We start from the raw sequence: 227,906 nt of genomic DNA, 5'->3' as shown, positions 1-227,906 counted from the left end.
ACGAAGCTGACGGTCGACGCACTCGCGCTGCCGGCGTTGCAGCCGTACCTCGGCGAAGCGACGCGCGCGCGCGTGCTCGACGGCACGCTCGGCGCGACGATCAACGCGAAGGCCGACTGGGGCAAGACGCCGCTCGACGCGCAGGTCGCCGACAGCACGGTGAGCCTGAAGTCGCTGAAGATCGCGACGCCCGACGCCAAGGCGCCCGCCATCGTGCTGCCCGACGCGAGCGCGAAGATCGCGAAGGTCGACGTCGCCGCGCGCACCGCGGAGATCGCGAGTGTCGACGCGAGCGGGCTCGCGCTCGACGTGAAGCGCCTGAAGGACGGCCAGATCGACCTGGCTGCGCTGGCCGGGCCCGCGCAGGCGTCGGTGCCCAAGCGCACGGTCGCGCGCAAGGCCGAAGCCGCCGCGCCGTCGTGGCATTACCGGATCGATGCGCTGAACGTGAAGGATTCGTCCGCGAACTTCACCGACCTGTCGACGCCGCGCCCGGTGAAGCTGGCGATCAAGCCGCTGGAACTGTCGGTGCAGAAGATCAGCGACGACATGACGAAGCCGCTGCCCGTGCAGTTGAAGGCGACGCTGAACCGCAAGGGTTCGCTGAACGTGTCGGGCGACGTGACCGCGCAGCCGCTGAAGCTCGGCCTGAAGATCAACGGCAACCGCCTCGACGCGGCCGCGTTCGAGCCGTACTTCGGCAGCGCGTTGAACGCGACGATCGCGAGCGCGCTGCTCAACGCGCAGGGCAACCTGACCTTCGCGCAGGTGAAGGACGCGCCGCGCGCGACCTACCGCGGCGACGTCGCGCTCGTCGACGTGCGGATGCTCGACAAGGCGACGTCCGACCCGTTCGCGGGCTGGCGCTCGCTCGCGCTGTCGAACCTGAAGGCGAACTACGACGAGAAGGGCACCGACGTCGACGCCGCGCGCGTGACGTTCTCGAACTTCTACGGCCGCGTGCTGCTCGACGCGCAAGGGCGCCTGAACCTGAAGGACGTGGTCGCGAAGGAAACGGGTCCCGCGCAGTCGCTCACGCGCGACGCGAGCAAGGGCGAACCGGTGCCGCTGTCGCCGGGCATGACGCCGCCGGCCGCCGCTTCGGCTGCCGCTGCGCCGGCCGCCGCATCGGCGACGGTGGTCGTGAAGGCCGCGACGCCGCCGCAGAACCCGGTGCGGATGCATTTCGGCGAACTGCTGCTGCAGAACGGCCGCGTCACGTATACCGACAACTTCATCAAGCCGAACTACACGGCGAATCTCGTCGCGATCACGGGCAAGATCGGCGCGTTCGGCACGGATTCGACGACGTCCGCGCCGGTCGACGTCGCGGCGAACCTGTCGGGCAACGGGCCGATCTCGATCAAGGGCTCGGTGAACCCGCTGATCGAGAAGCCGGCGCTCGACCTCACGGCGACCGCGCACGACATCGAGCTGACCAACCTGACGCCGTATTCGGCGAAGTACGCCGGCTATCCGATCACGAAGGGCAAGCTCAACGTCGACCTGCATTACCAGCTCGCGAACGACCAGCTGTCGGCGAACAACCACATCTTCATCGATCAGCTCACGTTCGGCGATCGCGTCGAGAACGACACGGCGACGAAGCTGCCGGTGAAGCTCGCGATCTCGCTGCTGAAGAACACGCGCGGCCAGATCGACGTGAACCTGCCGGTGTCGGGCTCGCTGTCGAATCCGGAGTTCAGCGTCGGCGGGCTGATCTGGCACGCGGTGCTGAACCTGATCGCGAAGGCCGTCACGTCGCCGTTCACGCTGCTCGCGAACGCGTTCGGCGGCGGCGGCGAGGATCTCGGCTACGTCGAGTTCGCGCCGGGTACGTACGCGCTGACCGACGCGCAGCAGAAGAAGCTCGACACCGTCGTGAAGATGCTGACCGAGAAGCCGTCGATCCGCCTCGACCTGATCGGCCGCGTCGATCCGGCGAAGGACACGCCGGGGCTGCGCGACGCGTACGTCGACCGGCTGGTGCGCCAGCAGAAGCTGAAGGACGTGGTGGGCCAGGGCGAGAGCATCGACCCGATGTCGGTGAAGGTCGACCAGGCCGAGTACGGCAAGTACCTGACGCGCGCGTACAAGGCCGCCGATTTCAAGAAGCCTCGCAACCTGGTCGGCCTGCAGAAGACGCTGCCCGATGCGGACATGAAGCAGGCGCTGGCCGATCACGCGCCGGCCGACGACAACGCGCTGCGCGCGCTCGCGCAGCAGCGTGCCGAAGCCGTGCGCCAGTACCTCGACGGCAAGATCGATTCGAGCCGCGTGTTCGTCGTGGCGCCGAAGCTCGATGCGAAGGGCATCGACGACAAGGGCGCGACGACCCGCGTCGATTTCGGGCTGCAGTAAGCGGCCCCGTCATGTGCCGCCGCCGCGCCCGCACCGCCGGGCGCGGCGGCGCGCTTCCCTCAGCGCGCGGCGATCGCCGGTTCGCGCTTGTCCAGCTCCTTCTTCGCCGCCAGCGGCAGACGCGCGTCGTCCCACTGCGTCAGCCATTCGACTTCCTTTGCCGTGAATACCTGTCCGTAGTTGCGCAACGCGTACTGCAGCGCGTCGACGACGTGATGGCGAATGATTTCGGGGGTGCGTGCATCGTCCAGCACGAACCGGAGAGCTTCCAGGGTCGACATACTCGTGCTCCGGGTCAGGGAAAACCCTTTATCACACGCCAATAGTCGCGGGCCAAGCCGAAAAAAAATCCGTTCGGGCGTCGGCGCACGGCGCGGGCGGCGCATTGCGACCGCTTCATGTCACTTGCGATTGGTTACGTTTGACAGAGAACAGAAAGCCCCGCTTCATCCGACCGCCGCACGATCCGGCGATATTTTGCGCGCCTGATGGCAAGTCACGCAGTTCAACATCAATCGATGAGGTGGGGTGATGATTTCGTTTTTCGGTAAGCAGCGGAAGATGGCCGTGATGGTGGCGGGCGCGCTGGCGCTCGCGAGCGCGGGCGCGCACGCCGCGCAGGACGGCAACGGTCAGGGCGAGGATGGCGGCCATGCGCGCCGCGTCGTGAAGCACGTGCTGCTGATCAGCGTCGATGGCCTGCACGAGCAGGATCTCGCGCGCTGCATTGGCGCGAACACGTGCCCGAACATCGCGGTGCTCGCAAAGAGTGGCGTGACGTACGCGAATGCGTACACGCCCGGCCTGTCGGATTCGTTCCCGGGCCTCGCGGCGCTCGTGACGGGCGGCTCGCCGAAGACGGCCGGCCTGTTCTACGACGTGTCGTACGACCGCAACCTGTACGCGCCGGGCGACACGACGTGCTCGGGCAAACAGGGCTGGAACGTCGTGTTCGACGAAACGACCGGCATCGACGCGTTCAACGGCGGCAAGCTCGCGCACCTCGACGGCGGCGGCGCGTTCAACCCGCAGGCGATCCCGCATGCGCGCGTGAACGGCCAGTGCGTGCCGGTCTATCCGCACAACTATGTGAAGACCAACACGGTGTTCGAAGCCGTGAAGGCCGGCGTGCCGAACGCGCACACCGCGTGGGCCGACAAGCACGCGTGGGGTTACGACTGGCTGAACGGCCCGTCGGGCACGGGCGTCGACGATCTGATGCGCACCGAGATCAACTCGATCGACCCGGCGACGAACACCGACTACACGGATATCTACTCGCACACCGCGCGCTTCGACAACCTGCACGTGCAGGCGCTGATCAACCAGATCGAAGGCCGTGACTCGACGGGCACGAAGAGTGCGCCGGTGCCGACGTTGTTCGGCGCCGACTTCCAGACGCTCAGCGTCGCGCAGAAGTCGCCGGTCGCGAAGGGCGGCGGGTATCTCGATGCGGACTTCACGCCGAACGGTCAGGTCGCGAACGCGATCACGTATGTCGACAACTCGATCGGCCATATCGTCGCGGCGCTGAAGCAGGCCAACCTGTACACGTCGACGGCCGTGATCGTCACGTCGAAGCATGGCCAGTCGCCGACCGACCACACGAAGCTCGTGAAGAACGGCGACACGCTGACGAAGCTGCTCGAAGCGAACAACTACCTCGACCCGAACGGCAACTTCGGCCAGAACAACACGACGACGGGCAACCTGAACGACGGGTCGGGCCTGGTCGGCACCGGCTTCGTGCAGACCGACGACGTCGGCCTGATCTGGCTGCGCGACCGCAGCCAGCGCACGGCCGTCGTGCAGACACTGAAGGCGAACCTGGGCTGCAACGCGCCGGGGATCTGCGCGGACGGTTCGCAGGCCTATGTCCTGTATGGCGCGGCGCTCGCCGACCGCTTCGGCGATCCGGCCAACGGCCGCACGCCGGACATCATCGTCCAGCCGAATCCGGGCGTGATCTACACGTCGAGCACGAAGAAGGACGAGGAACACGGCGGCAACGCGCCGGACGACAGCCACCTCGGCCTGCTCGTGTCGTATCCGGGCATCCATCGCGCGCGCACCGTGACCGATCTGGTCGGCACGAAGCAGGTCGCGCCGACGATCCTCGAGCTGCTCGGCGCCGACCCGCGCCTGCTGCACGCGGTCGTGGCCGAGAACACGCGCGTGCTGCCGGGGCTCGGTATCGGGCGTTGAGTGGCGTGACGAACGGGAAGGCGCCCGCCGCATGAGGCGGGCGATGCGGGCGGCGCCGGGCAGTCGACGGCGCCGCATTGCCGGTGCGCGGCTTGAATTCCGCGCCGCGCGCCGGCATATTCGCCACGCATCACCCGTTCAACGACGCACCGAGAGGATCGTTCATGCGCCTTCTGCTTGCCCTGCTGCTGCCGTGGTTCCAGTTCTTCACGATCGGCCGCCCGATCGCGGGGGTCATCTGCCTGATCCTTCAGCTCACGATCATCGGCTGGCTGCCGGCCGCGATCTGGTCGGTGTATGCGCTGAGCCAGTACAAGACCGACCGCAAGATCGAAGCGGCGCTGCGCGAGCGGCGGTGAGCGTAGTCGCGGTTCCCGACGTGTTTTTCCTCGCCAGGCGTGGCGCCACAGCCCCTTCGTTTCGGTAGATATCTACATAGATTGCCCGCAGTTGCCGACGCAATTTATATAGATTTCCGCTGAAATGGCTGTGCTCCGCTGACGGCAAGGACGACACGATGGACAAACGCTACAACGCGATGTCGCTCCCCGAACAGCTCGCACTGCGGCGGCAAGCGATCGAGGGCGTTCTCGCGCATCCGGAATGGCCGCTGCGCGAATCCGTGCGCCATCTGAAGAAGACGATGCGGTTGACGAGCGCCGAAATGGCGAAGCTCGCCGGCGTGTCGACCAAGACGATTCAGGATATCGAGCAGGGCCGCAGCGACGGGACGGTACAGACGATGAACCGCATATTCGGCATGCTGGGGCTCAAACTGGGTGTGGTGCGGCAGAACGCATAGCCGCCCGCCACCGCTCACTGCGCCACCGGCCCGTCCAGTTCCTCCGCCCGCGCGAACAGCCAGTCGACGAACGTGCGCAGCGACGGATCGTCGTCGTTGCGATACAGGCAATGAAACGGCGGCCCTTCCAGATGGACCTCGGGAAACAGCGCGACGAGCCGGCCGCTCGCGAGATCGTCGCGTACGACCGCGCGCGGCGCGAGGCACACGCCGAGCCCGCTCGCGGCCGCCTGCACCAGCAGAAAGAACTCGCGATAGAACGGCCCGCGCAGCGTCTCGGTCACATCCGAGCCGGCCTGGTGGAACCAGTATTGCCACGCTTGCGGCATGCCCGCGTAGTGCAGTAGCGGCGCGTTGCGCAGGTCCGCCGGCGCGCGTACCTGTTCGAGCACCGGATGGCCGGGCGCGCACACGGGCACCGCGACGGTCGCGAGCAGCGGGCGCGACACGAAGCCCTTGCGGCGCAGCTCCGGCGTGTAACGACGGATCACGACGTCGCACGTTTCGTCGATCTGGTCGCGCTCGGCGTCGGCGGTCGTGACGAGCTGCACGTCGATGTCCGGATGCTCGGCCTGGAACACGGCCAGTTGCGTCAGCAACCATCCATGCGCGAACGACACCGATGAATTGATCCGCACCGTCGTGCCGCCCACCGGTTCGAACATCTGCCCGGTCGCCTGCGCGAGCCGCCCGAGGCAACTGGCGACGTCGACGAGGTAATGCCGTGCGCGCGGGGTGAGCCGCAGCGCGCGCCCGTCGCGCTCGAACAGCTTTTGCCCGAAGAACGATTCGAGCACGCGGATCTGCTGCGCGATCGCGCTCTGGGTCACGTTCAGTTCCTCGGCGGCGAGGGTGAGGCTCTGCAGGCGGCCGGCGGCTTCGAAGCTGCGCAGCGCGTTGAGGGGCGGCAATCGGCGCATCGTGAGATCGCGAAGAAAAGCTACACAGTGGGTCAAAAAATGTCGTTTGTCGCGGCTGGGGCGCATCCCTATCATGGCGCCGACAGGAGAACGACCCGATGACGATCATAGCGCCACCCGACTGCCGATCAACCGGAATTCGCCGCCGTCTGCGCGGCCGGCGAACGGCGTGGCGTGCGATGCGCCGCGCGGCGGTGGTGGTGCCGGTGCGCGGCCGCGGCGCGCTGGCGCTCGCCTGTGCCGGGCTGCTCGCAATGCTCACCGGGTGCGCGGCGAAGCCGGCGAACGAACGCCAGATCGGCAGCGGCGGATCGCTGGTGCGCTACAGCTCGAGCCAGACCGAAGTCGACCTGACGGATACCGAGCAGCAGACGCTGCGCATGCTGACCGACCGCCGTTATGCGGGCATCTCGCAGGCGCATGCGCTCGACGCGGCGGCCGGCGTGCTGCGCGCGCAGGGCTATGCGCCGGTGACGGTCGACCGCGACGCGGGGCTGATCGAAGGAGGGCGCAGCGACACGCTGGCGCCGAAGTGGCGGCAATTGCTGCGCGGCGCACTGAAGGCGCGCATCGGCGGGTTGCCCGCAAAACCGGATCACGAGCGCGTGGCCGCGATCGTGACGGTCCGTTTGACGAGTGCGCGCGCCACGGTCGTGCGCGCGCGGTTCGACCGCACGGTGTGGGACAGCAACGGCGATTCGCGCACGAAGACGGTGATCGAGCCCGAGTACTACCAGACCTTCTTCGGCGAAATGGACAAGGCGATGTGCGCGACGTCGTGCGAGCGGTGAGCGGCGCACGCGTGTCGGCGCGGGAGAGCGTAGAGGCGCGGGGAGATGGAAGGCGTGCTGCGGCCGACGACGAACGGACGGCGCGCCCGGCGCATTGGCTTGAAGCCACGGCCGGCGATGGCGAAACGGCCGCCCGGATCGTCGTTCGATCCGGGCGACCGTCTGGCTTACTTCACGGCAAACAGCGTCAGGTTCATGAAGATCTTGAACGCATAGCCGAGCGTGACGGCGCCGATCACGCCGCCTGCCCACAGGACGACGAACCACATCCAGCCGCGCATCCGCGGCCGCGGCGCCTCGGATGGGCGATCGGCGGAATCAGTGGTGGTAGTAATGCTGGTCTTCATGGCGCACCTTGCCTCGGAATACCCAGTAACCCATCGTCGTGTAGGCGATGATGATCGGGAGGATAACCGCTGCGCCGACCAGCGTGAAGGTCTGGCTGGAACGCGGCGCCGCTGCTTCCCAGATCGTCATCGTCTGAGGAATCGCATACGGGAACAGCGTGACGAGCAGGCCGACGTAGCCGAGCAGCACGAGCGCCAGCGCCATCACGAACGGCGTCATGTCGTGCCGGTTGCGCACCGCGCGCCGCATCCACACCGCGCACCCGGCGACCAGGAACGGCACCGGCAACAGGCGCCAGAACAGCCCCGAATCGAACCAGCGCTGCGCGATGGCCGGGTCCTGCAGCGGCGTCCACAGACTGACGACCGCGATGAAGCCGAGCAGCACGACCGTCAGCGGCCACACGACGCGATGGAGGCGCCGCTGCAGGTCGCCTTCGGTCTTCGCGACGAGCCAGCAGCAGCCGAGCAGCGCATAGGTCACGATCAGGCCGAGGCCGGTCAGCAGGCTGAACGGCGTCAGCCAGTCGAATGCGTCGCCCGCGAACACGCCGTCCTTCACGTTGATGCCCTGCAGGAACGCGCCGAGCGCGATCCCCTGGAACAGCGTCGCGCCGGCCGAGCCGCCGATGAACGCGAGATCCCACAGCTGCTTCGTGCGCCGCGCCTTCGCGCGGATCTCGAACGACACGCCGCGGAAGATCAGGCACACCAGCATGAAGATCAGCGGCAGGTACAGCGCCGACAGCACCGTCGAATAGACGATCGGGAACACCGCGAACAGCCCGGCGCCGCCGAGCACGAGCCACGTCTCGTTGCCGTCCCACACGGGCGCGACGGTGTTCATCATCAGGTCGCGTTCCTTCTCGTCCGGGAAGAACGGGAAGACGATGCCGATGCCGAGGTCGAAGCCGTCGAGCACGACGTACATGAAGAGCCCCAATGCGATGATCGCGGCCCAGATTACGGTGACGTCCATAGGTTTTCTCGTATGCGAATGGGGTGGGCTCAGACGGTCTCGAGCGGCTCGTCGACGGCCGACAGCGGGCGGCGCGCGGTGTGATCGGGGCGCGTGTCGGGCATGTCGTGTTTCGGGTCGTGCTTCACGTCGGGCAGCGCGGGGCCGGCCTTCATCAGCTTCAGCATGTAGTACACGCCGGTGCCGAACACGAGGAAGTACACGATCACGAACGTCATCATCGACAGGCTGACCTGCTGCACCGACAGCGGCGACACGGCCTGCGCGGTGCGCATCACGCCATACACGACCCACGGCTGGCGGCCCGCTTCGGTCGTCACCCAGCCCGCGAGCAGCGACACGAAGCCGGTCGGGCCCATCACGAGCGCGAAGCGCTGGAACCACTTCGATTCATACAGGCGGCCGCGGCGGCGCAGGAACCACGCGAGCGCGGCGAGGCCGATCATCGCGAAGCCGAGGCCGACCATGATCCGGAAGCTCCAGAACACGACCGTCGAGTTCGGGCGGTCTTCCGGCGGGAATTCCTTCAGCCCGCGGATCTCGCCGTCCCAGCTGTGCGTGAGGATCAGGCTGCCGAGGTGCGGCACCTTCACCGCGTAGCGGGTCGTTTCCGCCTTCATGTCGGGGATGCCGAACAGGTTGAGCGGCGTGCCGCCCTTCTCGGTTTCCCACAGCCCTTCGATCGCGGCGATCTTCGCGGGCTGGTGCTTCAGCGTGTTGATGCCGTGCTGGTCGCCGATCACGGCCTGCAGCGGCGCGAGCACGAGCAGCAGCCACAGCGCCATCGAGAACATCTTCTTCACGCCCTTGTCGCGGCGGCCCTTCAGCAGGTGCCATGCGCCCGTCGCGGCCACGACCAGCGCGGCGACGATGAACGCGGCGATCGCCATGTGGAACAGGCGGTACGGGAACGACGGGTTGAAGATGATCGCGAACCAGTCGGTCGGCACGACGCGGCCGTCGACGATCTCGAAGCCTTGCGGCGTCTGCATCCAGCTGTTCGACGCGAGGATCCAGAACGTCGAGATCAGCGTGCCGATCGCGACCATCAGCGTCGCGCCGAAGTGCGCGCGCGGGCTCACGCGGTTCCAGCCGAACAGCATGATGCCGAGGAAGCCGGCCTCGAGGAAGAACGCGGTCATGACCTCGTACATCAGCAGCGGCCCGGTGACGGCGCCGGCGAAGCTCGAGAAGCCCGACCAGTTGGTGCCGAACTGGTAACTCATCACGACGCCGGAGACGACGCCCATCCCGAACGCGACCGCGAAGATCTTCGACCAGAACAGACAGAGGGTCTTGTAGTACTGCTTGCCGGTTTTCAGCCAGCGATATTCGAGCACGGCGATGAAGCTGGCGAGGCCGATGCTCAGCGCCGGGAAGACGATGTGAAAGGAGACGGTGAACGCGAATTGCAGGCGGGCCAGATCGAGGGCCGAAAGTGCGGTGTCCATACCAGATGACCGAAGCTGACGATACCCGCCGGCGGGTGCCGGCGGACCCCGGCCGACAGGTGGCGGGGTTGGCTGGAGTATGTGCCGCGATGTTGCACCGCGAAATGTGCCAACTCGTCGCAGATGTCCAGCCCGCCGCGCGCGGTTTCGGGATAAATCGTTGATTCGTATCAAGAAGGCCGTTCGCGGCGCGTGCGGCCGCGGCGTGGCGGTCTGACGCACGTGCGTCAATATGGCGCGTCGCGTCATCGGAACGGTTTCGCGCACGCGAGCGCGGCGTGCCGGCGGGCCTGTGCGCGGCACCATGCGCGGCCGGCCGGTTTCATTGCGTTAGCGCGTAACGCGAACGGTCGGGCCGGCGGGCCGCCGCCGGTGGCGGCTGTCACACGGGTAACGTCGCGCAACATTGGCGCGTCCACCCGTAATGAATGCCGGATCGCGTGCGGGGTAGCGTTCGGGGTATCGGGTTCGCATCGGCGAACCGGCCTGTCGGAGAACGTGACGTGAATGGATTGAAGCTCGCGCTGGGCGCGGCAGCCGCGGTGGCGCTCGCGACGGGCGGCGTGGCGCATGCCGCCCGGGTCGGGGTTTATGTCGGCCCCGGCTTCGGCTACCCGTATTACTACCCCGTCGTCCCCGCGCCGTACTACTATCCGCCGCCCGTCGTCGCGGTGCCGGTCGATCCGCCGCCGCCCGAATACGTCGAGAAGGGGCAGCCGCAGGACGACGGTGACGCGAACCTCTGGTACTACTGCGACGCGTCGAAACACTACTACCCGTATGTGAAGACCTGCAAGTCGGGCTGGCGATCGGTGCCGGCGCGGCCGCAGTGACGGAGGCGCGACGATGAAATCCGTATTTCGACATCTGCGCGTGCCGACGGCGCTGGCGCTGGCCGGCCTCCTCGGCGCGTGCGCGTACATGCCGGTCGGGCCGAGCGTGATGGCGCTGCCCGGCACCGGCAAGTCGTTCGACCAGTTCCGCGCCGACGACGGAAGCTGCCGCCAGTACGCGTTCGAACAATCGGGCGGCGTGAGCGCCGGACAGGCCGCCACCGCGAGCGCGGTCGGCAGCGCGGCCGTCGGCACCGCGCTCGGCGCGGCGGCCGGCGCCGCGTTCAACGGCGGCACGGGTGCGGCGGTCGGCGCAGGCGCGGGGCTGCTCGCGGGCAGCGTCGTCGGCGCGGGCGCCGCGCAGGGCTCGGCCTACGACATCCAGCGCCGCTACGACTACGCGTACCTGCAATGCATGTATGCGACCGGCAACCGCGTGCCGGTGCCGGGCGGGATGAGCGGCGGCGGCGGCGGGTATGGCGGTGGATACGGTGGTGGATACGGCGGCGCGCCGCGTGCGGCGCCGCCGATGCCGCCGGCGGGTGTCCAGCCGCCGCCGCCGCGGTATTGATGCGGGCGTTCGCGCGTCGCGCCGGCGTGCGCGCCATGCACGTGCCGGCGCGACGAGCGATGCTCGACCGTCGCCACGCATGGCGTGAATTGCGTACACTCTGAGTCTCGTTTCGGCAGGGCCGGGCGCATGGGTTCCGGTCCGCGTTTACTCAGGGCACAGCGATGATCGATTTACGCAGCGATACCGTGACACGTCCGAGCCAGGCAATGCTGGCCGCGATGACTGCCGCCGAAGTCGGCGACGACGTATGGGGTGACGACCCGACCGTGCTGCGCCTGCAGGCGGTCGCGGCCGAGCGGGCCGGCAAGGAAGCCGGCCTGTTCTTCCCGAGCGGCACGCAGAGCAACCTGGGCGCGCTGATGGCGCATTGCGAGCGTGGCGACGAGTACATCGTCGGCCAGCTCGCGCACACCTACAAGTACGAAGGCGGCGGTGCGGCCGTGCTCGGCAGCATCCAGCCGCAGCCAATCGAGAACGCGCCGGACGGCACGCTGCCGCTCGCGAAGATCGCCGCGGCGATCAAGCCGATCGACAATCACTTTGCCCGCACGCGCCTGCTCGCGCTCGAGAACACGATCGGCGGCCAGGTGTTGCCGGAAGGTTATGTGCAGGAAGCCGTCGCGCTCGCGCGCAGCCGCGGGCTGTCCACGCACCTCGACGGCGCGCGCGTGTGCAACGCGGCCGTCGCGTCGGGCCGCCCGATCGCCGACCTGTGCGGGCCGTTCGACAGCGTGTCGATCTGTTTCTCGAAAGGGCTCGGCGCGCCGGTCGGTTCGGTGCTGGTCGGCAGCCGGGCGCTGATCGAGCGTGCGGCGCGCTGGCGCAAGGTGCTCGGCGGCGGGATGCGGCAATCGGGCATTCTCGCGGCGGCGTGCCTGTATGCGCTCGACCACAACGTCGAGCGGCTCGCGGACGATCATGCGAATGCCGCGCATCTCGCGGAAGGCCTCGCGCGCATCGACTCCGTGAAGGTGCTGTCGCACGCGACGAACATGGTGTTCGCGCAATTCCCCGAAGCCGATTGCGCGCCGCTCGAGGCGTGGCTCAAGGAGCGCGGGATTCTCACGCAGATGCTGTATGCATCGCGTTTCGTCACCCACTGCGACGTGTCGCGCGCGGACATCGATACGTTCCTCGACGCGGTCGGCGCGTATTTCTCGCAGCGGCGCGCGTAACGGCCGCGCCAATCATCGGGTCATTTCATTTCGGCAGCGGCGCGAGCAATCGGCGCGCCGCTTCGACGACCCGCGCGGACAGCGACGCCATCGTCGGCGACTGCACGGTCCACGCGTGCCAGTACAGCGTGACGTCGGTCGGATGCGCGGGCGCGAGATCGACGAGCCCCTGCGCATCGAGCGGCGCGGCGCCGATCAGCGGTTCCGGCACCATCGCGTAGCCGAGCCCGTGCCGCACCGCCGCGAAGTGCGAATGGGTGCCCGGCACGTAGTGACACGGGTACGCGCCTTCCGGCAACCCGAACTTCTCCTTCAAAAACGACGACTGCAGCGTGTCGCGCCGCGAATACGCGACGACGGGCGCCTTGCGCGCGCTCGTGCGGTTCAGCCCGCGCGGGAACCAGCGCACCGCGAACGCGGCGGCCGCGAGCAGCCGGTAGCGCATCGTGCCGAGCGGCGTCGCGATGCAGCCGCGCATCGGCTTCGGCTCGGTGGTCACGCAGCCGACGGCCATCCCGCTTTCGAGCAGCGCGAACGTATGGTCCTGATCCTCGACGATCAGCTCGAACAGGATGCGCTCGCCCGCGAGCACCGAGGTGAGCGCGGGCAGGAACCACGTGCCGAGGCTGTCGGAATTCAGCGCGATCGTCACGGAGATCGGCGATTCACGCTCGGTCGCGAGCGTGCTTTGCAGATCGGCCTGCAGCAGCGCGACGCGGCGCAGGTGCTGCAGCACGCGTTGTCCGGCCACCGTCGGGCGGCACGGGCGCGTGCGCAGCACGAGTGGCGTGCCGAGGCTCGCCTCCAGCGCGCGGACCCGCTGCGTGACGGCGGACGCGGTCACGTGCAGGCGCACGGCCGCCTGCTCGAAGCTGCCCGTGTCGGCGACGGCCAGCAGCGCGGCGGCCTGCTTCGGATCGATCGTCATCGACATGGGGACGAAATTCCTGTGAACGGGGACGAGAACAGGCCGTAGTGTAAGGCAGCGCGCGCCACCGTCCGGGCGCGGCGAATCGTCCCGCCGTGCGCCATTCGTCGTCGGAATAGGTTGCCGCCCATGGTGCGCCGGCGGCGCGCGCATTTTGATCTACGCTATATGAACGCGCGAAATGCGGCAGGCGCGATGCCGGTCGCCGGACGGCGATGTCATCATGCCGACGTCGGTGCCGGACGACGATGTGCAGCAGACGCAGACGCAGACGCAGCCACACGCCGTCCGCTCGTGCGGTGCGGTGCGTTGCGGCATGCATGCGACTGCGATGCGGCACGGCGGTACTCGCGCCGGCCCGCCGCGCATCGGCGACGCACGGCATACCGGCCGGACAACACCAACCTGAACACGCGACGGAGCGACCTCGTGATGATCTTCCGGCAACTTTTCGACCCGCAATCGTCGACTTACACGTACCTGCTCGCCGATCGCGCGTCGCGCGAAGCGCTGCTGATCGATCCCGTGTTCGAGCAGGTGCGCCGCGATGTGGCGCTGCTCGACGAGCTCGGGCTGCGGCTCGTCGCGACGGTCGACACGCACGTGCACGCCGATCACGTGACGGGCGCGTGGCTGCTGAAGCAGCGCACCGGCAGCGCGATCGCGATCTCGGCGGCGAGCGGCGCGCAGGGCGCCGACCGCTACCTGAACGACGGCGACCGCTGCGCATTCGGCGCGCGCTACCTGACCGTGCGCGCGACGCCCGGCCACACGAGCGGCTGCATCAGCCTCGTACTCGACGACGAATCGATGGCGTTCACCGGCGATTGCCTGCTGATCCGCGGCACGGGCCGCACCGACTTCCAGCAGGGCGACCCGCGCGCGCTGTATCGCGCGGTGCATGGCCGGCTCTTCACGCTGCCGGCCGCGTGCCTGCTGTATCCGGCGCACGACTATCGCGGGCTCACGGTGACGAGCGTCGGCGAGGAGCGGCGCTTCAATCCGCGCCTCGGCGGCGATCTCAGCGAAGACGATTTCGCCGGCTACATGCGCAACCTCGGGCTCGCGCACCCGCGCCAGATCGACGTCGCGGTGCCGGCGAACCTGCAATGCGGCGTCGCCGCAAATCCGCCCGATACGCACGCGGCGTCCGACTGGGCGCCGCTCGTCTACACGTTCGCCGGGTTCTGGGAAATCGATTCGCAATGGCTCGAGGATCATCTGCCGGCGGTGCAGGTCGTTGACGTGCGCGAGCCCGACGAGTTCACGGGCCCGCTCGGCCACCTGCCCGGCGCGACGCCGATTCCGCTCGGCGAACTGGCCGCGCGCGTCGGCGAAATCGCACGCGATCGGCCGGTCGTGACCGTGTGCCGGGCCGGCGGTCGCTCCGCGCAGGCGACCGCGATCCTGCAGAAGGCCGGTTTCGACGCGGTTGCGAATCTCGGCGGCGGGATGTTGCGCTGGCGGGCCGAAGGGCGCGTCGTCAAGGACGGGCGGTCGTAGCGGCCCGCGGCCACACAAAAAAATCCGGACCGATGTCGAATCGGCCGCGCGCCGTTCGTCGTCAAGGTATCCGATCACGTGGCGCCGCACGACGCGGCGCCGAAACCCTGAGAGCCCCGCGATGATACCGACGCTTTATGCCCATCCCTTTTCGTCCTATTGCCAGAAAGTGCTGACCGCGCTGTACGAGAACGGCACGCCGTTCGCGTATCGCGTGCTCGCGCACGATGATCCGAAGCCGATGCAGGAGCTGACCGCGCTGTGGCCGTTGAAGCGTTTTCCGGTGCTCGTCGATGCGGGCCGCACCGTGGTCGAGGCGTCGATCATCATCGAGTATCTCGGCCTGAACCATCCGGGCCCCGTGCGCCTGCTGCCCGACGATCCGCACGCGGCGCTCGAAGTGCGGATGATGGATCGCTTCTTCGACAACTACGTGTCGACGCCGCAGCAGAAGGTCGTGTACGACGCGCTGCGGCCGGAAGCCGAGCGCGATGCGCGGGGCGTCGCCGATGCGCGCGCGATGCTCGACACGTCGTATGCGTGGCTGGACAAGAAGATGGCCGATCGCGAATGGGCGGCCGGCGATCGTTTCAGCCTCGCCGATTGCGGCGCGGCGCCGTTCCTGTTCTACGCGGACTGGACGCACCGGATCGATCCGGCGTTCGCGAACGTGATCGCGTATCGCCGGCGTCTGCTTGCGCGGCCGTCGTTCGCGCGCGCGGTCGACGAGGCGCGTCCGTATCGCGCGTTCTTCCCGCTCGGCGCGCCGGATCGAGACTGATTGGCGCGGCCGTCGCGCGGCGCGCCGCCGCCGTGCACGGACGGCAGCGTGTGCCGGGGCGACGGAACGTAAGCAGCGGCAGCATCGCGGTGTGCGCCCGTCACATCGTGTGCGTGGCCGACTGCGCGAGCGTCAGCAGTTCGTCGAACTGCGTGATCAACTCGAAGCACAGCAGGAACGCGAGCGTATAGGCCGGCGCGGGGAAGCGCCGGATCATCTCCAGCACCTGCGGCGCGAAGCGCGAGCGGATCGCGTCGCGCGTCAGCAGCCACGCGATCGCGATGCCGATCGCCGCGCCCGCGATCAGGTCGGTCGGGTAGTGAAAGCCGAGATAGGCGCGCGGCAGGCAGATGAACACGGCGGCGTACAGCAGCGCGAACACGCCGGCGCGGCGCGCGATGATGAAGATGCCGGTCGCGATCGCCATCCACAGCATCGCGTGATCGCTCGGAAACGAACTCCATGCCTGCAGCGTGGCCGCGCGCAGTCCCGCCGACGGGAACGTCAGGTGCAGGTCGGGGTTGTAGATCGGCCGCACGCGGAACGGCAGCACCTGGGCGAGCAGCCGGCCGAACGCGAGCGCGATGAGCCCGCTCGCGACCGTCGCGACGACCAGCTCGCGTTGCCGCTCGCGATTCGAGCCTGGCTGGAACCACAGCCAGCACAGCACGGGAATGAGCACGAAGCCCTTGAACGTGTAGAGGCCGGCGATCACGCGGATCACGTGATTCATCAGCGGGCCGAACGTCACGTGGGTGAGAAAGGTCTGGATCGTGGTGTCGAAATTGTTCATGTCGTGCGAGCCCGGCGGACGTGCGGCGTATCACGCGCGGCCGGCAGGATCTGGAAGCACGCTCGTACCGGAGCGCAACGGGAGGCAAGTATGTCACCCGTTATTTCGAAGAAAATGCGAAAAAATACCGGGAATCCCCTGATGAAACGGGGCGGCGCGACGGGGCCGGATGGGGAAGCGCCGGGCGGCGGGGCGCTGCAGAATCGTCCGATGTTTGCGCGCGGATGCGCACGGCGGTCGGGAAAATATTTGGTTGAACTGCGCAATTCGGCGAGCCGTCACAGACCTTGCACCGGATGAACGAAAGCAGGCTGCAACTTGCGCGGATGTGCCGGGGCGCGCCGCGCGATGCGCATGCCGATCGGAAACAAAAAGAAAAGGCGGGCAAGCCCGGTGGGCTGCCCGCCTCGTCCGCGTGGTGCGGAACTCAATTGCGCCAGATTCGCACGGCGAGTGCGGCCAGCGACGTGGTGACGGCCAGCGCGGTCACCGCATTCCAGCCCAGTTGCGCGAGCAACAAACTGCCGATCGCGGCGCCGGCCGCCATCCCGATGAACATACCGACGAACAGCACCGCGTTGAGGCGGCTGCGCGACGCGGGATCGATCCGGTAGACGATCGACTGGTGCGCAATCAGCGTCGCCTGCACGCCGAGATCGAAGCCGATCGTCGCGACCGCGAGCAGCACGAGCTGCGCATGCGGCGACATCAGCGGCGCGGCGGCCATCGACGCGAACGACAGCGCCGCGATGCCGATACCGATGCGCGTGACGCGCTCGGGGCCGTGATGATCGGCGAGACGCCCTGCAACGGGCGCGGCCAGCGCGCCGGCGGCACCTGCGAGGCCGAAAGCGCCCGCGGCCGCGCTGCCGAGGTGAAACGGCGCACCGTGCAGCATCACCGCGAGCGTCGACCAGAACGCGCTGAACCCGACGGCCAGCAGCCCCTGCGCGAGTGCGGCGCGGCGCAGCGCCGGATGGTGGCGCCACAGCGCGCCGAGCGACCCGATCAGCGCACGATACGGCAGGCGCGTGGTGGGCTCGAAGCGCGGCAGTCCGCGCGCGGCCACGATGCCGATCGCGGCGACGCTGGCGGCCGCGAGCGCGAACATCGCGCGCCAGCCGGCGGTTTCTGCGACGAACCCGGCCACGACGCGCGACAGCAGGATGCCGAGCAACAGCCCCGTCATCACCGTGCCGACGATGCGGCCGCGATGCGCATCGTGCGCGAGCGTCGCGGCGGCCGGCACGACGTCCTGCGCCATCGTCGCGGCGAGGCCGATCGCGAAGCTCGCCGCGAGCAACAGCCCGAGCGACGGCGCGACGGCGGCGAGCAGCAGCGCGACGACCAGTGCGGCGGCCTTGGTCACGATCACGCGGCGCCGGTCGAAGCGGTCGCCGAGCGGCGCGAGCAGCAGGATGCCGAGCGCATAACCGAGCTGCGTGAGCGTCGGCACGAAGCCGATCGCGCGCGCCGACGCGCCGAGATCGGGCCCGAGCGCGCCGAGCATCGGCTGCGCGTAGTAGAGCGGGGCGACGCCGAGGCCGGCGGCGGCCGCGAGCAGCAGCACGAGCCGGCGATCGGGCATCGACGCGGCGGCCGGGCGGGCCGAGGCATGCGCCGCGAGCGGCGCGGCGTCGAGACGGGTGGGGGTGGACATGGCGTGCATCCTCGTGTGGACAACGGAATGGACGCGAGTTTGGCGGCGCGCGGCCGGGCACGGTAGTGCCGCCCGGCGCAGATTTGTTATACGCTGCACGAATGACCGAAAAATCTTCCGCTTTTCCCGCTGCTGAAGGGGTTCCGCGTGTCGGGGCGGTACCGGTGGACGGCGCCGGCTATCGTTTCGAGCTGATGGAAACCTTCGTACGCATAGTCGAGGCCGGCAGCCTGTCGGCTGCCGCCGCGCAATTGCAAACGACGCAGCCGACGATCAGCCGGCGGCTGCAGGCGCTCGAACGCTCGCTCGGCATGCGGCTGCTGCAGCGCACGACGCACACGATGCGGCTGACCGTCGACGGCGAGCGCTGCTTCAAGCGTGCCAAGGAGCTGCTGGCGAGTTGGGCGGCGTTCGAGGCCGATCTGCGCGGCGCGCAGGAGGAGCCCGACGGGTTGCTGCGGGTCGCGGTGCCGCATGCGTTCGGTCAGGAGCGTTTCGTCGAGCCGCTTGCGCAATTCCTGCGCGACTATCCGCGCGTGTCGGTGGAGTGGTTGCTGCAGGACGAGGTGCGGGATTTCGTCGGCAGCGGCATCGATTGCGCGATCCAGGTCGGCGAGCCGATCGATCCGGGCGTCGTCGCGATCCGGTTGACGAAGGTGCCGCGCTTCGTGGTCGCCGCGCCGTCCGTGCTGAACGGCGCCGACGTGCCGGCCGACCCCGACGCGCTGGCCGCGTTGCCGTGGCTCGCACTGCGCACGTACTACCGGACCGAGCTCGCGCTGACGCACGCCGCGACGGGCGAGACGCGGCGCATCGCGATCCGCCCGCGTATCACGACCGCGAACCTGTACGCGTTGCGCAGCGCGGCGCTGCTGGGTGTCGGCGCATGCGTCGGTTCGTCATGGATGCTGGCCGACCACCTCGCGCGCGGCGAACTCGTGCACCTCGCACCCGAGTGGCAGGCCGCGCCGCTGCCCGTCTACCTGACCTATCCGCATGCGCAGTTCTATCCGTCGCGGCTCGTGCGGTTCGTCGCGATGATGCGCGAGGCCGTGCCGGGGCTCGTCGAAGGGCGCGACGTCTGACGCAGCGCGCCCGGCGGCGGATCGCGGTTGCGCGGTCAGCCGCGCCGGATTCCTTCGGGCAGCGCGCTGATGCGGCGCACCTCGGGCGAGTCGAGCCATGCGCGCGACGTCGCGCAATCGGCGAACATGCCGGTCGCATCCTCGCCCCAGAACAGGTCGCCGTCGAGTTCGAAAGTCGGCACGCCGAACACGCCGTGCGCGATGGCTTGATCCGTGTTCGCGCGCAGCGCGTCCTTCACCGGCTGCGCTTCGACGGCCGTCACGCCTTCCGGAAAACCGACGGCTTCGCACAGCGCGGCGAAGCCTTCCGGCGTCGACACGTCCTGGCCGTCGCGCCAGATATGCCGGAAGATCCGCCGGATCGCGTCGACCGAACTGTCCATCGCGATCGCGAGACGCAGCGGCTTGATCGGGTTGAACGGGTGGGCGGGCGGCATCCGGAACGGAATGCCGAGCTTGTCCGCGCGGTATTGCGCGTGGCGATAGGTGAACACGCGCTTCGCCGCGATCTCGGCCGGCGCTTTCTGGCCCCAGTGCGTGAGCAGCGCGCCGAGCACGATCGGCCGCGGCTCGAACGCCGCGGCGGGCGGCAACTGGTCGAACTGTTCCTGCTGCAGGTAGGCGAACGGCGAAACGAAATCGAAATACCAGGTGGCGGTGCGCGCGGCGTTCATCGCGAGAGTCTCCTCGTGCGGGTCCGGATGGATCGGGTGCGGGCCAGTGTCGCACGCGGCGGCGTTTCGCGCTGCCGCGCCGCGTCCCGTCTTTTCCAGTCGTCTGCGCGAACCGCGTGCTACCTGGTTTCCACCAACGCCGCGAGCTTCGCCAGCGCCATTTGCCAGCCGGTTTCGTTGTCGGCGGCCGGCACGCCGGGCGGCACCCCGTCGTGCACCGCATCCACGCGCGTGCCGTCCGCTTCGTCGGACAGCGTGATCGTGATCGTCATGGCGCCGCGCAGCATCGGATCGTCGGTTTCGAACACGTCGATCTCGACGATCCGCTCGTCCGGCACGAGCGTGACGAAGCGGCCGTGGTAGGTATCGGTGCGCGCGGTGGTCTTGCCGTTATCGGCCGACGGCGCGTCGTAGCTCAGCGACACGCGCAGCGCGCCGCCTTCGCGCGTGTCGTACGCGTGCACGCGGCACGTCATGCCGTCGGGCACCTTCCATTGCTCGACCGCGTGCGGATCGAGCAGCGCGCGGTAGACGCGCCCGCGCGGTGCGTTCAGGTGCCGGCTGACCCGGGTCGAATGCGTGTGCGTATGCAGCATGTCGCCTCCTGCGGAGCGTGCGCGACGGTGCACGCCGGATGCCGGCGTGTCGTCATGCCTCCTTCAGGAATCGTAGGCGCGGGCGCGGCGGCATGCAATGACCGCACGTCCGTCTGCGTTCAGCGCAGCGTGGCCGCGAATGCGTCGAGCTGCGTGATGCAGGTGTTCCAGCCCTCGAAGAAGCCGAGCGCTTCATGACGCTCGCGCGTGGCGGCATCGGGGTGCATCACGCGGGCTTCGTAACGGCTGCCCGCATCGTCGTCGGCCATCGTGATGATCGCCGTGAAGCCCATCCACGGCGCCTGCGGTCGCCAGCCGCCCGCGAGCATCGACGTGAACGCGATGCGCGCTTCCGGCACGATTTCGAGGAAGCAGCCGGGATTGTCGCTCGTGCCGCCGTCGGGGCCGCGCATGACCGTGTGGAAGGCGCCGCCCGGCCGCAGGTCGAACGCGCGCACTTCGGTGGTCCACGGTTTCGGGCACCACCATTCCTTCAGCAGTTCGGGGTCGGTCCATGCGCGCCACAGTGCGCGGCGCGGCGCGCGCAGCGTGCGCGTGATGACGAGATCGTGGGCTTCAGCGGGTTCGACGTGGCTTGCTGACATCTTGCTCCTCCTGATGGTGGCGTTCGACGAATTCGACGAGACGATCGGATCGTGCTTCCCACAGCGCGCGCTGCGCGGCGAGCCATGCCTCGGCTTCGGTCAGCCGGCTGCCGACCAGCGTGCAGGTGCGCGAGCGGCCGGTTTTCCGGGTCAGCACGAGGCCGCTGCGCTCGAGCACGGCGACATGCTTCATGAATGACGGCAGCGCCATGTCGAACGGCGCGGCCAGCGCGGAGACGGTTCGTTCGCCCTGGCCGAGCGCGCTGACGATCGCGCAGCGGGTCGGATCGGCGAGGGCGTGGAAGACGTCGCTGATGCCGGATGAAAGGTTAGCCATGTGGCTAAGTATAGGCGATGCAGCGGGAATTTTCGTCGCGTAGGATGATGGGGCGGTAACGCGCGCCGATCGGGGCCGCGTTGCCGGACACCTGCCGCCGTTGCGCGAGCGTCGACGATCCGCCGGCGGGTTTTTCGATTGCGGCCGCATACGAACGAACGCGTGCGGCCGGCCTGACTACCGGAGTGGGCATGACCGAACCTGTTACCGTGCGCCGCATCGGCGCGAGCGATGCGAGGGCCTGCATCGATGCGCTGGCCGACGTGCTGGTCGATTGCGTCGAAGGTGGCGCGTCCGTCAGCTTCATGTTGCCGATCGAGCGGCCGACCGCCATTGCGTTCTGGACGCGCGTGGCCGATGGCGTGGCGAATGACGAACGCATCCTGCTCGTCGCCGAGGACGCGGCCGGCCGGATCGTCGGCACCGTGCAGGTCGTGACCGCGCAGCCCGAGAACCAGCCGCATCGCGCGGATATCGCGAAGATGCTCGTGTCGCGGCACGCGCGCCGGCAGGGCGTCGCCGCGCGCCTGATGGCGGCGGCCGACGCGGCCGCGCGCGACGCGGGCAAGACCGTGCTCGTGCTCGACACCGTGACGGGCGGCGACGCCGAGCGGCTCTACGAGCGGGCCGGCTGGCAGCGCGTCGGCGTCGTGCCGAACTTTGCGCTGATGCCCGACGGCGCGCTCTGCGCGACGACGTTTTTCCACAAGCAGCTCGCGTAGCCGCGCGCATCGACGTCCCCATGCATCCCGTCCACGCGACGCTGCTGTTCGCCACGCTCGCGGCCGGCCTCGTCGCGCTGTTCGCGCCTGCGCTGCTCGCGGCTGCATGGCGACGCCGCACGCATGTGCCGTTTCGCGTGTTTTTCTACGGCATGCTGACCTTCTTCGTGTTCCAGCCGGTGTTGCGCCTGTCGTGGCAGGCGCCGCTGTTTCACTCGCTGGCCCGCGATCCGCGCTGGCACCTGCCGATGCTCGTGTTCGCGGCGTTCACGGCCGGGCTTTTCGAGGAATGCGGTCGCTGGGTCGCATTCCGGTATCTGCTGCCGAAGCGGCGCGACGCGCAGGCCGCCGTGATGCTCGGGCTCGGGCACGGCGGGCTGGAGGCGATGCTGCTCGTCGGCGTCGGGTTTCTCGCGCTCGGCACGGGTTACCTGCTCGCGCACGCGGGCGTCGTCGTGCCTGAGGGCATGCAGTCGCTGATCGGGTCGCAGTTCGCGGGCATGACGCTCGCGTCGCCGTTTCTCGCGCTGCTCGAACGTGTGAGCGCGCTGGCCGCGCATGTCGGGCTGTCGCTGATCGTGCTGCAGGCATTCGTGCGCGGAACGAAGCGCTGGCTCGCGTACGCGATCGCGATTCATTTCCTGTTCGATCTCGTCGCCGTGCTGCTCTCGCAGTACTGGCATGTCGACACCCTGCTGATCGAGGCGATCCTGTTCGCATGCGGCGCCGCGCTCCTGTGGCGGGGCATTCGCCTGAGCCGCTGGGAGACGGGCGCCAGCGACGCGCGCACGAGGCACGCCGCGTAACGCGCATCACGCGCATCGCGCTTCAGCCGTGCGCGGCCGGGTTCGGTCGGCGGATGGCCGGCCGTTCTCCTGCCCGCCACCGGCTGGCGAGGCTGACGGCCATGCCGGCAGTGACGATCGCGATGCCGGCGAGCGCTGGCGCATGCGGCCGTTCGCCGAGCAGCAGCGTGGCCGCGAGCGTCGCGAGGAGCGGCATCAGCGCGGCGAAGGTCGCACCGATGGCCGGGCCGAGCGCGACGACGGCCTGGCTGAAGCAGTAAAGCGCGAGCACCGACATCAGCACGCCCTGGTAGATCGCCTGCGTGGCGATCGCCGCGATGGGCGCATGCAGCACGGCGCCGCCGCGCACGGCCAGATAGAGCGGGCAATAGAGCACGGCGGAGCCGACCGATACGACGGCCGTCGCGTGCAGCGCGCCGGCGGCGGCGCGTTTCGTCGTGACGTTATAGACGGCCCACAGCAGGCCGCCGAGCACGAACAGCACGAGAGCCGGCAGCCCGATCGCGCCGCGCAGCGCATCGGACGCGGTCAGTGCGATGCCGGCCAGGATCGTGACGATGCCCGCGACCTGCGCGGCGCTCAGCCGCTCGTGCGCGACCTGCCGGCCGAGGATCGCGGTGAACGCGATCATGCTGCCCGGCGTCAGTGCAAAGTAGCCGACCGGCGCGCGGCTCAATGCCGCCGCGACGGTCAGGATGTAGGGCGCGCCCGCGCCGGTCACCATCAACCCGACCGATGCCGGACGCAGCGTGCCGAGGCCGCGGCGCAGCAGCACGGGCAGCAGCAGCGTGCCCGAGACGATGAAGCGGATGAACGCGATGTCGTACGCGTCGAAGGCGGAATGCGTGACGCCGATACGCGTGACGACCGGAAAGCCGCCCCAGATGAGCGCTGCGAGCAATCCGTAGCCGATGCCGGCGAGTCGTTGGTTCCTGTTCATGCGCTGGTCCTTGCCGTGCTTCGTTGCGAGCCGATAGGGGGCAAGAATGCGGGGCTTCCAGCTATGCGTCCAATATATTATTCAGGCGCTATTAGGTCGGAAAATGTCTTTGTTGCAGCAGGATGGCGGGGCGTGACCGCGAACGCCAGGGCGTTTCCCTGGTCGTGCCGGGAGCCGGTCGGCGGCGGGAAGTCCGTCGGAAAGAAAAGCCGGACCGGCGGCGTGACGGGTCCGATATATTCACGCAGGAAGCACTCCACCCGCACGCCACGGAACCGCCGCCTCGATGAAACGCTCCCACGTTGCCTTCGCCCTTACGGGCTTGCTCGTTGCGCTGCCGATTGCCGCGTATGCGCTCGTCAAGCCGCTGCGCGTCGTCGCGCCTGCGCTGATCCCCGGCGTGTCTTGCCCGAGCGCCGACATCTGCATCGACGATGCCGCGAAGCTCGGCGACGCGCAGCAGCTCTATCGCGACGGCCATGCACGCGCGGCGGCGGCCGTCGGCGCGTTCCACGATACGCCGCGCGTCGTGTTCTGTTCGACACGCGCGTGCGCGGACGCATTCGGCCTCGGCACGCGCGCGGCGCTGACGCTCGGCAATTTCGGCGTGGTCGTGGCGCCGCGCGGCTGGCAGACCTACTTCCTCGCGCACGAACTGATTCATTACCGGCAGGCCGAAGTGCTCGGCAACCTGGCCGTCGCGACCAAGCCGCGCTGGCTGATCGAAGGGATGGCGTATTCGCTCAGCGAAGATCCGCGCCATCCGCTGACGGAGCCGTTCGAATCGTGGCGCACGCATTTCGCCGCGTGGAATGCGGCGCGCGGTGCGCAACCGTTGTGGGATGCCGCGCGGGCGGTGGAGTAGCGCAGCGTGCCGGGTGACGCGCGAGCGGCGTCAGTGGGCCGCGAAGGGGTCGTAGCTGCCGAAGGTCCAGACGTTGCCCTCGGGGTCGCGCACGTCGTAGCCGCGGCCGGGATAGCCGTCGTTGTCCTTGGGTGCGGTGAGGATGTCGGCGCCGGCCGCGCGGGCACGGGCGCAGTGCGCGTCGGGGTCGTCGATCACGGCGCACACGCACATGGTGATGCCGCCTGCCTCGGACGCGGTCTTCCAGCGATACAGGTCGCGCACGGGGCCGGGGCGGGCCGAACCGAGCATCACCATCTGGCCGTTCAGCGTCAGCTCGGCGTGATGGATCAACGTCGGATCGGTTTCGTCGGCATAGACCGAGTGGCGCTCGAAGCCGAAGGCATTGCAAAGGAAGTCGATGGCAGCCGGCGCGTCGGTGTAGCGCAGGCAGGGGATGAGGGCGTGCTGGACTGGCATGGTTCGAACCTCGGGCTAGGGTCGGGTTTTGCTTCGTCGCGGCCCCTGGGGGAAAACGCGGGGGTTCGACCCGCCGCCCGCCCGATGAGCGCAGCGGCGGCGGGTCGACCCGTCAGGCCGTCGTGTCGATGATGCCCGGAATCTTCACGTCCGGGTTCACGTCCGCTTCGTAGTCGACGCCGGCGATCTCGAAGCCGAACAGCCGCAGGAAGTCGGTCTTGTAGCCGGCGAAGTCGGTCAGCTCGTACAGGTTCTCGTTCGTCACCTTGTCCCACATCGCGACGACCTTCCCCTGCACCTGCGGATCGAGTTCCTTGTAGTCCGCGCGCAGGCGGCCTTCTTCATCGATGTGCGGCGTCGAGCCGTACAGGCTGTCCTTGAGGAGCCCGTACACCTGCTCGATACAGCCTTCGTGCGTGCCGGTTTCCTTCATCACCTTGAACAGCAGCGACAGGTAGAGCGGCATCATCGGGATCGCCGAGCTCGCCTGCGTGACGACGGCCTTCAGCACCGACACGCGCGCATCGCCGCCGTGCGCGGCCAGCTTGTCGCGGATCGACAGCACCTTCTTGTCGAGATCCTTCTTCGCTTCGCCGATCGAGCCGTTCCAGTAGATGTCGTGCGTGATCTGCTCGCCGAGATACGTGAACGCGGTGGTTTTCGCGCCGTCGGCCAGCACGCCGGCTTCAGCCAGCGCGTCGATCCACATCTGCCAGTCCTCGCCGCCCATCACGGCGACGGTGCCGTCGATCTCTTCCTGCGTCGCCGGTTCGAGCGCGACGTCGCGGATCACTTCCTTGTCGGTGTCGAGGCCGCGGAACGTGACCGCCTTGCCGATCGGCTTGAGCGTCGAGCTGATGGTTTCGCCCGTCTTCGGATGCGTGCGGCGCGGCGCCGCGAGGCTGTAGACGACGAGATCGACCTTGCCGAGATCCTGCTTGATGGTGTCGATCGTGACCTGCTTGACCTTGTCGGAGAATGCGTCGCCGTTGATACTGCGCGCATAGAGCCCCTTTTCCGTCGCGAATTTTTCGAACGCGGCGCTGTTGTACCAGCCGGCGGTGCCGGGCTTCGATTCGCTGCCGGCGCGCTCGAAGAACACGCCGAGCGTGTCCGCGCCCGAGCCGAATGCGGCCGAGATCCGGGCGGCGAGGCCGTAGCCGGTCGACGCGCCGATCACGAGCACCTTCTTCGGGCCGTTGGCGATCGGGCCGTGCGAAGTCACGTAGTCGATCTGTTCCTTGACGTTGGCTTCGCAGCCGACCGGATGAGTCGTCACGCAGATGAAGCCACGCACGCGCGGTTTGATGATCATGGAAACCCTCTAATCAGAAAGGCGGAAACGGCCTGAAATCGGAAAAATCCCGCGCATTGTAAAGGAAGCGGCCGGTCGCGGGCGGGCACGGCCGGAACGCGCCACCTCGCCCGGTTATTTCTCTCTTGACAGAAATAACTGAAATGACTAAATTTCACGACATGGAACTCACACCGATTGCCGAACGATTCATTCTCCACTGGGGCGAAATGGGCTCGCGGTGGGGCGTCAACCGCACCGTCTCGCAGATCCACGCGTTGCTCTATCTGGCTGGCCGGCCGGTCGCGGCCGACGAGATCGCCGAGACGCTCAACGTCGCGCGCTCCAACGTCAGCACGAGCCTGAAGGAGCTGCAGGCGTGGCGGCTTGCGAAGGTCGTGCATGTGCTGGGCGATCGCCGCGACCATTTCGAGACGTCGACCGACATCTGGGAACTGTTCAAGCTGATCGTCGAAGGGCGGCGGCAGCGCGAGATCGAGCCGACGCTCACGGTGCTCCGCGATTGCCTGACGAACCCGGAGATCGCCAACGAGAGCCGCGAGACCGAACAGCGCATCCGCGACACGCTGCAGTTCGTCGAGACGCTCACGACCTGGTCGGACGAGATGCTGCGGCTCAAGCCCGACACGCTGATGAAGGCGCTCGGCATCGGCGCGAAGATCAGCCAGACGGTCAGGCGCAAGTCGTCGAAGTAAGCGGTAACGGAAGTGCGGGCAGGCAGCCCGCTTTTTTCGGAGTTGCTATTTCTGTCTGTACAGAAATAACTGTAAATAGAGGATGAAAATGAACGCAGTCTTGCCGTCGGCTTGCCAAGGCGAACGCACCGGGGAGCGCAGCATGACCGTCCTCGTGTGCGGCGCGAACGGCTTCATCGGCCGGGCACTGTGCGCGCAGCTCGAAGCCGGCGGCCATCGCGTGCTGCGCGGCGTGCGTCATGCGGCCGGCCCGCATGAGGTCGCGATCGATTTCGCGAAGGACGTCGACCCCGAATCGTGGCTGGCGCGGCTCGATGGCGTCGACGTGGTGATCAATGCGGTCGGCATCCTCGCCGACCAGCGCGGCGCGACGCTCGACACCGTGCATCGCGCCGCGCCGTGCGCGCTCTTTACGGCGTGCTGCCGCGCGCGCGTGCGGCGCGTGATCCAGATCTCGGCACTCGGCGTCGAGCGTGGCGATACGCGCTACTTCGCCAGCAAGGATGCGGCTGACCGTTTCCTGCAGACGTTGCCGATCGACTCCCGGATCGTGCGTCCCGCGCTCGTCTACGGCGCGTCGGGCACGTCGGCGCGGTTTTTCCGGATGCTCGCGAGCCTGCCCGTGCACATATTGCCGGCGGGCGGCCATCAGCGGCTGCGCCCCGTGCACGTCGACGACCTCGCCGAACTCGTCGCGCGGCTCGCCGATTCGCCATCGTCCGGCAGCACGGTGATCGACGTGGTCGGCAACGACGAAGTCGAATATCGCGAGATGCTGGCCCGCTACCGTGCCGCACTGGGATTTCCGCCGGCTGCACGCGTGACGTTGCCGGGCCCGCTGGCCGGCGCGGCGGCGGTGCTGCTCGGCAAGTTTCCGGGCGCGATCTTCACGCGCGACACGTGGACGATGCTGCGCGCCGGGAACACCGGCGATCCGGCGGCCGCGACGGCGGTGCTCGGCCGGCCGCCGCGCGGCATCGGCGATTTCATTGGCGCGGACGCAACCGCGCTGCGTCGCGACGCGCTCGCGATGTGGCGGCGCCCGTTGTTGCTGGGCGCACTCGCGATCGTGTGGATCTGGACGGCCATCGTCAGCGCGTTCGTCCATCCGCTGAGCGCGAGCCTCGCACTGCTCGCCCCTGCGCACCTGACGGGGCTGCCCGCGCTGGTCGCGCTCTACGCGGCAAGCGCGCTCGATTTCGCATTCGGCATCGCGACGATCTTCGCACCGTCGCGCCGCCTGTGGGTCGCGCAAGCCGCGCTGATCGTCGCGTATTCGGCCGTCATCGCGGTCACGATGCCCGGCCTGCTGGCCGAGCCGTTCGGCCCCGTGCTTAAGAACGTGCCGATTCTCGCCATCCTGTTGATCCTGTTTTCAGAAGAAGAACACGCATGAATACCTATCTCGTCGTCAAGGCGCTGCACATCCTGTCCTCGGTGCTGCTGGTCGGCACCGGCTTCGGCACCGCGTTCTATTTGTTCTTCGCGAACCGCACGCGCTCGGTGCCTGCGATCGCGGCCGTGTCGCGACTCGTGGTGCGCGCGGACTGGTGGTTCACGACGCCGGCCGTGATCTTCCAGCCGGCTTCCGGATTGTGGCTCGCGCATACGGCCGGCTGGCCGTGGCATACGCCGTGGCTCTTCGCGTCGATCGTGCTGTACGCGATCGCAGGCGTGTGCTGGCTGCCGGTCGTGTGGCTGCAGATCGAACTCGCGGCGATGGCGAAGCTCGCGCACGTGAACGGCGACGCCGCGCTGCCGGAGCGGTACTGGCGCTATGCAAAGCGCTGGGAGCTGCTCGGTTATCCGGCGTTCTTCGCGATGCTGTCCGTCTACTTCCTGATGGTGCTCAAGCCGATGTAAGTGCGGTGCACCTGAACGCAGTCGATCGGTTCACGATGCTTGCGATAAAAAGAAGGAATGCGAAGCATGGACTCGAATGAATTGGTGCTGTACTTCGACGGACGGTGTCCGTTGTGCGTCGCTGAAATACGACGTCTCGGGGCGCGGAATACGCGACACCGGCTGGCGTTCGTCGATATCGCCGAGCCGGGTTTCGATCCCGCGCCGCTGGGCGTCGACCTGCCCGCGCTGAATCGCGAACTGCACGCGCGCCTGCCCGACGGACGCATGCTGACCGGCGTGGACAGCATCCTGGCCGCCTATACGCTGGTCGGACGCGGCTGGCTCGTCTGGCCGCTTCGCGTGCCGGCCGTGCGCGACGCGCTCGCGCCGCTGTATCGCCGCTTCGCACGCAACCGGCATGCGGTTTCGCGCTGGCTCGGCTATCACGCCGAAGCGCACTGCGACGGGCCGGCGTGCGGTATCGGCAACGCCGTTGAAAACACGGGCGCGGATCGCCCGGCGCGCGACAACATGCGCCGCTTCGTCGTGAGCTGGATGTATGGCGCGGCGATCGCGCATCTGCTCGTCGGCGTGGCCGTTCCGTGGCTCGCCGGGGCGTCGTTCGTCGATGCGTATCACCGCGGCATCGAGCTGCATTTCTGGGCCGGCGCGGCACCGGCGCAGGCGCGCGCCCAGCAGATCTGGTGGATGTCGCTGATCGGCGCGACGGTGCAGTGCGCATCGGTCTGGATGCTGGCGCTCGTCCACCTCGGCAACCGGTTGCGGAAACGGGAAGTGTGGGGATGGCTGCTGGCCGGTCTGCTGGTCTGGGCACCGCAGGACATGCTGTTGTCGTCGCAGGCTCATGTGTGGAGCCATGTGGCAATCGATATTGCGGCGTTGATCGCGATGGTTCCGCCGCTCGTCTGGCTGTGGAGGAGGGATACCGAATGAACACCTTGCCTGCTTTCGACTGGGCGCTCAACCTGCTGATCGTGCAGGGCGCGATGGGCGCATTCGATACGCTTTATCACCACGAACTCACGCAGGACCTGCCGCACAGCCCGCGCGCGCGGCTCGAGCTGGCGATTCATGCGGTGCGGTCCGTGCTCTACGGTCTCGTGTTCGCGTCGATCGCGAACGTCGCGTTTCACGGCGCATGGGTTGCGGCCATCGCGGCGGTGGTGCTCGTCGAAGTGGTGCTGACGTTGTGGGATTTCGTCGTCGAGGATCAAAGCCGCAAGCTGCCCGCGACCGAGCGCGTGCTGCACACGCTGCTGGCCGTCAACGGCGGCGCGCTGTTCGGGATGATCGCGATGCAGCTGGCCGTCTGGGCGCACGAGCCGACCGCGCTGCACGCGATCGATCTCGGCTGGCGCGGCTGGCTGCTCACCCTGTTCGGCGTCGGCGTGACGGTATCGGGTCTCCGCGACGGGATTGCGGCCTGCCGCATCGCACGCCGTACGCCTGCCGCCAATCCGTTCGCGGGGCAGCCGCCCGGTAACGTGCTCGTCACCGGCGGCACGGGCTTCATCGGCGAAACCCTCGTGAACCAGCTGCTCGACGCAGGGCATACGGTCACGTTGCTGGCGCGCGATCCGCTGCGTGCGGCTTACCTGTTCCAGGGCCGCGTGCGCAGCGTGACGTCCGCCGAACAGTTGCAGCCGCACGAGCGTTTCGACACGGTCGTCAATCTCGCGGGGGCGCCGGTGCTGGGCGCGCGCTGGAGCAAGCGCCGGCAGGCGCTGCTGCTCGCCAGCCGTGTCGGCGTCACGCAGTCGCTGATGCGCTGGGTCGAGACCGCCGAGGTCAAGCCGCGCACGTGGATTCAGGCATCGGCGATCGGTTACTACGGCGTGCGCCCGGCCGACGAACGGCTCGACGAGCGCAGCAGCGCCGGCACCGGCTTCATGTCCGAGCTGTGCCGGCAGTGGGAGCTGTCCGCGCAGCCGCTCGAGCGCCTGGGCGTTCGCCCGGTGGTGCTGCGGCTGGGTGTCGTGTTCGGCCCCGGCGGTGCGCTGCGCCCGATGCTGCTGCCGCATTACTTCGGGATGGGCGGGCGGTTCGGCGACGGCGCGCAGGTGATGAGCTGGATTCATCGCGACGACGTGCTGCGGATCATCGCGCGCGCGATGTCGAGCGCCGGCATGCACGGCGTCTACAACGCGGTCGCGCCGGCGGCATTGACCCAGCGCGAGTTCGTGCGGGTCGTGTCGAAGGTGCTGCGCCGCCCCGCGTGGCTGCCGGTGCCGGCCGCGCCGCTGCGCGCCGCGATGGGCGAGATGGCCGAGCTGTTGCTGGACGGGCAGCGGGTCGTGCCGGCCCGGCTGCATCAGGACGGCTTCATGTTCCGGTTCCCGACGGCCGAGCACGCGCTGCGTGACCTGACGAATCGGCCGCATGCGGATTTTGCCTCGACGGCCTGCCGTTTGCCGCGACGTCGTGTTTAAATTCGGCGTGAACGCGTTCGCGGCGTGTCGTGCGTCCCGAGCGCTCCGCATCCGACCTCACAAGGCTCACAAGGAGACTGCATGCTGCACATCCTCGGCAAGATCCCGTCCATCAACGTGCGCAAGGTGCTGTGGCTGTGCACCGAGCTGAATCTGCCGTTCGAACAGGAAGACTGGGGCGCGGGCTTCCGCACGACCAACGATCCGGCCTATCTCGCGCTGAATCCGAACGCGCTCGTGCCCGTCATCAAGGACGACGATTTCGTGCTCTGGGAATCGAACACGATCATCCGCTACCTCGCGAACCGCTACGGCGGCGATGCGCTCTATCCGGCCGAGCCGCAGGCGCGCGCGCGGGTCGACCAATGGATCGACTGGCAGGGTGCGGACCTGAATCGTTCGTGGGTCGGCGCGTTCCTCGGCCTCGTGCGGAAATCGCCCGATCATCAGGACCCGGACGGCATCGCGCAGTCGATCGCGGGCTGGACGAAGCACATGCGCGTGCTGAACGCGCAGCTCGAAGCGACCGGCGCGTTCGTGGCCGGCGGCCACTTCACGCTCGCGGACATTCCGATCGGCCTGTCGGTGAATCGCTGGTTCGGCACGCCGTTCGAGCATCCGGATTTTCCGGCGGTGTCGCGCTATATCGAGCGTCTTGCGGCGCGCGAAGGCTTCAAGCGTTACGCAGGCAGCGCGAACCCGTAACGCGTCGCAGGGCGTGCGCGATGCGGCGGCATGATGACAGCCGCCGCATCACATCACATCACATCACATCACATCGCATCGCATCGCGGCCGGCATGCAGGCTCGCCGTCACGCGCCGGGCGCGGGCACCGCATCGAGCACGCGCGCGAGAAACGCCTCGTGATTCCACGCGGATTCCGGCCGCGACAACCCGAGCCGCACGACCACCAGCTGCCGGCTCGGCACCACGCTCACGAACTGGCCTTCATGGCCGACCGCATGGAATGCGTCGGCCGGCATCGCGATCGCATGCGGATCGCGATCGTTGAACGGCTCCGGCACCTTGACCCACAGATGCGCGCCGAACTCCTGGCGCGGCGATAGCGGCGTCGCGCGCGTCAGGTAACGCACCCAGCCTTGCGGCAGCAGCCGCTGCCCGTTCCATTCGCCGTCCTGCAGCAGAAGCTGCCCGAAGCGCGCCCAGTCGCGCGCGCTCGCATACAGGTACGACGGGCTGCCGAGCGTGCCGGACGCATCGGGCTCGAACACCGCGCTGCGCATGTCGAGCGGCGCGAACAGCGCACGACGCGGAAACGCGAGGTAATCGGCCTCGCTGCCGCCCATCGCTTCGCGCATCACGCGCGCGACGATCGCGCTCGTGCCGCTCGAGTAGTCCCACCGCGTGCCGGGTGTCGCGACGAGCGGCTTCGCCGACGCGAACCGCGCGGTATCGGGCTGGGTGAACAGCATCACGGCGACGTCGGACAGCGGGTCGTCGTAGTCCTCGTTGAATCGCAGGCCGCTCGTCATCCGCAGCAGCTCGTCGAGCGTGATGGCCGCGCGCGGGTCGCCGTTGCCGCGCCATTCGGGCAGCAGCGCCGACGCGTCGGGCGACAGCTTGTGCTGCGCGACGAGCATGCCGACCAGCGCGGCGGTGACGGTCTTCGTCATCGACCAGCCGGGCAGCGGCGTGTCGGCCGAGATGCCGGGTGCGTAGCGCTCGGCGATCACCTGGCCGCGCCACATCACGACGACCGCGCGCGTGCGCCGCGGGCGCGCCGGATCGGGCTCGTCGAACGCGCGGTCGAGCGCGGTGCGCAGCTTGTCCGCGTCGATGCCGGCGGGCGGCGTGGCGGGGGCGGGCTGCGCCGGTGGCGGATCGGGAAGGGCCGGCAGCGCGGCCGGCAGCGTGCCGGGCGACGGCCCGAGCGCGAGCGTGCAGCCGAGCCCGGGCCGGAAGTCGGCTTCACGTTCGGCGAAGCCGGCGAAGGTCGCCACGGCGCGATGATGCTCGGGATCGATCGACGGGCGCACCAGTTTCAGCAGCGGATGCACGCCGGCCATGATGTCGACGTCGATCACGGAGGCGGCCGGGCGGCCCGACACGAACACGCCGGAACACAGCGCCTTGGCCGCGTAGCCGGTGGCGATCGGCGCGAGCCGCGACAGCATGAAGCCGGCGTAGCCGAGCGCGGCCAGCAGTACGAGGGCGGCGCCCCGTCGGATCAACGTCTTGATGGATGTCGTCATGCGCGAGCGTCCTCGGTTGTCTGCGGGCGGGCCATGAACCGGCAGTGTCGCAGGTTCGGGCGAGCGCTGGCAATCGCGGGCGCATGCGGCGCCGGATGGCGTTACGCGGCGGGTGCGGATCGCAGGTGTCGGGCGCGATGGTCGAACGGGCCGCGAGCGGCCCGTTCCCGTGGCGCGTCAGGGTGTGTTGTTGTCGTTGTCCGGACGCAGTGTCCAGACGGTCGCGGTATTCGTGTTGTCATCGACGGCCGCGAATTGCGGCTGCCCTTTGCTGCCTTGCCCGAACGCCAGGCCGAATGCCGACCCCGGCGCGGTATCGACCTGCATCTGCGCGACGAAGCGCCCGTCCACCGTGAATTCGACGATTTCGCTCGGATGTTGCGGATCGGCGTTGACCGCATCGCCGTTCGCGGTCACGAGATGGCCGTTCGCCGCGAGCGCCAGCGCGAGCGGGCCGTGCAGGTGCTTCGCGTCGAAGTAGATCATCCGGCCGACGCCGCCGTTGCGGTTCGTCGATGCGGCGTTCTGGATCGCGAACACCGCGTTGTCGCCGGTGGACGCGACATACAGCACGTCGATGTTCGGGTCGTAGGCGAGGCCGGTCGGGCCGACGACGAGCGCCGCGGGATCGGTCCGGTTCACGTAGCCCGACGCGATGATGCGCGAACTCGGCAGCATCGTGACGCCGTTGCTGTCGATCGTCAGGTCGATCCGCGCGACCGTCCCGTTCAGCACGTTCGACACGAATGCGGTCACGCGCGCGCCGCGATCGATCACGGTCATGTCCCACGGCCCGTCGAGCAGCGTCGCGCTGACCAACTGCGTGACGAGATTGCCTTGCGGACCGATGACGAGCAGCGAGCCCGGCGCGACGACGGTCTTGCCGTCCGGCGCGGGTACGTTACCGGCCAGCACGAAGCCGCTGCGTAGCACCGCGAGCGCGGTCGTCAGGCCGAGATTGCGGCCCTGGAAGAACGTCGCGGGCGTGTTGCCGGGCGACAGCTTCACGATCGTCGTGCCGGTGCCTTGCGCGTTCGACGCCGCGTTGAAGTTGGACACGACGACGTCGCCGGGTTTCAGCGTGCTCCAGCTCGGCACGCCGCGCGGCACGAACGCGATGCCGTACGGATTGAGGTCGCCGTTGGCCGGCACGGTCGATGCGGTGACCGACGAAGGCGGCAGGATGATGTCGGTGCCGCCGGCCCAGGCAAAGGCCGACGACAACGCGACCAGCCCGGCGCCGCACGCGGCACGGCATAGCGTGCGCGCAATCGCGCGCGAGGTGCGTGCGACGGCGTGCGGGGCAGGGGAACGACAGGAAGGGAGAGGGTCCATGGCATGACTCCGGTTGATGCGTGCGAGCAGTCATCCCGGCTGCCGGCCAGCGCAGCCGACGGGTGTCCGGCGCCGGTTCGCGATCGTGCCGTGCGAACCCGCGCTCGAAATAAACGGATGGCGCCGGCGGCTTATTCCATCCGTCGGCGTACGCCGCGTGCGTGCCGGCCGCCATTGTTCGCTGGAATGGCGATGCGACCTGACAAGTTGAAATCCCACCCGCCGTCGGCCGATAATCGTCCGGCATCGAACGCTCACCCAGTCCAACCGTTATCGGAAAACGCCATGTCCTACGACAACAACAACCCGTTCGCGAAAATCCTGCGCGGCGAACTGCCGTGCGTGAAGGTCGCGGAAGACGACGCGACCCTCGCGATCATGGATCTCATGCCGCAGGCCGACGGTCACGTGCTCGTGATCCCGAAGGAGCCGGCCGCGCAGATCTTCGAGCTGTCCGGCGATGCGGCCGCGGCCGGCATCCGCATGACGCAGCGCGTCGCGGCGGCCGTGCGCGCGGCGCTCGAGCCGGACGGCGTGTTCATCGGCCAGTTCAACGGCGCGGCGGCCGGCCAGACGGTCCCGCACGTGCACTTCCACGTGATCCCGCGCTGGGAAGGCGCCGAGCTGCGGATGCATGCGCGCGAGATGGCCGACGCGGCGACGCTCGAAGCGATCGCGCAGCGCATTCGCGCACGCTTCGTGTAACGGCGCGTTCGCAGGCGGCGCGGCGGCGGCGCACGAGCCGGCCGTCGCGCGGCAACTGCCTGTTTCAGCGGTCACGCGGAGTAACACGTGTAACCGCGCACGAAACTCGGCCCGGCAGGCCGCGCGCTAGACTCGGCGCATTGTTTCATCGAGCGACAGGAAGGGCGGATCGCCTCTTCGTGCCGGCCGCCGCCGCTCGCGGCGGTACGGTGTTCGCAAGGTGTCATTCGTCTTTCGCGCCGGGAATCGAGCCATGTCCAGACTTCTCATCACGCTTGCCCTGATCGGCGGCCTGTCCGGCTGCTACGTCGCACCGCCGTACGGCTATGCGCCCGCGCCGGCCTACTACGGCTATGCGCCGGCGTATTACGCGCCGCCCGTCAGCATCGGGATCGGCGGCAACTTCCGCATCCGCTGATCGGGCGCCGGAGCCGGGCCTGACCCGCGCCGGCCCGATCCACGGTTCTGCGCCGGAAGATTCGCGCGCCGCATGACACCGGCGCGCAGCGTATCGCGCGCGGTTCCTATACTTCACAGGAAAGCGCATTGCCGCGCATTTCCCGTGAGGCAGCCATGTCGGTCACACGCAAGGTCGCTGTCCTGTCGGGCGTATCCACGCTCGTTTATCTCGGGCTCGCCGTGCTCGGCATCGGCGGGTTCTCCGCCTTTTTCTCGCATCCGCCGCTGACCGTCGTCGTCATCGCGACGTTCGTGATGGCCGTCGCCGCGATGTTCACCGAAGGCAACCTGAGCGCCGGCGAACGCGAGAACCGCGACAACCGCTGGGTGCTCGCGGCGTTCGGGGCGAGCGGGTTCCTGCTCGCGTATCTGCCCGCGCTGACCGACCGGCTCGATGTATGGACCTTCGGCGGCGATGCGGTGCGATGGCTCGGCGTCGTGCTGTACATCGCAGGCGGGGCACTGCGCATCTGGCCCGTGTTCGTGCTCGGCAAGCGCTTCAGCGGGCTCGTCGCGATCCAGCCGGGCCATACGCTCGTGACCGACGGCATCTACCGCCGCATCCGCAATCCGAGCTATCTCGGCCTGCTCGTCAATTCGGTCGGCTGGGCGCTGGCGTTCCGCTCGGGTATCGGCTTGCTGCTGGTCGCGCTGATGCTGGTGCCGCTGGTGGCGCGCATCCGTTCCGAGGAGGCGCTGCTGCGTTCGCAATTCGGCGCCGAATACGACGCGTATTGCGCGCGGACCTGGCGGCTGCTGCCCGGCGTGTACTGACCCCGTCATATCGTTTCGGCCGTCGTTTCGGCGCGCGCTCACGGCGCGTGCCCGATGTGTTGCCACGTGTGTCTCAAACGTGCGACGCCGCGTATCGCCGGCCTGCCGTTCCGCGCGGCCGGACTCAGCTCACAGCCAATGCCGGCGCGGCTTTCCGGGTATTGCGGGGTGGGCGTTCACGGTCCGTTATTCGTAAACAACTTGTTACCAGAATGTCCACGGCAACGATGCGGGACCGGTGCTATTCTTCGCCGCAAGCTCATTGAAATGAATTGGTCCGGGGTTCGGCACAATGCCTGAACCGACGCCGATCGATTCAGATCGTCGTACCGAGCGGACCTTCGATAACCAGATTGCGAACAAGGAAGAATACGGGAATGTGGAAGAAAATCGCCCCCGCTCTCGTCGTCGCCGCGCTGACCGGCGCGACTGCGCTGCCGGCCATGGCCGGTGACATGAACAATGCGCTTGGCGGCGCGCTCGGCGGGGTAGCCGGCGCAGCAGTCGGCGGCGCGCTCGGCGGCAGCACGGGCTCGGTCATCGGCGGCGCCATCGGCGGCGGCGCAGGTGGCGCGGTGACGTCGAACCGTCGCGAACGTACCGGCGCGATCATCGGCGGCGCACTCGGCGGTGGCGCCGGCACCGCGGCAGGCAACGCGATGGGCGGCCGCACGGGCGGCCTGCTGGGCGCGGCTGTCGGCGGCGGCGCAGGCGCGGCGCTCGGCGGCAACATGTCGCGCAGCTCATACGAACGCGATCACGGCGGCGGCTACTACCGTCACCGCAAGCATCGTCACCACCGCGACTGGGACTGATCGCCGCTGGCGCGGCACGGTGCGCGAGCCGCGCACCGGCGCGCCGACGGCGTCGGCACCCGACGCGAGATTCGGCCCGGCGGCCTGCCGGGCCGTCATCGCCGGCCAGACCGGCGACCTTTTCCGGCTTCATCATTCATTGCCATACACCTGATCGACGGGCCGGCAATTTCCCTCCTCGCCGTATTTCCCCGCTTCCCGCCCGTACCGCCCGCTGCGTCTGAACACGTGTGCGCAGGACCGGCGAATGCCATCGGTTTTCCGGTCGGCGCATCAAGCCGTTCGGGCCTGACGAAGGCTTCCGGCGAGCGCCGAGCCGCCCGCAGCCGGGCACATATCGACCCATCTCATTTCGCGTAATACGATGCATCGCGCGCTGCATTGCGCGATCGGCGTTGCCGCGTCCGGACGCGTCGCATCAATCGTCCCGGCGCGCGTACGCAATGCCCCGGCCGTCAGGATTTCCCTGATAGGCAGATCGTCCCGAATCACCGCTTCACCGCCCATCGCGGGCCTCGGCAAGTAGTGGGAAATCGAATGGATGTCATCGCGACATTTAATTGGTCGATTGCGAACGACTTCGCTATCGTCGTCGATGCCCGCGTACGGAATCGAACCGTGCCGTCCGCCGCGCCTCGCTGCATGACCCCGAGCGCTGCGGCCCGGCCGCCGGACCCACCTGCATGGGCCGCCGCGTCCGATGAACCGGACGGACCCGTCGCGAAGCCTGGCCGACCAACGAAGGCGCATGCGCTTTCAAGCCACCCCGGCAACGATGTCCCGCCGCCGCATGCGCGCCCCACGCGCAGGTGTGCCGCCCGATGCCGTTGGCGCCCGGGGCCGGACCAACCCATTGCCTGGATGCAATATGTCTAAGACAACGTATTACGCGCCGCATGGCGGCCACCCGCCGCAGACCGATCTGCTGACCGATCGCGCGATGTTCACCGAAGCGTACGCGGTGATCCCGAAGGGTGTGATGCGCGACATCGTCACGAGCTGGCTGCCGTTCTGGACGAACACGCGCCTGTGGGTGATCGCCCGCCCGCTGTCGGGTTTCGCGGAAACCTTCTCGCAGTACATCGTCGAAGTGAACCCGGGCGGCGGCAGCGACAAGCCCGAGCAGGACAAGAACGCCGAAGCCGTGCTGTTCGTCGTCGAAGGCGAAGCCGAGCTGACGCTGCAAGGCAAGAAGCACGTGCTGACGCCGGGCGGCTACGCGTTCATTCCGCCGGGCGCCGACTGGACGCTGCACAACGTCAGCGATGCCGCGGTGCGCTTCCACTGGGTTCGCAAGCATTACCAGGCCGTCGACGGCATCCCGCTCCCGGAAGCATTCGTGACCAACGAGCAGGACGTCGAGCCGATCCCGATGCCGGGCACCAACGGCGCATGGGTGACGACGCGCTTCGTCGACATGAGCGACATGCGTCACGACATGCACGTGAACATCGTGACGTTCGAGCCGGGCGGCGTGATTCCGTTCGCTGAAACGCACGTGATGGAGCACGGCCTGTACGTGCTCGAAGGCAAGGCCGTCTATCGCCTGAACCAGGACTGGGTCGAGGTGGAAGCGGGCGACTTCATGTGGCTGCGCGCGTTCTGCCCGCAGGCATGCTATTCGGGTGGCCCTGGCCGCTTCCGCTACCTGCTGTACAAAGATGTGAACCGTCACATGAACCTGACGCTGAACCCCGCGCGCTAAGCGCCGAGTCAGCAGTCGAATGCGAAAGCCCGCCGGCGCATGCCGGCGGGCTTTTTTTCATGGTGTGGCCGCTGTCCGGGCGGCCGGGGTGTGTATGGCGACGCCAAGATTCGCCACCTCGCTTTCGCTGAAGCGGGGGCGACCATCCCGCGCGTCATCGCGCGTGCCCGTCGTGCAACGGTGCATCGGCGAGGCGCAGCTCGTGCGCGAGGCCGATCAGCGCGCGCAACCGCGCAGGCACGAAGCGATGCCCCGAGTAGTAGAGCCGCAGGCCGCCGAACGACGGGCACCACGGGACCAGCACCGGCACCAGCGCGCCGGTTTTCAGCTCTTCGTCGATGAACCATTCCGAGATGAAGCCGATGCCCAGCCCGAACAGGATCGCCTGCTTGATCGCGGACAATTCATTGAGCGCGAACCGTACGGGCAGGTCCATCTGCAGCTTCTGCCCCTTGCGTTCGAGTTCCCAGTGATAGATGCCGCCGTGCGCCATGCGCATGCCGATGCTCTGGTGCTTGAGCAGATCGCGCGGATGACGGGGCGTGCCGTGGCGCTTCAGGTACTCGGGCGTCGCGACCACCAGCATGCGGATATCGCGCGAGAGCGCCACCGCGATCATGTCCTGCGGCACGGATTCGGCCAGGCGGATGCCGGCGTCGAACCCTTCGGCGACGATGTCGATCAGGCGCGATTCGCTGACGATGTCGATGCGGACGTCGGGGTAGCGCTGCGCGTACGGGTGAAACAGCGGCCCCAGCAACAGGTGTGCGGCGCCCTGCGGCGCGTTGATGCGCAGCGTGCCGCTGGGCGTATCGGGCCCGGTGCCGGCTTCTTCGCCGGCGCTCCGGATCTCGGCGAGCGCGGGCGTGATGCGCTCCACGTAGCGCTGGCCCGCATCGGTCAGCGACACGCTCCGTGTCGAGCGGTTGAACAGGCGCACCTTCAGGCGCGCTTCCAGTCCGGCCACGGCGCTGCTCACCGCCGTCGTGGACATGCCCAGCTCCAGCGCCGCGCCGCGAAAGCTGCTGCGGCGCGCGACGGCCAGGACCACTTCCAGTTCGGTCATTCCGGTGCGGTGCATCGATTGTCCTGATTTTCGGGATGAGTCATCAGCCATAAGACGGCTTATCAGAACAGTAATGTATTCCTAGACTGCGTGTCATGACAGCTTGTCGGACACGCGCACAGGAGTACGCACCATGCAACGCATCGAACACATCTACATCAACGGCGAATTCGTGACGCCGCACGGTCACGAGTGGTTTGACCTGCACGACCCGAGCACCGAGCAGGTCGTCGGCCAGGTTCGCCTCGGCGACGAGCAGGATGCCGAGCGGGCGATCGCCGCGGCCAAGGCCGCGTTCCCCGGCTGGTCGCGCACCACGCGGGAAGAACGGATCGCGGCGCTCGAGCGCATGCTCGACGCCGTCGCCGCACGGGAGGACGACCTGATGCAGGCGATCGTGACCGAATACGGCGCACCGGTCGAGCGCGGCCGCTGGATGGCGACCTATCCGGCGGACACCATCCGGCAGGCCATCGCCGCGCTGGAGACGTTCGCGTTCGAGGAACAGGCCGGCTCGGCCCGCGTGGTCATGACGCCCGTCGGCGTGGCCGGGCTGATCACGCCGTGGAACAGCGATGCGGGGTTCATCTGCAACAAGCTGGCCACCGCGCTGGCGGCCGGCTGCACCGCGGTCATCAAGCCCAGCGAGATGAGCGCGATGCAGACGCAGGTGATCACCGAAGCGCTGCATGCGGCGGGTTTGCCGAAGGGCGTCTTCAATATCGTCAACGGGCGGGGCGACGTGGTGGGCGACGCGATCTCGCGCAGCCCCGATGTCGCGAAGATCTCGTTCACCGGCTCGTCCGCGGTGGGGCAGCATCTGGTGGGCGCGGGCGCGGCCACGATGAAGCGCGTGACGCTGGAACTGGGCGGCAAGTCGCCCACGGTGGTGCTCGACGACGCGGATTTCGCGAACATCATGCCGCTCGTGTTGCAGGCGGGGTTCATGAACAGCGGCCAGGCGTGCATCGCGGGGACGCGCGTGCTGGTGCCGCGCCACCGGCTCGCGGAATTCGAAGAAGCGATCAAGCAGGCGGTTGCACGCGTGCGCTCCGGCGATCCGCGCGATGCCGGCACCGACATCGGGCCGATGGTCAGCGCGAAGCAATGGGAGCGGGTGCAAAGCTACATCCGCATCGGGCAGGAAGAAGGCGCGGTGCTGCTGGCGGGCGGTGAAGGGCGTCCCGACGGCCTGCAAGCCGGATGGTTCGTGAAACCCACGGTGTTTTCCCGTGCGAGCAACCGGATGCGGATCGCGCAGGAAGAAATCTTCGGCCCGGTGCTGACCGTCATCCCCTACGAAGACGACGCCGATGCGATCGCCATCGCCAACGATACGCGCTACGGCCTGAGCGCGATGGTGCTGGGCAAGGATCGCGAACGGTGCGAGCGTGTCGCGCTGCAGATCGATGCTGGCCGGGTGCTCGTCAATACGCTGGCCCACGAGCCGCTTGCGCCGTTCGGCGGCTTCAAGCATTCGGGGTTGGGACGGGAAATGGGCCGGTGGGGCATCAGCGCGTATCTGGAACCCAAGACGCTGATCGGGAGCGCAAGCCGGGTAGTGTGAGCGGGTGTGCGTTGCGATGCCTCCGTACGTCGTGCGGGGGCATTTGCGCATCTCGAGCCGCTATGCAATGCACGTGCAAAGGTGTTGCCGCTGATCGTGTGCCCGGGGCGGACCCGGCGAATGCGGTGCGTTCGAACGATGCGAGGCCGCGGGTGAACGTCGCAGCGCGACTGACTTACATACCGAGCGCGTGCGCGGCGAGTTGCGCGACTTCCAGAGACGTATCGGGCGACAGGTCGTCCTCGATCAGCCACACGGCCGACAGGCCCACCCACGCGAGAATCCACTGCAGCAGCCGGCGGCGGTCGAGCTGCGCGGCATCGGCCACGCACACGACGCGTTGCCCGAAGCGCACCGGATCGATCGCGATGTCGTGCGCGGGGTTGCAGAACAGGTTCGCGTAATCGAACGCGCGATCGCCGCGCAGTCCTTTCGGGTCGATCGCGAGCCAGCCGCGTTCACCGAAATGCAGAATGTTGCCGTGATGGATGTCGCCGTGCAGCACGACTGCGTCGGCGGGCGGTCCTGCCAGCAATTGGCGCGCGGTCGCTGCGGAGCGGCGCAGCGCGTCGTTGCTGGTGTGGTCCGACAGCAGCGGGCGGAACCAGTCGTCGAGCGGCACGACCCAAGTCGGCCCCGGCCCACGATGCGCGTGCAGCCGCGCGACGACGTCGCATGCGATGCGCATCGCATCATCGTCGTGGCCCGAAGCGGAAAAGCCCGCAAGCGTCGGCGCGGGCTGTGCGCGTTCGAGCAGGATCGCGTCGCCGTCGTGTTGCCACACCTGTGCCGCGCCTTGCCCGTTCCACCAGGCCATCAGCGCATTGCCGCGACGTTCTTCGTCGCACGTCGCAATCTTCAGCATCGCGGGCCGCGCGTGCCAGCGCACGGGCAGCAGGCCGCCGCTCGCGGTCAGGATCGGGCCGCCGTCGGGAACGAGGCCCCACAGGCCGAGGTATCGATCGAACATGATCGCGATGGTACAGGCGAACCGGAGCGCGCGCAGTGCGGTTCGTCCGATCGCGCTTGATCGGCACGCATGCGCAGCGTGAATGGTCTCGCGCGCTTTCCTAAATAAAATTTAGCCAGCCAAACTTTGGCTAAAGAATGTTCCGGTTTCGCGCCATCCCTTCGACAATGCGCGCCTTTCGTGAACGGTCGGCGCGTATCGCGCACCGGCCGTCGCGGCATCGAAGAAGGAGCCCGACATTGACCGACCACACCGCTTCCCCACCGCCGCCACCCGCGCCGCCGCGCCGCCGACGCGTGTGGCGCACGCTCGCGGGCGCGCTGCTCGGCCTGACGCTCGCGTGCGCGGGCATCGGCGCATGGACGATCCATCGCATCTGGACGCAGTTGCCGTCCGTCGAGCACCTGGCCGTTTATCGTCCCGCGCTGCCGCTGCGGATCTTCTCGCGCGACGGTGATCTGCTCGCCGAATACGGCGTCGAGCGGCGCGAGTTCGTGCCGCTCGAACGCATCCCGACGCTGATGCGGCAGGCGCTGCTCGCGGCCGAGGACGCGAAGTTCTACCAGCACGGCGCGGTCGATTTCGGCGGCCTCGCGCGCGCGACGTTCGCGAACGTCGTGACCGGGCAGCCGGGGCAGGGCGGCAGCACGATCACGATGCAGGTCGCGCGCAACTTCTATCTGACGCGCGACAAGGTGTTGAGCCGCAAGCTCGCCGAGATCCTGATGGCGGCCAAGCTCGAACGCGAATACAGCAAGGACAAGCTGCTCGAGCTGTACATGAACGAGATCTATCTGGGCGAGCGCGCGTACGGTTTCGCGGCGGCCGCGAACGTGTATTTCGGCAAGCCGCTCGACGCGCTGAACGCGGGCGAAGCGGCCGTGCTCGCGGGGCTGCCGAAGGCGCCGTCCGCGTTCAACCCGGTCGTCAACCCGGCGCGCGCGACCGCGCGGCGCAACTACGTGCTCGGGCGCATGCATGCGCTCGGCCAGCTCGACGACGCGACGTACCATGCGGCCGTCGACGCGCCGATCGCGCTGGCGACCACGCCGCCGCCCGGGATCGTCGCCGCGCCGTACGTTGCCGAGCGCGCGCGCCGCATGATGGTCGAGCGCTTTCACGACGACGCCTATACGCTCGGCCTCGACGTGACGACGACGATCTCGATGCGCGACCAGCGCGCGGCCGAAGCCGCGCTCCAGCGCACGCTGCGCCGGCAGCCGCCCGCGAAGCGCGAAACGCGCAACGGGCTCGAAGGCGCGCTCGTGTCGCTCGATGCGGCGACCGGCGACATGCTCGCGCTCGTCGGCGGCGCTGATTTCAATCGCAACGTGTTCGATCATGCGCTGCAGGCGTACCGCCAGCCGGGGTCGAGCTTCAAGCCGTTCGTCTATTCGGCCGCGCTGGAGAAGGGCTATTTCCCGGGCGTGCTCGTCGACGATACGCAGCGCACGCTCACGCACGCGGAAACCGGCGCGCGGCCGTGGCGTCCGCGCAATTTCGGCAATCGCTACGAAGGGTTCATTCCGGTGCGGCGCGGGCTCGTGCGCTCGAAGAACCTGGTCGCGGTCAGCCTGATGCAGGCCACCGATGCGCGCTACGTGCAGCAGCACGCGGTGCATTTCGGCTTCGACGCGCAGCGCAATCCGGCATCGCTGCCGCTCGCGCTCGGCGCGGGCGCGGTGACGCCGCTCGAGCTCGCGAGCGCGTACAGCGTGTTCGCGAACGGCGGGACGCGGATGGAGCCGCGCCTGATCCTGTCGGTGAAGCAGCGTCACGGCGGCGCGATGTACGAGGCGACGACGCCGGAAGGCGCGCGCGTCGTGTCGGCGCGCAACGCGTTCATGATGGACAGCATGCTGCGTGACGTCGTGAAGGCCGGCACCGCACGCGGCGCGCTCGCGCTGCGCCGCGACGACGCGGCCGGCAAGACGGGCACGTCGAACGGGTCGAAGGATGTCTGGTTCGCCGGCTACTCGTCGGGCGTCGTCGCGGTCGCGTGGCTCGGCTACGACACGCCGCGCCCGATGGGGCGCGCGACCGGCGCGACGCTGGCGCTGCCGGTCTGGCTCGACTACATGAAGACGGCTGTCGACGGGCGCACGCCGGTCGATGCGACGCCGCCGCAGGACGTCGCGCTCGTCGACGGCGATTTCGTGTATGCCGAATACACGCGCGGCACGTGCACGGCCGATGTGCCGTCGTACATCCGCAGCCGCTTCGCATGCGGCGGCACGGCGGCGCCGGACGCAGCCAATACGCCGGCCGGCAGCGGCAAACCCGACGAGCCGATGCCCGCGGCCGTCGACGCGGCCGAGCGCGAACGCGTGCTCGACCTGTTCCGAACCGACGACTGACACGCGCCATGCATACGCTTTATCTGATTGCGATCGTCGCGGAAGCGATGTCGGGGGCGCTGATGGGGATGCGGCGCGGGATGGACCGTTTCGGGCTCGCGCTCGTCGGCGCGGTGACGGCGCTCGGCGGCGGCACCGTGCGCGACGTGCTGCTCGGCCACTATCCGCTCGGCTGGATCGCGCATCCCGAATACCTGGTGATCACGCTCGTCGCGGCGACCGTCGCGTCATGGGCCGCCCGGCACGTCGCGCGCATGAAGACGCTGTTCGTCACCGTCGATGCGATCGGCCTCGCCGCGTTCACGATCATCGGCTGCGACATCGGCGCGTCGACGGGCTCGGCGCCGATCATCGTCGTGCTGGCCGGTGCGATCACCGGCGTGTGCGGCGGGATGCTGCGCGACCTGCTGTGCAACGAGATGCCGCTGATCCTGCGCGAGGAACTGTACGCGAGCGTCGCGTTCTTCACGGGCACGTTGTACGTCGGGATGCAGCATCTCGGCATCGATGCGGGCTTCGCGACGGTGGTGGCGCTCGCGGCCGGTTTCTCGATGCGGATGCTGGCCGTGCAGTTGGGCTGGAAGATGCGGACCTTCGGCGCGGCCGACGTCGAACATTGACGCGCGGCCGCGCGCCGGCGTTCAGTCCGGCTGCATCACCTGAAAGACATTCCCTTCCGGATCAATGCCGTCGACCATCTGGTACGGGAATCCATCGTAGCGCTTGATGTCGCGCACCGTGACGCCGTCGCGGGCGAGACGGTCGCGATGGCTTTCGATATCGGTGTCGATGCGGAAGACGAGTTTCACGTTGCTTGCGGTCGCGTTTGCATTCGGGTTCGCGGGAGCAGCCGCGTGACGGAACGCCGGGCCGGCCAGATGCAGCGCCAGCTCGACCGCGCCCGCATCGAGCACGGCCCATTCACCGTCGATTTCCTCGACGACGGGCAGGTCGAAATGGCGTTGATAGAACGCCTTCAGCAATGCGACGTCCTGGACGTACAGGATGATGCGGGTCATCGGAAGCGGCATGTGGGTCTCCTCGAAGGGGATGCGCGAAGCGCGAATGATGCTGCGGGAACGTTTCGAATGCCGACACGGCCGGGCATTGGCCGCACGGCGTGCGCCCGCGCTACGCGGGCACCATGACCGGTGGCGTACCGTCGCCGGTTTCCACCATCTTCACGGAAAATCCATAGCACCGCGCGATATGCGCGGGCGTCATCACGTCGCGCGGCGTGCCGTGCGCGACGATCGTGCCGTCGGCGAGCATCGCGATCGAGTCCGCGTGCCGCGCGGCGAGGTTCGGATCGTGGACGATCGCGAGCACGCCGAGCTGCCATTCGCGCGCGACTGCGCGCACGGTGTCGAGCAGCCGGTGCTGATGCGCGAGATCGAGCGCTGCGGTCGGCTCGTCGAGCAGCAGGTAGCGCGGGCCGCGCTCCGTTGCTTCGTCGTCCGGCCACAGCTGCGCGAGCACGCGCGCGAACTGCACGCGTGCGAGTTCGCCACCCGACAGCGTCGTGACGTCGCGGCCGACGAACGCATCGGCGCCCGCGCGTTCGAGCGCGCGCCATGCGATATCGCGATCGCGGTGCGACGTCGCGCCGCTGCGCCGCGCATGCGGATAGCGGCCGAGCAGCACGATTTCGTCGACGCTGAACGGGAAGGCCGGTTGCGCGGCCTGAGGCAGCACCGCGCGCAGACACGCGAGGCGCGGCGCGTCGATGCGCGCGAGCGGTTCGCCGTTCAGCGTCACGTCGCCGCTCACGCGCACGCCGCTCGGCGCGACGCTGCCGGTCAGTTCGCCGGCGAAGGTCTTCAGCAGCGTGCTCTTGCCTGCGCCGTTGCGGCCGAGCAGCGCGGTCACGCGGCCGGGCTCGATCGACAGCGACAGGTCGCGGAGGATGGCGTTGTGTCGGCGGGCGACGTCGAGATGGTGGGCGGTCAGCATGGTCGTCGTGAGGGAAGGGTTACCCGCCAAGCGCGCCGCGGCTTTTCCACAGCAGCGCAAGAAAGAACGGTGCGCCGAGCAGCGCGGTCAGCACGCCAAGCGGAATTTCGGCCGGCGCGGCGATCGTGCGCGCGGCGAGATCGGCGGCCAGCGTCAGCAGCGCGCCGAGCAACGCGGCGCCGGGCAGCACGACCCGCTGATCGGGGCCGCAGGCGAGGCGCACGCAATGCGGCGCGACGAGTCCGATGAAGCCGATGATGCCGGCGCAGGATACGAGCGCGCCGACCGTCAGCGCGACCGCGACGAGCACGCGCCGCTTCAGCCGCTGAACAGGCACGCCGAGATGCAGCGCTTCGGTTTCGCCGAGCTGCAATGCGTTCAGCGCATCGCGTTCACGTGTGAGCAGCACGCAGCCGATCAGGACGCACGGCGCGACGGCCGCCAGCGCGGGCCATTGCGCGCCGCCGAGGCTGCCGAGGCTCCAGAAGGTCAGCGAGCGCAACTGCGCATCGTCGGCGACGAACGTGAGCAGGCCGATTGCCGCGCCCACCAGCGCGTTGATCGCGATCCCGGCGAGCAGCAGCAGCGGCAGCGCGAGCCGGCCGCGCGACGCGGCGAGCCGGTAGACGAGCGCCGCGACCGCGAGCGCGCCCGCGAACGCGGCGACGGGCAGCGCGGCCGCGCTCACGTGCGCGGCGAACAGTGCAGGGCCGAGCACGATCATCGTCGTCGCGCCGAGTGCCGCGCCGCTCGACACGCCGACGAGCCCCGGATCGGCGAGCGGATTGCGGAACAGCGCCTGCATCGCGGCGCCGGCCGCGCCGAAGCCGCCGCCGACCAGCAGCGCGAGCACGACGCGCGGCGCGCGGATGTCGAACAGCACCGCGCGCGCCTGCTGCGCGGCCGCATCGCCGCTCAACGCGGCCCAGGCTTGCGCGAGCGGAATGCGATACGCGCCGACGCACAGCGCGACGACGGACATCGCGCACACGAGGAACGCGAGCGCGGCCAGCGCGAAAGGCGCGAAGCGGCGCGACGTGCCGACGCGCGCCGCGCCGGTGCGCGATGCGTGCGACGACGCGGTGAAAGGCGAAGCATGAGCGGGCATCGAGGCAATCCGGAATCAGGCGAGCGCATCCGACAGGCGTCGGTGCAGGGTCGTGACGGCGAGCGGCAGGCGCGGGCCGAAGCCGAGCAGGAACAGCGCATCGAGCGACACGACGCGTTGCGCGCGGCCGGCCGGCGTCGCGCCGAAGCCGGGCGTGGCGAGCAGCGCGGCGCGCCCGCCGACGGCCGCGAGCCCTTCGTCGGAGATCAGCACGACGTCGGGTGCGGCGGCGGCGAGCGCTTCGGTCGTCAGCGGCTTGTAGTGATCGAAGCCCTGCATCGCATTGCGCGCGCCCGCGTAGCGGATCATCGCGTCGGCGGCCGTGCGCTGGCCGGCGACGAGCGCCTGGTTGCCGGTATGGTTCAGCACGAACAGCACGCGCGGCGGCTGTGCGCCGCCGGGCGCGCGCGCGGCGACCGCGTTGCGCGCGGCCTGCCAGTCGCGGTCGAAGCGTTGCAGCAAGGCCGCGCCCGCGTCGCGCACGTCGAGCGCCTGCGCGACGCCCGTGATCTTCGCGCGCACCGATTCGACGTCGTGGCGTTCGTCGAACGTCGTCACCGCGACGCCGGCGCTTTTCACCTGCGCGATCGCGGCGGGCGGGCCGGCTTCCGCCGACGCGAGCACGAGATCGGGCCGCAGCGACAGCAGCCCCTCGGCCGACAGCGCACGCTGATAGCCGACTTTCGGCAGCCGCTTCGCGGCATCGGGATACGTGCAGGTCGTGTCGGCGCCGACGAGCCGGTAGCTGCGCGTGTCGGCGCCGCCGAGCGCGAACGCGGTTTCCGCGAGCGCGCCGCCGATCACGACCACGCGCTTCGGCGCGGCCTGCGCGAGCACGCGGCCCGGCAGCGCGCCCGCGAGCGCGCCGGCCGCCGCCGCCAGCATCGCGCGGCGCCGCGGATCGAACGATCGCGCGCTCACCGTGCGTCTCCGCGTGCTGCGGGCGGCAGCGTCGCGACGAGCGCACGCCAGTCGTCGCGTTCGACTTTGCCGGGCTTGCGCTCGCCGAACAGCAGCGCGACATGGTCGCCCTGCCGGTCGAACAGTTCGAGCGACGTGACGATGCCGTCGCTCGTCGGTTTCTTCACGACCCACGCGGCGGCGATCAGGTCTTCGCGCACGTGCAGGTTGAAATCAGGGTCGAGCACGTTGATCCATGCGCCGACTTCGCGCACGTTCGCGACGGGGCCCGTATGGATCTGGATCATCCCCGCATTGCCGACGAACACCATGATCGGCTGGCCGCTTTGCGCGGCCTGCTGGAGCACGTGGCGCAGCGCATGCGCGGTTTCGACCGGATACGCGTATTGCGGATCGGCGAGGCGCAGCGCCTGCATGCGGCTCACGCCGAAGCGCTGCGTGATGCCGAAGAACTGGTGCGTGTCGGTCATCGCGTCCCACGCGGCGCGAAAGCCCGCGACGTCGATCTCGGTATCGGCGCGCTCGGGCGTCTTCGGCGCGGCGGCCGCGACGTCGAGGCCCGGTTCCTGCGACGGCGCGCGCCAGCGCTCGACGAACGCGTCGTACGCGGCGTGATCGCTGTGCGCGCGCAGGTAGACCTTGTGGATCGCGTGGCCCTGCGCGTCGAAGAACTGCAGGCTTTTCAGCGGGCCGTGCGCGGTCTCGTCGTGCACCGCGAATGCCGACACCCAGTGGCGATAGAAGATGCGCAGGTCGATCTCGCCGAGCGCGAGGCCGACGGGGCCGTCGTGGCTCATCTGCGCATATTCGCCGTCCTTTTCGTGGACCGCCGTGTCGTTGCGCGTGAGCGCCATCACGCGGCCGAGGCGCGGCATTTCCTCGAACATCGCCGGGAAGCGCGCGTCGAGCCGCACGACGTGCTCGCCGACGAACGCGGCGAGCGCTTCGCCTTCGCTGACGCCGAGCGCCTGAGCGACGTCGCGGTTGCGCAGCTGGCGCTCGCGCTTGAGCTTGATGAACGCGTCGCGCAGCGCGGCGGCCGCGCGGGCCGGCGTGGCCGGTTGACCGGGAAGGGCGGATTGCATCATGTCGGACTCCTTCGTGTAACGGTTGGGTAGGAAACGCGGGCGGCGCGCATCAGAAATCCACCTTCATGCTGACGGCGACCGTGCGTCCGGGCGAGGTATAGGCATCGAGCACCTGCGAATCGGACGCGATGCCGCGCACGTCCGACCAGTTCCAGTACTTGCGGTCGAACAGGTTGCGGATGCCGATCGTCGCGCTCACGTGCTTGTTGAAGCGGTAGCCGCCGCGCAGGTCGACGACGAACGACGACGGCGGCGTGAAGCATGCCTTGTTCGAACAGTCGGACTTGTCGACGTCCTTGTCGCGCTTGGCAGCCTGGAACAGCAGGTCGGTCTGCACGAACCAGCGCTCGCTCGGCTCGTAGCGCACGCCGAACACGGCCGAGAACGGGTTGACCGTGTTCAGCGGCTGGCTGGCCGCGCCGTCGTTCTGGGTCGAGCCCTTCGTGAACGCCATCGCCGTCTTCAGCGTGATGCCGTTCGGCATCACCCATTCGGCGCGGCCTTCGAGGCCGTGGATGCGCGCGTCGGCGAAGTTCACGTACTGGAATACGAACGGGTCGGCCGGCCGGCCGGCACCGGCGATCGTCGTGCGCGAAATGAAGTTGCGGTAGCGGCCCGTGAACGCGGCCGCGCTGTAGCGCACGACGCCGTAGCCCGTGCCGGCCTTGCCGCGCAGGCCCGCTTCGAACGTGTCGCTCGTCTCCGGCTTCAGGTTCGGGTTGCCGATCGACGTGTAGCCGTACACGGGGTTCGAGAAGCTGCTGTTCACCTGGTCGGGCGTCGGCGCGCGGAAGCCGTGCGCGTACTGCACGTACGGGATGACTGCGGGCGTGATCTCGTAGAGCACCGCGACGCGCGGCGACAGTTCGTTCGCGCTCGTCGACACGGCCTTGCCGGTGAACAGCGGATCGTTTTCCGTCGGGCTCAGCCGGTACGTGTCGAAGCGCAGGCCCGGTGTGACGAGCAGACGGCCGTAGCCGATCTGGTCTTGCACGAACGCGCCGAACAGCGTGTAGTCGGTGTCGGGGAACGCCTTGTTCGGGAACGCTTCGCCGACGCCCGGCACCGTGCCGTCGCGCCTGTTCGTCACGCGCGACAGGCTGCCGTCGACGCCATAGAGCAGTTTGTGCGCGAGCGGGCCGGTCGAGAAGCCGCTTTCGGCGAAGGCGGAGCCGCCGAACGTGCGCTCCTTGTACTGGTTGTCGCGCGAGCGCGATTTTAGCGGCGCGCCGCGTGTCTCGAACGCGTATTGATCCTGCTTCGCATCCTGGTAGTAGAACTGCACGTGCGCGGTCTGGAACCAGCGGAATGCGTCGTCGCGGAAGTCGTAGTCGATGCTGAAGCGGTTGCGCTCGAGCCGGTCGTTCGTCGTGAGGCCGAGCGTGGTCGGCGGGTTGATCGCGGACAGCACGTCGGTGCTCACGCGGCGCTGCACCGTTTCGGCGGTGAACTTGATCGTGTCGCGCGCGGTGGGCGTCAGCACGAGCTTGCCGAGCAGCGATTCCGAATAGACGTCCTGCGGGTTCGACGTCGTGCGCAGCGTGCTCGCGGTGTTGTTGCCGCCGCGCGTGTCGACCTCGTGGCCGCGCCGGCCGTCGGCGATGATCATCCCCTGCACGCGATCGTTGCCGCCTGCGGCCGACACGGTCGCGCCGATGCTGCGGTCGGCCGAGTCGTAGCTCGGCCGGAACGAGAAGTAGTAAGGCTTGTTGTAGATCGACAGCAGGTCGCGCGGGTCCTTCGTGATGAAGTTCACCGCGCCGGTCAGGCCGTCGCTGCCGTAGAGCGCCGAGGCCGGCCCGCGCAGGATTTCGATGCGCTTGAGCGTGTCGAGGTCGGCGTAGTCGCCGCGGCCCGCTTCGAGCGGGCCGAACGAAAATGCGTTCGGCAGGCGGATGCCGTCTTCCATCAGCAGCACGCGATTGCCTTCGAGGCCGCGGATGTTGATGCTCGAATCGCCGTCGCGGCCGCCGCCGAGCGCGGCGTTGCCGGGCCGGTACGCGGTGCGGCGCACCGTGATGCCCGGTTCGTAGCGCAGCGCGTCCTTGATGTTCGTCGCCTGCTGTTTCTCGAGATCCTCGGCGGTGATCACCGACACGGACGCCGCCGTGCGGCTCGCGGCGGTGGCCGTGCGGGTCGCCGTGACGGTGACGGGGTCGAGCAGCGCGTCGCCGCGCGTGGACGCGGCGAGGAGGACGGCAGGCGGCGTGGCGGCGCCTTGCGGCGATGAATCGGCGTAAGCCGGGGCGGCGGACAGGCCGAACGCGCCGAACAGCGCGGCGCAGATCGGCCGCCGCGCCAACGAATAGCAATGCACAGGTGGTCTCCCAGTGATGATGACAAGCCCGAAGGCTGGCTGGGTGACGCGTTCACCTGGCTGGCCCGTTCGCACGCGAAATGCGGCAAACGGCGAATTGAAAGGCAACTGACAACTTTACCAGTGTAAATGAGAATTATTATCAATACAAGAAGGAAAGCGCCGCGTGCGAGTGAGCGCTTACCTGCGCCGCCGGCGCGCGCCGCGCAGGGAAATTCGGGAGAAACCGGCGCTAAGCCATCGCTTCGATACGGATCAGCAGGTTGCGCGCATGCGAGATGAACGCATCGTGCGTCGCGCGATCGCCGTGGCCTTCGAGGCCCGCCTGTTCGGCGAACGCGATCTGTTCGGTGTAGAGATCGACGAGCGCACGTCGTTCGTCAAGGGGAAGCGCGCGGATCATCGACACGAGCAGCAGTTCCTGCGCGCGAAGCATGCCGGACAGCAATTGAACGTTCATGCCGACCTCCTCGGACGATGCGGCGGCGGGCCGCTCTTTCCATACTAGGCGGTCGGCGTACGCAGCGCAGGCGCGGTACGCGCGATGATGCGGAGAACGTGAGGCGACAGGGAAGCCGCGATCGCGGCGGTGTGCCGCGCGAGTCGAAACGCACCGCGCTTCGAAGCGCGGCGGGCAAAAATCAGCCGGCAGCCGTCGCGGCCTGTGCATCGCGCACGACCTGCGCGACGCGCTCGACGAATTCGGCATCGACGCTCGACAGCGCTTCGCGCTTGCCGTCGGGCATCTCGACCATCAGGCGATACGTGATGTCCTGCGTGGCCCACGCGAGATAACCGACGACGACGAGCATCACGCCGACGACGAGCGCGGCGCTCGATGCGCCGATGCCGCCTGCGATGGCGGCGGCCACGCCGATCAGCGAGATCAGCGACGGAACGAGGCGGTTCTTCGGAATCTTGACGACGTCGACCTGGCGGATGTCACGCAGTGCGAATACCTGCCCGGCGGCCGACAGGCCGTTGCGCGTGATCATGACGCCGCGTTCGTTGAATGCGTTTTCCATCGTGTGTTGCGTGGACGAAAACGCGCAGCGTAGCAGGTTTCGTTGTTGCGTCAAACGAGACCGACTGCCGCACGACGCGTGCGGCGCGGCCGAAACGGGGGAATCGGATGGACAGGGAGGGTGTTCAGAACTGCAGCCGGCCGTCGCCGTAAAGCCGGCCCGGCACGTGCGATGCGACGACCTCGGCGATCTCTTCGTCGGTCGATTCGGCCGGCACGATCTGGCGCCGCGCGGGCGCGTCGAGATGCATCGTCCATTCGACGAGACGATACGGGCGGCCCCAGGGGCGCTGCATTTCAACCGAGACGCGGCAGCTCTGGACCGGCAACGAATGTTGGCACGTCAGAATCGCGTGCAGATGGCTGAAAACGGTATCTTCGATCATCATGGCCTCCGATCCTCTCTTGTGGCAATCGATGGCGGCGCCGTCGTCATTTAAAAAAAAAGCCGCCGATGCTCAGGCGGCCAACAGGGGGGGTGAGAGCATCCTCTCAGCCCAGAATTAAGCGAAACTTAAAAGCACATAAAAAAGCGCCCCGCGTGGAGCGGGGCGCCTCTTGCCGTCGTGATCCGCGAGTTAAGCGAATGCTTTAGAACTTGTGACGGATACCGATACGCGCGGCGATCTGGTTCTTCGAACCCGTGCCCGACGTATTGAAGTAGCTCGTGCTCGAGCCGATCTGCGCTTGCACGCCCTTGCCCGATGCCTGCTGGTACACGACCAGGCCGTACACGTCCGTACGCTTGCTGAGTGCGTAGTCGGCGATACCGTTGACCTGGTTCCAGTGCCACGAGTTGCCGCTCTGCGTCGCGTTCGTGTACGTGTAGCCGAGGCCGCCCGACAGAGCCGGCGTGAACGCGTACTTCGCACCTGCTTCGTATGCGTTGTAGAACGTGCCGCCCGCGCCCGACACCGTCGAGAACTGCGTACGCGTCCACAGCAGCCATGCCGTTGCCGGGCCCCAGACGTAGCGGCCGCCGACGCCGTAGGTGCGCAGGTCGCGGACGTTGCCCGTGCTCAGGTTCGCGATCGACGTCGAGAATGCCGGCGTCGACTGGCTCGGGAAGCGGATGTCCGTGTACGCCGCGCCGACCGAGATCGGGCCGTTCGCGTAGTTCAGGCCGAAGCTGTATGCGCGCGACGAGCCTGCCGTCGTCGTCGTGCCCGACGTCGTTGCGGCTGCGCCTGCGAAGTCCGTCGAGTTCGAGAAGCCGTACAACGCACCGAACGTGAAGCCCGAGTAGTTCGCGCTCTGGAACTTCACTGCGTTGTTGATGCGGCTCGACGTGAGCTGGTCGATGTCGTTGACGTGGTACGCGTAGTTACCCGCGACCGTGTTGCCGCCCGTCGAGTAGTTCGAGCCGAGGATGTCGGTCGAGAACGAGTACTGGCGGCCGAACGTGACCGTGCCGTACTGCGACTGGCTCAGGCCGACGTAGGCCTGGCGACCGAAGATCGCACCACCCTGGCCGATCGTGCCGTTACCGCTGTTGAAGCCGTTTTCGAGCACGAAGATCGCCTTCAGGCCGCCACCGAGGTCTTCGGTGCCGCGCAGGCCCCAACGGCTGCCCTGGGCAACGCCGTCGTCGTACTTGAACAGCTTGCCCGTGCCGCCGTTGGCGGTCTTGCTGTGGTTCACGTAGCTGATACCGGCATCGATGACGCCGTACAGGGTCACGCTGCTTTGTGCGTGTGCCGTGCCGGCCGTTGCTGCCAGGGCGGCGATGGTCAACAGTTTCTTGTTCAAAGGATTCTCCGAGCGAATAAATGGCGTGTCCAGTTGCGGTTCCGGCGCTCTCTATGGGCGCTTTCACGGACCGGCGGCAACTTTATCGAGGGGCCACGTAATGAATATGACAGCGACTGTCATATGAAGAATGTGTGGCGTCGATGCGACATTAGGGCCTGCTTGCTTATGGAACGTGCATGCGTTGCCACGAGAACGGCCGCTCGCGAGGCGCGCGACGCCGCGAATACTGGCGTATTCGCAAGGAGCGCAACGCGGCGAGCGGCCGTTCTCGTGGCAACCCCAAATTTAAAAAAAACATTTCACGGGAAAGCCCGAAATCGCCCGCATGGCGGCGTCGCTCGTCGCTTGTTTGGCTTGGCCAAACGGCGCTCCTCACTTCTTGCCCTGCGAGCGATTTCGGGTTTTCGCATGTACGTTCCATAAGCAAGCAGGCCCTAAATTCTGCCCGGTTGCGCTATCGGGAGTTATACCGAATTCGGCTGTCGTTCGACCCGAAGCGGGAATATGCACATGAAATAAGCTTGGTTGGCGGTGTTCGGGCCCCATGCGACGATCCGTGCTCCAACAAACGACACGGGACAAGAGGACACCATGCGACGTTCGCTCCTGACCGGCCTCGGCGCACTCGCCGCGGCCCTCGCATTCGCGGCGCCCGGCGCGCACGCCGACCCGCAGACGCTGAAGATCGGCACGATGAGCGGCCCCGACGCGCAGATCTGGACCGAAGTGACGAAGGTGGCCGCCCGCGAAGGCCTCGCGATCAAGGTCATCGAATTCAACGATTACGTGCAGCCGAACGCGGCGCTCGACTCCGGCGATCTCGACGCGAACGGCTTCCAGCACCAGCCGTTCCTCGACAGCCAGATCAAGCAGCGCGGCTACAAGATCGTGAACGTCGGGCTCACCTATACGGCGCCGATGGGCTTCTATTCGAAGAAGATCAAGTCGCTGAAGGACTTGCCGGTGGGCGCGAAGGTCGGAATTCAGAACGATCCGTCGAACGGCAACCGCGCGCTGCTGCTGCTGCAGAAATACGGGGTGATCAAGCTGAAGCCGGGCGTTGGCACGAACGGCGTGAACGCGACGCCGCTCGACGTCGCCGAGAATCCGAAGAAGATCAAGATCGTCGAACTCGACTCCGCGCAGTTGCCGCGCGCGCTGCCGGACGTCGATGCCGCATCGATCAACACCGATTACGCGGTGAAGGCGGGGCTCACGCCGGTGAAGGATGCGATCGCGATCGAGGATCTGCGCGGGCCTTACGCGAACCTGATCGCGGTGCGCGCGCAGGACAAGGACAAGCCGTGGGTGAAGAAACTCGTCGCGGCCTATGAATCGGAAGACGTGCGCAAGTTCATCGACCAGAAGTTCAGCGGCGCGATCGTGCCGGCGTTCTGAACGCTCGAACGTGCTGCCGCCCGGATCGCCGGGCACCCTGGATAAAAAAATCGCCCGCGCAAGCGGGCGATTTCGTTGGTGCTTCGTCGGTGTTTCGCCGATGCGCGCCGTTGTGCGGCGCGCGGGGCCGATCGCTCAGGCCGACAGCAGCGAACCCGTGCGGATCGCGGTGGCGCCGGCAATCCGCGCGACTTCCATGCCGGCGGTCGCGAAGCGCACGATCTGGCGCGCGTACAGCACGCCCGACACGCTGCTCTTCAGCGTGACGACGCGATCGGTCAATGGATCGACGATGTCGGCCACTTCCTGGCCGGCTTCGATCATCGCGCCGACCGGCGTGCGGAACACGATCACGCCCGACACCGGCGCGACGAGCGGATCGGTGCCTGCGAGCGGCGTGGCAGGATGCGCGAGCGGCGGCAGCGGCGCAGGCGTGCCGTCGACGACGCCGCGCTCGGTCAGGTATTCGACGATCGCCTGTGCGTCCTTTTCGGCCAACTCGTACGACACGTCGCGCTCGCTGCGCAGTTCCACCGTGACGGAAATCGCGCCGTTCGGGATCGGGAAGCGATCGCCGAAGCGGTTGCGCAGATCCGACCAGCAGAAGCTGTGGATCTCGTCGAACGGGTTGCCGACCGAATTCAGCGCGAGCAGCGACGCCTGCGCGTCGAGATAGCGCGACAGCGGCTCGACGTCCGGCCACAGATCGGGATTCGTGTAGAGGTGCATCACCGCGTCGCTGTCGCAGTGCAGGTCGAGCACGATGTCGGCGTCGAACGACAGCTTCTGCAGCGCGAGGCGCTGCGAATCGAGCTCGGTGCGCGGTTTCTGCTCGTCGAGCGCTTCGCGCATCGCGGCGCGCACGGCGACGAGGTTGCGTTGCGCGTCGTTCGTCAGGTGGCCTTCGATACGCGGCAGCACGAGCGCCGCGAGATCGTAGAAATTGCGGTTGAAGTTCTGCATCGAGCCGAGCTCGAAGCGGCCGAGGTGATCGCCGAACACGTGTTGCGACAGGCCGATCGGGTTCGGCACGGGCACGATGACGACTTCGCCGCGCAGCTTGCCCGCGGTTTCGAGCGCGGCGATCTTGCGGCGCAGCAGCGTGGCGACCAGCATGCCGGGCAGTTCGTCCGCGTGCAGCGACGACTGGATGTAGACCTTCTTGCCGCCGCGCGGGCCGTAGTGGAAGCTCGTGATCTGGCGTTCGGTGCCGATGGCGGGGGAAATCAGCGGATGGGTCTGCGTTTGCATGATGAGGGGAGTGCGGCGCAGCCGCGAATGATCCGGTGTGCGTGGAAGATCGATTGTACGTTGCCTGACCAGCCGCCACCAAACCCGCACCGGATCACCCGGTTTTCCCTTGAGAATCATCAGGTTGGCAAGGAAAAAATAACCCCGCCGCTGCGCCGCGCGCAAAAAAAACGGGCTCCTTGCGGAGCCCGTTTGCACGGATGCGTATCGTGCGCTTACTTGCCGTAGACGTCGAAATCGAAGTACTTCTTCGCGATCTTCGCGTACGTGCCGTCCTTGCGCATGCCGGCGATCGCGCCGTCGATCTTCGCCTTCAGGTCGGTGTCTTCCTTGCGCAGGCCGATGCCGGCGCCTTCGCCGAGCGTCTTCGGATCGTCGAGATCCTTGCCGGCGAAATCGAAGCTCGCGCCGCGCGGCGTCTTCAGGAAGCCGATCTCGGCTTGCACCGCGTCCTGCAGCGCGCCGTCCAGACGGCCCGAGATCAGGTCGGCGTAGACCTGGTCCTGGTTCTGGTAAGGCACGACGTTCACGCCCTTCGAGGCCCAGTACGTTTTCGCGTAGGTTTCCTGGATCGTGCCCTGTTCGACGCCGACCGACTTGCCCTTCAGCGATTCGGCCGTCGGCATCAGGCCCGCGCCCTTCTTCGTCACGAGGCGCGTCGGCGTGTTGAACAGCTTCGCCGAGAACGCGATCTGTTCCTGACGCGCCGGCGTCATCGACATCGACGACAGCACGCCGTCGAACTTGCGGGCCTTCAGTGCCGGGATCATCCCGTCGAAGTCGTTTTCGATCCACACGCACTTCGCGTTCATGCGGCGGCAGATTTCATTGCCGAGATCGACGTCGAAACCGACGACCTTGCCGTCAGCGCCTTTCGATTCGAAAGGCGGGTAGCTTGCGTCGACGCCGAACCGCACGGTCGACCAGTCTTTCGCGTAGGCGCCGCCTGCCGATACGGCGAGCAGGGCAACGGTCACAGCCGCAAGAATCTTTTTCACTCGGTGACTCCTCGTTTTGTTCGATGGGTGCGCGGTTGTGCCGCGCCGTAAGCCTTCGGCCCGGCGCGGCTTCGCGTCGGACTGTCCGTTTCGCCCACCCGATGCGGGCGCGCGACGTGCGCAAGATTATCAAGACAAAATACCGGCAGGGCGCCTAGGACAAGCCCCGATACCGGGCCCGGCGGCGGCGCGCCGGGGAGCGCCGCCGTTTCACACACAGGAACGATTCAGCCGAGCGTTTCGTTGACCGCGCGCTGCAGGCACGTGACGAACTGCGACACGGCGGGCGTGGGCAGCAGGTCGCGCCGCGCGATGATCGACAGGTCGAAGCGCGGCATGCTTTCGTCGAGTTCGGCCGTGCGGATGCCGAGCGGCGCGACCATCGCGGCGAGCGGGCGCGTGAAGCAGCCGATCACGTCCGAGCGCGCGACGAGCCCGAGCGTCACCGCGAACGACATCGGCGAACGCAGCAGGCGCTTCGGCAGCGGCAGCCCGCGCGCCTCGAACATCCCGACCATCACGCTGTGCGGAAACTGCTCGGCGCCGACGGTGACGATCCACTCGGCGTCGAGCAGTTCCTCTAAACGGCGCGCATGCGCGAGCGGGTGGCCTTCGCGCATCACGACGGTGAACTCGGTCGACAGCAGCGGCGATTGCGTGAAATCGCGGTCGAGCGCGGGCACATGGTGCATCGCAGCGATGTCGAGCGTGCCGTTGCGCAACTGCGCGAGCGCGTCGGGCACCGTCACTTCCTCGAGATGCAGGCTCACGTTCGGCATCGACTGGCGAAATGCCGTGACCGCGTGCGGCAGCGCCGTCAGCGCGATCGACGGCATCGTGCCGACCGCGACGCGCCCCGACATCTCGCCTTTCACCTGCTCGACGGCCTCGACCGTGCGGCGGATGTCGCCGAGCAACTGCTCGGCGCGCGGCAGCAGCGCATGACCGCAGGCGGTCAGCTCGACGCCGCGCACGCTGCGCGCGAGCAGCTCCGCATTGAGCGCCGTTTCGAGTTCGCGGATCGTGTGCGTGATCGCGGGCTGCGTGACGCCGAGTTCGCGCGCGGCGGCGCGCAAGCTCTTGTGATGCGCGGCGGAGACGAACGCCTGGAGCTGCGCCATGTTCAGGGGGTTGCGGATGCGGGTCATCGGTCGGGTCCGGTTGCCGCGAAAGTGCGGCGTTGGCGGGTGGCGCAAGGCGGCGGATTTTGGTAGCGATCCTGATGATTGCGCGCGCACGGGCAGACGTGGCGGGTTCGACGCACCGGACGCCGATGCGCGGCGAACGTCATGCGCCGGACTGCGCGCGGAATGCATCACGATACCGCTGCGGCGACGTGCCGACGACACGCGCGATGGCTCGCACAGGCGGGCGGCGCTGTCGTGGCCGCGACGGCGATCGTCGTCGGCCGGGTCGTGGTCAAGCCGTTCCGATGCGCGGGCCTATGCAAGCGTCATTTCGACGGCCGCCAGCGTGCGGCGCCGGATCCAGCCGCTTCCCAGCCGGATCGCGAGCCAGTACGGCGTGAACAGGCAGCGCGTGCGTGCGGTCGGGCAGTGGATGAAGGTTTCGGTGCGCAGCACGTGCGCGCCGGAGGCGAGCCCGACGACTTCGAACCGGAGCACCAGCTTCGCGTCGCGCGGGTCGTCGTGACGCATGAAGGCCGTTGCGTCGGCGATCGCGCGCACGTCGGGCGTGGGGCGCCAGAAGCGCCCGACGAGGCCGAGCGACAGCGACCTGTCGTCGCGGTGCAGCAGCGTGAATGCGTGGAGGCCGAAGCGCTCGCGCTCGTTTCGCGCGAGGCCGTTGCGCAGCGTGCCGACGATCGTCGCCGGGATTTCGCGCACCGTCATCAGCGCGTCGATGACCGGATCGGCGCGCATGTCGAGCGACGCGACCGCGTCGATGATGCGGGCCGGCGGCGCGCCGATCGGCTGCGATTCGTGCACTTCGTGGAAGCCGAACGACGGGAGGAACGGCGGCTTGCGCGCCGAGGTCCGGGTGCTCGATTCGGAGACGATGCCGAGCGCGTTCATGGCGGCTCCTGAAGGCAAAAACGCGATCGTAGCATCGGGCGCGGTTTCGTGTCGCGCCGAAATCCGGTGGCTGCGCCGATCGTCGCGCACCAACAAAAAAAGCCTGGAAACTTGCGTTCCCAGGCTTGGAGACCATCAACGATGATGATGGTGGAGGAGACGTTGTCGTCCCGATGCGCGCCGTCCTTCTGCCGGCGACGTCGCGCATGTTCGCGGTCAGATGGCCCAGCCGCCGAGATAGAACGTGACGAGCACGGCCGCGATGAGCACGGTGCCGACGTTGAGCTTGCGGAACTCGCCGCTGGCGATGCGGCCGATCACGAGCGTCGAGAAGCCGAGCATGATGCCCGTCACGATGTTCGCGGTCAGCACGATGAACACCGCGCACACGAGGCCCGACATCGCGTCGACCATGTCGTCCATGTGCAGCTTGCTCACGCTGCCGAGCATCAGCAGGCCGACGTACATCAGCGCGGGGGCCGTGGCGTACGACGGCACGAGGCCCGCGAGCGGCGAGAAGAACATCACGACCAGGAACAGCAGGCCGACCACCGCTGCCGCGAGGCCCGTCTTCGCGCCGGCGGCCACGCCGACGCTCGATTCGATGTAGGCCGCTGCCGGTGCGCCGCCGAGGAAGCCCGAGAAGATCGAGCTGAGCGAATCGGCGGTCAGCGCACGGCCGCCGTTGATGATGCGGCCGTTTTCGTCGAGTTGGCCGGCCTGGCCCGCGACTGCGCGGATCGTGCCGGTCGCGTCGAACACGGCGGTCATCACCAGCGCCAGCACGCTCGGCAGCACGGCCATCGACAGCGCGCCCTTGATGTCCATCGCGCCGATCAGCGACGCATGGCCCGGTGCGCTCAGCGACGGCAGCGCGAAGATGCCGTGGTACTTCACGGCCGGATCGAACACGAGGCCGAACACCGAGATCGCGATCACGACGAGCAGGATGCCGCCCGGCACGCGACGCTTTTCCAGGCCGAAGATCGCGGCGAGGCCGACGACCGACATGATGACCGGGAACGCGGTGATCTGGCCGAGCGAGACCGGCAGGCCGGCGCCCGGGTTCTTGATCACGAGGCCGACGTCGTTCGACGCGATCAGCAGCAGGAACAGGCCGATGCCGATCCCGGTGCCGTGCGCGACGCCCGCGGGCAGGTTGCGCAGGATCCACGAACGCACGCCGGTGACCGAGATGCCCGTGAACACGAGGCCCATCAGGAACACGGCGCCGAGCGCGACCGTCGGATGCAGCCCCTTGCCGAGCACGAGGCCGAACGCGGTGAACGCGGTCAGCGAGATCGCGCAGCCGATCGCGATCGGCAGCTTGGCCCACAGGCCCATCAACAGCGAGCCGAAGGCGGTGGTGAGGCAGACGGCGACGAACACGGCGCTCGTGTCGAAGCCGGCCTTGCCGAACATGCCGGGGACGACGAACACGGAATAGACCATCGCGAGGAAGGTGGTCACGCCTGCGATGATTTCGCGGCGCTGCGTGCTGCCGCGCGACGAAATGCCGAAGTACCGGTCGATGACTCCCTTGGTGCCAAAGTCAGTTTCTTCCGCGCCGACGCCGACCGTCGGCTGCACCGGGGTATCACTCATGAGCTTGCTCCTTTATCAGCATGCTGAAACGGCCCGTAGCGAACCGTCGTCAGGGTGTCTCGTATCTAGTTGGGATTATTGGCAACGTCGTGGGGACGCATGCCGCGTGATTCGTGTCGTCGTGCGCGAATCGATGCGATCGCGAGCGAGCCGCGTGGTACGACGCGTTGTGTGGTCGACCCCGTCACGTGTGCTTTGCCGTAGCGAAGGTTAGGCGAACCGCTCATCACGTCCCATTGGGGGAGGAGCATGCAGCGCATGTCGCAGCGCTTATATCGGCGTGCGACGGGGCTCCGTCGTCACGGAACACGTGTATACGCCTAGTTCGAATCCGTTAAGGCGACTATTTGAATGCGGGGTCGGCGGGCGGGATTGAAGCGGGAGATGCATCGAATATTACAAATAACTTTCGTTGGGGCCGGGAAGGCCGGTGGAAAAGAGCGCGCCTGACGCGATTCGCGGTGGCGCGCAACCTGCATCCGGACGATAGGGCTACCGTGAGCATGCGCTTCTTGCGTGGCTCAGTGCGTCAACTCCGCGCGAGCTGTTCGAGATACGCGCAGAACATGTCGGCCATCGCGGCCGAGTAGGCGTCGATTTCGGCCGGCGTGCGCGCGGTTTCGGAGAACGCCTTGCCGCCTACTTTGAGCGTCGTCATGACCAGTTCACAGGCGAGCGCATGGACGGTGTCGGACACGTCGGGCAGCGCTTCGCGCATGAACACGCGGAAGACCCGATTGCCCTCGGCCTTCACTTCCTGCGCCTCGGGCACGTCGCGATAGAGCGGCGCGGCGTCGTCGAGTGCGATGCGCATGCTCGCCTCGTCGCATTCCGAACGGATGAATGCATGGACGGCGGTGCGCAGCCGCTCGGGCGGCGTTTTCCGCGTGTCTTGCAGTATCCCGCACAGCATCTCGGTCGTTTGCCGCCATTCGTCGTGCTGGAGCCGGAACAGCACGGCCGCCTTGTTCGGGAAGTACTGATACAGCGAGCCGACGCTCACGCCAGCCCGCTCGGCGACCCGCGCCATCGTGAAGCGCTGCGCGCCTTCGCTGGCCAAAACCTGAATAGCCGCCTGCAGCACGTCCTCGACGAGGCGGGTCGAGCGGGCCTGTTGAGGCAGCTTGCGCGTGGCGATCCGGGTGTTTCGAGGGTCGGTCATGGGCGGTTCGCCAATGCGAATAGTAAAACCTGAATAGTTCGTCATATTCTAATCGGGTGCCTAGACGCACTCAACCCGATACCGGAGATTCGCATGACCACCCTGACGCTCGACCCGCTTGGCCCCCTGCTGACGCGGCTGTTCGACGAAGCCGACGCCTTGTCGTCCGCGACGAACCCGGATTTCGCCGCCCTGTCGCGCGAAGAGCATGTGCGGTTGATGGGCAGCAAGACCGAGTACGCCGATTTCTACGCGCGGCTGAAGGACGATCCGCTTGCCGTATCGCGCGAGACGGGCGTGCTGCTGTATATGCTCGCGCGCGGCAGCGGCGTGCGGACGATCGTCGAATTCGGCACGTCGTTCGGCATTTCGACGCTGCATCTCGCGGCCGCGCTGCGCGACAACGGCGGCGGACGGCTCATCACGACCGAGTTCGAGCCGTCGAAGGCGGCAAGGGCGCGCGAGAACCTGGCGGCCGGCGGGCTGATCGATCTCGTCGAGATCCGCGAAGGCGACGCGTTGCGCACGCTGGCGGCCGATCTGCCCGAAACGGTCGATCTGGTGCTGCTCGACGGCGCGAAGGCGCTGTATCCCGAGGTGCTTGCGCTGGTCGAGCGCCGCCTGAGGCCCGGCGCGTTCATCGTTGCCGACAACGCGGAATACAGCCCCGAGTATCTCGCCTACGTGCGCGCGCCGGAAAACGGCTATCTGTCGGTGCCGTTCGGCGGCGACGTCGAGCTGTCGATGCGCACGCGCTGATACGTGCGCACGATGTCGTAGCCGGAACGACGGGGATGACGGTGCCGGGCATCCGATCGGTAAAGACAGGATCACTGATCAAATGAGCGGGGTTGGAGTCACCTGACGGCGGCGTCCGCGCTTTGCGACGCCACCGCCCGTTACTTCAGGAACACGTATCGCGCGAAATACGGAAAGCGACCGATCGCATGCTCGGTCGAACATGCGGCTTCCGGCGGGTTGCCGCCTGCGGTATCGAGCCGCTGCACGAAGCGCACGCCGGCGAGCGTGCCGGTGGCGGCCGGCGTCGCGGCGAGCAACAGTTGCGGAATGCTCCCCGGGTGCGCGCTGGGCGCTTCCGCGAGCTTCTTGCCGGTGATGCGGCTGCCGTCGAGCGTTTCCCACGACGGCCCCGCGCCGTGCCGGACCACGAGCGCACCGCTGGCGTCGAACAGCATCGCCTCGGGGCGCTGGAACGACCACATGAGCCGATGTTCGGCGTCGTATTCGCATGCATAGATCTGCACGCCGGTCGCGGTCGTGGACAGCACCGGCGTCGCGGGCCCGGGCGGTGAAAGGCTGGCGGCATCGTCGGCATGGGCCGGCACGATGCTGATTGCGAATGAAAGACCGGCCGCGATGGCCAGCAGCATGTCGCGTTTCGGGGAGCGGCTTGGCATGGCGGGGTGTCCTTGCAGGTCGGGAGACGATCGATGGTCGTGCGGAGTCTATCCCGTAAACGCTAGATGCCGATCCTGCAGGCCGCCATTCGGAAATGGCAATCGCGGCGATAGCCGCCGCGATTGCAGGGGGCGGATGCCGGGCAAGTGCAGCGGGCCGCGTGGTTGCCGTTACCCGGCAGCCCCCTGCGTTGTCGATTCCCGGCGTTCGTTCAGGCCGCGGCTTGCGCGAGCGTCGGATAGTCGGTCAGCCCCCGCGCGTCGCCGCCGAACAGCGTGTTGCGATCGTGCGGCGTGAGCGTGGCGCCGGTGCGCAGGCGCTCGGGCAGGTCGGGGTTCGCGACGAACGGGCGGCCGAATGCGACGAGGTCGGCCCAGCCGGCGGCGATCGCTTCGCGCGCGCGTTCGGCGGTGTACGCGCCGGCATAGATCAGCACGCCCTGATACGCGGCGCGCAGTTGCTGCTTGAATGCGACCGGCATCAGCGGCGCGTCGTCCCAGTCGGCTTCCGCGATATGCAGGTAGCCGACGCCGAGTTCGCCGAGCAGCTTCGCGGCGGCGAGGTAGGTCGTTTCCGGATCGGCGTCGACGCAGCCGTTCAGCGTGGTCAGCGGCGCGAGGCGAATGCCGACGCGCGATGCGTCGCCGGTGCCTTCGATCAGCGCCTGCGCGACTTCGCGCAGGAAGCGCAACCGGTTTTCCAGCGAGCCGCCGTAGGCGTCGGTGCGCGTGTTCGCGTTCGAGTCGATGAACTGGTTCACGAGGTATCCGTTTGCGCCGTGCAGCTCGACGCCGTCGAAGCCGGCTTCGATCGCGTGGCGCGCGGCGGCGCGGTACTGGCCGACGATCTCGCGGATTTCGTCGATCGTCAGCGCGCGCGGCTCGGAAGCCTGCACGAAGCCCGGCGTGCTGCCGTCCTCGCCGGCGACGAACACGTTCACGCCCTTCGCCTGGATCGGCGACGACGATACAGGCTGCCGGCCGCCGAGCAGGCTCGTGTGGCTCAAGCGACCGACGTGCCACAGCTGCGCGAAGATGCGGCCGTGCGCGGCATGCACGGCGTCCGTCACCTTGCGCCAGCCGGCGACTTGCGCGGGCGTGTGAATGCCGGGCGTCCACGCATAGCCCTTGCCGAGCGGCGCGATGTACGTGCCTTCGCTGACGATCAGGCCCGCGCTCGCGCGCTGCGCGTAATACGCGGCCATCAGTTCGTTGGCTTCGTCGCCGGGCTGGCTCGCGCGCGAACGCGTCATCGGCGGCATCACGATGCGGTTCGGCAGCGTCAGCGCGCCGAATCGCAGCGGTTGGAAAAGCGGGTCCTGGGTCATGATGATGTCCTGTCGGTGCCGCGGCCGGCTGGCCGCGGGCGGGTCAAATGTCGAATCGCGGGCGGCGCGTCAGTCCCACTTCGGCGCGAGGCCGGCCGGGTCGACTTCGCGGCCGTTGCGTTCGAGCGCGGCGATCTGCGCCATCTCTTCGTCGGTCAGGCGCAGCGTCTGCGCGAGCAGGTTGCTCGCGAGGTTTTCGCGCTTCGTCGACGACGGAATCACCGAGTAGCCGAGCTGCAGCGCCCAGGCGAGTGCGACCTGCGCGGGCGTCGCGTTGCGGCGTTGCGCGATTGCGCCGATCACCGGGTCGCCGAGCACCTTGCCGTACGCGAGCGTCATGTACGACGTCACGTGGATGCCTTCGCTCTGCAGGAACTCGACGAGCTTGCGGTTCTGCAGGTACGGGCTCAGTTCGATCTGATTCGTCGCGATCGCGTCCTTGCCGACGGCCGCGATCGCTTCCTTCGTCAGTGCGATGTTGAAGTTCGAGATGCCGATCTGGCGTGTGAGGCCCTTTGTCTTTGCCTCGGCGAGCGCGGTCATGAATGCGTCGATCGACACGCCGTTGCCCGGCGCCGGCCAGTGGATCAGCGTCAGGTCGACCTGGTCGGTGCGCAGCTTGCGCAGGCTCTCTTCGAGGCTCGGCGCGAGTTTTTCCGGCGCGTAGTGGTCGACCCAGATCTTGGTGGTCAGGAACAGGTCGTCGCGGCGCACGCCCGATGCGGCGATCGCTTCGCCGACTTCGGCTTCGTTGCCGTAGATCTGCGCGGTGTCGATCGCGCGGTAGCCGACTTCGAGGCCGTTGCGGACCGAGTCGATGACGACCTGGCCTTGCAGGCGGAAGGTGCCGAGGCCGAATGCGGGAATCTTGCTCATCGTGTGCTCCTGGGAGAGGTGGAACGGTTGCGGGTTGCGAGTCATTCTGGCGCTTGAGACTGATGAAATAAACGCCTTTAGAGGTCAAAAATATTTGATTTGAAATCAAATATCGAATGCGAATCGGGCTGGCCGCCGGCCGCTGCCGGCCTTACGCGGCGCGCGTTTGCGCATCGGCATTCGCATGGAATGCCGGCAGCACGTCCGAAGCGATCTCGGCCATCGTCTCGTCGAGCGGGCGGCGGTTGCGCCGGAAATGCAGGCCGATGTGCCGCACGCCCGCGTCGCGCATCGCCGCGAGTTCCTCGGTCAGCGCGATGCGTCCCGCGCGCGCGCCGAAGCGGTGCCGCTGCAGCGGTTCGTGCGGATCTTCCGCGAGATCGAGGTGGATGAAGCTCACGTACGGCTTGTCGCCGGCCACCGCGCGCCAGTTCGCGGCGCGCTGCGCGTGATCGGCCGGCGTGCCCGGATACGCGAGGCAGCCGTCCATGTGTTCGCCGATCCATGCGGGTGTTTGTTGCGCGAGCCCCGCGACGAGCAGCGGCACCGGCGAGCGGGCGGCGGGCAACACGTCGAGGCCGGGCGGCAGGTGAGCGCGCGCGCCGTCGCGCAGCAGCGCGATCTGGTCGCGGAAATTCGCGCCGCGCGAAGCGAAGTCACGGCCGAACAGCGGATATTCGACGGGCCGGTCGCCGCTCGCGACGCCGAGCAACAGGCGGCCGCCGCTCAGTTCCTGGATCGTCGCGGCCGATTTCAGCGTCAGCAGCGGCTCGCGCAGCGGCAGCACGACGGCCGCCGTGCCGAGCAGGATGTCGCGCGTGATGCCGGCGAGGTAGCCGAGATACGAGAACGTTTCGAACACCTGCGCGGCGTCGCCGAACGCCGGGTCGTACACCGGCACGTCGCGCACCCAGAGCGCGCGGAAGCCGAGCGTGTCGGCCAGTTGCGCGAGTTCCGCGTGGATTTCCAGGTCGGGCACGCCGGGGCGGCGGCCGTGATGCTGGCGCTTCGCGTCGCCGGCCGGCGACCAGTCGTTGTCGAGCGGCAGTTCGATGCCGACGCTGAAGCCGCCATTTGCGAGTGTGTCGAGTGAAGTGGACATGGTCATGCTCCGTTCAGACCGTGCGCAGGCTGCCTTCGAGGCGATAAAAATCGAGCGACGAAGCGGTGAAGAACGCGCGCGACGTGCCGGCGGCGAAATCGTCGATGTGCACGACCGTCGCGCGATCGGCTTCCTGCCACGAGATCGCGTAGGTGTCGCCGGCGACGTGCTGCCATGCGTACGCGACTTCACCCTTGGCGCCGGCGTACGCGCCTTCGGTGATTTCGTAGCGCATGCGCAGGCCGTCCTCGTCGTACGCGTTGAGCGCGGTGAGGCCGTCGTAACGGACTTCGAACGTCTTGCCCGCGAACGGCGGACGTTGGGTCGATGGGTTCATGCTGACTAGCTCCTGCAAGAAAGTGACGTTCAATGTGCGAGTTCGACGGGTTCGGCCGTGCGTTCCGGCAGCCCGTGGCGACGGTCGAGACGGCCGCTCAGCGCGGTGAGCGCGAATGCGCCGAGCGTGACGGCAGCGGCGATCCACGGCGTGTGGCCGAGGCCGACGTTCGCGACGATCAGGCCGCCGAGCGACGAGCCGCCGGCGACGCCGAGATTGAACGCGGCGATGTTGAAACCCGATGCGACGTCGGCGGCATCCGGCGCGAAGTGGCGCGCCTGCTTGACGACGTACACCTGCAGCCCCGGCACGTTGCCGAACGCGACCGCGCCCCACGCGAGCATCGTCAGCACCGCGAGCCATTTGACGTGGATCGTGAAGGTCAGCGCGAGCAGCACGATCGCGAGCAGCAGGAAGATCCGCTTGAGCGCCTTCACGGGGCCGACCGCGTCCGCGAGCTTGCCGCCCCACACGTTGCCGAACGCGACCGACACGCCGTAGCCGACGAGCACGAGGCTGACCTGCGACGGCGTGAAGCCGGCGATCTGTTCGAGCAGCGGCGCCATGTACGTGAACGCGATCAGCGAGCCGCCGTAACCGACGGCCGTCATCGCATAGACGAGCAGCAGGCGCGGTTGCGCGAGCACGCGGAGCTGGCGGGCGAGCGGCGCCGGCGGGGTCTGCGGCAACCCGCGCGGCACGAACGCGACCGCGCCGAGGAACGCGATGAGACCGAACAACGCGACGATCAGGAACGTCGCGCGCCAGCCGAAGTGCTGGCCGATGAAGGTGCCGAGCGGAATGCCGGCGACGAACGCGACGGTCATCCCGCTGAACATCGTCGCGATCGCGCTGGCAGCCTTCTCCTTCGGCACGAGCGTGGTCGCGATGATCGAGCCGACCGAGAAGAACACGCCGTGCGCGAGCCCGGTGAGGATGCGCGCGACGATCAGCGATTCGTAGCCCGGCGCCTGCCATGCGACGAGGTTGCCGACGGTGAACAGCGCCATCAGCGCGGCGAGCAGCGTCTTGCGCGGCACGCGGCCGGTGAGCGCGGTGAGCAGCGGCGCGCCGATGGCGACGCTCAGCGCGTACAGGCTGACGAGCAGGCCGGCCGACGGCAGGCTGACGCCGAGGTCGGCGCCGATCGTCGGAATCAGCCCGACGATCACGAATTCGGTGGTGCCGATGGCAAAGGCGCTGATGGTCAGCGCAAGCAGGGCGAGTGGCATGACGGGATCCTGGTTCCGGTAAGGAGGATCGCAGTCTGACGTCTTTACTTTTGCAGAAAAACTGGTCTATAAACCAAATTGTTTTGATTTCAATTCAACAATGAAGATCACGCTCGACGAACTCCAGGCCTTTGCCGCCGTGGTCGACACCGGCTCGATCACCGCTGCGGCCCAGCAGCTCGACCTCACCGTATCGGCCGCGAGCCGCACGCTCGCGCGGCTCGAGGAGAAGCTGAAGACCACGCTGCTGCGCCGGACCACGCGCCGGCTCGAACTGACCGAGGAAGGGCGCGCGTTCCTGCAGGATGCGCGCGCGATCATCGAGTCGGTCGAGAGCGCGGAAGAGCAGATGCTCGCGCGGCGCGAAATGCCGTCGGGGCGCCTGCGCGTCGATGCCGCGACGCCGTTCATGCTGCACGTGATCGTGCCGCTCGTGCGCGGCTATCGCGAACGCTTCCCGAAGGTCGAGCTGGAGCTGAACAGCAACGAAGGGATCATCGACCTGCTGGAGCGGCGCACCGACGTCGCGATCCGGATCGGCCGCCTGAAGGATTCGACGCTGCACAGCCGGAAGATCGGGACCAGCAGCCTGCGGATGCTGGCGAGCCCGGCCTATCTCGATGCGCACGGCCAGCCGCGCAAGGTCGAGGATCTCGGCAAGCACACGCTGATCGGCTTCACGCAGCCCGAATCGCTGAACGTGTGGCCGGTGCTCGGCCCGGACGGCGAGCCGTATCGGATCGAGCCGGACATCTGGTCGTCGAACGGCGAAACGGTCAGGCAACTCGCGCTGGAAGGGGCGGGCATCGCGTGCCTGTCGGATTTCATGACCGCGCAGGATCGCGAAAGCGGCCGGCTCACGCAGCTATTCGCGCGACAGACGCTGGACGTGCAGCAGCCGATTCATGCGGTGTACTACCGGAATACCGCGATTTCGTCGCGGATCGCGTCGTTCGTCGACTACCTGATCGAGGCGCTGGGCGGCGGCAGCAGCGGCACCGATACACCGGCGCGGCGCAAGGCCGTGTGGATGGCGCCGCAGTAGCGGCAGCGGGGAAAGCGGGGCGGGCGCGCCCCGTGGGTGACCCGGCGTGCCGCGCGGCGGCACGCCGTCATGCTTCGGTTACGCCTCTTCGGACCACGCCATGCCGTCGCGCGCGAGCAGCGCCGACGAAGCCGCGGGCCCGAACGTGCCGGCCGTATAAAGGCGCGGACGATCGCCGAGCTGCTTCCAGCCGTCGAGGATCGGCTCTGCCCACGACCATGCGGCCTCGAGCTCGTCGCGGCGCATGAAGTGCGTGAGGCGGCCGCGGATCACGTCGATCAGCAGCCGTTCGTATGCTTCCGCGCGCCGTTCCGGAATCGCCTGCTGCAGGTCGAGGTTCAGGCTCACCGGCACCATCTTCATCCCGCTGCCCGGCTCCTTCGCGAGCATCTGCAGCTGGATCGACTCTTCCGGCTGGAGCTGGATCACGAGGCGGTTGCTGTAATGGCGCGGGCCGGTCGGGATGATCGAGAACGGCATGTCCGCGAACTCGATCACGATTTCCGACTGGCGGCGCTGCAGCCGCTTGCCCGTGCGCAGGAAGAACGGCACGTTCGCCCAGCGCCAGTTGTTGATGTGCGCGCGCAGCGCGACGAAGGTTTCCGCGCGGCTGTCCGCCGGCACGTTGTCTTCTTCCAGGTAGCCCTTGACCGGCTGGCCGTCGACCGCGCCGGCCGTGTACTGGCCGCGCACCGTGTCGCGCGCGACGTCCGACAGCGTCATCGGCCGCAGCGAGCGCAGCACCTTCAGCTTCTCGTCGCGCACCGCGTCCGGGTCGAGCGACACGGGCGGCTCCATCGCGACGATGCACAGCAGTTGCAGCAGGTGGTTCTGCACCATGTCGCGCAGCGCGCCGGTATGGTCGTAGAAGCCCGCGCGGCTGCCGACGCCGACCGTCTCCGCCACCGTGATCTGCACGCTGCGGATGCTCGGCGCCTGCCACAGCGGCCCGAAGATCGGGTTGCCGAAGCGCAGCACCATCAGGTTCTGCACGGTTTCCTTGCCGAGATAGTGGTCGATCCGATAGATCTGCGATTCCTCGAAGTGCTTGCCGACCGCATCGTTGATCGCCTTCGCGGACGCGAGATCGTGGCCCAGCGGTTTTTCGAGGACGACGCGCGAGCGCGCGTCGACGAGGCGCGCGGCCGACAGGTTGTCGCAGATCGTCGTGAACAGCTCCGGCGACGTCGACAGGTAGAACACGCGGATCGCGTCGCCGCGCGCCGCTTCGGCGAGCCGCAGGTAGTCGTCCGGCGCGTTCACGTCGATCAGCACGTACTTGAACAGGTCGAGGAAACGGCTCCACGCTTCGGCGTCGAACGCTTTCTCGTCGATGAACGGGCGCGACTGCTCGTCCATGAACTTGCGATAGCCGTCGATGCCCCAGTCGCGGCGGCCGACGGCGATGATGCGCGTTTCGGGCGGAAGGTTGCAGTGCAGGTGCGCCATGTACAGCGCGGGCAACAGCTTGCGGGCGGCCAGGTCGCCGCCGCCGCCGAAGATGATCATGTCGACGGGCCGATCGGCTCCGGTCTGGGTAGGCTGATTCGTCATGAGTGGTTCGCGGTTTGAAACGGTGAACGTGAAACGAACGTCGAGGGCTTCTGGCGCCGGTCTGCGGGCGCCGGTACGGCAAAACGCTAATAGTGCCCGGTTTTGATGGATCGCGTATGCGTCCGTGTGCAGTGCATCACGGGATTGGCGTAAGCGCTTACTGATCGAAGAAAGGAAACGCCGGCCGGCCCGCACGGTCCCGACAGCCGCGCGCGATCCGCGCTGCGATCGCCCGAGGCCGCGCCGCGCATGGCCGGACGCGCGGGTCGTGCGTCGCCGCGCGCCGCGTTGCGGCCCTACCGAGCGACCACTCCAGACTACGAAGCTGGCCCGTGGACGCTCGAAATGGCTTCCCCTAGCATGGACGCCGCCGGAAAACGATTTCATCGAGAAGGGGACGCCATGTTGATCGGACCGGATGGCCGCGCCGCGTCGGCGCACTACGAGCCGTCTTCATTGCCCCCGCCTCCGTCTCCGACCGCTGCGGATGTATCGGCGGCGACAACGGGCTTGCAGGCGCAGCTCGGCGACAACCCGCCCGCCGACGGCGCGTCGCTGTCGGCGGCGCTCAGGAAGCTCCGGGAGAAAGATCCGGCGAGCTCGGCGGATGGGCTCGCTCGTGCGGCGATCCTGCTCCAGGCGCAGTACGACGCGGTCCATCATCGGTTGCGGGATGCCGGCGTCGACCCGATCAAGGAAGCGGAAAGCGAGGTCGGCCTCACGCACCAGTTCGATCAGCGCACGCTCGACGCCGCGGCCGGCTCGCTGTCGGACGGTGCGTTGCCGACCGTGCCGGCGGCGCCGTCCGCCACCACGCCGGCCGTGAGCCTCGCCGATGCGCGCGGTGCGATCCAGGCGGGGTTGAACGATGGCCTCACGTGGCAGGAAGCGGTCAACGCGGCACGCGTGCAGTTCGGCGGCCTGAGCGCGAACGAGACGGTACTCGACGAGGCGGCGCTCACCGTCCAGGGCGACCGGCTCGCCGCGGGCGACGATGCGAGCCGCGGCGACGTGCTGGGCGATGCCGCACAGCAACTCGCGGGCCTGCATCTGTTCGACGACGAGAACAATCGCGCCGCGCTTGCCGCGCTGAAAACGACATTGACGCCGTCGCCGGCCCTGCCGGCGGACGCGCAGCGCGCGGACGCCGCATGGGTGTCGTTGCAGCACGATACGGCTACGCATGCGGACGCGCAGCAGATCGCCGCCGACTGGCGGGCGTATCACATGGCGCTGGGCACCGAGCTTGACGACGCGGCTGGCCGGCCGTCGACGAGCGCGGGCGGCACGACGGACTGGACCACCGATGCCGCGCAAAGCGATCGGCGCTGGCAGGCCGAGCGGGCGGTGATCGCGGCGAACACGGCGGCCGGCATGCACGGGCCGGGCGCGGGCGACCTGTCCACCGCGCTCGATGCGAGCGAGATCCTGAATACGATGGAAGCGGCGCCTTCGCGTGTCGGACCCGGCTCGGGCGATGCGGCGAACCTGAAGGCCGCACAGGCGCTCACGCAGCAGCTCGAGGGCGTGCCGCCGTCGAGCGCGCTGTATCGGCAGGTGATGGGCGATCCGCGTACGGCGGTGCTGGAGAACGCGGCGTTCGGCGAGATTACCGGCGCGCAAGGCGGTGATGCGCAGGCGACGCTGACCGCCGAGGGCGCCGCGCTGTCGGGCTACCGGAACACGGTGCTGTTTCCGGCGCTGCTCCATGACACGCTCGCGTCCGGCACCACGCAGCACGACCTGCAGGCAGTCGGCGTGCCGGACAACCTGAAGGACATCGCGAACCTGCTCGATTCGCTTGCCCGGACGTCGCCCGAACTGGCGCAGGCGCTGTTCACGCAGATGCAGGGCAAGATCGAGGGGCTGATCGGGCAAGGGCCCGACGTCGGTGAGCCCGTCGATGCATCGCGGGGCGACGATGCGTACTATGCGCCGCTCGCGCGCATCGTCGATGCTGCCGGCGGGCCGCGGAGCGCGGCCGCCGCGCCGGTGGTGGATGCACTGCGCACGCAGTTGCAGAAGCAGCAGACGCAGCTCGACGAAGGCGGCACGGAGGCGCTGGACAGCCCGTTCCAGCCGCTCGTGTCGCCGCACGGCCCGCAGCACGCTCATTCGACCGCGGTCTACCAGGCGTTCATCGACGAGGCGCCGACCAGCGAGCTCGCGAAAACGCTCGAACAGTACACGGGGCTCAAGCCGTCGCCCGCACCGGCCGCGCCGTCGGTGTTGCCGGCCGACGCCAGCGCTCTCGCGCGGGCGCAAACGGCGCTCGACGCGCAACTGGGCAGCGGGCCGGTGAACGCGCAGACGCTGCAGCAGGCACTCGACGCGGCGAAGGCCGTCAAGGACCGGAACGGCAACCTCGCGAATGCGGCGATCGGCGACACGACGTGGGCGCAGGCCGCGATCGTCGAGCAGGCGCGGGCCGACGGCCAGGCGAACGCCGGCAGCAACGCGAGCGTGCCGCAGGACCTGATCGCCCAGGTGTCGGGCGAACTCGCGGGCGATCAGTTGTTCGATGCAAACACGCTGGCGGCTGCCACCGGTGCGCTGCAGCGCGGCACGCTGGCCGACGGCAGCACGTCCCTCACGCTCGAGCAGATTCCGTCGGCGTCGGACGGCGGCCACGCGGCGGATTACCTGCGCCGGCTGTTGAGCGAGGGCATGACGATGCCCGAGGCCATCGTGCTCACGCGCGCGTGGCTCGGCGGTACATCGGCGTCGGAGCCGGCACTGGCGCAGGCGGCATTGACGGTCCGCGCCGGGCAGCCGGACATCATGCAGGCGTACTACGGCGATTCGAGCCAGGACCCGATCCGGCTGGCTGCGCAGCAGCTCGAGGCGATGGACCGGACGCTGGGCGGGAACGTGCTCGACCCCGCGCTGATCGACCGGACGGTCGACGGCACACCGGCGTCCGGCGGCAAGCCGGCGGTGCCGGGCTGGGCGCAGGATTTCAAGCCGGATCGGGCGGCGCTCGACGGCGCGAACGGCAAGCCCGGACTGATCGCACAGGTACGGAGTGCGTACGACACGTGGCAGGGCGCGCAGGCCAGGGCCGCTGCGAACCCGAACGACGGTGGCGCGCAGAACGCGGCGCGCGCTGCGCTCACGCAGTATCACGCGGCAATGTCCGCGGCGCTCGACGCGGCGGCAGGGCGCGCACCGGGCGACAGCAGCTGGCAATCGGACCCGGTGTACGGCGACACGATGACGAAGGCGCGGACCCAGCTCGAGTTGACGGCGCTCGCACCGCAGATCCAGGCCGCGCAGGCGGCGGGACAGGGTTCGCCGGCATACGACGCGCTCGACACCGGGCTCCGGCAATGGGAGGACGGACTCGATGCGCTGCAGATCATCGGCCGGGTGCGGTCTGCCGGGCAGTCGGCGACGCCGCCGGGCGCGGATCCGTCCGCCGGCAATGTGGCCGCCGCGCAAGCGCTTACCGCCGAGACGTCAGGACTGCAGCAGGCCGATCCCGGGCTCTACCGGCAGGTGATGGACGACGCGTTCGTCGGGAACCTCGGGAAGACGGCGCTGGCGAGCATCACCGGCGCGGCTGCGCTGCCGTGGGTGTGCTCGACCGACGAAGGCGCCATCGCGAATGCGACGGCGCGGTTTCACGCCGCCGCGTCGCTGCTGCAGCAGTACCAGCCGACGGTGATCTACGCACAACTGATGGACGACGTGGCCGGCGATCCGGTGACGCAGCAGCTGTTTTCGACGATCGGGAACGAGGTGAAATCCCGGCCGAGCGATTCGGACAAGCTCAAGCTGCTCGCGGACGTGACGCAGGGCAGCGGCAGCGCGGATCTGTCCGCGCAGCTCGTGCATCAGATGTTCGGCACGGGCGGGGCGAAGCCGGGCTTCTCGCCCGCGCAACTGGTCGCGTGGACGCGGAACGCGAACGACCTGACGCAGGTTTCGCGCATCTACGGGGCGGCGGGCGGCGCGCAGAACCAGGACATGGCCGATCTGAGGCATGCACTCGAGACGATGGTGACGCGCAGCGACCCGAGCTTCGGTGGAGAAAGCGATCACTCGCGGCTCAACGCGCAGCATCGGGTGATCGGCAGAGGCGGTTCGGTGACGTGGGGCGAGGATCTGGGCTTCGGCAACCTGAAGAAGCGGCACCAGCCGATGCAGCTTGCGCAGGACATGCTGGGCGACAACGCGGCGGATCCGCTCGGCAAGGAGATCGCGCGCGAGACCGGGTTCAAGGGCGCGGGCCAGCCGGCCGCCGGGGTGAGCGCGAGTGCGCCGGGCAACGCGGCGCTGCCGGGCGACGCGGCGTACCTGCCGGGCGCGAGCGTGGCGGTGAGCGCGGGCGGCCGCCTGGTCGGGCTGCCATTGCCGGACGGGATGCAGACGCTCAGCAGCGATGACGCGTTGCTCAATGCGGCCGGCTCGGCCTACGGTGTGACGGTGGCGCACATGCCGGCGACGCTCGCGCAGGAACAGGCGTTGTCCGACGGGACGTTCGCGCTGTACGACCCGAACGAGTCGGTGTTCGACGCGAGCGGCCGCAAGACGACGCTCGGTCAGGTCGTCAGCAGCCTGAAGCAGGGCGAAGGCGTGAGCACGCCGAGCGCGCTCGCGCCGGTGACGATGGCGGCGCTGTCGGGCGAGTGGTGGCACAGCCGCGCGCCGGGCAAGGGCGAGCCGGGCACGACTTTCTCGCTGCTGGAGGGGATCTCGGCGAGCGGCGGGCTGATCGACGTGGGGCCGGCCGATCCGACCGCGCGCCAGGGCTTCGGGGACTGGCAGTCGCACACGGGTTTCGCGAAGGGGTACATGGTGGTGCAGCCGCACCGGGTGGTGAACGCGCAGGGGCAGGACCTGACGGACGCCGCGTACTTCGCGGACTACAAGCCCTACATGAGCTGGGGGGAGCGCTGGGGGGCCGACCTGCAACTTGCGGGGACGGTGGCGGCGGGTGTCGTCACGATGATCGCTGCGCCCGAAAGCGCGCCGCTGTGGCTGGCGGTGCTGTCGGACGCAGCCGATGCGTACTTTGCGCTGAACGCGGCGGTCGGCACGGTCAACGCGGTGAAGACGCTTTCGACCGTGCAAGGCCGGAACGACTGGGCGAACTGGCTGGGCCTGGCGGCGAACCTGTCCGGCGGGGCGGCAAGCGGGTTTGGCGCGCTCGCGCGGACCGCGACGATCGGCGACCGGCTGGCGGCAGGATCGGGCGCGTATACCGACGTGGCGCGGGTGACGGGCGTGGCGCGCGGCATGGACGCGCAGCAGTTCGCGGATGCGCAGGTGCGTGCGGCGCTGGCCGGCACGCGGCTGACGAGGACGTTCGGCGACACGCTGCCGGCACGCTGGCTGGCGCGTCCGGCGCTCGCCACCGAGGGCACGATGCAGGGTACGGCAGCTTTCGCGGAGCTCACGCAGGCGTGGCAGGGCAGCCCGATGCTCAAGCTGCTGGGCCGGGCGGCGATGGTGACGAACGGCACGGCGATGGCGCAGCAGGCGGCGGTACTGGCGTGGGCGGCGCTGGAGGGCAAACCGGTGGCGGCGGGGAGCTGGCTGAACCTCGCGAGCTCGGCGGGTTTGACGGGCCTCGGTTTCGGCATGGCGCGCGCCGGCAGCGTCGACGCGATCGATGCGCAGTGGCCATCGCCGGACCGGCCGGCCGATTCGTCGATCACCGCGAGCCCGGGTGTCGTCATCCCGCCGAAACGCAGCTATACGATCCCCGCGAGTACGCAGCAGAATCCCGACGATCTGGCGACGGTCATATCGCATGTGCTGGGTTCGCAAGGCGATATCGACGGCGCGACCTATTTCGTGTTCGCACCGGATCGCTATCAGCCGGCGGACAGCGGTTTCACGCCGCCTCCTGCGTCGCAGGACGCCGCGACCGGCGCCGGGAAACTGGAGAGTACGCCGTCGCTGTTCGACGCGCGGAGGATGATCGGCACACCCTCTGACGGCATCGCGATCGTCGATAGCCGCGGGATCGGCCAGGACGGCAACGTGCCGCCGACGGCGGTGATTGCGACGATCCGGCCGGGGTATCCGCGAGACCCGTTTCAGATCGACGTCAATCCCGGCTACACGCAACCGATCCGCTTCTCGTATCCGCATCGAGGGCGCGCGGGCACGCACCCGCCGATCGGGATCGACGAGGCGACGGGCGGCTGGCTCGTGCCCGACGAGGTCCGCCAGAACGGCGGCCTGATGGACGACTTCATCGCGGCGCTGGCGAACAGCGGCGGCCGGCTCGCGGGCACGCGCTACGTGCTTGCCGGCGCGCAAGGCAACGTTGATGGGACCAATCCCGCCGTTGCGATCGTGGACGAAGGAGGGCAGACGGTCGCGACGCTGCACTTCAACGCCGGCGCGAATGGCTGGCAGGCGGATTTCGTCCGCGACTACGACGGCCGCGTGCCGGTCGCGTACCCTGCCGGCTTCGACGCGGGCCAGCCGCTGATTCGCAGCCGGAACGGCAAGCCGATCGACGCCATCAACGCGCAGGCCGGCAATGGCCGTACGCAACTGGCGAGCTATCCGCGTCGCGAGGGCGATCTCGCGGTGTACATCAACTTCGGCGACTATCCGGAGAAGCGCCTGCTCGGCGTCGATGCATCGGGCAAGCCCCTGGCGTTGTTGCTGCCTGCGCCGCCGGGTTATTTCATCGTCAATCAGCATGCGGGGCCGAAGGGGTTCCTCAATTTCCGGGAAGAGGTGCTGACGCCGGAAGACGAAGCGGCACTGATCATCGGCGCAGGATGGGACGGCAAGATGCCGATCCTGTTCTATTCGTGCGGACCGGGCGCGCAGTTCGACGGCGGCGACGGCCGGGAGATGGAGGCGCCGGTCATCCAGCGCGTCACCGATGCGTTGCAGTCGTTGTACCCGCTGATGCGTGGCGGGCAGGTCGATGCGGGCTTCCACACGATCGCGGCGAACCGCCCGGTCGCGTGGTACGTGGCGGACGACCAGGCGCGCGTTGGCGGCTATACGAGCGACATACGCGTCCCGTCGATGCAGGAATGGGCCGGTCACCGGGAGTTATCGGACTGGATCGAGCAGCAAGGGTCGATCGCGGCCGACGAGGCGCCGAGCTTTTCCTACTATTACCCGGGCGCGGCCGCGCCGAACGGCGGGTGATCGGCGTCTGCTCGACCGTCATGCCGACCGGTACGGCGCGCGGCCCCCGTATTAACCCTGATTAAAAAATCTTATCGCGGTGAAAAATTCAGCATCTTATTGAACCGATATCGGCTCGATATAGTGGCTCGCTTTCCCGCACGCACCCCTCCGCGTGCGGCTGACACGCTGACGATCAGCAGGAGCCGCTTGATGACCACCGACGTCCGATTCACCGAAATCGAGGATCTGATGCCCGCCGCCGGCGGGCTGCGCGAGATCCGCCACCACATTCATCACCATCCCGAACTGGCGTACGAGGAGCACGACACGGCCGCGCTCGTCGCGGACAAGCTCGAGCAATGGGGCTGGCAGGTGACGCGCGGGGTCGGCAAGACGGGCGTGGTCGGCACGCTGCGCGCGGGCGACGGCACACGCAGCATCGGCATCCGCGCGGACATGGACGCGCTGCCGATCGTCGAGGCGACCGGCCTGCCGTACGCGAGCGGCACGCACGGCAAGATGCACGCGTGCGGCCACGACGGCCACACGACGATGCTGCTCGGCGCCGCGCAGCATCTCGCGAAGACGCGCAACTTCTCCGGCACCGTGCACCTGTATTTCCAGCCGGCGGAAGAGCACGGCGTCGACAGCGGCGCGAAGAAGATGATCGACGATGGCCTGTTCGAGCGCTTCCCGTGCGACGCGGTGTTCGGCATGCACAACCATCCGGGCGCGGCGCCCGGCGTGTTCCTCACGCGGCGCGGCCCGTTCATGTCGGCCGGCGACAAGGCGATCATCACGATCGAAGGCGTCGGCGGCCACGCGGCGCGTCCGCACCTGACGGTCGACCCGGTCGTGGTCGCGGCGAGCATCGTGATGGCGTTGCAGACGATCGTCGCGCGCAACGTCGATCCCGCGCAGCCGGCAGTCGTCACGGTCGGCTCGATGCACGCGGGCACCGCGAACAACGTGATTCCGAACGGCGCGCGCCTCGAACTCAGCGTGCGCTCGTTCAGCCCCGACGTGCGCGCGCTGCTCAAGCGCCGGATCGTCGAGCTGGCCGAAACGCAGGCCGCGAGCTACGGTGCGAGCGCGAACGTCGAGTACATCGAAGGCTACCCGGTCGTCGTCAATACGGATGCCGAAACGGATTTCGCCGCGCAGGTCGCGCGCGAGCTCGTCGGCGACGCGCACGTGGTCGAGCAGACCGACCTGCTGATGGGCAGTGAGGATTTCGCGTTCATGCTGCAGCAGCGGCCGGGTTCGTTCGTGCGGCTCGGCAACGGCGAAGGCGAGGACGGCTGCATGGTGCACAACCCGAAATACGACTTCAACGATCGCAACCTGCCGATCGGCGCGGCGTACTGGACGCGCCTCGTCGAGCGCTATCTGGGGCAGTGATCGCGGCGGCGCGCGGCCGGCGCTTCCGGCCGCATTGAGAGGAGACGACAACGATGCAGAAAGACCATCTCGCGCTGCACCCCGCGTCGACGGGGGCCGCCGATACCACCGCGCCCGGCGCGCCCGCGGTCACGCGGCGCGGCGCGATCGCGGCGGCCGTGATCGGCAACTGGCTGGAATTCTTCGACTTCACCGTGTATGGCTTCTTCGCGGTGCTGATCGGCAAGCTGTTCTTCCCGTCGAGCGACGCGACCACGTCGCTGCTGCTGTCGGTCGCGACGTTCGCCGCCGGCTTCTTCACGCGGCCGCTCGGCAGCGTCGTGCTCGGCGTCTATGCGGACCGCAAGGGGCGCAAGGCCGCGCTGAACCTGACGATCATGCTGATGGCGCTCGGCACCGGCCTGATCGCGATCGCGCCGACCTATGCGCAGGCCGGCATCGCCGCGCCGCTGCTCGTCGTGTTCGCGCGGCTGATGCAGGGCTTCTCGCAGGGCGGCGAATTCGGCGCGGCGACCACGACGCTGCTCGAACAGGGCGGCACGTCGCACCGCGCGTTCCGCGCAAGCTGGCAGCTCGCGACGCAAGGCGGCGCCGCGCTGATGGGCTCGGGTTTCGCGGCGCTGCTGTCGAACACGATGACGAAGGACGCGCTCGAAAGCTGGGGCTGGCGCCTGCCGTTCCTCGTCGGCGTGCTGATCGCGCCGGTCGGCATGTACTTGCGCCGCCGGCTCGCGGACGATGCGCCCGGCGACAGCCATCACGGCATCGAGCGCGGCGTGTTGCACGAGCTGTTCTCGAAGCACACGCGCACGGTGGTGCTGCTGATGCTCACGGTGATGGGCGGCACGGTGTCGACCTACATCCTGACCTTCTACATGCCGACCTATGCGATCCACACGCTCGGCCTGCCGATGAAGCTGTCGATGTTCGTCGGCGTCGCGTCGGGCTGCGTGATGCTGGTCACGTGCCCGCTGTTCGGCTGGCTGTCGGACCGCCTCGGCAGCCGGCGCCTGCCGATCTTCATCGGGCGCGGCGTGCTGGTCGTGCTGCTGTTCCCGGCGTTCTGGCTGATGAACCATCACCCGTCGCTGTCGATGATCCTGCCGCTGACCGCGCTGATGCTGCTGTTCTATTCGCTCGGCTCGGCGTCGGAAATGGCGCTGATGTGCGAATCGCTGCCGCGCCACGTGCGTGCGACGGGCATTTCGATCGCGTATGCGCTCGCGGTGACGCTCTTCGGCGGCACCGCGCAGCTGATCGCGACCTGGCTCGTGAAGACGACCGGCAGCAAGCTCGCGCCGGCCGGCTACGTGGCCGCGTGCGTGGTGCTGTCGCTGATCGCGGTCGCGATGCTGCGCGAGACGGCGCAGGAATCGATGGACTGACGCGCGGCGCGGCGGGCGGGCTCCGGCAACGAGCGCTTACCGCCCGCGCACCATCCTCAGGTACGACGCGAGCATCGTCGCCAGCTCCTGCGCGGCCGGCGTCAGCGGCACGGCCGCGCGCTGCAGCAGGCAGACCTCCTGCGATTCGGCCTGCTCCCGCACGGGCACCTTCACGAGCGCGCCGGCGAACGGCCCGTGCCGCGTGACGGCTTCGGTTTCGAGCGCGACGCAATCGGTCTGCGTGACGAGTTGCAGCGTTTCGAACATCCCTTCGACGGTCGCCAGGATCTTCGGCGGCGGCTGGCCGTGCGCGTCGAAGTATGCGAGCAGCCGGTTGACGACCGGGTCAGCGCTCAGGTTCGGCGAGCGCGTGGACACCCACGCGTAGCCGGCCAGTTCCGCGAGCGATTGCGCGTGCATCGCCGGATGCCCGTTGCGGCACACGACGACCGGCGCCGACGCATGCAGCGGCGTGACCGCGAGATCGGTCGTGTCGGTCTGCTTCGCGACGAGCGCGATCGCGAAATCGACCGCGCTTTCGCGCAGCCAGCCGATCATCATCCGCGACGTGCCGGTGCGCAGGTGCACGTCGACCTTGTCGAAGCGCGCGCGGAACGCGGTCAGCACGGGCGCGAACGCGTCGATCAGCGGTTCGGCCACGAGACCGAGCGTGACGGTGCCTTCGAATGCGCCGCTCAGTTGCCGGATCTCGTGCTCGACCTGCTCGCATTCGCCGAGGATCGAACCGGAGCGCGCGAGCAGCCGCTGGCCGACGGCCGTCGGCACGATCCCGCGATTGGTGCGCGTGAACAGCGTCGCGCCGAGCGTCGCCTCGAGGCTCTGCAATTGCTGCGTGACGCCGCTTTGCGCGAGATCGAGCGCGCGCGCCGCGGCGCGCAGGCTGCCGTGTTCGACGACCGCCTGGAAGATGCGAAGCTGGGAGAGCGTGAACGCCATGAGCGAGCGCGATGCCGGTGATCGGAAATGGTGATCATGATAAGGCCGCCGATGATTCCGGCGGCGGCGCGCACGCACTACGATCGCAGGCAGTCCGGTTGATGCCGGTTGTCCATCACGCTCCTTCTGCCTGCCGCTGCCCATGAAACGCTTCCTCGTCCCGCTCGTTTCCCTGTGCCTGGCGTTCGCGGCCGGCGCCGCGCACGCGCTCGATGCGCGCACCGTACGCCTCGGCATCGACCCGACCTATCCGCCGATGGACGCGAAGGCGCCCGACGGCAGCCTGAAGGGCTTCGACGTCGATCTCGGCAACGAGATCTGCCGCCGCGCGCAATTGCGCTGCCAGTGGGTCGAGCTCGAATTCTCCGGGATGATCCCCGCGCTGCAGGCGCGCAAGATCGACGCGATCCTGTCGTCGATGGCGATCACCGAAAAGCGCGAGAAGCAGATCCTGTTCTCGTCGAAGCTGTTCCGCTTCAAGTCGCGGCTCGTCGCACGGCCCGAACTCGGGCTCGGCAGCTCGGCGGCGTTGCTCGCGGGCAAGCGCGTCGGCGTGCAGTCGGGCACGCAGTTCGAATCGTGGGCGCTCGCGCACTGGGCGCCGGCCGGCGTCAGCGTGGTGCCGTACAAGAGCCAGGACGACGTGTTCGCCGATCTCGTCAACGGCCGCCTCGACGCGGCGCTGCTCGGCACGGTCGAAGCCGACTACGGGTTCCTGCGCCAGCCGCGCGGCAAGGGTTTCGCGTTCGTCGGCACGCCGCTCGACATGGGCGATCGCGGCGTCGGCATCGGCCTGCGGCAGTCTGATACGGCGCTCAAGGCGTCGATCGACGGCGCGATCGCGTCGATGCTCAAGGACGGCACGTACGACCGGATCGCGAAGCGCTACTTCGATTTCAACCCGTACGGCGACTGAGCGCCGTGCCGCCCGATTCCCCCGTTTTCCTCCGTTCGAGACCATCGATGCAGATTCGCACCACGCCGCTCCTGTCGCCGTCGATCGGCACGCAGCGCACGCTGACGAGCTTTCATTTCGGGCCGGCCGACGCCGGCCGCAAGATCTACCTGCAGGCCGCGCTGCACGCGGACGAGACGCCCGCGATGCTCGCGGCGTTCGTGCTGAAGCAGCGTCTCGCGCAGCTCGACGCGGAAGGCCGGCTCGCGGCCGGGATCGTGCTCGTGCCGGTGTCGAACCCGGTCGGCCTCAATCATCATCTGCTCGGGCAATTCATCGGCCGCTTCGATCTCGCAAGCGGCCGCAACTTCAATCGCGGCTTCCTGCCGCTCGCGGACATCGCTGCGCGTGCGCGCGACCGGCTCGGCGACGATGGCGTGCGCAATCGCGCGATCGTGCGCGAATGCGTCGGCGCGGCGCTCGACGATATCGCGCCGCGCACCGAATTCGATGCGCTGCAGCTCGCGCTGCTGAAGCTGTCGCATGACGCCGATGTCGTGATCGACCTGCATTGTTCGCTCGAAGCGGTGATGCACGTGTACACGAGCGACACCGCGTGGCCGGAAGTCGAACCGCTCGCGCGTTATCTCGGCGCGGAGGTGTCGCTGCTCGCCGAGGATTCGGGCGGGCACGCGTTCGACGATGCGCATCATTTGCTGTGGTCGCAGTTGCGGCCGCTGCTGCCGGAGGGCACGCCGATGGCGGCCGGCGCCGTCGCCGTGACGGTCGAATGCCGCGGCCAGCGCGACGTGACGTATGAATACGCGGAACGCGACGCCGATGCGCTCGTCGACTATCTCGTGTGGTGTGGCGCGGTGCACGGCGAGCGTACGCCGCTGCCGCCGCTCGCCGCACCGGCCACGCCGCTCGCGGGCAGCGAGCAGTTCCATGCGCCGGTGAGCGGGATACTCGTGCATCGCGCGGCGGTCGGCGCGACGATCCGCGCGGGCGATCCGCTGTTCGACATCGTCGATCCGCTGACGGATGCGATCACGACGATTTCGAGCGCGACCGACGGCGTGTTCTACATGCGCCGCGCGATCCGCTTCGTGACGGCCGGCGCGCCGCTCGGCCGCGTGACGGGCACGGTGCCGGTGCGCAAGGGGATGCTGCTCGGCGCGTGAGCGGCGGATGCGCCGCGCGCGACGCGCCCGACACCCGGCCGTTCGATCCCGGCCTGCACCGGGGTGGCCGCTTGTCGATGGCGAGCGAGGCAGGCGGCATCGTCGGCGGGGACGGTCATGGCTCGCCGCGATTCCCGGCGGCACGCTTGCGGGCTCCGCCGCGCGCCGTTGCTTGGCCGTTGCGTCCGCCCGCGTTCGAGAACAACTTCATGTCCTGAAGGATGCCGCGCAGCAGCGTATCGGCTGCGACGCCGAGTGTCCGTCCCGCCTTGACCAGCAGCCGCGCGTTGGCCGCTTCGAGCAACGGATGCGCGACCGGAAGCGCGACGAGTTCGCCGGCCTCCAGCTCCCGATACGCAGCGAAGGCGGCGAGCAGCGTGACGCCGTTGTTGCGCTTGACGAAGTGGCGCAGCACGGCCAGCGAGTTGGTGGTGAGCGTCGGGTGGATCTGGAGGTTTTCCGCGTAGGCGAGCATCTGCACGGCTTGTCCGAGACCGAACGCGGGCGGCATCAATGCGAGCGGATACTCGGTGAGTTCGCGTACCTCGACCGGCCGGCCCCGCACGGCGAGCGGGTGCCCGGGATGGACGAGCGCCACGACCGGCTGCGACGAGGTGGCGACGTACTCGATATCCGGATGCGCGGGCGGATTGTAGGCGAGGCCGATATGCGCGCGGCTTTCGGCGACTTCCTGCAGCAATGTGCTGACCGGCAGGAGATCGACGGTGACGTCGAGCTTCGGATAGCGCGCGCAAAAATCGGTGAGTACCTCGTCCATCAGGCGGTCGATATAGCCTTCGCTGGTGACGATGCGGATCTGGCCATGTTGCAGCCCGCGCAGCGCCTGCAAGCGGTCCTCGAACAGTTCCTGCTGGGAGCGGCAGCCGCGCCAGTATTCGAGCAGATGCGCCGCGGCCTCGGTCGGCTGCACGCCGCGAGGCTGGCGCTCGAACAGCGGGGCCCCGATTTCTTCCTCGAGCAGCCGGATCTGCCGCGTGATGACGGACGGCGACGTATTGATGCTGTCGGCCGCGCCGCGGATGGAGCCATGCGTCAGGACTTCATGGAAATAGCGCAAGCGGCGCTGGTTCAGTTCACGCATCGTGTCGGTCCGTTTGCCGGTGAAGTGTTGCTCGTTGAGCAACAATAACTCGCTTAGGTTGCTCTTGCGCTGCTTTTTCGGCTCCTCGACGATTCGAACAGATTCGATGATCGATGCGGGATTCGAAGCAATACGCCCTAAAGGAGAGCGCATGTCCGCCATTCCATCCCCTCAAGCCCCGGTCGCGCCCGACAGCCCGGCCCATCAGGCCCTGTACCGCAAACTGAACTGGCGCCTGCTGCCGTTCCTGCTGCTCTGCTACACGTTCGCCTATCTCGATCGCGTGAACATCGGGTTCGCCAAGCTCTCCATGCAGAGCGACCTGGGCTTCTCCGATGCGGTGTACGGGCTGGGCGCGGGCATCTTCTTTCTCGGCTATGTGCTGTTCGAGATCCCGAGCAACCTGCTGCTGCCGCGGATCGGCGCGCGCAAGACCATCAGCCGGATCATGGTGCTGTGGGGCCTGACCTCGGCGGGCATGATGTTCGTCCACAACGAGACCACGTTCTACGCGATGCGCTTCCTGCTCGGCGTGTTCGAGGCCGGCTTCGCACCCGGGATGATCTTTTACCTGACCTACTGGTACGGCCAGCGCCGCATGGCCGGCGTGATGGCGGTCGTCATGCTCGCCGGCCCGATCGGCGGGGTATTCGGTTCGCCGCTGTCGGCATGGCTGATGACCGGGCTGTCCGGCGCACACGGCCTGGCCGGCTGGCAATGGATGTTCGTCGTCGAAGGGCTGCCGTGCGTGCTGCTCGGCGTGCTCGCACTCAAGGTCCTGTCCGACAGGCCGGCCGACGCGAAATGGCTGACCGACGACGAGCGGCGGATGCTCGCCGCCGAGCTGCACACGCCCGGCGCGGGTCATCACTCGTTCGGGCAGGTGCTGCGCGACCCGCGCGTGTACCTGCTGGCGTTCGCCTACTTCACGATCATCTGCGGGATCTACGCGGTGAGTTTCTGGCTGCCGTCGATCCTCAAGGCCGACGGCGTGACCGATACGATGCAGATCGGGCTGTACTCGATGATCCCGTACGTGTTCGCCGCGATCGCGATGATCGTCATCGGTCGCAGGTCGGACCGCCGCGGCGAGCGCCGTTTCCACAGCGCGGTGCCGGCCCTGATCGGCGCGATCGCGCTGGCGGTGGCGACGGCGGCCAATGGCAATCTCGTCGTCTCGCTGGTCGGCATGACGATCGCCACGTCGATGATCTGGGCCGCCTACACGGTGTTCTGGGCGATTCCGTCGCAATACCTGAAAGGCGACGCCGCCGCGGGCGGCATCGCGCTGATCAATACGATCGGCCTGATCGGCGGCTTCCTGAGTCCGACCATCATCGGCGCGATCCACTCGGCGACGGGCAGCATGGCGGCCGGGCTGCTGGTCATGGTCGCGCTGCTCGTCGCGGGCGCCGCGGCACTCGTGGCGAACCGGCTTCCCGCACCCCGCGATGCGCTGGCGACGGCGTGACGTCGCGGGCCCGCAAGCATCCCGGCATCCATCGCGGTGTCGTATGGCCGGCACGGATCGCAGCGTGCCGGCGCTTTGACTGCCTATTTCCGGAGACACGTTTTTGAACACGCGCATTTTGATCGCCGGCTTTCAGCATGAAACCAATACGTTTGCGCCATCGAAAGCCGCCTACGCAAACTTCGAGCGGGGCGAGGGCTTCCCGGCCATGGTGCGGGGCGACGACGTGCTCGCGCTGCGTGACGTCAACATTCCCGCAGGCGGGTTCATCGTCGCGGCGGAACAGCGTGGCTGGACCTTGCTGCCGGTGATCTGGGCGGGCGCAAGCCCGTCGGCCCACGTGACCGAGGATGCGTTCGAGCGCATCGCCGGCGAAATCCTCGCGGCGGTGCGCAGCGGAGGCTACGACGCGGTGTACCTCGACCTGCACGGCGCGATGGTGGCCGAGCATACCGACGACGGCGAAGGCACGCTGCTGGCGCGCGTGCGCGCGGCGGTCGGCCCGGCCGTGCCCGTGGTCGCGTCGCTCGACCTGCATGCCAACGTCACCGGGCAGATGCTGCACGAGGCCGACGCGCTGGTCGCCTTCCGCACCTATCCGCACGTCGACATGGCCGAGACCGGCGAACGCGCGGCCGTGCTGCTCGAGCGTCTGCTCGACCGGCAGGCAACGGGCCGCGGCCCGCTGCATCGCGCGGCGCGCCGGTTGCCGTTCCTGATCCCGATCAACGGCATGTGCACGCTGCTCGAACCGTCGCGCGGCATGTATGCGGCGCTCGCGGCGCGGGAGACCGGGGCCGTGGCGTCGCTGTCGTTTGCGCCGGGCTTTCCGGCGGCCGATTTCCCCGAATGCGGCCCGGTCATCTGGGGTTACGGCGACGATGCCGCCTCGGCCGAGGCAGCCGTGCAGGCGCTCTACGACAAGATGCTGGCGGACGAAGCCGCGTGGCAGGTACCGTTCCTGTCGCCCGACGACGCCGTGCGCGAAGCGATGCGGCTTTCCGAGGGGGCCGGCAAGCCGGTCGTCATCGCCGATACGCAGGACAATCCCGGCGCGGGCGGCGACTCGAACACGACGGGCATGCTGCGCGCGTTGCTGCGCAATGGCGCGAGAGAGGCGGCGATCGGCCTGATCTGGGACCCGGCGGCTGCGGCTGCGGCCCATCGCGCCGGTGTCGGTGCGTTCATCGATCTGGCGCTCGGCGGCGTCTCGGGCGTTCCCGGCGACGCGCCGTACCACGCGCGTTTCGAGGTCGTGAAGTTGTCCGACGGCGTATGCCGCTTCGACGGCCCGATGATGAACGGCATGCGGGCAGATATCGGCCCGGTCGCCTGCCTGCGGATCGAAGGGGTGCTGATCGTGGTGAGCAGCGGCAAGGCGCAGATGCTCGACCGCAATCTCTATCGTGTGGGCGGCGTCGAGCCGGAAGCGATGCGCATCCTTGTCAACAAAAGCTCCGTGCATTTCCGCGCGGATTTCCAGGGCATCGCCGAGGCAGTGCTCGTGGCTGCGGCGCCTGGCCCGATGACGGCCGATCCGGCCGAGTTGCCGTGGACCCGGCTGGCCCCGGGAATCCGGATGAAGCCGATGGGAACGGCCTTCGCGGGCAACGGCTGAAGCGCGGCACGCCGCCGACGCGCGGCCGCGCGATTCGCCGGTCTCCCGCGAGCCGGCCGCTGTCCTGGACAACGCCGTCGCGGCGCCTGACACATGGCGCCGCGCGGCGTGAGCGTACCCGCCGCGGATCTGCGCTCAGCCGCGCCGCGCGACCAGCTCCGACACGGTTTGCGCGGCCTGCTGCAGCGGCCCGAGAAACTCCTTCACCATCTGCTTCGCGGTATGCCGTTGCGCATTGCCGCTGATGTTCATCGCCGCGATGATCTGCCCGCGCCGGTTGCGGATCGGCGCGGAGATCGACATCAGGCCCACTTCGAGTTCCTGGTCGACCACGGCCCAGCCCTGCTGACGCACCTGAGCGATCGTCGCCTTCAGTTCGCCGGGATCCGTGATCGTGCGCGGCGTGTGCGCGCGGATGCCGCTTTGCGCGAGCGTTTCGTCGAGCGCCGCATCGTCGAGCGCGGACAGCAGCACGCGGCCCATCGACGTGCAGTACGCGGGCAGGCGGCTGCCGATCGACAGGTTGATCGTCATGATCTTGTGCGTCGGCACGCGCAGCACGTAGACGATCTCGGTGCGGTCGAGCACGGCGGCCGAACAGCTTTCGTGGATCTGCGCGGACAATTGCTCCATCACCGGATCGGCGAGATTCCAGAACGGCATCGACGTCAGGTACGCAAAGCCGAGCTCGAGGATCTTCGGCGTAAGCCGGAACAGCCGGCCGTCGGCCTCGACGTAGCCGAGCGTCTGCAGCGTGAGCAGGATCCGGCGCGCGCCCGCGCGCGTCAGGCCGGTGGCCGAGGCAACCTCGGTGAGCGTCTGCTCCGGGCGCTGTGCGTCGAAAGCGCGGATCACCGCGAGGCCGCGCGCGAACGACTGTACGTAGGAGTCGCCGGGTTTCGTCTGAGTGTCTTCGGTTGTCATGAACGGTCGGATTGTCGTGCAGCCGAGAAGATAGCGCATGGGGCCTGACACGCCAACCGCACGGCAGGCCGGGCGCTTGACAGGTCGTCCCCGCACTCCCTATGATGCGGTGAACGTTCGATACACGATCTTATGTTCGTATATAGAACATTTAAGCGCATCCCGGCGGGCAATGCAAGGGGCGCGCCCCATTCATTTCCCAGCCTTGCATGGGGCCGGAGCCGGCGCAAAAGCGTCCACTTCGACCGACCGCGAAGCACGGGACCGGAGCAAGCGCTCAAGCGCCAGCTCCGGCCGACTGGAGACACTGATGACCGAAGCTTTTCTGTGTGATGCGATCCGTACGCCGATCGGGCGTTACGGCGGTGCATTGTCCGGCGTGCGCGCCGACGACCTGGGCGCGGTGCCGCTCAAGGCGCTCGTCGAGCGCAACCGCGACGTCGACTGGACCGCGATCGACGACGTGATCTACGGCTGCGCGAACCAGGCCGGCGAGGACAACCGCAACGTCGCGCGCATGTCTGCGCTGCTCGCGGGCTTGCCGGAAGGCGTGCCGGGTTCGACGATCAACCGCCTGTGCGGTTCCGGGATGGACGCGGTCGGCGTGGCCGCGCGTGCGATCAAGTCGGGCGAGGCCGCGCTGATGGTCGCGGGCGGCGTCGAAAGCATGACGCGCGCGCCGTTCGTGATGGGCAAGGCCGCGAGCGCGTTCGCGCGTCAGGCCGACATCTTCGATACGACGATCGGCTGGCGCTTCGTCAATCCGCTGATGAAGCAGCTGCACGGCGTCGACTCGATGCCCGAGACGGCCGAGAACGTCGCGGTCGACTACAACATCAGCCGCGCCGACCAGGATCTGTTCGCGGTGCGCAGCCAGCAGAAGGCCGCGCGCGCGCAGCAGGACGGCACGCTCGCCGAGGAAATCGTGTCCGTCACGATTCCGCAGAAGAAGGGCGATCCGGTCGTGTTCTCGCGCGACGAACATCCGCGCGAAACGTCGCTCGAAGCGCTCGCGAAGCTGAAGGGCGTCGTGCGTCCGGACGGCTCGGTGACGGCCGGCAACGCATCGGGCGTCAACGACGGCGCCGCCGCGCTGCTGCTGGCGAACGAGGCAACCGCGAAGCGCTTCGGCCTGACGCCGCGCGCCCGCGTGCTGGGCATCGCGACGGCCGGCGTCGCGCCGCGCGTGATGGGCATCGGCCCCGCGCCGGCCACGCAGAAGCTGCTCGCGCGGCTCGGGATGACGATCGACCAGTTCGACGTGATCGAGCTGAACGAGGCGTTCGCGTCGCAAGGTCTTGCGGTGCTGCGCATGCTCGGCGTCGCCGACGACGATCCTCGCGTGAACCCGAACGGCGGCGCGATCGCGCTGGGCCATCCGCTCGGGGCATCGGGCGCGCGCCTCGTGACGACCGCGATGTACCAGCTGCATCGCACGAACGGCCGCTTTGCGCTGTGCACGATGTGTATCGGCGTCGGCCAGGGCATCGCGATCGCGATCGAACGCGTCTGACCCTTGCGTGACGCGGTGAAGCGGCCGGTCACGCGCCGCTTCGCCGTTCCCCGAACGATGGGCGGCACGACACTCGTCGTGCCGCCCATCGTCGTTAACCGGCTTGCGATATCTGCCTGAGCCGTGCGTCGAGCGCGTCGATCTCGGTGTCCGCGAACACCTCGATGCCATGCTGGCGCAGCAACGCCGCCGTGACGCCGGCGCCCGCATGCCGCCGGTTCGCGAAACTCCCGTCATAAATGAAGCTGCTGCCGCACGACGGACTGCCGTCGGCGAGGATCGCGAAGCGGCAATCGTGCGCGCGTGCGAGCGCCAGCGCGGTTTGCGCGCCGGCAACGAACGGCGCGGTCACGTCGGCGCCGTTCACATCGACGATGCGTGCGGTGCCTGACAGCACCCGCTGCCCCGATTCGCCATCCGCGATTTCGGCGGGCGGGCGCGGCACGCTGAATCCTCCGGCCAGTTCGGGGCAGACGGGCACGAGACGCCCTTCGCGCTGCCACCGTTCGAGCGCATCGTGCGCGGCGGTCTTGGCCGAACCGTTGTAACGGACCGGATGACCCATCAGGCACATGCTGACGAGGATCTTCGGTGTCGCTTGCGGTTGCGGCGCGTTCTGCAATTCGTTTTCCATGATGGTGATCGTGACGACGCGGAAATTTGACGCGCCGCGTGGGCACGCCTGCGTCAGGCGCTTGGGCCTTCGAGATGAATATCCTCCGGCTCGAGCGCGTAAAGCGCCGGGTCGGGCGACGGGCTGACCGTGAAACCGAGCCGCAGGTAGAAGTCTATCGTGCGCTGCGACGGCGTCGCCGACACATACAGGCGACGCGCGCCCATCACGTGCGCCTGCGCAACGGCCGCGCGATAAAGCTGCTCGCCGAGCCGGCAACCGCGCCAGTCGCGGCTCACGTGCAGGAACTTCAACTGCAGCATGTCGCGTTGCGGGCCGAGCGGCCGGCTGTCCACGACGACCGCCGCGACGAGCCGCGCGCCGTCGAACATGCCGAGGAACCAGCCGCCGCGATCGTGGCAGTCGAGCAGGATCGGCGTGTAGTGATCGGCTTCGCCGTCGGGCCAGCCGTCGACGTCGTAGAACTCGGGAACGAGATGCAGCGCGCCGTCGCGCAGCACATACACGTGATCGATGATCTCGCGGCGGTCGATGGTCCACACGAGCGGCACGTCGTCACGTGCGAGCGGGCGTGCGCACAGCGCGTCGCGTTCGGCTGCGGTGCGGCGCGTCATGCGGCCCGCCGCTGCGCCGCGATCGCATACATCAGCGGCAGGCGCGGCATGCCGTCGGGCGGCACCATCCGGTGGCCCTCCAGCTCGCGCATGCCGTCGAATCCCTTCCAGCCGTTCGCATACGGATATTCGGTCAGCCGGTCGATCGCGAGCCCGGCCGATACGAGCGCATTCACCACGTCGCCGATGCCCCACATGAACTCGTAGCTCGGATGCGGGTTCGCGAAATCGACGACGCCTGGATGGTCGTGCTGCGCGCCGAGCCCCGTGCCCGACGCGGCGACGTAATCGCCGACGCCCGCCGGCTCCTGGTTCGCGTCGCGCTTGAAATAGTCGTAGTGCGGCGTCCAGTGTTCGTCGAAATACAGTGCGAACGGATGGAACTCGACCATCGCGAAACGGCCGCCCGGCGCGAGCAGCGCGGCAATCCCGTGCGCCCATGTGTTCAGGTCCGACAGCCAGCAGATCGCGCCGTACGACGTGAACACGCGATCGAAGCGCTCGCCGCGTTCGGCGGCCTCCGGCATCCAGTCGAGCACGTCGGCGCGCTCGAAACGCGCGGGCAGGCCCGCGTCGGCCGACAGTTGCCGCGCGAAGCCGATCGCTTCGTCGGAGATGTCGACGCCGGTCGCCACCGCGCCTTCACGCACGAGGCTCAGCGTGTCCTGCCCGCGTTGCATTGCAGGTGCAGGAGTTGCAGGCCGGCGAGCTCGCCGAGCAGTTCGCGCTCTTCCGGAAACAGCGTCGTGCCGCCATTGCGGAAAAACGCGGCCTGATCGCCTTTATGGCTGTTATGCGCGACTGTCGCCGTATTCCAGGACAGCCGATTCAGTTCGTGCAATGCCTTGTTCATCGAATTCGGATTCCGGTTGAATGGATCAGGATAGGTCGTATCGTTTCGCCGTCTGCAACGGCCGCCGCCATTGGCACGCCGTGTGGCGCTGCCGGGCGGCGCGTCGTGACAGGCGTATCGGCGTGCGCGGCGATTATCGCTGGATTATTTGATCGAAATCATGGCGGCGGCCGAATTGAATATTTTATGCGAGACAAGGGTAAGGTTTTCCGCCGGATTGCCGACAGTAAAGATGAAGACTGTCGTAAAGCGATAAACCGTTTTTCGGCTACTGAGCGTGATTTCAGCGCGGCGCGGACGACAGATCCGCCTTTCGGAGCCTTGCATGCGCAACAACCAGCCTGTTACCCAACAAGAATTCGATTTTCCCGACGACGTCACGTTGATGTCGACGACCGATGCCGACAGCATCATCACCTACGCGAACACGACGTTCGCGCAGGTGAGCGGCTTCTCGAACGAGGAACTCGTCGGCCAGCCGCACAACCACGTGCGCCACCCGGACATGCCGCGCGAGGCGTTCGCCGATATGTGGGCGACGCTCAAGCGCGGCGAACCGTGGACCGCGCTCGTGAAGAACCGCCGCAAGAACGGCGATCACTACTGGGTGCGCGCGAACGCGATACCGGTGATGCGCAACGGCGAGTCGCAGGGCTACATGTCGGTGCGCACGAAGGCGCCGCGCGACGAGATCGACGCCGCCGACGCGCTGTATCGCGCGTTCCGCGACGGCAAGGCCGGCAATCGCCGTTTCCACAAGGGGCTCGTCATCCGCACGGGGCTGCTGCGCCTGGCGTCGCTGCCGCAGACGATGTCGGTGCGCGCGCGCGTCCATTCGGCGCTGTGCGTGCTGGCGCCGGCCGTCGTCGGCGCGGGCTGGGCGTGCGGGCTGACCGGCGGCGGGCTGGCGGTGTTTGCCGGCGCGACGGTCGGCATGGCGGCCGCGGCGGGGCTGTGGCTCGATGCGCAGATCGTGCGTCCGCTGAAGCTGCTGCGCGACCAGGCGCTGAACGTCGCGACCGGCGAAAGCCGGCGCGGCGTGCGGATGAACCGCGTCGACGAGATCGGCATGACGCTGCGCACGATCAACCAGCTCGGGCTGATGTTCCGGTGGCTCGTCGACGACGTCAGCGAGCAGGTGCACAACGTGCAGCGCGCGAGCAACGAGATCGCGCAGGGCAACAACGACCTGAGCGCGCGGACCGAACAGGCGGCGTCGAGCGTGCAGGAAACGGCCGCGTCGATGGCCGAGATGACCGCGACCGTCGACAGCAACACGGAAACCGCGCTGCAGGCGAACCGGCTCGCGATGTCGGCGAGCGATGCGGCCGGGCGCGGCGGGCAGGCGGTGAGCGAGGTCGTCACGACGATGAACGACATTACCGCCAGCTCGCGCAAGATCGCGGACATCATCGGCGTGATCGACGGGATCGCGTTCCAGACCAACATCCTCGCGCTGAACGCGGCGGTCGAGGCGGCGCGCGCAGGCGAGCAGGGGCGCGGCTTCGCGGTGGTCGCCGGCGAGGTGCGGGCGCTCGCGCAGCGCAGCGCGAACGCGGCGAAGGAGATCAAGACGCTGATCGGCGCGAGTGTCGAGCGGGTCGAATCGGGCGCGCGGATCGTCGATGGCGCGGGCAGGACGATGGAGGACATCGTCGCGCAGGTGAAGCGCGTGTCGGACCTGATCGCGGAGATCAGCTCGTCGACGGCCGAGCAGAGCACGGGCGTCGCGCAGGTCGATCAGGCGGTCGTGCATCTGGACAACATCACGCAGCAGAACGCGGCGCTGGTCGAGCAGAGCACGGCGGCGTCGGAGAGCCTGAAGCAGCAGGCGACGCGACTCGTGGATGCGGTGAACGTGTTCCGCTGAACGTGGGAGGAAGAGGCAATGCGGGCATGGCGGAGCAGGGCGCCGGCCCGCACGTGACGCCGGCGGCGATCAGACCAGCGCCGGCTGCAGCGGCGCGCGATGCTCGCGAACCTTGACGATGCGATATTCGTTGCGGAGCCCTTCGTCGGTAATGATCTGCGTCTGACGGAGGTCGACGATCAGCACGTCTCCTTTTCCGAAGCGTTCGCCTGCATTGACCTTCGCGAGAAACTGCTCGTCGTCCAGGGCGGCGAAGAACGAGAACGAGCCGTCGTGCACACGCCACTTGTTGCCGTCCTTGAACACGACGGATTCGAGTTGCAGCATTTTGTGCACGATGGTGTCGGTGGCCACTTCGCCGGGATCGTCGCTGCTCGCGAACGTCACGAGTTCGTCGCGCTCGATCTCGAGTTCGACGGTATCGCCGCGAACGATGCCGAAGCTGACGATCCCGTCGCGTTCGAGCGGCGACAGCACTTTCTGCAGGCTGATGCGAACGGCCCGGTTCCGATGAAGCCGGACGATGGCTTCGTCGACGATGAAGAATTCGTGCTCCGACGTCCAGATCTTGACCTTCGTTCCATCGGGCTCGGTGCGATATGGCTTTCGCCCGCGCAGCGTGCGAATGAGACCGATCAGGCCGCCGCCACCGACGATACCCAGTGCGCCGAGGATCGCGAGCGCGTTGCTGAACGCACTGGCGCCCGGCCCAGCGAACAGGTCGCGGATCTGGCTCGCGAGCGACTGGACGAAGATCAGCTCGGAGTGGAACGAACCGGCCTTGAAGCTGCCGCTGACCTCGATGCGCACCTCGGTGTGCTCGCCATTGAGCTCCTTGTTGGCGGACGAAAACAGGTCGGCGATCGCGATCAGCGCCGGCGCGAGGTCGCGCACGTCCATCCGGTGCTCGGCGAGCGCGGGGCCGTCATAGACGACGTTGAACGGCTGGTGATTGCTCGCGCTGCCGGTTTTTCCCGCCGGCGGCGCCATGCGGCGGTCGGACGTTTTCGTGATCACGTGCAGGCTCCTTGCGTGCGGGGCGCAATGCCGGGGCGAATGCGGTGAAGCGATGCGGGGACGCTGTGTGCAGGCGGTATGCGGATCGGGCGGAGAGGGAAAGTGCTCATGCGCGGGCAAACAGGATCGAGGCGGAACGCTCAATCTAGCGGTTTGCTGCGGAACGAGAAATGAGACTCGAACGAAATCCTGAGCAGTATGACGTTCGGCAGAGGCGGGCGCCGGGTCGCGCACGCGGAGCGTGACGACAGCAGGCGTATCGAGGTTACGCGAGGCTACGCAGGCACGACGGAGAGGGGCGCCGGCCCGCGTCGGACCGCCCGGTTCCGGCCGGGCGGTCAGGGCCTGTCACCGAAGCGGCAGGCCCCGAACCGTCAGACGGCGAGGCAGAGGTACTTGATCACGACGTAGTCGTCGATGCCGTAGTGCGAGCCTTCGCGGCCGAGGCCCGACTGCTTGACGCCACCGAACGGCGCGACTTCGTTCGAGATCAGGCCCGTATTCACGCCGACCATTCCGTATTCAAGCGCTTCGGCCACCTTCCACACGCGGCCGATGTCGCGGCTGTAGAAATAAGCCGCGAGACCGAATTCGGTGTCGTTCGCGAGGGCGATCACCTCGTCGTCGCTGCCGAACTTGAACAGCGGCGCGAGCGGCCCGAACGTCTCTTCCTTCGCGACCTTCATCGCCGGCGTGACGCCGGTCAGCACGGTCGGCTCGAAGAAGCCGTGGCCGAGCGCGTGGCGCTTGCCGCCCGTCACGACGGTCGCGCCCTTCGCGAGCGCGTCCTCGATGTGCGCCTCGACCTTCAGCACGGCCGCTTCGTTGATCAGCGGGCCCTGCGTGACGCCCGGCTCCGTGCCGCGACCGACCTTCAGCTGGCCGACGGCCGCCGCGAGCTTCTGCGCGAACTGGTCGTACACGGCTTCATGCACGTAGAAGCGGTTCGTGCACACGCACGTCTGGCCGCTGTTGCGGTACTTCGACGCGATCGCACCCTGCACGGCCGCATCCAGATCGGCATCGTCGAACACGATGAACGGCGCGTTGCCGCCGAGTTCCAGCGACACCTTCTTGACCGTCGCCGCGCATTGCGACATCAGCAGGCGGCCGACCGGCGTCGAGCCGGTGAACGACAGCTTGCGCACGATCGGGTTCGACGTCAGTTCGCCGCCGATCGCCTTCGGGTCGCCCGTGACGACGCTGAATACGCCGGCCGGCACGCCCGCGCGCTCGGCCAGCACGGCCATCGCGAGCGCGGAGAACGGCGTCGCCTCGGCCGGCTTCACGACGATCGGGCAGCCTGCCGCGAGCGCCGGGCCGACCTTGCGCGTGATCATCGCCGCCGGGAAGTTCCACGGCGTGATCGCCGCGCACACGCCGATCGCTTCCTTCGTCACGACGATGCGCTTGTCGCTCGCCGGCGTCGGGATCGTGTCGCCGTACACGCGCTTGCCTTCCTCGGCGAACCACTCGAGGAACGACGCCGCGTAGCCGATTTCGCCCTTCGCTTCGGCCAGCGACTTGCCCTGCTCGGTCGTCAGGATCAGCGCGAGGTCGTCGGCGTTTTCCATCATCAGGTCGTGCCACTTGCGCAGGACGACCGCGCGTTCCTTCGCGGTCTTTTTGCGCCACGCCGGCCAGGCGGCGTTCGCGGCTTCGATCGCGTGACGCGTCTCGGCCGTGCCCATCGCCGGCACGGTGCCGAGGAGGCCGCCCGTCGCCGGGTTGCGGACTTCGAACGTCTCGCCGTTCGATGCGCCTTGCCATTCGCCGTTGACGTATGCCTGCTGGCGGAACAGCGACGGATCTTTCAGTGCCAGGGTTTCCTGAACAGTGCTCATTTGAATCGCCTGCCTTGAAAATGACGGATAAAAAGGCCGCCGCCGTCATGACGACGGCGGCGGCGCATTTAGGTGACTGGACCTCAGGCCGGCACGCCGACCGTTTCCTTCAGCACTTCCTCGAGGATCACGAGCGCTTCGTTGAACACGGCCTCGGGAATCGTCAGCGGGAACAGGAAGCGCACGACGTTCGAGTACACGCCGCACACGAGCAGCAGCAGGCCGCGCTCGAGCGCACGCGTTTGCACGCGCTTCGTGAAGTCCGCATCCGGCTCGCCCGAGCCCGGCTTCAGGAACTCGACCGCGATCATCGCGCCCGGGCCGCGCACGTCGGCGATCTGCGGCACGTCGGCCTGCAGCGAGTTCAGCTTCGCCTTCAGCACGTCGCCGAGTTGCGTCGCGCGGTCGCACAGCTTCTCTTCGTCGATGATCTCGAGCACCGCGTGCGCCGACGCAACCGCCAGCGGGTTGCCCGCGTACGTGCCGCCGAGGCCGCCGGGTGCTGCCGCGTCCATCAGGTCCGCACGGCCGACGACGCCCGACAGCGGCATGCCGCCCGCGAGGCTCTTTGCCATCGTGATCAGGTCGGCCAGCACGTCGTAGTGCTGCATCGCGAACAGCTTGCCGGTACGCGCGAAGCCGGTCTGGACTTCGTCGGCGATCAGCAGGATGCCGTGCTCGTTACAGATCTTGCGCAGCGCGCGCACGAATTCCGCCGGCGCCGCGTAGAAGCCGCCTTCGCCCTGGACCGGTTCGAAGATGATCGCGGCAACGCGCTTCGGATCGATGTCGGCCTTGAACAGCATCTCGATCGCCTTGATCGAGTCGGCCGTGCTCACGCCGTGCAGCGCGTTCGGGTACGGTGCGTGGAACACGTCGCCCGGGAACGGGCCGAAGTTCAGCTTGTACGGGGCGACCTTGCCGGTCAGCGCCATGCCCATCATCGTGCGGCCGTGGAAGCCGCCCGAGAAGGCGATGACGCCCGGACGGCCGGTCGCGGCGCGCGCGATCTTGATCGCGTTCTCGACGGCTTCGGCGCCGGTCGTGAAGAACGCGGTCTTCTTCGGGAAATCGCCCGGCGCGCGCGCGTTGATCTTCTCGGCCAGCTCGACGTACGACGCGTACGGGACGATCTGGTAAGCGGTGTGCGTGAAATTGTTCAGCTGATCCGAGATCGCCTTGACGATCTTCGGGTGGCGGTGGCCCGTGTTCAGCACCGCGATGCCGGCGGCGAAATCGATGAAGCGGCGGCCTTCGACATCCCACAGCTCCGCGTTCTCGGCGCGGGCTGCGTAGAAATCGCACATCACGCCGACGCCGCGCGGGGTGGCGGCGTTCTTGCGGGCCTGCAGGTCGGCATTCTTCACGGTCATCTCCTTGATGTTCTTTCCGGTGAGTAGAAAATCGGGCGCGTTGGCAGCCCATGGAGCCGACTATAATCACATTTGGCTCTGGCAATCAGAGCCATTTCAATAAATATTCAGGAGCCAATCATGCGTGCTAGCGTGCTGTCGGACTGGCTGGCGCAGCGCCTCGTGCGCGGCGGCGAACAGCCGATCTACCGGCAGCTTCACCGGCTGCTGCAACAGGCGATCCTGTCGCGCGAACTGCCGGCCGGCACGCGCGTGCCGTCGTCGCGGCTGCTGGCCGCCGAGCTCGGCATCGCGCGCAACACGGTCACGCAGGTTTACGAACAGCTTTCGCTCGAAGGCTATGTGAACTCGGCGACGGGTCGCGGCACGTTCGTCGCCGACAGCGCGCCGGACGAGATCGTCGGCGCGCCGCCCGACGCGGCGGCCGGCCCGGCCATCGTGATGCCGTCCGCGCGGCGGCTGTCCGCGCGCGGCACGCGGCTCGTCGAAGGCGCCGGCGTGTCGAAGCGCCAGGGCGGCGCGTTCATGCCGGGCGTGCCCGATGTGTCGCGATTTCCGGCGCGCGTATGGACGCGCTTGCACAACAAGTACTGGCGGCGCCTGCGCCCCGACCTGCTGACCTATGCGCCGGGCGGCGGGCTCGCGCTGCTGCGCGAGGCGCTGGCCGACTACCTGCGCACGTCGCGCTCGGTGCGCTGCACGCCCGAGCAGATCGTGATCACGACCGGCATCCACCAGTCGATCGACCTCGCGGTGCGGTTGCTGACCGACCCGGGCGACGCGATCTGGACCGAGGACCCGTGCTACTGGGGCGTGCGTAGCGTGCTGAACGTATCGGGGCTGACCACGCGGCCGATTCCGGTCGACGACGAAGGCATCGCGCCGTCGGCCGCCGATCTCGCCGAGCCGCCGAAGCTGATGCTCGTCACGCCGTCGCACCAGTATCCGCTCGGGATGGTGATGAGCCTCGCGCGGCGGCGGATGCTGCTCGAATATGCGCGCCAGCACGGCTGCTGGATCATCGAGGACGATTACGACAGCGAATTCCGCTACGGCAGCCGGCCGCTCGCGTCGCTGCAGGGTCTCGACACGGCCGGGCAGGTGATCTACGTCGGCAGTTTCGGCAAGACGCTGTTCCCCGGGCTGCGGGTCGGCTACCTGGTCGCGCCGGAGCCGCTCGCGGAAAGTTTCGCGACCGCGAGCGCCGAGCTGTATCGCGAAGGGCAGTTGCTGCAGCAGGCCGTGCTCGCGGAGTTCATCGCGGAAGGGCACTTCGTGTCGCATATCCGCAAGATGCGCACGCTGTACGGGCAACGCCGCGAGATGCTGCTCGATGCGGTCGCCGGCCGTTACGGCGACACGTTGCACGCGCTCGGCAGCGATGCGGGGCTGCATCTCGTCACGCAACTGCCCGATGGCGTCGACGATCGCGCGGTCGCGCAGGCCGCGCTCGAACGCAATATCGTCGTGCGGCCGCTGTCCGGCTATTACGCGGAGCGCGCGCGCGCGGCGTCGGGCTTGCTGCTCGGTTATGCGTGCGTGCCGGAGGACGAGATCGCGACCGCGTTCGCGACGCTCGCGGAGGCGATCGACGAGCGGGCGTTCGGTGGTGCGATCGAGGTGGCCTGAAAGGCGTGTCCGGCTTCGGCATCGCGTGGCGATGCCTGCCGTCGGGCCGGGAAGGAGCGATGCTCTCCGCGGTGCGGAGAGCATTCGCGTTCTACAGCGCAGTTGAACGTCAATACCCGATCCACACCGCGAACGTCAGTACGACGCACGACAGCGCGAACAGCGTCAGGAACAGTGGCAGCACGAAGCGGATCCACGCGCCGAAATCGACGCGCGCGGTGGCCAGATACGCGAGCAGCATCCCCGAGGTCGGCGTGACGAGGTTCGTCAGCCCGCCGCCGAGCACGAACGCGAGCACCGACGTCTGCCCGCTCACGCCGGAGAGCTGCGCGATCGGCCCGATGATCGGCATGCTCACCGCCGCCTTGCCCGACACCGACGGAATGAACACGTCGAGCACCATCTGCACGCCCATCAGCCCGTTCGCGACCCACACCGGCGACTGCCCGTCCGCGAGCCGCGTGAAGAAGTGGATCAGCGTGTCGAGCACGAGGCTGTTCTGCAACAGCAGCTCGACCGACGCGGCGAGCCCCATCAGCAGCGCGGCGAGCATCATGTTCTTCATCCCGTCGACGAATGCATCGGCCGCGCTGCGCGAATCGAGCCGCCCGATCACGGCGGTCGCGATGCTCACGGCCGCGTAGAACGCCGCGAGCTCGACGTTGCCCCACTTCAGTTCGCGCGTGCCGTAGATCAGCATCGCGACCGCCGCGGCGAACACGGCCAGCGTCGCCTTGTGGCGCAGCGACAGCTTCGCGACCGCATGTGCGGGGTTGCCGTCGGCGGTCTGCCCGGCCCGGTAGCCGGTGTTGCGCACGTAGCGCAGCAGGTACAGGATGCCGATCGTCAGGAACACGACGAACACGGCCGCGCGCAGCGCGACGCCGCTGAACAGCGGCACGCCGACGAGCGGCTGCGCGACGGCCAGCGCGAGCGGGTTCGTGACCGACGCGATATAGCCGATCTTCGCGGCGAGCGCGACGAGCGCGACCGCGAACAGGTCGGACAGCCCGAGGCGCCGCGCGATCACGACCACCATCGGAATGATCACCAGGTATTCGGAGATGAAGCCGAGCAGCGTGCTGCCGAGCCCGATCAGGATCATCAGCAGCGGCGTCAGCAGGTAGGCGTTGTTGCCGGTGAGCTGCAGCAGCCGGTCGATGCCCGCGTCGACGACGCCGGTGCGGCGCATCACGCCGAACATCCCGCCGACGAACATCACCATCACGATCAGCGGCGCGTTCTTCAGCAGGCCTTCGGGCACCGCGACGAACGCGGACACGAGGCTCGCGGGCAGCGCGTGCGCGGGCGTGCTGTGGCTGACGGCCGGCGCGACGAGGGTCGCGAGCGCGGTCGTCTTCGGCACCACCTGGTAGGTGCCCGGCACGACGAGCCGGCCGTTGCGCTCGAAGTGGCCGGAATCGACGATCCACGTGAGTGCGATCGCGGCGGCCAGCACCCACAGCATCATCACGACCGGGTGCAGCATCTTGCCGTGCGGATGCGGCGCGTGGCCGGCGGGGGCTTCTGCGGCGCTCGCGCCGGCCGGGTTCGGGGAAGAGGCGGACATCGGATCCTCGTCGGTGAGGGAAGCGGGCCGTCAGGCCGGTTGCAGCGCGGCGCGCGCCGGGACGTAGCCGAGTTCGGCGGAAATGGCGTGGCTGCACGCCTGCAGGCGTTCGAGGTAGTCGGGGATGTCGGCGTGGCTCACGCGCACTTCGGGGCCCGTCACGCTGACCGATGCGACCGTCGCGCCCGTCAGGTCGCGCACCGGCACCGCGATCCCGACCGCGCCGGGCGTCACCTCGCCGCTGCTCACCGCGTAGCCCTTGCGCGCGACTGCGTCGAGTTCGCCGACGAGCTTCGGCTCGTCGTCCGCGCGTCCGGTTTTGCGCAGTCGCGCGACATATTCGTCGCGCACCGCGTCGGGTGCGAACGCGAGCAGCACCTTGCCCGACGCGCCGAAATTGATCGGCCGGCGGTTGCCGACCGCGCCGACGGTGCGCACCGCATGCGTCGTCTCGCAACGCGCGACGCACACCGATTCGAGCCCTTCGCGCACGCGCAGCACGACGGTTTCGTTGATCGCCTGGTTGAGCGCGAGCATGTGCCGGTGCGCGGCGCGCACGAGCGCGTTCTGCTGCGACGCGGCCACGCCGATCACGAACGCCTGCGGGCCGAGCGCATAGGTCGACGTGCGCGGGTCCTGCACGACGAAGCGGTGCAGTTCGAGCGTGCACAGCATCCGGTACGTGCGCGACTTGTTGATGCCGAGCTGCGACGCCAGCTCGGTCACGCCGAGGTTCGGATGCTCGGCCACGTAGGTCAGCAGCTTCAGCGCGCTGTCGACTGCGTCGACGATGTAGGTCGTCATGCGGCGCCTCCCGATGATGCGAGGTGGTTGCGCACGTAGTCGGCGAGCGCGTCGAGGTACGCGTCGACCGAGCGCTTCAGCGCGACGAAGCCCGCGTGTTTCGCGAATGCGGCTTCGTCCATGTACAGCGCGCGGTTGAATTCGATCTGGATGCTGTGGCGCTGCCGCGCGGGATCGGCGAGCGCGGTCAGCAGGTCGCCGCCCTGGTACGGATCGTTCACCTGCACGCGGTAGCCCGCGTTCGCGAACCATTGCGCGGTCCATGCGGTGAAGGCCGGGTCGGCGGTGGTGCCGCGCCGGTCGCTGACGACGACGTCGGGCCGCAACGCGCCCGCGTCGACGTTCATCGCGTTGCCGCGCGACTTCATCGAATGGCAGTCGATGTGCCACAGCGCGCCGTGCGCGGCATGCAGCGGCTCGGCGATGCCGGCGAGCGCGCGGCGGTACGGCAGGTAGTACGCATCGATCCGGCGGCGCACTTCGGCGAGCGACAGCTTGCGGTCGTACAGCGGCACGCCCGGCAGCGCATCGCGCCGGATCAGCCCCATCCCGCGCTGCGTGTACGGCTGCGGCGAAAGCGGCTCGGGCCAGGGCTCGGCGAGCAGCGCCGCGTCGATATCGGTTTCCGCGCGGTTCGGATCGATGTACGCGCGCGGAAACGTCGCGCCGAGCAGCGTGCCGCCGCGCGCGGGGGCGCCGGCCCAGAGCGCGTCGATGTACGCGTCCCACGTCGTGCGGATCGCGTCGTCCGGCGCGACGGGGGAGAAGTCGGGCGGATACGCGATGCCGCTGTGCGGCGAATCGACGACGATCGGCAGCGCGGGCGCCGTCGGCCGTGCGACGAAATACGCGGGCGAATCGCCGGCGGCCGTGTTGTTGCAATTAAACGTCGGCATGGGGATCAGGTTCTTTACCTAGGGAAACGCTGATTTATTCGGCTCGGCGGTCATCGCAGACGTAGCCGAGGACGTTTAGAAGACAGCTCACGGAACGGACCCACGACGATGAAGAGGCAGATCGGCTTCGCGGAAGCGGAAATTGCAGGCAAGAAGCGAGTGACGAGGCGCCAACGCTTCCTGGAAGAGATGGAGAAGGTCGTTCCGTGGCAGCGCTTGCTGTCGGCCATCGAACCGCACTATCCGAAGGGCACGCGAGGTCGCCCGCCGATTGGCCTTGAGCGGATGCTGCGAATCTACTTCGTGCAACAGTGGTACGGACTGTCGGACGAAGGACTGGAAGACGCGCTGTATGACAGCATCACGCTGCGAGCCTTCGCCGGCATCGATCTGGCGATCGAGAACGTGCCTGATGCAACCACGCTGTTGAAGTTCCGGCGCCTGCTGATCGAACACGAACTGACGCGGAAGTTGTTCGACGAGATTGGCATCTCGCTGTGCGAGCGTGGGCTGATGATGAAGGAAGGCACGCTGGTTGACGCGACGATCATTGAAGCGCCGCCGTCGACCAAGAATGCCGGGAAGAGCCGTGACCCGGAAATGCATCAAACGAAGAAGGGCAACGAATGGCACTTTGGCATGAAAGCCCACATTGGCGTCGACGCCGACTCGGGCCTGATTCACAGTGTGGTTGGCACGGCGGCCAACGTGTCGGATGTATCGCAAGCTCATGCCCTGCTGCACGGGCATGAAGAGCAGGTGTTCGCCGACGCGGGCTACATTGGCGTCGACAAGCGCGAGGAAATGGCGGGCAAGGCCGTGAAGTGGCACGTCGCTGCCAGGCGGGGAAAGATCAAGGCGATGCAAGAAGGAGCGCTGAAGGACCTGGTGATCGCGCTCGAGCGAACCAAGGCGCAGATCCGTTCGCGGGTTGAGCATCCGTTTCATATCGTCAAGAATCTGTTTCAGCATCGCAAGACCCGATACAAGGGCTTGGCCAAGAACACCGCGCAACTGTTCAGCCTGTTCGCTCTGGCGAATCTGGTGATTGCGCGAAATCTGTTGCGATCGGTCCATGGGAGCAGTCCGTCATGCGTATGAAAAATGCGAGCAGGGGAGGCTCGCTTACGCGCCAAATTCACTGAATTGAGCGCCGATTCGCTTCGTCATCCAGAAAATTTGAAGCCATCTCGCCTGCAACTTCGGAAGTTGGTCCATTGATCAGCGTTTCCCTAGTTTCTTGAAGCGTCTCGTTCGTTGGTTTTAATCATTAAAACAGCGTATCAATATTTCACAACGGCGCCAAATCGCGGTCAAGGTGTTTTTTCGGTGCCGGGATTGCGCGCCACGATTGGCCTGTCACGCCCGTATTTATTGGGCTTGTTTCATTCTTCGAAACGTCGTGAAAACAAGGGTGTTTTGACTCGTTCGTGTGATTTTTGATGTGGCTTGACGCATTAAATCCCTGAAATCGAGAATTAATAAGACGATGTTTTATTCAATAAAACACGTTCGGAGCGAAGCGAATCGCTCCCCTCATTCAAATCGACAAAAGGGGTCGGAGATGAAACGGACGGACAAGGCGTTGACGCTGGCAGGCGTCGCGATCGGGATGGTGGCCGCGCAGGCGCATGCGCAGTCGAGCGTGACGCTGTACGGGGTCGTCGATTCGGGGATCACGTACACGAACAACCAGAACGGGCACGCCGCGTGGCAGGCGACCGGCGGCAACGAGCAGGGCACGCGCTGGGGGCTGCTCGGCAAGGAGGAACTCGGCGGCGGCACGCGTGCGGTGTTCCGGCTCGAGAACGGCTTCAACATCGAGACCGGCGCGGCGAGCCAGGGCGGCCGGCTGTTCGGGCGCCGCGCCTACGTGGGGCTGGAGAACGACCGCTGGGGCACGCTGACGATGGGCCGCCAGTACAACGCGGCGCAGGAAGTGCTGGAGCCGCTGCAGATCGGCGCGACCACGGCGCTCACGCAGTACGCGCTGCATCCGTTCGACACCGACGACCTGAACAACACGTTCCGCACCAACAACTCGGTGCAGTACCAGACGCCCACGTGGTACGGGCTGCGCGCGGTCGGCCTGTACGGCTTCTCGAATTCGACGTCGTTCGCGGAAAACCGCGTGTGGAGCGTCGGCGCGAGCTACGAGAACGGGCCGTTGCAACTCGGCGCGGCCTACGTGCGCGTCGATCATCCGGCGCTCGACACGACCGGCGCGGCTGCGTCCGACAACTACTACACGTTCATCAAGGGCGTGACGCGCCAGCAGATCTGGGGCGCGGGCGGCGCGTACGCGTGGGGCGCCGCGACGTTCGGGCTGCTGTACACGAGCTCGCTGTTCAACCTGCAGACGGGCGGCGCGATGCGCTTCAACAACTACGAAGGCAGCGTGCGCTACCTGATGACGCCCGCGCTGCAGTTCGCGCTCGGCGAAACCTACACGCAGGTGTTGGCGTCGCAAGGGCCGAAGCCGAGTTCGCACTATCTGCAGACGAGCGTCGGCGCGCAGTATTTCCTGTCGAAGCGCACCGATATCTACGTGAATGCGTTCTACCAGCGCGCATCGTCGAACACGGTGGCCGCGATCGAAGGGATCTCGAATCCGTCGAGCACGCGCACGCAGATCGTTGCCGTGACGGGCATCCGCCACAAGTTCTGACGCAGCCCGCCGTGGGCGCGCGCGGCTTACAGCCGGATCAGCGCCGCGCCCGCGACCACCAGCGCGCATGCGGCGAGCCGCTGCGCGCCGGGCCGTTCGCGCATCACGAACCAGCCGATCGCGACCGCGAAGATCGAACTCGTTTCGCGCAGCGCCGATACGGTCGCGACCGGCAGGTGCCGGTACGCGAGGATCACGATGCCATACGCGGCAAGCGAGATCGTGCCGGCGATCGCGCCCTGCTCGAGCGCCGTGCGCGAGCCGAGCACCGCGCGCGGGCCGCCGCGCAGCATGCAGACGAGCACGAGCTGCGGCACGCTCCACAGCAGGTACACCCACGCGATGTAGCCGAGCGCGCTGCCGGACACGCGCGAGCCGATCCCGTCGCAGATCGAATACGCGGCGATGAACACGCCCGTGAGCAGCGCATACGGCACGCCTTCGCCGGAGAACCTGAACCCGCGCCGCAGCGCGAGCGACATGATGCCGAACGACACGAGCGCGATGCCCGCGAAGCCGAACGGCGTCGGCTGCTCGTGCAGCATGGCGAACGCGAGCACCGATACGAGCAGCGGCGACATCCCGCGCGCGATCGGATAGATCTGCCCGAACTCGCCGCTGCGATACGCGCGCACGAGCGTGAAGCAATATGCGATCTCGAGCGCGGCCGACGCGGCGATGTACGGCCACGCGGCGGGCGCCGGCGCGGGCAGCAGCGCGGCGCCGGCGATGCCGAACGCGAGATACGGCAGCGACATCGTGCCGAGCTGGACCAGCCTGTCTTCGCTCACGTGCAGGAACGCGTTCCAGATGGCATGCAGCAGCGCGGAGCACAGCACGAGGGCGATGAAGAGGTGATCCATGAATGAAGGCGCGGACGAGGGCCGGTGATGGCGGGAGCGGGCGGCGTCAATTATGTGGGTAACGGGCGCGCTCGCACGGAATTGTCGATAATGGCGTGTTGTTATTCACCGGATGCCGACGATGACCGAAGCCACCCAAGCCCAGCCTGCCGTTCCTCGCCTCACGAGCCTGTCGCACGGGGCGGCTGCGGCTGCAAGATCGCGCCGGGCGTGCTGTCCGAGCTGCTGAAGCGTGCAACGCCGCCCGCGCTGTTCCCGGACCTGCTGGTCGGCACCGAGACGTCCGACGACGCGGCCGTCTACCGGCTGAACGACGAGCAGGCGATCGTCGCGACCACCGATTTCTTCATGCCGATCGTCGACGATCCGTTCGACTTCGGCCGCATCGCGGCGACCAACGCGCTGTCCGACGTCTACGCGATGGGCGGCAAGCCGATCCTTGCGCTCGCGCTGGTCGGCATGCCGATCAACGTGCTGCCGCACGAGACGATCGCGGCCGTGCTGCGCGGCGGCGAATCGGTGTGTGCAGATGCCGGCATCCCGGTCGCGGGCGGCCATTCGATCGACTCGGTCGAGCCGATCTACGGGCTCGCGGCGATCGGCGTCGTGCATCCGTCGCGCGTGAAGCGCAACGCGGCCGCGCGCGCGGGCGACGTGCTCGTGCTCGGCAAGCCGCTCGGCGTCGGCGTGTTGTCGGCCGCGCTGAAGAAGAATCAGCTCGACGCCGAAGGCTATGCGCAGATGGTCGCGACGACCACCAAGCTGAACCGGCCGGGCACCGAACTCGCCGCGCTGCCGGGCGTGCATGCGCTGACCGACGTCACCGGCTTCGGGCTGCTCGGTCATACGCTCGAGCTGGCGCGCGGCGCGCACCTCACCGCGCGCGTGCATTACGCGTCGCTGCCGTGGCTCGTGGGTGTCGAGGCGTTCGTCGCCGACGGCGTGTTCACCGGCGCGTCGGGCCGCAACTGGGCCGCGTACGGCACGGACGTGCGGCTCGCCGACGGCCTGCCGCCCGTCGCGCAGGCGCTGCTCACCGATCCGCAGACGTCCGGCGGCCTGCTCGTCGCGTGCGCGCCTGAAGCCGTCGACGAAGTCCTCGCGTGCTTCCGCGCCGACGGCTTCGACCGCGCGGCCGTGATCGGCGAGATGGTGGACGGGCCCGCACGCGTCGACGTCGCCTGACGCGGAATTTTCACGCCGCGTCGTTTGCGGTCGCTAGAATCGATGCCTTCCATCGAAGGCATCGACGACCGATGAACGACTTCCTGTTCGGGCTGATGATCGCGCTGTCGGTCGGGCCCGTCGCGCTGATGATCGCGAATTACGGCATGCGTGCCGGGACTGCCACCGGCGTGCGCGCGGCGGTGGGCGTGGCCGCTGCCGACGGCTGTTACGCGGTCGTTGCGTTCACCATTGGCGCGATGCTCGCGGGCACGCTCGCGTCGCACCTGTCGATGTTTCGCTTCGTCGGCGCACTCGTGTTGCTCGCGATGGGCGCACGCATGCTGTGGCAGGCGCTGAAGGACCGGCGCCGCACGCTCGATGGCGATGCGCCACTGCCGGGCAATCGGCCGTTCACGTCGATGTTCGTCGTCACGCTCGCGAACCCGCTGACCATCCTGTTGTTCTACGGCTATGCGACGGCGGCCGCCGGCGCGCAGCGGCACTGGCTCGTCGGTGCCGCGTGCGTCTTTGCCGGCAGCCTCGCGGGGCAGCTCGTGTTCGCATTCGGCGGCAGCCTGATCGGGCGCATCGTGAAGTCGCCGGGATGGCTCGCGGCGAGCCATGTGGTCGCTGCGCTGGTCGTGCTGGGTTACGGTGTTGCGGGGCTCGTGCGCGCGTAGCGGTTCGGGAGCCGACCGACGTCGACGGATGTGACGGATAGGGTCTTGCCGGCAGGTGTTCGTTCCGGGCAACCGAATAGCATTCCTGATATTTGCAGCCTAGTGCGATTGTGCGCGACCGCGCGAACCGGCGCGCCTTGCGCAACGTACGCAACACGCGCACCGCCGCGCGAAACACCGCACGCCGTTTCGTAGCCGGGTTCCGCATCATGCAGGCGCGTTCTATACTCCTCGCGCAGTCTCCGAGAGCCGTTCTCACCCAACATCACCGAAACAAGGAACGCCGATGCTGACTCGCTCCATTCTTTCCGCTGCTGCATTTTCGCTCGCAGCCTGTGCGACCGCGCCGTCGATCGCGCAGGACAACCAGGGCAACAACGCGGGCAACAATGCATTCGCCGAGACCGGTGCACAGGGCCGCCCGGTCAAGGTCATGATCATCACGATGTTCGGTCCGGAGGGCCAGGCATGGCTCGACCGGATCGGCCCGTGGCGCGACATCACCGTGCCCGGCCTGTCGCCCGACTATCCGGCCGTTCACTGCAACAAGCAGGACGTGTGCGTCGTGACGACGGGCATGGGTTACGCAAACGCGTCGGCGACGATCATGGCGCTCACGTTCTCGCAGCGTTTCGACCTGCGCCGCACGTATTTCCTGATCTCCGGCATTGCGGGCGTCGACCCCGCGCAAGGCACGGTCGGTTCCGCCGCATGGTCGAAGTACCTCGTCGATTTCAGCTTGCAGTGGGAGCTCGACGCACGCGAGATTCCGGCCGGCTGGAATACCGGCTATCTCGGCATCAACACGAAGAGCCCGAACGACAAGCCGCCGCTCGACTATCGCACCGAGGTGTTCCAGCTCAACCCGCAACTGACCGACGCCGCATATGCGCTGTCGCGCAACGTCGTGCTCGCGGACAGCGCGCAGGCGCAGGCCGCGCGCGCGAAGTTCACGTATGCGCCGGCGAACCGGCCGCCGACGGTGATTCAGTGCGACACGTCATCGGGCAACACGTGGTTCTCGGGCACGCTGATCGGCGAGCGCGCGCGCCAGTGGACGAAGATCCTGACGGACGGCAAGGGCACGTACTGCATGACCGCGCAGGAGGACAACGCGACGTACGAGGCGCTCAAGCGCGCGGCGAGCGTGAAGCGGGTCGACCTGTCGCGCGTCGCGGTGCTGCGTACCGGGTCCGATTTCGACCGGCCGTATGCGGGGCAGACGAGCGCGGACAACCTGCTGAACTACGCGGACCAGGGCGGCTTCGCCCCGGCGACCGAGAACCTGTATCGCGCGGGTAATCCGCTCGTGCAGGACATCGTGACGCACTGGGGTGAATGGCGCGACGGGGTGCCGCGCCGCTGATGGCCGGACTGATGGTTCAGTCGGCGGTCAATGCGATTGCGGCGCGGAACGGAACGGCGTCCAGACCGGCGTGGTGTCGTCCCAGTGATCGAGCGGCGAAGGAAGTGGGTCGTTCATCATCTGCTCCTGCAACTAACTAATTGACTCAGCGAGTCGTCGATTGGATGTTTCGCGACGCCGCGCACGGGGCCACCCGCTGCGCGGCGTTGCGCGTTTACCGGCCCCCGCCGGCAAGCTGGTTGTTTTCCTGCATCGGGCGATAGGGGCCCTGTGCCAGCTCGAGCCCTTGCGGATACGAATTCGCCTTGCGCAGGTAGGCGAGCGTGCCGTCCTTGCGCGCCTGCTCGACTTCGGCGTTGACTTCGGCGCGCGTACGCGGGCCGTAGTGCTGCGAGTACCACGACGTGTTGCCGTAGTCGCCGGCGTGCGGCGTGCCCGAATCGGCGAAGGCCGGAGCGGAGACGGCGAGCGTGATGGCGAGGGCGGAGAGAAGCGAGCGGCGATTCATGATGGAACTCCAGTGTCAATCGGAGCGTGCGCTGCGGCGTTTGCCCCGGTCCCGTCCAGCGGGACTTGTTCGGTGCGCGATGAGTGCGCATTGGGGTTTACTCTAGGAGTTCGATCCGTCGCGATAAATGCGGCTGATGCGAATTGAATTGTCGTCAGGGAGAAACAATCACAATCCGTACGCGCGACAGGGGTATCGCCGCGCGCGTTGCCGCGCGGGGCCGAGCGGGAGGCGCGACACATCGGCGCGGAACGCCCGCCCGCGCCGTGCGATGCGATTGATCCGCGCGGCGCAATGATCTTCTGCGCATTGCGGAACAACGGCGGCGATCAAGTCGTTTCGAGACGGTAGCCGAGCGTGTAGACCGTGCTGAGCCGGACGCCGTTCGAAGGCTGGAGCGCCAGCTTTATCCTCAACCGATAGATGTGCGTGTCGAGGCTGCGCGATACGCCGGCCATGTCGCGGCCCCACAGCGAAAGGATCAATGCGTCGCGCGGCATGATGCGGCCGAGGTTGCGAAACAGTTGCACGGCGAGATCGAATTCACGCGGTGTCAGCCGTACCTGCGTGCCATGCAGCAGCACCGTCCGCGCCTTCGTGTCGATCCGGTCGCCGCCGATCTCGATGGTGTCCAGCGACACGCCGCCGCCGTGATACGCACGCCGCAGCAACGCGTTCGCGCGCGCCAGCAGTTCGAAATGGTTGATCGGTTTGATCATGTAGTCGTCGGCGCCGGCGTTGATCGCGGAGAAAATCTCGTCCTCCCGTGCGCGATGCGTCATAAACAGGATCGGCAGGCGCCCGCCGATGCGTTCCCGCGTCCATTTCAGCACCTCGAACCCCGACAGGCCCGGCACCTGCCAGTCGATGATCAACAGGTCGACGATCGAATTTTCGAGATGGCGGATCGCGTGGTGGCCGTTGCCGACGGCATGCACGCGGTGTCCCGCTTTCTCCAGTATTGCGGTGATCAATTCGACGTACGCGATGTCGTCCTCGAGATACAGAACATTCATGGTTTTCACTCCTTTGTTAGCGAGCAGGTCGATCTCGTTGCGTCGAGCATTGATGGGGGAATTCTTGTATTCCGTGCGAAGCCGATTGGCAGTCGGCGATTTGCCGCGCATGTTCGCATCGTTGCCTGAAAGCGATTGTCAACAATTTTGAACATATGAAAAAAATACCGTAAAAACAGGGAATTCGCTTATCTCAATAAATCAGGAATGCATATCAAGAAGGGCGTGTTGACAAATGTTGTCAATACGAAGTGCCGGTGCGATTACGCTTCGACCTATCGACAAGGGATTGGCGCAATCCCTGCGAAGCGTTGGATCGTGGAGAGATCGCATGTTGATATACAAGTCGTTCATAGAGAAGAAGGCGTTGCTGGAAGAACAGCTCGAGCGCGAACGTCTTGCGATATCGGCCGCCGTGCTGCTCGAGGTCCAGCGATGTGTCGAGGAATTCGGGTTCACGCGCAAGGACGTGTTCCCGGCCGATGCGGAGGGCATCAGGAAACGCCGGGCAAAGTATTTCGATCCGCGGACCGGGCAGACATGGTCCGGCGTGGGGCGTGAACCGCTGTGGCTGCGTGGCCATGATCGCAACCAGTTCCTGATCGATGCGATATCGCCGGTTCCGTCTGAAGATAAAGACTCCTGAGTATTCGATTCCTGAAAATGACTCATGTCGGTACCTCGAAGTATCGACGCGGCAGCGCGCCATCGGTGGCGCGGCGCGTTCGGAAGGTCGGTCGCGCAATCACCCGGGTGGTGGGCGAAGCGAATGGAACCGGTTCTGATCCTGAATATTACAGTTTGATTATGACAGTTCCAATAGAGAACTCAGATATCGCGTTGTCTTTTTTTGACCGGGCCGGAAGGCGGGGCGGGGAGTGAATTCGTATGAACGATCGGGCAGCGCAACCGCACGGCGACGAACTGACGCCCGAGCGTGTATTCGTCGGCATCAGCGTGACGCACGAAACCCTGGAGGTCAGCCTCTCGTCGCTGCGCGTGATCCTCGGCTACCGGAACGAGACCTTCGGCATCGAGTCGCTGACCGATGCGATTGCCGGCTTGTCGCCGACGCGAATCGTGCTGGAATCGTCCGGCGGCGCCGAATTCGAGGTGGCATGCGCTTTGCAGGCCGCGCGGCTGGCGGTGGCCGTCGCGCATTCGCATCAGGCGCGCAATTTCGTTGCGGGCGGGTTCGAGATGCCGCTCGAAGGAAAGGGCGCGCGCGCCCGGCTGCTGGCGGAACTGGCCCGCGCATTCGACCGGCATCCGTCGTGCGCGCGGCTCGCCGAGCCGTTGTCGGACCCGCAATTGCAGTACGTGCAGGCGTTGGTGCAGCGCCGCCAGCAACTCGCGCGCATGCTGATCGCCGAGTATCAGCTGCTCACCTGGTCGCACGCGAGCGTGCGCGGCGGCATCGAACAGACCATCGCGTTCCTGAAAAACCAGATCGGCGTGATCGACCGCTTTTGCGCGCGGCACATCGGCGCACAGCGCACGGAACTCGCGCGGGCGATGGCGCGCGCCAGGCGGCCCGGCGGCGGCGCGCCCGGCGAACGGGCCTGCGATTTCGTGCGCGCGTTGCGAGCGAAGTAAAAAAAGGTGCCCGAGTGCGGCGGACCTACGCGACCCACTCGTTGATGACCGGCGTGTCGAGCACGGGCGCGCGCTCGGCTTCCTCGAACGTGCGCTTGCTGCACGTCGCGTCGAGGCTGCCCTTGCCGCTCAGCAGCGGGCAGCGGTCGAACACTTCGGCGACCCAGTCGACGAACACGCGCACCTTCGGCGACAGATGGCGGCTGTGCGGATACACGACCGAGATCGGCATCGGCAGCGGCTTGACGCCGGGCAGGACTTCCTTGAGCCTGCCTTCGCGCAGGTGCGGCAACACCATGAAGAGCGGCGGCTGGATCAGCCCGAAACCTTCGATCCCGCAGGTCACGTACGCATCGGCGTCGTTTACCGACACGATGCTGTCCATCTTCACCTCGATTTCCTTGCCGTCGCTGAGGAACGTCCAGTCGATCGTGCGGCCGGTGCGGCTCGAGAAATAGTTGACGGCCTTGTGCTGGCTCAGGTCGTCGATCGTCTGCGGCTCGCCGAAGCGTTCGAGATAGTCAGGTGCGGCGACCGTCACGCCTTCGAACAGGCCGACCCGGCGCGCGACGAGCGACGAGTCCTGCAGTGCACCGACGCGGATCACGCAGTCGACACCTTCCTGCAGCAGGTCCACCGGCCGGTCGGACAAGCCTAGCTGCAGGTCGATGTCCGGATAGCGCGTATGGAATTCGCACAGCGACGGAATCACGAGCAGCCGCCCGATCGAGCCGGGCATGTCGATACGCAACTTTCCGTGCGGCTTCCGGTTGTTGGCCTGGAAGCTCGCTTCGGTTTCCTCGACGTCCGCGAGGATCCGCACGCATCGTTCGTAGTACGCGGCGCCGTCCGGCGTCAGCGACAGCCGGCGCGTGGTCCGATGCATCAGGCGCACACCGAGGAACGCTTCGAGATTCTGGATGATCGTCGTGACGGACGCGCGCGGCAAGCCGAGCGTTTCTGCTGCCTTGGTGAAGCTGCTTGTATCGACGACGCGAGTAAACACCTGCATGGCCTGAAGCCGGTCCATCACAACCTCCGCAATCTAATGAGCCGCCGGAACAAGAAGGCTGCGCTACCTCGTGGGTAAACGCAGCCTCGGATTGTTCGGGGGCGTTGAATTGTGTTGCCGGATTATAGGCATTTATCCCAATGTCTGCCGGACCCAGAATTCGTTCCATCTCGAAATGGATGCTGCATCGTCATGGACGCTTCTGAATTCAGCAAATTCCTGAAAGCCGCGCTGCCCGCCCAAGCCTTGGCGGGCGCGGCGCTGACGGTCGCCGAAGTGGAAATTCCCGGCTACGCGCAGGACATCGTGCTGCGCCTCTACCGCCGCCCGGACAAGACCGGGTTGCCAGTAGTGCTTTATTTCCACGGCGGCGGCTTCGTCCGCGGTTCGCTCGAAGACGCCGATTTCGCCGCGCGTTTTTTAGCAGAACGCTTACCAGCTCTCGTAGTGTCGGTCGATTATTCGCTCGCGCCGGCCTTTCCTTTTCCGGCCGCGCCGGAGGATGCGTATCGCGCCGCCGTGTGGGTCGCGACGCGCGCCCGCGCGTTCGGCGGCAACCCGAAGAAGATCGGCGTCGCGGGCCACGACGCGGGCGGCCAGCTCGCGAACTGCCTCGCGTTCATCGCGCGCGATCGCGGCGAAGTGTCGATCGCCGCGCAGGCGCTGTTCGGGCCGATGCTCGACCCGAGCATGACGCGCATCGGCGACGCCGAGCGTCTTGCCTCCGACATCACCGCGCGCGAATGCGCGGCATGTTATCGCGCGTATCTGCCGCAGGCGGCGCAGCGCATCCATCCGTATGCGGCGCCGCTCGAATCGGTGCGCCTCGCGGGCCTGCCGCCGACGCTCGTCGTCACCGCGCAGAACGACGTGCTGCACGTCGAAGCGGAGAAATATGCGAGCTGCCTGATCTCGTCGGGCGTGCTCACGCAGGTGATCCGCTATCCGGACATCACGCACGCCGCGCTCGCGACGCACGAAGCCGCCTTCGAGGAAGCCGTGCGCTTCTTCCAGTGCCGCTTCCAGGCGCGCCAGCCGAACCGTTCCGAATAACCAGACCAATCCACGCTTACTGGAGATCCACATGGCCATCCTACGCACCTCCCGTTCCCGAATCGCGACCGCCGCGATCGTGACACTTGCCGTTGTCGGCCTCGGAACGTTCGGCGCGATGCGCGTGAACGCGAACGCGCCCGAGAAAGCGGCGGCGCCGCTGCCCGAAGTCGACGTCGCGACCGTCGTGCCGCAGACCGTGACCGACTGGCAAGCTTATTCGGGCCGCCTCGAAGCGATCGAGAAGGTCGATGTACGCCCGCAGGTGTCGGGCACGATCGTCGCGGTGAATTTCAAGGACGGCGCGCTCGTGAAGAAGGGCGACGTGCTGTTCGTGATCGACCCGCGCCCGTATCAGGCCGAAGTCGACCGCGCGGCCGCGCAGCTCGCGGCCGCCCAGGCGCGCAACGGCTATGCGCAGACCGACTGGCAGCGCGCGCAGCGCCTGATCGGCGACAACGCGATCGCGAAGCGCGATTACGACGAGAAGCAGAACGCGGCCCGCGAGGCGACGGCGAATGTGAAGGCGGCCGATGCCGCGCTGGAAACGGCGCGCATCAATCTCGGCTATACGCGGATCACCGCGCCCGTGTCGGGCCGCGTGTCGCGCGCGGAAATCACGCTCGGCAACGTCGTGTCGGCCGGCGCGTCCGCTGCGCCGCTGACGACGCTGGTATCGGTGTCGCCGATCTACGCATCGTTCGACGCGGACGAGCAGACCTACCTGCAATACATCAACGGCGCGCGCAACGGCCGCAAGGTGCCGGTCGAGCTCGGCCTCGCGAACGAAACCGGCTATTCGCGCAGTGGCGTGATCGACTCGGTCGACAACCGGCTCGACACGTCGTCCGGCACGATCCGCGTGCGCGCGCGCTTCGACAACGCGGACGGTGCGCTCGTCCCGGGCCTCTACGCGCGCGTGAAGGTGGGCGGCAGCGAGCCGCACCAGGCGCTGCTCGTCGACGACGCGGCGATCAACACCGACCAGGACAAGAAGTTCGTGTTCGTCGTCGATCAGCAAGGCCGCGTGTCGTACCGCGAAGTGCAGCAGGGGATGCAGCACGGCAACCGGCGCGTGATCGTGAGCGGCCTTTCCGCGGGCGACCGCGTGGTCGTGAACGGCACGCAGCGCGTGCGGCCCGGCGAGCAGGTGAAGCCGCACATGGTCCCGATGACGGGCGGCGATGCGCCGTCCGCGCCGCTCGCGAGCACCGCGAAGCCGGCCGCACCGGCGAAGGCGGATTCGTAAGCGGCCCGCCGCTTCGCATCCGCGTTCAACCAGACAGAGCCACACATGAACATTTCAAAATTCTTTATCGACCGGCCGATCTTCGCAGGAGTCCTATCGGTGATCATCCTGCTCGGCGGGGTGATCGCGATGTTCCTGCTGCCGATTTCGGAATATCCGGAAGTCGTGCCGCCTTCCGTGATCGTGAAGGCGCAGTACCCGGGCGCGAACCCGAAAGTGATCGCCGAGACGGTCGCGTCGCCGCTTGAAGAGCAGATCAACGGCGTCGAGGACATGCTCTACATGCAGTCGCAGGCGAACAGCGACGGCAACATGACGATCACCGTCACGTTCAAGCTCGGCACCGATCCGGACAAGGCCACGCAGCTCGTGCAGAACCGCGTGAACCAGGCGCTGCCGCGCTTGCCGGAAGACGTGCAGCGGCTCGGCATCACGACGGTCAAGAGCTCGCCGACGCTGACGATGGTGGTCCACCTGATCTCGCCGGACAACCGCTACGACATGACCTACCTGCGCAACTACGCGCTGATCAACGTGAAGGATCGCCTGTCGCGGATCCAGGGCGTCGGCCAGGTGCAGCTGTGGGGTTCGGGCGACTACGCGATGCGCGTGTGGCTCGATCCGCAGAAGGTCGCGCAGCGCGGGCTGTCCGCGGAGGACGTCGTGCAGGCGATCCGCGAGCAGAACGTGCAGGTCGCGGCCGGCGTGATCGGCGCGTCGCCGTCGCTGCCCGGCACGCCGCTGCAGCTGTCGGTGAACGCACGCGGCCGTCTGCAGACGGAAGACGAGTTCGGCGACATCGTCGTGAAGACGACGCCGGACGGCGGCGTCACGCGCCTGCGCGACATCGCGCGGGTCCAGCTCGACGCATCCGAATACGGGCTGCGCTCGCTGCTCGACAACAAGCCGGCCGTCGCCATGGCGATCAACCAGTCGCCGGGCGCGAACTCGCTGCAGATCTCGGACGAAGTGCGCAAGACGATGGCCGAGCTGAAGCAGGACATGCCGGCGGGCGTCGACTACAAGATCGTTTATGACCCGACGCAGTTCGTGCGGTCGTCGATCAAGGCCGTCGTGCACACGCTGCTCGAAGCGATCGCGCTGGTCGTGATCGTCGTGATCGTGTTCCTGCAGACCTGGCGCGCATCGCTGATTCCGCTGATCGCGGTGCCGGTGTCGATCATCGGCACGTTCTCGCTGCTGCTTGCGTTCGGGTATTCGATCAACGCGTTGTCATTGTTCGGGATGGTGCTGGCGATCGGGATCGTGGTCGACGATGCGATCGTCGTGGTCGAGAACGTCGAACGCAACATCGAAAGCGGGATGAACGCGCGGCAGGCGACCTACAAGGCGATGCAGGAAGTGAGCGGGCCGATCATCGCGATCGCGCTGACGCTCGTCGCCGTGTTCGTGCCGCTCGCGTTCATGTCGGGCCTGACCGGCCAGTTCTACAAGCAGTTCGCGATGACGATCGCGATCTCGACGGTGATCTCGGCGTTCAACTCGTTGACGTTGTCGCCGGCGCTGTCCGCGATCCTGCTGAAGGGCCATGGCGACAAGGAAGACTGGCTCACGCGCGTGATGAACCGCGTGCTCGGCGGCTTCTTCCGCGGCTTCAACAAGGTGTTCCATCGCGGCGCGGAGAACTACGGCCGCGGCGTGCGTGGCGTGCTGTCGCGCAAGACGCTGATGCTGGGCGTCTACCTCGTGCTGGTGGGCGCGACCGTGCTCGTGTCGAAGGTCGTGCCGGGCGGCTTCGTGCCCGCGCAGGACAAGGAATACCTGATCGCGTTCGCGCAGCTGCCGAACGGCGCGTCGCTCGACCGCACCGAGAAGGTGATTCGCGACATGGGCTCGATCGCACTGAAGCAGCCGGGCGTCGAGAGCGCCGTCGCGTTCCCGGGGCTGTCGGTGAACGGCTTCACGAACAGCTCGAGCGCGGGGATCGTGTTCGTCACGCTGAAGCCGTTCTCGGAACGGCATGGCAAGGCGCTGTCCGCCGGTGCGATCGCGGGCGCGCTGAACCAGCAGTACAGCCAGATGAAGGATTCGTTCGTCGCGGTGTTCCCGCCGCCGCCGGTGCTCGGCCTCGGCACGCTCGGCGGTTTCAAGATGCAGATCGAGGATCGCGGCGCGGTCGGCTATGCGCGGCTCGCGGATGCGACCAACGATTTCATCAAGCGCGCGCAGCAGGCGCCTGAACTGGGCCCCTTGTTCACGAGCTACCAGATCAACGTGCCGCAGCTCAACGTCGATCTCGATCGCGTGAAGGCGAAGCAGCTCGGCGTGCCGGTCACCGACGTGTTCAACACGATGCAGGTGTATCTCGGCTCGCTGTACGTGAACGACTTCAACCGCTTCGGGCGCGTGTACCAGGTGCGCGTGCAGGCCGATGCGCCGTTCCGCCAGCGCGCGGACGACATCCTGCAGTTGAAGACGCGCAACGACAAGGGCGAGATGGTGCCGCTGTCGTCGCTCGTCACGGTGACGCCGACGTTCGGCCCTGAAATGGTCGTGCGCTACAACGGCTACACGGCGGCCGACATCAACGGCGGCCCGGCGCCGGGCTTCTCGTCGGGGCAGGCGCAGGCCGCGATCGAGCGCATCGCGCACGAGACGCTGCCGCGCGGCGTGCGGTTCGAATGGACCGACCTCACGTACCAGCAGATTCTCGCGGGCGATTCGGCGATGTATGTGTTCCCGATCAGCGTGCTGCTCGTGTTCCTCGTGCTCGCCGCGCTGTATGAAAGCCTGACGCTGCCGCTCGCGGTGATCCTGATCGTGCCGATGAGCATTCTGTCGGCGCTGACGGGCGTGTGGCTCACGCAGGGCGACAACAACATCTTCACGCAGATCGGCTTGATGGTGCTGGTGGGGCTGTCGGCGAAGAACGCGATCCTGATCGTCGAATTCGCGCGCGAGCTCGAACACGACGGCAGGACGCCGCTCGAGGCCGCGATCGAGGCGAGCCGGCTGCGGCTGCGCCCGATCCTGATGACGTCGATCGCGTTCATCATGGGCGTCGTGCCGCTCGTCACGTCGACGGGTGCGGGTTCGGAGATGCGTCATGCGATGGGTGTCGCGGTGTTCTTCGGGATGCTCGGCGTGACGCTGTTCGGGCTGATGCTGACGCCGGTGTTCTACGTCGTGCTGCGTACGCTCGCGGGCGGCAAGATCCACGTCGCGGGCAAGGACTCGGCGGGTTATGGCGTGACGCCCCCCGGCGTAGCGGCTCCGGATGCTTGAGGATAGAAAGATGAACAACATGCACAACACGAATGGCCTGATGCGCTTCGCGAAGGTGGCGGCGGCGAGCACCCTGCTCGCGACGCTGCTTGCCGCGTGCGCGGTGGGCCCCGACTACAAGCGCCCGGATGCGTCGACGCCCGCCGCGTTCAAGGAAGCGCCGACGCTGGCCGCGGGCGAACAGGCCGGCACGTGGAAGACGGCCGAGCCGGCCGACGGCGCGCATCGCGGCGAATGGTGGACGGTGTTCGGCGACCCGGTGCTCGATTCGCTCGAGACGCAGGCGCTCGCCGCGAACCAGAACCTGAAGGCCGCGGCCGCGCGTGTCGAGGAAGCGCGTGCAGCGACGCGTTCCGCGCGCTCGCAATGGTTCCCGCAGATCGGCGCCGGTTTCGGACCGACGCGCGAAGGGCTGTCGTCGGCGTCGCAGTTCCAGCCGCAGGGTACGGGCCCGACCAACGCGACGCTGTGGCGCGCGCAGGGCACGGTGTCGTATGAGGCCGACCTGTTCGGCCGCGTCGGCCGCAACGTCGAGGCGTCGCGTGCCGACCAGGCGCAGAGCGAAGCGCTGTTCCGTTCGGTGCAGCTCGCGCTGCAGGCGGACGTCGCGCAGAACTACTTCGAACTGCGCCAGCTCGACTCGGACCAGGACCTGTACCGCCGCACGGTGGAATTGCGCGACCAGGCATTGAAGCTGGTGCAGCGCCGTTTCAACGAAGGCGACATCAGCGAGCTCGACGTGTCGCGCGCGAAGAACGAACTGGCCAGCGCGCAGGCCGATGCGGTCGGCGTCGCGCGCCGGCGCGCGGCGTCCGAACATGCGCTCGCGATCCTGCTCGGCAAGGCGCCGGCGGATTTCGCGTTCAAGGAAACGCCGATCGTGCCGGTCGGCGTGAAGATTCCGGCGGGCCTGCCGTCCGCGCTGCTCGAACGCCGTCCGGACGTGTCGGCGGCCGAGCGCGCGATGGCGGCCGCGAACGCGCGGGTCGGCCTCGCGAAATCGGCGTATTTCCCGAAGCTCGATATCACGGGGGCGTTCGGTTATGAGGCGTCGACGCTCGGCAGCCTGTTCATGTGGTCGAGCCGCACGTTCCTGCTCGGGCCGTTCGCCGGCGCCGCGCTGACGCTGCCGCTGTTCGACGGCGGACGTCGTGCGGCCGGTGTGCAGCAGGCGCGCGCGCAGTACGACGAGCAGGTGGCGAACTACCGGCAGCAGGTGCTCGTCGCGTTCCGCGAGGTCGAGGACAATCTCGCCGATCTGCGCCTGCTCGACGACCAGATCAGCGCGCAGAATGCGGCGGTCAACGCGTCGCGTCGCGCGGCGACGCTGTCGCGCACGCAGTACCAGGAAGGCGAGGTCGCGTATCTCGACGTGATCGACAGCGAGCGCTCGGTGCTGCAGTCGCAACTGCAGGCGAACCAGTTGACCGGTGCGCAGGCCGTGTCGACCGTGAACCTGATTCGTGCGTTGGGCGGCGGCTGGGGTAATGCGCCGACGGCGGTCGGCGACGCGGCATCCGGCAAGGAGAGTGTGGCCGCGCGTTGAGCCATCGGCCCGTGACGGGCCGCCGTGAACACGTAGTAAGTGAGATGAAGAACCCCGATCCGTGGTTGCGCGGATCGGGGTTTTTTATTGGCCTTCCGTTATGCCTGCTGCTCCGGCTGAACGTCCGTGCGTTCCGCGATCACCACCGCGTACCGGCCGACCGCATCGGCGATGCGTTCCGCCAGCACCGGATCGCGCACCGCGCGGGCGAGCGTGACGCCGCCCGACAGCAGCGCGAGGAACGCGATCGCGCGGTCGTCGTCGGGCGTGTCGCCGAGCCCGGACGCGACTTCGTCGACGATCTGCCGCAAGGCCTGTTCATACGCGTCGCGCGTCTCGTCGTCGGCGCGCATCACTTCCGGAGACAGGCTCGGCAGCGCACAGCTTTCGCCGAGTTCGCAGGTGCGCCGCGGCCCCAGATAGAACGATACGAACGGACGCCGCCAGCGCGCGCCATGCTCGGCCTTGAACCGCGCGACGCCTTGCCGGAGCTGGTCGAGGCCGTCGAGTACGACGCTGCGGAACGCTTCGCCCTTCGATTTGAAATGCCCGTAGAACGCGCCGTTGGTGACGCCCGCCGCCTTCGTCAGCGGACCGATGCCGGAGCCGCCGTACCCCTCCTGGCGGAACAGGCGGCTCGCCGCATCGAGGATGCGCGCGCGGGTTTCGTGTTTGTGCTCGACGGAATAGCGCATGACAGGCTCGCTTCAGAGCGATCACTCTTTATCTTGCATAGAGAGCGATCAGTGTCTAATGTATAGAGAGTGACTGATATTTATATCACGTCACGATTCCGATGACCTGACCAGGAGGAAGTGCGATGCCGATCACGCTGACAGTTTCCGAAGGGGTTTTCACGCCGGACGACGAAGGGCCGGTGTTTGCCGAGCTGACCGATGCGCTGCTGGATGTCGAAGGGTTGACCGGGAATGCGTTCCTGGCGCCGAACGTGGTGGGCACGCTCAACGTGTTGCCGCGGAACCGGACTTTCGTGCACGGGCGCGCGGAGCCTGCCGCATTCGTCGAACTGAAACTGCCCGCCGTGGCGCTCGCGGCGCCCGACAGGCAGCGGCAATTCGTCGAGCGGGCGACCGCGATCGTGCTGCGCCGAGCGGGCGGGCGGCTGGCGCCGGCGCAGGTGTGGGTGAATGTCGTGCATGCGGTCGACGGCGGATGGGGGATCGCCGGGCGGCGTTATGACAACGCGTCGCTCGTGGATTCGATCCAGGGGGCGGCGGCGGCGCATTAACCGCAACTAACGGTCAAGCCGTCAGACGTTGGCCGACGGTGCGGCGATATCTCGCCGCACCGGTTACGCGTCCCGGTTTTCAGCGCGCAGCGCGTGCACCAGTTCGCTTGCCGCCTTGCCGAGCCCCGTGTGCTTCGGCCGCCGCAGATACACGGGCAGCGGCAGCCCGTTGCGGATGTTCGCGAACGCGAGCGGCGCGAGCTCGCCTGCCGTGACGTACCGGCCGATCATCGATGCGGGCAGGTTCGCCCAGCCATGGCCGGCTGTCACGAGCGCGATCGCGGTCGCCATGTCGGTCACCTTCCACGTGCGGTTGCCGATCACGGGCCGCACGTCGGTCAACGGTCGCTCCGGATCGGCGATCACGATCTGCCGGAAGCCGGACAGCCGCTCGATCGCCTCGGGATGCGTGGCCTCGGCGATCAGCGGGTGGCTCGGCGCGGCGACTGCCATGAGCGTTTCGGTCCACAGCGCGTGGATCTGTTCCTGCGGATGCAGGTCGAGCCCGCCATATGCGACGCACAGATCGACCGCATTGCGATGCAGCGCATCGATGATGACGTCCTGCGGCGCGGTGACGATGCCGATCGCAAGCGCCGGATACTTCGCGGCGACGGCCGTCAGCGCGCGGGCGACGGGCGCGCCGTCGATCTCGGCGGCGAGGCCGAGCCGCAGCGTGTCCTCGACGCCTTCCGACAGGTGCTGCGCATGCGCGCGCAGCGCGTGCAGGCGTTCGGCGATCGAGCGTGCATCGGGCAGCAGCGCGGCCATCGCGGCGGTCGGCGTCGGTTCGCGCGTGCCGCGGTCGAACAGCACGAGATCGAGTTCGGCTTCGAGGTTCGCGATCGCCATGCTGATGGCCGACGGCGTGCGGCCGAGCGCACGCGCGGCCGCCGAGAACGAGCCTTTGTCGATGACGGTCAGCAGCATGTCGATGTGGTCGCTGGTCAGCACGCGCGGCCTCCTGTCAGAAAAATTGAAAGGACCTGACTTTTGCGGACAAGATACCCGCTGATAGTCTCGCCACCTTGTTCGAAACGAAGGTGGATGGTCATGCAAGGGTGGAAGAGACGCATAGTCTACGTCGCGATGTTCGAAGTGCTCGGCATCCTGATCGCGTCGTCGGTGCTCGGCATGCTGAGCGGCGCGAGCGCGGCGACGAGCGGCCTGCTGGGCGTGATGATCTCGACGACGGGCGTCACCGTCAATTTTCTGTACAACCTCGCGTTCGAGGCGTGGGAGCGGCGGCGCGCGGCGACGACGCGCACCGTCGGGCGCCGCGTGCTGCACGCGATCGGCTTCCAGGTCGCGCTCGTGACGTTCCTGATCCCGTTGATCGCGTGGTGGCTCGACGTGTCGCTGATACAGGCGTTCCTGTACGACGCGGTGCTGATCGTGTTTTTCCCGATCTTCACGTTCGTGTACAACTGGTCGTTCGACAGCCTGTTCGGGCTGCCGGACGCGGTGACGCGCAAGGCCGAACCGATCGCGTAACGTGAAGCACTTTCGTCGCCCGGCCGGGCGGCACCGCGGATGCGCGGCCCCACGCATCCGCCGATTACCTCATTCCCGACACATTGCCCACCGCTACGTCGCCCGATTGCATCGCCGGCGAATTGTAGAGGAGTTCTAATGTCGTAATCGTCTGGTTTTTTGTCGCGTCTTAACAAAACTGTCCGATTTCCCTTTCTAAAATCCGACAGATCGATGACGCGCGCGGCGGGCAGGAGGGGGCCGTCGACGCGCCGCGCGCCTTTATCGGAACCTCGTTGCGGCTCCGAGGCCGCGCATCGCCCGCACGCGGCGCACGCCGCCTGCATGACCATCCCCGTCCGGCCAGAAAAACGAGGAGGGATTGCCGATGTCGCGTATCGACCGCCGTACGTTCCTGACCCGCTCGGCGCAAGCGGCCGGCGCCGCCGCGCTCGCGGCGACGCTGCCCGAAAGCATTCGCCGCGCACTTGCCGTCGAGCCGGCCCGCGTGACCGGCACGATCCGGGACGTGGAGCACATCGTCGTACTGATGCAGGAAAACCGCGCATTCGACCATTACTTCGGCACGTTCCCGGGCGTGCGCGGTTTCAACGATCCGCGCGCGGTCGCGCGCCCCGACGGCAAGGCGATCTGGTATCAGAACTACAAGGGCCGCGATTACGTGCCCTGGCATCTCGACACGTCGAAGACGTGGGCGCAGTGGATGATGCCCGAGAACCACGAGTGGGATGCGTTCCACAAGCTGTGGAACGAAGGGCGCAACGACCAGTGGATGGCCGTGCAGTGGCCGGACGCAATGGGGTACTTCAAGCGCGCCGACCTGCCGTACTACTACCCGCTCGCGAACGCGTTCACGATCTGCGACGCGTATCACCAGTCGATGATGGGGCCGACCAATCCGAACCGTCTTTACCTGATGACGGGGCGCTCGTCGCCGAAGGCCGACGGCAGCCAGGTCGCGATGTCGAACACGATGGGCGACCGCTCGGGCACGGTGTCGTGGCAGACCTTCCCCGAGCGTCTGCAGCAGGCCGGTATCGACTGGCGCGTGTATCAGGAAGGCGGCGTCGGCTCGTTCAACGTCGCATGGAATTTCCTGTCGAGCCGATACTGGATCGACAACACCAACAACTACGATTGCAACGCGCTCGCGTGGTTTTCGCAGTACAAGTCGGCATCGTCGAGCTCGCCGCTGTATCAGCGCGGGCTGACTGCGCGCGGCATCTCGTCGCTGCGCGACGACGTGCTCGCGAACCGGCTGCCGCAGGTGTCGTGGATCGTGCCGCCGTTCTCGTCGTCCGAGCATCCGTGGTGGGGGCCGTCGTTCGGCGAGGAATTCGTGTCGCGCATTCTCGATGCGCTCACGTCGAACCCCGACGTGTGGGCGAAAACCGTCTTCCTGATCTGCTACGACGAAGGCGACGGCCGCTTCGATCACGTGACCGCGCCCGTGCCGCCGTGGAAAGCCGGCAAGGGGCTGTCGACGGTCAGCGTCGAAGGCGAGATCGAGCAGCAGTCGGGCCTGCCGATCGGGCTCGGCACACGCGTGCCGCTGCTCGCGATCTCGCCGTGGTCGAAGGGCGGGTGGACCTGTTCCGAAGTGTTCGATCACACGTCGGTGATCCGCTTCATCGAGAAGCGCTTCGGCGACGATCATCCGGACATCTACGAATCGAACATCACGCCGTGGCGTCGCGCCGTGTGCGGCGACCTGAGCTCGGCGTTCGATTTCGCGGGTGATGCGGACCGCACGGTGCCGCCCGCGCTGTTCGACCTGACCGCGACGAAGGCGCAGCTCGACAACGCGTACTGGGTGCAGTACTACCTCGCGAAGCCGAGCTATCCGGCGAGCTACCCGGCCGAGAACGCGCCGCTGCCGGTGCAGGAGCCGGGGCAGCGCAAGCTGCGCGCGGTGCCGTACGAACTGTTCGTCGAGGCGGCGCTCGACACGCGCGCCGGCGTGCTGAACGTGAGCTTCGCGAACAACGGCAAGGCCGTGCCCGGCAACACGGCCGGCACGTCGGCCGCGGTGTTCCATGTGCATGACGCGCTCGCGCAGAACGGCCCGCGTTTCTACACGATCCAGAGCGGCCGCGTGCTGAGCGACCAATGGTGGCCGGTGCGCGATACGCAGGGACGCTACGACCTCGCGGCGTACGGGCCGAACGGCTTCTACCGACGCTTCAAGGGCGGCGCGACGTCGAGCGCGCCGCTGCTCGACGTGACGGTCGCGTATCGCGCCGACGGCAATCTCGTCGTGCGGATGCGCAACGCGGGCCGCACGCCGCTGGTCGCGACGCTCGTGGACAACGGCTACGGCACCGCATCGCGCTCCGGCACGGTCGCGGCCGGTGCGGTCGTCGAGACGACGCTGAACCTGTCGGCAAGTGGCGGCTGGTACGACTTCAGCGTGACGATCGATGCGGATGCGGGGTATCTGCGCACGCTGGCCGGCCATGTCGAAACCGGCGCGGCGAGCGTGACCGATCCGCTCTTCGCGCGCGTGACGGGAACCGCATGATGAACCGAACCGGAATCGCATGGAGCGCGGTCGCGCTGGCGGCGGGCGCCGTCGCGTCGGCCGTCGTGATGTGGGCCGGCCGCCCGGGCGGCGCGCCGCAGGCCGCTTCTTCCACCACTGTCAGCCAGGAATCCACCATGACGAACCAGGCGAACGCGTCGCCGATCAATTTCCGCGCGCAGCTCGACGGCTATGCGCACGAACGCGACGCGCTGAATGCGGCCGACCGGCAGGCGCGCGCCCGTTCGTTGCTGACGCAACTGCGTGCGGATGCCGATGCGGGCAGGCTCGATCCGCGTGAAGCGTCCGGGCTCGCGGATCTGCTGTGGCAGGACGCCGAATCCGATGCGGGCGCGCGCCAGGCCGCGAGCGACGCATTGCGCGACCATCTGCGCGATCTCGCGATGGGCGAGCGGCCGGCATCGCCGGCGCGCGAGCGGCAGGATGCCGACTATGTCGCGCAGAGCCGCAAGATCATCGACGAGGTGGTGCGCACGGTGCCGGATCGCGAACAGCAGCGCGCGGCGCTCGACACGCGGCTGGCCGAATTGCGCAGGCAGATCTACGGAACGGATGCGCCGGTGACGCACGGCGGCTGAAGGAACGAAGCGATGCGGGCCATGCCTGCATCGCTTCTGAAGAACGAGGCGGAAACCCGGGCGGAACGAACGCCGCCCGCGCGCTTACGCGGCGACGAACTCGTGCACGTAGCGGTTGAACACGGCGGGGCTCGCCGCATTCATGCCGTGCGATGCGCCGGCGACGGTCTGCCGTTGCGCATCGCCGATCCACTGCGACAGCGTGTCGACGTTGTTGCGGAACATCTTCGGGCTGCGCTGGCCGTCGATCAGCAGCGTGCGGCACGCGATATCGCCAGCTGTGTGCTGCGAATACGCGGGCAGCGGGTCGCGCAGCTGCTTCGGCAGCGTGCTCGCGTTGTCGATCGCCATCGTGCGGAAGCGCGACGTGCTCTTTTTCCATGCGCCGGGCAGGCTCACGGAATCGACGAACATCTCGAGGCCCGACTCCACATCGCCTTGCCCGATCAGGTTCACCGCGTTCGTGCGCAGCGCGATCGCGGCAGCCGGCAGCGCGGCTTCGCGCACGCCCGGCTGTTGCAGCGGGCCGCCCGGATCGGCGAGCACGAGCGATTCGACGAGGTGCGGATGCTGGCGCGCGACGTTGAACGCGACGCTGCCGCCGCGCGAATGGCCGACCAGATGCACGGGGCCGAGATCGAGCGCGTCGATGAATTCGGCGAGCTCGTCGACGTGGTTCTGCCAGCTGAACTCGTCCTGGATGCCGGCTTCGACGGCCGGCCAGTAGTGGCTGAGGCTCGGCGCGATGCAGCGGTAGTGAGCCGACAGCGATGCGAGTTGCGGATCCCAGTAGCGGTAGTCGCACAGCGAGCCGTGCACGAACACCATCGGCGCGCCGCTGCCCCGCTCGAAATACGGCAGGCTGATGCCTGACGAAAGCGTCGCAAATTGCAGGTCGGGATTCGCGAGCACGGACGGCTCGATTCGCATGTTCATGACTGAAAGACTCAAAGGTGCGTCAACACGACGCAACTATGCCTCACGGCTACCTGCAAGGAAAACGCATAATTTTCATCGTGACGATCAATTTTATTGATGGCTGCGCCGCAAACCCCTGTCGGAGCGTGGGGGTATGTCGAAGCCTTCAATCATCTGACGATTCATTTCATCGTCGAAAGGGTGCGCGGCGGCCTGCACGCACGCGCAATCGCACCGGAAAATCAGGGAGAAGCAGGCGGTTTTGGCGTCAGCGCACCGTCAATGCGGGCGCGCTCTGAAGCTCGACGGGAAGGTCGTTGTCGGCGGCGAACCGCATCGCGAAGTCGAACGCGTCCGCGCACACGTCGCGCAGTTCGTCCGACACGATCAGGCATTTGACGCCGCCGTCGACGACGGGCATCGCGAGCCGCGACAGTGCGCACGGATAGCCGGGCCGCCGTTCGCCGACGAACAGCGTGATGACGCCCGCGAGGCGCTCGGGCCAGTCGCTGGGGCGGAAGGTCTTCTGCGCGCGCGTGACGCCGCGGATCAGGTGGCCGTCGATGCGGCCGCGTTCGGTGACTTCGATGCGATCCATGCTGGGGTGCGTATCCTCGTTCGCGTCATTCGCCGCCGTCGGCCGCCGCGTCGCCGCGCGCGGGAATCCGCAGGTTGCGCAGCTTGTGATAAAGCGTCTTCTTCGGCATGCCGAGCGCGATGCTTGCGTCCGCAACGTTGCCGTTGTGACGCCGCAGCATGTCCTCGATCAACATGCGCTCGAAATATGCGAGCTGTTCCGCGAGCGTGCCGCCCACCGCCGGTGCGCCGCCGGACGACAGCAGGCTGTCGCCGGTCAGCCCGAGCACGAAGCGGTCGGCCACGTTCTGCAGTTCGCGCACGTTGCCGGGCCACGCATGCGTCATCAGTTCGGATACCTGTGCAGCCGTGACGACCGGCGCCGGCTGCCCGAAGCGCCGCGCGGCCGCGAGCACGAAATGCTCGAACAGCAACGGCACGTCCTCGCGCCGCTCGCGCAGCGGCGGCAGCTCGATCTGTGCGACGTTCAGGCGATACAGCAGATCCGCGCGGAACCGCCCGTCGGCCGCGAGTTCGGCGAGATCGGCCTTCGACGCGGCGATCACGCGGCAATCGACCGGAATCAGCTCGTTCGCGCCGAGCCGCTCGACCACGCGCTCCTGCAGCACGCGCAGCATCTTGATCTGCAGCGAAATCGGCATCGTCTCGATCTCGTCGAGGAACAGCGTGCCGCCGTGCGCCCATTCGATCTTGCCGATGCGTTTCTTGATCGCGCCGGTGAACGCGCCGGCTTCGTGCCCGAACAGTTCGCTCTCGAAGATCTGCTCGGGCAGCCCGCCGCAGTTCAGCGCGACGAAATGCGCGTCGCGCCGGCCGCCGAAGTCGTGCAGGCTGCGCGCGATCAGCTCCTTGCCGGTGCCGGTTTCGCCGGAGATCAGCACGGACACCGACGTATCGGCGAGGCGCAGGATCTTCTTGCGCACATCGGCCATCGCGGGCGACTTGCCGAGCACGAACGCCTCGATGCCCTGCCAGTTGTGCAGCGCAGCGCGCAGCCCCTGCACCTCCAGCGTCAGGCGGCGCTTCTCGACCGCGCGCGCGACGCGGCCCGCGATCACGTCCGACGAGAACGGCTTCTCGATGAAGTCGTACGCGCCGACCTGCATCGCGCCGACGGCCGTCGAGATATCCGCGTGGCCGCTGATCAGCACGACCGGGATCTGCGCATCGACGGCCATCACGCGGTCGAGCAACTGCAGCCCGTCGATGCCCGGCATCCGCACGTCCGACACGATCACGACCGGCGCGCCGGGCGCGACGTGCGCAAGCGCGTCGGCGGCCGACGCGAACGCGTCGACCGGGAACCCGGCGAGCGCGACGGCCTGCTCGACGCCGATGCGGACGTTTTCATCGTCCTCGACGACCAGCACCCGAATCTCATCTTCCATGCTCTGTCCTTTGCGGCGTCGCCGCCGCGAATTCGATACTGAACTGCGCGCCGCCTTCGTCGCGGTTCGTCGCGGCGATCTTCGCGCCGAACGCCTCGACGATGCGCGACGTGATCGCGAGGCCGAGCCCGAGGCCCTGGCCGCGCGGCTTGGTCGTGACGAACGGCTCGAACAGGTGCGGCAGCACGTCGGGCGCGATGCCGGCGCCGCTGTCGGTGACCGTGAAGCGCACGCGGCCCGCTTCGTCCGCGTCGGCGGCCTCGATGACGATGCGGCGCACGGGCGCGTCATGCACCGCGTCGAGCGCATTGCCGAGCAGGTTCACGATCACCTGCTGCAACTGGCTCGATTCGGCCGACACCGTCGTGCCGGGCGCGATGTTCACGTCGAGCCGCACGCCTTCGTCGCGGATCCGCGCGTCGTAGATGAGCCGCGCATGCGCGACGGCTTCGTTCAGCGACACCGCGACGCGCTCGACGTCCGGCTTGCGCGCGAAGGTCTTCAGCTCGCCGGTGAGCACGGCCATGCTGTCGACGAGCTTGCCGATCCGTTCGAGATTCGCATCCGCCTGCGCGGGCTGGCCGCGCGCGAAGAACGTGCGCGCGTTGTCGCACAGCGTGCGGATCGCGACGAGCGGCTGGTTCAGCTCGTGCGTGAGGCCGGCGGCCATCTGCCCGAGCACCGCGAGCTTGCCCGCGTGCACGACTTCCTGCTGCGAAGCGCGCAACCGCTGCTCGGTGCGCTCGCGCTCGTCGATTTCGCGCTGCATCCGCTCGTTCGCGGCCGTCAGCGCGGCCGTGCGCTGCGCGACGGTGAGCTCGAGCCGGTCGTTCGCGCGGCGCAGCGCGTCCTGCGCACTCAGCCGCGCGACGATCGCACGGCGGCGCTGGATCGCGTAGCCGGCCAGCAGCGCGGCGATCAGGAACGCGCCGGTGACGAACACGAACGCCGTCTGCTGCTGGCGGCGCGCGCCGGCGATGTCGAGCAGCACCATCAGCGAATCGCCGGCCTGCGGCGCGGGGCGCGACATCACGAGATAGCGCGTGGTGCGGCCGGTGCGGCGCAGATCGGGGAACGTGCCGAACCACGCGGCCGTGCTGCGCTCGCCGATGCGGCGATACGGCAGCGCGTCGACGGTGCGGCCCGCGTATTGCCGCGACGCCTGGATGTCGCGCTGCTGCTGCGCGGTGATCGGGCGCAACGCGGTGAATTTCCAGGCGGGTTCGGTCGAGATCACGACCACGCCGTTGCTGTCGACGACCATCGCGGCGACGCCCGGCGCGCGCCAGGCCGATTCGAGCGAATCGACGCTGATCTTCACGGCGGCCACGCCGATCGGCACGCCGTCGTCGCGCACCGCGCTGGCGAAGTAGACGCCCGGCACGCCGGTGTTGGTGCCGATGCCGAAGAAGCGGCCGCTGCCGCGCGCGAGCGCGTCCTTGAAGTACGGCCGGTACGACACGTTGGTGCCGACGAAGCTGATCGTCTCGTTCCAGTTGCTGGCGGCGATCACCTCGCCCTGCAGGTCGATCACGTCGACGGCGCCGCTGCCCGCGTCGCGGTTCACGGCTTCGAGGTAGGTGTTCACGGTGTGCACGAGCTCGGGCGCGTCGTGCGGCACAGCCTTCAGCATCGCGCGCACGCGGTCCTGGCGCGCGACCAGGCCGGGCAGGATCTCGAAGCGGCCGAGCTCGCTCTTCAGGCTCGACGCATACAGGTCGAGCCGGTGCGCGCCGGTTTCCTCGAGCGCGTCGATCGCGCGTTCCCACGCGAAATCGACGGCCGCGCCCGCCACGCCGACATACAGCGCGGCCGCCGACGCCCAGCCCCACCACGGGATTCCCTTGAAGCCTGTTTGCACGTTCGCCCTCATCGAAGCCCGCTATTAGCGTGAACAGGCCCTAATCCGTAACGACGCGCGCCGCGCACCGGCAAAGCCGGCGGCGGCGCGTGCGAAGCGGCCGGCGCGACGCTGCGCGCGGCGGCGCATCATCCGAAATGCGCGACCAGGATCAGCGTCACCGTGACGACGATTGCGCCGCCGATGCGCGTCGCGATCTGCGCGAACGGCATCAGTTGCATCCGGTTCGCGGCGGTCAGGATCGCGACGTCGCCGGTGCCGCCTTGCCCGCTGTGGCAGGCGTTCACGATTGCGGTGTCGATAGGGTACATCTTCATCAGGCGGCCGACCACGAAACCGGTGCCCATCAGCGTCGCGACGGTCGACACGATCGTCACGACGTTGACGATCGTGAAGGCGGCGGTCAGCTTGTCCCACGGCGTCATCGCGACGCCGATCGCGAACAGCAGTGGATACGTGACGGCGGTCGAGAAGAACTTGTAGACGACGAACGCGCCTTCCTGCAGCGGCGGCGACACCGCGCGCGCGAGTTTCACGAGCACCGCGAGGAACAGCATCGCGACCGGCGCGGGCAGGCCGAACAGCTTGAACGCCATCAGGCCGACGAGGTACAGCGTGATTGCCGTGATGCCGGCGCCCGCGATGTGCGTGACGTCGACGTGGCCGCGGATCTCCTCGCTTTCCGGCGTCATGTCGCCCGTTTCGCCCACTTGCAGGCGGCCGTTGCCGGTCAGGTGCGGCAGGCGCTTGCCGAGCATGTCGAGCGCGCCCGACAGGATGATCGCGGTCAGGCTGCCGAGCATCACCGGCGGCAGCACCATCGCGAACATCTCGCCCTGCGGCAGGTGCATCAGTTCCGAATAACCGATCGACAGCGGAATCGCGCCTTCGCCGACGCCGCCGGCCATGATCGGCACGACGATGTACAGCAGCGTGTGGCGCGCGCCGAGGCCGAGCGCGGTGCCCACCGCCGTGCCGACGATCGCGGCCGCGACCGAACCGATGGCCAGCGGAATGAAGATCTTCAGGAAGCCCTGGATCAGCACGCGGCGGTCCATGCTCAGGATGCTGCCGACGATGATCGACGCGATGAACAGGTACAGGAAGTTGGTCGATTTCGTGAATTCGACCGTCAGGTTCAGCACCGGTTTCGGCAGCAGGTGGTAGTAGGTGAGCGCCGACGGCACGAAGGTCGCGAAGATCGCGGCCGCGCCGATGTTGCGCAACAGCGGCAGGCGCTTGCCGAGTTCGGCGCACGTGAAGCCGAAGAACGCGAGCACGGCGATCGCCATCGAGATTTCGCCGGGCACCTTGCCTGTCACCGCGAAGCCGACGATCAGCGCGAACAGGATCACGTAGACCGGCAGCGGGATGATGCCGATGCGGATTTCCATCAGCTTCCACCAGCCTTCCGGCCAGAAGCGTTCGCGCGTGGCGGGACCGGCTTCGGCAATCGGCTCGGGATGGGACGGGGTGTGGATAGAGGTCTGCAAGACGTGTCTCCTGATGTTGGAATGCCTGCTTTGCTTCGCGGCATCGTGTGCCCACTGTTATGCAACCTCCATGCCAGGCGTCCGGCCCGCGGGCAGGATTGCAGATCCTTGATTCAAAAGGGATTTGTTTCGTCTGCGGAAAGGCGCTCGCGAAGGCCGTTCCGAGATTTCGGAATTCGCGCGGCGCCCGGGCCGAGATTTCGGCCAGGCGCCCGGCCGGGGCCGATCCCGCGCCATATCGCCGCGCGCGATTTTCTTCGCACAATCGCTTCGTAGACCACCTTCGCGCCGCTCTCTATCATCGGCTGATCCTTTTCCGATGCGATCACGACCGTCCGGAGAACGCTCGCGCGTTCGCCGCGGCGTCGCTCATCCGTCGATACCGTCTTTGGACAGGAGAGTGGTTCCCATGCTGCATGCCGTTTTTTCCGCCCGCTTTTCCTCCGGCCAACCGGCCCGGTTCGCCCGGCCGGCCCGCCTGCTGGCGGCCGCGCTGCTCGCCGCGGTGTTCGGCGTCGCGCTGTCGAACGGCGCGCGCGCCGACACCGCGCCGCTGAAGGTCGGCATCTCGACCAGCCCGCAGATCGAAGCGTTGAAGGTCGCCGCGAAGGAGGCGAAGGCGCAGGGGCTCGACGTGAAGATCATCGAGTTCACCGACTGGAATACGCCGAACGCGGCGCTCGCGAACAAGGACATCGACGTCAACTACTTCCAGCACATCCCGTTTCTCGAGAACGCGAATAAACAGGGCGGCTACAACTTCGTCTCGATCGCACCCGGCACGATCATGAAGATCGGCCTCTATTCGAAGAAGGTGAAGAACTTTGCCGATCTGAAGGACGGCGCGCGCGTCGCGATCGCGAACGATCCGGTGAACGGCGGGCGCGGGTTGTTGCTGCTGCAGCGCGCGGGCCTGATTACGCTGAAGCCGGGCGTCGACTACCGCGCGACGACGCACGACATCGTCGCGAACCCGAAGCACCTGAAGATCATCCCGCTCGAAGCGTCGCAGCTCGCGCGCTCGCTCGACGACGTCGATCTCGCGCAGGGCTACCCGAGCTTCATCAAGCTGGCCGGCACGATCGACCCGAACAGCGCGCTGCTGTTCGACGGCACGGAGAACAAGAGTTTCGCGATCCAGTGGGTCGTGCGGCCGGACAGCGTGAACGACCCGCGCATCCGCAAGTTCATCGCGATCTACCAGCACTCGCCGGCCGTGCGCAAGGCTCTCGACAACGCGTTCGGCTCGCTGTACGCGATCGCCTGGTGACGGAGGCGGGCATGACGACGGCGAACCGCAAGAAGATCCTGCTCAACGCGTTCAACATGAACTGCGTCGGGCACATCAATCACGGGTTGTGGACGCATCCGCGCGACCGCTCCGCCCACTACACCGATCTCGACTACTGGGCCGATCTCGCGAAGACGCTCGAACGCGGCAAGTTCGACGGGATCTTTCTCGCGGACATCGTCGGCGTGTACGACGTGTTCGGCGGCGGCCCCGACGCCGCGCTGCGCGAATCGGTGCAGGTGCCCGTCAACGATCCGCTGCTGCTCGTGCCCGCGATGGCGCAGGTCACGCGGCATCTCGGTTTCGGCGTGACCGCGAACCTGACCTACGAGCCGCCTTACCTGTTCGCGCGCCGCATGTCGACGCTCGATCACCTGACGAAAGGGCGCGTGGGCTGGAACATCGTCACCGGTTATCTCGACAGCGCCGCGCGCGGGATGGGCCTCGCGCAGCAGATCGGCCACGACGACCGCTACGAGCGCGCGGACGATTACATGGACGTCGTCTACAAGCTATGGGAACGGAGCTGGGACGACGACGCGGTGATTCGCGATGCGCGCACACGCGTGTTCGCGCAGCCGGGCAAGGTGCGGCGCGTGAAGCACGACGGGCCGTTCTATTCGATCGACGCGATCCACCTGAGCGAGCCGTCGTTGCAGCGCACGCCGGTGCTGTACCAGGCCGGCTCGTCGGCGCGCGGCGTCGAGTTCGCGGGGCGTCACGCGGAATGCGTGTTCGTGAACGGGCAGAGCAAGGCCGCCGCGCGCGCGGCGGCGCTCGACATCCGCGCGGCCGCCGCGCGGCAGGGGCGCGACCCGGCGTCGATCCGGATCTTCGCGGGCGTGAGCGTCGTGACGGCCGAGACCGAACGGCTCGCACGCGAGAAGTTCGACGAATACCGGCGTTATGCGAGCCCGGAAGCCGGCCTCGCGCATTTCGCGAGCTCAACCGGCATCGACTTTGCGAAGTACGGCCTCGACGAGCCGATCTCGTACGTGAAGACCGATTCGATCCAGTCGGCCGTCGACGCGATCTCGCGCAAGAGCACGACCGGCACGTGGACCGTGCGCCGGATGCTCGAACAGATGTCGCTCGGCGGCCGGTATGCGCCGATCGTCGGATCGCCGTCGCAGGTCGCGGACGAATTGCAGTCGTGGATCGACGAAACGGGCATCGACGGTTTCAACCTGACGCGCACCGTGATGCCCGAGTCGTTCGAGGATTTCGTCGACTGGGTCGTGCCCGAGTTGCAGAACCGCGGCGTCTACAAGGAAGACTACGATCCCGCGCCGACGCTGCGCGAGAAGCTGTTCGGTGCGGGCGCGCACCTGCCCGCGTGGCACACGGGCGCGCAGCATCGCATCGCCGCCGAGCCGGAATCCGCGCATCCCGCGCATGCCTGAACGTGACGGAGCGAAGCGATGACGCAATTGTTCGATACGCTGGGTTTCATCGAGGCGTCGGCCGTGCACGCCGGCGCAGGATCAGCTGAGCATGACGCAGCGGTCGTGCCGGTTGGCGCTGCCGCCGTGTCGCTGGAGCACGTGGGCAAGGTGTTCGCGACGCCGCGCGGGCAGTCCGCCGCGCTGCGCGACGTGACGCTCGACGTGCGGCGCGGCGAGGTGTTCGGGATCATCGGCCGCAGCGGCGCCGGGAAATCGACGCTGCTGCGGCTCGTGAACGGGCTCGAACGGCCGAGCTCGGGCCGCGTGCGCGTGCAGGGCGTCGACGTCGGCGCGCTCGACGAAGACGGCCTCGTCGCGTTGCGGCGGCGCACCGGCATGGTGTTCCAGCATTTCAACCTGCTGTCCGCGAAGACGGTGTTCGAGAACGTCGCGCTGCCGCTGAAGATCGCCGGCGTGCCGAAGGCCGAGCGCACGCGCAAGGCCGAGGCGCTGCTCGAACTCGTCGGGCTCGCCGCGAAGCGCGACGCGTACCCGGCGAGCCTGTCGGGCGGCCAGAAGCAGCGCGTCGGCATCGCCCGCGCGCTCGTGCACGATCCCGAGGTGCTGCTGTGCGACGAGGCGACGTCGGCGCTCGATCCCGAGACGACGCAGTCGATCCTCGCGCTGCTCGCCGACATCAACCGCCGCCTCGGGCTGACGATCGTGCTGATCACGCACGAGATGGAAGTGATCCGCGCGGTGTGCGACACGGTCGCGGTGATCGAGCAGGGGGAAGTCGTCGAAACGGGCCCGGTGTGGCGCGTGTTCGGCGATCCGAAGCACGGCGCGACGCGTGCGCTGCTCAGCACGCTCGTGCACGACCTGCCGGCCGAACTGGCCGCGCGCGTGCAGCCGCTGCCCGAACAGGACGCGCTGCCCGACGGCGCGCAAGTCGTGCTCGACGTGCGCTATACGGGCGAGAGTGGGGGCGAACCGGACGTCGGCGCGCTCGCGGCGGCGCTCGGCGGCTCCGTGCGCTTCCTGCACGGCGGGATCGAACGCATCCAGGGGCATGCACAGGGGCGCCTCGTGATCGCGGCCGCGCCGGGTACGGGCGAGGCCGGCCACGCGCATGCGCGCGGCGCGGTCGCCGCGCTGCTCGAACGCGCACGCCGCCATGCGAATCACGCGGAGGTGCTCGGTTATGTTTGAGCTCTGGTGGCCCGAACTGCTCGAGGCGATTCGCGACACGTTGTCGATGGTCGCCGCATCGGCCGCGATCGCGGCGCTGATCGGCATCCCGCTCGCGGTGATCCTGGTCACGACCGCGCCCGGCGGCATCTATGCGCGGCGCGGCGTGAACGCGGTGCTCGGCGCGCTCGTCAACGTGTTCCGCTCGACGCCGTTCATCATCCTGCTCGTTGCGCTGCTGCCGTTCACGCGGGTGCTGATCGGTACGACGATCGGCGTATGGGCGGCCGTCGTGCCGCTGTCGATCGCCGCGATTCCGTTCTTCGCGCGGATCGCCGAAGTGAGCCTGCGCGAAGTCGATCGCGGGCTGATCGAGGCCGCGCTCGCGATGGGCGCGAAGCGCCGCCACATCGTGTGGCACGTGCTGCTGCCCGAGGCACTGCCAGGCATGCTCGGCGGCTTCACGATCACCGTCGTCGCGCTGATCGGCTCGACCGCGATGGCGGGCGCCGTCGGCGCGGGCGGGCTCGGCGATCTCGCGATCCGCTACGGCTACCAGCGTTTCGACACCACCGTCATGGCGACCGTGATCGTGATCCTGATCGCGCTCGTCTCGGCCGTGCAAATCACGGGCGACCGCCTGGTCCGACGCGTGACCCGGCGTACCTGAGCGACGCCACAAGCGTGCGCTCGCTTCATTCATGATCCTGAGAGAACGAACCCCATGACCTTGCCCATCGGCGCGCCGCGCGAATGGAACGGACAATTCGAGGAAGCGCTGTTTCTCGACGTGGCGCGACGCCATCGTCCCGGCTTTCCCGACAAACTCGCCACGCCGCCGCGCGAGCCGCAAAACGACGCCGAACGGGCCGCCGTTGCCGACTACTACACGAAGATGGCGTCGCACGACCTGTTCATCGTGCAGGTCGTCGCGAAGGCGATCGACACGCTGTTCCGCGACGATCCGCATTTCCAGCTGATCCTGTCGCGCCAGCTCGGCGATGACGGCGCGCACGCGGTGATCGGCCGCGAGCGCGTGACCGAACTGACCGGGCGCGATCCGCTGCCGGAAGTCGATCGGCTCGTCGCCGCGCACTGGGCGCGCATCGGCGACATCGCGGTGCGCGACGTCGCGGGTTTTCTCGCGTTCGAATGGCATTACGAGCTGCACATCCTCGCGAAGCTGTGGATCCAGCGCAAGACCGGCCGCATCGGCGACGGCGCAATGCGCGAACACGGCGAGAACCGGATCCGGCCGGACGAGGAATGGCATCGCGTGCAGATCGTCCAGTGGTGGTTCGACACGTTGAAGGCGCTGCCGGCCGCCGAACGCGACGCGCTGATCGATCGCGTGATCGCGGCCGACGAGGAAACGCAGGCGCGGCTCGACGGCTATCTGCACGACGAGTACGCGCATACCGCGCACGTGTTCGGCGCGGACATCGCCGAATACCGCGCGATCTACGACGACTGGCGGCGCGAGATCCTGGCGCGGCTGACCGGCCGGCCGCTCGGCGCGCTCGTGCCGCTGTCGGGCGATGCCGTCGCGTCGGAAGCGCTTGCACAGGAAGCCGTCGCATGAACGATCCACGCGGCCCCGCGACGTTCGCGCCCGATGGCGGCGATGCGCCGGCGCTTGAACTGGACCTCGACGCATTGACGCGTGCGATCGACGCGCTGCGTGCGACCGCCGTCGCGCGCGACCGCGCGGGCGGTCACGCGGCTCAGGAGAAACAGTGGCTGGCCGACGCGGGCTTGCTGACGCTCGCGGTGCCGCGCGCGTTCGGCGGGCAGGAAACCGCGTGGCCGGTGATCTACGACGCGATCCGGCGGATCGCGCGCGTCGACAGCGCGCTTGCGCATCTCGTCGGGTTCCAGTGCCTGCAGGTGGTGAGCGTCGACGTGTGGGGCAACCCGGCGCAGCGCGAGCGTTATCTGCGCGGCACGGTCGAGCAGCGCTGGTGGTGGGGCAATGCGGTGAACCCGCTCGACACGCGGCTGGTCGCGACCGCGAACCCGGACGGCGGCTACCGGCTCGACGGTGTGAAGGGCTTCTGTTCGGGCACGCGCGGCTCGCAGCGGATGACGGTGTCCGCGCACGATCCGGAAACGGGCCGCACCGTGTTCGGCGTGGTGCCGACCGATCGCCGCGGAATCACGGTCAACGACGACTGGGACCCGATCGGCCAGCGCCAGACCGACAGCGGCAGTGTGCGCTTCGACGGCGTGACGCTCGCGCCCGACGAGGTGCTGCACCGTTCCGAGACGCCGCCGACGCCGCGCGCGACGCTGCGCACGCTCGTCTCGCAGCTCGTGTTGACGAACCTGTTCGTCGGGCTCGCGGAAGGCACGCTGGCCGAGGCGCGCGACTATGTGCTGAAGCATGGCCGCCCGTGGATTCAGTCGGACGCCGCGCAGGCCAGCGACGATCCATACACGCTGCAGCGCTTCGGCGACATGCGCGTGCGGGCGATTGGCGCGGCGGCGCTGGCCGATCGCGCGGCCGTCGCGTTGCAGCGCGCGTGGGCGCGGCAGGATGCGCTGACGGCGGACGAGCGCGCGGAAGCGGCGCTCGCGGTGTCGGACGCGAAGATCGCCGCGCAGCGCGCGGCGCTCGAGAACGGCGAGGCATTGTTCGACGCCTGCGGCGCGCGCGCGACGGCCGCGTCGCTCGGGCTCGACCGCTTCTGGCGGAACGCGCGCACGCATACGCTGCACGATCCGCTCGACTACCGGCTGCGCGATGTGGGCCGGTTCGCGCTGACGGGGGAATTGCCGCAGGCGTCGCTCTATACGTAGGCGTAAGTGAGCGCGCGCTCCGTCATTGCTCGCCGGCGGGCTGGCCTTCCGGCGGCACGGGTGCGGGCGCGCCTGCCAACGGCGGGCTGCTCTGCGCGCCGGCGCGCTTGAACGACGCCAGTTCGTTCGAATAGCGCGCCGTCCGCACCCCGTTCGGGTCGTAGTACTCCTCGACCGACTTGACCCATCGACCGACCGCCGGCACGTACCAGAACGCCTTGTAGGTCTTGCCGGTCTGTTCCGCGGTGCCGTTGTTGCGGCTTTGCATCACGATCGTCGAACCGCCCGCGTTGCGTGACACGCCGGACGTGATCGACTGTCCCGGCACGGCTTGCGCCTGCCAAGTGCCTTCGGCCTCGATCTTGATCGCGTCGAACTTGCCGCCCGTCACGGTGACGGTGTCGGGGCCGACGACCTTGTAATGCGTGTCGTACGCTTCCGACGCATGCTGCGGATTCGGGTGCGACTCGCTGTACTTGATCGTCCACGTCTTGCCGACCGTCAGCGGAAACGCCAGCGGGCGGCTCACCACGGTTTCCGTGCCGTTGACGCTGCGCGAACGGCTCCAGTCCGCGTCGACGATCAATTCGCGGGGCGCCTGCGTCGCGCCGCTCTGCCGGGTTTCGACGTAGATGTGCTCGGGAGTCGTGCGCTGCACGGAAATCTGGTCGCGCGTCTGGCGCCAGCCGTTCGGGCCGATTTCGACCGTGTTGATGTAGGTCCAGGTATCGCCCGGCTTCAGCGCCGGGGCCTCGATCGATTGTGCGAGTGCGATGCCGGGCAGCGCGGCGCACAGCGACAGGGCGGTAAGGATGTTCTTTTTCATGGTGTGTGGGAGCGGCCAACGGTCTCGCCGGCAAGCTTATCAACCACACCTTTCATTCGGCATGACATACGCGGTGCCGCTGCCGTCTTCGAATGCGTCGAACCGATGCTCCGGCGGCCGCGTGACGCGTCGTTGCATGGACGGTTTGCTGGACGTCCGAAATGATATGTTATATCGTAGCGATACAATATATCATTTCATCCTCAACGTCCTCTTCCGGAATCGCACGATGAGCACCGCACCCCAACCGTCCACGCGGCTACCCGTGACCGTCCTGTCGGGCTTTCTCGGCGCCGGCAAGACGACGCTGCTCAACCACATCCTCAACAATCGCGAGGGCCGGCGCGTCGCGGTCATCGTCAACGACATGTCCGAGGTCAACATCGACGCCGCGCTCGTGCGCGACGGCGGCGCGGGGCTGTCGCGCACCGACGAGAAGCTGGTCGAGATGAGCAACGGCTGTATCTGCTGCACGCTGCGCGAGGATCTGCTGATCGAGGTCGACCGGCTCGCGCGCGAAGGGCGCTTCGACCAGCTCGTGATCGAATCGACCGGCATCTCCGAGCCGCTGCCGGTGGCCGAAACCTTCACGTTCGAAGGCGAGGACGGCCGCAGCCTCGGCGAAGTCGCGCGGCTCGACACGATGGTGACGGTGGTCGACGCGTTCAATTTCCTGCGCGACTACGCGTCGCGCGACAGCCTGCAGTCGCGCGGCGAATCGATGGGCGACGAGGATGCGCGCACGGTGGTCGATCTGCTGATCGACCAGATCGAGTTCTGCGACGTGATCGTGATCAACAAGATCGACCTGATCGACGGCAGCGCGCGCGAGCGGCTGGTCGCGCTGCTGCGCGGGCTGAACCCGCGCGCGCGGATCGAGATCGCCGAATTCGGCAAGGTGCCGCTCGAGCGCGTGCTCGACACGGGCCTGTTCGATTTCGACGAAGCCTCGCGCGCGCCGGGCTGGCTGCAGGAGATGCGCGGCACGCACACGCCCGAGACCGACGAATACGGCATCCGCAGCTTCGTCTACCGCGCGCGGCGGCCGTTTCATCCGCAGCGCTTCTTCGATCTCGTCGAAAGCGAATGGCCGGGCGTCGTTCGCTCGAAAGGGTTCTTCTGGCTGGCCACCCATCCGACCGTCGCCGGTTCGTGGTCGCAGGCCGGCGCGGTCGCGCGGCACGGGCCGGCCGGTCACTGGTGGGCGGCCGTGCCGCCCGAGCGCTGGCCGCAGGACGCGGAAGCCGTCGCGCAGATTCGCGCGCGATGGGACGAGCACGTCGGCGACGCGCGGCAGGAACTCGTGCTGATCGGCATGGACATGAACGAAACCGCACTGCGCGCGCGTTTCGATGCGTGTCTGCTGACCGACGCCGAGATGGCCACCGGCCCCGAGCACTGGACCACGTGGGACAACCCGTTCCGCGACTGGCCCTGACCTGAACGCGCGCGTCCTGCATCGATCCGGATGGAGCAGGCGCGCCACCGGATATCAAGCATGACTGCAGCCCTTCCCGATATTTCCCTGACCGATGCCGTGCCCGGTCACCGCCCGCTCGAGTGGGTCGGCATGCAGGGCATCGACCTGCCCGTCGTCGTGGCCGAGCCGGGGTGCCGGCGCCACGTGCATGCGCGTGCCGACGTGCACGTCGATCTGCCCGCGCCGCAGGTGAAGGGCATCCACATGTCGCGGCTGTACCGGCTGCTCGACGGGCGTGGCGATGGCGACGCGCTGTCGCCGGCCGGCTTGCGGCGCATGCTGCGCGCGATGATCGACAGCCATCGCGACTGCGAATCGCGCAGCGCGCGGCTGCGCTTGCATTTCGATCTGCTGGCGCGCCGCCCGGCGCTGGTCACCGACGGGCTGGCCGGCTGGAAGTCCTATCCGGTTCGCATCGACGCGACGCTGGCCGGCGATGCGTTCGCACTGCGTGCGCAGGTCACGGTCGCTTATTCGTCGACGTGCCCATGTTCGGCCGCGCTGTCGCGGCACTGGGTCGAACAGGCGTTTCTCGGCGCCTTCGGCCGCGAGGAGCGCGTGTCGCCGGCCGCGGTCGCCGCGTGGCTGCAGCAGCATGCGACGGCGGCCACGCCGCACAGCCAGCGCAGCGAAGCCGTCGTGAGCGTCGGGCTGGCCCCCGACGATGCGGCGCTGCGGCTGCTCGATCTGATCGATCGTATCGAGCACGCGCTCGGCACGCCGGTGCAGACGGCCGTCAAGCGCGCGGACGAACAGGCGTTCGCGGTGCTCAACGGCGGAAACCTGATGTTCGTCGAGGACGCTGCGCGCCGCGTGCAGGCCGCGCTGGACGGCCGCTATGCGAACCCGGGCGTGCACGTGCGCCATCTGGAAAGCCTGCATCCGCACGATGCGGTGGCGTGGGCCGCGCCGGTGCGCGAAGGCGCCGACGCATGCTGATCCGCAAGCTGTTCCGCTTCGAGAACGCGCATGTGGTGCGCGGCTGCAGCACGCGGCGCTGCTCGCATTCGATCCACGGTCATTCGTACCGCGTCGAGTTGCTGCTCGAAGCGCACGCGCTCGACAACGGGCAAATGATTTACGACTTCGGGCTTCTGAAGGGCGACGTGCGCGACCTGATCGACGCGTTCGACCACGCGGTGACGCTGTGGTCGGGCGACGATGCGGGTTATCTCGACAGCATGCGCCGCCATTCGGAGCGCTGGGTGCTGCTGCCCGTTTCGCCGAGCGCCGAGCAGTTCTCGCGCGTGTTCTTCCTTCTCGTCGATGCGGTGCTGTCATGCACCGGCATGTCGAATGGCGAAGGCGACGTGCGGCTGCATTCGATCATCGTCCATGAAACCGAGACCGGCTACGCGCAGTGTTTTCGCGACGATGCGTTCAATCCGCGCATGGGCTGCATCGACCTCGACGCGATCGTGTTCTCGCCGGCCGTCGCGGCGCAGTGGCGCGATCCGGAACTGTTCGAGCGGCTCAAGCGCGACCGCGCAATTTTTCAGCAGGAATCCAGATGATCAGAAAGAACCCGCGCGGCGACCTGCCGCAGATTCACCCGAGTGCATTCGTCGATCCGACCGCCATCCTGTGCGGGCTCGTGATCGTCGAGGAGAACGTGTTCATCGGCCCGTACGCGGTGATCCGCGCCGATGAAACTGACGCGGGCGGCCGGATCGCGCCGATCGTGATCGGCGCGCATTCGAACATCCAGGACGGCGTCGTGATCCATTCGAAGTCGGGCGCGAGCGTCACCATCGGGCGGCACACGTCGATCGCGCATCGCGCGATCGTCCACGGGCCGTGCAAGGTCGGCGATGGCGTGTTCGTCGGGTTCAACAGCGTGCTGTTCAACTGCACCATCGACGACGGCTGCGTCGTGCGCTACAACGCGGTCGTCGACGGCTGCCACCTGCCGCCGGGCTTCTACGTGCGCTCGACCGAACGCATCGGGCCGGAAACGGATCTCGCCGCGTTGCCGCAGGTGACGGCCGACGCGAGCGATTTCTCCGAAGACGTCGCGCGCACGAACAACGCGCTGGTGCTCGGTTACAAGCACATCCAGAACGAGTTCTGAGTCATGGGCGAGCACATTCGGCATGAAGGGAGCGATGGGCCGAAGCGGCGCCACGTCGACCTGCTCGTCTGCGGCGGCACGGTGATGACGCCCGGCGGCGCGGCCCACATCGACGTCGCGTGCGCGGATGGCCGCGTCGTCGCGCTCGGCACGCTGCGCGGCGCGTGGAGTGCCGACGTGCTGCTCGAGGCCGGCGGGCTGCACGTGCTGCCGGGCGTCGTCGACAGCCAGGTACATTTCCGCGAGCCGGGCCTGATGCACAAGGAAACCCTCGAGGCCGGCACGCGCGGCGCGGTGCTCGGCGGCGTCACGACGATCTTCGAGATGCCCAACACGCATCCGCTGACGCTGAGCGAACAGGATCTGCAGACGAAGCTGGATCTCGCGCGCGGCCGCGCGTGGTGCGACCACGCGTTCTACATCGGCGGCTCGGCCGTGAATGCCGAACGGTTGGCGGCGCTCGAGACGCTGCCCGGCTGCGCGGGCGTGAAGGTCTTCATGGGCAGTTCGTTCGGCGACCTGCTGGCCGACGACGAAACCGTCTTGCGCCGCATCCTGCGAAACGGGCGGCGGCGCATGGCCGTGCATGCGGAGGACGAAGCGCGGCTGCGCGAACGCCGGGCGCTCGTGGAAGCGAGCGGCGACGTGCGGGATCATCCGCGCTGGCGCGACGAGGAAAGCGCGCTGGCCGCGACGCGGCGCATCGTGCGGCTCGCGGCCGAGACGGGCCGCCGGCTGCATGTGCTGCACGTGTCCACCGCGGACGAAATGGCGTTCCTCGCGCGGCACCGGCGGCGCGTGACGGTCGAGGTCACGCCGCATCACCTGAGCCTGCATGCGCCCGATTGCTACGAGCGGCTCGACACGTTCGCGCAGATGAATCCGCCGGTGCGCGAACGGCATCATCAGGATGCGTTGTGGCAGGCCGTTCGCGACGGCGTGGTCGACGTGATCGGCAGCGATCACGCGCCGCATACGCGCGACGAAAAGCGCCGGCCCTATCCGCAGTCGCCGAGCGGCATGACCGGTGTGCAGACGCTGCTGCCGCTGATGCTCGACCACGTGAATGCCGGCCGCCTGAGCCTCGAACGGCTCGTCGACCTGACCAGCGCCGGGCCGGCACGCATCTTCGGCATCGAAGGGAAAGGGCGCATTGCGATCGGCTACGACGCCGATTTCAGCATCGTCGACTTGCGCGCGCGGCGGATCATCCGCGACGAATGGATCGCCAGCGTGAGCGGCTGGACGCCTTACGACGGGTGCGCGGTCACGGGCTGGCCCGTGCATACGGTCGTGCGCGGGCACGTCGTGGTGCGCGACGGCGCGCTGAACGGGCAGCCGGCCGGCGAGGCCGTCACGTTTCTGGATGCCTAGAGCGGCAGGCGGACCGTCTGCTTGATGCGCTTCAGCGGAATCTCGGTTTCGACGTTGCGCACGCCTTCGATCTGCGTGAGCGTTTCCATCTGAAAGCGCTGATAGTCGTCGAGATCGCGGGCGATGACGCGCAGCAGGTAATCATAGCTGCCGGCCATCAGATGACATTCGAGCACTTCGGGCGCCTGCTCCATTTCGCGCGCGAAGCGCTCGACCGTGGTCTTGTCCTGGCGCTCCAGCGTGACGCGCACGAACGCCGTGAACCTCAGGTCGACGGCGGCGGGGTTCAGCAGCGCGACGTAGGCGTCGATGACGCCCTGTTCCTCGAGCAGGTGAACGCGGCGCAGGCAGGGCGTGGCCGAGAGTCCGGCCTGTTGCGCGAGCTCGGCATTGGTCTGGTTCGAATTCTGTTGCAACGCACGCAGAATGCGCCGGTCGATCGCGTCCAGTTTGGTTGGCATTTTTCACTACCATCAATGCAGATGCTAGAGAATAGCGCCAAAACCTGAACGCCAAATAGCCAAATACGCATCCAATCTCTAGCGGAGGGCGCAGATAATCTGACGACCGGCCGGCCCGCGCCACGTGCCGGCGTCGCATGCGACGCGTGCGAATCCCGCGCCGGCCATTCCCTTCAGGAGATCTCCGATGCTGCACGTATCCTGGCTGCCGTTCATTGCCACCTCCCTTCTGATCATCGTCACGCCGGGCCAGGACATGGTGCTCGTGATGTCGCGCACGCTGTCCGGCGGCACGCGCGCGGGCCTCGTGACCGCGGCAGGCGTCAGCGTCGGGCTGCTCGTGCACACGATGCTCGCGACGCTGGGGCTGGGCGCGCTGCTTCAGGCGTCCGAATGGTTGTTCACCGCGCTGAAGGTGGTCGGCGCGCTGTACTTGCTGTACCTCGGCGTCACGCTGCTGCGTTCATCCGGCGAGCTGACGCTCGCGAGCCGCCGCGGCGCGCCGGAATCGCGGCTTCGCACGTTCGCGCAGGGCGCGCTGTCCAACATGTCGAATCCGAAGGTCGCGCTTTTCTACCTGGCGTTTCTGCCGCAGTTCGTTCCCGCAGGCGCTGCGCATCCGATGCTGTCGCTGTTCGTGCTGGGCGCGACGTTCGCCGGCCTGACGTTTCTCGTCAAGGGGCCGGTCGCGCTGTTCGCCGGGCTGCTGTCTGCGTCGATCCGCCGCAATCCGCGCATCCTGACGCGCATGCACCGCGTCAGCGGCGTCGTGCTGCTGGCGCTGGGCGTGAAGCTCGCATTCGAGCGCCGCTGACGGCGGCGCTTACGCCGGCAACGCGTCCGCCAGCGCCCGCATCGCGTCGACCGTCTCCGGATTCGCCGGGAAAAACGCCTCGATCGCGAGCTCCGACAGCGTGACGTCGACCGGCGTGCCGAACACCGTCGTCGTACTGAAGAACGTCAGTTCGCCGGCCGCCGTGCGCAGCCGCAACGGCACGGCGATGTCGGCGTAATCCGCGCGCGCATGCGTGTCGTCGGGCTGGCCGGCCGGCGCCGGATAGGCGGCGAGTTCGTCGCGCAGCGCATGCAGCGTGCGGTCGCCGCTCGCATCGATCTGTCGTTGCAGCCGATGCAGGATGTGCGCGCGCCATTCATGCCAGTTGACGATTTGCGATGCGAGGCCGTCCGGATGCAGGCTGAGTCGCAGCACGTTGACGGGCGGCTGCAGCAGCGACGGATCGGCCTGCGCGACCAGCGCGCCGAGCATCCGGTTCGCGGCGAGCAGCGTCCAGTGGCGGTCCACCGCCAGCGCCGGGTAGGGCTCGTGGCCGCGCAGCACGGCTTCGACCGCATGGCGCGCGGCATCCAGCTGCGGGTCGGAAAACGGCCGCTCGCGAAAGAGCGGCGCGAACCCGGCTGCGACGAGCAGCGCATTGCGTTCGCGCAGCGGCACGTCGAGACGCTCGGCGAGATGCAGCACCATCTCGCGGCTCGGCTGGGCGCGGCCCGATTCGACGAAGCTCAGGTGGCGCGCGGACACCTCCGCGTCGAGCGCGAGCGCCATCTGGCTCAGGCGCCGGCGCTGGCGCCACGTGCGCAGCAGCGGGCCGATGCCGGACGCGCGGCTGGCGGACGGGGAGGGCGAATGGAGGGCGGCGGTCGGGTTCATGCAGCAGATGATAGGCAATCCCGCGCGCGTTGGGCATTACCTGCGACGTAAGCATCGCGCCGTTCCCCGGGCGCGTCCCGGCGCTGCGTTACCATAGCCCCCGTGCCACCTGAGAGGCGGCGCCGGACCCTGGACGACAACGCACGGGCCGGTGCCGCGCACGTTCACAACAAGGCATTCCAGGGGAATCCAACAATGAAAATGAAAAAACTTGCCGCCCGGCTCGCCTGCGCGGCGATGCTCGCATTCGCCGCAACCGGCAGCCATGCGCAGACCGAAGCCGCACAGGTCGAAATGCGGGCCGCCGCCGCGGCCGCCAACGAAGCCGTCGTCAAAGGGCCGACCGATATCGACGTGAAGCACGAAGCCGTGCTGAAGCTGAAGGCCGGCGAGTCGTTCGTGCCGGCCGCCGAAGCCGGCCGCTACCTGCGGTCGATGGGCAACTCGATCGACGAATCGAAGCTGGTCGGCCTCGTGCTGCCCGACGATCCGGATGCCGACTGGATCTCGGTCGTGTCGTTCGAGCCGAGCGGCTACATCCGCGACGACGACGCGAAGGACTGGAAACCCGACGAATTGCTGAAGAGCCTGCAGGCCGGCACCGAGGAAGACAACCCGGCGCGCAAGGAGCGCGGCCTGCCCGAAACCGAGGTGGTCGGCTGGGCGAAGGCGCCCGCGTACGACGCGGCCTCGCACCGGCTCGTGTGGTCCGCGATCATCCGCGACAAGGGCGCGGCCGCGAACCCCGAAAACGATGGCGTGAACTACCGCACGCTCGTGCTCGGCCGCGACGGCTACCTGTCGCTGACGATGGCGTCGACGCTCGCCGATCTGCCGAAGTACAAGGCGTCGGCCGACGATCTGCTGTCGAACATCAGCTTCAACGACGGCAAGCGCTACGCCGATTTCAACAAGTCGACCGACCACGTCGCCGAGTACGGCCTCGCGGCGCTGATCGTCGGCGTCGGCGCGAAGAAGCTCGGCCTGCTCGCGCTGATCGGCGCGTTCGCCGTGAAGTTCTTCAAGATCGGCGCGGTCGCGCTGCTGGCTGGCGGCGCGGCGCTGAAGCGCTTCTTCGGGCGCAAGCCGAAGGCGGCCACGGTGCCGGCCGTCGCCGACGCCTCCGACGCATCCAGTACGGAGCGCAAGGAATGACGAAGCTGTTGCTGCTGATCTTCGGCGGCCTCAAGCTCGGCAAGGTGCTCGTGTCCGCGGGCACCATGCTGGCGTCGATCGCGGTCTACGCGCTGTTCTACGGCTGGCGGTTCGCGGCCGGTTTCGTCGCGCTGCTGCTGGTGCACGAAGCCGGCCATTACATGGCCGCGCAGCGGCGCGGGCTCGACGTCGGGCTGCCGACGTTCATCCCGTTCGTCGGCGCATGGATCCAGTTGAAGGAGATGCCGCACGACGCGGAAACCGAGGCGTACGTCGGGCTCGCCGGGCCGTTCGTCGGTACGCTCGGCGCGCTGGCCTGCTACGCGGCCGCGCGACATTACGACAGCAACCTGCTGCTCGCGCTGTCGTACACGGGCTTCTTCCTGAACCTGTTCAACATGATTCCGCTGTCGCCGTTCGACGGCGGGCGGATCACCGCGGTGCTGTCACCGCGCATCTGGTTCGCGGGCGTGCCGGTGCTGATCGCGCTGTTCGTGTATCGCCCGAGCCCGCTGCTGATCGTGATGGCGATCCTCGCGCTGCCGCAGTTGAAGCGCGCGTGGCGCTACGATCCCGACGCGCCGGAGAACCGCGTGTACTACGCGACGTCGATCGAGACGAAGACGACCTACGCGCTCTGCTACGTCGGCCTGCTTGCGTTCCTCGCGCTGATGACGTCCGGCGTGCACGACATGCTGCGCGTCGCGCATTCCGCGGCCTGATCGCCGCCTGACGCAAAAACGGCGGCCGTTTTCACGCGGCCGCCGTTTTTTTGTCGCATTTCACGCGTCGCGATGACGCAACTCGACGCGCTTGATGTCCTTCACGATCACGAGATGGCTGAACACGGTGACGAGTGCGTTCAGCCCGACGAACACGAGCGCGCCGTTGAACGAGCCGCTCGCGCCGACCAGGTAGCCGATCGCGATCGGCGCGACGATCCCGGCCGTGTTGCCGAACATGTTGAACAGGCTGCCCGACAGGCCGATCGCTTCCTTCGGCGCGGTGTCCGCGACCACGGCCCAGCCGAGCGAGCCGATTCCCTTGCCGAAGAACGATACGGCCATCAGCACGATCACGAGCGCTTCGCTGTCGACGTAATTGCAGCCGATGATGACCATCGACAGCAGCATCCCGCCGACGATCGGGATCTTGCGCGCGAGCGTCAGCGACACGCCGCGGCGGATCAGCGTATCCGACAGCATCCCGCCGAGCACGCCGCCGAGGAACCCGCAGATCGCCGGCAGCGACGTCATGAAGCCGGCCTTCAGCAGCGACATCCCGCGCGCCTGCACGAGATAGATCGGGAACCACGTGAGGAAGAAGTACGTGAGCACGTTCACGCAGTACTGGCCGAGGTACACGCCGATCAGCATCCGGTTCGACAGCAACTGGCGCACGTAGTACCAGCCCGCGACGCGGCTGCCTTCGGACGCCTTGCCGGCGGTGCGCGCCCCGGTCGGTCGGCCCGCTGGCCGCACGAGGCCGCCGCCCTGCTCGATGTGGTCGAGTTCCGCGCGGTTCACGCCCGGATGATCGACCGGGTCCTTCATCACGCGCAGCCACAGGAACGCGAGCGCGATGCCCGCGAGGCCGAGCCACAGGTACACGTGGTGCCAGCCGTACGCATGCGTGAGCCACGCCATCAGCGGCGAGAACACCACGGCCGCGAAATACTGCGCCGCGTTGAAGATCGCCGACGCCGTGCCGCGCTCGGCGGTCGGGAACCAGCTCGCGACGACCTTCGCGTTGGCCGGAAACGCGGGCGCCTCGGCGATGCCGACCGCGAAGCGCATCGCGAACAGCGCGGCGACCGCGAACGCGGCGCTGCCGCCGAGGCCGATCGTGCTCTGCAGCAGCGTGAACGCCGACCACAGGAAGATGCTGGCCGCATATACGCGCCGCGCGCCGAAGCGGTCGAGCAGCCAGCCGCTCGGCAGTTGCGCGAGCACGTAAGCCCAGCTGAACGCCGAGAAAATGTAGCCCATCGTCACCGGGTCGATGCCGAACGCCTGGCGGATCGGCGTGCCGGTGATCGACAGCGTCGCGCGGTCCGCATAGTTGAGCGTCGTGACGACGAACAGCATCGCCAGGATCCAGTAGCGCACGGCGGTCCGGCGCGCGGCGTGCGCGAGGTCGATCGGAAGGTCGCGAGGGGTGGTCTGATTAGGCACTTTAATGTACGTCGTCGTATGACATGGTAGGAGTTTATTGGGAATGGCTGAATGCAGAAACCTCGGGTTTTCCCTTTGGATGATGACGTGAAACGGCCATAATTTCGCTATTTCTCTGACGGGGAAGGGATCCCGGGCGAATCGGCGCCAGGTTGGCGGACGGCATGAATATCGAAATGATGTCGGCAGACATCGTATCTGTTGGGCTACAATGGGCGATCCATTCCCGAACCACGGAGCACACCCCATGCAACTGACAGGAGAGATGCTGATCGGCGCCGAAGCGGTGGCCGGCTCGGCCGGTACCTTGCGCGCGTTCGACCCGTCGAAAGGCGCGCCGATCGAGGCGCCGGCATTCGGCGTCGCGACGCCGGCCGACGTCGATCGCGCGTGCGAACTCGCGCGCGACGCATTCGATGCGTACCGCGCGCAGCCGCTCGCGGCGCGCGCGGCGTTTCTCGACGCGATCGCGGACGAGATCGTCGCGCTCGGCGACGCGCTGATCGAGCGCGCACACGCCGAAACGGGCCTGCCCGTCGCACGGCTGCAGGGTGAGCGCGGCCGCACCGTCGGCCAGCTCCGGCTGTTCGCGCGCGTCGTGCGCGACGGGCGTTTCCTCGCCGCGTCGATCGATCCCGCGCAGCCCGCGCGCACGCCGCTGCCGCGCGCGGACCTGCGGCTGCAGAAGATCGGGCTCGGGCCCGTCGTCGTGTTCGGCGCGAGCAATTTCCCGCTCGCGTTCTCGGTGGCCGGCGGCGATACGGCGTCGGCGCTCGCGGCCGGCTGCCCGGTGATCGTGAAGGCGCACGAGGCGCACCTCGGCACGTCCGAGCTGGTCGGCCGCGCGATCCGCGCCGCCGTCGCGAAATCCGGGATGCCGGTCGGCGTGTTTTCGCTGCTGATCGGCCCCGGCCGTGTGATCGGCGCGGCGCTCGTCAGCCATCCGTCGATCCAGGCCGTCGGCTTCACGGGTTCGCGGCAAGGCGGGATGGCGCTCGTGCAGCTCGCGAACGCGCGCCCGCAGCCGATTCCCGTTTATGCGGAAATGAGCAGCATCAACCCGGTCGTGCTGTTCCCGGCCGCGCTCGCCGCGCGCGGCGACGCGATCGCGACGGGCTTCGTCGATTCGCTGACGCTCGGCGTCGGCCAGTTCTGCACGAACCCGGGCCTCGTGCTCGCGATCGACGGCCCCGATCTCGACCGCTTCGAAGCCGTCGCCGCCCAGGCGCTCGCGAAGAAGCCGGCCGGCGTGATGCTCACGCGCGGCATCGCCGATGCGTATCGCAACGGCCGCGGCAAGCTGGCCGAATTGCCGGGCGTGCACGAAATCGGCGCGGGCGAGGCCGCGCAGACCGAATGCCAGGCGGGCGGCGTGCTGTATGAAGTCGGCGCACAGGCGTTCCTGACGGAGCCGGCGTTCAGCCACGAGGTGTTCGGGCCGGCGTCGCTGATCGTGCGCTGTCGCGATCTCGACGAAGTCGCACGCGTGCTCGACGCGCTCGAAGGCCAGCTCACGGCCACGCTGCAGATGGATGCCGACGACAAGCCGCTCGCGCGCCGGCTGCTGCCGATCCTCGAACGCAAGGCCGGGCGCCTGCTCGTCAATGGTTACCCGACCGGCGTCGAGGTGTGCGATGCGATGGTGCACGGCGGGCCGTTCCCCGCGACGTCGAACCCGGCCGTCACGTCGGTCGGCGCGACGGCGATCGAGCGTTTCCTGCGGCCCGTGTGCTACCAGGATTTTCCGGATGATCTGCTGCCCGAAGGGTTGCAGGACAGCAATCCGCTCGCGATTCCGCGCTTGCGGGACGGGAAGGGCGAGTGACGGGCGGGATCGATCGAAGGCGTGATTCCCGGTAGCCGGTGCACCGGAGCGCGTGCCGGTACGAGACAACGAAAAGGCGGAAGGGGCTGGTCAGCCGCTTCCGCCTTTTTGCATGGCGGGCTTTCGTGCCGCCGGGGTCGATGATCAGTGAGCGGGGTGGGCGGCGAGTTGCAGGCGTTCGGCTGCGGCCAGCAGGCGACGGTCGCGTGTCCACAGCTTGCTGCCGCTGGTCAGCCGGACCGATGCGAGCAGGTGCGCATCGACGTAACCAATGCCGAGTCCGTGAAGCGGCACGATGTCGATCATGCGTTGAACTTCATCATCGGTTGCCGGGGCAGCGGCGGGTAGGTCGCGTAGCGCGTCCAGCACCATCTCGCGATCACGCAGGCTGCCGAGTGCAAGTTCGCCGACGACGAACGGATGGATCAATACCCGTTCGGCTTCCAGCAATGTGGCGAGTGTTGCGTCGCCGGCCCGCAGGTGATCGATCCAGACGGAGGTGTCGACCAGAATCATGCGGGCTCCGACGGGCGGCGAGGGATGGATTCGAGATCGGGCTCGGTGCCGCCGAGACGCGCCAGCCGTCGTGCGCTTTCGCGGGCAATCAGCGCGCGCAGCGCTTCTCTGACGAGCGCCGACTTCTCGGTGACGCCAGTCAACTGCTGCGCTTTGGCGAGCAGGGCGTCGTCCAGCGACAAGGTGGTGCGCATGATCGGCTCCCGAAAAGATTGAAGCATCAATTATGTCACTAATTGATGTCGATGTTGATGCCATGTGCTGACCGGGAAGTGAGCATTGTGTCGGGGCGGCTTGGCGGGTCGGGCTGCCGGAGAGGCGGCGTCACGCGCAGGACGGCTGTCGATCTTGTCCCTTCCGCGTTCCCCGAATTTCTCCTACAGTAGCGGGGCCTCGGACCGCCCGGTCCGCAGGCGAGCCTGAGAGACCGACAAAAGACACCGAGGGAACCCTCCGATGAACATCAACAAGCGTGGCGATCACCTGTTTGCGGCCGGATTGTGGAAAGCGATCGGCGATGTCGCGAAATCCGTCCGAACCCAGATCGGCCAGTACAGCGAAGGGCGCGTGCTCGCGAATGCGTTGCTGGAATTCCAGCGCGACCTGGGCGGCAGCGAATTCGACGTGACGATCAACCAGGGGCGGCCCGTCGCCGGCGCCGACGCGCATTCGCTCGTGTTCGGGCAGGCCGTGCGCCGTTTCCGGCAGGACATGGAGGCGCTGGTGTTCGCGCTCCAATACCGGCGCGGCATCGACGAACGCGACCAGGGCCTGCGCGCCGAAACGCTGACGCAGGCGAACAGCCAGCTCGCGACCGCGAAGCAGTCGGCGACGATCACGATCGGCCGGTTCTTCGATGCGGTCGTCGACCGCGACGTGCTGGGGCAGATTCTCGACGGCGAATCGAATGCGCGTGCGCGCACGGGCGCGCAGGGGCAGATCGAGGCAACCCGGGTCAAGCTGGGGAACGTGCGCCACCGGATCATCGGGATCATCACGCAGATGTGATGACGGCGGGCGGAGCGGGGGACGCGGCACGCATCGCGGCGGATGCGTGTGCGGCGGCACAGTGACAAACGACCGCGACAGGAGCCGCCCTGCCGCGATGCAAAAACAGCCGGCCGCGGCGCCGATGAAGGCCCCGCGCCGGCCGCGCCCGCTTACTGCGGGCCCATCTTCTTGATCAGCACGTCGAGCTCTGCCGCTTCAGCCTCGGTGAGGTCGATCAGCGGCGCGCGCACGGGGCCCGCGTCGTGGCCGACGAGCTTCGCGCCCGCCTTCACGATGCTGACGGCATAACCTGCGCGGCGATTGCGGATCTTCAGGTACGGCAGGAAGAAATCGTCGATCAGGCGGCCGACCGTTGCGTGGTCGTCCTTCGCGATCGCTTCGTAGAATTCCATCGCCGTCTTCGGGATGAAGTTGAACACGGCCGACGAATACACCGGCACGCCGAGCGCCTTGTACGCGGCGGCATAGACTTCGGCCGTCGGCAGGCCGCCGAGGTACGCGAAGCGGTCGCCGAGACGGCGGCGGATCGTCACCATGCTTTCGATTTCGCCGACGCCGTCCTTGAAGCCGATCAGGTTCGGGCAGCGATCGGCAAGGCGCTCGAGCATGTCGGCGTTCAGCTTCGAATTCGCGCGGTTGTACACCACGACGCCGATCTTCAGTGCGCGGCACACCTGCTCGACGTGCTCGGCGATCCCTTCCTGGCTCGCTTCGGTCAGGTAGTGCGGCATCAGCAGCACGCCGCTCGCGCCGAGACGCTCGGCTTCCTGCGCATATTCGATCGCGACGCGCGTCGCGCCGCCCGCGCCGGCGAGGATCGGCACCTTGCCCTTGCAGGTTTCCGTCGCGACGCGGATCACGTCCGAATACTCGCGCTGCGTGAGCGAGAAGAATTCGCCGGTGCCGCCCGCCGCGAACAGCGCGCTCGCGCCATACGGCGCGAGCCATTCCAGCCGCTCGGCATAAGTGCTCGGGCGGAAGCTGCCATCGGCGTCGAAGTCGGTCAGCGGAAACGACAGCAGGCCGTGGGAAATGATCTGTTTGAGTTCTTGCGGTGAGGTCATGGTTGGGGTCGTCCGTCTAGCGCGAGTGCTGGGTTCGTCGGGAACGGCATACGTGCCACATTGGCGATGTCGTTGTATGTCATCGTACAACGAGGGAGGGGGTGACGCAAGCGATTTGCTCGGCGCAGAATGGTAGGGTCTTTCCGGATAAGGGTTTACGCAGCATCGTCGATTGGCTTCCAATGTCGTATGATGACTAACGATTTGACCGGTAGCTTCCAGGAATTCCGATGACAGCTTCCCCTCTCTACATCCGCGTGCATCCGGACGACAACGTCGCGATCGTCGTCAACGACGGCGGCTTGCCCGAAGGCGCGACGTTTGCCGACGGGCTGACGCTGCGCGAAGGCGTGCCGCAGGGGCACAAGGTCGCGCTCGCCGATCTCGCGGCCGGCGACCCGATCGTCCGCTACAACGTGGTGATCGGCTATGCGCTGGCCGACCTGCCGCGCGGCAGCTGGGTCAACGAGCGCACGATGCGCATGCCCGAGCCGCCGGGGCTCGACGACCTGCCGCTCGCGACGCGCGTCGCGCCGCAGTTGCAGCCACTCGAAGGCTATACGTTCGAGGGCTTCCGCAACGCGGACGGCTCGGTCGGCACGCGCAACATCCTCGCGATCACGACGACCGTGCAGTGCGTGTCGGGCGTCGTCGAGCACGCGGTGAAGCGGATCAAGGACGAACTGCTGCCACGCTATCCGAACGTCGACGACGTGGTCGGGCTCGAGCATACGTACGGCTGCGGCGTCGCGATCGACGCGCCCGACGCCGACATCCCGATCCGCACGCTGCGCAACATCAGCCTGAACCCGAACTTCGGCGGCGAGGTGATGACGGTCAGCCTCGGCTGCGAGAAGCTGCAGCCCGAGCGCCTGCTGCCGCCCGGCACGATTCCGGTGACCGCCGACGGCGCGGCCGACAACGGCGGCGTCGTGTGCCTGCAGGACGCCGCGCACGTCGGCTTCAATTCGATGATCGACTCGATCATGGCGATGGCCGAATCGCATCTCGAGCGGCTGAACCGCCGCCGCCGCGAGACGTGCCCGGCGTCGGATCTCGTCGTCGGCGTGCAGTGCGGCGGCAGCGACGCGTTCTCGGGGCTCACCGCGAACCCGGCCGTCGGTTTCGCGGCCGATCTGCTCGTGCGCGCGGGCGCGACGATCATGTTCTCCGAGGTGACCGAAGTGCGCGACGGCGTCGCGCAGCTCACGTCGCGCGCGGCGAACGAGGACGTCGCACGCGAGATCATTCGCGAGATGGACTGGTACGACCGTTACCTGCAGCGCGGCCGCGTCGACCGCAGCGCGAACACGACGCCCGGCAACAAGAAGGGCGGCCTGTCGAACATCGTCGAGAAGGCGATGGGCTCGATCGTGAAGTCGGGCAGTGCGCCGATCGCCGGCGTCGTGCGCCCCGGCGATCGTGCGCGGCAGAAGGGGCTGCTGTACGCGGCGACGCCCGCGAGCGACTTCATCTGCGGCACGCTGCAGCTCGCGGCGGGGATGAACCTGCACATCTTCACGACCGGGCGCGGCACGCCGTACGGCCTCGCGCAGGTGCCGGTCATCAAGGTCGCGACGCGCAGCGATCTCGCGCGCCGCTGGCACGACCTGATGGATCTCGACGCGGGGCAGATCGCGACCGGCGCGGCCACGATCGAGGACGTGGGCTGGGAACTGTTCCGGCTGATGCTCGACGTCGCGAGCGGCAAGCGCCGCACGTGGGCCGAGCAATGGAAACTCGCGAATGCGCTGACGCTGTTCAATCCGGCGCCGGTGACCTGACGCGCGCGGTAACGACGGCAGACGATGCGGGCGCCTGAGGGCGCCCGTTTTCGTTTTGGCGCCCGTACCGGCGACGGGCGATCGTCACTCGATGCCGATCGGCAGCGACAAACCGACCTTGACGCGCGACATCACGACCATCGTCTCGAAGTGGCGGATGTTGTGGTGCTGGCGGAACACGCGCGTGGAAAATTCTTCGTAGTGGTCGATGTCGCGCATCGCGATCATCAGCACGAAATCGGCACGGCCCGTCACCACGTAGCACTGCATGACTTCCGGCAGCGATTTCAGGAACCGCTTGAATTCGTCGAGCAGGTCGACCCGTTCGCGCTCGACCTGCACGAGCACGAGCATCGTCAGCGGGAGTCCGACCTTGTTCGGATCGACGACGGCAACGTCCTGCTGGATGTAGCGCTCGTCGCGCAGCCGCTTCACGCGGCGCAGGCAGGCGGGCGGGCTCAGGCCGATCTCGGCGGCGAGCGCCTGGTTGGTGATCTGGTTGTCGTGCTGGAGGCGGGCGAGGATCCGCAGGTCGAAATCGTCGAGCGGCGCGGCGGCGGGATTCATCGGATTTCCTTCGGAGAGAAAAAACGAAACAAATTCACGGATGGAGCCGCCTGATGTTTATCGGATTTCGCGACGGCTGCCGATAATCGTAGCACCCGTCAACGACGAAGCTGCGAGGAAAACATCATGCGTTCCCGATATCTGCTGCTGGCGCTTGCGCCGCTTGTGCTGGCCGTTCCCGCGTTCGGCGCGGATACGGTCGTCGTGGGTTTTGCCGGCGCGCTCACGGGCGCGCAGGCCCATTTCGGCGAGGACAGCGCGCGCGGCATCCGGCTCGCGATCGACGAAATCAACGCCGGCCATCCGAGCGTCGGCGGGCATCCCGTGACGTTTGCGCTCGACGCGCAGGACGACCAGGCGGACCCGAAGGTCGCGACGACGGTCGCGCAGCGTTTCGTCGATACGCACGTGAGCGCGGTGATCGGCCACCAGAATTCGGGGACGTCGATCGCCGTCGCGCGGCTCTATGCGACGGCGAGCATCGCGGAGCTGACGCCGTCGGCCACCAATCCGGCGTTCACGCGCCTCGGCTATCGCACCACGTTCCGCCTGCTCGCGAACGACGACTTCCTCGGCCAGGCCGTCGCCCGCTATGCGGTCGAGCACCTGCATGCGCGCCGCGTGGGTGTCGTCGACGATCGCACGGCCTACGGGCAGGGCATCGCGGACGTGTTCGTCGGCGGGCTCGGCAAGGCGGGTGTCGCCGTCGTCGCGCGCGAATACACGACCGACAAGGCGTTCGACTTCGGCGCGCCGCTGACGCTGCTCAAGGGCCACGCGCCCGACGCGATCTTCTTCGGCGGCATGGACACGCAGGGCGGGCCGATGCTCAAGCAGATGAAGAAGCTGCAGATCGCTGCGCCGCTGCTCGGCGGCGACGGGCTGTGCACGCAGGAGATCATGAAGCTCGCCGGGGACGCGCTCGACGGCAATCTCGTGTGCGCGGACGGCGGCCGAAGCCTCGCGACGATGCCGGGCGGCCTCGCGTTTGCGGCGCGCTTCAGGCAGAAATACGGCGCGCCCGTGCAGCTCTACGCGCCGTATGCGTACGACGCGATGATGGCCGTCTATCGCGCGGTGATGCTCGCGCAGTCGACCGATCCCGCGAAGATCGTCGAGGCGCTGCATCGTGTGGATTTCCAGGGTGTGACCGGTCGGATCGCGTTCGATGCGAACGGCGAACTGCGCAATCCGGCCGCAACGATTTCGACCTTCAAGGGAGGCAACAAGGTGACTTTGTCGGAGGTGGTCAAATGAATATGCGGATTCTTCCCGTGGGCACCGTATCGCTGCGCGACGTCGCGCGGCCGGTCGGCAACGTCGCAGCACCCGCCGTGCGCGAAGCGGCGGCCGCGCTGGGCGCCGCGTTGCGCGCGTTTCGCGACGAACACGGCTTCGGCCGCGCGGTCGCCGCGCCGCAGATCGGCATCGGGCAGCGGATGATCGCGCTCGCGCTGGACGGCTGGCCCGACGTGATCGTGAACCCCGAGATCGTGTGGCGCAGCGACGCGCGGATGACGCTGTGGGACGACTGCATGTGCTTTCCCGACCTGCTCGTGCGCGTCGAGCGCCATGCGTCGGTGAGCGTGCGCTACACGACGCTCGACGGCGCGCCGCATCAACACGACGCACTGTCGCCCGATGTGTCGGAGCTGATGCAGCACGAGATCGATCATCTCGACGGCAAGCTGTCGTTCGATCGCGCGGCAGGGCCGAATGCGGTCGTGCATCGCAGCGTGTTCGATGCCGATCGCGCGTCGTTTGCTGCGCAGGTCGATTACGTCCCGAACGTTTCCGGAGCGCCGCATATGGCACCGCATGGCGTACCGCCGGTCGCAGCACCCGCGTTCCCGCCGGGCGCCGCGTACATGAACGGCCGCTTCATCCCGATTGCCGACGCGCGCGTGTCGGTGCTCGACTGGGGTTTCCTGCATTCCGACGTCACGTACGACACCGTGCACGTATGGAACGGCCGTTTCTTTCGTCTCGACCTGCATATCGCGCGGTTCCGGCGCTCGCTGGCGAAGCTGCGCCTGAACGTGCCGCTGAGCGACGATGCGCTGCGCGACATCCTCGTCGAGTGCGTGCGCCGCTCGGGGCTGCGCAATGCGTACGTCGAGATGCTGTGCACGCGCGGCGCATCGCCGACCTTCAGCCGCGACCCGCGCGACGCCGTGAACCAGTTCATCGCGTTCGCCGTGCCGTACGGTTCGGTCGCGAACGAGCGGCAGTTGCGCGAAGGGCTTCATCTGCACCTGATCGACGACGTGCGGCGGATTCCGCCCGAATCGGTCGATCCGCAGATCAAGAACTACCACTGGCTCGACCTCGTCGCGGGGCTGTTGAAGGGTTATGACGCGGGCGCGGAGTCGGTCGTGCTGAAGTGCACGGACGGCAGCATTGCCGAAGGCCCCGGATTCAACATCTTCGTCGTGCGCGACGGCCGGCTGCTCACGCCCGATCGCGGCGTGCTGCACGGCATCACGCGGCAGACCGTATTCGATCTGGCCGCGTCGATGGGCATCGACGCGCAGGCCGGCCGCGTCGACGATATGCAACTGTGCGACGCGGACGAAGTGTTCATCACGTCGACGGCCGGCGGGATCATGCCCGTCACGCGGCTGAACGACGCGGCGATCGGCGACGGCCGGCCTGGCCCGACGACGCGCCGGCTGTTCGATGCGTACTGGGCGAAGCACGAGGACCCGGCGTGGAGCCTGGCGGTCGACTACGCGGGCGGCTGAGCGCGGCGGCGCGGGCGCGATTTCCTTACCTCGCACGTAATCGACCGCCCGCGCGAGGCCGGCGACGATGGCGGCACGCGGACACGAAACGTTCGCGACATCGTCCCCTCATCGATACAAGGAGCCTCGCCATGAACACCGCCCAATCCGCCCCGTCCGTTCACGCCGACCTGATCGACCGCTACTTCGACGCGTGGAACGAACCCGATGTCGCCCGCCGGCGCGCGCTGATCGATGCGACCTACGCGAGCGACGCGGCCTATCGCGATCCGCTGATGGCCGGCGACGGTCACGCGGGCATCGACACGATGATCGCCGCCGTGCAGGAGCGTTTCCCTGCGTACCGCTTCCGCCGCACGACCGACGTCGATGCGTTCGGCCAGCACCTGCGCTTCTCGTGGGCGCTCGTGTCGCCCGACGGCGCGGCGATCGTGAAGGGTTCGGACTTCGGCGTCGTCGACGCATCGGGCCGCTTCGCGTCGGTCACGGGTTTCATCGACGAAATGCCGGCCGCGGCGTCGTGACGCGCGTTGCGTATTCGCGGCGGCCGTCGGGATCGGGTAACGTTACGCGGTTCGTTCCTGATCCCGGAGACTTGCCGACATGCTGAAAAATCTCGACCCGCTGCTGCACGCCGACATCCTGCACACGCTGCGCGCGATGGGCCACGGCGACGAAATCGCGATCTGCGACGCGAATTTCCCGGCGGAATCCGTCGCGGAGCATACGGTGGTCGGCCGCGCGCTGCGGATCGACGGCGCCGATTCGGCGCGCGTCGTGCGCGCGGTGTTGTCCGTGCTGCCGCTCGATACCTTCGTCGATGTGCCGGCGTGGCGGATGGAAGTCGTCGGCGATCCGTCGGCCGTGCCGCCGGTGCAGCGCGAGGTGCAGGCCGAGATCGACCGCGCGGAAGGGCGCGCGGTGCCGCTCGCGGGCATCGACCGTTTCGCGTTCTACGAGCGCGCGCAGCAGGCGTATGCGGTGATCGTCACCGGCGAGCTGCGCGGCTACGGCTGCTTCATCTTCAAGAAAGGCGTGCTGTTGAGCGACGCGGGCTAAACGCCGCTTTTCCGTTTTTCCGTGCCGCCGCCGTGTAAAGATTTGCTACAACCTTTTTCTTGGACACGGCCGAAAGTCCCTCTATGCTGGCCCATTTGCCGCGGGCGCTGTAGCGCCGCACGGCCCCGAGCCGCCCGGGCGCGCCCCGTGCGGCCGGCCGAATTGCATACGAGGAGAGAGGCATGACGCGTTCCGTCGATTCCGGCGTCATTTTTTTCGCGCGCCTGGCGCTGGCGGCGTTGTTCCTGTGGGGCGGCGTGATGAAGCTGCTCGGCTACGGCGATTTCATCGGTTACCTGCATACGCTGAACGTGCCGTATCCGCAGGTCACCGGGCCGATCGTCGTCGCGATCGAGGGGCTCGGCGGGCTGCTGCTGATCGTCGGCTACAAGGTGAAGCCGCTTGCGCTGTTGATGGCGTTCTATACGGTCGCGACCGCGATGGTCGGGCACAATTTCTGGGACGCGACGGACGCCGCGGTCCAGCACGACATGGTGATCCACTTCTGGAAGAACATCGCGATCGCCGGCGGCTTCCTGCTGCTGTTCGTCACCGGCGCCGGCGGCGCGAGCATCGACGGCTTGCGCCGGTCGAGTTCGTCTTACGGCGGGCTGCGCTGATCCAGCGCGCGCCGTTGCGCTGAAGCAAAAAGAAAGGGCCGAATCCCGCATGCCGCGGGATTCGGCCCTTTGTTCATGATGCCGCGTACGCGGCGACGCTCAGTGCGTGTCCTTCACGTCCTTCGCATCCTTCGCGAACTGCACGGCGATCGCACCGAGCACGCAGATCACCGCGACGTACACGACCGGCGCGAGCGGATTCGACTTCATCATCAGCGACACGATCACCGGCGTGAGGCCGCCGAAGATCGCATACGCGACGTTGTACGAGAACGAGATGCCCGAGAAGCGCACGACGGCCGGGAAGCTCTTGACCATCACGAACGGCACGGCGCCGATCGTGCCGACCATGAAGCCCGCGATCCCGTAGTAGAGCGGCAGCGTCGACGCGTCGGCCGCGACCTGCACGAACAGCAGGTAGTAGCACGCGGCCAGCCCGAGGCCGCCGATGCCGAGCACGCGCTTCGCGCCGATCAGGCCCGCGAGCGAACCCGCGGTGATGCAGCCGACCGTCAGGCACAGCGTCGCGACGCTGTTCGCGAACAGCGTCGTCGCGGGCGTCAGGTGGAACTGCTTCTGCAGCAGCGCGGGCGTCATCAGGATCACGACCACGATCGCGGCCGACAGCATCCACGTGAGCAGCATCGACACGATCACCGCGCGGCCGTGATCGCGCAACACGGCCTTCAGCGGAATCTCGGCCGCCAGCGCCTTCTTCGCCTTCATCTCGGCGAACACCGGCGTTTCATGCAGCCAGCGGCGCAGGTACACGGAGAACAGGCCGAACACGCCGCCGAGCAGGAACGGGATGCGCCATGCGAACGCACCGACTTCGGCGGTCGAGTAACGGCTGTTGATGCCGGCTGCGACGAGCGAGCCGAGCAGGATGCCGGCCGTGAGGCCCGCGGTCAGCGTGCCGCAGGCATAGCCGATGTGGCGCGACGGCACGTGCTCGGACACGAACACCCACGCGCCCGGCACTTCGCCGCCGACCGCCGCGCCCTGCAGCACGCGGAACAGCAGCAGCAATACCGGCGCGAGGATGCCGATCGTGTCGTAGGTCGGCAGCAGGCCCATCAGCAGCGTCGGCACCGACATCATCAGCACGCTCAGCGTGAACATCCGCTTGCGGCCGAACAGGTCGCCGAAGTGCGCCATGATCACGCCGCCGAGCGGGCGTGCGAGATAGCCGGCCGCGAAGATGCCGAACGTCTGCAACTGGCGCAGCCAGTCGGGAATGTCGTGCGGGAAGAACAGCTGTCCTATCGCCGGGGCGAAGAACACGAAGATGATGAAGTCGTAGAACTCGAGGGCGCCGCCGAGTGCGGCAAGGCCAAGGGTCTTGTAGTCGCTGCGCGTGAGCGCGCGTTCGGCGGCGCGAGGCACGCCGCTCAATTCGGAAGCTTGCATGGTCAGGACGATCGGTTTTCGAATGTTGTTGTCGGTGCTGCGTCTCCAGGGCCCGCTATCGGCATGGACTGACAAGGCGCGGCTTGCGTCGTCGAAACGTGCCGGGTGCCGGATAAGGCACGAGACACGCACCGTCGCACCGGGATGGGGCGCGGCGGGGACGAAGCGTCAAAGCGGGTGGGAGGATTCTACAGGAGCGCGAAATGCGCGCGCGCGGGTGTGCGCCGAGGAAGGCTTCGGGCCGTGCGGCCGAAGCGCGCGGCGCGGGCGGCCGGTGAGCCGCGGGTCGCGCCGCGCGGGGCAGGGTGCCGCGTATCAGTTGCCGGCGATCGTATCGACCGGCTTGAACGCGCCGTGCTCGACCTTGTAGATCGTGACCGGCGCATCCTTCAGGTCGCCCTTCGCGTCGTACGCGATGCTCGGGCCGACACGCCCTTGACCGACACCTTGCCGAGATACGGCGCGTACACCTTCGGGTCGGTCGAGTTCGCGTTCTTCATCGCGGTGAGCAGCGCGATCGTGCCGTCATACGAGTACGGCGAGTAGGTGATCACGTCTTCGTTGAAGCGCGCCTTGTAGCGTGCCGCATAGCCGGAGAAGCCCGGCATCTTCTCCTTCGGCAGCCCGCCCATGTAGACGATCGCGCCTTCGGCCGCGTCGCCGCCGACCTTCAGGAACGTCGGCGAGCGCGACATCTCGCCCGTCACGAACGCGGCTTTCATCCCGAGCTGGCGCATCTTGCGGATCATCGGCGACGATTGCGCATCGCCGCCGCCGTAGAAGATCGCGTCGGGATTGACGCCCTTCAGGTTGGTCAGGATCGCCGAGAAGTCGAGCGCCTTGTCGTTCGTGAAGTCGCGCTTGATGATCGTGCCGCCCGCCGCCTCCACGGCCTTCGCGAATTCGTCGGCGATGCCCTGGCCGTAGGCCGTGCGGTCGTCGATGATCGCGATGCGCTTGAAGCGCAGCGTCTTCACCGCGTACGTGCCGACGATGCGGCCCGCTTGCGCGTCGCTCGTCAGCAGCCGGAACGTCGTCTTGTAGCCGCGCGCGGTGTATTGCGGCGACGTCGCCATCGAGATCTGCGGCAGCCCCGCGCGATCGTACAGGTCGGATGCCGGAATGCTGGTGCCCGAGTTGAAGTGGCCGATGACCCCGCTCACGTTGTCGTCGATCAGCCGCTGCGCGACGGTCGTGCCGGTGCGCGGGTCGGCCTGGTCGTCCTGCGAGTCGAGCTGGAACGTGACCGGCTTGCCGCCGATCGTCGGATGCGTCGCGTTGAAGTCGGCGATCGCCAACTGCACGCCCTTCTGCATGTCGGTGCCGTAGTTCGATTGCGGGCCCGTCAGCGGTGCGGCGAAACCGATCTTGACGACGTCGGCGGCGATGGCGTGTGCGCCCGACAGTGCGCAGGCGGCAGCCAGCGCGACGTGCGATACCTTCAGCTTCACTTTCACTTCCCCTTGATGGCGTGGTTGGGCCGCCGCCGGCTTGCGGGCCGGTGCGGTAAACCGGGCGAGACGTATCGGTCGGCAGGCCGGTGCGAAGGCCGTGCAGGTTCGCCGTGCGTTGCCCGGGCTGTGCCGGAATCGGCGCGCGCTGTGGCGGATGCGGCAGGCCGTGCGCGCCGATTGCTGCAGCGGCGGGATGTCGTCTCGTAACCGTGAAGCAAAGTCTAGGTAGCGAAAATGCGCGCGTCTTGCGCGTTCGGTGCGCAGCCGGCGACGATATCGGCATATCGTCGATAACCCTGATATATGCCGAAATCGTCACGCTGAATGCGCAAACGCGCCAAGACGCGGTACGCCCGCATTTTTAGGATGGGGGATTCGGGCGCGCGTGGCCGGTGCGGCGACGCGGTACGCCGGCAGCGGCGCGGGCGGATTCGCGGTCAGCCGCCGAACGCGCGTCGAAGTGGTTGCGTACACAACTTGCATCGATTGCCGGCGACGGCCGGCCGGCATGCGCGGCGCGACCGGCTGCTGCCCGCTTGCCTGCCCCGCGATCGGCGCGACGCGATCGAAGGGGTGCTTCTATAATCGACGCCATCTGCCACATCGCTTCGCGGATGTCGGGATGACAACCTTGCTTGCCGTACCGCCCATGAGCCTGTCCGACACGTTGCGCTACCAGCCCGACAACGCCGATTTCGGCGCGATGCTCGCGCACTTCCGCCTGCTCGAACCGGTACTCGATGCGTTGCCCGACGTCGCCTTCTTCGTGAAGGACGAGAACGGCCGCTACGCGCTCGTCAATCGCACGCTGGCGATGCGCTGCGGCTACAAGGACAAGCGCGACCTGCTCGGCAAGACGACCGACGAAGTGTTTCCGCGCCGTTTCGGCCGCAGTTATTTCGAGCAGGACATGGCGACGATCAACGCCGGCCAGCAACTGATGGACCAGCTCGAGCTGCACCTGTATCCGGGCCGCCAGCCGGGCTGGTGCCTGACCTGCAAGGAGCCGCTGCGCGACGCGGCGGGCAAGGTGGTCGGCCTGGCGGGCATCTCGCGCGACCTGAAGGCGCACGAGGGATCGCATCCGGCCTACAGCAAGCTCGCCGACGTGGTCCAGCACATCCAGGATCACTTCGTGCAGCCGCTGAACCTGAAGCAGCTCGCACAGATGGCCGGCATGTCGGTCGCGCAGCTCGAACGGTACTTCCACAAGGTGTTTCACCTGACGCCGCGCCAGGTGCTGCTGAAGACGCGGCTCGATGCGGCCACCGCGCTGCTCGTCACGCACGACAAGGTGACCGACGTCGCGGCGCTATGCGGCTACACGGATCACAGTGCGTTCACGCGCCAGTTCAAGGCGACGGTCGGCGTGACGCCGACGGAATACCGGTTGATGCTGCAGGATCGGGCAGGGTGACGCGAGACGCCGGCCGGGTCGGCGCGTCGCAGGGATCGGGGCAATGCGGGGAACGGTGAAACGGTGAAACGGGGAAAGCGTCGGCTCAGCGGTAGCCGAGCCCTTTCAGGACGGCCGTGCCGTCTTCGGTCAATCGGAAGCTGGGTGCCGTATCGGCGTCGAGCTTGACCATCTCGACGAGGCCGGCTTCTTGCAGCGCGGGTAATTCGGGTTTGGCGTTCGCGCCGATCGGCGCATGCAGCAGCACGAGCAACGTCGCGATTTCATGATGACTGAGCAGGCGGCGCAGCATCGTCTTCTTTGCAGGGGGCGCGGCCGGGCGGCCCGCGGGTGCTTCTACGGCGCTCATCGCTTTCCTCCTTTTTCGAGATATCCATCGGGTACTGGTTGCGGATGGTGCCGTCGAAGACTTAAGCGATTCTTAAAACCGTGGCGGTCGAAGGGATGCTGCGCTGCGGCAGGTATTACTGGATGTAACGCCCGCCGGACGGCCGTTCCCGGCCGCTCGCGGCCAGCCTTGCCAGGCACGGCGCGGCAAGAAATTCACCACGATGGTGCGTGCGCGCGGCGCGTGTTGCCGCGCCGGCTGGATTTTCCCGCCTGATCCGGCCCCCGGATCGTCTTTTCTTCTCTCCCTTATTTCCTGCGCTGCGCCTGCGCGGCGAGCCGCACGGCGGCGTTCGTCGCGCCGTAGCCGTCATAGCCGCCGCGCCGCTCGACGATCTCGAGCGAGAAGCGGTTGTCGACCAGTTCCGTATACGCGTGCAGGAATTCGCCGCCGTGTTCGTCGCGGTCGTACAGCAGGTGGTGCGCGCTCAAGGTGTCGATCAGTTCGTCCGGCAGCGCGTAGCGCGCGGCGAGATCGTCGTAGTAGTTCGGCGGAATGCGCAGGAACGGCACGCCGTCGGCCGCGAACGCGGCGATCGTCTTCACGATGTCGTCCGTGCGGAACGCGACGTGGTTCAACCCGGTGCCGTGGTAGCGGTCGAGCGATTCGGCGACGGCCGTGTGCCGGTCGACCGACGCGTTCAGCGCGATCCGCACCGAGCCGTCGGCGCTGCGCACCGCGCGGCTGCGCATCAACCCGTACGGGTCGGGCACGAGCCAGCTGCGCTCGGCTTCGAAGCCGAATGCCGTCTTGAAGAACAGGATCCACGTGTCGAGCGCGTCGGCCGGCAGCGCGAGGCACACGTGATCGATGCCCGTCAGCGGGCCGACTTCGCTCGGCCCGTCGATGTCGGTCAGCACGAAGTCCGATTCATACAGCGTTGGCGTGTTCGGCGCTTCGTCGACGAAATACTCGAGGCTGCCGTCCGGCGCCTTCACGCTCGGCAGCACGCGTTCGTTCGGCCCGACGCTGCCGGAGAACGGCGCGTAGCCGAAGCCGGCCGCGCGTTCGAACGCCACTTTCGCGTCGTCGACGCGGAACGCCGACGCGCACAGCGACAGCCCGTGCTGCTGGAAGAACGCATCGGCGAACGAGTCGCGCTCCGCATTCAGCACGATCGACGCGGCGCCGTGCTGGAACAGCGTCACGTCTTTCGAACGATGGCGGCCGGCGAGCCGGAAGCGCATCTTGCCGAGCCATTCGCCGACGGTTGCCGCCGCCTGCGCGTCGACCGCGAATTCGATGAACTGGAACCCGACGTGCGCGGGCGGCGCCGGCGGCGCGAACAGCGGCTGGCTGGGGGCCGGCGCGCGGCCGTCCTGCGCGAGCCGTGCGCGGGTCAGTTCTTCCAGATAGAGCAGCGAGCGATGGCCGTCGGCGGCCGTGATCGCGGTCGGCGCCGCGCGGAAGCCGTCGTTGAAGATCTCGAGCGACAGCGGCCCCGTGTAGCCCGACTCGATCACGCGTGCAGTGAAGCGCGCGAGGTCGAAGTCGCCCTGGCCCGGGAACGAGCGGAAGTGACGGCTCCATTCGAGCACGTCCATCGCGAGCTTCGGCGCATCGGCGATCTGCACGAATGCGATGCGCTCGCCGGGAATGTCGGCGATCGCGTCCGGCGAATCGTCGAGCGACAGCGTGTGAAAACTGTCGAGCGCGAGGCCGAGGTGCGGGCTGTTCACGGTATTCACGAGCTGCCACGCGTGGCCGTACCGGTTCACGACGCGGCCCCACGCGAGCGCTTCGTACGCGGCGACCACGCCGGCCTGCCGGGCGGCTTCGGCGAGCGCGCCGAGCTGGTCGACGAGCAGCCCGTCGTTGGCGATCGTGTCGGCCGACACGTTGCTGCAGACGAGGATGCGGTCGGTGCCGAGCGAATGCATCACGTCGAACTTGCGCTTGATGCGATCGAGGTTGCGCGCGAGCTGTGCCGCGCTCACGCCCTCGAAGTCGCGAAACGGCTGGAACAGCACGATGTCGAGGCCGAGATCGGCGGCCATGCGCCGGACGTCGGCCGGCGATCCGTCGAAGTAGACGAGGTCGTTTTCGAAGATTTCGACGCCGTCGAAGCCTGCGGCCTGGATGGCGGCGAGCTTCTCGGCGAGCGTGCCGGACAGTGACACGGTGGCGATCGAGCGCTGCATGGGCGAATCCTGCGAATGAGCGGGGAATGGCATCGGCCGAGCCGGCCCTGAATGAACCAGTCGTTGAGTTCCGGACGCACGCCATATCCCGAATTTACTGGGTGATTGAGACGAATTATACAAACTAACTAGGTGGTACAAATTAGCGAAAACCCGAAAAGACAGCCCGCTTGCACGGGCGCACACTAGCGCCAAATTCCGATGTTTTCGGGGCGGAGACGGTCACGGTCCGCCCCTGTTTTAGGAGCAGAAACACCATGAGCAAGCACAAGGTGCTGGTGCTGAACGGCCCGAACCTGAATCTGCTGGGGACGCGCGAACCTCATATCTACGGCGCGGAGACGCTCGCCGACGTCGAGCAGCGCTGCCGCACGGCGGCCGAAGGGCTCGGGCTGGAAATCGACTTCCGCCAGTCGAACGCCGAGCACCAGCTGATCGACTGGCTGCATGCCGCGCGTCACGACACGCACGGCATCGTGATCAACCCGGCCGCCTATACGCATACGTCGGTGGCGCTGGCCGATGCGCTGTCCGCGATCGCGAAGCCGGTGATCGAAGTGCATATCTCGAACGTGCATCGCCGCGAGGCGTTCCGCCATCATTCCTACGTGTCGGCGGTCGCCGAAGCCGTGATCTGCGGCTGCGGCACCGAAGGCTACGTGTTTGCGCTGCAGCGTCTGTCGACGCTGTTTGCGCAGGGAGCCGCGCGATGAGCCGCCCGTCGTTTCTGATCGGCCTGATCGGCCAGGGCATCGGCGGGTCGCTGTCGCCCGCGATGCACGAGGAAGAAGGATTCCGCCAGGGATTCGGCTACGTCTACCGGCGCCTCGATCTCGACGCGCTCGGCGTCACCGTCGACGCGCTGCCGCAACTGCTCGATGCCGCGCAGCGGATGGGCTACAACGGCCTGAACATCACGCACCCGTGCAAGCAGCGCGTGATCGAACACCTCGACGCGCTGTCGGACGACGCGCGCGCGCTCGGCGCGGTGAACACCGTGCTGTTCAAGGACGGCAAGCGGATCGGTCACAACACCGACTGGTCGGGCTTCGCGAAGTCGTTCCGTCGCGGCCTGCCCGGCGTGTCGCTCGAACGTGTCGTGCAGCTCGGCGCTGGCGGTGCGGGCGCGGCCGTTGCCCACGCGGCGCTGCAGATGGGTGCGACCGAACTGACGATTTTCGATGTCGACGGCACGCGTGCCGCCGCGCTCGCGGGCGAGTTGCAGCAACGTTTTCCCGCCGCGCGGGTCGCGCCGGGCGGCGATCTCGCGGCCGCGATGCGCGCCGCGACGGGCCTGATCCACGCGACGCCGACGGGCATGACCAAGCATCCGGGCCTGCCGCTGCCGGCCGAGCTGCTCCACGCGGGCATGTGGGTGGCCGACATCGTGTACTTCCCGCTCGAAACCGAACTGATCCACGCGGCGCGCGCGGCCGGCTGCGCCACGCTGCCGGGCGGCGGGATGGCCGTCTATCAGGCCGTCGACGCGTTCGAAATCTTCACCGGACGCACGCCCGACGCCGAGCGGATGTTCGATCACTTTCAGTCGCTCGTCGCGCGCTGACCCCCTTCCAGAAAGAGAGACCAGGAGACGACCATGCAGCACACCACCCACACGAGCGCCGCGCCGGCCCAGGCGGCCGGCACGGTCCGGCGCACCTCGGCGCGCTACAAGATTCTCGCGCTGCTCGCGATCGGCACGATGATCAACTATCTCGACCGCACCGTGCTGGGGGTGGCTGCGCCGCAGCTCACCAAGGAGCTCGGCATCAACGCGGCCGTGATGGGCATCATGTTTTCGGCGTTTTCGTGGACGTACGTCGCGGCGCAGGTGCCCGGCGGCCTCTTTCTCGACCGCTTCGGCAGCAAGGTCACCTATTACTGGTCGATGACGTTGTGGTCGCTCTGCACGTTCCTGCAGGGCTTCGTGCCCGGCGTCGGGACGCTGCTCGCGTGCCGCCTCGGCCTCGGTGTCGCGGAAGCGCCGTGCTTCCCGACCAACAGCCGGGTCGTCGCGACGTGGTTCCCGCAGAACGAGCGCGCGATGGCGACGGGCACTTATACCGTCGGCGAGTACATCGGCCTCGCGTTCTTCAGCCCCGTGCTGTTCGCGCTGATGGGCGCGTTCGGCTGGCGCTCGCTGTTCTGGGTGGTCGGCACGGTCGGCATCGTGTTCGGCCTGGTCTGGTGGAAGTTCTATCACGAGCCGCGCAACCATCCGGGCGCGAACTCGGAGGAGCTCGCGTACATCGAGGCGGGCGGCGGCCTCGTGCACGGCGCGCGCAAGGGCGGTAACGGTGCAAAGGCGGAAAAGGGCGGCAAGGGCGAACAGAAGCAATTCAGCTGGGCGATGGCCGGCCGGCTGCTGAGGAAGCGCCAGCTCGCGGGTATCTGCCTCGGCCAGTTCGCCGGCAACTCGACGCTCGTGTTCTTCCTGACCTGGTTCCCGACCTATCTCGCGACCGAGCGCCACATGGGCTGGCTGAAGATCGGCTTCTTCGCGGTGATGCCGTTCATCGCCGCGTCGGTCGGCGTGATGTTCGGCGGGATCTTCTCCGACTGGCTGCTGCGCCGCGGCAAGTCCGCGAACCTCGCGCGCAAGCTGCCGATCATCGCGGGCCTGCTGCTCGCGTCGACGATCATTCTCGCGAACTACGTGAAGAGCAACGAGGCCGTGATCGCGATCATGTCGGTCGCGTTCTTCGCGCAGGGGATGGCCGCGCTCGGCTGGACGCTCGTGTCGGACATCGCGCCGGACGGCCTGCTCGGCGTGACGGGCGGCATCTTCAACTTCGCGGCGAACCTCGCGGGCATCGTCACGCCGCTCGTGGTCGGCTTCGTCGTCGCGACGACCGGCTCGTTCGTCGGGGCGCTGGTGTTCATCGGCGTGATCGCGCTGATTGGCGCGCTGTCGTACATCTTCGTCGTCGGCGACATCAAGCGGATCGAGCTGTAAGCATCGTCTCCACGCACATCGTGTGCGTTGGCCCGGCGGCCGGTTGGCCGCCGGGCTTTTTTGTTTGTGCGACGCGTGGCGTGCAGCCTTACGCGCGTTGCACGGCGATGCCGAGCGACTCGACCGCCTGCGCGATCGCCGCGACCGCGCGCCGGATGTCGTCGGCATCGATCGCGCCGATGCAGCCGACGCGGAACGTCTCGAGCTGGGTGAGCTTGCCCGGATACAGGATGAAGCCCGCGTCGCGCACCGCGTCGTAGAAGCGGCGGAAATCGTAGGCCGGATGGTCGGGCGCGTGGAACGTGACGATCACGGGCGCCTGCACGCTCGCGTCGAGGAACGGCGCGAACCCGAGCGCGTGCATCGATTCGACCAGCGTCCGGCAGTTCTCCGCATAGCGCGCGCCGCGCGCGGGCTGGCCGCCTTCGGCGAGGTACTGGTCGAGCGCGGCGCGCAGCGCGGCGATCACGTGCGTCGGGGGCGTGAAGCGCCACTGGCCCGTCTTGCGCAGGTACGCGTATTGATCGTGGAGATCGAGCGCGAGCGACGGCGAGTTGCCTTCGCATGCATCGAGCGCGTCGCGCCGCACGATCGCGAAACCCATTCCCGGCACGCCTTCGAGACATTTGCCGCTCGCCGAGATCAGCGCGTCGATGCCGGTGCCGGCCAGCGCGATCGGCAGTGCGCCGAACGAGCTCATCGCGTCGACGATCAGCCGCTTGCCGTGGCGCCGGCACGCGTCGGCGATCGCGTCCAGCGGGTTCAGGATGCCGGCGCTCGTCTCCAGGTGCACGAGCGCGACGTGCGTGATGCGGGGCTCGCGTGCGAACGCGGCTTCGACCGCGGCGGCGTCGACGGCCGCATCCTCGCCGAACGACAGCGCGATCGCGTCGATGCCGAGCCGGCCGAGGATCTTCAGGATGCGTGCGCAATACGCGCCGTTGTCGGGCACGAGCACGACGCCGTCGCGCGGCACCAGCGTGCCGAGCGCGGCCTCGACCGAGAACGTGCCGCTGCCCTGCATCGGCACGCACACGTACTCATCGCCGCCGCGCGCGATGGCGACGAGATCCGCGCAGACGCTGGCCGTCAGTTGATTGAAAGCGGCGTCCCACGACCCCCAGTCATGTTGCATTGCGTGGCGGGTTGTGGCGGACGTGGTGAGCGGGCCGGGCGTCAGCAGAATCGGGTCGGACATGGTTTTTCTCCAGCAGAGGTCGAACGAAACGCCGGGCGGCATTTCTGAATGACTTGCATGATATTGGCAAAATGTGTCATTTTTTGGAAATTGTGGCATTCGTCACGGGTTTGTCATCGAACGCTGTGATCCTTCGGTTGCCGCGCGAAACCACCTTCGGCGCGGCGGCGAGGCGGGCCTTTGATCGGCTCGCCCTGAGATAACAGGAGCCGGATCGTGCCCCCGGCCGTTTGGTGTTCCGCCTACGGAGAAGTGAGATGACACTGCAGAATTCCTCGCGCGCCGCTGCCGGCGCGTTCCGCAAGCTCGCGCTGGCCGCCTGCGCCGCCGGTCTGCTGCAAGGCGCCGCGATGCCGGCGCATGCGGCAAACGCGGTCGTGCTGTACACGGCGGACGGTCTCGAGAACCTCTATCGCGATGTGCTGCCGGCTTTCGAGAAGAAGGAAGGCGTCAAGGTCAACATCGTGACGGCGGGCAGCGGCGAGGTCGTCAACCGCGCGAACATCGAGAAGAATTCCCCGAAGGCCGACGTGATCGTCACGCTGCCGCCGTTCATCCAGCAAGCCGGCCAGATGGGCCTGCTGCAGCCGTACCAGAGCGTGAACTACAAGAACGTGCCGGCGATCGCGAAGGCCGAGGACGGCACGTGGGCGACGTTCGTGAACAACTATTTCTCGTTCGCGATCAACCCGGACGTCGTGAAGAACCAGCCGAAGACGTTCGCCGACCTGCTGTCGCCGGCCTACGCCGGCAAGGTCGCGTACTCGAACCCGGCGACCGCCGGCGACGGGATGGCCGTGCTGATCCTGACCACCTCGCTGATGGGCGAAGACAAGGCGTTCGACTACCTCGCGAAGCTGTCGCAGAGCGTGAAGTTCCACACGAAGGGCACGGGCTACCTGAACGTGCTGCTGTCGCGTAACGAGATCAGCGTCGCGAACGGCGACCTGCAGATGGACCTCGACGACGCCGAACACGGCGCGCTGTCCGTCAAGCCGATCTTCCTGGCAGCGAAGGACGGCGACCAGCCGACCACGTTCCAGCTCCCGTACGGCATCGGCCTGATCAAGAGCGGCCCGAACCAGGACGCCGGCAAGAAGCTGATCGACTACCTGATGTCGACGGACGTGCAGTCGAAGGTGCCGGACATGTACGGCATCCCGGGCCGCACGGACGTGCCGCTGGCCGGCAAGAACGGCGAAGCGGTCAAGAAGGCGATCGCGGGCGTGAAGCTGATCCCGGTCGACTGGACCCAGGTGATGGCGAAGAAGCCGGTGTGGATCGAGCGCTGGAAGAAGGACGTGATCGGCAGCTCGGGCAAGCAGCTCGACGTCGTCAAGCCGAAGTGATCGGCGCACGCCGCCTGTATTAGTGAGCAAGAGGATGAACCCGGTGGAAACCACCCTGACCCATCCCGGCGCATTCGGCGCCGCCGAACCGCACGCGACGCTGCGGTCCGGCGCGCCGGGCGGCGTGCAGATCGAACACCTGAGCGTGCGCTACGGCGCACGCACGGTGCTGGAAGATCTGTCGCTGTCGATCGGCGCCGGTGAATTTCTGACCGTGCTCGGCAAGAGCGGCTGCGGCAAGACCACGCTGCTGCGCTTCATCGCCGGGTTCGTGAAGGCCGACGGCCTGACCGGCACGCTGACCGTTGCCGGACGCGACCTGACCTATGCGCCGCCGCACAAGCGCAATCTCGGTCTGCTGTTCCAGAATTACGCGCTGTTCCCGCACCTGTCGGTGTTCGAGAACGTCGCATTCGGGCTGCGCGCGCGTGGCATGGCGTCGTCGGAAGTGACGCGACGCGTCGCCGACGCGCTGAAGCTCGTGCAGCTCGGCGATGCGGGCCACCACCTGCCCGCGCAGCTGTCGGGCGGGATGCAGCAGCGCGTCGCGCTGGCCCGCGCGCTCGTGATCGAGCCGGACGTGCTGCTGCTCGACGAGCCGCTGTCGGCGCTCGACGCCAATCTGCGCGCATCGGTGCGCAGCGAACTGAAGGCGCTGCACGAGCGCCTGCCGAACCTGACCGTCGTCTGCGTGACGCACGACCGCGACGACGCGCTCGTGCTGTCCGACCGCGCGCTGCTGATGCGCGACGGCCACATCGCGCAGCTCGGCACCCCGCAGCAGCTGTACGACGCGCCGCAGGACGGCTACGTCGCCCGCTATCTGGGCCCGGCGAACCTGCTGCCGCCGCACGTGATTTTCCCGCTCGGCGATCCGCGCCACGAAGTGCGCGACAAGGTCGCGTGCGTGCGCCCCGAGCGCCTGACCGTGATGCCGCCCGCGGCGGGCGGCCTGCACGGCACGGTGTCGTCGGTCGAATGGCAGGGCGCGGATTTGTCGATCGCAGTCGTGATCGACGCGGCCCCTAACGAACCCGTGCGCGTGACGATGCAACGCGGCCGCGGCGCGGCCCCGAGCGCGGTGCGCGCGTTTCCCTGCATTACGAGGCAGACGATGTCGTCCTTATCGAGCCCTGAAGCCGGCCTGCCGCCGCACGTGCTCGCGTCGGCCGCCGCGCATGCGGCCGTCGCGCGGCGCCGCAAGCGCATGGGCGACCTGCACCTGGCTGCGCTCGCAGTCGTCGTGCTGGGCCCGCTCGTCGTCTATCCGCTGGTGCGGCTCGTGCTGTTGAGCGTGTCCGGCGATCACGGGCTGAGTTTCGCCGCGTACCGCACGTTCTTCGGCAACCCCGATACGCGCAACGTGCTGATGACGACGCTCGGCGTGCTGTTCGCGAGCGCCGGCACCGCGTCGGTGCTCGGCGTGCTGCTGGCCGCGCTGCTGTTCTTCAGGCCGTTTCCGGGCGCATCGCTCGTCACGCGCTTCCTGGAGCTGTACGTCGCGTTTCCGTCGTTCCTTGTCGCGTTCACGCTGATCTTCCTGTACGGCTCGCAAGGGTCGATCAGCATCGCGCTGCAGCACCTGTTCCATCTCGAGAATCCGCCGCTCGATTTCCTGTTCGGCATCGGCGGCGTGATTCTCGCGCAGACCGTGTTCTATACGCCGTTCGTCGTGCGGCCGACGCTCGCGTCGTTCGCGACGCTCGACCTGCGGCTGATCGAAGCCGCGCGCAGCCTCGGCGCGCCCGGCTGGATGCTCGCGCGCCGCGTCGTGCTGCCGATCGCGTGGCCGGGCATCGCCGCCGGCACCGTGCTGTGCTTCCTGCTAACGCTGAACGAATTCGGGATTCTGCTGGTGCTCGGCAGCGCGCGTCTCGTGACGCTGCCGGTCGCGATCTACAGCAGCGCGACCGTCGATCTCGACTTGCCGACCGCATCGGCTGGTGCGGTCGTGATGCTCGCGCTGTCGCTGGCGCTGTATACGGTTTATCGCCGGGTGAACCGGCGTGCGACGGGAGGGAACGATGTCCGCTGAATTCCGTATCGGGCAGGCCGTGCCGCGCCACCAGATCGGCTGGAGCGATGCGCTGCTCAAGCATGCGTCGCGTGCCGCGCTCGCGCTGGCCGCGTTCGCGTGCTTCTGGTTGTTCGTGTTGCCTGTCGTCGTCGTCGCGCTGTCGAGTGTGGCGACGCAGTGGTCGGGCACGATCCTGCCGGCCGGCTACAGCCTGCGCTGGTTCGAGCGGCTCGGGTCGCCGGAATACGACGCGCTGTTGACGAGCCTCGAGATCGGCTTCGGCGTATCGGCGATCGGCACGATCCTCGGGCTGTGGCTCGCGCTTGCGCTCGAAGGGCGCGACCGGCGCGGCCTCGGCGCGGTCGTCGACGCGCTCGTGATGGTGCCGAACGGCGTGCCGAGCGTCGTGCTCGGGCTCGCGGTGCTGATCGCGTATCACCAGAAGCCGGTCGACCTGTCGAGTTCGGCGGCGATCGTCGTGCTCGTGCAGCTCGCGCTGATTTTGCCGTTCTGCTATCGCTGCGCGGCCGCCGCGCTGCGCCCGGAGCTGACCGTGCTGCGCGAAGCCGCGGCGAGCCTCGGCGCACCGCCCGCGATGGTGCTGCGCCGCGTGCTGCTGCCGCAGCTCGTGCCGGCGCTGCGCGCGAGCCTCGCGCTCGGCTTCGCGCTGTCGCTCGGCGAACTTGGCGCGACGCTGACGGTTTATCCGCCCGGCTTCGCGACCGTGCCGATCGTCGTGATCGGCCAGGTGGAGCGCGGCTACTACCTGCCGGCGTCCGCGCTGTCGCTGCTGATGCTCGGCGCGTCGCTCGCGGCGCTGCTGCTGATCGCTGCGCGCGTGCCGCGCGGCAAGCGGGCGGCATCATGAACGCCGCGTTCGCGTTGAGGGTGGCCGGCCAGCCGGTATCGGGCAATGGTTCGACGGACCTGGCGGGACGCTCCGTCGAGGTCAACGGCCGGCGCTACCGGCTGCCGGTCGAGCCGACCGTCGTCGTCTGCGTCGACGGCTGCGAGTACGACTATCTCGAACGGGCGGTGGAAGCGGGCGTCGCGCCGTTCATCGGGCGGATGATCGCGGAAGGCACGGCGTGGCGCGCCGATTGCGTCGTGCCGACCTTCACCAACCCGAACAACCTGTCGATCGTCTGCGGTGTGCCGCCGTCGGTCCACGGGATCTGCGGCAACTATTTCTGGGACGCAACTGCCGACGGCGGGCGCGGCGCCGAGGTCATGATGAACGACCCGGCCTATCTGCGCGCCGGCACGCTGCTTGCAGCCGCCGCCGACGCTGGTGCGCGGGTGGCCGTCGTGACGGCGAAGGACAAGCTGCGCCGGCTGCTCGGCTGGCAGCTGAACGGCATCTGCTTTTCAGCCGAGAAGGCCGCGCAGGCGAATCTCGCGGAAAACGGCATCGTCGACGTGCTCGACTGGGTCGGCCTGCCGTCGCCGGACGTCTACAGCGCGGCGCTGTCCGAGTTCGTGTTCGCGGCCGGCGTGCGGCTCGCGCAGACGCGCCAGGTCGACCTGATGTACCTGTCGACCACCGACTACGTGCAGCACAAGTGCGAGCCGGGCAGCGCCGGCGCGAACGCGTTCTACGCGATGATGGATGGCTACCTCGCGCAGCTCGACGCGCTCGGCTGGGCGATCGGGCTCACGGCCGATCACGGGATGAACGCGAAGCACGATCCCGCGACTGGCCGGCCGAACGTGATCTATCTTCAGGATGCGTTCGACGGCTGGTACGGCGCGCAGGCGGCGCGCGTGATCCTGCCGATCACCGACCCGTACGTCGTGCACCACGGCGCACTCGGCTCGTTCGCGACGATCTACCTGGCGCCGGACGTCGACCGCGCCGAGGCGATGTGGCGCGTCGGCGGCCTCGACGGTGTCGAGCTCGTGCTCGACAACGCGGAAGCCGCCGCCCGTTTCGAGCTGCCGCCCGACCGGATCGGCGATCTCGTCGTGATCGGCCGCCGCGACATGACGCTCGGCACGCGCGAGCGCGAACACGACCTGTCGGGCCTCACGGTGCCGCTGCGCTCGCATGGCGGCGTGTCGGAGCAGGAAGTGCCGCTGCTGTTCAATCGCCGAATCGAGCGGGACGATCCCGCGCGTCGTCCGCGGAATTTCGACGTGTTCGATTTCGTGCTGAACCGGGTCGGGACATGATGGCGCATCCCCGACAGGATCACCCGGCGTTTCGCGCAGAGGCGCTGCGCTGGTGCGGCACGCGCGCGCCGCGCGAACGCACGTTCGACGTCACGGACCCATACACGGGCACGCGTGTCGGCACGGCGCCGCTGGCGAGCGTCGACGACGTGCGCGCGGCGTTCGACTACGCGATGGCCTACCGGCCGAAGCTCACGCGCTACGAACGTTCGCAGATCCTCGAACGTGCGGCTGCGCTGTTGCGCGAGCGCACCGAGGAAGCGTCCGATCTGATCACGCTCGAATCGGGATTGTCGAAACAGGATTCCCGCTACGAGATCGGCCGTGTGGCCGACGTGCTGAAGTTTGCGTCCGTCGAGGCGCTGCGCGACGACGCGCAAAGTTTCTCGTGCGACCTGACGCCCCACGGCAAGGCGCGGCGCGTGTTTTCGCAGCGGCAGCCGCTCGACGGCGTGATCGTCGCGATCACGCCGTTCAATCATCCGATGAACCAGGTGGCGCACAAGATCGCGCCGGCGATCGCGACCAACAACCGCGTGATCCTGAAGCCGTCGGAGAAGGTGCCGCTGTCGGCGTTCTATCTGGCCGATCTGCTCTACGAGGCCGGCTTGCCGGAACCGATGCTGCAGGTGCTGACCGGCGATCCGCGCGAGATCGCGGACGAACTCGTCACGCATCCGCATGCGTCGCTGATTACGTTTACGGGTGGCGTGGCGATCGGCAAGGCGATTGCCGCGCGGGCCGGCTACCGGCGCATCGTGCTGGAGCTGGGCGGCAACGATCCGCTGATCGTGCTCGAGGATGCCGACCTCGAACGTGCGGCATCGCTGGCGGTGCTCGGCTCGTACCGGAATTCCGGGCAGCGCTGTACGGCCGTCAAGCGGATGCTGGTGCAGCGCTCGGTCGCGCCCGCATTCACCGAGTTGCTCGTCGAAAAGACGCGCGCGTGGAAGTACGGCGATCCGTTCGATCCCGCGAACGAAATGGGCACGGTGATCGACGAGGCGGCGGCGCGGCTGTTCGAGGCGCGGGTCGGCGAAGCGGTCGCGCAGGGCGCGCGCCTGTTGACCGGCAACGTGCGGCGCGGCGCACTGTACGCGCCGACCGTGCTCGACAACGTCGATCCGTCGATGACGATCGTGCGCGAAGAGACGTTCGGCCCCGTGTCGCCCGTCATCACGTTCGACACGATCGACGATGCGATCCGGATCAGCAACGGGACGGCGTTCGGGCTGTCGTCGGGCGTCTGCACGGACAGTACGTCGGCGGTCGTGCGGTTCGTCAACGAACTGAACGTCGGCACGGTAAACGTATGGGAAGTACCCGGATACCGGATCGAGCTGACGCCGTTCGGCGGGATCAAGGATTCGGGGCTGGGTTACAAGGAAGGCGTCCAGGAGGCGATGAAGAGCTTCACGAACCTGAAGACGTTTTCGCTGCCTTGGGAGTGAACGAATGGCATTGACGGTGGAAGAGATCCACGGGCTGTATCGCGAGCATGGCCATGTGGCCTACAGCGGGGAGCCCGTCACGCAGCTCGAGCATGCGCTGCAGAGCGGCTTGCTGGCGGAGGAGGCGGGCGCCGACGAAACGCTGGTCGCGGCGGCGTTCCTGCACGACCTCGGGCACCTGCTGAATCGCCAGGGCGAGACGCCGAGCGCGCGCGGAATCGACGATCTGCATCAGTATTACGTGTTGCCGTTCCTGCGGCCGCTGTTCTCCGACGCGGTGCTGGAGCCGATCCGGCTGCACGTCGACGCGAAGCGCTGTCTGTGCCGGACGGACGCCGGCTATTTCGAGAGCCTGTCGCCGGACTCGGTGCGCAGCCTCGCGTTGCAGGGCGGGGTATTCAGTGAAGAGGAGACGGCGGTGTTCCTGCAGCGTCCGTTTGCGGAGGACGCGCTGCGTCTGCGCCGCTGGGACGATACGGCGAAAGAGGAAGGCAAGGTGACGCCGGATCTCGACCACTATATGGAGATCGTCGCACGCCAGGTGCGGGTGGCCTGACGATTCGGCGGCTCCTATTTGAGGCCCCGCACGCGGCAGCGTGCGGGGCCTCAAATTTTTTCGAGAAACCCCTTGCGCGATCGTCGTCTGATGCATAGAATCACGCCTCTTTCGCGCTAACGGAAACGCGGCGCGGAAGAGGGAAGCGAAGTCGGTAGTGCGCAGCAGGTCAGGCGCACAGCTGGCGCAGGAAGATGGGCCCCGCAGTCGCAACGAAGTAGTTAAAAAGTTGTTGACGAACTGCGAAACACGGTTCATAATCTCGCTTCTCTGCTGCTGAAAACGCGGCGCTGCTGAGAAATCAACGGTTTCTCGCAGAAATGCTCTTTAAAAATTAACAGCCGATAAGTGTGGGCGCTTGATGGAAGCGAGCTGATCTTCGGATCAGAAAGCGAAAGTATCAAGAGTCTCACACTAAAGTAAGTCAGGTTTATGAAGCAATTCATATACCTGTCAGCTTTGAGTGAGCGACCGGTTCTTAACAGAACCGAAAACAGTAACAGGTTTGAACTGAAGAGTTTGATCCTGGCTCAGATTGAACGCTGGCGGCATGCCTTACACATGCAAGTCGAACGGCAGCACGGGTGCTTGCACCTGGTGGCGAGTGGCGAACGGGTGAGTAATACATCGGAACATGTCCTGTAGTGGGGGATAGCCCGGCGAAAGCCGGATTAATACCGCATACGATCTACGGATGAAAGCGGGGGACCTTCGGGCCTCGCGCTATAGGGTTGGCCGATGGCTGATTAGCTAGTTGGTGGGGTAAAGGCCTACCAAGGCGACGATCAGTAGCTGGTCTGAGAGGACGACCAGCCACACTGGGACTGAGACACGGCCCAGACTCCTACGGGAGGCAGCAGTGGGGAATTTTGGACAATGGGCGAAAGCCTGATCCAGCAATGCCGCGTGTGTGAAGAAGGCCTTCGGGTTGTAAAGCACTTTTGTCCGGAAAGAAATCCTTGGTTCTAATATAGCCGGGGGATGACGGTACCGGAAGAATAAGCACCGGCTAACTACGTGCCAGCAGCCGCGGTAATACGTAGGGTGCGAGCGTTAATCGGAATTACTGGGCGTAAAGCGTGCGCAGGCGGTTTGCTAAGACCGATGTGAAATCCCCGGGCTCAACCTGGGAACTGCATTGGTGACTGGCAGGCTAGAGTATGGCAGAGGGGGTAGAATTCCACGTGTAGCAGTGAAATGCGTAGAGATGTGGAGGAATACCGATGGCGAAGGCAGCCCCCTGGGCCAATACTGACGCTCATGCACGAAAGCGTGGGGAGCAAACAGGATTAGATACCCTGGTAGTCCACGCCCTAAACGATGTCAACTAGTTGTTGGGGATTCATTTCCTTAGTAACGTAGCTAACGCGTGAAGTTGACCGCCTGGGGAGTACGGTCGCAAGATTAAAACTCAAAGGAATTGACGGGGACCCGCACAAGCGGTGGATGATGTGGATTAATTCGATGCAACGCGAAAAACCTTACCTACCCTTGACATGGTCGGAATCCTGCTGAGAGGTGGGAGTGCTCGAAAGAGAACCGATACACAGGTGCTGCATGGCTGTCGTCAGCTCGTGTCGTGAGATGTTGGGTTAAGTCCCGCAACGAGCGCAACCCTTGTCCTTAGTTGCTACGCAAGAGCACTCTAAGGAGACTGCCGGTGACAAACCGGAGGAAGGTGGGGATGACGTCAAGTCCTCATGGCCCTTATGGGTAGGGCTTCACACGTCATACAATGGTCGGAACAGAGGGTTGCCAACCCGCGAGGGGGAGCTAATCCCAGAAAACCGATCGTAGTCCGGATTGCACTCTGCAACTCGAGTGCATGAAGCTGGAATCGCTAGTAATCGCGGATCAGCATGCCGCGGTGAATACGTTCCCGGGTCTTGTACACACCGCCCGTCACACCATGGGAGTGGGTTTTACCAGAAGTGGCTAGTCTAACCGCAAGGAGGACGGTCACCACGGTAGGATTCATGACTGGGGTGAAGTCGTAACAAGGTAGCCGTATCGGAAGGTGCGGCTGGATCACCTCCTTTCCAGAGCTATCTCGCAAAGTTGAGCGCTCACGCTTATCGGCTGTAAATTAAAGACAGACTCAGGGGTCTGTAGCTCAGTCGGTTAGAGCACCGTCTTGATAAGGCGGGGGTCGTTGGTTCGAATCCAACCAGACCCACCATTGTCTGGCGGTAGTACACCTGAGGGTATCTGTACTCAAATGGGGGCATAGCTCAGCTGGGAGAGCACCTGCTTTGCAAGCAGGGGGTCGTCGGTTCGATCCCGTCTGCCTCCACCAATCACCAACGCTAAGAGCTTGGTTCAGACACTGAACCGAGAATTTTGCATTGGCGATTGAGCCAGTCAGAGTGATATGAGTAACACCATATCGGCTGTCGTTCTTTAACAATCTGGAAGAAGTAAGTAATTTGGATAGCGGAAGCGTCTTGAGATGGACGTGAAAGTTATCCGGGTTGTGATTGTATCGATGTATCTCAAGATGATTCGAACTCTATGTTTGACTCAATTGGAATACGGCACAACGCGAAAACTCAACCTGTAACGACCTGTCGGAGAGACAGACTCGTTATAGGGTCAAGCGAACAAGTGCATGTGGTGGATGCCTTGGCGATCACAGGCGATGAAGGACGCGGTAGCCTGCGAAAAGCTACGGGGAGCTGGCAAACGAGCTTTGATCCGTAGATGTCCGAATGGGGAAACCCACTCCTTTTGGAGTATCCATGGCTGAATACATAGGCCATGAGAAGCGAACGCGGTGAACTGAAACATCTAAGTAACCGCAGGAAAAGAAATCAACCGAGATTCCCAAAGTAGTGGCGAGCGAAATGGGATGAGCCTTGCACTCTTTATTTGTATTGTTAGCCGAACGCTTTGGAAAGTGCGGCCATAGCGGGTGATAGCCCCGTAGGCGAAAACAGTATGAAAGAACTAGGTGTGCGACAAGTAGGGCGGGACACGTGAAATCCTGTCTGAAGATGGGGGGACCATCCTCCAAGGCTAAATACTCGTGATCGACCGATAGTGAACCAGTACCGTGAGGGAAAGGCGAAAAGAACCCCGGGAGGGGAGTGAAATAGATCCTGAAACCGCATGCATACAAACAGTCGGAGCCTCGTAAGGGGTGACGGCGTACCTTTTGTATAATGGGTCAGCGACTTACGTTCAGTAGCAAGCTTAACCGTATAGGGCAGGCGTAGCGAAAGCGAGTCCGAATAGGGCGTTCAGTTGCTGGGCGTAGACCCGAAACCAAGTGATCTATCCATGGCCAGGATGAAGGTGCGGTAACACGTACTGGAGGTCCGAACCCACTAACGTTGAAAAGTTAGGGGATGAGCTGTGGATAGGGGTGAAAGGCTAAACAAACTTGGAAATAGCTGGTTCTCTCCGAAAACTATTTAGGTAGTGCCTCGTGTCTCACCTTCGGGGGTAGAGCACTGTCATGGTTGGGGGTCTATTGCAGATTACCCCGCCATAGCAAACTCCGAATACCGAAGAGTGCAATCACGGGAGACAGACATCGGGTGCTAACGTCCGGTGTCAAGAGGGAAACAACCCAGACCGCCAGCTAAGGTCCCCAAATATAGCTAAGTGGGAAACGAAGTGGGAAGGCTAAAACAGTCAGGAGGTTGGCTTAGAAGCAGCCACCCTTTAAAGAAAGCGTAATAGCTCACTGATCGAGTCGTCCTGCGCGGAAGATGTAACGGGGCTAAGCTATATACCGAAGCTGCGGATGCGAGCTATGCTCGCATGGTAGGAGAGCGTTCTGTAAGCCTGCGAAGGTGTCTCGGAAGGGATGCTGGAGGTATCAGAAGTGCGAATGCTGACATGAGTAGCGATAAAGGGGGTGAAAGGCCCCCTCGCCGTAAGCCCAAGGTTTCCTACGCAACGTTCATCGGCGTAGGGTGAGTCGGCCCCTAAGGCGAGGCAGAAATGCGTAGCTGATGGGAAGCAGGTCAATATTCCTGCACCATTGTTAGATGCGACGGGGGGACGGATCGCGGAAGGTTGTCCGGGTGTTGGAAGTCCCGGTCGCTGCATTGGAGAAGGCGCTTAGGCAAATCCGGGCGCGGAATTCAAGGGTGTGGCGCGAGCTCCTTAGGGAGCGAAGCAATTGGAAGTGGTTCCAAGAAAAGCCTCTAAGCTTCAGTCTAACGATGACCGTACCGCAAACCGACACAGGTGGGCGAGATGAGTATTCTAAGGCGCTTGAGAGAACTCGGGAGAAGGAACTCGGCAAATTGGTACCGTAACTTCGGGATAAGGTACGCCCTTGTAGCTTGATGCCCCTGCGGGCAAAGGGTGAAGGGGTTGCAATAAACTGGTGGCTGCGACTGTTTAATAAAAACACAGCACTCTGCAAACACGAAAGTGGACGTATAGGGTGTGACGCCTGCCCGGTGCCGGAAGATTAAATGATGGGGTGCAAGCTCTTGATTGAAGTCCCGGTAAACGGCGGCCGTAACTATAACGGTCCTAAGGTAGCGAAATTCCTTGTCGGGTAAGTTCCGACCTGCACGAATGGCGTAACGATGGCCACACTGTCTCCTCCCGAGACTCAGCGAAGTTGAAGTGTTTGTGATGATGCAATCTACCCGCGGCTAGACGGAAAGACCCCATGAACCTTTACTGTAGCTTTGCATTGGACTTTGAACCGATCTGTGTAGGATAGGTGGGAGGCTATGAAACCGGAACGCTAGTTTCGGTGGAGCCGTCCTTGAAATACCACCCTGGTTTGTTTGAGGTTCTAACCTTGGCCCGTGATCCGGGTCGGGGACAGTGCATGGTAGGCAGTTTGACTGGGGCGGTCTCCTCCCAAAGCGTAACGGAGGAGTACGAAGGTACGCTAGGTACGGTCGGAAATCGTGCTGATAGTGCAATGGCATAAGCGTGCTTAACTGCGAGACCGACAAGTCGAGCAGGTGCGAAAGCAGGTCATAGTGATCCGGTGGTTCTGTATGGAAGGGCCATCGCTCAACGGATAAAAGGTACTCTGGGGATAACAGGCTGATACCGCCCAAGAGTTCATATCGACGGCGGTGTTTGGCACCTCGATGTCGGCTCATCTCATCCTGGGGCTGTAGCCGGTCCCAAGGGTATGGCTGTTCGCCATTTAAAGAGGTACGTGAGCTGGGTTTAAAACGTCGTGAGACAGTTTGGTCCCTATCTGCCGTGGGCGTTGGATATTTGAAGGGGGCTGCTCCTAGTACGAGAGGACCGGAGTGGACGAACCTCTGGTGTACCGGTTGTCACGCCAGTGGCATCGCCGGGTAGCTATGTTCGGAAGAGATAACCGCTGAAAGCATCTAAGCGGGAAACTCGCCTTAAGATGAGATATCCCTGGGGACTAGATCCCCTTGAAGGGTCGTTCGAGACCAGGACGTTGATAGGTCAGGTGTGTAAGCGCAGTAATGCGTTCAGCTAACTGATACTAATTGCCCGTAAGGCTTGATCCTATAACAAGTCTGTTTTACAGACAGCGGTTGAATGACCGCGATGTGCTGATACGCACAACCTCAAAAATTACTGCTTCTTCCCGATTGGTTGCGTTGCGAAGCAACGTGACAACCCTCTTTGCCTGATGACCATAGCGAGTCGGTCCCACCCCTTCCCATCCCGAACAGGACCGTGAAACGACTCTACGCCGATGATAGTGCGGATTCCCGTGTGAAAGTAGGTAATCGTCAGGCTCCCTAAGCCAGAAACCCCCGCCCGACCAGGCGGGGGTTTTTGCATTTCGGTGATGGAAATGCATGCGCGAGAGGATGGCCGCTCGGCCTTTGCCCCTCCAAGTCGCTCTTCCAGACGTTACCTTCAGTGACCTGCCCCCTTCGATAGGGCCACGGAGCTTCTAGTAAAGTCCTGTTCAAACATGCTCCTGCAAGACAGGAGCGCCTACTGGTGCCGGATGCTTCGCCGCGAATTCGGCCGGCGACTGGTAGTTCAATGCGCTGTGCGGCCGTGCCTCGTTGTAGTCCCGGCGCCATGCCGACACCACGGCCCGGGCGTGGGCGAGCGTCGTGAACCAGTGCTCGTTCAGACACTCGTCACGAAACTTGCCATTGAACGACTCGATGTACGCATTCTGCGTCGGCTTGCCCGCCTGAATCAATTTCAACGTCACGCCGTTGGCGTAGGCCCACTGGTCCAGCGCGCGGCTCGTGAATTCGGGTCCCTGGTCCGTGCGCAACGCTTTCGGGTAGCCCCTGAAGCGCGCCACCCGGTCCAGCACGCGCGTCACATACCGACCCGAGATGCCGTGGTCCACCACGATCTCGACCGCTTCCTTGGTGAAGTCGTCGACAATGGTCAGGCACTTCAGGCGACGCCCGTTGGACAATGCGTCCATCACGAAATCGAGGGACCACACCTCGTTCGGCGTACTCGGCAAAGCCAGCTGCTCGCGCTCGACCATCACGCCGTGGCGCCGTCGCCGGCGCCGCACGGCCAGTCCGGCCTCGCGATACAGCCGGTGCACGCGCTTGTGGTTTACGTGCCTTCCTTCGCGCGCCAGCAGCGCGTGTAGCCGCCGATAGCCGAAACGCCGCCTCTGGTGCCCCAGCTCGATGAGGCGCGCCTTGAGCGCCTCATTCTCGTGGTCCGGCTGCGCTTCATAATGCAGCACGCTGCGCGAAAGCCCGACAAGCCGGCAGGCACGGCGCTCGGAGACATTGACCTTCTGCCGAATCGCCGCGACCGCCTCGCGCCTGGCCTGCGGGCTCAGGGCTTTCCCTTCACGACCACCTTCAGGGCTTCCATATCGAGCATCGCCTCGGCCAGCAGCTTCTTCAGCCTCGCGTTCTCGGCTTCCAGCTCCTTGAGCCGACGGGCTTCCGACACCTCCATGCCGCCGAACTTCGCGCGCCACGTGTAGAACGAGGCGTCACTGAACCCATGCTTCCTGCACAGCTCCTTCACCGGCAGGCCCGCCTCCGCTTCCTTCAGGAAGCCGATGATCTGTTCTTCCGAAAAGCGCTTCTTCATGTCCGTCTTCCTCTCCGAAAACGGACTTTACTAGATTCCGACTGGCCCGGTTTACGGGGAGCAGGTCATCAGACCAGAACCCGCCATTCGCGAGACCACCGAGACGCGCTCAAACTGCCCAGGTCAGTTGCGTAACGGTAACGGATGCTGGCGTGACTGACACCCCACGACCCTCTGTTCGCAGCAAGAGCCGTCAGCCCGAAAATCGAACAACTCAAACACCTGATTGTGGCGATGGCTGATGATGGGAGATGTTCGGTGACAATGGCCCATAAATAGCGAGTTTTTAAGTCGGCACGGCTTTATCTCCCCATTCTTCATCGCATCGAGTCGGTCCGATCATAGGTACAGCTCGGCGCGCGCAGCGGGAAATCGTCCCCGAAATCTATGCGCATAAAGTGCATTCGCGGACGTCCGTCGGCAGAGCGCGGGGCAAGCCCTTCAGGGTAATATCGCCATTCGTCCCGATTCCGGCGCTTGTCTGCATCCGCTGGCGATCGGCGTCTTCCGCATTCCGTCTCCTGCACGTTCATGATTGACAGCCCTGCCCAAGGTGGTCGGACGACCGACTTCTTGCCGTATCTCGTCGCCGCAACGTTCTTCATGGAGTACCTCGACACGACCGTGATCGCGACCGCGCTGCCGCAAATGGCGCACTCGTTCGGCGTCGGGCCGAACGCGCTGAGTCTCGGGATGACGGCCTACATGCTTGCGCTTGCCGTGTTCATCCCGATCAGCGGCTGGATCGCAGATCGATATGGTTCGCGCACGGTGTTTGCCAGCGCCATCGTCGTGTTTACCGGTGCGTCGGTGCTGTGCGGGTTGTCCGAAGGCGTCGCGACGTTCACGGCCGCGCGCCTGCTGCAGGGTGTTGGCGGGGCGATGATGGTGCCAGTTGGGCGGATGATCGTCGTGCGCAGCACCGAGAAGGCAAAACTGATGCGTGCGATCGCGACGATTACGTGGCCAGGCATCGTCGCGCCCGTCGTCGGGCCGCCGATCGGTGGCTTCATCACGACCTATGCGTCGTGGCGATGGATCTTCCTCTTGAACGTTCCGTTCGGCATCGCCGCGCTTGTCTGCACGTGGTTGATCGTCCGGAACACGCGGGCCGACGAGCAACGGCCGCTCGATTGGGTCGGCTTCGTGCTTGCCGGCGCAGCGCTGACCTGTCTGTTGATCGGCACGGAGGCAGCCGGCCAGCAGGATGTGCACTTCACACGCGCAGCCATCCTGGTGGGCGCGAGCGTGTTGTTTGGCGTTGCAGCGTGGTTGTACGCGCGACGTTGCGCGCATCCGCTGCTCGATTTCACAACGTTGAAGGTGCCGACGTTCTCGGTGACGGTGATCACCGGCTCGATTACACGGATGGCGATCAACGCCGTGCCGTATCTGCTGCCGTTGCTGTTCCAGATCGGTTTCGGGCTGTCGCCGTTCCAGTCCGGCCTGCTGCTGCTCGCAAGCGCGCTGGGCAATCTCGGCATGAAGGCGGGGACGTCGTGGATCCTCGACCGCTATGGTTTCCGGCGCGTCGCACTCGTCGACGTGACGCTCGTCGGCATCTTCACGATCGCGTGCGGCTGGCTGACCGCGTCGACGCCGCTGGCGATCACGCTGTTCATCGTATTCGTCTACGGACTGACGCGGTCGATGCAGTTCACGACGCTCGCGACGCTGGCCTATGCGGATATCCCGGCCACGCAGACGAGCGCGGCCAGCACGCTGTGGAGCGCCGCGCAGCAGATGACGATCGGGATGGGGATCGCGTTCGGTGCATTGTCGCTGCGGGTCGCGGCGTTGGTGCGCGGCGATACGGTTGGCATGCATTACGTGCTCGACGACTTCCGCTGGGCATTCATCGCGGCCGGCGTGCTTGCACTGCTGACGTTGCCGGGCTACGCACGGCTGGCCTCCGATGCCGGCGACCGGCTTCGGGCGAATGCGGCGTGAACGCAGGCCGGATCGCCAATCGCTTTTGTGTTGTGACGGGTGAGCGTTTTTGTTTCCTGTCGCTCACTTGAAACGTCGAGCAGTTGTCGCTGCGGTGGTGGCCTGACGCGAGGTGAAATCCGTCATGGGTCGTTGTGGGCAAGTGAGCGGATCGCATGGTGATGTCCGGTGGTGATGCGTCTCGAGCGATGACGCGCGATTGGTTCGACAGAGGCGAGGTGTTTCCTGCGCGAACCCATCGGCATGAGGAATGGCGCGACAGCTGATGTCCGGCGCGTGATGCGCCATCGAGCGATGGCACACGATTGGTTCGGCTGACGCACGGTGTTTCTTGCGTGAACTCATCCGCACGAGGGACGGTGCGACAGTTGATGTCCTGACATGATGCGCCCCGAGCGATGACATGCGATTGGTTCGACAGACACGGGTGTTTCCCGCGTGAACCCATCGACATGAGGAATGGCGCGACAGCTGATGTCCGGCCGTGATGCGTCCCGGGCAATGACGCGCGATTGGCTCGACAGGCGCAGGGTTTCTTGCGTGAGCTCATCCGTATCATGAGCGACGCGATAGCTAACGTCGTGTCGTGATGCGCCTCGAGCGATGACATGCGATTGGCTCGACAGGCGAGGGGTGTTTCCTGCGTGGACTCATCCGCATGCGGAACGGTGCGACAGCTGATGTCCTACCGTGATGCGCCCCAATAGATGACGCGCGATTGGTTTGACAGACGCGGGGCGTTTCCTGTGTGAACCCATCCGCACGAAGAACGGCGCGATAGCGCCGCGCTCACTCCGATTCCCGTCACTGCGCGTCATGGAAGATGATGCCGACCGTGTGGCGATGGCCGCTCCGGATCCGGCTGACGCCGTGGCGCAGGTTGACGCGATAGACGCCGCGCGTTCCCTGCACCGGCCTGCCGTGCACGGCGAAGATCACCGCGTCACCTTGCGTCAGCGGCACCACTTCCGCACGCGACTGCATGCGCGGCCGCTGTTCCGTCAACACGAACTCCCCGCCCGTGAAATCGCGGCCCGGCGCCGACAGCAGGATGGCGACCTGAAGCGGAAAGACATGCTCGCCATACAGATCCTGATGGAGGCAGTTGTAGTCGTCGGGGCCGTATTGAAGGATCAGCGGCGTCGGGCGTACCTGTCCGGCCGCGTGGCAGCGATCGAGGAAGGGCGCGTGCTCCGTCGGATAGCGGACGTCGATCCCGAGTGCCTTGTTCCAGCGATTCGCGATCGGCGCGAGATGCGGGTAGAGCGTTGTACGCAACCCGGCGACGAGCGCCGGCAGCGGGTACGCGAAATACTTGTATTCGCCGCGCCCGAATCCGTGCCGCGCCATCACGACGCGTGAACGATAGAGCGCATCGCGCGGATAAAGCGATGCGAGCGCGTCGCACTCGCTTGCCGCGATCAGGCCCGGTACGCGCGCGCATCCGTAGCGATCGAGATCGGCATCGACGGTTGTCCAGTCGATCGCGTCGACGCGTTGTGCGATGTCCAGCGAGTCGACGGCAGGTTGCAGGTCGGCGATGTTCACGGGCGTACCTCGTTCGTCAGCAATGTGGCGCCGCACGGCATGCTCTGGACGCATTGCGCGCGGTTGAATCCACGATGAAAGTGATGAACCGAGTCTAGCGATCTCCGTGTACAGGCGCGCTCCAGATCTTGCGCTTCAATTCGGAAAGGGGGAGGCCGCACGCTCGTGATGTGACACGGGCACGCCGAATTCGGCGACGTGTCGGGAAGGAGAAGCGAAGAGGCGAAGAGACAGAGAGACGACCGAAGAATGCTCTACGGCAGGCGACCGACCAGCATCGGCCGCCCACCGTATCCCCGATCAAGCCAGCGACCGGAACAACCAGTAAAGCCCTGCCGCAAGCGCGATCGACGCCGGCAACGTCAGCACCCACGCGAGCACGAGGCTGCGCACCGTGCTCCATTGCAGCCCCGACCCGTTTGCCGCCATCGTGCCCGCGACGCCCGACGACAGCACGTGCGTCGTCGACACGGGCAGCCCGTACATGTCGGCGGCGCCGATCGTCAGCATCGCGACGAGTTCGGCCGATGCGCCCTGTCCGTACGTCAGATGCTGCTTGCCGATTTTCTCGCCGACGGTCACGACGATCCGTTTCCAGCCGACCATCGTGCCGAGGCCCAGTGCGATCGCGACGGCAACCTTCACCCACGTCGGAATGAACTTGGTCGCGTGATCGAGCTGCTTGCGATAGTTGTCGATCGCGAGCTTGTCGTCGGCGGCGAACGCGGGCTGCCCCGACTTCTCGATCAGGCGAATCGCTTCGGACACCAGATACATCGTGTTGCGCACGTTGTCGACGTCGCGCTGCGGCACGGCGGCCATCGAGCCCGACGAACCCACGGCAGTTGCGAGCGACGTGGACAGCTGCTGCACGGCCGGCAGCACCGCAGGCGTCAGTTCGCGATGCTGCACGTAGTGTTCGACGTCGGCGCGCGGGTTCGCCGACGGCGCGACGCCGTTCGTATACTTCGCGAACGTCGCGGCCGCCTGATTCGCGACGGCGACGAAGGTCTGCGACTCGGCCGGCGTGACGGCCTTGTTCAGGGCGTACGCGGCCGGCACCGTGCCGATCAGGATCAGCATGATGAGGCCCATCCCTTTCTGCCCGTCGTTCGAACCGTGCGCGAACGACACGCCCGTGCAGGTCAGGATCAGCAGGCAGCGAATCCAGAACGGCGGCGGCTGGTCCTTCGGCGGCTCCTTGTACAGCTCGGGAATCCGCACGAGGGCTTTCAGCACGAGCAGCAGCAGCGACGCGCACAGGAAGCCCACGATCGGCGAGAGCAGCAGCGACTTGCCGACGCCCAGCGCCTGGCCCCAGTCGACGCCGCTCGTGCCGGACGGCCCGTGCATCAGCTGGTTCATCAGCCCGACGCCGATGATCGACCCGATCAGCGTATGCGAGCTCGACGACGGCAACCCGAAATACCAGGTCGCGAGGTTCCAGACGATCGCCGCGATCAGCAGCGCAAACACCATCGCGAAGCCGGAGCCGCTGCCGACCTGCAGGATCAGCTCGACCGGCAGCAACTGCAGGATGCCGAACGCGACGGCGCCGCTCGAAACCATCACGCCGAGGAAGTTCCACATGCCGGACCAGATCACCGCCACGTTCGGCGTCAGCGAGTGCGTGTAGATCACGGTGGCGACCGCGTTCGCGGTGTCGTGGAAGCCGTTGACGAATTCGAAGCCGAGCGCGATCACCAGCGCGGCGCCGAGCATCAGGTACGGGAACAGCGACCCTTCGCGCATCGGCGACAGATCGTCGATCAGGTGCGTGGCGATGTAGACGGCGCCGATCGCGAGCACCAGCAGGAACACGGCATAGCCGAGCTGCCGGGTGCGCTCGACGGAGCCCCGATCGTTCGCGGTGGACGAAGCAGGTTGATTCATGACGGGCGTCTTCTCGTGGGGGAGTCGCGTCCGATCCTAGCCGCGGCTAGCAGTCAGTTTGATGACAGTCGGGATGACGAACGGCGCGTCTTACAGTGATGTAAGGCGAGGGACGATATTCGTTCGCGTCGTGAAACACCGGCCGCTTTGTCATCCATATCGCGCATGCCGGGGCGGCAATTCCACGCGCAATTCCACACGCTTACGCATCGACGTCGCGCCGATCGTCGTGCGTCGTGGCCAACGTCCATCCATGCGGCGACGCGACGAACATCGTGCACGACAGCGGTGCGACGTCGATGCGCGCCGCAGCATCGAGATCCATCCTCATCACGTGCGCGACGGCCGCGCGAACGATCGGCGCATGCGTGATCGCGACGACGTCGCGGCCGGGCGGCAGCGCGTTCAGCCATGCGCCGACACGGCGAGCGGCGGCTTCGAACGATTCGCCGCCGTGCGGCGACGCGGACGGATCGCAGATCCATGCGCCCAGTGCGTCCGGCACGTCGCGTGCGAGATCGTGCAGCCGCTTGCCTCGCCAGTTGCGGTAGTCGATGTCGCGAAGCGGGTCGTCGGCTTCGGCGTGCAGGCCGAGTGCATCGGCGGTCTGCCGCGCACAGCGGGCAGGGCTGCACCGCACGAGCGCGCCGGCCGCGTGCGTCCACCGATCGCGCAGCGCGGCGGCTTCGGCGAGCCCGCGTGCGTCGAGCGGATCGTCGTCGGGAAACGTGCCGGTGCGCATCGCGCGGGTCGACGCGTGTGCAATCAGGCGCAACGAGGCATGGAGGGTCATGTCGGTTGTCGGGAGAGCCGGAGCGGACGGGCGGTCGTCCGCGGGCCATCACTTCTTCAATACGCGGACGTTCGCGCGTACAATCCGCTCGATACGAAGCGCGGAAGCCGGTGCAAATCCGGTGCGGTCGCGCCACTGTAACCGGGTAATCACGATCCCGGAAGCCAGACCTGCCTTCGTACCCATCCAACATTTGTCGGGGCGCGATTCCCCTGAGGTGCATCCATGAGCGAAGCAGTGCTGAAGCCGGTCGTCGTGCCGGCACCCATCCCCGTACGTGAGCTGTTGCCGTGGGCCGTATTCGTCGGCCTGATCCTGCTGCTCGCACTCTATTTCGTCGGCGCGGAACAAGGCGCGACGTCGCTCGTGCCGGGCATGTACGTCCACGAATTCGTCCACGACGGCCGCCATCTGCTCGGCTTTCCCTGCCACTGACGCGGAGAACACGATGGTCGGAAAGCTGCTCATGCGCGGGATGCTCGCAGGCATCGCCGCGGGCCTCCTCACGTTCGGTTTCGCGAAAATCGTCGGCGAACCGCAAGTCGATCAGGCAATTTCCTTCGAAGAACAGCGCGATGCCGCCAAGAGCGACGAGCACGGGCACGATCACGAGGTCGAGCTGGTCAGCCGCCACACGCAGGCCGGCCTCGGCCTGCTGACGGGTGTCGTGACCTACGGCGCGGCATTCGGCGGGTTGTTTTCGCTGGTCTTCGCGTTTGCCTACGGACGAGGCAGCCGCCTCCCGGCGCGGCCGCTGGCCGCGTGGCTCGCGCTCGCGGCGTTCGTCGCGCTCGTGATCGTGCCGAACATCAAGTACCCGGCCAATCCGCCGTCGGTTGGCGACCCCGACACGATCGGCTATCGCACGGGCCTGTTCTTCCTGATGATCGCGATCTCGATCGCGACGATGGTGTTCTCGGTCAGCGTGCGCCGCCATCTGCTCGCGAAGCTCGGCCAATGGAACGCGTCGATCGTGGCGGGCCTCGTGTTCGTCGCGATCATCGCGGCGGTGCAGCTCGGGCTGCCGTCGATCAACGAAGTGCCGGCCGCGTTCCCGGCTGCCTTGCTGTGGAAGTTTCGCGTCGCGGCCATCGGCATGCAGGTGATCATGTGGACGACGATCGGCCTGTTGTTCGGCGCGTGGGTCGAGCGCGGCGAACGCATCGGCATGCACGCCGCCTGACGCGTATTGCAAACGGGTGCACCCGGGGGCCCGTTCACGCCGATCGCAAGCCCGATATTCGCGTGAACAGGGCCTGAGCCCTAACGCAGCATGCGCGGCGCGCTCCACGTCGATTCGCGCGCCAGCGCGACGAACGCGGCCAGATAGTCGATCGACGCATCCGCTTCGCGGATGCCGAGGAAGATCTGCTTCGCGATTCCCTTCTTGCCGAGCTTGACCGGCACGACCGGCATCCGGTCCGCGTATTCGTCGGCAAGCCATCTCGGCAGCGCGGCCACGCCGCGCCCGCTCGCCACCATCTGCAGCATGATGTCGGTCGTCTCGATCGACTTGTGCCGCCTTGGCACGATGCCGGCCGGCGTCAGGAACTGGTTGTAGATGTCGAGCCGGTCGGTTTCGACCGGATAGGTGATCAGGATTTCGTCGATCAGCTGCTCGGGCGTCACGTAGTCGGCATTCGCGAGGCGGTGTGCATCCGCGACCACCAGCACCTGCTCGTAGTCGAACACGGGATCGAAACGCAGGCCCGGCTTGTTCAGCGGGTCGGGCGTCACGAGTACGTCGATGTCATAGCCGAACAGCGCGCCGATGCCGCCGAACTGGAAACGCTGCTTCACGTCCACGTCGACGTCGGGCCAGCGTGACAGGTACGGCGACACGACCTTCAGCAGCCACTGGTAGCACGGGTGGCACTCCATCCCGATACGCAGCGTGCCGCGCTCGCCTTTCGCGTACTGCTTCATCCGCTCCTCGGCGAGCTCGAACTGCGGCAGCAGCCGGTTCGCGAGCTTCAGCAGATACTGCCCGCCTTGCGTGAGCCGCAGGCCGCGCCCTTCCCGGTCCCAGATCGGCGTGCCGAGCTGCTGCTCGATTTTCCTGACGGTATGGCTGAGCGCCGATTGCGTGAGGTGCAGCGCATTGGCGGCCGCGGTCAGCGAGCCCTGGCGCTCGACTTCACGAATGACGACGAGATGGAATCGTTCCAGCATGGATATCGCTCGCGCAACAGATGCATGAACAAATTTAATGGATGAATGAAATAATGCCATTTTATTTCATGGTTTGAAATCCCTATGATGGCTGCCGGATCTTCAATTTCTTTCTGGACGGCAGCCTCATGGTCACGACACACAACCTCGGTTTCCCGCGCATCGGCGCGAAGCGCGAACTCAAGTTCGGTCTCGAACGCTACTGGAAAGGCGAATCGTCGCGCGACGAACTGAAGGCGCTCGGCGCGGACCTGCGCGCGCGTCACTGGAACGATCAGCGTGGCCTGGATCTCGCGCCGATCGGCGATTTCGCGTTCTACGACCAGGTGCTCGACATGAGCTTCACGCTCGGCAACCTGCCGAAGCGCGTGCAGGACTTCCACGGCGATGCGCTCGACAACTATTTCCGCGTCGCGCGCGGCCGCTCGGCGCAGTCCGCGGAAGAGCATGCGGCGTGCTGCGGCGGCGTCGCGGCCGGTGAAATGACGAAGTGGTTCGACACGAACTACCACTACATCGTCCCGGAATTCCACGCCGACACGAATTTCTCGCTCGACCCGTCGCGCCTGCTGCAGCAACTGGCCGAGGCGAAGGTGCAGGGCGTGAACGCTAAACCGGTGATCATCGGCCCGGTGACGTACCTGTGGCTCGGCAAGTCGAAGGACGATTCGGATCGCCTCGCGCTGCTGCCGAAGCTGCTGCCGGTGTACGGCGCGCTGCTCGACACGCTGACCGCGCAAGGCGTCGAGTGGGTGCAGATCGACGAACCGATCCTCGTGACCGAACTCGACGCCGAATGGCGCCAGGCATTCCGCACCGCGTATGCGGCGCTGGAGACGCGCCGCATCAAGCTGCTGCTCGCGACGTACTTCGGCCAGCTTCAGGACAACCTGACGCTCGCAAGCTCGCTGCCGGTCGACGGCCTGCATGTCGACGCGATCAACGCGCGCGACGAAGTGCACGCGCTGGTGCGTGAACTGCCGGCCGAGCGCGTGCTGTCGGTGGGCGCGATCAACGGCCGCAACATCTGGAAGACGGACCTGAACGCGACGCTCGACTGGCTCGAACCGCTCGCGAAGCAACTCGGCGATCGCCTGTGGCTCGCCCCGTCGTGCTCGCTGCTGCACGTGCCGGTCGATCTCGCGAGCGAGGAGAAGCTCGATGCGGAGATCCGTTCGTGGCTCGCGTTCGCGCTGCAGAAGCTCGACGAATTGAAGGTGCTCGCGGCGGCACTGAACGAAGGCCGCGGCAAGGTGGCCGACGCGCTCGCCGCGAACGCCGCCGCGATCGACTCGCGCCGCCGCTCGCCGCGCGTGAACAACCCGGCGGTGAAGGCGGCTATCGCGCGCATCGACGCGCCGCTCGGCAACCGCGCGAGCCCGTACACGCAGCGCGCGCCGAAGCAGTCGGCGCGACTGAACCTGCCGGCCTTCCCGACGACGACGATCGGCTCGTTCCCGCAGACCGCCGAAATCCGCCAGGCGCGCAGCCAGTTCAAGGCCGGCGCGCTGGACGAAACCGGCTACCGCGCGGCGATGCAGGCCGAGATCGAGCGCAGCGTCCGCGAACAGGAATCGCTCGAACTCGACGTGCTTGTGCACGGTGAAGCCGAGCGCAACGACATGGTCGAATACTTCGGCGAACAGCTCGACGGGTACGCATTCAGCCAGTTCGGCTGGGTGCAGTCGTACGGTTCGCGCTGCGTGAAGCCGCCGATCCTGTTCGGCGACATCAGCCGCCCGAAGGCAATGACCGTCGAATGGATCACGTATGCGCAGTCGCTGACGAACAAGCCGATGAAGGGCATGCTGACCGGCCCGGTGACGATCCTGAACTGGTCGTTCGTCCGTGACGACCAGCCGCGCTCGGTGTCGTGCTACCAGCTCGCGCTCGCGATCCGCGAGGAAGTGCTCGACCTCGAGAAGGCCGGCGTGCGCGTGATCCAGATCGACGAGGCCGCGTTGCGCGAAGGGCTGCCGCTGCGCCGAGCGCAATGGGGCGAGTACCTGCGCTGGGCGGTCGAATCGTTCCGCATCACCGCGAACGGCGTGCAGGACGATACGCAGATCCACACGCACATGTGCTATTCGGAGTTCAACGACATCATCGCGTCGATCGCCGACATGGATGCGGACGTGATCACGATCGAGACGTCGCGCTCGGACATGGAGCTGCTCGACGCGTTCGACAGCTTCAAGTATCCGAACGAGATCGGGCCGGGCGTGTACGACATCCATTCGCCGAACATCCCGACGCAGGATCACATCGTCGGCCTGATGCAGAAGGCGGCCGAGCGGATTCCGGCGGAACGTCTGTGGGTGAACCCGGACTGCGGCCTGAAGACGCGCCAGTGGGCGGAAGTGATTCCGGCGCTGACGAACATGGTCGCCGCCGCGAAGACGCTGCGCAGCCAGGTGCAATAACGCGAGGGTGTTGCGTGCGTGCCGCCAAGATCGACGATCCGGCGGCAGGCGCAACGTGATGCCCACGTTGCGTTCGGACTTCTGACGACGGGCATGAAAAAGGGCGGCGCAATGCGCCGCCCTTCGGTGCGATGACAGGGCAGACCCGCGTGACGCGGCCTGCCCGTTGCGGGACGTTACGCGGTACGTGCGCCGCGCGGCAGCGGTGCGTCCTGCTTGCCGGGCGCGCCCGCATCGTCGATGCTGACACGGCGCGAGATCAGCCACACGCACAGCGACGACAGCAGTGCGGCGCTCGTGTACTGGATCGCGAGCGGCCACCATTGCGGCGCGGTGTTCTGCGCGATGATGGTCGCGACGAGCGGCGTGAGGCCGCCTGCGAGCGCGCCGCAGACCTGGTACGCGATCGAGATCGCCGTATAGCGGATCCGCGCGACGAAGATGCCGCTGACGAAGCCCGCGACCACCGAGTAGTAGCCCGATTCCGCGAGCGTCGCGAGACCGACGCCGACCGTGACCGACAGCGGCGTGCCCACGTGCACGAGCGGCAGCATCACGAACGGGACGATCGCGGCCCAGGCGCCGATGATCAGCAGCACGCGCGTGGTGCCGAAGCGTTGCGCGAGGAACGCAGCGGCGAGCTGCACGACGAACTGCAGCACCGCGACGATCGTCATGCAATGCAGCACCATCGACCGGTCGAGCGACAGGAACTGCGTTGCGTAACTGATCATGAAGATGTTGCTGAAATACACGCCGGCGATGCCGTACACGTTCGCGCCGATCGCGAGCAGCAGCAGCGGCCAGTACTTGAGCGCTTCGCGCACCGGGTTCTGCGCGGTGTTGCCGCTCTTCTTGATCTCCTCGAACTCGGGCGACTCGGACACGCTTGCACGAATCACGAAGCCGATCACCAGCAGCACCGAGCTCGCGAGGAACGGCACGCGCCAGCCCCAGCTCATCATGTCGTCCTTCGACAGCGTGCTGATCGCACCGAACGCGAGCATCGACAGGATCAGGCCGCTCGCGCTGCCGAGCTGCGCGAACGACGCGAAGAACGTGCGCTTGCCTTCGGGCGCATGCTCGCCGGCGAGCAGCACCGCGCCGCCCCATTCGCCGCCGACTGCGATGCCTTGCAGCACGCGCATCAGCACGAGCAGGATCGGCGCGATGACGCCGGCTTGCGCGTGGGTCGGCAGCAGGCCGATCGCGACCGTCGACACGGCCATCAGCATCAGCGTCGCGAGCAGCGAACGCTTGCGGCCGAAGCGGTCGCCGAGATAGCCGAACATCACGCCGCCGAGCGGCCGCGCGAAGAAGCCGACCGCGAACGAGCCGAACGACGCGAGCAGGCTGATGAAGCGGTTTTCGCCGGGAAAGAACAGCGGCCCGAACACGATGGCGGCGGCGGTCGCGTAGCTATAGAAGTCGTACCACTCGATCGTGGTGCCGACGAACGACGCGAGCGCCGCCCGCTTCGGTTGTTTGACGGAAGTCCCCATCCTTGCTTTGCTCCTCTGGAATCCTTTGATTTGGAATGTGTCGTTGTGGCGTCGCGGCGGGGTCAGTCGCGGTACTTGACGCCCGGCAGCACGCACAGCAGCTCGTACGCGAGGTTCGCGCCGAGCAGCGCCGTGGTGCCGAACGGGTCGTACGGCGGCGCGACTTCGACCAGATCGCAGCCGACGATGTTCAGCCCCTTCGCGCCGCGGATGATCTCGAGCGCCTGCGGCACCGTGAGGCCCGCGATTTCCGGCGTGCCGGTGCCCGGCGCGTAGGCCGGATCGATGCCGTCGATGTCGAAGCTGATGTAGACGGGCGTATCGCCGACGCGCGCGCGCACTTCTTCCATCAGCGGCGCGAGCGACTTGTTCCAGCATTCCTCGGCCTGGACCACGCGGAAGCCCTGCTCGCGGCACCAGTCGAAATCCTCGGCGGCGTAGCCGGTGCCGCGCAGGCCGATCTGCGTGACCTTGTCGCCGTGCAGCAGGCCTTCCTCCACCGCGCGGCGGAACGGCGTGCCGTGCGCGATCTTTTCACCCATCATCGTGTCGTTCACGTCGGCGTGTGCATCGACGTGGATCAATGCAACCTTGCCGTGCTTGCGGTGGATCGCGCGCAGGATCGGCAGTGCGATCGTGTGGTCGCCGCCGAGCGTGATCGGCTTGCAGTCGTGCTCGAGGATCGCGTCGTACGCGGCTTCGATGCGGGCGATGGAATCGTGCAGGTTATAGGGATTGATCGCGACGTCGCCGATGTCGGCGATCTGCAGCGAATCGAACGGCGCCGCGCGCGTGGCCATGTTGTACGGGCGCAGCAGCACGGATTCGGTGCGGATCTGGCGCGGGCCGAAGCGCGCGCCGGTGCGGTTGGAGGTGCCGAGATCGAACGGCACGCCGACGAAGCAAGCGTCGAGGCCTTCGGCGCTCGCGACGTGCGGCAGGCGCATCATCGTCGCGATGCCGCCGCAGCGCGGCATTTCATTGCCGCCGAGCGGCTGGAAATGGGTGTGGTCGTTCATGGGGTGTCTCTTCCGATGTGGGGTTGCCGTATCATGCGACGCGGCTTGGCGCACAGTTTTACGCGCTCCGCCGGGAAAGAAGAATGCGAAGATATCGACGTTAACATCGTTTTTCATCGATGTATGGAAGGGGAAGAGCGTGCTGGGGAATCTGTCGACCCTCGATCTGCGGTTGATCCGCGTGTTTCTCGCGGTCACGGACGCGGGGGGCGTGTCGGCTGCGCAGGCCGTGCTGAACGTCGGGCAGTCGACGATCAGCGCCCAACTGTCGTCGCTCGAGACGCGGCTCGGCTACCGGCTCTGCGAGCGCGGCCGCAGCGGCTTCCGGCTCACGCCGAAGGGCGAGCGGTTCCACGCGATGAGCCGCAAGCTGCTCGCGGCGCTCGACGAATTCGGGATGGCCGCGCGGCACATGGACCGCCAGCTGGTCGGTACGCTGAACATCGGCCTGATCGGCCATACGCCGGTGAGCCAGAACGCGCGGATCGCCGAGGCGATCGCCGCGTTCCGCACGCGCGACGAAGCCGTGCGCTTCTCGATCTCCGTGCGCGCGCCGGGCGATCTCGAGGAGAAGCTGCTGAGCGACGAGATCCAGATCGCGGTCGGCTATTTCTGGCACCGCGTGCCGTCGCTGCACTACACGCCGCTGTTCATCGAGCGCCAGGTCGCGTACTGCGGCCGCGGCCATCCGCTGTTCGACGGCGCCGGCACGCTGACGCCGGCCGACGTCGCGGGCTTCGAATGGGCGTGGCGCTCGTATCCGCTGCCGGAGGCGCAGCTGTCGACCACCCCCGACCGCGTGACCGCAACCGCCGACAACATGGAGGCCGTCGCGCTGCTGATCCTGTCCGGCCACCACCTCGGCTACCTGCCGCAGCATTTCGCGGCGCCTTACGTCGCGCAGGGGCTGCTCACGCCGCTCAATCCGGAGCAACTGCGCTACGACGTCACGTTCCACATGGTCGTCGCGCGCAACGGGCGCGGTAACCCGCTCGTGGAGGCGTTTCTCGAGGATCTCGAACGCGCGCACCAGTCGCCGGACGTCACGTGACGCCGGCGCCGCCGGCAATGTGAACAAGCGTCATGCCGGCGCGGCCTGCCGCGCGCATCACGGTACCGGCAACCCGGCGTCGTGTTTCACCTCGCGCAACGACAGTGCCGATTCGATCGACGTCACGCCCGGCAGCATCCGCAGCGAATCGCGCAGGAACGTGCCGTAATCGTCGAGGTCGCGCGCGACCACCTGCAGCAGGTAGTCGGCCGTGCCCGCGACGTTGTGGCACGCCAGGATCCGCTCGATGCCGAGCACTTCCCGTTCGAACCGGTCGGCGACCTTGCGGTCGTGCGTCGCGAAGCGCACGAGCACGAACGCGACCACGCCGAAGCCGAGCGCCTGGCGCGACAGTTGCGCGCGGTAGCGCTCGATGTAGCCGTCGTTTTCGAGCCGCTTCAGACGCCGCGCGCAAGGCGTCTCGGACAGGCCGACGGATTCGGCGAGACGCGCGATCGGCAGGCGGCCGTCGCGCTGCACCGCAGCGAGGATCGCGCGATCGGTTTTGTCGAGTTCGGTCATGTTGGCGGAATCCCTGTTCTGGTTTCGAGATTGTGGCGGATTCCCCTATGAATCGCCAATCCTGAGCCTAAGATGGCCAATAATCCCTCGTCCTTCAGCGGCAACATATCGTCATTGGAGGACGGGGGCGGAACATGATTTCCACGCATTTGCTGTTGATTTATCTCGCCGCGCTGGCGGCCATTTATGCGGTGCCGGGGCCCGACATGGCGCTCGTGCTGCAGACCAGCATCGGCCGCGGCGTACGGCCGGGGATGGCGGCGGCGGCCGGCCTGTCGCTGGCGCGCACCGCGCACGTGACGCTGTCCGCGTGCGGCGTCGCGGCGCTGATCCGCAGTGCGCCGTGGCTGTATGAAGTGATCCGCTACGGCGGCGCGCTCTACCTCGCGTACGTCGCGATCCAGGTGTTCCGCTCACCCGTGTTCGCGCTTGGCGACGGCGACGCGGCGGCGACGGCGGGCGAGCTGCGGCAGTCGTTCGTGAAGGGGCTGCTGACGAACCTGCTGAACCCGAAGGCGCTGCTGTTCTGCTCGGTGCTGCTGCCGCAGTTCGTGCGGCCCGAGGCCGGGCCGGTCGTCCTGCAGATGTTCGAGCTCGGCGCGCTGCTGGTCGCGGCCGGCGTGTGCTTCGACCTCGCGTGCGTGTTCGGCGCGTCGCGCATCGCGGCGTGGATGCGCGCGCATCCGCTCGCGCAGACCGTGCAGCGCTGGACGTTTTCGGCAGCGCTGATCGGGTTCGCGCTGCGCCTGTCGATGGATTGAGCATCGCGGCCGCATCGTTGCCGCGCAGCATCGATGCGCCGATCGCAACAGGCCGCGCGCAACGCCGGCCTGCACGCGCATGCCCGCCGCAGAAGGGCGTGCGCGCAAATCGTCTGACTGATCTAAACTCCTTTTAACTTCGCGCCGTCGCGAACCGACTGACCGAACGGAACCGACTTCCGCCGGCTATGTCCGATTTCCTGGCTGTTCCGTGCAACGCGGTACCAAGGAGGGTCTGAACATGGCAAGGCATCTTCACGCCGACCGTGAACCCCGAATCGTCGCCGAGTCCAAGTGCCTCGGCCCGTGCGATCCGGCAGAACGCATCCACGTCACGATCATGTTGCGGCGGCAGGAAGAAGGGCAACTCGATACGTTGGTCCACCAGCTCGCCACCGGCGACACACAGGCGAAACCGCTGTCGCGCGAAGCTTTCGCGCAGCGTTTCTCCGCCAATCCCGACGACATCCGCAAGGCCGAGGATTTCGCGCACCGTCATCAGTTGACGGTCGATCGCGTCGATCCCGTTGAAAGCGTCGTCGTGCTGTCCGGCACGATCCAGCAGTTCGAAGCGGCGTTCAGCGTGAAGCTCGAGCGTTTCGAACATCGCTCGATCGGCCAGTATCGCGGCCGCTCCGGCCCGATCGCGCTGCCCGACGATCTCGGCGACGCGGTCACGGCCGTGCTCGGTCTCGACAGCCGCCCGCAGGCGCGGCCGCACTTCCGGCTGCGTCCGCCGTTCAAGCCCGCGCGCGGCGGCGCGGCGGGCGTCACGTTCACGCCGGTCCAGCTCGCTTCGCTGTACGGCTTTCCGGCCGGCGACGGCGCCGGGCAATGCATCGCGATCGTCGAACTGGGCGGCGGCTATCGCGCGGCCGATATCCAGAAGTATTTCCGCGGGCTCGGGATCAACACGCCGCCGACGCTCGTCGACGTGAACGTCGGCACCGGCCGCAATACGCCGACCGGCGATCCGAACGGCCCGGACGGTGAAGTCGCGCTCGACATCGAGATCGCCGGCGCGATCGCGCCGGCCGCGAAGATCGCGGTCTACTTCGCGTCGAACAGCGACGCGGGTTTCATCCAGGCCGTCAACGCGGCCGTCAGCGACACGACCAACAAGCCGTCGGTGATCTCGATCAGCTGGGGCGGCCCCGAAGCGGTCTGGCAGGCGCAGTCGGCGCAGGCGTTCAACCGCGTGCTGCAGGCGGCGGCCGCGCAGGGCATCACCGTGTGCGCGGCGTCGGGCGACAGCGGCTCGGGCGACGGGCTGCAGGACGGCGCCGATCACGTCGACTTCCCCGCATCGAGCCCGTACGTGCTCGGCTGCGGCGGCACGCAGCTCGACGCGCTGCCCGGGCAGGGTATTCGCAGCGAGGTCACGTGGAACGACGACGCCTCGGGCGGCGGCGCGGGCGGCGGTGGCGTCAGCACGCTGTTCGACCTGCCGGCGTGGCAGCAGGGGCTCGCGGTCACGCGCGCCGACGGCAGCAGCGCGCCGCTCGCGAAGCGCGGCGTGCCGGACGTGGCCGGCGACGCGTCGCCGCAAACGGGCTACGAGGTGTCGGTCGCCGGTACGCCCACGGTGATGGGCGGCACGAGCGCGGTCGCGCCGCTGTGGGCCGCGCTGATCGCGCGGATCAACGCGGCGGCCGGCGCATCGGCCGGCTGGGTCAATCCGGTGCTGTACAAGAATCCGGGCGCGCTGCGCGACATCACGAAAGGATCGAACGGCACGTATGCGGCCGCGACGGGCTGGGACGCATGCACGGGCCTCGGCAGCCCGGACGGCGCGCGGCTCGCCGCGATCCTCGCGCGCAAGCCGTCGAGCTGACGCACCGGCGCACGCCTTTCAATTCGTTCGACGCGGGTTTCCTGCCCGCGTCTTTTTTCACCTCCAGGAGCAGCACGATGGGCATCGATTCCGCATCTTCCGGCGGCGTGTATCCGCTGCATCACGGCGACCACAATTCGCATGGCGTGCCGCCGACCATCAATCCGGTCGCGTTGAGCCACGGCCGCGACCAGCCGTTCTTCGATCCGGTCGCGTACGGCAACGGCCCCGACGATTCGGTGACCGACACGACCGAGTCGGCCGCGGTCACGCATCACACGATCCTGATCGACGGGAAGCGCATTGCTTACACGGCGACGGCCGGCCATCTCGTGACGGTCGACCCGAGCAGCTCGCAGCCGGCCGCGAAGATCTTCTACGTCGCATTCACGGCCGACGGCGCGAAGGAAGAAACGCGACCGGTGACGTTCTTCTACAACGGCGGGCCGGGCTCGTCGTCGGTGTTCGTGCTGCTCGGCTCGTTCGCGCCGAAGCGCATCAAGACGTCGATGCCGGGTTTCACGCCGCCCGCGCCGTACCAGATGGAAGACAACCCGGACAGCATGATCGACCACAGCGATCTCGTGTTCATCAACCCGGTCGGCACCGGCTATTCGGCGGCCGTCGCGCCGAACAAGAACCGCAACTTCTGGGGCGTCGACCAGGACGCGGATTCGCTGAAGCAGTTCATCAAGCGCTACCTGACGAAGAACAACCGCTGGAATTCGCCGAAATACCTGTTCGGCGAATCGTACGGCACCGCGCGCAGCTGTGTGCTCGCGTACAAGCTGCACGAGGACGGCATCGACCTGAACGGCGTCACGCTGCAATCGTCGATCCTCGACTACCGGCAGGCCGGCAACCCGGTCGGCGCGCTGCCGACCGCGGCGGCCGATGCGTGGTATCACAAGAAACTCGGCGTCACGCCGGCGCCGACCGATCTCGGCGCGTTCGTCGAGGAAGTCGCGCAGTTCTCGCGCACCGACTACCTGAACGCGTTGCGCACGGTCCCGCATGCGGACCCGGCCGCCGTGAAGAAACTGTCGGAATACACCGGCATCGACACGGCGACGCTGCAGTCGTGGAGCCTCAATATCGCCGGCTACGACACGCGCGGCAACTCGCTGTTCCTGACGACGCTGCTGCATGCGCAGGGGCTCGCGCTCGGTTCGTACGACGGCCGCGTGACCGCGATCTCGACGGGCATCGCCGGCAAGATCGATCCGAATTCAGGCGGCAACGATCCGACGATGACGGCCGTCACGGGCGTCTACACGGCGATGTGGAACAGCTACCTGAACGAGCAACTGAAGTTCACGTCGAATTCCGCGTTCACGGACCTGAACGACCAGGCGTTCCAGAACTGGGATTTCAGCCACATCGACCCGACCGGCGCGCAGCAGGGCATCGATGCGCAGGGGAACGTGATTCTCTACACGGCCGGCGATCTCGCCGCGGTGATGGCGCTGAACGTCGACCTGAAGGTGCTGTCGGCGAACGGCTTCTACGATTTCGTGACGCCGTTCTACCAGACCGTGATCGACCTGCAGCAGATGCCGCTCGAGGATCAGAAGGTGCGGCAGAACCTGTCCGCGCGTTTCTATCCGTCGGGGCACATGGTGTATCTCGACGGCGGCTCGCGCACCGCGCTCAAGCGCGACCTCGCGACGATGTACGACGCGACGGTCAGCGATACGGGCGCGCGGATGCGGATTCGCGCGCTGCAGGCGAAGAAGACGGGCGGGCACGCGTAGCGTCGCCTGCCTTGCGGTTGCCGCGCGCCGCCGGCATGGCTCGCGCGGCGCTCGGGTTCCGGCGCTGCCGGCCGGTCATCAGGCCGCGGCGCCGGATGGCGATGCGGCGGCCATTCGACGGCGGCCGCCGCCGGCCCGAATCAGGCAGTCGGCCAGTCGAACGGCGTGTACGGCAGTGCGCGCTTGTGGCGCGAACCGTCGAAGAAGCGCAGCACCGTTTCGTACACGTGGTCGCTGACCGGCTTGCCTTCGAGGAAATCGTCGATCTCGTCGTAGCTGACGCCGTACGCATGCTCGTCGGGGCGCAGCGGGCGCAGTTCCTCGAGGTCGGCCGTCGGCACCTTCATCACGATCGATTCCTCGCCGCCGAGCGCGCGCGCGAGCGCGCGCACGCGGCGCTTGTTCAGGCCCGCGAGCGGCAGGATGTCCGCGCCGCCGTCGCCGAACTTCGTGAAGAAACCCATCAGCGATTCGGCCGCGTGATCGGTGCCGATCACGATGCCGCGCCGCGCGCCGGCCACCGCGTACTGCGCGATCATGCGCTCGCGCGCCTTGATGTTGCCGTGCACGAAATCCTGCTGCGCGGGCGTTTCGAATGCGTGGCCGGACGCGGCCAGCGAGCCGAGCATCGCATCGGCGGCCGGCTTCACGTCGACGGTCAGCTCCTCGTCCGCGCGCACGAACGCGAGTGCGCGCTGCGCATCGGCTTCGTCGTTTTGCACGCCGTTCGGCAAGCGCATCGCGATGAAGCGCGCATCGTAGCCGTCGGCGCGCAGGCGCTCGACCGACAGTTGCGCGAGCCGCCCGGCCGTCGACGAATCGACGCCGCCGCTGATGCCGAGCACGTAGGTCCGCAGGCCGGTCGAACGAAGGTAGTGCGCGAGGAAATCGACGCGGCGGGCGATTTCGGCCTCGGCGTCGAAGTGCGGGGCGACGTTCAGTTCGGCAATGATCGCGCGTTGGCGGCTGGCGTAATCGGCGGATGTCATGAAGGAGGTTCCGGAACGAAATGCAAGGCGCCCATCATAAGCGCAATCGCGGCGCGGTGCCGCGCCGGGCGTGCGTTCCGGCGGTTTCGCGTTGCTTCGGCGAGACGCGCTGCATCGTCGTGGTGCATGGTGCGCCGGGCGGGTGCAGGATGCCGCGCGAACGGCGCGCGCGTGCTGCTTCGATGAGCCTCCGGGGCTGCGCCGGCGCGGCGTCATTGCGGCCATGCGACCGCGCGCGGCGCGCCCCCGTCAGCGCCGCGCGAGCACGACACCGACTAGTGCGAGCGCGAAGCCGAAGATCTGAATTGCCGCGAGCGTTTCGCCGAACAGCAGGTAGCCCTGCAGCGCGGCAAGCGGCGGCGCGAGGAACAGCAGCGACGTCGCGCGTGCCGCGTTGCCGCGCCGCAGCATCCACATCAGCATCGTGACCGCGCCGCCGGACAGGAACACGATGCCCCACACGAGCGACACCCACAGCGCGGGCGCGCCGATCCAGCGCGTCTCGTGCAGCAGCACGACGAAGATCGCCGCGACGATCGCCGCGCCGAAGTTCTGCACGGCGACCGCGGTGCGCAGGTCGCTCTGCGCGAGCTTGCCCTTCTGGTACAGCGAGCCGGCGGTGATCGACCCGACCGCGAGGACCGACACGGCGACGACGAACCACGCAGGCGCTGCGCCCGGCGGCGGCGCGACGCCGCCCGCGACCTTCGGCGCCAGCACGAGCGCGACGCCGGCGAGCCCGAGCGCCATCCCGAGCCAGCCGCGCGCGGGCAGGCGCTCGTTGAACAGCGGGACGGCGAGTACGGCGGTGGCGAGCGGTTGCAGTGCGCCGAGCAGCGCCATCACGCCCGCATTCAGCCCTTGTGCGACCGCCCAGTAGCTCGCGCCGAGATAGACGCCCTGCAGCAGCGCGCCCGCGATCAGGTGGCGCGGCCATTCGCGGCGAGCGGGCCACGGTGCGCGCGCGGCGAGCGCAACTGCGCCGAACAGCGCTGCCGTGCCCGCGAAACGCGCGAGCAGGAACAGGTTGGGATCGGCGTAGGGCTTGATTGCCCGTGCAACGATGAAGCCGGTGGACCAGAGCGCGACGAAAGCGGCGGCGACGATCGAGGTAAGCATGCGAGACGGGCCGCGATGCGGCCGGACAGAACCGTGAAGTCGGCCAGTATCGAGGGAGGCGGCGGCGGTGTCTTGTCGAATCCTGCACTCGGTCGCGGCAGTGCACGAATGTGCCTGCGCGCATTGCGCGGCGCGAGCCGGCTATCGGCAGGCGGGGGCTGGAAGCGGTGCGAAAGGGCCTCGCGCCGCACGCGATGCGGGCGGGCGCGAAGCAGCGGAGATCAGTCGATCGAGAACGTGTCGAGCGGCTGGTTGGCGCGTGCCTCGGTCGCGAAGCGTGCGGCGAGCTGTTCGTAGAGCCGGCGGGCTTCGTCGAGCGTCAGGTCGATCCAGTACGGATCGCCGGCTGCGTCGTTGAGTCGTTCGGGCGGAAACTGGATTTCGAGCACACTGCCTTTGCGATACATTGCGCGGGTTCCCTGGATGGTCTGTCGTTCGGCGAAGCGCAAAGTGTAGCAACCGGCGCCGCGCCGATTCGCGCGCGTGAGGCAATACTGAATTTCGCTTTCGGGAAACACGGCCGGCCGCGTTTCGCGCCGCCGTCAAATCTCGGTCAAACGTCCGTAATACAATGGCCGGCTTACTCATTACCAGTCGCCTCGGGCGCACACGCGATGCTGGCGGAACAACGTCATCAATACATCCTGTCGGAGCTCGGACGGTCGGGCGCGTTGTCGGTTGCCGAACTCGTGCGCTCGCTCGACGTGTCGCGCGAGACGGTGCGGCGCGACCTGAACGCGCTGGCCGCGCGCGGCCTGCTCGTGATGACGCACGGCGGCGCGCTGGCGGCCGACCGCCGCGAGCCGAGCCTGTCCGAGCGCGAAGCCGCGAATGCCGAAGCAAAGCGCACGATCGGGCGGCGCGCGGCCGAATTCGTGCCCGACGACGCATCGGTGCTGATCGATTCGGGCAGCACGCCGCACGCGGTCGCGCTGGCGCTCACCGACCGCCACCGGCTGTCGATCTACACGAACGACTGGCGCACCGCGTTCGTGCTCGCGCGGCGCAACGGCAACCGCGTGACGCTGCTCGGCGGCGAGCTGTCCGACGACGAGGACGCCACCTTCGGGCTCGACACGATTCACCAGCTCGCGCAATACCACGTCGATTTCGCGTTCGTCGGCGCGGGCGGCATCACGCCGGACGGCGAATGCACCGACTACTCGCGGCTCGCGGCCGAGGTGCGCAGCCGGATGATCGCGGCGGCCGGCACGGCGATCATCGTCGCCGATCATTCGAAGTTCGGCCGCGTGACGCCGGTGCGCATCAACGGCACGGCCGCGGCCCGTTATCTCGTGACCGAACGCGCGCCCGACAAGGCCGTGCGCCGCGCACTGACCGCGCGCGGGATCGAGCTGCTCGTGTGCGACTGACGCGCGTCCGACATACAAGGTTCATCTAACCGTCATTCCCCGGGAAGAACCACTGCCGACACTGACCCATTCATGTCGACCGGCCTCGCGGCCAGGGAGCAACGAATGACCGTCAGCGTGCGCAGCTATCTTTCCCCCACTCTCGTCCTGCTGGCCTTCGACTGGGCCGATGCGCAGTTGCGCGACGATTTCCTCGGTTTCGCGATCCGGCGCACGCCAGGCTTCTGGTCGGCCGACGGCAAGACGCGCGCGCCGGACAGCTGGCTGCCGAACCGGCTGACGTTCGACGGCCCGGCCGCCGACACGCAGGGCGACGCGCCGACCGATCAGGCGCCGATCCAGAAATTCATGTGGTGGGATGCGCGCATCGATCCGCAGGACCGCGGCGCATCGTTCCGCTACGACGTGTATCCGGTCGTCGGCACGCCTGACCACCTGCAGGTGCTCGACGCGCAAGCGGGCGTGTGCGACGTCGTGCTGCCCGCGCACATCGAGGACGGCATCGGCACCTGGTTCAACCGTGCGGTGGTCAGCTCGCAGGCATTCGCGAAGCAGGTCGCGGCGCTCGGCCTCGCGCCGAATGCGGCGCCGAGCGCGGCGCAGGCGCTGAAGCTGCGCACGTGGCTCGCGAACGACATGGAGCAGGTGTTCGCGGAGATGCTCGACCCCGCGTCGCGCGCGGCGTCGGCCGTCTATCACCTGACCGACACGCTGTGGGCGCTGCCCGCGTTCGAAGCGTTCGGGCGCAAGCATGGCGAAGCGGCGCTCGCGATCGTCTACGACGCGCACACGACAGCGCGCAAGGGCAAGCCGCCGCTGCCGTCGCCGAACCAGCCGGCCGTCGACGCGTTGCAGGGGCTCGCGACGCTCGCGCCGCGCGACAAGACGCACATCATGCACGACAAGTTCATCGTGACCGATGCGCCGTCGAACCTGGCGCCCGCGCGCGTGCTGGCTGGTTCCGCGAACTTCACGACCGAAGGGCTGACGGAGCAGGCCAACGTGCTGCACGCGTTCGATTCGTCCGCGCTCGCCGCGCTGTACAACGAGCGCGCGCATGCGCTGGCTGCGAACCCGCCGATCGCTGAGACGGCGCGGCTGTCGCCGGGCTGGTCGGCGCCGATGACGATCGGCAGCGCGCAGGTGCGCGTCGCGTTTTCGCCGGAGCCGACGGGGCAGCGCACCGAGATCGACACGATCGTTGCCGCGATCGAGGCCGCGAAACATTCGGTGTCGTTCTGCCTGTTCATGCCGACCGACGCGGCGTTGCGCGACGCGTGCTTCGCGGCCGGCGACCGCGGGCTGATGATGTTCGGGCTGGTGAACAAGATCAACGTCGGCAGCGCGACGAAGGCCGATGCCGCGCAGCAGTCCGGCCAGACGCTCGACGCGGCGACGCTCGCGAACCTCGAGCTGTATCACCGCAGCCGCGACAACCACGACGTGATCGACGCCTCGTACTTCTCGCCGGCGACGGTGCCGCAGGGTTTCGAGCCGGAGCTGCGCCTCTTTCCGGGCGAACCGGCGCCGGCTTACCCGCCGGTCGTGATCCACCACAAGTTCATCGTGATCGATGCGGAAGGCACGCACCCGGTCGTCTATACGGGCTCGGCGAACATGAGCCGCAATTCCGAGCAGTTCAACGACGAGAACCTGCTCGAGATCCGCGATGCGCGGATCGCCGCGATCTATCTCGCGGAATTCCTGCGGCTGTACGAGCACTACCGCGCGCGGGCGCTGGCGATCGACGCGAAGCAGCGCGGCGCGGGCACGCATCCGCGGCTCGCGCTCGCGCCCGATTCGAGCTGGGCGAAGAAGTATTACGTGGCGGGAAGCCCGGAAGCGAAAGCGCGGATCGCGCTGGCGTCGACCGCGCCGACGGACTGAGGCGCTGACGAACGAGCGGCACGGAGGTTCCGTGCGCGGAGGGAGCAGGCCGGAAAACCGGCCGCCGCCGCTTACGCGGCGACGTAACGCAGCACGGCGTCGGCGATCGTGTCGCGGTGCCGTGCGCGCAGGCGCGGCGCCGACGGGTCACGGCCGAACGCGGCGCCGAATGTGTAGCGGTTCGACACGCGGTGGAAGCAGAACGAGCTGATCAGCAGGTGCAGGTCGAAGGCATCGATGTCCGTGCGGAACGCGCCGCTTGCCGCGCCGCGCTCGACCAGTTCCTCGAGCGTCTTGATGATGCTGACGTTGCGGTTCTTGAACGACTTGAGCTGTTCGAGATACTTCGCGCCGTGGATGTTCTCGATCGACACGAGGCGCACGAAGTCGCGATGCTTGTCGTGATAGTCGAACGTGAATTCGACGAGGCGGCGCATGCCTTCACGTGGCTCCATGTCGCCGACGTGCAGTTCCTGTTCGAGCGCGCGGATGTCACCGTACACCTTCTCCAGCACGGCCTCGTACAGGCCTTCCTTGCTTTCGAAGTAGTAGTAGAGCATCCGCTTCGTCGTGTTCGTGCGCTCGGCGATCGCGTCGACGCGCGCACCGGCGAGGCCCATCGCGGAGAATTCCTGCGTGGCGACGTCGAGGATGTTGCGCTTGGTTTGCTCGGGATCGTATTTGCGCCGCGCTTCGGACGCAAGCGCGCGATTGTCGGACGGGGCGCCCTTGCTTCCTGCTTTCATGTGACTTTATTGTGGCTTCGGCGGCTTGGAAAAGGCATTCTAGCATGCGGCAAACCCCCGCCCGGCCGACCTTCCGCTCTAATCGGCAGGGCCGTTTCGGCCGCCCCGGCGGCGCTCAGCGGCGGCAGGATGCGAGCGCGTCGCGGGCCTGATACGCCGTGTACGTGAGCTGCGCAGCGGCGAGGCCGGCCAGCCCGAACGTGCGGGTGAGCCCGAACGACGCGAAGCCCTCCGGCACCGGCCGCCCTTCGGCCAGCGCGGCCGCGAGCGCTTCGCCGGCTACCGTGGTCGGCGCCATCCCGTGGCCGCCGAACGCGATCGCGTGCCACACGCCATCCGCGTCGCGGCCGATCTGCGGCATCTTGTGCCGCGCGTAGCTCATCAGCCCGCCCCACGCGTAGTCGACCTTCACGTCCTCGAGCTGCGGATATACACGCAGCAGGTCGCGCCGGAGCAGGCGCGCGATCGCGTCGGGGCCGCGGTCGAGCACCGAGATCCGGCCGCCCCACAGGATGCGCGTGTCCTTCAGCGGGCGGTAATAGTCGAACGCGAAACGCGTGTCGTAGATCGCGTACGGCGCGTCGATCGCGTCCGGCAGGCGCGCGCCGAGCGGCTCGGTCGCGATCACGTAGGTCGCGATCGGCAGCACCGCGCGTTCGATGCGCGGCGACACGCCGCGCGCGTAGCCGCCGCCGGCGAACACGACGTCTTTCGCGCGCACCGCGCCCTGCGCCGTACGCACGACGTAGCCGGCGCCTTCGCGCGCGATGCCGAGTGCGGCCGAGCGCTCGTACACGCGTGCGCCGCCACGCGACGCGGCCGCCGCGACGCCGAGCACGTACTTGAGCGGATGGAAGTGGAATGCGTTCGGTTCGAACAGGCCGCCGTAATAGCGCTGCGTTTTGAGGCGCGCGCGCAGCGCGTCCGTCGCGACCGGTTCCCAGTCGACGTCGAATTCCTGCTTCATCAGCGTGCGCACGCCGTCGAGCCGCGACGGGTCGTCGAACCAGTTCGCGAGCATCACGCCCTGGTCGACGATGTCGCAGTCGATCCCGTAGCGCGCGATCCGCGCGCGGATCAGCTCGACCGCGTCGACGGTGAGCCGGTACAGCCGGCGCCCTTCGTCGCGGCCGAGCGTGCGCAGCAGGTCGGCGTTGTCGAGGCTGTAGCCGCCGAAGACGAAGCCGCCGTTGCGGCCCGATGCGCCGAAGCCGACCCGTTCGCCGTCGAGCACGACGACGTCCTGCACGCCGCGCTCGACGAGACCGAGCGCCGTGCACAGGCCGGCAAGGCCGCCGCCGACGATGCAGACCTGCGTGTCGATCGTGCCGGTCAGTTGCGGGTAGGGCTGGCGGGTAACGGTGGCTTCGTAGAAGTTCTGCATGCGATTTCGATGACTCGTAACGGCGGAAAGACGGATGGCGCGCGTCGATCTTGCCTGAACGCGCGCGCCGCGTCGAATGGGGTTTTCAGGGCGCCGGCTGCCGCGCTCGGGCGGCAACCGGCGCGATGCGGGCCGTCAGGCGCCCGGCGTCGGGTTGGCCGGACGGGCGACGTAGCCCGCGTAGCCGGTTTCGGCCTGCGGTGCGGGTTCGGGCGTCGCGTTGCGTTCGATCCACGGCGCGATCTCCATGTCCTCGTAGCGCACGAGGCGGCATTTGCGCACGAGCGCGTAGCCGAGCCAGATCACGAGGAAGAACGGCAGGCCGATGTAGGTCGCGGCGACGCCGACCCAGTCGATCTTGTCCGCGAGGAACGCCTGGTAGTCCTGGCCGAGCGCGACGATCGCGCACAGCGCGAACGCGAACAGCGGACCGAACGGGAACCACTTCGAGCGGTACGGCAACTGGTCGAGCCGGTAGCCTTGTTTCAGGAAACCCTTGCGGAACCGGTAATGGCTGACCGCGATGCCGAGCCACGTGATGAAGCCGGCCATGCCCGACGTGTTCAGCAGCCACAGGTAGACCGTCTTGTCGCCGTACAGCGACGTGAGGAAGCACAGCGCGCCGATGGCCGTCGTCGCGTACAGCGCGTTGCGCGGCACGCCACCAGGAGACAGCTTTGCGAACAGCTTCGGCGCGCGGCCCTCGACCGCGAGGTTGTAGAGCATCCGTGTCGACGCGTACATGCCCGAGTTGCCGGCCGACAGTACGGCGGTGAGGATCACCGCGTTCATCACGCCGGCCGCGAACGCGAGGCCCGCGTGGCGGAACACGAGCGTGAACGGGCTCACGCCGATGTCGGTCACGTCGCTTTTCAGCAGGCTCGGGTCGGTATAGGGAATCAGCACGCCGATCACGAAGATCGCGAACACGTAGAACAGCAGGATGCGCCAGAAGATCTGGCTCACCGCGCGCGGGATCGTCGTGCGCGGGTTTTCCGATTCGCCGGCCGCGACGCCGATCATTTCGGTGCCCTGGAACGAGAAGCCCGCGATCATCGCGACGCCGAGCATCGTCGCCCAGCCACCGGCGAACGGCGCGTCGCCGATCGTGAAGTTGCCCCAGCCCGCGCTCGGGCCGCCCTGCATGATCCCGAAGATCATCAGCAGGCCGATGCCGACGAATGCGAGCACCGTCAGCACCTTGATCAGCGCGAACCAGTATTCGGCTTCGCCGAAGCCGCGCACCGACAACGCATTGAGCGCGAAGACCAGCGTGAGGAACAGCGCGCTCCACCAGACGCCCGGCACATGCGGAAACCAGTAGTTCATCACGAGCTGCGCGGCGACGAGCTCCACCGCGAGCGTCACGGCCCAGCTGTACCAGTAGTTCCAGCCGAGCGCGAAGCCGAAGCCTTCGTCGACGAACTTCGCGCCGTAGGTTGCGAACGAGCCCGACACCGGCATGAACGCGGCCATCTCGCCGAGGCTCGTCATCAGGAAGTACACCATCAGGCCGATCAGCATGTACGCGAGCATCGCGCCGCCAGGGCCGGCTTGCGAGATCGACGCGCCGGACGCGACGAACAGGCCCGTGCCGATCGAGCCGCCGATCGCGATCATGCGCAGATGGCGGGCCTGCAGCGCACGGTGGAGGGACGGCTTCGCGGGCGGCGAGCCGGACGGAAGGGGCGAATCGGGGCGGGCATCTGAATGCATGGCGGGCGCTGGGCGCTGTCTCCGGAATTGTTTTTCGCTGACGAAGCGCGATGCGTTGCCGGCCGCGGGCCGGGCAGCGGCGGTGCCGCGCGGGAACGGCCCGGATGCACCGGGCCGCGACGCGTGTCGCCTTCGTCTGTCGTCCGGCTGCGATCGCGGCGGCCGGCGGCGCGCCGGGTGCGTTGCACCTCGACGTGGCACTGATTGTGTGTGCCCGATGCATGGGCGGCAAACGATATTTCCGCACAGGGTGATGCAGCTTTGTCATCAACTTGTGTCGCGTTCAGACGTGTCTCGCGGCCCGGTCAGCGGCTTTGGAAAGGTCCGATATCCGTGCGGAAGCACATCGGTTTGCCCCACCGAGTTGTTGCGTTTTGGGAATGAAGTCGTGAGTTAATATCAATAGCGGCCCGACTTGTGGCCACCGACAATGTGTTTCATGGATCGTGCTTCGCGAGGCGGGAGCGCGCCGTCCGGCCGGGCTTTCCGGCGGTGGCGCAGCGCGATGCGCCGTGCGGCGCAGCGCGATGCGCCGTGCGGCGCAGCGGGCCTGCCGAGTTGCGCATCCGCTTGCACAGGGCGCGCGAACGCGCTCCAATCGAATCACGCGGGCGGCGCTGCCGCCGCACCGATCAATCTGTCCCTGAAGAGGAAGTGATGCAATTCAACGACATTCTTGCCGCGCTCGATATCGATCTCGCCCAGTGGAAAGGCAATGCGCTGACCGCGCGTTCGCCGCTCGACGGCGCGACGCTCGCGACGCTGGCAGTCGACTCGCCGGCCGACGCGGAACGCAAGATCGACGCCGCGCACGACGCATTCCTCAAGTGGCGCACGGTGCCGGCGCCGGTGCGCGGCGAACTCGTGCGCGTGTTCGGTAACGTACTGCGCGAGCACAAGGCCGAGCTCGGCCGCCTCGTCACGCTGGAAGCTGGCAAGATCACGTCGGAAGGTCTCGGCGAAGTGCAGGAAATGATCGACATCTGCGATTTCGCGGTCGGCCTGTCGCGCCAGCTTTACGGCCTGACGATCGCGTCGGAGCGCCCGGGCCACCGGATGATGGAAACGTGGCACCCGATCGGCGTGTGCGGCGTGATTTCGGCGTTCAACTTCCCGGTCGCGGTGTGGGCATGGAATGCGGCGCTCGCGTTCGTGTGCGGCGACCCGGTCGTGTGGAAGCCGTCGGAAAAGACGCCGCTCACCGCGATCGCATGCCACGTGCTGCTCCAGAAGGCGCTGCGCGAGTTCGACAAGACGCATCCGGGCGTCGCGCCGGAAGGGCTGAGCCAGCTGGTGCTCGGCATGCGCGATGTCGGCGAGGTGCTGACGTCGTCGAAGAAGGTGCCGGTCGTCAGCGCGACGGGCAGCGTGCGCATGGGCACGGAAGTCGCGAAGGTGCTGAGCCAGCGTCTCGCGCGCGGCATCCTCGAACTCGGCGGCAACAACGGGATGATCGTCGCGCCGAGCGCCGACCTCGATCTCGTCGTGCGCGCGGTCACGTTCGCGGCGGTCGGCACGGCCGGCCAGCGCTGCACCACGCTGCGCCGCCTGATCGTGCATCGCAGCGTCGTCGAGCAACTGCTGCCGCGCATCGAGAAGGCCTACGTGTCGGTGAAGGTCGGCAACCCGCTCGAAGAAGGCACGCTCGTCGGCCCGCTGGTCGACCGCGCGTCGTTCGACGCGATGCAGAAGGCGCTGGCCGATGCACGCGAGCAGGGCGGCGAAGTGAAGGGCGGCGAGCGCGTCGACGTCGGTCATGCGGATGCGTACTACGTGCGTCCGGCAATCGTGCGGATGCCGAAGCAGTCGGCGGTGGTCGAGCGCGAGACGTTCGCACCGATCCTGTACGTGATGGTCTACGACAACTTCGAAGACGCGATCGACCTGCACAACGCAGTGCCGCAAGGCCTGTCGTCGGCGATCTTCACGAACGACGTGCGCGAGGCCGAGCAATTCATGTCGGCAGCGGGCAGCGACTGCGGGATCGTCAACGTGAACATCGGCACGAGCGGCGCGGAAATCGGCGGCGCGTTCGGCGGCGAGAAGGAAACGGGCGGCGGCCGCGAGTCGGGTTCGGATGCGTGGAAGGCATATATGCGCCGCGCGACGAACACGATCAACTACAGCCGTCAGCTGCCGCTGGCGCAGGGCGTGAAGTTCGACGTGTGAGGTCGGGCGGCGCGCATTGCGCCGCCTGATGGTGAAACGGGCCGGTTGCCGCGATGCGGTGCCGGCCCGTTGTGTTTGGGGAAAGGGAATCGCGCCGCGTTCGCGGTATTCGGGAATCCTGATCCGGGCCGGTGATGAATGGGCGGGCTGCGGACGATGCCGCCAACCTTCGCATCGACCGCAGGCAGCCGGGTTAGCTCGAATGCATCCGGCGCGTCACTTCTCCACCGTCGGCATGTTCTGCACGACCAGCATCTGCGGGCTCGACAGCGTGATCCCTGCCGCGCGCAACTGCTTCAGGATCTCGAACAGCAGATCGCTCTTCGTCGAACTCGCGATTCGCGGGCTTGCGACGTAACCCGTCACGCTCAGCGTGATCCCGTCCGGCGTGAGCTGGCTGAACGTCACCGACGGCGCCGGCTTCTCCAGAATCGCCTGATGTGCGCGATACGCTTCGAGCAACAAGTCGCGCACCTGCTCGGGATCGGTGTTCAGCGGGAACGTCAGCACCAGCGTCGCGACGCCCTGCGTGCTGTTGCCCATCGTCACGTTGCGCAGGTTCTGCGAGATCAGTTGCGAGTTCGGCACGATCACGGTCGAGCGGTCGCTGAGCTGGATCTCGGTCGCGCGCACGTTGATGCGGCGGATGTCGCCTTCGACGCCCGCGATGCTGATCATGTCGCCCACCTTCACCGGACGCTCGGTCAGCAGGATCAGCCCCGACACGAAATTCTTCACGATCTCCTGCAGGCCGAAGCCGATACCGACCGACAGCGCACTGACGATCCACGCGAGATTGTTCCACCTGACGCCGAGCAGCCCCAGCGTCATCAATACGAGCAGCACGTAGCCGACGTTGGTGAACAGCGTGATCAGCGACACGCGCATGCCCGTATCCATGCCGAGCGCGGGCATGAACTCGCCGTCGAGCCAGCGGCGCAGCGAGCGCAGCAGGTAGAAGCCGATCGCGAAGCCGATCACGGCGTTCAGGATCCGGTCCGGCATGATGTTCAGGCTCTGCAGCCGCTGGCTGCCGATCATCGCGACCGCGCTGTCGAGCAGGTCGCCCGGCGTCGTGCCGAAGCCGCCCGTCAGCAGCGCGATGGCTGCGATCAGCATCAGCAGGCTCGTGCCGAAACCGGACAGGACCGTGCGCGCCTGGTCGAGGTGGCGATCCTCGAGCGCGAACAGGTGCTTGATCTGCTGGCCCGTCGACAGGTTCGCGGAGAACAGGCTTTCGCTCGCGTCGCGCGTCAGCTGGATCAGGATATAGGTCGCGCACAGCACGATCTCGAACCAAACGAGTTCGTAGGTGATGAAGCGCGCGACCGTGATGTAGCCGATCAGGAGCGCGACCAGCGAGGCGACGATCGCCAGCGTGACGCCGGCATGGATCAGCCCGGCGAGCGTCGAGCGCTGTTCGGGCGCCTCGCCGGCCGCCGCGAGCGCGCTGCGCGCGCGGTTCGAGCGCAGCAGCGACGCGCCGACCGTCAGCGCGACGACGAGCGAGACGATGCCGCGGCCGAACAGCGTGACCGACAGGCTGGTGTCGACGATCCGGTTGATCGATTCGAGCGTGCCGGACATCAGCAGCAGCGCGGCCAGGATGCCGGGGAACGGCTTCATCGCGAGCGCGACGGGATCGGCGAGCGCCGGCAGGCGCCACGACGGATGCTTCGTGCAGAGCAGCGCGCGGCCGAGCCCGGCAATCAGCGCGCAGGTCGCGGCGAGCTTCGCGAACTGGTCCCACAGATCGGTCAGCGGCGGCGTGAGCTCGTAGTGGCGCGCGACGGCGAGGTAGAGGATCTGGACAGCAAATGCGGTGGCCAGGAAGGTCGACAGCGCGGCCGACAGCGCCAGCGCGCTGCGCCGCAAGCGAGTGGGCGGCAGGCGGTCCAGGCAGAGCCACGCGAACCCGCGCTCGATGAGCCGGCGGCCGCCGATCCATACCGCGAATGTGGCAATCAGCAGGAGCACGGTGATCGTGCGCTGTCCGGGCACCCACGACGAGCGGAACATGTCGCGCAGTTCGTCGTCGAAATCCTCGAGCCGTTGACGGTCGTCCGGCGACAGATGGAACAGCGGCAGCCAGAACTCCGCGCTGAAGATGCCGCCCGAACGGAACGCGAGCTGATTCTTCAGCAGGCTGCGATGCAGCTTCGAGAACTGCTCGGTCAGGTTCGTGAGACTGGTCTTCTGGTCGGCTGCCTGCTTCAGCGCTGCATCGATCTGCGTCTTGCGCGCGTTCAGCGCCGCGCGCTGTTTCGCGACGGCCGGCGCTTCCGGCGCGGCACCCTCGGCCGGCGCCGGGCCGAGCACGTCGAGTTGCGCCTGGACCTGCGCGCGTTGCGGCGCGAGATCGCTCTGGAGTTTCGCGACATCGGTGCTCAGTTCCTGCGCCGAGTCGTCGAGCCCGTCCAGCTCCTTGCTGTTGGGCGCGGTCGTGGTCTGCTGCTTGATGCGGTCCAGCTCGGCCTGCATCTGCTTGAGCTGCGCGACGGCATCGTTCAGCGAGATCGCCGGGACGGACGCGTCGGTGCCACTCGCGCCGGGGGCGGAAGCGGCCGCCGGAAACGCCGACGCGGTCGCCACCGCCGCGAACTGCAGCAGCGCGATCATCAAGATTCGGCGGGCGTAGAGAGATAGTCGTTGTATGGACATGGAATGCTTACGATTTGCCGACAATTTCGCTGACCGAAAGGCTTGCGATAGCCGGCGGTTGGCCCGACAAGCATGTTACCGGGGCGCGGGGGCGGCGGTTGCGTCGATCGTGTCCGCCGGTTGCGACGGGCCGGGCGGTGCGGGCAGGCATGAAATCGCGCCGCGCGCCCCGCTTGACCGGGCTGGCGTCGCTCCCGACCCGGGCGCGCGATGACCGATTCTCGCCGGGCAACCCTTTCAGATCCGACAGACGGTTACGCAATTTACACATAATCCGGCGCGGAAACCGGGGGGCCGAATCGCCGGCCCGGCTTCGCGCGCGCACGCGTTCCGGGTGTACCTGCCAGTACAATGCAGCGATTCGCACGGCGGCGGCCCGACGGCCGCCGGACAACAAGTACACGACACGAACAGGAGACGCGCCCAAGATGGCCTCAACGGACAGCCTCACATCCCCCGTTTCTTCACCCGTCGACCCCGGCTCCATCTCGGCTCGCCTCGACCGCCTGCCGCCGACCCGCACCGTCTGGAAACTCGTCGTCCTGCTGAGCCTCGGCTTCTTCTTCGAACTCTACGATCTGCTCTACAGCGGCTACATCGCGCCGGGCCTCGTGAAAAGCGGAATCCTCTCGGCGACGACGCACGGCCTGTTCGGCACCACGGGTGTCGCGAGCTTCATCGCCGCGCTGTTCTCCGGGCTGTTCATCGGCACGATCGCATGCGGTTTTCTCGCCGACCGCTTCGGCCGCCGCGCGATCTTCACGTGGTCGCTGCTGTGGTACACGGCCGCCAACATCGTGATGGCGTTCCAGGACACCGCGGCCGGGCTGAACTTCTGGCGCTTCGTCGTCGGTCTCGGCCTCGGTGTCGAGATGGTGACGATCGGCACGTACATCTCCGAGCTCGTGCCGAAGCAGATCCGCGGCCGCGCATTCGCGTGCGAGCAGGCAGTCGGGTTCGTCGCGGTGCCGGTGGTCGCGTTCCTGGCTTACCTGCTCGTGCCGCACGCGCCGTTCGGCCTCGACGGCTGGCGCTGGGTCGTGCTGATCGGCGCGCACGGCGCGCTCTTCGTCTGGTGGATTCGCCGCGAACTGCCGGAAAGCCCGCGCTGGCTCGCGCAGCAGGGCCGGGTCGACGAAGCCGACCGCATCATGCGCGCGCTCGAAGCGAAGGTCGAAGCCGAGTACGGGCGGCCGCTGCCGCCGCCCGCGCCGGCCGAGCCGGTGCCGCCGCGCGGCAGCTTCCGCGACATGTGGGTGCCGCCGTATCGCAGCCGCACGATCATGATGACGATCTTCAACGTGTTCCAGACGGTCGGCTTCTACGGTTTCGCGAACTGGGTGCCGACGCTGCTGATCAAGCAGGGCATCACGATCACGTCGAGCCTGATGTATTCGAGCGTGATCGCGCTCGCGGCGCCGATCGGGCCGCTGATCGGCCTCGTGATCGCCGACCGCTTCGAGCGCAAATCGGTGATCGTCGCGATGGCCGCGGCGATCGTCGTCTGCGGGCTGCTGTTCAGCCAGACGACGGTGGGCGCATTCCTGATCGTGCTCGGCATCGGCCTCACGCTCGCGAGCAACATCATGTCGTACAGCTTCCACGCGTATCAGGCCGAATTGTTCCCGACGTCGATCCGCGCACGGGCCGTCGGTTTCGTCTATTCGTGGAGCCGCTTCTCGGCGATCTTCTCGTCGTTCGTGATCGCGGCCGTGCTGAAGGGCTTCGGCACCTTCGGCGTGTTCGCGTTCATCGCGGGCGCGATGGTGATCGTGATGGCCGCGATCGGGCTCATGGGGCCGCGCACGAAGGGCATCGCGCTCGAAACCATCTCCCGCTGATCCACGGTCTTGCACGCGTGCCGCAGGGCTCATGCGGCATGCGTGCAAGGTAATCGCCTGCGCGCGTCGCTCACCCATATGATTTGGCATGCCAAGCAATTAGGCGGAAGCGACCCGCGATGCGGCAAGCGAAAGCCGCCTGTTCGCCGGCCTGAAATACATCAACGAAGCAGGTTGCCACGCAACGAAGCCGCGAACCGCAACGAGTTGCAACAAAGCGTGACGAAGCGCAAATCCGCCGCGAAACCGCGACTTCCGGCGCTGCCGATTCCTGGATGGACGCGTAGAATGGAAAGTCTGACGACTCATTAGCCGCCATCGGACCGCACGCGTTGCAGCAGCGAACGGCTCCACCGCGAAGAGGCGTCGGCGCCGGGCGCACACGATGCGCCGGACGTGTCGATGGCTCACGCGGAAGATGCGCCGCTCGCACCAGCACCGTGCGGCGGCCGGATCGGCCGATGGCTTCGAACCTATGATGCTTTCCGACCTGACGCGGCAATTTGCGAAGCCGCGTTGCCTTATCCGCGCAGCCGTCGCATCCATGTGGCTCGCTGCCGCGCTGCCGATTTCCGTTCTTGCCGGGCAGCCTGCGTTGGCCGCGTCCGACGTTCCGTCGTCCGCTGCTACGCCATCCTCATCAGTTGCTTCGCCCACGTCGGCGGCTTCCCGCGTGCATCCGGCTTCGGCTGCGCATGCGACGTCGGGGGCGTCGGCGGTGCAGCCCGAACCCGCAGCGTCGCACGCGCATCATGCGGAGCCTGCGAGTACGGCGTCGGGCGCATCGGCGGCTTCCGCCGCGTCCACCGCGTCGCCTGCATCGGCCGCTTCGGCCACCGCCGCCAGCGAGGCCGAGGCGCCTGCGCCAACGCCGCCGCGCCGGCATACGCCGTTGTCGGCTGAAGAAGCGCAAAGCGCGACGGCGCGCGCGATCGACCTGCGCAAGCGCTTCGCGCAGGAAGTCACGCGACGCCTGAACGTGCCCGCTAGCGAGCAGCGCGCCTACGGCGCGCGTCTGCAGACGGCGCTTGCCGACGCCGACCTCGGCGATCTCGCCGGCGAATACGTCGCGATGGTCGACCGCGCGCCGAACGTGCAGGCGCTGTTCATCTACTTCCGCGCGACGCCGGCCAATGCATGGCTGATGATCGGCGCGTCGCCGGTCGGCACCGGGCTGCCGGGCAAGTACGACCATTTCCTGACGCCGCTCGGCGTATTCCATCACTCGCCGGACAACATGGATTTCCGCGCGGAAGGCACGACGAACGAGAACGGCATTCGCGGCTACGGCCGCCGCGACATGCGCATCTACGACTTCGGCTGGGTGGACGGCGAACGCGGGTGGGGCAAGGGCGGCGTGTCGCCGATGCGTTTCCAGATGCACGCGACCGACCCCGACCGCCTCGAATCGCTGCTCGGCATCCGGCACTCGAAGGGATGCGTGCGGATTCCCGCGTCGCTGAACACGTTCTTCGATCGGCACGGCCTGCTCGACGACGACTACCAGGCACGCGTCGAGGCCGGCAAGTCGCTGTGGGTGCTGCGCCGCGATCGCGACATCACGCCGATCGCGGGACGCTACCTGGTGGTGATCGACAGCGCACGAAAGGCCCGCCCGGCGTGGTCGCCATTGCCGGGGCGCAAGGCGTGGTCGAAGCTGCCGAAGAACGGCGACACGGCGGACTGACCGCCGGCCCGGCAAGCGCGGAAGCTACGCCGATGAGAATAAATCCGTTTTATTGATACATAAGAAAAGCAAACTTTTATTATCCGATCGGGATTCGTATAGTCGAGCCCAGTTTCGCGGAACCCTGCCGCGCCTGGACCACCACCGACCACACGACCCGCATGAAAACTCTCTACAAGCTCGCCCCGCTCGCGATGCTCGGCGCCTTCGCGACCCATGCCTGCGCGCAAAGCAGCGTGACGCTGTACGGTCTCATCTCGGCCGGCGTCGGGTTCGCGACCAACCAGGGCGGCAAGAACGCCTGGCAGGCGCTGTCCGGCACGAACCAGAACCCGCGCTGGGGGCTGAAGGGCAAGGAGGATCTCGGGCAGGGGCTGTCCGCGATCTTCCAGCTCGAGAACGGCTTCAACGTGATGACGGGCACGGCCGCTCAGAACGGCCGCGAGTTCGGGCGCATGGCCTACGTCGGCCTTGCCGACCGCACCTACGGCTCGCTGACGTTCGGCCGCCAGTACGATGCGATCCACGACTACATCGGGCCCGTGATCATCGCGAGCAACGGCGTGAACATCGGCGACAACGACAACGGCTACAACGACATCCGCGTGCAGAACTCGGTGAAGTACGTGAGCCCCGTCTACTACGGCCTGAAATTCACCGCGCTGTACGGCTTCAGCAACGCGACGGGCTTCGCGAACAACAGCGCGTACAGCTTCGGGCTCGGCTACGAGCGCGGCCCGCTGCGCTGGAGCGTGGTCTATGCGCAGTACAACCATCCGTACAGCAGCACGAACCAGGACGGCGCGATCGCGAAC

At 67.2% G+C, this 227,906-nt stretch carries 193 protein-coding genes, 2 tRNA genes, 3 rRNA genes, 4 pseudogenes and 1 riboswitch (2 of these 203 cut by a window edge); of the genes and pseudogenes, 108 read left to right on the top strand and 94 right to left on the bottom strand.

The window, feature by feature from the left end:
• Positions 1–2,361, top strand: partial view of a DUF748 domain-containing protein gene (locus tag BBJ41_RS27275; protein WP_069749321.1) — the 3' portion only. The gene continues 1,413 nt to the left of window position 1, outside the view; only the last 2,361 of its 3,774 coding nucleotides appear in the window; the start codon falls outside the window, past its left edge; the stop codon is at positions 2,359–2,361.
• 59 nt (positions 2,362–2,420) lie between these two features.
• Here the strand turns inward: BBJ41_RS27275 and BBJ41_RS27270 are convergent, their stop codons facing one another.
• On the bottom strand, positions 2,421–2,642 hold the full coding sequence (locus BBJ41_RS27270) for a hypothetical protein (protein ID WP_069749320.1): 222 nt from the start codon (positions 2,640–2,642) through the stop codon (positions 2,421–2,423).
• A 250-nt stretch (positions 2,643–2,892) separates the two neighbouring features.
• Between BBJ41_RS27270 and BBJ41_RS27265 the strand changes: the two genes are divergently transcribed.
• The 3 genes from BBJ41_RS27265 to BBJ41_RS27255 all read left to right on the top strand — a co-directional run bounded on the left by BBJ41_RS27265 (position 2,893) and on the right by BBJ41_RS27255 (position 5,368).
• Positions 2,893–4,566: an alkaline phosphatase family protein gene (locus tag BBJ41_RS27265; protein WP_069749319.1), complete on the top strand. Its 1,674-nt coding sequence runs from the start codon at positions 2,893–2,895 to the stop codon at positions 4,564–4,566.
• A 164-nt stretch (positions 4,567–4,730) separates the two neighbouring features.
• Positions 4,731–4,925, top strand: a complete 195-nt coding sequence (locus tag BBJ41_RS27260; protein ID WP_044848494.1) for a YqaE/Pmp3 family membrane protein — start codon at positions 4,731–4,733, stop codon at positions 4,923–4,925.
• A 158-nt stretch (positions 4,926–5,083) separates the two neighbouring features.
• On the top strand, positions 5,084–5,368 hold the full coding sequence (locus BBJ41_RS27255) for a helix-turn-helix domain-containing protein (protein WP_069749318.1): 285 nt from the start codon (positions 5,084–5,086) through the stop codon (positions 5,366–5,368).
• 14 nt (positions 5,369–5,382) lie between these two features.
• On the opposite strand, the gene BBJ41_RS27250 is transcribed toward BBJ41_RS27255, so the two are convergent.
• Positions 5,383–6,288, bottom strand: coding sequence for a LysR substrate-binding domain-containing protein (locus BBJ41_RS27250; protein WP_069749317.1), 906 nt, complete (start codon positions 6,286–6,288; stop codon positions 5,383–5,385).
• A 179-nt stretch (positions 6,289–6,467) separates the two neighbouring features.
• On the opposite strand from BBJ41_RS27250, the gene BBJ41_RS27245 reads away from it, so the two are divergent.
• Positions 6,468–7,079, top strand: a complete 612-nt coding sequence (locus tag BBJ41_RS27245; RefSeq protein ID WP_236872071.1) for a hypothetical protein — start codon at positions 6,468–6,470, stop codon at positions 7,077–7,079.
• Between the two features lie 167 nt (positions 7,080–7,246).
• Here the strand turns inward: BBJ41_RS27245 and BBJ41_RS27240 are convergent, their stop codons facing one another.
• Genes BBJ41_RS27240 through BBJ41_RS27230 form a run of 3 tightly spaced genes read right to left on the bottom strand, consistent with a single transcriptional unit; the run spans position 7,247 to position 9,856 of the window.
• On the bottom strand, positions 7,247–7,426 hold the full coding sequence (locus tag BBJ41_RS27240; RefSeq protein WP_069749315.1) for a hypothetical protein: 180 nt from the start codon (positions 7,424–7,426) through the stop codon (positions 7,247–7,249).
• Complete coding sequence (gene cydB, locus BBJ41_RS27235; protein ID WP_069749314.1) at positions 7,398–8,405, bottom strand: cytochrome d ubiquinol oxidase subunit II; 1,008 nt, start codon at positions 8,403–8,405, stop codon at positions 7,398–7,400. The genes BBJ41_RS27240 and cydB overlap by 29 nt, the downstream gene beginning before the upstream one ends.
• A gap of 29 nt (positions 8,406–8,434) precedes the next feature.
• Positions 8,435–9,856: a cytochrome ubiquinol oxidase subunit I gene (locus BBJ41_RS27230; RefSeq protein ID WP_069749313.1), complete on the bottom strand. Its 1,422-nt coding sequence runs from the start codon at positions 9,854–9,856 to the stop codon at positions 8,435–8,437.
• A gap of 503 nt (positions 9,857–10,359) precedes the next feature.
• On the opposite strand from BBJ41_RS27230, the gene BBJ41_RS27225 reads away from it, so the two are divergent.
• The 3 genes from BBJ41_RS27225 to ltaE all read left to right on the top strand — a co-directional run bounded on the left by BBJ41_RS27225 (position 10,360) and on the right by ltaE (position 12,438).
• Positions 10,360–10,689: a hypothetical protein gene (locus BBJ41_RS27225; protein ID WP_069749312.1), complete on the top strand. Its 330-nt coding sequence runs from the start codon at positions 10,360–10,362 to the stop codon at positions 10,687–10,689.
• Positions 10,690–10,702: 13 nt separating this feature from the next.
• Positions 10,703–11,260 carry a YMGG-like glycine zipper-containing protein gene (locus BBJ41_RS27220; protein ID WP_069749311.1) on the top strand — a complete coding sequence of 186 codons (558 nt, stop codon included), beginning with the start codon at positions 10,703–10,705 and terminating at the stop codon, positions 11,258–11,260.
• Positions 11,261–11,424: 164 nt separating this feature from the next.
• The gene (ltaE, locus tag BBJ41_RS27215) at positions 11,425–12,438 is read left to right on the top strand and encodes a low-specificity L-threonine aldolase (protein ID WP_069749310.1); all 1,014 of its coding nucleotides are present in this window, start codon (positions 11,425–11,427) and stop codon (positions 12,436–12,438) included.
• Positions 12,439–12,463: 25 nt separating this feature from the next.
• Here the strand turns inward: ltaE and BBJ41_RS27210 are convergent, their stop codons facing one another.
• Entirely contained in the window at positions 12,464–13,366 is a 903-nt protein-coding gene (locus BBJ41_RS27210) for an HTH-type transcriptional regulator ArgP (protein ID WP_232036295.1), read from the bottom strand.
• Positions 13,367–13,798: 432 nt separating this feature from the next.
• Between BBJ41_RS27210 and BBJ41_RS27200 the strand changes: the two genes are divergently transcribed.
• A complete protein-coding gene (locus tag BBJ41_RS27200) occupies positions 13,799–14,869 on the top strand; it encodes a rhodanese-like domain-containing protein (protein ID WP_069749307.1) in 1,071 nt (356 codons plus the stop codon).
• A 121-nt stretch (positions 14,870–14,990) separates the two neighbouring features.
• Complete coding sequence (locus tag BBJ41_RS27195) at positions 14,991–15,650, top strand: glutathione S-transferase family protein (protein ID WP_069749306.1); 660 nt, start codon at positions 14,991–14,993, stop codon at positions 15,648–15,650.
• A gap of 100 nt (positions 15,651–15,750) precedes the next feature.
• Here BBJ41_RS27195 and BBJ41_RS27190 read toward each other — a convergent pair whose 3' ends face one another.
• Positions 15,751–16,443 carry a phosphatase PAP2 family protein gene (locus BBJ41_RS27190; protein ID WP_069749305.1) on the bottom strand — a complete coding sequence of 231 codons (693 nt, stop codon included), beginning with the start codon at positions 16,441–16,443 and terminating at the stop codon, positions 15,751–15,753.
• A 427-nt stretch (positions 16,444–16,870) separates the two neighbouring features.
• Positions 16,871–18,103: an MFS transporter gene (locus tag BBJ41_RS27185; protein WP_069749304.1), complete on the bottom strand. Its 1,233-nt coding sequence runs from the start codon at positions 18,101–18,103 to the stop codon at positions 16,871–16,873.
• Between the two features lie 101 nt (positions 18,104–18,204).
• On the opposite strand from BBJ41_RS27185, the gene BBJ41_RS27180 reads away from it, so the two are divergent.
• The gene (locus BBJ41_RS27180) at positions 18,205–19,188 is read left to right on the top strand and encodes a LysR family transcriptional regulator (RefSeq protein ID WP_069749303.1); all 984 of its coding nucleotides are present in this window, start codon (positions 18,205–18,207) and stop codon (positions 19,186–19,188) included.
• Between the two features lie 35 nt (positions 19,189–19,223).
• On the opposite strand, the gene BBJ41_RS27175 is transcribed toward BBJ41_RS27180, so the two are convergent.
• The 4 genes from BBJ41_RS27175 to BBJ41_RS27160 all read right to left on the bottom strand — a co-directional run bounded on the left by BBJ41_RS27175 (position 19,224) and on the right by BBJ41_RS27160 (position 21,400).
• Complete coding sequence (locus tag BBJ41_RS27175; RefSeq protein WP_069749302.1) at positions 19,224–19,862, bottom strand: 2-hydroxychromene-2-carboxylate isomerase; 639 nt, start codon at positions 19,860–19,862, stop codon at positions 19,224–19,226.
• Between the two features lie 119 nt (positions 19,863–19,981).
• Positions 19,982–20,458: an SRPBCC family protein gene (locus BBJ41_RS27170; RefSeq protein WP_069749301.1), complete on the bottom strand. Its 477-nt coding sequence runs from the start codon at positions 20,456–20,458 to the stop codon at positions 19,982–19,984.
• Positions 20,459–20,577: 119 nt separating this feature from the next.
• The gene (locus tag BBJ41_RS27165; RefSeq protein ID WP_069749300.1) at positions 20,578–21,063 is read right to left on the bottom strand and encodes an SRPBCC family protein; all 486 of its coding nucleotides are present in this window, start codon (positions 21,061–21,063) and stop codon (positions 20,578–20,580) included.
• On the bottom strand, positions 21,035–21,400 hold the full coding sequence (locus tag BBJ41_RS27160) for an ArsR/SmtB family transcription factor (protein WP_069749299.1): 366 nt from the start codon (positions 21,398–21,400) through the stop codon (positions 21,035–21,037). The genes BBJ41_RS27165 and BBJ41_RS27160 overlap by 29 nt, the downstream gene beginning before the upstream one ends.
• Before the next feature lie 191 nt (positions 21,401–21,591).
• On the opposite strand from BBJ41_RS27160, the gene BBJ41_RS27155 reads away from it, so the two are divergent.
• On the top strand, positions 21,592–22,122 hold the full coding sequence (locus tag BBJ41_RS27155) for a GNAT family N-acetyltransferase (protein WP_069750397.1): 531 nt from the start codon (positions 21,592–21,594) through the stop codon (positions 22,120–22,122).
• 20 nt (positions 22,123–22,142) lie between these two features.
• The gene (locus tag BBJ41_RS27150) at positions 22,143–22,928 is read left to right on the top strand and encodes a YhfC family intramembrane metalloprotease (protein ID WP_069749298.1); all 786 of its coding nucleotides are present in this window, start codon (positions 22,143–22,145) and stop codon (positions 22,926–22,928) included.
• A 22-nt stretch (positions 22,929–22,950) separates the two neighbouring features.
• On the opposite strand, the gene BBJ41_RS27145 is transcribed toward BBJ41_RS27150, so the two are convergent.
• On the bottom strand, positions 22,951–23,868 hold the full coding sequence (locus tag BBJ41_RS27145) for a DMT family transporter (RefSeq protein ID WP_069749297.1): 918 nt from the start codon (positions 23,866–23,868) through the stop codon (positions 22,951–22,953).
• Between the two features lie 286 nt (positions 23,869–24,154).
• On the opposite strand from BBJ41_RS27145, the gene BBJ41_RS27140 reads away from it, so the two are divergent.
• Positions 24,155–24,733 (top strand): hypothetical protein, encoded by a 579-nt coding sequence (locus BBJ41_RS27140; protein ID WP_069749296.1) that lies wholly within the window; start codon positions 24,155–24,157, stop codon positions 24,731–24,733.
• A 30-nt stretch (positions 24,734–24,763) separates the two neighbouring features.
• Here BBJ41_RS27140 and BBJ41_RS27135 read toward each other — a convergent pair whose 3' ends face one another.
• Both BBJ41_RS27135 and fabV read right to left on the bottom strand, forming a co-directional pair.
• Positions 24,764–25,192 (bottom strand): VOC family protein, encoded by a 429-nt coding sequence (locus BBJ41_RS27135; protein ID WP_069749295.1) that lies wholly within the window; start codon positions 25,190–25,192, stop codon positions 24,764–24,766.
• A 112-nt stretch (positions 25,193–25,304) separates the two neighbouring features.
• Positions 25,305–26,507, bottom strand: a complete 1,203-nt coding sequence (gene fabV, locus BBJ41_RS27130) for an enoyl-ACP reductase FabV (RefSeq protein WP_069749294.1) — start codon at positions 26,505–26,507, stop codon at positions 25,305–25,307.
• A 161-nt stretch (positions 26,508–26,668) separates the two neighbouring features.
• On the opposite strand from fabV, the gene BBJ41_RS27125 reads away from it, so the two are divergent.
• From BBJ41_RS27125 to BBJ41_RS27100, 6 genes are all read left to right on the top strand, one after another.
• Positions 26,669–27,202, top strand: a complete 534-nt coding sequence (locus BBJ41_RS27125) for a GbsR/MarR family transcriptional regulator (RefSeq protein ID WP_069749293.1) — start codon at positions 26,669–26,671, stop codon at positions 27,200–27,202.
• Between the two features lie 88 nt (positions 27,203–27,290).
• Complete coding sequence (locus BBJ41_RS27120; protein WP_069750396.1) at positions 27,291–28,598, top strand: SDR family oxidoreductase; 1,308 nt, start codon at positions 27,291–27,293, stop codon at positions 28,596–28,598.
• Positions 28,595–29,065, top strand: coding sequence for a DUF2269 family protein (locus tag BBJ41_RS27115; protein ID WP_069749292.1), 471 nt, complete (start codon positions 28,595–28,597; stop codon positions 29,063–29,065). The genes BBJ41_RS27120 and BBJ41_RS27115 overlap by 4 nt, the downstream gene beginning before the upstream one ends.
• Before the next feature lie 66 nt (positions 29,066–29,131).
• Positions 29,132–30,001, top strand: a complete 870-nt coding sequence (locus BBJ41_RS27110; protein ID WP_069749291.1) for a thiol-disulfide oxidoreductase DCC family protein — start codon at positions 29,132–29,134, stop codon at positions 29,999–30,001.
• Positions 29,998–31,497 (top strand): TIGR01777 family oxidoreductase, encoded by a 1,500-nt coding sequence (locus BBJ41_RS27105; RefSeq protein ID WP_069749290.1) that lies wholly within the window; start codon positions 29,998–30,000, stop codon positions 31,495–31,497. The genes BBJ41_RS27110 and BBJ41_RS27105 overlap by 4 nt, the downstream gene beginning before the upstream one ends.
• An 81-nt stretch (positions 31,498–31,578) precedes the next feature.
• Entirely contained in the window at positions 31,579–32,202 is a 624-nt protein-coding gene (locus tag BBJ41_RS27100; protein ID WP_069749289.1) for a glutathione S-transferase family protein, read from the top strand.
• 108 nt (positions 32,203–32,310) lie between these two features.
• Here BBJ41_RS27100 and BBJ41_RS27095 read toward each other — a convergent pair whose 3' ends face one another.
• Positions 32,311–33,711 (bottom strand): serine hydrolase domain-containing protein, encoded by a 1,401-nt coding sequence (locus tag BBJ41_RS27095; RefSeq protein ID WP_069749288.1) that lies wholly within the window; start codon positions 33,709–33,711, stop codon positions 32,311–32,313.
• A gap of 177 nt (positions 33,712–33,888) precedes the next feature.
• The gene (locus tag BBJ41_RS27090) at positions 33,889–35,046 is read right to left on the bottom strand and encodes an NHL repeat-containing protein (RefSeq protein ID WP_175972530.1); all 1,158 of its coding nucleotides are present in this window, start codon (positions 35,044–35,046) and stop codon (positions 33,889–33,891) included.
• A 285-nt stretch (positions 35,047–35,331) separates the two neighbouring features.
• Between BBJ41_RS27090 and BBJ41_RS27085 the strand changes: the two genes are divergently transcribed.
• The 5 genes from BBJ41_RS27085 to BBJ41_RS27070 all read left to right on the top strand — a co-directional run bounded on the left by BBJ41_RS27085 (position 35,332) and on the right by BBJ41_RS27070 (position 39,504).
• Positions 35,332–35,751 carry an HIT family protein gene (locus tag BBJ41_RS27085; protein ID WP_069749287.1) on the top strand — a complete coding sequence of 140 codons (420 nt, stop codon included), beginning with the start codon at positions 35,332–35,334 and terminating at the stop codon, positions 35,749–35,751.
• A 253-nt stretch (positions 35,752–36,004) separates the two neighbouring features.
• A complete protein-coding gene (locus tag BBJ41_RS41280; protein WP_167347856.1) occupies positions 36,005–36,169 on the top strand; it encodes a hypothetical protein in 165 nt (54 codons plus the stop codon).
• A 155-nt stretch (positions 36,170–36,324) separates the two neighbouring features.
• Complete coding sequence (locus tag BBJ41_RS27080) at positions 36,325–36,984, top strand: methyltransferase family protein (protein ID WP_069749286.1); 660 nt, start codon at positions 36,325–36,327, stop codon at positions 36,982–36,984.
• A 377-nt stretch (positions 36,985–37,361) separates the two neighbouring features.
• On the top strand, positions 37,362–37,799 hold the full coding sequence (locus tag BBJ41_RS27075) for a hypothetical protein (protein WP_069749285.1): 438 nt from the start codon (positions 37,362–37,364) through the stop codon (positions 37,797–37,799).
• 868 nt (positions 37,800–38,667) lie between these two features.
• Positions 38,668–39,504 (top strand): bifunctional allantoicase/(S)-ureidoglycine aminohydrolase, encoded by an 837-nt coding sequence (locus BBJ41_RS27070; RefSeq protein ID WP_069749284.1) that lies wholly within the window; start codon positions 38,668–38,670, stop codon positions 39,502–39,504.
• Positions 39,505–39,658: 154 nt separating this feature from the next.
• On the opposite strand, the gene BBJ41_RS27065 is transcribed toward BBJ41_RS27070, so the two are convergent.
• Positions 39,659–40,585, bottom strand: a complete 927-nt coding sequence (locus BBJ41_RS27065; protein ID WP_069749283.1) for a LysR family transcriptional regulator — start codon at positions 40,583–40,585, stop codon at positions 39,659–39,661.
• A 118-nt stretch (positions 40,586–40,703) separates the two neighbouring features.
• Between BBJ41_RS27065 and BBJ41_RS27060 the strand changes: the two genes are divergently transcribed.
• Entirely contained in the window at positions 40,704–42,137 is a 1,434-nt protein-coding gene (locus BBJ41_RS27060) for an aldehyde dehydrogenase family protein (protein ID WP_069749282.1), read from the top strand.
• A 175-nt stretch (positions 42,138–42,312) separates the two neighbouring features.
• On the opposite strand, the gene BBJ41_RS27055 is transcribed toward BBJ41_RS27060, so the two are convergent.
• Positions 42,313–43,107: an aminoglycoside phosphotransferase family protein gene (locus BBJ41_RS27055; protein WP_069749281.1), complete on the bottom strand. Its 795-nt coding sequence runs from the start codon at positions 43,105–43,107 to the stop codon at positions 42,313–42,315.
• 239 nt (positions 43,108–43,346) lie between these two features.
• Here BBJ41_RS27055 and BBJ41_RS27050 point away from each other — a divergent pair, with 239 nt between their 5' ends.
• Together BBJ41_RS27050 and BBJ41_RS27045 are read left to right on the top strand one after the other, a co-directional pair.
• Positions 43,347–45,464 (top strand): penicillin-binding protein 1A, encoded by a 2,118-nt coding sequence (locus BBJ41_RS27050; RefSeq protein WP_069749280.1) that lies wholly within the window; start codon positions 43,347–43,349, stop codon positions 45,462–45,464.
• A gap of 8 nt (positions 45,465–45,472) precedes the next feature.
• Positions 45,473–46,084 (top strand): trimeric intracellular cation channel family protein, encoded by a 612-nt coding sequence (locus BBJ41_RS27045; RefSeq protein ID WP_069749279.1) that lies wholly within the window; start codon positions 45,473–45,475, stop codon positions 46,082–46,084.
• Positions 46,085–46,105: 21 nt separating this feature from the next.
• On the opposite strand, the gene BBJ41_RS27040 is transcribed toward BBJ41_RS27045, so the two are convergent.
• The 10 genes from BBJ41_RS27040 to BBJ41_RS26995 form a co-directional block, all read right to left on the bottom strand.
• The gene (locus BBJ41_RS27040) at positions 46,106–46,495 is read right to left on the bottom strand and encodes a VOC family protein (RefSeq protein WP_069749278.1); all 390 of its coding nucleotides are present in this window, start codon (positions 46,493–46,495) and stop codon (positions 46,106–46,108) included.
• Between the two features lie 100 nt (positions 46,496–46,595).
• Positions 46,596–47,417 carry a heme ABC transporter ATP-binding protein gene (locus tag BBJ41_RS27035; RefSeq protein WP_069749277.1) on the bottom strand — a complete coding sequence of 274 codons (822 nt, stop codon included), beginning with the start codon at positions 47,415–47,417 and terminating at the stop codon, positions 46,596–46,598.
• 19 nt (positions 47,418–47,436) lie between these two features.
• Positions 47,437–48,525, bottom strand: coding sequence for a FecCD family ABC transporter permease (locus BBJ41_RS27030; protein ID WP_069749276.1), 1,089 nt, complete (start codon positions 48,523–48,525; stop codon positions 47,437–47,439).
• Positions 48,526–48,540: 15 nt separating this feature from the next.
• Complete coding sequence (locus BBJ41_RS27025; protein ID WP_156814934.1) at positions 48,541–49,410, bottom strand: heme/hemin ABC transporter substrate-binding protein; 870 nt, start codon at positions 49,408–49,410, stop codon at positions 48,541–48,543.
• A gap of 32 nt (positions 49,411–49,442) precedes the next feature.
• Positions 49,443–50,534, bottom strand: a complete 1,092-nt coding sequence (locus BBJ41_RS27020; RefSeq protein WP_069749274.1) for a hemin-degrading factor — start codon at positions 50,532–50,534, stop codon at positions 49,443–49,445.
• Between the two features lie 49 nt (positions 50,535–50,583).
• On the bottom strand, positions 50,584–52,851 hold the full coding sequence (locus BBJ41_RS27015; protein ID WP_069749273.1) for a TonB-dependent hemoglobin/transferrin/lactoferrin family receptor: 2,268 nt from the start codon (positions 52,849–52,851) through the stop codon (positions 50,584–50,586).
• A gap of 232 nt (positions 52,852–53,083) precedes the next feature.
• Complete coding sequence (locus BBJ41_RS27010) at positions 53,084–53,311, bottom strand: hypothetical protein (protein WP_069749272.1); 228 nt, start codon at positions 53,309–53,311, stop codon at positions 53,084–53,086.
• A 181-nt stretch (positions 53,312–53,492) separates the two neighbouring features.
• Positions 53,493–53,876, bottom strand: coding sequence for a DUF6232 family protein (locus BBJ41_RS27005; RefSeq protein WP_069749271.1), 384 nt, complete (start codon positions 53,874–53,876; stop codon positions 53,493–53,495).
• A 124-nt stretch (positions 53,877–54,000) separates the two neighbouring features.
• On the bottom strand, positions 54,001–54,261 hold the full coding sequence (locus BBJ41_RS27000) for a DUF2866 domain-containing protein (protein WP_011548992.1): 261 nt from the start codon (positions 54,259–54,261) through the stop codon (positions 54,001–54,003).
• 205 nt (positions 54,262–54,466) lie between these two features.
• The gene (locus BBJ41_RS26995; protein WP_069749270.1) at positions 54,467–55,624 is read right to left on the bottom strand and encodes a porin; all 1,158 of its coding nucleotides are present in this window, start codon (positions 55,622–55,624) and stop codon (positions 54,467–54,469) included.
• A gap of 594 nt (positions 55,625–56,218) precedes the next feature.
• On the opposite strand from BBJ41_RS26995, the gene BBJ41_RS26990 reads away from it, so the two are divergent.
• Positions 56,219–57,025, top strand: coding sequence for a MetQ/NlpA family ABC transporter substrate-binding protein (locus BBJ41_RS26990; protein WP_069749269.1), 807 nt, complete (start codon positions 56,219–56,221; stop codon positions 57,023–57,025).
• A 135-nt stretch (positions 57,026–57,160) separates the two neighbouring features.
• On the opposite strand, the gene BBJ41_RS26985 is transcribed toward BBJ41_RS26990, so the two are convergent.
• The 6 genes from BBJ41_RS26985 to BBJ41_RS26960 form a co-directional block, all read right to left on the bottom strand.
• A complete protein-coding gene (locus tag BBJ41_RS26985; RefSeq protein ID WP_069749268.1) occupies positions 57,161–58,276 on the bottom strand; it encodes a succinylglutamate desuccinylase/aspartoacylase family protein in 1,116 nt (371 codons plus the stop codon).
• Between the two features lie 215 nt (positions 58,277–58,491).
• On the bottom strand, positions 58,492–59,274 hold the full coding sequence (locus BBJ41_RS26980) for an ABC transporter substrate-binding protein (protein WP_069749267.1): 783 nt from the start codon (positions 59,272–59,274) through the stop codon (positions 58,492–58,494).
• A gap of 227 nt (positions 59,275–59,501) precedes the next feature.
• Positions 59,502–60,422, bottom strand: coding sequence for a LysR substrate-binding domain-containing protein (locus tag BBJ41_RS26975; RefSeq protein WP_069749266.1), 921 nt, complete (start codon positions 60,420–60,422; stop codon positions 59,502–59,504).
• A 294-nt stretch (positions 60,423–60,716) separates the two neighbouring features.
• Positions 60,717–61,310 (bottom strand): hypothetical protein, encoded by a 594-nt coding sequence (locus tag BBJ41_RS26970; RefSeq protein ID WP_069749265.1) that lies wholly within the window; start codon positions 61,308–61,310, stop codon positions 60,717–60,719.
• 216 nt (positions 61,311–61,526) lie between these two features.
• Complete coding sequence (locus BBJ41_RS26965; protein WP_069749264.1) at positions 61,527–62,915, bottom strand: NCS2 family permease; 1,389 nt, start codon at positions 62,913–62,915, stop codon at positions 61,527–61,529.
• 529 nt (positions 62,916–63,444) lie between these two features.
• Positions 63,445–64,122, bottom strand: coding sequence for a TetR/AcrR family transcriptional regulator (locus BBJ41_RS26960; RefSeq protein WP_069749263.1), 678 nt, complete (start codon positions 64,120–64,122; stop codon positions 63,445–63,447).
• A 48-nt stretch (positions 64,123–64,170) separates the two neighbouring features.
• Here BBJ41_RS26960 and BBJ41_RS26955 point away from each other — a divergent pair, with 48 nt between their 5' ends.
• Complete coding sequence (locus BBJ41_RS26955) at positions 64,171–64,836, top strand: O-methyltransferase (protein WP_069749262.1); 666 nt, start codon at positions 64,171–64,173, stop codon at positions 64,834–64,836.
• A gap of 140 nt (positions 64,837–64,976) precedes the next feature.
• Here the strand turns inward: BBJ41_RS26955 and BBJ41_RS26950 are convergent, their stop codons facing one another.
• The 6 genes from BBJ41_RS26950 to BBJ41_RS26925 all read right to left on the bottom strand — a co-directional run bounded on the left by BBJ41_RS26950 (position 64,977) and on the right by BBJ41_RS26925 (position 70,370).
• Entirely contained in the window at positions 64,977–65,495 is a 519-nt protein-coding gene (locus BBJ41_RS26950) for a DUF3455 domain-containing protein (protein WP_069749261.1), read from the bottom strand.
• 212 nt (positions 65,496–65,707) lie between these two features.
• A complete protein-coding gene (locus BBJ41_RS26945; RefSeq protein WP_069749260.1) occupies positions 65,708–66,823 on the bottom strand; it encodes an alkene reductase in 1,116 nt (371 codons plus the stop codon).
• 69 nt (positions 66,824–66,892) lie between these two features.
• A complete protein-coding gene (gene dkgB, locus BBJ41_RS26940) occupies positions 66,893–67,699 on the bottom strand; it encodes a 2,5-didehydrogluconate reductase DkgB (protein ID WP_069749259.1) in 807 nt (268 codons plus the stop codon).
• Between the two features lie 151 nt (positions 67,700–67,850).
• The gene (locus tag BBJ41_RS26935; RefSeq protein ID WP_069750394.1) at positions 67,851–68,801 is read right to left on the bottom strand and encodes an LLM class oxidoreductase; all 951 of its coding nucleotides are present in this window, start codon (positions 68,799–68,801) and stop codon (positions 67,851–67,853) included.
• Between the two features lie 13 nt (positions 68,802–68,814).
• Positions 68,815–69,138 (bottom strand): MoaF-related domain-containing protein, encoded by a 324-nt coding sequence (locus BBJ41_RS26930; RefSeq protein ID WP_069749258.1) that lies wholly within the window; start codon positions 69,136–69,138, stop codon positions 68,815–68,817.
• 29 nt (positions 69,139–69,167) lie between these two features.
• Positions 69,168–70,370, bottom strand: coding sequence for an MFS transporter (locus BBJ41_RS26925; RefSeq protein ID WP_069749257.1), 1,203 nt, complete (start codon positions 70,368–70,370; stop codon positions 69,168–69,170).
• Between the two features lie 100 nt (positions 70,371–70,470).
• On the opposite strand from BBJ41_RS26925, the gene BBJ41_RS26920 reads away from it, so the two are divergent.
• Positions 70,471–71,415 carry a LysR family transcriptional regulator gene (locus tag BBJ41_RS26920; RefSeq protein ID WP_069749256.1) on the top strand — a complete coding sequence of 315 codons (945 nt, stop codon included), beginning with the start codon at positions 70,471–70,473 and terminating at the stop codon, positions 71,413–71,415.
• A gap of 78 nt (positions 71,416–71,493) precedes the next feature.
• Here BBJ41_RS26920 and zwf read toward each other — a convergent pair whose 3' ends face one another.
• A complete protein-coding gene (gene zwf / locus BBJ41_RS26915; protein ID WP_069749255.1) occupies positions 71,494–72,969 on the bottom strand; it encodes a glucose-6-phosphate dehydrogenase in 1,476 nt (491 codons plus the stop codon).
• Between the two features lie 510 nt (positions 72,970–73,479).
• On the opposite strand from zwf, the gene BBJ41_RS26910 reads away from it, so the two are divergent.
• From BBJ41_RS26910 to BBJ41_RS26900, 3 genes are all read left to right on the top strand, one after another.
• Complete coding sequence (locus tag BBJ41_RS26910) at positions 73,480–80,097, top strand: hypothetical protein (RefSeq protein WP_069749254.1); 6,618 nt, start codon at positions 73,480–73,482, stop codon at positions 80,095–80,097.
• A gap of 192 nt (positions 80,098–80,289) precedes the next feature.
• Entirely contained in the window at positions 80,290–81,480 is a 1,191-nt protein-coding gene (locus BBJ41_RS26905) for a M20 aminoacylase family protein (RefSeq protein ID WP_069749253.1), read from the top strand.
• Between the two features lie 53 nt (positions 81,481–81,533).
• Entirely contained in the window at positions 81,534–82,865 is a 1,332-nt protein-coding gene (locus tag BBJ41_RS26900) for an MFS transporter (protein ID WP_069749252.1), read from the top strand.
• Between the two features lie 36 nt (positions 82,866–82,901).
• Here BBJ41_RS26900 and BBJ41_RS26895 read toward each other — a convergent pair whose 3' ends face one another.
• A complete protein-coding gene (locus BBJ41_RS26895) occupies positions 82,902–83,822 on the bottom strand; it encodes a LysR family transcriptional regulator (protein ID WP_069749251.1) in 921 nt (306 codons plus the stop codon).
• 142 nt (positions 83,823–83,964) lie between these two features.
• On the opposite strand from BBJ41_RS26895, the gene BBJ41_RS26890 reads away from it, so the two are divergent.
• Positions 83,965–84,738 (top strand): transporter substrate-binding domain-containing protein, encoded by a 774-nt coding sequence (locus BBJ41_RS26890; RefSeq protein ID WP_069749250.1) that lies wholly within the window; start codon positions 83,965–83,967, stop codon positions 84,736–84,738.
• Between the two features lie 47 nt (positions 84,739–84,785).
• Positions 84,786–85,901 (top strand): succinylglutamate desuccinylase/aspartoacylase family protein, encoded by a 1,116-nt coding sequence (locus BBJ41_RS26885; RefSeq protein ID WP_069749249.1) that lies wholly within the window; start codon positions 84,786–84,788, stop codon positions 85,899–85,901.
• A 115-nt stretch (positions 85,902–86,016) separates the two neighbouring features.
• Here BBJ41_RS26885 and BBJ41_RS26880 read toward each other — a convergent pair whose 3' ends face one another.
• On the bottom strand, positions 86,017–87,003 hold the full coding sequence (locus BBJ41_RS26880; RefSeq protein ID WP_069750393.1) for a LysR family transcriptional regulator: 987 nt from the start codon (positions 87,001–87,003) through the stop codon (positions 86,017–86,019).
• 151 nt (positions 87,004–87,154) lie between these two features.
• On the opposite strand from BBJ41_RS26880, the gene BBJ41_RS26875 reads away from it, so the two are divergent.
• Together BBJ41_RS26875 and BBJ41_RS26870 are read left to right on the top strand one after the other, a co-directional pair.
• On the top strand, positions 87,155–88,474 hold the full coding sequence (locus BBJ41_RS26875) for an MFS transporter (RefSeq protein WP_069749248.1): 1,320 nt from the start codon (positions 87,155–87,157) through the stop codon (positions 88,472–88,474).
• A gap of 103 nt (positions 88,475–88,577) precedes the next feature.
• Entirely contained in the window at positions 88,578–90,092 is a 1,515-nt protein-coding gene (locus tag BBJ41_RS26870) for a M81 family metallopeptidase (RefSeq protein WP_069749247.1), read from the top strand.
• A 135-nt stretch (positions 90,093–90,227) separates the two neighbouring features.
• Here BBJ41_RS26870 and BBJ41_RS26865 read toward each other — a convergent pair whose 3' ends face one another.
• Entirely contained in the window at positions 90,228–91,016 is a 789-nt protein-coding gene (locus BBJ41_RS26865; RefSeq protein ID WP_069749246.1) for an IclR family transcriptional regulator, read from the bottom strand.
• Between the two features lie 310 nt (positions 91,017–91,326).
• On the opposite strand from BBJ41_RS26865, the gene pcaF reads away from it, so the two are divergent.
• Positions 91,327–92,529 carry a 3-oxoadipyl-CoA thiolase gene (pcaF, locus tag BBJ41_RS26860; RefSeq protein WP_069749245.1) on the top strand — a complete coding sequence of 401 codons (1,203 nt, stop codon included), beginning with the start codon at positions 91,327–91,329 and terminating at the stop codon, positions 92,527–92,529.
• A 94-nt stretch (positions 92,530–92,623) separates the two neighbouring features.
• On the opposite strand, the gene BBJ41_RS26855 is transcribed toward pcaF, so the two are convergent.
• The 4 genes and pseudogenes from BBJ41_RS26855 to BBJ41_RS40675 all read right to left on the bottom strand — a co-directional run bounded on the left by BBJ41_RS26855 (position 92,624) and on the right by BBJ41_RS40675 (position 94,957).
• Positions 92,624–93,163, bottom strand: a complete 540-nt coding sequence (locus BBJ41_RS26855; protein ID WP_408611220.1) for a 2-thiouracil desulfurase family protein — start codon at positions 93,161–93,163, stop codon at positions 92,624–92,626.
• Positions 93,164–93,216: 53 nt separating this feature from the next.
• A complete protein-coding gene (locus tag BBJ41_RS26850; protein WP_069749244.1) occupies positions 93,217–93,777 on the bottom strand; it encodes a GNAT family N-acetyltransferase in 561 nt (186 codons plus the stop codon).
• Positions 93,774–94,630 (bottom strand): annotated as a pseudogene (locus tag BBJ41_RS26845) (class I SAM-dependent methyltransferase). The gene BBJ41_RS26850 and the pseudogene BBJ41_RS26845 overlap by 4 nt, the downstream one beginning before the upstream one ends.
• A 144-nt stretch (positions 94,631–94,774) precedes the next feature.
• Positions 94,775–94,957: a hypothetical protein gene (locus BBJ41_RS40675; protein ID WP_156814874.1), complete on the bottom strand. Its 183-nt coding sequence runs from the start codon at positions 94,955–94,957 to the stop codon at positions 94,775–94,777.
• Here BBJ41_RS40675 and BBJ41_RS26840 point away from each other — a divergent pair.
• On the top strand, positions 94,956–96,500 hold the full coding sequence (locus BBJ41_RS26840) for a methyl-accepting chemotaxis protein (RefSeq protein WP_069749243.1): 1,545 nt from the start codon (positions 94,956–94,958) through the stop codon (positions 96,498–96,500). The genes BBJ41_RS40675 and BBJ41_RS26840 overlap by 2 nt on opposite strands.
• 69 nt (positions 96,501–96,569) lie before the next feature.
• Here the strand turns inward: BBJ41_RS26840 and BBJ41_RS26835 are convergent, their stop codons facing one another.
• From BBJ41_RS26835 to BBJ41_RS26825, 3 genes are all read right to left on the bottom strand, one after another.
• A complete protein-coding gene (locus tag BBJ41_RS26835; protein WP_083281987.1) occupies positions 96,570–97,517 on the bottom strand; it encodes an LAPAL motif-containing putative phage structural protein in 948 nt (315 codons plus the stop codon).
• A gap of 374 nt (positions 97,518–97,891) precedes the next feature.
• Positions 97,892–99,361, bottom strand: a complete 1,470-nt coding sequence (gene gabD / locus BBJ41_RS26830) for an NADP-dependent succinate-semialdehyde dehydrogenase (RefSeq protein ID WP_069749242.1) — start codon at positions 99,359–99,361, stop codon at positions 97,892–97,894.
• 83 nt (positions 99,362–99,444) lie between these two features.
• Positions 99,445–100,734 (bottom strand): 4-aminobutyrate--2-oxoglutarate transaminase, encoded by a 1,290-nt coding sequence (locus BBJ41_RS26825; protein WP_175972534.1) that lies wholly within the window; start codon positions 100,732–100,734, stop codon positions 99,445–99,447.
• A gap of 120 nt (positions 100,735–100,854) precedes the next feature.
• Between BBJ41_RS26825 and pdxR the strand changes: the two genes are divergently transcribed.
• Positions 100,855–102,363: a MocR-like pyridoxine biosynthesis transcription factor PdxR gene (gene pdxR / locus BBJ41_RS26820; RefSeq protein WP_069749241.1), complete on the top strand. Its 1,509-nt coding sequence runs from the start codon at positions 100,855–100,857 to the stop codon at positions 102,361–102,363.
• Between the two features lie 109 nt (positions 102,364–102,472).
• Here the strand turns inward: pdxR and BBJ41_RS26815 are convergent, their stop codons facing one another.
• From BBJ41_RS26815 to BBJ41_RS26805, 3 genes are read right to left on the bottom strand one after another with little or no spacing between them, the layout of a single operon-like run.
• Positions 102,473–103,933 (bottom strand): YfcC family protein, encoded by a 1,461-nt coding sequence (locus BBJ41_RS26815; protein ID WP_069749240.1) that lies wholly within the window; start codon positions 103,931–103,933, stop codon positions 102,473–102,475.
• Between the two features lie 30 nt (positions 103,934–103,963).
• Complete coding sequence (locus BBJ41_RS26810; RefSeq protein ID WP_069749239.1) at positions 103,964–104,737, bottom strand: IclR family transcriptional regulator; 774 nt, start codon at positions 104,735–104,737, stop codon at positions 103,964–103,966.
• A complete protein-coding gene (locus tag BBJ41_RS26805; RefSeq protein ID WP_069749238.1) occupies positions 104,734–105,633 on the bottom strand; it encodes an N-formylglutamate amidohydrolase in 900 nt (299 codons plus the stop codon). The genes BBJ41_RS26810 and BBJ41_RS26805 overlap by 4 nt, the downstream gene beginning before the upstream one ends.
• Before the next feature lie 108 nt (positions 105,634–105,741).
• Between BBJ41_RS26805 and BBJ41_RS26800 the strand changes: the two genes are divergently transcribed.
• Both BBJ41_RS26800 and BBJ41_RS26795 read left to right on the top strand, forming a co-directional pair.
• Positions 105,742–106,734, top strand: a complete 993-nt coding sequence (locus BBJ41_RS26800; protein ID WP_006412423.1) for an IS5-like element ISBmu2 family transposase — start codon at positions 105,742–105,744, stop codon at positions 106,732–106,734.
• A gap of 463 nt (positions 106,735–107,197) precedes the next feature.
• Entirely contained in the window at positions 107,198–108,301 is a 1,104-nt protein-coding gene (locus BBJ41_RS26795; RefSeq protein ID WP_069749237.1) for a porin, read from the top strand.
• A 26-nt stretch (positions 108,302–108,327) separates the two neighbouring features.
• Here BBJ41_RS26795 and BBJ41_RS26790 read toward each other — a convergent pair whose 3' ends face one another.
• Positions 108,328–109,164 (bottom strand): DMT family transporter, encoded by an 837-nt coding sequence (locus BBJ41_RS26790; RefSeq protein ID WP_069749236.1) that lies wholly within the window; start codon positions 109,162–109,164, stop codon positions 108,328–108,330.
• A 121-nt stretch (positions 109,165–109,285) separates the two neighbouring features.
• On the opposite strand from BBJ41_RS26790, the pseudogene selD reads away from it, so the two are divergent.
• From selD to BBJ41_RS26775, 3 genes and pseudogenes are all read left to right on the top strand, one after another.
• Positions 109,286–110,349 (top strand): annotated as a pseudogene (gene selD, locus BBJ41_RS26785) (selenide, water dikinase SelD).
• Between the two features lie 71 nt (positions 110,350–110,420).
• Positions 110,421–111,011 carry a LysE family translocator gene (locus BBJ41_RS26780; protein ID WP_069749235.1) on the top strand — a complete coding sequence of 197 codons (591 nt, stop codon included), beginning with the start codon at positions 110,421–110,423 and terminating at the stop codon, positions 111,009–111,011.
• Between the two features lie 286 nt (positions 111,012–111,297).
• Entirely contained in the window at positions 111,298–112,377 is a 1,080-nt protein-coding gene (locus BBJ41_RS26775) for a purine-nucleoside phosphorylase (protein ID WP_069749234.1), read from the top strand.
• A 214-nt stretch (positions 112,378–112,591) separates the two neighbouring features.
• On the opposite strand, the gene BBJ41_RS26770 is transcribed toward BBJ41_RS26775, so the two are convergent.
• Positions 112,592–112,885 carry a DUF4148 domain-containing protein gene (locus BBJ41_RS26770; RefSeq protein WP_069749233.1) on the bottom strand — a complete coding sequence of 98 codons (294 nt, stop codon included), beginning with the start codon at positions 112,883–112,885 and terminating at the stop codon, positions 112,592–112,594.
• A 329-nt stretch (positions 112,886–113,214) separates the two neighbouring features.
• The gene (locus tag BBJ41_RS26765; RefSeq protein ID WP_069749232.1) at positions 113,215–113,901 is read right to left on the bottom strand and encodes a response regulator transcription factor; all 687 of its coding nucleotides are present in this window, start codon (positions 113,899–113,901) and stop codon (positions 113,215–113,217) included.
• Positions 113,902–114,232: 331 nt separating this feature from the next.
• On the opposite strand from BBJ41_RS26765, the gene BBJ41_RS26760 reads away from it, so the two are divergent.
• Both BBJ41_RS26760 and BBJ41_RS26755 read left to right on the top strand, forming a co-directional pair.
• Positions 114,233–114,547, top strand: a complete 315-nt coding sequence (locus BBJ41_RS26760; protein WP_069749231.1) for an H-NS histone family protein — start codon at positions 114,233–114,235, stop codon at positions 114,545–114,547.
• A 242-nt stretch (positions 114,548–114,789) separates the two neighbouring features.
• The gene (locus BBJ41_RS26755; RefSeq protein WP_069749230.1) at positions 114,790–115,497 is read left to right on the top strand and encodes a hypothetical protein; all 708 of its coding nucleotides are present in this window, start codon (positions 114,790–114,792) and stop codon (positions 115,495–115,497) included.
• Between the two features lie 25 nt (positions 115,498–115,522).
• Here the strand turns inward: BBJ41_RS26755 and ceoR are convergent, their stop codons facing one another.
• A complete protein-coding gene (gene ceoR, locus BBJ41_RS26750) occupies positions 115,523–116,527 on the bottom strand; it encodes a putative multidrug efflux transcriptional regulator CeoR (RefSeq protein WP_069749229.1) in 1,005 nt (334 codons plus the stop codon).
• Positions 116,528–116,701: 174 nt separating this feature from the next.
• Here ceoR and BBJ41_RS26745 point away from each other — a divergent pair, with 174 nt between their 5' ends.
• From BBJ41_RS26745 to opcM, 4 genes are read left to right on the top strand one after another with little or no spacing between them, the layout of a single operon-like run.
• Positions 116,702–117,562, top strand: a complete 861-nt coding sequence (locus tag BBJ41_RS26745) for an alpha/beta hydrolase (protein ID WP_069749228.1) — start codon at positions 116,702–116,704, stop codon at positions 117,560–117,562.
• A gap of 31 nt (positions 117,563–117,593) precedes the next feature.
• Positions 117,594–118,811 (top strand): multidrug efflux RND transporter periplasmic adaptor subunit CeoA, encoded by a 1,218-nt coding sequence (gene ceoA / locus BBJ41_RS26740; RefSeq protein WP_069749227.1) that lies wholly within the window; start codon positions 117,594–117,596, stop codon positions 118,809–118,811.
• Between the two features lie 45 nt (positions 118,812–118,856).
• Positions 118,857–122,057: a multidrug efflux RND transporter permease subunit CeoB gene (gene ceoB, locus BBJ41_RS26735; RefSeq protein WP_069749226.1), complete on the top strand. Its 3,201-nt coding sequence runs from the start codon at positions 118,857–118,859 to the stop codon at positions 122,055–122,057.
• 10 nt (positions 122,058–122,067) lie between these two features.
• Entirely contained in the window at positions 122,068–123,603 is a 1,536-nt protein-coding gene (gene opcM, locus BBJ41_RS26730; RefSeq protein WP_069749225.1) for a multidrug efflux transporter outer membrane subunit OpcM, read from the top strand.
• A gap of 98 nt (positions 123,604–123,701) precedes the next feature.
• On the opposite strand, the gene BBJ41_RS26725 is transcribed toward opcM, so the two are convergent.
• Positions 123,702–124,298, bottom strand: coding sequence for a TetR/AcrR family transcriptional regulator (locus BBJ41_RS26725; protein ID WP_069749224.1), 597 nt, complete (start codon positions 124,296–124,298; stop codon positions 123,702–123,704).
• Between the two features lie 125 nt (positions 124,299–124,423).
• Here BBJ41_RS26725 and BBJ41_RS26720 point away from each other — a divergent pair, with 125 nt between their 5' ends.
• Complete coding sequence (locus BBJ41_RS26720) at positions 124,424–124,852, top strand: Tautomerase enzyme (protein WP_069749223.1); 429 nt, start codon at positions 124,424–124,426, stop codon at positions 124,850–124,852.
• Between the two features lie 63 nt (positions 124,853–124,915).
• On the opposite strand, the gene BBJ41_RS26715 is transcribed toward BBJ41_RS26720, so the two are convergent.
• A complete protein-coding gene (locus BBJ41_RS26715) occupies positions 124,916–125,806 on the bottom strand; it encodes a LysR family transcriptional regulator (RefSeq protein WP_069749222.1) in 891 nt (296 codons plus the stop codon).
• A 99-nt stretch (positions 125,807–125,905) separates the two neighbouring features.
• Between BBJ41_RS26715 and BBJ41_RS26710 the strand changes: the two genes are divergently transcribed.
• The 3 genes from BBJ41_RS26710 (at position 125,906) to plcR (ending at position 129,466) form a co-directional block, all read left to right on the top strand.
• Positions 125,906–126,346, top strand: coding sequence for a PACE efflux transporter (locus BBJ41_RS26710; RefSeq protein WP_069750389.1), 441 nt, complete (start codon positions 125,906–125,908; stop codon positions 126,344–126,346).
• Positions 126,347–126,713: 367 nt separating this feature from the next.
• On the top strand, positions 126,714–128,867 hold the full coding sequence (locus tag BBJ41_RS26705; RefSeq protein WP_069749221.1) for a phosphocholine-specific phospholipase C: 2,154 nt from the start codon (positions 126,714–126,716) through the stop codon (positions 128,865–128,867).
• Positions 128,864–129,466, top strand: coding sequence for a phospholipase C accessory protein PlcR (plcR, locus tag BBJ41_RS26700; RefSeq protein ID WP_069749220.1), 603 nt, complete (start codon positions 128,864–128,866; stop codon positions 129,464–129,466). Before BBJ41_RS26705 ends, plcR begins: the two co-directional genes overlap by 4 nt.
• Before the next feature lie 84 nt (positions 129,467–129,550).
• Here plcR and BBJ41_RS26695 read toward each other — a convergent pair whose 3' ends face one another.
• From BBJ41_RS26695 to BBJ41_RS26675, 5 genes are all read right to left on the bottom strand, one after another.
• Positions 129,551–130,402, bottom strand: a complete 852-nt coding sequence (locus BBJ41_RS26695) for an alpha/beta fold hydrolase (RefSeq protein ID WP_069749219.1) — start codon at positions 130,400–130,402, stop codon at positions 129,551–129,553.
• Positions 130,403–130,652: 250 nt separating this feature from the next.
• Positions 130,653–130,982, bottom strand: a complete 330-nt coding sequence (locus BBJ41_RS26690; protein WP_069749218.1) for a DUF3579 domain-containing protein — start codon at positions 130,980–130,982, stop codon at positions 130,653–130,655.
• A 25-nt stretch (positions 130,983–131,007) separates the two neighbouring features.
• Entirely contained in the window at positions 131,008–132,369 is a 1,362-nt protein-coding gene (locus tag BBJ41_RS26685; RefSeq protein ID WP_069749217.1) for a sigma-54-dependent transcriptional regulator, read from the bottom strand.
• Entirely contained in the window at positions 132,359–134,242 is a 1,884-nt protein-coding gene (locus BBJ41_RS26680) for a sensor histidine kinase (RefSeq protein WP_069749216.1), read from the bottom strand. Before BBJ41_RS26680 ends, BBJ41_RS26685 begins: the two co-directional genes overlap by 11 nt.
• A gap of 116 nt (positions 134,243–134,358) precedes the next feature.
• A complete protein-coding gene (locus BBJ41_RS26675) occupies positions 134,359–135,723 on the bottom strand; it encodes a 2-hydroxycarboxylate transporter family protein (protein WP_069749215.1) in 1,365 nt (454 codons plus the stop codon).
• A 409-nt stretch (positions 135,724–136,132) separates the two neighbouring features.
• Here BBJ41_RS26675 and BBJ41_RS26670 point away from each other — a divergent pair, with 409 nt between their 5' ends.
• From BBJ41_RS26670 to BBJ41_RS26645, 6 genes are read left to right on the top strand one after another with little or no spacing between them, the layout of a single operon-like run.
• Positions 136,133–136,993 carry a MetQ/NlpA family ABC transporter substrate-binding protein gene (locus BBJ41_RS26670; protein ID WP_069749214.1) on the top strand — a complete coding sequence of 287 codons (861 nt, stop codon included), beginning with the start codon at positions 136,133–136,135 and terminating at the stop codon, positions 136,991–136,993.
• Positions 136,994–137,004: 11 nt separating this feature from the next.
• Positions 137,005–138,417 carry an LLM class flavin-dependent oxidoreductase gene (locus BBJ41_RS26665; protein ID WP_069749213.1) on the top strand — a complete coding sequence of 471 codons (1,413 nt, stop codon included), beginning with the start codon at positions 137,005–137,007 and terminating at the stop codon, positions 138,415–138,417.
• 18 nt (positions 138,418–138,435) lie between these two features.
• Positions 138,436–139,611 (top strand): methionine ABC transporter ATP-binding protein, encoded by a 1,176-nt coding sequence (locus tag BBJ41_RS26660; RefSeq protein WP_069749212.1) that lies wholly within the window; start codon positions 138,436–138,438, stop codon positions 139,609–139,611.
• Positions 139,604–140,260, top strand: a complete 657-nt coding sequence (locus BBJ41_RS26655; protein WP_069749211.1) for a methionine ABC transporter permease — start codon at positions 139,604–139,606, stop codon at positions 140,258–140,260. The genes BBJ41_RS26660 and BBJ41_RS26655 overlap by 8 nt, the downstream gene beginning before the upstream one ends.
• Positions 140,261–140,314: 54 nt before the next feature.
• Positions 140,315–141,172 carry a hypothetical protein gene (locus BBJ41_RS26650; RefSeq protein WP_069749210.1) on the top strand — a complete coding sequence of 286 codons (858 nt, stop codon included), beginning with the start codon at positions 140,315–140,317 and terminating at the stop codon, positions 141,170–141,172.
• A complete protein-coding gene (locus tag BBJ41_RS26645) occupies positions 141,169–142,389 on the top strand; it encodes an acyl-CoA dehydrogenase family protein (RefSeq protein WP_069749209.1) in 1,221 nt (406 codons plus the stop codon). The genes BBJ41_RS26650 and BBJ41_RS26645 overlap by 4 nt, the downstream gene beginning before the upstream one ends.
• A gap of 22 nt (positions 142,390–142,411) precedes the next feature.
• Here the strand turns inward: BBJ41_RS26645 and BBJ41_RS26640 are convergent, their stop codons facing one another.
• Positions 142,412–143,215, bottom strand: a complete 804-nt coding sequence (locus tag BBJ41_RS26640) for a hypothetical protein (protein ID WP_069749208.1) — start codon at positions 143,213–143,215, stop codon at positions 142,412–142,414.
• 229 nt (positions 143,216–143,444) lie between these two features.
• Between BBJ41_RS26640 and zigA the strand changes: the two genes are divergently transcribed.
• The 5 genes from zigA to BBJ41_RS26615 are packed head-to-tail and all read left to right on the top strand — an operon-like array spanning position 143,445 to position 148,140.
• Positions 143,445–144,653 carry a zinc metallochaperone GTPase ZigA gene (zigA, locus tag BBJ41_RS26635; protein WP_175972537.1) on the top strand — a complete coding sequence of 403 codons (1,209 nt, stop codon included), beginning with the start codon at positions 143,445–143,447 and terminating at the stop codon, positions 144,651–144,653.
• Positions 144,654–144,713: 60 nt separating this feature from the next.
• The gene (folE2, locus tag BBJ41_RS26630; protein WP_069749206.1) at positions 144,714–145,634 is read left to right on the top strand and encodes a GTP cyclohydrolase FolE2; all 921 of its coding nucleotides are present in this window, start codon (positions 144,714–144,716) and stop codon (positions 145,632–145,634) included.
• A complete protein-coding gene (locus BBJ41_RS26625) occupies positions 145,628–146,209 on the top strand; it encodes a 6-pyruvoyl trahydropterin synthase family protein (RefSeq protein WP_069750388.1) in 582 nt (193 codons plus the stop codon). The genes folE2 and BBJ41_RS26625 overlap by 7 nt, the downstream gene beginning before the upstream one ends.
• Positions 146,206–146,766, top strand: coding sequence for a gamma carbonic anhydrase family protein (locus tag BBJ41_RS26620; protein WP_069749205.1), 561 nt, complete (start codon positions 146,206–146,208; stop codon positions 146,764–146,766). The genes BBJ41_RS26625 and BBJ41_RS26620 overlap by 4 nt, the downstream gene beginning before the upstream one ends.
• 3 nt (positions 146,767–146,769) lie before the next feature.
• A complete protein-coding gene (locus BBJ41_RS26615) occupies positions 146,770–148,140 on the top strand; it encodes a dihydroorotase (protein ID WP_069749204.1) in 1,371 nt (456 codons plus the stop codon).
• On the opposite strand, the gene BBJ41_RS26610 is transcribed toward BBJ41_RS26615, so the two are convergent.
• Positions 148,137–148,601 (bottom strand): Lrp/AsnC family transcriptional regulator, encoded by a 465-nt coding sequence (locus tag BBJ41_RS26610; protein WP_069749203.1) that lies wholly within the window; start codon positions 148,599–148,601, stop codon positions 148,137–148,139. The genes BBJ41_RS26615 and BBJ41_RS26610 overlap by 4 nt on opposite strands.
• Positions 148,602–148,788: 187 nt before the next feature.
• Between BBJ41_RS26610 and BBJ41_RS26605 the strand changes: the two genes are divergently transcribed.
• On the top strand, positions 148,789–149,415 hold the full coding sequence (locus BBJ41_RS26605; protein WP_069749202.1) for a LysE family translocator: 627 nt from the start codon (positions 148,789–148,791) through the stop codon (positions 149,413–149,415).
• A 9-nt stretch (positions 149,416–149,424) separates the two neighbouring features.
• On the opposite strand, the gene BBJ41_RS26600 is transcribed toward BBJ41_RS26605, so the two are convergent.
• Complete coding sequence (locus BBJ41_RS26600) at positions 149,425–150,270, bottom strand: helix-turn-helix domain-containing protein (RefSeq protein ID WP_069749201.1); 846 nt, start codon at positions 150,268–150,270, stop codon at positions 149,425–149,427.
• A gap of 201 nt (positions 150,271–150,471) precedes the next feature.
• Between BBJ41_RS26600 and BBJ41_RS26595 the strand changes: the two genes are divergently transcribed.
• A complete protein-coding gene (locus BBJ41_RS26595; RefSeq protein WP_069750387.1) occupies positions 150,472–151,425 on the top strand; it encodes a DUF2167 domain-containing protein in 954 nt (317 codons plus the stop codon).
• On the top strand, positions 151,422–152,147 hold the full coding sequence (locus BBJ41_RS26590) for a site-2 protease family protein (protein WP_069749200.1): 726 nt from the start codon (positions 151,422–151,424) through the stop codon (positions 152,145–152,147). The genes BBJ41_RS26595 and BBJ41_RS26590 overlap by 4 nt, the downstream gene beginning before the upstream one ends.
• Before the next feature lie 60 nt (positions 152,148–152,207).
• On the opposite strand, the gene BBJ41_RS26585 is transcribed toward BBJ41_RS26590, so the two are convergent.
• Positions 152,208–153,599, bottom strand: coding sequence for an MFS transporter (locus tag BBJ41_RS26585; RefSeq protein ID WP_069749199.1), 1,392 nt, complete (start codon positions 153,597–153,599; stop codon positions 152,208–152,210).
• 247 nt (positions 153,600–153,846) lie between these two features.
• Between BBJ41_RS26585 and BBJ41_RS26580 the strand changes: the two genes are divergently transcribed.
• The gene (locus BBJ41_RS26580; RefSeq protein WP_069749198.1) at positions 153,847–155,424 is read left to right on the top strand and encodes an aldehyde dehydrogenase (NADP(+)); all 1,578 of its coding nucleotides are present in this window, start codon (positions 153,847–153,849) and stop codon (positions 155,422–155,424) included.
• A gap of 144 nt (positions 155,425–155,568) precedes the next feature.
• Here BBJ41_RS26580 and BBJ41_RS26575 read toward each other — a convergent pair whose 3' ends face one another.
• Both BBJ41_RS26575 and BBJ41_RS26570 read right to left on the bottom strand, forming a co-directional pair.
• Positions 155,569–155,940: a type II toxin-antitoxin system VapC family toxin gene (locus BBJ41_RS26575; RefSeq protein ID WP_069749197.1), complete on the bottom strand. Its 372-nt coding sequence runs from the start codon at positions 155,938–155,940 to the stop codon at positions 155,569–155,571.
• On the bottom strand, positions 155,937–156,134 hold the full coding sequence (locus tag BBJ41_RS26570; protein WP_069750386.1) for a type II toxin-antitoxin system VapB family antitoxin: 198 nt from the start codon (positions 156,132–156,134) through the stop codon (positions 155,937–155,939). Before BBJ41_RS26570 ends, BBJ41_RS26575 begins: the two co-directional genes overlap by 4 nt.
• A gap of 262 nt (positions 156,135–156,396) precedes the next feature.
• On the opposite strand from BBJ41_RS26570, the gene BBJ41_RS26565 reads away from it, so the two are divergent.
• Positions 156,397–156,948 carry a hypothetical protein gene (locus tag BBJ41_RS26565; RefSeq protein WP_069749196.1) on the top strand — a complete coding sequence of 184 codons (552 nt, stop codon included), beginning with the start codon at positions 156,397–156,399 and terminating at the stop codon, positions 156,946–156,948.
• 152 nt (positions 156,949–157,100) lie between these two features.
• Here BBJ41_RS26565 and kdgD read toward each other — a convergent pair whose 3' ends face one another.
• Positions 157,101–158,015, bottom strand: coding sequence for a 5-dehydro-4-deoxyglucarate dehydratase (kdgD, locus tag BBJ41_RS26560; RefSeq protein WP_069749195.1), 915 nt, complete (start codon positions 158,013–158,015; stop codon positions 157,101–157,103).
• A gap of 230 nt (positions 158,016–158,245) precedes the next feature.
• Here kdgD and garD point away from each other — a divergent pair, with 230 nt between their 5' ends.
• Positions 158,246–159,799, top strand: coding sequence for a galactarate dehydratase (garD, locus tag BBJ41_RS26555; RefSeq protein ID WP_069749194.1), 1,554 nt, complete (start codon positions 158,246–158,248; stop codon positions 159,797–159,799).
• Positions 159,800–159,883: 84 nt separating this feature from the next.
• Here garD and BBJ41_RS26550 read toward each other — a convergent pair whose 3' ends face one another.
• Positions 159,884–160,366 carry an Lrp/AsnC family transcriptional regulator gene (locus BBJ41_RS26550; protein ID WP_069749193.1) on the bottom strand — a complete coding sequence of 161 codons (483 nt, stop codon included), beginning with the start codon at positions 160,364–160,366 and terminating at the stop codon, positions 159,884–159,886.
• A gap of 126 nt (positions 160,367–160,492) precedes the next feature.
• Here BBJ41_RS26550 and BBJ41_RS26545 point away from each other — a divergent pair, with 126 nt between their 5' ends.
• From BBJ41_RS26545 to BBJ41_RS26525, 5 genes are all read left to right on the top strand, one after another.
• Positions 160,493–161,623 carry a branched-chain amino acid ABC transporter substrate-binding protein gene (locus tag BBJ41_RS26545; RefSeq protein WP_069749192.1) on the top strand — a complete coding sequence of 377 codons (1,131 nt, stop codon included), beginning with the start codon at positions 160,493–160,495 and terminating at the stop codon, positions 161,621–161,623.
• Positions 161,620–163,110 (top strand): aminotransferase class IV, encoded by a 1,491-nt coding sequence (locus BBJ41_RS39665; RefSeq protein ID WP_083281985.1) that lies wholly within the window; start codon positions 161,620–161,622, stop codon positions 163,108–163,110. Before BBJ41_RS26545 ends, BBJ41_RS39665 begins: the two co-directional genes overlap by 4 nt.
• Before the next feature lie 131 nt (positions 163,111–163,241).
• Positions 163,242–163,634 carry a nuclear transport factor 2 family protein gene (locus tag BBJ41_RS26535; RefSeq protein ID WP_069749191.1) on the top strand — a complete coding sequence of 131 codons (393 nt, stop codon included), beginning with the start codon at positions 163,242–163,244 and terminating at the stop codon, positions 163,632–163,634.
• A gap of 79 nt (positions 163,635–163,713) precedes the next feature.
• A complete protein-coding gene (locus tag BBJ41_RS26530) occupies positions 163,714–164,169 on the top strand; it encodes an RbsD/FucU family protein (RefSeq protein WP_069749190.1) in 456 nt (151 codons plus the stop codon).
• Positions 164,170–164,351: 182 nt separating this feature from the next.
• Positions 164,352–164,789: a DoxX family protein gene (locus BBJ41_RS26525; RefSeq protein WP_069749189.1), complete on the top strand. Its 438-nt coding sequence runs from the start codon at positions 164,352–164,354 to the stop codon at positions 164,787–164,789.
• A gap of 99 nt (positions 164,790–164,888) precedes the next feature.
• On the opposite strand, the gene BBJ41_RS26520 is transcribed toward BBJ41_RS26525, so the two are convergent.
• Positions 164,889–166,199, bottom strand: coding sequence for an MFS transporter (locus BBJ41_RS26520; RefSeq protein WP_069749188.1), 1,311 nt, complete (start codon positions 166,197–166,199; stop codon positions 164,889–164,891).
• A gap of 315 nt (positions 166,200–166,514) precedes the next feature.
• Positions 166,515–167,650, bottom strand: a pseudogene (locus BBJ41_RS26515) (branched-chain amino acid ABC transporter substrate-binding protein).
• A gap of 625 nt (positions 167,651–168,275) precedes the next feature.
• On the opposite strand from BBJ41_RS26515, the gene BBJ41_RS26505 reads away from it, so the two are divergent.
• Positions 168,276–169,070, top strand: coding sequence for an AraC family transcriptional regulator (locus tag BBJ41_RS26505; RefSeq protein WP_069750384.1), 795 nt, complete (start codon positions 168,276–168,278; stop codon positions 169,068–169,070).
• 85 nt (positions 169,071–169,155) lie between these two features.
• Here the strand turns inward: BBJ41_RS26505 and BBJ41_RS26500 are convergent, their stop codons facing one another.
• Both BBJ41_RS26500 and BBJ41_RS26495 read right to left on the bottom strand, forming a co-directional pair.
• The gene (locus tag BBJ41_RS26500; RefSeq protein ID WP_069749186.1) at positions 169,156–169,419 is read right to left on the bottom strand and encodes a hypothetical protein; all 264 of its coding nucleotides are present in this window, start codon (positions 169,417–169,419) and stop codon (positions 169,156–169,158) included.
• A gap of 287 nt (positions 169,420–169,706) precedes the next feature.
• Entirely contained in the window at positions 169,707–171,599 is a 1,893-nt protein-coding gene (locus tag BBJ41_RS26495; protein WP_069749185.1) for a bifunctional sugar phosphate isomerase/epimerase/4-hydroxyphenylpyruvate dioxygenase family protein, read from the bottom strand.
• A gap of 257 nt (positions 171,600–171,856) precedes the next feature.
• On the opposite strand from BBJ41_RS26495, the gene aroQ reads away from it, so the two are divergent.
• Genes aroQ through BBJ41_RS26480 form a run of 3 tightly spaced genes read left to right on the top strand, consistent with a single transcriptional unit; the run spans position 171,857 to position 174,555 of the window.
• On the top strand, positions 171,857–172,312 hold the full coding sequence (gene aroQ, locus BBJ41_RS26490; RefSeq protein WP_059528374.1) for a type II 3-dehydroquinate dehydratase: 456 nt from the start codon (positions 171,857–171,859) through the stop codon (positions 172,310–172,312).
• Positions 172,309–173,163, top strand: coding sequence for a shikimate dehydrogenase (locus BBJ41_RS26485; protein WP_069749184.1), 855 nt, complete (start codon positions 172,309–172,311; stop codon positions 173,161–173,163). The genes aroQ and BBJ41_RS26485 overlap by 4 nt, the downstream gene beginning before the upstream one ends.
• A 33-nt stretch (positions 173,164–173,196) precedes the next feature.
• Entirely contained in the window at positions 173,197–174,555 is a 1,359-nt protein-coding gene (locus BBJ41_RS26480) for an MFS transporter (protein ID WP_069749183.1), read from the top strand.
• 88 nt (positions 174,556–174,643) lie between these two features.
• On the opposite strand, the gene BBJ41_RS26475 is transcribed toward BBJ41_RS26480, so the two are convergent.
• A complete protein-coding gene (locus BBJ41_RS26475; protein WP_069749182.1) occupies positions 174,644–175,753 on the bottom strand; it encodes a 2-aminoethylphosphonate--pyruvate transaminase in 1,110 nt (369 codons plus the stop codon).
• Positions 175,754–176,010: 257 nt separating this feature from the next.
• Between BBJ41_RS26475 and phnS the strand changes: the two genes are divergently transcribed.
• The 12 genes and pseudogenes from phnS (at position 176,011) to rrf (ending at position 189,003) form a co-directional block, all read left to right on the top strand.
• Complete coding sequence (gene phnS, locus BBJ41_RS26470) at positions 176,011–177,102, top strand: 2-aminoethylphosphonate ABC transporter substrate-binding protein (RefSeq protein ID WP_044845726.1); 1,092 nt, start codon at positions 176,011–176,013, stop codon at positions 177,100–177,102.
• Positions 177,103–177,136: 34 nt separating this feature from the next.
• Positions 177,137–178,239 (top strand): annotated as a pseudogene (gene phnT / locus BBJ41_RS26465) (2-aminoethylphosphonate ABC transport system ATP-binding subunit PhnT).
• On the top strand, positions 178,217–179,137 hold the full coding sequence (gene phnU / locus BBJ41_RS26460; RefSeq protein WP_083281984.1) for a 2-aminoethylphosphonate ABC transporter permease subunit: 921 nt from the start codon (positions 178,217–178,219) through the stop codon (positions 179,135–179,137). The pseudogene phnT and the gene phnU overlap by 23 nt, the downstream one beginning before the upstream one ends.
• On the top strand, positions 179,127–179,987 hold the full coding sequence (phnV, locus tag BBJ41_RS26455; RefSeq protein WP_069749180.1) for a 2-aminoethylphosphonate ABC transport system, membrane component PhnV: 861 nt from the start codon (positions 179,127–179,129) through the stop codon (positions 179,985–179,987). Before phnU ends, phnV begins: the two co-directional genes overlap by 11 nt.
• On the top strand, positions 179,984–181,291 hold the full coding sequence (gene phnA, locus BBJ41_RS26450) for a phosphonoacetate hydrolase (protein WP_069749179.1): 1,308 nt from the start codon (positions 179,984–179,986) through the stop codon (positions 181,289–181,291). Before phnV ends, phnA begins: the two co-directional genes overlap by 4 nt.
• Positions 181,288–182,742, top strand: coding sequence for a phosphonoacetaldehyde dehydrogenase (gene phnY / locus BBJ41_RS26445; protein WP_069749178.1), 1,455 nt, complete (start codon positions 181,288–181,290; stop codon positions 182,740–182,742). The genes phnA and phnY overlap by 4 nt, the downstream gene beginning before the upstream one ends.
• A 4-nt stretch (positions 182,743–182,746) precedes the next feature.
• A complete protein-coding gene (locus tag BBJ41_RS26440; RefSeq protein WP_069749177.1) occupies positions 182,747–183,298 on the top strand; it encodes a phosphonate degradation HD-domain oxygenase in 552 nt (183 codons plus the stop codon).
• Positions 183,299–183,805: 507 nt separating this feature from the next.
• A 16S ribosomal RNA gene (locus tag BBJ41_RS26435) occupies positions 183,806–185,337 on the top strand.
• Positions 185,338–185,400: 63 nt separating this feature from the next.
• Positions 185,401–185,477: transfer RNA gene (locus BBJ41_RS26430), tRNA-Ile, on the top strand.
• Positions 185,478–185,518: 41 nt separating this feature from the next.
• Positions 185,519–185,594, top strand: a tRNA-Ala gene (locus BBJ41_RS26425).
• A 294-nt stretch (positions 185,595–185,888) separates the two neighbouring features.
• A 23S ribosomal RNA gene (locus BBJ41_RS26420) occupies positions 185,889–188,769 on the top strand.
• 121 nt (positions 188,770–188,890) lie between these two features.
• A 5S ribosomal RNA gene (rrf, locus tag BBJ41_RS26415) occupies positions 188,891–189,003 on the top strand.
• The 16S, 23S and 5S rRNA genes sit together here with 2 tRNA genes alongside, the layout of an rRNA operon.
• 176 nt (positions 189,004–189,179) lie before the next feature.
• Here rrf and BBJ41_RS26410 read toward each other — a convergent pair.
• A protein-coding gene (locus BBJ41_RS26410) for an IS3 family transposase (RefSeq protein ID WP_370512851.1) occupies positions 189,180–190,297 on the bottom strand; the annotation gives its coding sequence in 2 pieces (ribosomal slippage) (positions 189,180–190,039 and positions 190,039–190,297; 1,119 coding nt in all).
• Between the two features lie 531 nt (positions 190,298–190,828).
• Here BBJ41_RS26410 and BBJ41_RS26400 point away from each other — a divergent pair.
• Positions 190,829–192,247 carry a DHA2 family efflux MFS transporter permease subunit gene (locus BBJ41_RS26400; protein WP_069749176.1) on the top strand — a complete coding sequence of 473 codons (1,419 nt, stop codon included), beginning with the start codon at positions 190,829–190,831 and terminating at the stop codon, positions 192,245–192,247.
• A gap of 804 nt (positions 192,248–193,051) precedes the next feature.
• Here the strand turns inward: BBJ41_RS26400 and BBJ41_RS26395 are convergent.
• The 3 genes from BBJ41_RS26395 to BBJ41_RS26385 all read right to left on the bottom strand — a co-directional run bounded on the left by BBJ41_RS26395 (position 193,052) and on the right by BBJ41_RS26385 (position 196,481).
• A complete protein-coding gene (locus BBJ41_RS26395) occupies positions 193,052–193,795 on the bottom strand; it encodes a 2OG-Fe(II) oxygenase (protein WP_069749175.1) in 744 nt (247 codons plus the stop codon).
• A gap of 300 nt (positions 193,796–194,095) precedes the next feature.
• The gene (locus BBJ41_RS26390) at positions 194,096–195,688 is read right to left on the bottom strand and encodes an inorganic phosphate transporter (RefSeq protein WP_069749174.1); all 1,593 of its coding nucleotides are present in this window, start codon (positions 195,686–195,688) and stop codon (positions 194,096–194,098) included.
• Positions 195,689–195,890: 202 nt separating this feature from the next.
• The gene (locus tag BBJ41_RS26385) at positions 195,891–196,481 is read right to left on the bottom strand and encodes a histidine phosphatase family protein (RefSeq protein WP_069749173.1); all 591 of its coding nucleotides are present in this window, start codon (positions 196,479–196,481) and stop codon (positions 195,891–195,893) included.
• Positions 196,482–196,535: 54 nt separating this feature from the next.
• Positions 196,536–196,673: riboswitch (cobalamin riboswitch) on the top strand.
• Between the two features lie 33 nt (positions 196,674–196,706).
• Here BBJ41_RS26385 and BBJ41_RS26380 point away from each other — a divergent pair.
• Positions 196,707–196,916, top strand: a complete 210-nt coding sequence (locus BBJ41_RS26380; RefSeq protein ID WP_047902386.1) for a CbtB domain-containing protein — start codon at positions 196,707–196,709, stop codon at positions 196,914–196,916.
• A 13-nt stretch (positions 196,917–196,929) separates the two neighbouring features.
• Positions 196,930–197,664: a CbtA family protein gene (locus BBJ41_RS26375; protein WP_069749172.1), complete on the top strand. Its 735-nt coding sequence runs from the start codon at positions 196,930–196,932 to the stop codon at positions 197,662–197,664.
• Between the two features lie 80 nt (positions 197,665–197,744).
• On the opposite strand, the gene BBJ41_RS26370 is transcribed toward BBJ41_RS26375, so the two are convergent.
• On the bottom strand, positions 197,745–198,653 hold the full coding sequence (locus tag BBJ41_RS26370) for a LysR family transcriptional regulator (protein ID WP_069749171.1): 909 nt from the start codon (positions 198,651–198,653) through the stop codon (positions 197,745–197,747).
• Positions 198,654–198,781: 128 nt separating this feature from the next.
• Here BBJ41_RS26370 and metE point away from each other — a divergent pair, with 128 nt between their 5' ends.
• Entirely contained in the window at positions 198,782–201,076 is a 2,295-nt protein-coding gene (gene metE, locus BBJ41_RS26365; RefSeq protein WP_069749170.1) for a 5-methyltetrahydropteroyltriglutamate--homocysteine S-methyltransferase, read from the top strand.
• A gap of 176 nt (positions 201,077–201,252) precedes the next feature.
• Here metE and BBJ41_RS26360 read toward each other — a convergent pair whose 3' ends face one another.
• Positions 201,253–202,578, bottom strand: a complete 1,326-nt coding sequence (locus BBJ41_RS26360; protein WP_069749169.1) for an MFS transporter — start codon at positions 202,576–202,578, stop codon at positions 201,253–201,255.
• Between the two features lie 62 nt (positions 202,579–202,640).
• Positions 202,641–203,597, bottom strand: a complete 957-nt coding sequence (speB, locus tag BBJ41_RS26355; protein WP_021161147.1) for an agmatinase — start codon at positions 203,595–203,597, stop codon at positions 202,641–202,643.
• A 139-nt stretch (positions 203,598–203,736) separates the two neighbouring features.
• On the opposite strand from speB, the gene BBJ41_RS26350 reads away from it, so the two are divergent.
• Positions 203,737–204,648: a LysR family transcriptional regulator gene (locus tag BBJ41_RS26350; RefSeq protein ID WP_069749168.1), complete on the top strand. Its 912-nt coding sequence runs from the start codon at positions 203,737–203,739 to the stop codon at positions 204,646–204,648.
• A gap of 57 nt (positions 204,649–204,705) precedes the next feature.
• On the opposite strand, the gene BBJ41_RS26345 is transcribed toward BBJ41_RS26350, so the two are convergent.
• Complete coding sequence (locus BBJ41_RS26345; protein WP_050016315.1) at positions 204,706–205,170, bottom strand: Lrp/AsnC family transcriptional regulator; 465 nt, start codon at positions 205,168–205,170, stop codon at positions 204,706–204,708.
• A gap of 134 nt (positions 205,171–205,304) precedes the next feature.
• Here BBJ41_RS26345 and BBJ41_RS26340 point away from each other — a divergent pair, with 134 nt between their 5' ends.
• The 3 genes from BBJ41_RS26340 to BBJ41_RS26330 all read left to right on the top strand — a co-directional run bounded on the left by BBJ41_RS26340 (position 205,305) and on the right by BBJ41_RS26330 (position 209,519).
• Positions 205,305–205,931, top strand: a complete 627-nt coding sequence (locus tag BBJ41_RS26340) for a LysE family translocator (RefSeq protein ID WP_027790530.1) — start codon at positions 205,305–205,307, stop codon at positions 205,929–205,931.
• Between the two features lie 241 nt (positions 205,932–206,172).
• The gene (locus tag BBJ41_RS26335) at positions 206,173–207,765 is read left to right on the top strand and encodes a S53 family peptidase (protein ID WP_069749167.1); all 1,593 of its coding nucleotides are present in this window, start codon (positions 206,173–206,175) and stop codon (positions 207,763–207,765) included.
• Positions 207,766–207,842: 77 nt separating this feature from the next.
• The gene (locus tag BBJ41_RS26330) at positions 207,843–209,519 is read left to right on the top strand and encodes a S10 family peptidase (RefSeq protein WP_069750383.1); all 1,677 of its coding nucleotides are present in this window, start codon (positions 207,843–207,845) and stop codon (positions 209,517–209,519) included.
• A gap of 140 nt (positions 209,520–209,659) precedes the next feature.
• Here BBJ41_RS26330 and nadE read toward each other — a convergent pair whose 3' ends face one another.
• The 3 genes from nadE to BBJ41_RS26315 all read right to left on the bottom strand — a co-directional run bounded on the left by nadE (position 209,660) and on the right by BBJ41_RS26315 (position 212,034).
• On the bottom strand, positions 209,660–210,508 hold the full coding sequence (gene nadE, locus BBJ41_RS26325; RefSeq protein ID WP_069749166.1) for an ammonia-dependent NAD(+) synthetase: 849 nt from the start codon (positions 210,506–210,508) through the stop codon (positions 209,660–209,662).
• A 249-nt stretch (positions 210,509–210,757) separates the two neighbouring features.
• Positions 210,758–211,627, bottom strand: a complete 870-nt coding sequence (locus BBJ41_RS26320) for a DMT family transporter (RefSeq protein WP_069749165.1) — start codon at positions 211,625–211,627, stop codon at positions 210,758–210,760.
• Positions 211,628–211,848: 221 nt separating this feature from the next.
• Positions 211,849–212,034 (bottom strand): hypothetical protein, encoded by a 186-nt coding sequence (locus BBJ41_RS26315; protein ID WP_069750382.1) that lies wholly within the window; start codon positions 212,032–212,034, stop codon positions 211,849–211,851.
• A 207-nt stretch (positions 212,035–212,241) separates the two neighbouring features.
• Between BBJ41_RS26315 and BBJ41_RS26310 the strand changes: the two genes are divergently transcribed.
• Together BBJ41_RS26310 and BBJ41_RS26305 are read left to right on the top strand one after the other, a co-directional pair.
• A complete protein-coding gene (locus BBJ41_RS26310) occupies positions 212,242–213,000 on the top strand; it encodes a DeoR/GlpR family DNA-binding transcription regulator (RefSeq protein ID WP_034190614.1) in 759 nt (252 codons plus the stop codon).
• Positions 213,001–213,105: 105 nt separating this feature from the next.
• Entirely contained in the window at positions 213,106–214,887 is a 1,782-nt protein-coding gene (locus BBJ41_RS26305) for a phospholipase D-like domain-containing protein (protein ID WP_069749164.1), read from the top strand.
• 71 nt (positions 214,888–214,958) lie between these two features.
• Here the strand turns inward: BBJ41_RS26305 and BBJ41_RS26300 are convergent, their stop codons facing one another.
• From BBJ41_RS26300 to BBJ41_RS26290, 3 genes are all read right to left on the bottom strand, one after another.
• Complete coding sequence (locus tag BBJ41_RS26300) at positions 214,959–215,633, bottom strand: TetR/AcrR family transcriptional regulator (RefSeq protein ID WP_069749163.1); 675 nt, start codon at positions 215,631–215,633, stop codon at positions 214,959–214,961.
• 115 nt (positions 215,634–215,748) lie between these two features.
• The gene (locus tag BBJ41_RS26295; protein WP_069749162.1) at positions 215,749–217,017 is read right to left on the bottom strand and encodes an NAD(P)/FAD-dependent oxidoreductase; all 1,269 of its coding nucleotides are present in this window, start codon (positions 217,015–217,017) and stop codon (positions 215,749–215,751) included.
• Between the two features lie 135 nt (positions 217,018–217,152).
• Entirely contained in the window at positions 217,153–218,733 is a 1,581-nt protein-coding gene (locus tag BBJ41_RS26290) for an amino acid permease (protein ID WP_069749161.1), read from the bottom strand.
• 657 nt (positions 218,734–219,390) lie between these two features.
• Here BBJ41_RS26290 and amaB point away from each other — a divergent pair.
• Positions 219,391–220,902: an L-piperidine-6-carboxylate dehydrogenase gene (amaB, locus tag BBJ41_RS26285; protein WP_069749160.1), complete on the top strand. Its 1,512-nt coding sequence runs from the start codon at positions 219,391–219,393 to the stop codon at positions 220,900–220,902.
• Positions 220,903–221,118: 216 nt separating this feature from the next.
• Here amaB and BBJ41_RS26280 read toward each other — a convergent pair whose 3' ends face one another.
• On the bottom strand, positions 221,119–223,563 hold the full coding sequence (locus BBJ41_RS26280) for a DUF3772 domain-containing protein (RefSeq protein ID WP_069749159.1): 2,445 nt from the start codon (positions 223,561–223,563) through the stop codon (positions 221,119–221,121).
• A 428-nt stretch (positions 223,564–223,991) separates the two neighbouring features.
• Here BBJ41_RS26280 and BBJ41_RS26275 point away from each other — a divergent pair, with 428 nt between their 5' ends.
• The 3 genes from BBJ41_RS26275 to BBJ41_RS26265 form a co-directional block, all read left to right on the top strand.
• On the top strand, positions 223,992–225,404 hold the full coding sequence (locus BBJ41_RS26275; RefSeq protein WP_069749158.1) for an MFS transporter: 1,413 nt from the start codon (positions 223,992–223,994) through the stop codon (positions 225,402–225,404).
• Positions 225,405–225,789: 385 nt separating this feature from the next.
• On the top strand, positions 225,790–227,091 hold the full coding sequence (locus tag BBJ41_RS26270; protein ID WP_083281982.1) for a hypothetical protein: 1,302 nt from the start codon (positions 225,790–225,792) through the stop codon (positions 227,089–227,091).
• Between the two features lie 161 nt (positions 227,092–227,252).
• A protein-coding gene (locus BBJ41_RS26265; protein ID WP_069749156.1) for a porin crosses the window boundary here: on the top strand, positions 227,253–227,906 show its 5' portion. The gene runs 459 nt beyond the window's last position; 654 of the gene's 1,113 nt are visible here — the first part of the coding sequence; the start codon lies at positions 227,253–227,255; the stop codon falls past the right edge of the window.

Origin of the sequence: Burkholderia stabilis (assembly GCF_001742165.1) — a bacterium.
Taxonomy (GTDB): Bacteria; Pseudomonadota; Gammaproteobacteria; order Burkholderiales; family Burkholderiaceae; genus Burkholderia; species Burkholderia stabilis.
The sequence above is the reverse complement of the archived record's forward strand: the minus strand, read 5'-3'. Positions and strand labels throughout refer to the sequence as shown.

Excerpts from the sequence above, each read along its gene's own strand:
- BBJ41_RS27270 (WP_069749320.1), bottom strand. The coding sequence starts at position 2,642 with ATGTCGACCCTGGAAGCTCTCCGGTTCGTGCTGGACGATGCACGCACC.
- BBJ41_RS27265 (WP_069749319.1), top strand. The coding sequence starts at position 2,893 with ATGATTTCGTTTTTCGGTAAGCAGCGGAAGATGGCCGTGATGGTGGCG.
- BBJ41_RS27260 (WP_044848494.1), top strand. The coding sequence starts at position 4,731 with ATGCGCCTTCTGCTTGCCCTGCTGCTGCCGTGGTTCCAGTTCTTCACG.
- BBJ41_RS27255 (WP_069749318.1), top strand. The coding sequence starts at position 5,084 with ATGGACAAACGCTACAACGCGATGTCGCTCCCCGAACAGCTCGCACTG.
- BBJ41_RS27250 (WP_069749317.1), bottom strand. The coding sequence starts at position 6,288 with ATGCGCCGATTGCCGCCCCTCAACGCGCTGCGCAGCTTCGAAGCCGCC.
- BBJ41_RS27245 (WP_236872071.1), top strand. The coding sequence starts at position 6,468 with ATGCGCCGCGCGGCGGTGGTGGTGCCGGTGCGCGGCCGCGGCGCGCTG.
- BBJ41_RS27240 (WP_069749315.1), bottom strand. The coding sequence starts at position 7,426 with ATGAAGACCAGCATTACTACCACCACTGATTCCGCCGATCGCCCATCC.
- cydB (WP_069749314.1), bottom strand. The coding sequence starts at position 8,405 with ATGGACGTCACCGTAATCTGGGCCGCGATCATCGCATTGGGGCTCTTC.
- BBJ41_RS27230 (WP_069749313.1), bottom strand. The coding sequence starts at position 9,856 with ATGGACACCGCACTTTCGGCCCTCGATCTGGCCCGCCTGCAATTCGCG.
- BBJ41_RS27220 (WP_069749311.1), top strand. The coding sequence starts at position 10,703 with ATGAAATCCGTATTTCGACATCTGCGCGTGCCGACGGCGCTGGCGCTG.
- ltaE (WP_069749310.1), top strand. The coding sequence starts at position 11,425 with ATGATCGATTTACGCAGCGATACCGTGACACGTCCGAGCCAGGCAATG.
- BBJ41_RS27210 (WP_232036295.1), bottom strand. The coding sequence starts at position 13,366 with ATGACGATCGATCCGAAGCAGGCCGCCGCGCTGCTGGCCGTCGCCGAC.
- BBJ41_RS27200 (WP_069749307.1), top strand. The coding sequence starts at position 13,799 with ATGATCTTCCGGCAACTTTTCGACCCGCAATCGTCGACTTACACGTAC.
- BBJ41_RS27195 (WP_069749306.1), top strand. The coding sequence starts at position 14,991 with ATGATACCGACGCTTTATGCCCATCCCTTTTCGTCCTATTGCCAGAAA.
- BBJ41_RS27190 (WP_069749305.1), bottom strand. The coding sequence starts at position 16,443 with ATGAACAATTTCGACACCACGATCCAGACCTTTCTCACCCACGTGACG.
- BBJ41_RS27185 (WP_069749304.1), bottom strand. The coding sequence starts at position 18,103 with ATGTCCACCCCCACCCGTCTCGACGCCGCGCCGCTCGCGGCGCATGCC.
- BBJ41_RS27180 (WP_069749303.1), top strand. The coding sequence starts at position 18,205 with ATGACCGAAAAATCTTCCGCTTTTCCCGCTGCTGAAGGGGTTCCGCGT.
- BBJ41_RS27175 (WP_069749302.1), bottom strand. The coding sequence starts at position 19,862 with ATGAACGCCGCGCGCACCGCCACCTGGTATTTCGATTTCGTTTCGCCG.
- BBJ41_RS27170 (WP_069749301.1), bottom strand. The coding sequence starts at position 20,458 with ATGCTGCATACGCACACGCATTCGACCCGGGTCAGCCGGCACCTGAAC.
- BBJ41_RS27165 (WP_069749300.1), bottom strand. The coding sequence starts at position 21,063 with ATGTCAGCAAGCCACGTCGAACCCGCTGAAGCCCACGATCTCGTCATC.
- BBJ41_RS27160 (WP_069749299.1), bottom strand. The coding sequence starts at position 21,400 with ATGGCTAACCTTTCATCCGGCATCAGCGACGTCTTCCACGCCCTCGCC.
- BBJ41_RS27155 (WP_069750397.1), top strand. The coding sequence starts at position 21,592 with ATGACCGAACCTGTTACCGTGCGCCGCATCGGCGCGAGCGATGCGAGG.
- BBJ41_RS27150 (WP_069749298.1), top strand. The coding sequence starts at position 22,143 with ATGCATCCCGTCCACGCGACGCTGCTGTTCGCCACGCTCGCGGCCGGC.
- BBJ41_RS27145 (WP_069749297.1), bottom strand. The coding sequence starts at position 23,868 with ATGAACAGGAACCAACGACTCGCCGGCATCGGCTACGGATTGCTCGCA.
- BBJ41_RS27140 (WP_069749296.1), top strand. The coding sequence starts at position 24,155 with ATGAAACGCTCCCACGTTGCCTTCGCCCTTACGGGCTTGCTCGTTGCG.
- BBJ41_RS27135 (WP_069749295.1), bottom strand. The coding sequence starts at position 25,192 with ATGCCAGTCCAGCACGCCCTCATCCCCTGCCTGCGCTACACCGACGCG.
- fabV (WP_069749294.1), bottom strand. The coding sequence starts at position 26,507 with ATGATCATCAAACCGCGCGTGCGTGGCTTCATCTGCGTGACGACTCAT.
- BBJ41_RS27125 (WP_069749293.1), top strand. The coding sequence starts at position 26,669 with ATGGAACTCACACCGATTGCCGAACGATTCATTCTCCACTGGGGCGAA.
- BBJ41_RS27120 (WP_069750396.1), top strand. The coding sequence starts at position 27,291 with ATGAACGCAGTCTTGCCGTCGGCTTGCCAAGGCGAACGCACCGGGGAG.
- BBJ41_RS27115 (WP_069749292.1), top strand. The coding sequence starts at position 28,595 with ATGAATACCTATCTCGTCGTCAAGGCGCTGCACATCCTGTCCTCGGTG.
- BBJ41_RS27110 (WP_069749291.1), top strand. The coding sequence starts at position 29,132 with ATGGACTCGAATGAATTGGTGCTGTACTTCGACGGACGGTGTCCGTTG.
- BBJ41_RS27105 (WP_069749290.1), top strand. The coding sequence starts at position 29,998 with ATGAACACCTTGCCTGCTTTCGACTGGGCGCTCAACCTGCTGATCGTG.
- BBJ41_RS27100 (WP_069749289.1), top strand. The coding sequence starts at position 31,579 with ATGCTGCACATCCTCGGCAAGATCCCGTCCATCAACGTGCGCAAGGTG.
- BBJ41_RS27095 (WP_069749288.1), bottom strand. The coding sequence starts at position 33,711 with ATGACGACATCCATCAAGACGTTGATCCGACGGGGCGCCGCCCTCGTA.
- BBJ41_RS27090 (WP_175972530.1), bottom strand. The coding sequence starts at position 35,046 with ATGGACCCTCTCCCTTCCTGTCGTTCCCCTGCCCCGCACGCCGTCGCA.
- BBJ41_RS27085 (WP_069749287.1), top strand. The coding sequence starts at position 35,332 with ATGTCCTACGACAACAACAACCCGTTCGCGAAAATCCTGCGCGGCGAA.
- BBJ41_RS41280 (WP_167347856.1), top strand. The coding sequence starts at position 36,005 with ATGTCCAGACTTCTCATCACGCTTGCCCTGATCGGCGGCCTGTCCGGC.
- BBJ41_RS27080 (WP_069749286.1), top strand. The coding sequence starts at position 36,325 with ATGTCGGTCACACGCAAGGTCGCTGTCCTGTCGGGCGTATCCACGCTC.
- BBJ41_RS27075 (WP_069749285.1), top strand. The coding sequence starts at position 37,362 with ATGTGGAAGAAAATCGCCCCCGCTCTCGTCGTCGCCGCGCTGACCGGC.
- BBJ41_RS27070 (WP_069749284.1), top strand. The coding sequence starts at position 38,668 with ATGTCTAAGACAACGTATTACGCGCCGCATGGCGGCCACCCGCCGCAG.
- BBJ41_RS27065 (WP_069749283.1), bottom strand. The coding sequence starts at position 40,585 with ATGCACCGCACCGGAATGACCGAACTGGAAGTGGTCCTGGCCGTCGCG.
- BBJ41_RS27060 (WP_069749282.1), top strand. The coding sequence starts at position 40,704 with ATGCAACGCATCGAACACATCTACATCAACGGCGAATTCGTGACGCCG.
- BBJ41_RS27055 (WP_069749281.1), bottom strand. The coding sequence starts at position 43,107 with ATGTTCGATCGATACCTCGGCCTGTGGGGCCTCGTTCCCGACGGCGGC.
- BBJ41_RS27045 (WP_069749279.1), top strand. The coding sequence starts at position 45,473 with ATGCATACGCTTTATCTGATTGCGATCGTCGCGGAAGCGATGTCGGGG.
- BBJ41_RS27040 (WP_069749278.1), bottom strand. The coding sequence starts at position 46,495 with ATGCCGCTTCCGATGACCCGCATCATCCTGTACGTCCAGGACGTCGCA.
- BBJ41_RS27035 (WP_069749277.1), bottom strand. The coding sequence starts at position 47,417 with ATGCTGACCGCCCACCATCTCGACGTCGCCCGCCGACACAACGCCATC.
- BBJ41_RS27030 (WP_069749276.1), bottom strand. The coding sequence starts at position 48,525 with ATGCCCGCTCATGCTTCGCCTTTCACCGCGTCGTCGCACGCATCGCGC.
- BBJ41_RS27025 (WP_156814934.1), bottom strand. The coding sequence starts at position 49,410 with ATGCTGGCGGCGGCGGCCGGCGCGCTCGCGGGCGCGCTGCCGGGCCGC.
- BBJ41_RS27020 (WP_069749274.1), bottom strand. The coding sequence starts at position 50,534 with ATGATGCAATCCGCCCTTCCCGGTCAACCGGCCACGCCGGCCCGCGCG.
- BBJ41_RS27010 (WP_069749272.1), bottom strand. The coding sequence starts at position 53,311 with ATGAACGTTCAATTGCTGTCCGGCATGCTTCGCGCGCAGGAACTGCTG.
- BBJ41_RS27005 (WP_069749271.1), bottom strand. The coding sequence starts at position 53,876 with ATGGAAAACGCATTCAACGAACGCGGCGTCATGATCACGCGCAACGGC.
- BBJ41_RS27000 (WP_011548992.1), bottom strand. The coding sequence starts at position 54,261 with ATGATCGAAGATACCGTTTTCAGCCATCTGCACGCGATTCTGACGTGC.
- BBJ41_RS26990 (WP_069749269.1), top strand. The coding sequence starts at position 56,219 with ATGCGACGTTCGCTCCTGACCGGCCTCGGCGCACTCGCCGCGGCCCTC.
- BBJ41_RS26985 (WP_069749268.1), bottom strand. The coding sequence starts at position 58,276 with ATGCAAACGCAGACCCATCCGCTGATTTCCCCCGCCATCGGCACCGAA.
- BBJ41_RS26975 (WP_069749266.1), bottom strand. The coding sequence starts at position 60,422 with ATGACCCGCATCCGCAACCCCCTGAACATGGCGCAGCTCCAGGCGTTC.
- BBJ41_RS26970 (WP_069749265.1), bottom strand. The coding sequence starts at position 61,310 with ATGAACGCGCTCGGCATCGTCTCCGAATCGAGCACCCGGACCTCGGCG.
- BBJ41_RS26965 (WP_069749264.1), bottom strand. The coding sequence starts at position 62,915 with ATGAGTGATACCCCGGTGCAGCCGACGGTCGGCGTCGGCGCGGAAGAA.
- BBJ41_RS26960 (WP_069749263.1), bottom strand. The coding sequence starts at position 64,122 with ATGACGAACTATTCAGGTTTTACTATTCGCATTGGCGAACCGCCCATG.
- BBJ41_RS26955 (WP_069749262.1), top strand. The coding sequence starts at position 64,171 with ATGACCACCCTGACGCTCGACCCGCTTGGCCCCCTGCTGACGCGGCTG.
- BBJ41_RS26950 (WP_069749261.1), bottom strand. The coding sequence starts at position 65,495 with ATGCCAAGCCGCTCCCCGAAACGCGACATGCTGCTGGCCATCGCGGCC.
- BBJ41_RS26945 (WP_069749260.1), bottom strand. The coding sequence starts at position 66,823 with ATGACCCAGGACCCGCTTTTCCAACCGCTGCGATTCGGCGCGCTGACG.
- dkgB (WP_069749259.1), bottom strand. The coding sequence starts at position 67,699 with ATGAGCAAGATTCCCGCATTCGGCCTCGGCACCTTCCGCCTGCAAGGC.
- BBJ41_RS26935 (WP_069750394.1), bottom strand. The coding sequence starts at position 68,801 with ATGTCCACTTCACTCGACACACTCGCAAATGGCGGCTTCAGCGTCGGC.
- BBJ41_RS26930 (WP_069749258.1), bottom strand. The coding sequence starts at position 69,138 with ATGAACCCATCGACCCAACGTCCGCCGTTCGCGGGCAAGACGTTCGAA.
- BBJ41_RS26925 (WP_069749257.1), bottom strand. The coding sequence starts at position 70,370 with ATGCCACTCGCCCTGCTTGCGCTGACCATCAGCGCCTTTGCCATCGGC.
- BBJ41_RS26920 (WP_069749256.1), top strand. The coding sequence starts at position 70,471 with ATGAAGATCACGCTCGACGAACTCCAGGCCTTTGCCGCCGTGGTCGAC.
- zwf (WP_069749255.1), bottom strand. The coding sequence starts at position 72,969 with ATGACGAATCAGCCTACCCAGACCGGAGCCGATCGGCCCGTCGACATG.
- BBJ41_RS26905 (WP_069749253.1), top strand. The coding sequence starts at position 80,290 with ATGACCACCGACGTCCGATTCACCGAAATCGAGGATCTGATGCCCGCC.
- BBJ41_RS26900 (WP_069749252.1), top strand. The coding sequence starts at position 81,534 with ATGCAGAAAGACCATCTCGCGCTGCACCCCGCGTCGACGGGGGCCGCC.
- BBJ41_RS26895 (WP_069749251.1), bottom strand. The coding sequence starts at position 83,822 with ATGGCGTTCACGCTCTCCCAGCTTCGCATCTTCCAGGCGGTCGTCGAA.
- BBJ41_RS26890 (WP_069749250.1), top strand. The coding sequence starts at position 83,965 with ATGAAACGCTTCCTCGTCCCGCTCGTTTCCCTGTGCCTGGCGTTCGCG.
- BBJ41_RS26885 (WP_069749249.1), top strand. The coding sequence starts at position 84,786 with ATGCAGATTCGCACCACGCCGCTCCTGTCGCCGTCGATCGGCACGCAG.
- BBJ41_RS26880 (WP_069750393.1), bottom strand. The coding sequence starts at position 87,003 with ATGCGTGAACTGAACCAGCGCCGCTTGCGCTATTTCCATGAAGTCCTG.
- BBJ41_RS26875 (WP_069749248.1), top strand. The coding sequence starts at position 87,155 with ATGTCCGCCATTCCATCCCCTCAAGCCCCGGTCGCGCCCGACAGCCCG.
- BBJ41_RS26865 (WP_069749246.1), bottom strand. The coding sequence starts at position 91,016 with ATGACAACCGAAGACACTCAGACGAAACCCGGCGACTCCTACGTACAG.
- pcaF (WP_069749245.1), top strand. The coding sequence starts at position 91,327 with ATGACCGAAGCTTTTCTGTGTGATGCGATCCGTACGCCGATCGGGCGT.
- BBJ41_RS26855 (WP_408611220.1), bottom strand. The coding sequence starts at position 93,163 with ATGGAAAACGAATTGCAGAACGCGCCGCAACCGCAAGCGACACCGAAG.
- BBJ41_RS26850 (WP_069749244.1), bottom strand. The coding sequence starts at position 93,777 with ATGACGCGCCGCACCGCAGCCGAACGCGACGCGCTGTGCGCACGCCCG.
- BBJ41_RS26840 (WP_069749243.1), top strand. The coding sequence starts at position 94,956 with ATGCGCAACAACCAGCCTGTTACCCAACAAGAATTCGATTTTCCCGAC.
- BBJ41_RS40675 (WP_156814874.1), bottom strand. The coding sequence starts at position 94,957 with ATGCAAGGCTCCGAAAGGCGGATCTGTCGTCCGCGCCGCGCTGAAATC.
- gabD (WP_069749242.1), bottom strand. The coding sequence starts at position 99,361 with ATGAGCACTGTTCAGGAAACCCTGGCACTGAAAGATCCGTCGCTGTTC.
- BBJ41_RS26825 (WP_175972534.1), bottom strand. The coding sequence starts at position 100,734 with ATGACCGTGAAGAATGCCGACCTGCAGGCCCGCAAGAACGCCGCCACC.
- pdxR (WP_069749241.1), top strand. The coding sequence starts at position 100,855 with ATGCGTGCTAGCGTGCTGTCGGACTGGCTGGCGCAGCGCCTCGTGCGC.
- BBJ41_RS26815 (WP_069749240.1), bottom strand. The coding sequence starts at position 103,933 with ATGTCCGCCTCTTCCCCGAACCCGGCCGGCGCGAGCGCCGCAGAAGCC.
- BBJ41_RS26810 (WP_069749239.1), bottom strand. The coding sequence starts at position 104,737 with ATGACGACCTACATCGTCGACGCAGTCGACAGCGCGCTGAAGCTGCTG.
- BBJ41_RS26805 (WP_069749238.1), bottom strand. The coding sequence starts at position 105,633 with ATGCCGACGTTTAATTGCAACAACACGGCCGCCGGCGATTCGCCCGCG.
- BBJ41_RS26800 (WP_006412423.1), top strand. The coding sequence starts at position 105,742 with ATGAAGAGGCAGATCGGCTTCGCGGAAGCGGAAATTGCAGGCAAGAAG.
- BBJ41_RS26795 (WP_069749237.1), top strand. The coding sequence starts at position 107,198 with ATGAAACGGACGGACAAGGCGTTGACGCTGGCAGGCGTCGCGATCGGG.
- BBJ41_RS26790 (WP_069749236.1), bottom strand. The coding sequence starts at position 109,164 with ATGGATCACCTCTTCATCGCCCTCGTGCTGTGCTCCGCGCTGCTGCAT.
- BBJ41_RS26780 (WP_069749235.1), top strand. The coding sequence starts at position 110,421 with ATGAACGACTTCCTGTTCGGGCTGATGATCGCGCTGTCGGTCGGGCCC.
- BBJ41_RS26775 (WP_069749234.1), top strand. The coding sequence starts at position 111,298 with ATGCTGACTCGCTCCATTCTTTCCGCTGCTGCATTTTCGCTCGCAGCC.
- BBJ41_RS26770 (WP_069749233.1), bottom strand. The coding sequence starts at position 112,885 with ATGAATCGCCGCTCGCTTCTCTCCGCCCTCGCCATCACGCTCGCCGTC.
- BBJ41_RS26765 (WP_069749232.1), bottom strand. The coding sequence starts at position 113,901 with ATGAATGTTCTGTATCTCGAGGACGACATCGCGTACGTCGAATTGATC.
- BBJ41_RS26760 (WP_069749231.1), top strand. The coding sequence starts at position 114,233 with ATGTTGATATACAAGTCGTTCATAGAGAAGAAGGCGTTGCTGGAAGAA.
- BBJ41_RS26755 (WP_069749230.1), top strand. The coding sequence starts at position 114,790 with ATGAACGATCGGGCAGCGCAACCGCACGGCGACGAACTGACGCCCGAG.
- ceoR (WP_069749229.1), bottom strand. The coding sequence starts at position 116,527 with ATGGACCGGCTTCAGGCCATGCAGGTGTTTACTCGCGTCGTCGATACA.
- BBJ41_RS26745 (WP_069749228.1), top strand. The coding sequence starts at position 116,702 with ATGGACGCTTCTGAATTCAGCAAATTCCTGAAAGCCGCGCTGCCCGCC.
- ceoA (WP_069749227.1), top strand. The coding sequence starts at position 117,594 with ATGGCCATCCTACGCACCTCCCGTTCCCGAATCGCGACCGCCGCGATC.
- ceoB (WP_069749226.1), top strand. The coding sequence starts at position 118,857 with ATGAACATTTCAAAATTCTTTATCGACCGGCCGATCTTCGCAGGAGTC.
- opcM (WP_069749225.1), top strand. The coding sequence starts at position 122,068 with ATGAACAACATGCACAACACGAATGGCCTGATGCGCTTCGCGAAGGTG.
- BBJ41_RS26725 (WP_069749224.1), bottom strand. The coding sequence starts at position 124,298 with ATGCGCTATTCCGTCGAGCACAAACACGAAACCCGCGCGCGCATCCTC.
- BBJ41_RS26720 (WP_069749223.1), top strand. The coding sequence starts at position 124,424 with ATGCCGATCACGCTGACAGTTTCCGAAGGGGTTTTCACGCCGGACGAC.
- BBJ41_RS26710 (WP_069750389.1), top strand. The coding sequence starts at position 125,906 with ATGCAAGGGTGGAAGAGACGCATAGTCTACGTCGCGATGTTCGAAGTG.
- BBJ41_RS26705 (WP_069749221.1), top strand. The coding sequence starts at position 126,714 with ATGTCGCGTATCGACCGCCGTACGTTCCTGACCCGCTCGGCGCAAGCG.
- plcR (WP_069749220.1), top strand. The coding sequence starts at position 128,864 with ATGATGAACCGAACCGGAATCGCATGGAGCGCGGTCGCGCTGGCGGCG.
- BBJ41_RS26695 (WP_069749219.1), bottom strand. The coding sequence starts at position 130,402 with ATGAACATGCGAATCGAGCCGTCCGTGCTCGCGAATCCCGACCTGCAA.
- BBJ41_RS26690 (WP_069749218.1), bottom strand. The coding sequence starts at position 130,982 with ATGGATCGCATCGAAGTCACCGAACGCGGCCGCATCGACGGCCACCTG.
- BBJ41_RS26685 (WP_069749217.1), bottom strand. The coding sequence starts at position 132,369 with ATGGAAGATGAGATTCGGGTGCTGGTCGTCGAGGACGATGAAAACGTC.
- BBJ41_RS26680 (WP_069749216.1), bottom strand. The coding sequence starts at position 134,242 with ATGAGGGCGAACGTGCAAACAGGCTTCAAGGGAATCCCGTGGTGGGGC.
- BBJ41_RS26670 (WP_069749214.1), top strand. The coding sequence starts at position 136,133 with ATGCTGCATGCCGTTTTTTCCGCCCGCTTTTCCTCCGGCCAACCGGCC.
- BBJ41_RS26665 (WP_069749213.1), top strand. The coding sequence starts at position 137,005 with ATGACGACGGCGAACCGCAAGAAGATCCTGCTCAACGCGTTCAACATG.
- BBJ41_RS26660 (WP_069749212.1), top strand. The coding sequence starts at position 138,436 with ATGACGCAATTGTTCGATACGCTGGGTTTCATCGAGGCGTCGGCCGTG.
- BBJ41_RS26655 (WP_069749211.1), top strand. The coding sequence starts at position 139,604 with ATGTTTGAGCTCTGGTGGCCCGAACTGCTCGAGGCGATTCGCGACACG.
- BBJ41_RS26650 (WP_069749210.1), top strand. The coding sequence starts at position 140,315 with ATGACCTTGCCCATCGGCGCGCCGCGCGAATGGAACGGACAATTCGAG.
- BBJ41_RS26645 (WP_069749209.1), top strand. The coding sequence starts at position 141,169 with ATGAACGATCCACGCGGCCCCGCGACGTTCGCGCCCGATGGCGGCGAT.
- BBJ41_RS26640 (WP_069749208.1), bottom strand. The coding sequence starts at position 143,215 with ATGAAAAAGAACATCCTTACCGCCCTGTCGCTGTGCGCCGCGCTGCCC.
- zigA (WP_175972537.1), top strand. The coding sequence starts at position 143,445 with ATGAGCACCGCACCCCAACCGTCCACGCGGCTACCCGTGACCGTCCTG.
- folE2 (WP_069749206.1), top strand. The coding sequence starts at position 144,714 with ATGACTGCAGCCCTTCCCGATATTTCCCTGACCGATGCCGTGCCCGGT.
- BBJ41_RS26625 (WP_069750388.1), top strand. The coding sequence starts at position 145,628 with ATGCTGATCCGCAAGCTGTTCCGCTTCGAGAACGCGCATGTGGTGCGC.
- BBJ41_RS26620 (WP_069749205.1), top strand. The coding sequence starts at position 146,206 with ATGATCAGAAAGAACCCGCGCGGCGACCTGCCGCAGATTCACCCGAGT.
- BBJ41_RS26615 (WP_069749204.1), top strand. The coding sequence starts at position 146,770 with ATGGGCGAGCACATTCGGCATGAAGGGAGCGATGGGCCGAAGCGGCGC.
- BBJ41_RS26610 (WP_069749203.1), bottom strand. The coding sequence starts at position 148,601 with ATGCCAACCAAACTGGACGCGATCGACCGGCGCATTCTGCGTGCGTTG.
- BBJ41_RS26605 (WP_069749202.1), top strand. The coding sequence starts at position 148,789 with ATGCTGCACGTATCCTGGCTGCCGTTCATTGCCACCTCCCTTCTGATC.
- BBJ41_RS26600 (WP_069749201.1), bottom strand. The coding sequence starts at position 150,270 with ATGAACCCGACCGCCGCCCTCCATTCGCCCTCCCCGTCCGCCAGCCGC.
- BBJ41_RS26595 (WP_069750387.1), top strand. The coding sequence starts at position 150,472 with ATGAAAAAACTTGCCGCCCGGCTCGCCTGCGCGGCGATGCTCGCATTC.
- BBJ41_RS26590 (WP_069749200.1), top strand. The coding sequence starts at position 151,422 with ATGACGAAGCTGTTGCTGCTGATCTTCGGCGGCCTCAAGCTCGGCAAG.
- BBJ41_RS26580 (WP_069749198.1), top strand. The coding sequence starts at position 153,847 with ATGCAACTGACAGGAGAGATGCTGATCGGCGCCGAAGCGGTGGCCGGC.
- BBJ41_RS26575 (WP_069749197.1), bottom strand. The coding sequence starts at position 155,940 with ATGATTCTGGTCGACACCTCCGTCTGGATCGATCACCTGCGGGCCGGC.
- BBJ41_RS26570 (WP_069750386.1), bottom strand. The coding sequence starts at position 156,134 with ATGCGCACCACCTTGTCGCTGGACGACGCCCTGCTCGCCAAAGCGCAG.
- BBJ41_RS26565 (WP_069749196.1), top strand. The coding sequence starts at position 156,397 with ATGAACATCAACAAGCGTGGCGATCACCTGTTTGCGGCCGGATTGTGG.
- kdgD (WP_069749195.1), bottom strand. The coding sequence starts at position 158,015 with ATGACCTCACCGCAAGAACTCAAACAGATCATTTCCCACGGCCTGCTG.
- garD (WP_069749194.1), top strand. The coding sequence starts at position 158,246 with ATGACAGCTTCCCCTCTCTACATCCGCGTGCATCCGGACGACAACGTC.
- BBJ41_RS26550 (WP_069749193.1), bottom strand. The coding sequence starts at position 160,366 with ATGAATCCCGCCGCCGCGCCGCTCGACGATTTCGACCTGCGGATCCTC.
- BBJ41_RS26545 (WP_069749192.1), top strand. The coding sequence starts at position 160,493 with ATGCGTTCCCGATATCTGCTGCTGGCGCTTGCGCCGCTTGTGCTGGCC.
- BBJ41_RS39665 (WP_083281985.1), top strand. The coding sequence starts at position 161,620 with ATGAATATGCGGATTCTTCCCGTGGGCACCGTATCGCTGCGCGACGTC.
- BBJ41_RS26535 (WP_069749191.1), top strand. The coding sequence starts at position 163,242 with ATGAACACCGCCCAATCCGCCCCGTCCGTTCACGCCGACCTGATCGAC.
- BBJ41_RS26530 (WP_069749190.1), top strand. The coding sequence starts at position 163,714 with ATGCTGAAAAATCTCGACCCGCTGCTGCACGCCGACATCCTGCACACG.
- BBJ41_RS26525 (WP_069749189.1), top strand. The coding sequence starts at position 164,352 with ATGACGCGTTCCGTCGATTCCGGCGTCATTTTTTTCGCGCGCCTGGCG.
- BBJ41_RS26520 (WP_069749188.1), bottom strand. The coding sequence starts at position 166,199 with ATGCAAGCTTCCGAATTGAGCGGCGTGCCTCGCGCCGCCGAACGCGCG.
- BBJ41_RS26505 (WP_069750384.1), top strand. The coding sequence starts at position 168,276 with ATGACAACCTTGCTTGCCGTACCGCCCATGAGCCTGTCCGACACGTTG.
- BBJ41_RS26500 (WP_069749186.1), bottom strand. The coding sequence starts at position 169,419 with ATGAGCGCCGTAGAAGCACCCGCGGGCCGCCCGGCCGCGCCCCCTGCA.
- BBJ41_RS26495 (WP_069749185.1), bottom strand. The coding sequence starts at position 171,599 with ATGCAGCGCTCGATCGCCACCGTGTCACTGTCCGGCACGCTCGCCGAG.
- aroQ (WP_059528374.1), top strand. The coding sequence starts at position 171,857 with ATGAGCAAGCACAAGGTGCTGGTGCTGAACGGCCCGAACCTGAATCTG.
- BBJ41_RS26485 (WP_069749184.1), top strand. The coding sequence starts at position 172,309 with ATGAGCCGCCCGTCGTTTCTGATCGGCCTGATCGGCCAGGGCATCGGC.
- BBJ41_RS26480 (WP_069749183.1), top strand. The coding sequence starts at position 173,197 with ATGCAGCACACCACCCACACGAGCGCCGCGCCGGCCCAGGCGGCCGGC.
- BBJ41_RS26475 (WP_069749182.1), bottom strand. The coding sequence starts at position 175,753 with ATGTCCGACCCGATTCTGCTGACGCCCGGCCCGCTCACCACGTCCGCC.
- phnS (WP_044845726.1), top strand. The coding sequence starts at position 176,011 with ATGACACTGCAGAATTCCTCGCGCGCCGCTGCCGGCGCGTTCCGCAAG.
- phnU (WP_083281984.1), top strand. The coding sequence starts at position 178,217 with ATGTCGTCCTTATCGAGCCCTGAAGCCGGCCTGCCGCCGCACGTGCTC.
- phnV (WP_069749180.1), top strand. The coding sequence starts at position 179,127 with ATGTCCGCTGAATTCCGTATCGGGCAGGCCGTGCCGCGCCACCAGATC.
- phnA (WP_069749179.1), top strand. The coding sequence starts at position 179,984 with ATGAACGCCGCGTTCGCGTTGAGGGTGGCCGGCCAGCCGGTATCGGGC.
- phnY (WP_069749178.1), top strand. The coding sequence starts at position 181,288 with ATGATGGCGCATCCCCGACAGGATCACCCGGCGTTTCGCGCAGAGGCG.
- BBJ41_RS26440 (WP_069749177.1), top strand. The coding sequence starts at position 182,747 with ATGGCATTGACGGTGGAAGAGATCCACGGGCTGTATCGCGAGCATGGC.
- BBJ41_RS26400 (WP_069749176.1), top strand. The coding sequence starts at position 190,829 with ATGATTGACAGCCCTGCCCAAGGTGGTCGGACGACCGACTTCTTGCCG.
- BBJ41_RS26390 (WP_069749174.1), bottom strand. The coding sequence starts at position 195,688 with ATGAATCAACCTGCTTCGTCCACCGCGAACGATCGGGGCTCCGTCGAG.
- BBJ41_RS26385 (WP_069749173.1), bottom strand. The coding sequence starts at position 196,481 with ATGACCCTCCATGCCTCGTTGCGCCTGATTGCACACGCGTCGACCCGC.
- BBJ41_RS26380 (WP_047902386.1), top strand. The coding sequence starts at position 196,707 with ATGAGCGAAGCAGTGCTGAAGCCGGTCGTCGTGCCGGCACCCATCCCC.
- BBJ41_RS26375 (WP_069749172.1), top strand. The coding sequence starts at position 196,930 with ATGGTCGGAAAGCTGCTCATGCGCGGGATGCTCGCAGGCATCGCCGCG.
- BBJ41_RS26370 (WP_069749171.1), bottom strand. The coding sequence starts at position 198,653 with ATGCTGGAACGATTCCATCTCGTCGTCATTCGTGAAGTCGAGCGCCAG.
- metE (WP_069749170.1), top strand. The coding sequence starts at position 198,782 with ATGGTCACGACACACAACCTCGGTTTCCCGCGCATCGGCGCGAAGCGC.
- BBJ41_RS26360 (WP_069749169.1), bottom strand. The coding sequence starts at position 202,578 with ATGGGGACTTCCGTCAAACAACCGAAGCGGGCGGCGCTCGCGTCGTTC.
- speB (WP_021161147.1), bottom strand. The coding sequence starts at position 203,597 with ATGAACGACCACACCCATTTCCAGCCGCTCGGCGGCAATGAAATGCCG.
- BBJ41_RS26345 (WP_050016315.1), bottom strand. The coding sequence starts at position 205,170 with ATGACCGAACTCGACAAAACCGATCGCGCGATCCTCGCTGCGGTGCAG.
- BBJ41_RS26340 (WP_027790530.1), top strand. The coding sequence starts at position 205,305 with ATGATTTCCACGCATTTGCTGTTGATTTATCTCGCCGCGCTGGCGGCC.
- BBJ41_RS26335 (WP_069749167.1), top strand. The coding sequence starts at position 206,173 with ATGGCAAGGCATCTTCACGCCGACCGTGAACCCCGAATCGTCGCCGAG.
- BBJ41_RS26330 (WP_069750383.1), top strand. The coding sequence starts at position 207,843 with ATGGGCATCGATTCCGCATCTTCCGGCGGCGTGTATCCGCTGCATCAC.
- nadE (WP_069749166.1), bottom strand. The coding sequence starts at position 210,508 with ATGACATCCGCCGATTACGCCAGCCGCCAACGCGCGATCATTGCCGAA.
- BBJ41_RS26320 (WP_069749165.1), bottom strand. The coding sequence starts at position 211,627 with ATGCTTACCTCGATCGTCGCCGCCGCTTTCGTCGCGCTCTGGTCCACC.
- BBJ41_RS26315 (WP_069750382.1), bottom strand. The coding sequence starts at position 212,034 with ATGTATCGCAAAGGCAGTGTGCTCGAAATCCAGTTTCCGCCCGAACGA.
- BBJ41_RS26310 (WP_034190614.1), top strand. The coding sequence starts at position 212,242 with ATGCTGGCGGAACAACGTCATCAATACATCCTGTCGGAGCTCGGACGG.
- BBJ41_RS26305 (WP_069749164.1), top strand. The coding sequence starts at position 213,106 with ATGACCGTCAGCGTGCGCAGCTATCTTTCCCCCACTCTCGTCCTGCTG.
- BBJ41_RS26300 (WP_069749163.1), bottom strand. The coding sequence starts at position 215,633 with ATGAAAGCAGGAAGCAAGGGCGCCCCGTCCGACAATCGCGCGCTTGCG.
- BBJ41_RS26295 (WP_069749162.1), bottom strand. The coding sequence starts at position 217,017 with ATGCAGAACTTCTACGAAGCCACCGTTACCCGCCAGCCCTACCCGCAA.
- BBJ41_RS26290 (WP_069749161.1), bottom strand. The coding sequence starts at position 218,733 with ATGCATTCAGATGCCCGCCCCGATTCGCCCCTTCCGTCCGGCTCGCCG.
- amaB (WP_069749160.1), top strand. The coding sequence starts at position 219,391 with ATGCAATTCAACGACATTCTTGCCGCGCTCGATATCGATCTCGCCCAG.
- BBJ41_RS26280 (WP_069749159.1), bottom strand. The coding sequence starts at position 223,563 with ATGTCCATACAACGACTATCTCTCTACGCCCGCCGAATCTTGATGATC.
- BBJ41_RS26275 (WP_069749158.1), top strand. The coding sequence starts at position 223,992 with ATGGCCTCAACGGACAGCCTCACATCCCCCGTTTCTTCACCCGTCGAC.
- BBJ41_RS26270 (WP_083281982.1), top strand. The coding sequence starts at position 225,790 with ATGCGCCGGACGTGTCGATGGCTCACGCGGAAGATGCGCCGCTCGCAC.